The organism is Rhodococcus sp. NPDC057135 (genome assembly GCF_042670865.1).
Lineage (GTDB): Bacteria > Actinomycetota > Actinomycetes > Mycobacteriales > Mycobacteriaceae > Rhodococcus_F.
The window spans coordinates 1-229,721 of sequence record NZ_JBHUUU010000010.1 but is presented as its reverse complement, the minus strand read 5'-3'; the positions used below and the strand labels follow the sequence as shown (position 1 = coordinate 229,721).

The following is a 229,721-nucleotide window of genomic DNA, read 5'->3' as shown; positions in this document are numbered from 1 at the left end:
CCCATTCGCGCAAGAGGCTCAATGCGATCGAGGTGAGCGTGTCGTTCCACTCGGTGATGACGTCGCGGAGTTCGGGAAGGGCGTCGGGCCACTGGTTCGGCCCCTGCAGGATCTCCCAGGGCGGTGAGGCGTCGGTGCGCTCGGCCGCGGGCTGTTCGGCGCCGATGTCGATCTGCTCGCGCCAGTCCTGCTTGCCTTCGGTCAGTTCGCCGCCGAGCCTGGTGTATCCACGGAAGTGCGGGCTGCGGACGTTCTCGATCGCGAGCTTCTCGGCAGTCGGAAGCGCGAAGAACTCGCGGGCGACGTCGAGGAGGCGTCGCTGCAGGTCGTCGGGAATTCCGTGGCCGACAAGATAGAAGAATCCGACCTCGTGGGTGGCCTCGCGGAGCTGAGTGCGGAACTGCTCGGCGGTGGCGGGATTCTGCGCCAGCGACAGATCGAGCACTGGTAGCGACGTAATCGACATGGGGTCCTCGATCCGTGTGATGGTTCTGATGTCCATCATTCCACGCTGATCGGCACGCGGACCCGCGCGGCGATTCAGCAGCCGCAGGCGTGATTACCCGCGCGGATGCGGAAACACCCTGCGGATAACAGAATCGGGGCCTTGCGCCGTTTGGCGCAAGACCCCGAATCAGCGTGAGTCGAATTACGCTTCGTCGGCTCCGATGATGAAAGCCTCGAGCTCGGTGCGAGCCTTGTCGTCGGCCATCTGGACCGGCGGGGACTTCATCAGGTAAGCGGAAGCCGGGTAAACCGGTCCACCGATTCCGCGGTCCTTGGCGATCTTGGCTGCGCGGACGGCGTCGATGATGATGCCGGCAGAGTTGGGCGAATCCCAGACCTCGAGCTTGTACTCCAGGTTCAGGGGAGCGTCACCGAAGGCGCGGCCTTCGAGGCGGACGTATGCCCACTTGCGGTCGTCGAGCCACTCCACGTAGTCCGAGGGACCGATGTGAACATTGCGGTCGTGAACCTTGCCGGCGAGCGCACCGGTCAGGTTGGACGTCACGGCCTGCGTCTTGGAAACCTTCTTGGACTCCAGGCGATCACGCTCGAGCATGTTCTTGAAGTCCATGTTTCCACCGACGTTGAGCTGGTAGGTGCGGTCCAGCACGACGCCGCGGTCTTCGAACAGCTTCGCCATCACGCGGTGGGTGATGGTGGCGCCGACCTGGCTCTTGATGTCGTCACCGACGATCGGAACGCCGGCGTCCTTGAACTTGGCAGCCCACTCCGGGTCGGAAGCGATGAAGACGGGCAGGGCGTTGACGAATGCAACGCCTGCATCGATTGCACACTGTGCGTAGAACTTGTCAGCGTCGTCGGAACCGACGGGCAGGTAGGAAACGAGGACGTCGACCTTGGCGTCCTTGAGTGCCTTGACGACGTCGACGGGCTCGGCGTCGGACAGTTCGATGGTCTCGGCGTAGTACTTGCCGATGCCGTCGAGGGTCGGGCCACGCAGCACGGGAACGTCCAGCGGCGGGACGTCGGCGATCTTGATGGTGTTGTTCTCGCTCGCGAGGATCGCCTCGGAGAGGTCGAAGCCGACCTTCTTGGCGTCGACGTCGAACGCAGCGACGAACTGCACGTCGCGGACGTGGTACTTACCGAACTTGACGTGCATGAGGCCGGGGACCGTCTGGGTCTCGTCGGCATCCTTGTAGTAGTGGACGCCCTGAACCAGGGACGAGGCGCAGTTACCCACGCCCACAATGGCTACGCGCACCGCGGTGCTGTTCTCACCCATGGTCGGGTTCTCCTTCTTTCCGGGATGTTCCTGTTGTCGATTGCTCGGCTGCGATCAATTCGTTGAGCCAACGCACTTCGCGCTCGCTCGATTCGAGTCCGAGCTGATGGAGCTGACGGGTATAGCGGTCCAGCGATCCGCTGGCCCGACCGACGGCCTCGCGGAGCCCCTCGCGGCGCTCCTCGACCTGACGTCGCCTGCCTTCGAGGATCCGCATCCGCGCTTCTGCGGGGGTGCGACTGAAGAAGGCGAGGTGAACGCCGAAACCGTCGTCGGTGTAGTTCTGCGGCCCGGTGTCGGCAACCAGTTCGGTGAACCGTTGCCGCCCTTCCGGAGTGAGCTGGTAGACGCGACGCGCCCGACGCTTGAGAGTGCCGGTGGCAGTGTCGACGTCTTCCGAGATCAGTCCGTCGGCTTGCATGCGCCGCAGTGCCGGGTACAGCGATCCGTACGAGAACGCGCGGAATGCGCCGAGCAGACCAGTGAGCCGCTTACGCAGCTCGTATCCGTGCATCGGTGACTCGAGGAGCAGCCCGAGGATTGCGAGTTCGAGCAACTGACAAACCTCCCGAGTCGTTGAACCTAACCGCTTGATGCGATAACCAACTATATCGCGCCGATATATAAAACCACACTGCGGCCCGATACGTGTACCAAGGTGTCACGGCTAGATCAGGGCTTGAACGGGTAAATCGACATGATTTCGCCATCGAGGGCAGCGGTCAGGTGCCCGCTCTCGTCGAGGTCGTTGCCGACGTGAATCTGGATGGTCGGAACATTTTCGTTGCTGTCGACAGAGACGTATCGAGTGGTCGGATTTTGCACCGACGTCGTTGTTCCGGCGCCGTCGAGCAGAGCGATCACGATGCGAGGATCGAGTTGTGTGACATCGATCTGTGCCACGCCGGGTTCGCGCGATCCACCTGAAGTCGTGTCCTCGAGGTCGCCTCGGTAGTAGCTGTCCAGGCTCTTGCGCGGCGCGGCAGGATCGGCGCGCGTCACCCGTGCATAAGTGGGGTAGATGGTCATCTCGTCGACCAGTCCGCTGCCGTACTCCGTTTCGATGGCACGGAACATCGCACCCAGGCCGTCGACGGTGTGCAACTGTGGCTCGGGGCTGGAGAGGATCGTGACGTCGGACGCGGCGTATTTGATTCCGAAACCGACAGCCGAGACCAGTGACAGCGCGATGATCACAACGGCGATCCAACGCGTGTCGAGCGAAGGTTCTTTCCGAAGAATGGGTAGGGACGCCTCGGTCTGCAGATCGAACGTCAATTCTTCGAGATCACCGAGAGTGACTGCAACCGCGGCAAGTTCGGTCAATTCGTCGTGCTCGGCCGCGGTGAGTTGCCCGTCGGCGAAGGCGGAGTCCAGCACTGCGCAGGTGGCCTCGCGGTCGGCGTCGCGAGCACGGGTGGTCCGGGTCAGATCGTTCGGCATGTCCGAGGCCTATCGAGGAGTGAAGGGAGACAGGCGGATCGGGCGGCCATCCGGGGTCAACTCCATCGAGCCGCTCGCGCCGAGGTCGTTGTCCACGTAGATGGAAATGCGTGGCTCGTTGCTCGACGAGCTCATGCCGATGTGTGAGACCTTGGCGTCGGGGACGTTGAGATTGGCGGACGCTCCGGCCAGGTATCCGGCGAGTTTGTCGATGTCGACCGAGGCGAGGTCGAAGGTAGTCGTGCTGGCCGCCCGGGATGTGGAACTCTCGCTTGGTGTGAAACCTCCACGAAAGTCGATGTCCTCCTTTAGATTCGGCGAGACTGCGGCGGCGCGAGTGACGCTTGCATGGCCGTCGTAGAAGTTAGCGGAATCGATCATCGTCGTGCCGTACTTGGCGCTGTACCGGGTGATGAACTCCCGTATTCCGCTTGCTGTGACCGTATCGAGCGTCGAACCCACAATGGGGGCAAGCGGTTCGATTGCCTGTGGTGAAACCGGCGGAGGCGCAGGGGGTGAATCGTCGGCGGACAAGGTGAGGAACCCGATCAGGCCCGCGAAGACAACCGAAGCGGCCGCGAGGTACCAGATCTTGTCGATACGGCGAACTTTCGCGACGGCGTTGCGCAACGTCGCTTTCTGCAGATCGCGGACCAGCAGATCGAGCTGGCCGAGGGTGGTCGCGGTCATGGCCGATGCCGTTCGGTTCGCATGCTCGTCCGCCGTGATCTGTCCGTCGGACAGGGCGGAGTCGAGAACGGCGCAGGTGTCGGAACGGTCGACATCGCGCGCGCGGGTGCGTGTAGAGGTAGTAGTCGGGGACCCACTCACCGGCTCACCCTAGCTCCCGTACGGGTAGGAACGAGAGATCTCGCCCCAAGGTGTGACTTCGATGCGTCCTTGGTGGCCGAGTCCGTTCTCCGCATAGATCGCGATCTCCGGGACGCCGTAGTTCGCATCCATGATCAAGTGCGTGATCGCGGCGTCCGAAACGTTGACATAGCCGCCGATGTTCGCCATGTACGGCGCGAGTTTGTCGATCTGGATGGAACCGAGGTCGAAGGTCGGCTGGCCAGTTCGCCGCGGAGTGGATGTCACATCCCGCTCGAAGCCGTCGCGAAAACTGATGGACTCGGTGAGAGCGGGAGCGTCGGGGACCGCCCGGCTCACCGAGGAGTAGTCACCGTGGAAGCTCGCGCCGTCGACGAACATGTCGCCGAACTCTTCTCGATACCTCTCGATGAATGCTCCGATTCCTTCCGGCGTCAACGTGTCGATATGTGCGATCAGGATCGGTTCGGCGGTGGGCTCCGGCACCGGGGTGGTGGTCGGCAACGGCGGAGCGAGGGAAGTAGTGCTGGCATAACTGGCAGTGATGTCTTCCGAGGGCGTCAACGGTGACCGACTCCACGCCACTGCGGCTATCGCGCCGACGACGATCAGAGCAGCAGCGCCGAGGTACCCGGCCTTGCGTGTCGTCGACGTGCGAGGCGCCGTTCTGGTCTCGATCTTCGGCACCTGCAGATCGTTGACCAGGCGTGCGAGCGCGAGCAGGGTCTTCGCGGCCTTCGCCTTCTCGGTCCGTTCGAAGTAGTCCTCTGCGCTCAACTGCCCTTCGGCGTATGCAGCTTCCAATACATTGCACGTTTCGACGCGATCGAGATCACGAGCACGCGTCATCGGAGAACGGGAAGACTTCACAGGAAGTGATCGTAATGGCTGGTCGCCATGCCCCCGGCCCCCGAAATGTGTTCATCGTGACCCTCCCGAACCGTCCGTCGGGGCGCGGACGCACGTACGCTGGTCAGGTGCGGATACAGCGGCAAGTTGTGGACTACGCGCTCGCGCGTCGGTCTGTGCTGGCCGAAGTGTCCGCGGGTAGGACCGACGTCAAGCAAGTGTGTGACGCCGATCCGTACCTACTCAGAGCCGCGAAGTTCCACGGCCGGGGCAGCGACGTCGTCTGCCCCATCTGCCGCAAGGAACAGTTGACGCTCGTGTCCTGGGTGTTCGGCGACAAGCTCGGCCAAGTTTCGGGATCCGCCCGAACCTCGGACGAGCTCGCTCGGCTTGCGGAAACAGCAGAGGAGTTCACGGTGCACGTTGTAGAGGTGTGCCGTACCTGCAGTTGGAACCACTTGGTGCAGTCCTATGTGCTCGGCGCAGTACCTGCGCCGCCGCGACCGCGGCGAGCACGCCCACCAAGCCGGCGCACCGCCAGCGAGTAACGCCACACCCGAAGAAGGGCCCGATCGAAGTCTGCACGTGATCGGTCCGTGACCACTGGAGATTTGATTCGTGAGTTCCCCCAGCAACAACAACCCGGGAGGCAACAACCCGGGTGGCCGTCCCGTCGGTCCCAACCGTCCCGCCGGACCTCCTCAGGGTCGTCCGCCGCAGGGACGTCCCATGGGTCCGCCGCCCCAGGGTCGGCCTCCGATGGGCCCACCCCCTCAGGGGCGTCCGCCGCAAGGTCGCCCGATGGGACCCCCGCCGCAGGGTCGTCCGCCGCAAGGTCGACCTTCCGGCCCGCCTCCTCAGGGCCGCCCCGCCGGACCCCCGCCGCAGGGTCGTCCGCCGCAGGGACGACCTTCCGGCCCGCCGCCACAGGATCGCGCGGGACGGGATCGCGCCGCCGGCGCTCAGGCAAACGAACCGACCCAGCGCGTCGCAGCAGCAGCAGCGACCACTCGTACCAACGCGGGCACTCGCCCGCCGGTCGGACCTCCGCCGACGAAGCCGCCGACTGGTGGCTCCGGTGGGGGTGGCAATGACGGACAACCCCCGAAGGGAAAAAAGAGCACCGTGAAGAAGAAGTCCAAGTGGCGCACAGTTCGCCGCTCGGCCTACGTCTTGGTGGCGCTCGGTCTTGTTCTGCCCGTTCTTGCCTTCATGGCCGCGTACATCGTGCAGGACGTCCCCAAGCCCGGTGACCAGAAGACCAATCAGGTGGCGACGGTCTTTGCCTCGGACGGCACCACGGTGATCAGCACCGTGGTCCCGCCGGACGAAGGTAACCGCGTCGAGGTCTCGCTCGATCAGGTGCCGATGCACGTTCGTAACGCCGTTCTGGCCGCGGAAGACCGCGACTTCTACTCGAACCCCGGATTCTCGATCTCCGGTTTCGCACGCGCAGCCCGAGACAACGTCCTCGGTCGCGACAGCGCCGGTGGTGGCTCGACCATCACGCAGCAGTACGTGAAGACGGCGCTCGTCGGCTCGGAGCGTTCGCTGACGCGAAAGATGAAGGAACTCGTTCTCTCCTCGAAGATGGCCAACGAGTGGTCCAAAGACGACATTCTCGCCGCATACCTGAACACCATCTACTTCGGTCGTGGTGCGTACGGAATCGAAGCCGCGTCCAAGGCTTACTTCGGTAAGCCCGTCGACCAGCTGTCCATCGAGGAAGGCGCCGTCCTGGCGTCGTCGATTCAGCTTCCGTCGCTCCTCGATCCCGAAACCAACCCGACCGGTGCCAAGTCCCGTTGGAACTACGTGCTCGACGGCATGGTGTCCGCCGGCACGCTGGATCAGGCTGCGCGCACGCCGATGCAGTACCCCGGTTACATCCCGCTCGCCCAGGTCGACAACAGCAGCCAGGGCTCGACCGGACCCGAAGGCCTGATCAAGCGTCAGGTGCTCAAGGAGATCGGCGACGCCGGAATCAGCGAGCAGTTGCTCAACACCGAGGGTCTGCAGATCACCACGACCATCGACCCGCAGGCGCAGGCCGCAGCGGTCGAGGCAGCGCGTTCGAACATGAAGGGTGAGCCGGAGAATCTGCGCACCGCAGTGGTCTCGGTCGACCCGAAGACCGGAGCGGTCAAGGCGTACTACGGCGGTGAGGACGGCGCGGGATATGACTTCGCGAATGCCGGACTTCAGACGGGTTCCTCGTTCAAGGTGTTCGGTCTCGCAGCCGCCCTGGATCAGGGAATTCCGCTCTCGCAGATGTACGACAGCTCGCCGCTGACCGTCAACGGCATCTCCATCGGCAACGTGGAAGGTGAAAGCTGCGGCACCTGCACCATCGCCGAAGCACTCAAGCGTTCGCTGAACACCAGCTTCTACCGTCAGATGCTCAGCCTCGACGGCAACGGCCCGCAGGCAATCGCGGACATCGCTCACAAGGCAGGTATCCCGAAGGACATCCCGGGCGTCGGCCCGTCGCTCACCGAGGGTGACGGTTCCGGTCCCAACAACGGCATCGTGCTCGGCCAGTACCAGGCCCGCGTGCTCGACATGGCGTCGTCGTACGCGACGCTCGCCGCGTCCGGCACGTATCACGCACCGCACTTCGTGCAGAAGGTCGTCGCGGCCGACGGCACCGTGTTGCTGGACCGCGGCGCACCCGCGGGCGAGGATCGCATCGACGCTGCCGTGGCGGACAATGTGACGGCTGCGATGCAGCCGATCGCGGCGTACTCGCGCGGTCACAACCTGGCCGGCGGACGTCTGTCGGCGTCGAAGACAGGTACCGCGCAGCTCGGTGACACCGGAGCCAACAAGGACGCGTGGATGGTCGGCTACACGCCGTCACTCTCGACTGCGGTCTGGGTCGGAACTCCCGACGGTGAAGCGATCACCAATTCCGGTGGCGCGATGATCTACGGCTCGGGTCTGCCTTCGGACATCTGGAAGGACACGATGGACGGCGCCCTCGACGGCACCGACAACGAAAAGTTCCCGACGCCGGGCAAGATCAACGGCCAGGCCGGTGGTGTTCCGGAGTACACGGCACCCGCACCGCCCAAGACGTCGGCACCTCCGACCACCACACCGACGACGACGGAAACCACTCCGCCGCCCGTGGTGACAACGACGCAGGTCGAGGTTCTGCCGGGCATCACGATTCCGATCCCGGGAATCTCCAGGCCGACGACAACGGCGCCGCAGGTACCGGGGGCAGGCGAGACCACTGAGGAAGAACCGGCAGGTGTGAGCCCCGGCCAGTAGTTGGAGGGTGGTCGGTTCGAAAGACGGTAACCTCGCGGAGTGGCCGCGAATGCTGATGATGCCGAACCGACCTCCCCCGCTCCGCTGGCCGAAGATCTTCGTTCGGCGGATTGGCGGGACGTTCCCAGTCGCAACGATGCGTTGGTGTCTGCGCTGTCGGGAACCGTCGGCGGTCCGGTTGGTCGTCACGCACTGATCGGACGCACCCGCTTCTTCACGCCGATGCGAGTGATCCTCCTGCTCGCCGTGGTGTTCTTGGCTTTCGGCTGGTTCGCGAAGGCCGGTTGCATTCAACAGTCGCCGGTCGGCGACACGGGGCAGGTCGGCCTCGACTGGAGTGGCAGCCGCCAGTACGTGGCGATGTGTTACTCCGACACCGTTCCGCTGTACGGAGCCGAACGCCTCGATCAAGGCGCTTTCCCGTACAAGACGTCGTGGGAAGAAGTGCGCGGCGACGGTTCGATCCAGATGCGGTACATGGAGTATCCGGTCATCTCGGGGCTCTATCAGTACGGCGCGATGAAGGTCGCCAAGGCGTGGGATTCGATCACCTGGCTGCCGGGCGCGATTCAGGTGGCGCTTTATTTCAACGTCGTCGCATTCGGGTTGGCGTTGGCGTGGCTGGTGACCGTGTGGGCGAGCACCCTGCTGGCCGGACGACGAGTGTGGGACGGCGCGCTGATCGCCTGTTCCCCGTTGGTGATCGTGCACGTGTTCACGAACTTCGATCCGTTGGCGACGGCGTTCGCGGCCGGCGGGTTGTTGGCGTGGGCGCGTAAGCGTCCGGTACTCGCAGGAATTCTGCTCGGCCTCGGCGGCGCCGCGAAGCTGTACCCGCTGCTCCTACTCGGGCCGCTCTTCGTCTTGTGTCTGCGTGCCGGCAAGACGCGGGACTGGCTGGTGACTGCTCTCAGCGCCGTCGCGGCCTGGCTTGCGGTGAACCTGCCGATCGCCGCGCTGTACCCCCACGGTTGGTACGAGTTCTTCCGGCTCAACTCCGAGCGCGGGGCTGATCCGGATTCTCTTTACAACGTGATCGCGTCGTTCACGTCGTGGAAGGGCCTCGACGGTCCTCTCGCACAAGGTGAGTCGCCGTCGAATCTCAACGCCGTCTCCCTGCTGCTGTTTGTCGCCGTCTGTATCGGTGTCGGCTACATCGCCTTGACAGCGCAGCGTCGTCCGCGCGTTGCGCAATTGTGCTTCTTGCTCGTCGCGGGCTTCCTGCTGACGAACAAGGTGTGGAGCCCGCAGTATTCGCTGTGGCTGGTGCCGCTGGCCGTGTTGGCCTTGCCTCACCGCAGACTCCTGCTCGCGTGGATGACCATCGACGCCCTGGTCTGGGTTCCACGAATGATGTACTACCTCGGCGTGTCCAACAAGGGTCTGCCCGAGCAGTGGTTCACCGGAACCGTCGTGATCCGGGACATCGCGGTGCTCGTTCTCTGCGCGCTGGTGGTGCGGCAGATCTACCGGCCGTCGGAAGACCTCGTGCGATACGGGTTCATCGACGATCCGGCGGGCGGCGTTCTCGATCAGGCGCCGGACAAACAGCCTGCCTGGCTACCCGGTTGGCTGAAGCCGTCCAAGGCAAAGGAACCGGAACCCGTCGCGGTCTGAGGTCACCACTCGTCGAGGGTGGTGTACCCGTCCTGGACCGCGCGGGCGAACAACGCCGCCTTCGTGGGAGCCGGCCGCCCGACGTCGCTGTACTTCGTGCGGATCCGAGTGATGTGTGTGTTGACGGTGCTGACGCGTAGGCCGAGTGTCTCGGCGACCTCGGACTTGGAATCCGAACGAAGCCAGGCGAGAAGTACTTCGATCTCGCGGACGCTCAGCTTCGGCTTGTGCTTGCCGTGCTTGGGGTTGCCGACTCGGGACACGTTCGCCTCGATCTTCGAAGAAATGCCGATTGCAGACATGCGAGTAGCGCCTTTCGACGGAGGGGATGGGGCGTCGACTGCCGTATTTGCAGAAGGGCTGCTGACTTCGGGCGCGACTGAGATCGAGTATTTCGATGACGCTGTCTCAGTGGAACGGGCACAACACTCTCGATACAGAGTCCATACAACAGGAAAACCTCCTACCTGCTCCGATAGAGTGCGTCGCTATGAACTCGAAGGCGGAAGCCGGCAGAAACAATCAGGTTGATCCCGCCCGGATCGAGTCGCGTAGACAGTTTGCTGAGGTGCTCACCGATGTGCGGACGGCGGCCGGACTGACGGTCCGTGACGCCGTCGAGCGGTCGGGAGGTTTGCACGGAACCGTCAGCGGATGGTTTGCCGGCCAACACCTGCCGACGCCGGCGAGTACTCCGATGTTTTTCGCGCTCCTCGAGGCTTGCGGTGTCGATTCCGACGACGAGCGGCAGCTCTGGATCAGTGCGGTGCAACGAGTGAGACAGTTGACGGCCAGACGACGCGGCGACGCCACCGTTCCGTATCGAGGACTCGAGTCGTTCCGGCAGGAGGACGCCGAGTGGTTCTTCGGTCGAGATGAACTCACTGCCAACTTGGCGGAACGGGTGGCGTCGGCGATACAGGGTGACGGCCGCCGTCAGTTCATGGTGATCGGTGCTTCCGGCTCGGGTAAGTCGTCGTTGCTGCGGGCCGGGCTCGCCCCCAAGATCGCCGGAGACGATCCACGGTTCGACGGCTGGCGGGTGGAAATCCGGCAGCCGGGTACGGGAGGAATCCCGTCGTCGATTTCAGACGAACCAACGGTCTTGATCCTCGATCAGTTCGAGGAACTGTGGACGCAGTGCGACGGTGATCGTCGCGAGGAAATACTGCAGACTCTCGCGGAACTCGGTGAGAACACCATTGCCGTCATCGGCATGCGTGCAGACTTCTACGGGCTCGCAGCGGAGGAACCGCTGTTGGTGCCGCTGCTCGACGACTCGCCGATGGTGGTCGGGCCGCTGACCGAAGAGCAGTTGCGCGAGGTGATCGTCGAGCCGGCGGTCAAGGCCGGGATGACCGTGCAGAGCGAATTGGTCCAGGTTCTGGTCGGCGAGCTGACACCACGCGGCTCGCGCACGGCCAGCGACCCCGGCGCTTTGCCATTGTTGTCGCACGCACTGCTGGGGACCTGGCAACGGTCGACGCGTAAGACGCTGACCGTCTCGGACTACTACGCCACCGACGGGATCGCCGGAGCCGTCCAGCAGAGCGCCGAGGAAGTGTACGGCGAACTGACGGAGCGGCAGCAGCAGTTGGCGCGCAGGATCTTCCTGCGCTTGGTCAACGTCGACGAAGTGACGCAGACGCGTCGGCGCGCACCGCGCACCGAGCTCTTCCTCGGTGACGACGTCGACGACGTGAACACCGTCATCGACCGGTTCGCCTTGCGGCGACTTCTCACCGTCGACGAGGAGACCGTCGAGGTTTCGCACGAGGTGTTGCTGTCCGCGTGGAGTCGGCTTCGAGATTGGATCGACTCGGACCGCGCCGGCCTGGCAGTGCATCGCCGGTTCACTTACGCGGCGCAGGTGTGGGAGGACAGTGGACGCGACCCCGGCGCACTGCTCGGACCCGCCCGTCTACATCTGACGGAAGAATGGCTGCGTTCGGGCGAGCTCGGTCTCCCACTCGAACCGAGCCAGACCCGCTCCGCCGACCTCAACGCCACCGAGCGGGAGTACCTCGCCGCGAGCCGCGAGCATCGTGATCAGCAGGAATTCGCCGATCGCCGACGCACGCGCGTGCTGCGACGGCTCGTGACTGCGCTGGCGGCTGCGTCGGTGATCGCTCTGGTGTTGGCGGTGGTTGCCACCGTCGCCGGTATCGGTGCGAATCGTCAACGTGTCCAGGCGGATACCGCGCGCGACGAGGCCATGTCGCGTCAGGTTGCCACCGAGTCCATCGGGATGCGTGAGCGGGATCCGTCGCTGGCGTCGCAGCTTGCTCTGGCGGCATTTGCGGTCAACGAAACGACCGAAGCCCGCTCGGCATTGCTGGATGCGTCGGGTGTTCATTCGGCTACTCGCATCATCGGGCCGCCCGGCGCGATGAAGGCCCGGATAAACCCAGCCGGAACTGTTGTGGCGGTAGGTGGTTCGGACGGAAAGGTCAGGCTGTATCCGATGGTGGACGGTGTGGCCTCGGCTGTTCCGCAGACAGAGTTCCTCGGCGTCTCGGAGGGCACGGCTCTCTTTGCTGTCGCCTACAGCCCGGACGGCCGGCTGCTTGCCACCGGCGGCGCCGGCGGCGCTGCACTCTGGGACGTGTCGGATCCGAAGAATCCGGTCCGTGGAACACTTCCCGTCAACGGGGAACGCGTAGTGCAGGACATGGAGTTCAGCCCCGACGGAACCAAATTGGTCGCCGGTACCTCGACGCCCGACGTCCTGCGATGGAACATCGACGCGTCCGCGAATGGTATTGCCTTGACTCCTCTTCCGCATCCAGCTGACGGTATCGTCACTGCGACGTTCAGTCCTGACGGACGGTTCCTCGTGGCGGGCGGGCGTCAATCGACATTGCGTGTGTGGGACGTCGCGAAGTGGGGTGAGGAATCGGCGCCGATCTTCGCGGCCGAGCCGAACGGCACCACCGTCCACTACCTCGGCGTCGCCTTCAGTCCGGACGGACGTGAGCTTGCGGCGGGAACCACTGGCAGAGAGGTGGTTCGGTGGGACATGAGCGATCCGGCACGCCCTGCTCCACTGACGGCACTGACGGGATTCTCCAGTTACGTCAACGAACTCAACTACGGCAAAGATGGAACACGTCTTGCTGCAGGAAGTTCCGACAACTCCGTGCGCGTTTGGGACCCGCGAACCGGAGCGTTGATCGAAACACTTCCGGACAGTGGGGCGGTGACCACCGTCGATTACAGTGACGACGGCCGCAACCTGATCACCGGAGGACTCAACGGTGTGACTCGTGTGTGGGCTCTGCCTGGGCCCGTGTGGGCGGGTGCGCGAGACACGATCTTCACCAGTCCCTTTGCCGCGGACGGCTCGCGTCTGGTGGCCGGCGTCGGTGCCAAGGGCGGGGCGATGTTGGCGTGGAACACCGAGGACCTCGATCACCCCGCGGTGATGCCGGAACTGAAACCGCAAGGGGCCGACTCTTTCAGCGGAGCATCGGCGGTGTCGGCGGACGGGAACCTGGCCGTGAGCGGCACCGGCGGCGGCGGTGCCTATCTCTGGGACCTGAGTGATCCGGCGTCGCCACGGATCTACAGCGAACCCGCTGTGTACGTGAAGGGCATCGTGGCGGTTGTCGCCCTGAATCCCGGCGGAGATCTGCTGGCAGTGTCCTCGCAGGACGACAACAGTGTGGCCTTGGTCGATGTCTCCGATCCGTCGGCCCCGAAACTGTTGTCGTTGACCGATGTCGGCTCTTACCCGCAGATGATGGCATTTCAACCGGGTGCCGACATTCTGGCGATCGCGAACGCCAAGAATGACGTTGATCTGTGGGACGTGTCGAACCCAGCGTCGCCCAGGGTGGCGGCAACGGTGGGCGGGTTCCAGAGTTACGCACTAGCAGTGTCTTTCAGTGCCGACGGAAAGCTGTTGGCCGCCGGAAGCGCGGATCACGGTGTCGCCGTGTGGGACGTACGCACACCGTCGGCGCCCGAGGAACTCGCTCGTCTTCTCGGCCCAGAGGGCGCAATCTATTCGATCTCGTTCAACCGCGCCGGTGATCGGCTTGCTGCCGGTGTCGGAGACGGAACCGTGTGGCTATGGGACATCGAAACGCCTTCACGGCCAACACGATTTGCGACGCTGTCCGCCTACCCGGGTCGCGTCAACGACGCTCAGTTCGCCGGTGAGAGTGACATGATCGCGGGCAGCGGGTCGGACAAGACGGTTCGCTTGTGGGGGATCGATCCGGGCAGCGTCGTCGACCGATTGTGCCGCACCGCAGGATCTCCCATCACGGAAGCCGAATGGGAGCGTTACCTGCCCGGTGTTCCCTACCAGGACCCGTGCGCCGGCTGACGTGGGTCAGTTCATCCAGAATTCGATGGCGGCTTCCCTACCCAGCTCGCCTCCGTTGCCGGTGATCACCAGTCCGCCGGAGGTGAGCTTGTATGTGACGTCCTTGTTGCTGACGGTGAATCCGTTGCCGGTGGGGGTCGGATCGTCGAGTTCGATGGTGGCGCCGTCGCTCAGCCGCTGACCCTTGTAGTAGTAACGGCCGACTCCGGTTTCGCAGATGACGATTCGTGATCCGGTCGTGACGGCAATGGCGACGGCAGGATTGGTGGAGTTGCAACTGGGACCGCCGGAGATGAAGCCCTGACGGTCGGTGCCGGAGACGGTAGGCGCAGGACCGATCGAGGTCGTGACGCGTGGGGGTGTTGTCGTTCTCGGCGCTGTGGTGGGTGCACTCGGCGCCCGAGTCGTGGTCGTGGAGTACGAGTACGGCGTCGTGTAGGTGAAACTCCGCGAACTCGCCTCGTTCGCGGCGTTGCCGAAAGCGGCGGCGAGCAACCCGAAGAACGCGATCCACACCACCACGGCCAGGATTCCCAGTGCGGTGAAGATGTAGCCGATGATCAGTCCGGCAAGAGCAAGTCCGTCGCCTTCTTCGCCGGTTCGTTTGATCTGGCCGCGTGCGATGTGCCCGAAGACGATCCCCAGCGGCGCGATGAGGAACGCGAAGACGAGAGCGAGTACTGCGAGCGTGTTCGTCGGCCGCCTGCCGTACGGATCAGGCTGCCCGTACGGAGCCGGTTGCCAATTCTGATTGCCCTGGTACCCGTACCCACCCTGATCGCTCATGAGGTGAATCTTGGCATGGACTTCGCCGAAGAGTGCAGGTGATGGCTAGTTTCGGATACGTGTCTCGAGTTGAGGTGCGATGGTCGGCCAGTCGTTGTCGGTCATCGAGAACAGTGCTGTTGTACGCCAACTGCCGTCGGCGCGGCGCCGGTGCTTGCGCAGCAGGCCCTCGAACTGAGCGCCGAGCTTTGCGATCGCCGCCCTGGACTGTTCGTTGAACTCGTCCGTGTGCCACTCGACGCGTACGGCTTCGAGCTGGTCGAAGGCATGGCGAAGCAGGAGCAGCTTCGATTCGGGATTGATCCCGGTTCCCTGAACCGATCGCGACAACCACGTGTATCCGATTGCAAGACTGCGGTTTACCGGGTCGATCTGGTACATGGACGTAGTGCCGACCACGGCGTTCGTCGCGATGCTCACCTGCGCGAAGGCGATCCGATTCGGGTCGTCGGCGGCTGCAGCGATGTACTTCTGTGCCTGTTCCCGATCGGTGATCGGCGCCGCGGTCCAGCGAAAGATCGCCGGGTCGTCGGCGGCCGCGAGCAGTGCGTCGGTGTGCGCGACGCTCAGGGGTTCGAGTCGTACTCGATCACCGGTCAGCGTCGGTGAATCGAACCATGATGCAGCCATCAGGCGTGCTCCCGTGAGTGTGTCGGAAGGGTGTTGTCGGAGTTGGCAATCTGATCGGTCCCGCCGGCAAGTGGATAACGCAGTGGGACTCGCAAGAACAGGAAGAAGAACACGGCGAGCAGGATGACGTGGCCCCAGACGCTCGCCTGGACGACGGCCTCGTACTTGCTCGGATCGAGATTCATGTCCAGTTGGTAGAAGTACCGGAAGACGCCGATGCCCAACGCCGCATCGACGATCAGATAGGCGACGATCCAGAACCACCGGATCTTGAACAGAACGAGGAACGGCAGGATCCACAGCGTGTACTGAGGTGAATTGACCTTGTGCAGCAACACGAATCCGCACAACATCGCGGCACTGACGGCAATCCACGGAAAGTAGCCGTCGCGGACGTAGCGTCGCCAACCCAGATACATCGCGAGCGCGAACGACGCCAGGATCATTACTGGGGACAGGATGCTCACCAGTGCGTCGTAGTCGGCGTTGAGTTCGCGAACTCCGAAACCGTAGAACGGCCGCAACCCCCAGAACCACAATGAGTTGGTGGTGATGTCGGCGCTTCGCTTCTCCTGGAAGCTGAACGACGCGCGCCAGCCTTCGTACGAGATGAGGGCGAACGGCAGGTTGACGAGGACGACGGTGGCGATCGCTGCACCCGCCGTCATCAGCGCCCCACGAACGTCGTAGCGCTTGCTTTCAGTTCCGCGTAGGAGCACGTAGGCCATGAGCGGCAGCACGAACATTCCCGGGTACAGCTTCAAGCAGAAGCCGATCGCCAGGATGACGGCCGCCAGAATCGCGCGAGTTCGCAGCGGGATCCGCTCGAACGTCATCAGGAAGATCGCGCCGACGCTGGTAGCCACCACCGGGAGTTCCCAGTTGTGGAACGCGTAGAGAACCAGCGGCGGTGTTGCCGACCACACGAGCGCGTACGCGCCGCTCATCTTGCCGAGCATCCACGCGGTGAGCAGTCCGAAAGGAGCCAGGATCAGTGCCGAGTGCAGAAGGAAGTCCGTGTCGGTGTGTGAGCCGATACCGCCCAGCCACATCAGAATTCCGCTGAGTACCGGGTATTCGACGGTTCCGCCGGTCAGGAATCCTTCGGGCGTTATCCCTCCGGTGACGAAGGGGAACAGATGCTGATCGATACCTCGTCCGAGCCAGAGCAGCTGAATGTCGGAGTAGCAGACGTCGATGTTCTTGTTGACGTCGAAGTTCAGGCTTCGGCCGTCGGGAGCGAACGGTGCGCCGCCGCATCTGGCCTTGTTGAAATAGCCCAGCGCCATCGTCAGGCCGCACAATCCGACGACCAACGCCAGGATCGACGCCGGGGTCTTGCGGTCTGTTCGCATGATTCTCACCCTAGGGGGCGGAGTGGCTCGCGGGGCGACTCGTCTGCACCACGCGTCGCGTATCGACCTGGTGATCTTCCTCGAGGGGCGGGACGATTTCCCTGGTCAAGGCCCCTCGTGTAACCTACGAGGGTTGCTGACGCAACGACCCTCCTGCCACGGATAGTCCGTGGCCGTTTTCACTTAGTCCACAGGAGGTGATGAGGTCTTATGCGTCATTACGAATTGATGGTCATCCTTGACCCCAGCCTGGACGAGCGCACTGTCGCTCCTTCACTGGATACGTTCCTCAATGTTGTGCGCCAGCACGGCGGCACGATCGACAAGGTCGATGTCTGGGGCAAGCGTCGTCTCGCCTACGAGATCCTGAAGCATGCTGAAGGTATCTACGCGGTGATCGACATCAACGCCACTCCCGCCACCGTCGCTGAGCTCGATCGTCAGCTCGGTCTGAACGAGTCGGTTCTGCGCACGAAGGTTCTGCGCCACAACAAGTAATTACTGTCGGTAGCGAGCTCTACTCTCGCGCCCAACGGTCTTACATCAATGCAGGAGGAACCACATGGCTGGCGACACCATCATCACCGTCATCGGAAACCTGACGGCTGATCCTGAACTTCGTTTCACCCCGGCGGGTGCCGCGGTTGCAAACTTCACGGTTGCTTCCACGCCCCGCACCTTCGACCGTAATTCCAATGAATGGAAAGACGGCGATGCACTGTTCATGCGTTGCAACATCTGGCGCGAAGCAGCCGAGAACGTCGCGGAGAGCTTGACCCGTGGCTCACGAGTAATCGTGAGCGGCCGGCTCAAGCAGCGTTCGTACGAAACTCGCGAGGGCGAAAAGCGAACTGTCGTCGAGCTCGAAGTCGATGAAATCGGTCCTTCACTGAAGTACGCCACGGCAAAGGTCAACAAGGCCAACCGTGGTGGCGGCGGTGGAGGCGGCAACTTCGGCGGTTCCTCCGGCGGATCGGGTGGCGGACGTCCGAGCGCTGCACCTTCGGGTGGAGACGATCCTTGGGGCAGTGCGCCTCAGGCTTCGGGCTCCTTCGGTGGTGCGGGCAGCGACGAACCGCCCTTCTGATCCGTACCTGATCAGGAACATCCAGAAAAGAGCAAAGACATGCCGAAGCCGCCCTTGCGCGACAAGGTTATGAAGAAGAAGGTCTGCACCTTCTGTAAAGAGAAGAACACGCAGATCAACTACAAGGACACGACGTTGCTGCGTAAGTACGTCAGCGATCGCGGAAAGATCCGTGCTCGCCGTGTCACCGGCAATTGCGTCCAGCACCAGCGCGACGTTGCCATTGCCGTCAAGAACTCACGTGAGGTAGCACTGCTGCCTTACGCCACCGTGGCTCGCTAAGGAAAGGGAGGAAAGAACATGAAGCTCATCCTCACCGCTGACGTGGACAACCTCGGTGCGCCTGGCGACACCGTGGAGGTCAAGGACGGCTACGGCCGTAACTACCTGCTCCCCCGCGGACTGGCAATCGTCGCCACCCGTGGCGCCGAGAAGCAGGTCGAGGGCATCCGTCGTGCACAGGAAGCGCGCGCTGTGCGCGGCCTGGATCACGCCAAGGAGCTCAAGGCAGCTATCGAGGGCCTCGAGTCCGTAACGCTGACGGTCAAGACCGCCGGTGGCTCGGGCAAGCTCTTCGGTTCGGTTACCGTCGCTGACGTCGCTGCTGCGATCAAGGCTGCCGGTGGACCGGTTGTCGACAAGCGCTCCATCGCGTTGCCGAAGGCTCACATCAAGAACACGGGCAAGCATGCCGTGGTCGTGAACCTGCACCCCGATGTGGTTGCCAAGTTCAACCTGAACGTCGTCGGCGCATAGTCGACTGTTCGTCTCGTCGGGCCCCGCACACTTCGGTGTGCGGGGCCCGATGTTTTTGTTTCGAGGTTGCGCGCGACTGCTTGGCCCCGTGCGAGGGTCCCGAATCGGACCTGGGGATAACTCTCACACTGTGATGTTCGACTTCGGTGATCAGTGATGAATCGGGCGAGGCAACACGCCCGACACGCCGACGCGCCGACTGTGGAAGAACTATTTTCATCAACAGGCCTGTGAAATTGTGGATAGCCATCTACCTAGCCGTTTGTAGTTTCTACGCAAAGTAGTCCCCAAATACTCCACAGGCGGTGCACATCGTGGGGCGGGAGTTTCCACAATGCATCCACAGGTTTATCCACAGTCCGGTTTGTATGCAGACCTACTAGTCCCTAACGTCATCTCGGCGTCTATCTACAGCCCGGCCGAATGCGGCTAGGGGATGTCGGCGGGGGCAGGTACAAATGATGAGGGCGCTGCGGTTTCTGGCAGTGTCGTCGAGTGTTTTACGGGAAGGTCTCGCTTGTGGCTGTTGTAGATGATCGAGGACCTTCCGACTTCTCAGGGCCGGACTACCCGGGCCCGCCCGAGGCCGAGCCCGATCAAGAGTTCGGACGCCAGCCACCTCAGGACATGACTGCCGAGCAGTCGGTGCTCGGCGGCATGCTGCTGAGCAAGGACGCCATCGCGGACGTGCTCGAGGTACTGCGTCCCGGTGACTTCTACCGGCCCGCCCACCAGTCCGTCTACGACGTGATCCTGGACCTTTACAGCCGTGGTGAGCCCGCCGACCCGGTGACGGTTTCCGCCGAGCTCGACCGTCGAGGTGAGCTGCGCCGTATCGGAGGTGCTGCCTATCTGGTGACCCTGACCCAGACAGTGCCCACTGCAGCCAACGCAGCCTTCTATGCCGAGATCGTGGCCGAGAAGTCCGTGCTGCGTCGTCTGGTCGACGCCGGCACTCGCATCGTCCAGTACGGCTACGCCGGCACCGAGGGCCAGGATGTTGCCGAGGTTGTCGACCGCGCGCAGGCCGAGATCTTCGAGGTCACCGAGCGTCGAACCACCGAAGACTTCGTACCCCTGACCGAGCTCCTCCAGCCGACGATGGACGAGATCGACTCCATCGCCAGCCGCGGCGGAATTTCCCTCGGTGTGCCCACCGGATTCAAGGATCTAGACGAGATCACCAACGGTCTTCACGCTGGTCAGATGATTATCGTCGCGGCGAGACCTGGTGTGGGCAAATCGACGCTTGGAATGGATTTTTTGCGTTCCTGCTCCATCACCCACGGCATGGCCAGCGTCATGTTCTCCCTGGAAATGAGCAAAACCGAGATCGTCATGCGTCTGCTGTCCGCCGAGGCAAAGATCAAGCTCGGTGACATGCGTTCCGGCAAGATGACCGACGACGACTGGACCAAGCTCGCGCGTCGTATGAGTGAGATCAGCGAGGCGCCGCTCTTCATCGACGACTCCCCCAACCTCACGATGATGGAAATTCGCGCAAAAGCGCGGCGGCTCAAGCAGAAACACGATATTCGCCTGATCGTGATCGACTACCTCCAGCTGATGAGCTCCGGTAAAAAGGTCGAGTCCCGTCAGCAGGAAGTTTCCGAATTCTCCCGTAGCCTAAAGCTTTTGGCGAAGGAGCTCGAAGTTCCGGTTGTCGCGATCTGTCAGCTCAACCGTGGTCCCGAGCAGCGAACCGACAAGCGTCCTCAGGTCGCCGACCTTCGTGAGTCCGGTTCACTCGAGCAGGACGCCGACATGGTGATCCTGCTGTACCGCCCCGACGCGACCGAGCGAGATGATCCCCGTGGCGGTGAGGCCGACCTGATTCTGGGCAAGCACCGTAATGGTCCGACCGCGACAATTACTGTGGCGCACCAACTTCACCTGTCGAAGTTCGTCGATATGGCACGGGGATAGCTGCTGCTGTGTGCTCACGCGCAGTAGCCTTCGGTGTCGTTGAGGGAGTCCAAGTCGGCCGGGGGATTCGTAGCCGGCGACCTGGCGGAGGCGATGGATCTTCGCCCGCGCCAGGTGGTACAGCGACGCACCGGTCGGTGTGAGTTCGAGAGGCCCGTGATTGGTATCTCGTCTGACGGCGCCTGTTCCGAGTGCTGTGTCGAGGTACACGTACTCCCGATGCATGAGGTGGATCGGACCCCTCACCAGCCGGTCGGGAGTTGCCGGATGCAGCGTTGAATTCCACGTGGATGCGGTGGTCAGGTAGGCGTTCGGTGCTCGGGCGAGAGTCGGGTGTGGTTGCTTCGGAAGTCAGATTGCGCTGGGAAGTGGGAACGCCGCCTCCGGTAGTCGATCGCCGTCGATGACACCAGATCCAATTGATCTTCTCGAAGCGGCGTTTCTTCGGTGGTACCCGGGGCAGAACAACTCCGGAATGGACCCCTGTACGTATGCGGTTTTGATTCGACAGGGACGGAAACGCCCTCGAAGATCTCTTCCCTCGATTGGTGCAACCACTCGGTATTGCCACTCGAGGGTTGGAAGTACGCAGCTACGGCTCCTCCGAGTTCGAACACAGCAGCGAATCGTGCAGTGGCCAAGACGCCGCACCCGGTCGGGCACGACCACAAATTACCCCCGACGATTCAGATTTCTTGCTGAAACCGGGCCTCCACTCTTGGCATCGGCCTCCGGCGCGCCTAATGTGTCAGTAGTTCCCGATCGGGAATTAAGCGCAGAAGGAGTGGAGTACAGATGGTCGCGGGTGCACGCAGCGAGCGGATCGATCCGGTCGTTACAAAGAAGAAGTTGTGGGGTACGGAATCACGATGGCGCCGGTTCGGTGAGCCGACAGCTGCTGGTCCGGGTGGAGGGAGCAACGCCGACCACGGTGTCTTCGGGCCGGGTTCCGTCGCCTGGGAGGTGCTCTTGAGTCCGGCAACCATCGTTTTCCAGAGTGCCGCTCAGATCCCCTTCCAGTTGACCTACAAGCCAATCGCTGCCGGCGTGCGGGACTGGGATCCGATTTCGCGCAAGGCTCGCAAGGGCGAACTTACCGCGTTCGATGTGTTCGATCGCATTCAGCGAAATTCAGGGATTCATGCTCCGATGTGGCTCGGTGATAGCGGCACCGCCACGCGAGTAGCCAAGCACATGAACAACATTCACGCGAAAGTAGCCGGTGACATCATCGACGTCGGCGAACCTGAGATCGGTGGATACGCAGCCAACTCCCCGCGCGATTCCATGTGGGCGGCGCTCACAGAGATGCACTCGATGCTTTGGCTCTACGAGACACTGGCATTCCGCGGGTCGAAGCTTCCCCAGAGGCTACCCGCCCACCTGCGCGACAGATTTATCTCTGAGGTGGCGGAATATTGCCGAATCTTTCCTGCCGCTGCAGAAGATCTCCCACATTCAATGGCGGATCTCGAGAATCTCTACCAGCGTGACGCTGCGCTGTTCGGGCACAGCGAGTCGATAGACACCCTTCCCGAGACCGGCGAGAACCTCAAGACAGTACTGGCCGACTCCATGAAGAAGAACCGTCACTGGAGCCAGTATCGCGTATATGCGCAGCTACTGATTCAAACCAAACTGTTCGAGCTCCCTGTACTGGCGTCGTTCAGCGGCAAGACACGCCGTTCCATGGGGGTGAGTCGACGCAAGGAGCGCATAGCCTTGGTCGCCACGAAACTGGGGCTCCCCCTCATCTGGCTTGTTCAGCGGCCGCCGATCGAGCGGTACTTCATGCGGATGATGTGGGGTCCTGACGCCGTCGCCTTGATCAAGTCGGCCCGAGCACTACATGCTGAGGCGCTTAGGAACGCGCCCCTGTTTTAGTTCCTGAACACCGGTTCGAAGCGAGCGACAACAAGGGGTATGAATCCTGGAGGGGTGCCAGAGGTGCTCACAACTTCTGCGGATATACCCACGAAACCCTTTGGAGCCCAGTTCATTCGCGGTATCTGATGTGTCCGGGTCATACCCGGCAAAATGCCCGGGCTGGAGCAAGAACCTCCGATGGTTGAACGACGCTTCAAACGACAAAGGTTCGATGGTGAGGCGCTGGGTTCCCGGTCGGGCAGAAGGCGCCTCATCGAATGACACCACTTTTCGATACGCGCCGGCCCTCTTCCTTCGTGACTCCGCTTACAACCTCGGGAGAATCTCGGCACCAGCGTGCCTCCTGGCATCACCGGCGACACCGCCGCTGGACTCCACGTGACGCCGCGAAAGCTGTCAGGAAGTATTAATTTCGGCACCCGCCATGAAAATGCTGCATGGATCAATCACTATGCGTTGGCGTGAAACGCGGGGACGACGGGTAATACCGCATTGCCGGTCACCACAACGGTGGTGACCGGTGACAGGAGCGGAAAACCTTGTCCAACAGCGGTAGCAAGGAACCGCCGACAATCAGTACCAACTCCAACGCGAGCCGGGTATTCGTGTGCGAGAAGCCTCCGATCTCGGAAACTTCACCGAAGGCTTCTCGTACTTCAACGGAGCCGAGTATCCAGCGCTTGTTACCTGTTTGCCCTGCACAGAACGCCGCTGTAACTGTCGCTCTCCTTGCTGACGATAGAGCGAAACACGGTACAGGCTAGGCGGTTTCGTCCGTAGGCTGTGAAATCACAGCTGATCGCACGGCCCAAGGCAGCGGTGATCAGCATGTGGCCACGGAGAGCAGTCGACCTGCTGGTCTCGCTCACACTCCAGGCGACTCTCGGCGTCTACGGAAGATCAGCAATTCACCGATCGCTCCGCTCGATTTTGCGGTTACCGTTCAGAACGCGATTCGACGATCGCGTTCCCGCGCTATTGGAAACCGTTATACCTTGGGTGGCAATGCAATTGACTTGATCTCGACGAAGGCATCGATTCCCTCGGGTCCGAGTTCACGACCGATGCCGCTCGACTTGAATCCTCCGAAGGGGGCGAACGGAGAGCCCGCCGCACCGTTGACGCGACACGTGCCTGTTCGTACCTGGCGGGCAAGCTTTACGCCTCGCTCCACATCTGCTGTCCACACGGATCCAGCGAGGCCGAAATTCGAGTCGTTGGCAATTCGCAATGCTTCTTCTTCTGAGCTGAAAGGAATTACCGAAAGAACAGGGCCGAATATTTCCTCTTGGGCGATTCGCATGGAGTTGTCGACCCCCGTGAAAATGGTTGGTTCGAAATAGAATCCATGATCGAGATCGGCGGGGCGCTTTCCGCCGATCTCGATGCTCGCGCCGTCATCAATGCCGGCGCGGACGTAACCCTCGACGATGTCGCGCTGTCGTTGGCTGACCAAAGGCCCCATGTCGGTTGCCTTGTCTTCAGGGTCGCCCACCTTCAGATTGCGTGCATGCTCAACCATGCGTTCAACGACCTCATCGTGCCGTTGCCTTGAAACGAGGAGTCGCGTCTGCGCAACGCAGACCTGCCCACTGTTGGCCCACATCATGTCGCTGAGTTTGGGAATGGTGGAATCCAGGTCTGCATCGTCGAGGACGACAGCGGCCGACTTGCCTCCGAGTTCAAGCGTGACTCGTTTGAGGTCACGGCCGGCAGCGCTTGCGATCGACCGTCCAGCAGAAGTCGATCCAGTGAATGCGACCTTGTCGATGCCTGGATGAGCGACTAGTGCAATTCCCGCATCGCTTCCACCTGGTACCACGTTGAGAACGCCCGGCGGGAGGCCTGCTTCGTCGGCGAATTCCGCTAGCAGTAGACCGTCGAGCGGAGTTTCGGGGGATGATTTGAGAACCACCGTGCATCCGGCAAGTAATGCCGGAGCCACCTTCAGGATCGTCGTCGCCTGTGGAAAGTTCCACGGAACGATCGCGCCCACGACTCCGACCGGTTCGCGCACCACCAGAGAAGAACCGAAGGGACCAGGGCGCTCTTCCTCGAACTTGTAGGTCGCCGCGAGCGCCACTGTCAGCGCGAGGATATCGACCGCAGTTTGTTGGCGCCGAGAGAATGTGATCGGTGATCCCATCTCACGAGTGACCAGCAAGGCCATCTCGTCAGTGCGCTTTCTGTAGATGGCTTCGAGTTTGCCAAGTGCTTCGGCGCGCTGTTGAACCGTCATGCGGGGCCATGGACCCTCATCGAACGCGCGTCGTGCAGACACGACTGCGGCGTCGATGTCAGCAGGACTACCGAGCGGTGCGATCCCGATCGTTTTCCCGGTTGCGGGGTTCACGACATCGACGAGCGTTGAATCGCCCGGTGTCCACGCTCCATCGATGAACAGTGACTTACGTTCGTACGTGTTGGACATTTGCTCCCTTTGTTCGGCGGCATTGCAATTGCAAGAGTTCGAATGAAGCTCTGTATTCAATCGATACAAGTGGGGGTGAGACGGCGGCTGGCGACGCGGCAGTTTGCCTCCTGCGTCGCGCATGGCAAGATCCTTCGATGTGGCCAGGGCGACATCGAAGGATTCGAAGTGGTTGTGCAACAACCATGTTCGACTTCTGCTTCCACGGTCGGGCCGACCCGCAACTCTTGTCGTCGAAAGTCGTCGCCAATCGCCATCGAAGCCATATTTCCGTTGCAAGAGATCCCGGAGCCTTCGTTGATCGCGAGGCCCGGCAAGTGCCGGCTCGCCTGACCGGCACCAGAGCTTTCCTAGGTCGAGCGATCGTGGCTTGCGATTTTCTCTGCTGTGATGGCTGTGCTCATCCGGACGTCCTAGGGCAGTACCTCATCGAATTCCCGACCGGGAATTCGCTCAGATCCAAAATAGGCGCATATGTACCTACCCGTCAACCCCATGGAAGCAGCTCGGGTATTTGCAGATCAGGCCCCGCTGAGTCGTTGGGCTGACGAACGCCGAGATGGTCGCACTGTCGACGGTGGGTGACAGATCGCAACTTCAGTAGTGTTAAGCCGCAGCGCTTCTGGTCTCCTCGCGGGAGGATGGGGTGCCGCTGAAAGCGAGTCGCATCTCGCACCGACCGCCTCGATCCGGGCGAACCGAGACCTGGCCGGAGGCGAAGTCAGTACGACTGAAGTGGGCTCTGTAGGAAGTCTGGGAAGTACGACGTCCAGATGGCCCGTTGTGGGCGGTCCGACAGAGACGAGGCCGGGCTGCTGTCAACGCCACTCACGGCTCTAGCCGAACGCGTTCGAGGAGTAAGGACTCCATGCCGCGAACGAAAATATCGACACTCAGCTCGAGTTGCTTCCTGTCGTAGGTATCGATCTCTCGGGCGACGACGCGTGCGAAATTCGGGAACTCACCTTGGTATCTGTCGATACCCAACTGTGCCAATTCGCGCCGGGGTCGGACCCCGCTCTCCGCTACAACAACAGCATCTCGTGCGAAGGCCATGCATATGTTCGTCAGAAGGACCAGGGAACGCAGTGCCGTCTCATCATCGAATCCGGCATCGGTCAGCTTCGTCACAAGTGACTCGGTCGGCTTCCCGAAACTTGTCAGAAGGGAGATATCCAGTTCCAAGTGTTTGATGAGCGTGTCGATGTTGATCACACTGTCCGTGAAATCGTCGGCAAAGATTCGGCAGGCCTCCTGCCAGGTGCAATCTGCCGGGATGCTTTCGCCTATCGGGGTTTCCGAAAACGCATCCGCGGCCATCAATCGCAGTAGCGTTTCCCTGTCCGTGGCGTGATGCCGAACAGCTTTGCGATCGACTCCAAGCCTTGTTGCGACCGCCTGGATCGTCAAGGTGTTCACATCAAGTGAGCGAGCGGCCTCAACGACACCATTCAAATCGAGTCCTGCCCGACTTCCCGGTCTGCGTTTGTCAGGAGACGATGATTTACCTTCGGCTCCCACGACTCTGGTTCTCCTCTAGCTCGGCACGTATTCCCTGCACTCGTCAGCTTAGCTTCCTGTGAGATCACCTGCGGATACCTGGGGACAGGATCGAGAGGAAGCGTCTGTAGGACAGGCGGATCAAGGAGGGCGCGCGAGATTGAGAGTCCAGCGCGGCCGTGCTGTTGGGGATGGACCCGACTCTGTCGACGAGGGTGAAAGGCGTTGAGAGCATGTCCGGTGAGGGTCGAGGTATCGGCGAGAATGCCTTTTCCTGCTGGGCTGATATCTCAATCGCACATCCATGCGGACACCGTCTGAGGCACCATTCGGATATGCGGGAGTGGGTAGCGCGTGGTTGGTGCGTCCTTGTGTCACGGACTCGCGACCCGCGTGCCGGACATTTGTCTCAGGGCACGGTCTGGTGTTCGCCGCAGATGATGATCCAGCGCACGCGGGGCGCACAACACGGGAGAGCAGTGAGATGAGACCGCTTCGATACTCGATCAACGTCACCCTCGACGGCTGCTGCCATCACGAAGCCGGGCTCCCACCCGACGAGGAGTCGATGCGCTACTGGACCGCTCAGATGAAACGAGCCGACGCTCTGCTTTTCGGCCGGGTGACCTACGAGATGATGGAGTCGGCGTGGCGGAAGCCGGCTACGGGTACGTGGCCTGACTGGATGGACGAGTGGGAGATCCCGTTCGCCGAGACCATCGACGAGGCGAAGAAGTACGTCGTATCGAGCACGCTGAGCGGGGTCGGTTGGAATGCCGAGCTCGTGCAAGGTGACTTGGGGCCAGCGGTTCAGCGGCTCAAGGAGCAGCCCGGCGAGGGCCTGTGGGCTGGTGGCGTGACACTCCCCCTGGCGCTGGCAGATCTGGGACTGATCGACGAGTACGAGTTCCTTGTTCAACCGGTCCTCGCCGGACACGGACCGACGTTGCTCGCCGGTCTGCGCGAGCGCATCCAGCTCGAGCTCGTCGATCGCCACGAGTTCCGGTCGGGCGCAGTCGCCATGCGATACCAACCAACGCAGGTATCGCCTTGACGTGATTCGTCCTGGCACAGTGGCCGCCGCCTCGCCGCGGCACAACGGTTCTCGTGCCCAATGCGAGGGGTCGTCCGAGTCGGCCATCACTTTCCCGCGCCCCGACACACCCGGTACGCCTCACACCACAGAACGAGCCCGCTGGCTTACACAGTGGGGGCCAGCCCATTGTCGGAGTGGTCAGCGAACTGCTTCCGGTATGTGGAAGGTGCGGTCGCAAACGCGGATGCGAAGTTCTGCCGAAATGTGACTGCGCTTCCGAACCCGCATGCCAGCGCAATGGCGTCGATGCTCCAATCGGTCGTCTCCAGGAGAACTCGAGCCTCGCTCAGTCGTTGCTGGAGAATCCAGCGTGCTGGAGTGGTTCCCGTGACCAGACGGAACTGCCGTATGAAATTTCGTCGACTCATCCGAGCCTGACCCGCGAGGCGGTCGACAGACAGCGACTCCTGCAGGCGCCCGAGTGCCCACTCCAGTACGTCTGCAACAGCTGTGTCGCCCGCAGGTTCCGCAAGTGGTCTCTCGATGTACTGGGCCTGACCACCCTCTCGATGCGGTGCGACGACAAGGTTTCGCGCCACGCGGGTGGCAACTGCGGATCCGAGGTGCTTGCGCACCAGATGCAAACAGGCATCGACCGACGACACCGTCCCCGCGGACGTCATCACGTCGCCGTGGTCGACATAAAGCACCGATTCGTCCAAGCGAATACTGGGATGGCTTTCGGCGAGCGCGGGCATCATCTCCCAGTGCGTTACGGCCGAGCGACCGTCGAGGAGCCCGGCGTCGGCGAGGGCAAAAGCGCCGAGACACAGCCCCACGATCGGTGTGCCGCGAGAGTGCGCCCGGCAAAGCTTGGCTCGCAATGACTCGCTGATCGGTGACAGTGGCAGCGGCCAGGAAGGAATGATCACGATGTCAGCCCAATCGAGCGTCCGCGGTCCCGCCACATCTCCGACCGAGTATCCCTCGACGGTCCGAACCGCGCCTGCGCGATCGGACCACAATCTGGTTTCCCAGTCGGGTGCGAGCCCGAGTCGGCTCACCTCACCGAACACCATCAACGGCGCTGCGAGGTGAAACATCGTGATGCTGTCGAACGCATACACGGCGATTCGCATCTGGTCTCCCCCTCATGGCGCAAAGTCATCGAAAGTATGCACCCGTGCCACTCACGGGTGCATGGAAACCTACCGAACAATGGGAGACGACCGTCAGGATCGCCGATGCGAAACCGAACCCGACCGACCTTCCAGGAGTGATGAAAGTGCCTACACCTCGCCGTGCCCTTATCGTCGTCGACGTCCAGCAGGAGTACTTCGACGGGCCACTGCAGATCCAGTACCCGCCGCGAGAGGAGTCACTGGCCAACATCCTCAGTGCCGTCAAGGTCGCTGGCGCGAACGACCTTCCTGTCGTCGTCGTGCAACATCGGATGCCCGAGGGCGCCCCGGTCTTTGTCGAAGGTACGCCCGGATGGTCACTTCACCCAGCACTCGAGGACCACATCAATCCGGAAACCAAGCACATCCACAAGCAGTACGCGAGCATCTTCGCCGGCACCGATATAGCCGAATGGCTGCGCGCGAAAGGCATCGACACCATCACGATCGTCGGGTACATGACCAACAACTGCGACCTGGGTACCGCCGTGGAAGCGGAATCCCTCGGGTTCGCCGCCGAAATATTGTCAGATGCCAGTGGCGCTATTCATCTGGCCAACGAAGCAGGTCAGGTATCGGCGCAGTCGCTGCACGAGACCCTCATGATTCTTCTGCAATCGAACTTCGCTGCCGTCGCAACAACAACCGCATGGGTCGACGCTGTAGAGTCCGGAACGAATTTACCCAAGAGCAATCTTGTGGTCTCGGCCATCCAAGGGCGCGAGTCGGCCGCCAGCGGGTTTTCCAATACTGCAGGCCCGCAATAGATTCGGGAATTCTGTACCGCCCGAACTCGGATCGACACCTTGGGTGCCGCGAAACCTGAAGGGTGATAATACCTTTGATTGCGGACGTCGATACCGGCGGGCAATCCCGGATTGTGGCCGTCTGGTTTGTTCTCGGCGCCAACCGAGCCTCCGGCGGGAAAGCAGAAGCCCTTCTCGTGCTGAACGTACCGTCGGAGTTTGCGCCCATTGCGCCAATTCCGCGTTTGGGATCCGGAGTGCGGCGTGCACGATGGATTTGTCCGCTTTCTTGTCCTAGCAGGATCGGGAAGTGGCGAATCCGGTCAACACGCCTTCGCGCTCGGCGATTTCCGGTAACTTGCCCGTCAGCAGGTCGGTTCATCGTTTCCGCAGGAGATTGTCTCACCTTCCGGGGGTGGCGGCAACGGCTTCGCTTGTTGTCGGAATGACATGTGTGGCAACGCAACTCCGTGGGTTCGGGTCCCGGTACCGGACTCGGGCGAATTCAGGTCGCTGAGTTCCGGCGCTCGGGCATGAGCCCGTGGTCGAAAAATCCACGACTGCTAGGTTTTTCAAGCAGCTCGATTGAGTCGGTCAGATCTCACGACTCGCCAGGGGAGGAGGCTATGCCGTGCAGATAGGCCGTAAGGATGGATTCAGGGGATGTGTTCTCCTGGATGATCGTTCGCTGAAATACCAGGGCGTCCGTGAGGGAGATCAGCTCCTCGATCCGTTTGTCGGAAATGGAGAGACCTGCTCTGTCGAGGAGCGTCGCTGTCACTTCTCGGGTTATGGCGTGAACCTCGGATTGTGTCGTCAGCTTTCCTCGAAGCAGAGGTTCGTCATCGAGTTCGAGAACGAGGGCGTAACGCGCTTTCATGTCCTCGCGGCGGTCCGAGAGTGTCTCGACAAGTTTGGCGATCACGCCAGCTAGATCGGCGATGCTCAGTTGGTGCTCACAGTGTGCCGACGCATTTAGAAAGGTTGCAGCTTGCTTGGCGTCAGCTATCGCGCGTTCGGCGAGAGTGTTGACGATGAGTTCGAGTAGCGCGAGCCGGGTTCTTGCATGGTGCGAGGTCGCTCCTTGTGGGATTCCGGCTTCTTTGTCAACTACTCGGTGAGTGAGAGCGCGAACTCCGTCACGGGCAATGACGCGAATGGCGCTGTTGGCGATCAGCGCTCGGCGTTCATGGCTGCTGGTCGCTTGTGTAGACACGTTTGCATGCTACAGGTGTAGCGTTGCAACATACATCTCCGCTACAGATGTAGCGGCGGGAAGGGTGTGAGGTCCTTGGATACGCGCTAGGGCTAATGCGCGACGTGAAGAGATAGGTCGGACAAGGAGGCGCCGAAATGATGATCGATTTCGTTCCCGACAAGACCCTGTACCCGTTCGAGTCACGCTGGTTCGACTCGTATGCCGGTCGAGTTCATTACATCGACGAGGGGACGGGACCGCCGATTGTGTTCTGCCACGGCTCCCCTACGTGGAGCTTCCTGTATCGCAATATCGTCGCTGGACTGCGCGACCGGTACCGGTGCATTGCGGTGGACTACCTGGGCTTCGGGTTGTCCGAGCGGCCGGAGAATTTCGGATACAGAATTGCCGGGCACACGACGGTCCTAGGTGAACTGATCGACCATCTTCAGTTGGACGGTTTTGTCTTGATGGGGCAGGACTGGGGTGGACCTATCGGACTGGGCGCGGCAACTGATCGGGCAGACCGAGTCAGAGGAATCGTGCTCGGCAACACGGCGTTCTGGCCGATCGAGCCACTGGCAAATCGAGCGTTCAGCGTGATCATGGGTAGCCGACACATGCAACATCGCATACTCGAGCAGAATCTTCTTGTGGAGCGTTTCCTGCTCGGGGAGCTTGGCTGCACGCTAACCGAGACAGAGGCCCACCACTACCGCATGGTGCAACCTACAGCGGAAGCGCGGCGTGGAATCGCGGTCATGCCCAAGGAAATCCGTGCCGCACGAACACAGTTGGCCCAACTCGCCCAGGACGTGCCCGCGCTATTGGGGGACAAACCGGCTCTTGCAGTATGGGGGATGCGGGACATGGTGTTCCGTCCGAAAGCGTGTATCCCGCGGATACACGCGACGTTCACCGATCTTGCCGTCGTCGAGTTGCCTCATGCACGGCATTTCATCCAGGAATACGCACCCGGTGAAATCATCTCGGCCATCGCGAATCGGTTTCCGTGACTCATCGGGTTGGTCCCGGATGTTGCTCAGCTCGCGGATTCAACCCTTCGCCACCGAAAAATGACCACTAGGTTGGCAGGATCGAGTTGCACAACAGCGCGGAACCGGTTCGGCTGCGGAATGAGCGAGGCCCGGATAGGTGTCAGGTCCAGCCAGGTTTGACATCGCGCCGCGCTGGGAGCCCGTCCCATTCATTGAGTGGGGCGGATTGCCACCACCAATCGGGATCCGAGTGAACGCCTTCGACGGAGATTCTGCCGGTGACGGCGAGAAGTATCTCGGACGGGCGGGCCAACGACGGGTCGATCCACGGAAATACCCGCGACACTGTTCTAGCGCAAACATTTTCGGGAAGGTCAAGTCGTACACCTATGGCGCGGGCTGCGTCGGTGCCGTGAACCAGAATTTCGGTCACAGCCATGCCAGCCCACCCCGGGACGTCAGCTGTTCCGCTGGGGTGGAATGCACGTTCCTCTGCGAGGTCGCGGAGCAGGGCCGCGAGCACGTGTGCGGCCGAGAGGACGTTGTCGAGATGTTCGGATGCGGGGGCGTCACGACCGTCGCGCAGGACCGGTAGCTTGGCATCGGCTCGTCTCGCTACCTGGCCGCTGTAGAAGAGCAGCGCATCCGCGATGTGCTCGATGGTGTGCGCGGCGGTCCATTTCGTTGGTTCTGCAATGTTCGACCACCGCGGTGAGTTGTCCGGTATCGAGGTGAGTTCGTGCAGGGTTAGAGCTGCGGACACCACGTCGCCGGGTGTCGGTTCGGTCGGTGTCGTCATGGTGTCCGGATCTGTAGTCGTGTCAGGTTAGGGGCAGACTAGCCGTAACACGGTCGCGGATGTGCAGACGCGGCAATGGAACTGGACATGACTTGAATTGCAAGGGTTGGTCCGAGTAACGCTTACCGACGATGAAGATTGCGAAACAATCCGACTGCCGGCAACTTCGTCACCGGAATATTCGAAACTCCTCCGGCGCCGCTCTAGGAAAATCTCGCTCTCCCCCGTCCAGCGGCCGCCCGACACCGACAGCCGCTATTCCGCCGAACCCAACCAGCCGTAAGCTATCCCGCGCAGAATGTCGTCAATTCGACTTGACCGTGAATCCTGTCAGGCGCTGACAGGATCTAGGAGGCTGGCAAGTCGACTCGCAATCAGAGCTTCTGACTCTGTGACAATCCGCTCCACTAATGCACCCACGGTGGGGATGTCGTGAATCAGCCCTTGCACAGTCCCAGCCGTCCAGATGCCCGCCTCCGGGTCGCCGCTGTCAAACACCGCTCGGCCTCGCGCCCCGGCCACAAGATGTCGAACATCTTCGAATTTGCCACCACCGGAGAGAATTTCGACAACTTCTCCGCTGATGCTGTTGCGCGCTACCCGAGCGGTATTGCGTAGTGACCTGAAAATCAGTTCGGTGTCGACCTCGGAGGCGGCGACTATCGCATCCTTGATGTTGCGGTGAATCGGAGACTCCTCGGTACACATGAACCGAGTGCCCATGTTGATGCCGTCGGCGCCGAGCGCGAGGGCAGCCACCAATCCTCGCGCATCGGCAAACCCACCGGACGCGATCATGGGAATGCTGATGCGCTCAGCTGCTGCAGCGATGAGTACGAGACCCGGTACGTCGTCTTCTCCTGGATGCCCGGCACATTCGAACCCGTCGATGCTGATGCCGTCGACGCCGAGGGCCTGGGCTTTGACCGCGTGTCGGACGCTGGTGCACTTGTGGAGCACCTTGATGCCTGCGCCGTGAAAGTGTGGCAGATGGGGTGCCGGAGACGAGCCGGCCGTCTCGACGACTTTCACTCCGCAGTCGATGATCACGTTCCGATACTCGTCGTAGGGCGGGGGCGTGATCGTGGGGAGGATTGTGAGATTGACTCCGAACGGTTGGTCGGTGAGCTCGCGGGTTCGGGATATTTCTCGGGCAAGATCGTCAGGTGTCGGCTGTGTCAGAGCAGTGAGCATGCCCAGCGCGCCGGCGTTTGCAACTGCCGCTACGAGTTCTGCTCTCCCCACCCATTGCATGCCGCCCTGCACGATGGGATGACGAACTCCGAACGCCTCGGTAAATGCGGTGGTCAGCACTGGACATCTCCTCGATGGTGCATGGCTATCTGTTTGTCAGTTACGTTGGTGCCAAGTCAATTTCGAACCGCACGGCGCATTCAGTGCGTCGACGTTGCCCACTCGTTCAAGGCCGGAACCTGTGAAAGTTCAGTTCGTGCCATCGGAGGTTCGGCGCGATAGGGCATGGCAGGCGTCAAGTATTGTTCGCCACGTTCGTTGGTGCCGGGGATGAAGGTACGGTTCGCAACCACATCGTCGGCGCAGATCACCTGGTCGTAGTCACGCACAAGTGCGGCAACCACTCCGGCCGCAGTGAGATGCTCTACCGCTTCCGCGGCGCTACGGTGGCACAGTTGCTTCTCGATCGTGGCGACGAGGTCAACACGGTTTTCCACACGCAGCGCGTTGGTGGTGAACCTCGGGTCGTCGGCCAACTCGGGTAGGTCGATCGCCTTGCACAGTTCGATCCATGCGCGCGGTTGGTATCCGCTGATCACCAGATCGCCGTCGACGGCACGAAAGACGTCTGCCGCAGGTGCGACGCTTGGTTGCCCGTTCCCTTTGCGACTCATAGGCTTTCCTGACACCTGCCACTCGATCCAGTTGGCGGTCTGCAAGTGGATTGCGACGTCGAGCAGGGAAACTCGGACGGAGGATCCCTTGCCGGTACGCTCACGTCGCAGTAGCGCTGCCAGTACCGCTTGAGCGACGACGTAGCTCGTTGCATGATCTATGACCGGTGCGCCCACACGTTGCGGTGGGCCGTCAGCCTCGCCCGTCACCGACATCAGTCCGCTCTCCGCTTGCGCGGCGATGTCGAGCCCGGCGCGGGTCGCGGACGGGCCTTCCGCCCCGTACCCGCTCACCGAGACGCTGATGATTTCCGGTCGCAGGCGTTGGAGTTCGGCAGAGGAGAATCCCAATCGATCAAGGGTTCCCGGGCGCAGATTGTGCAGCAAGATGTCGCTCGACGCGATCAATTCCCGAGCTCGTTGCAGATCGGCGGAGTCCTTGAGGTCGAGGCAGATTGAACGCTTTCCTCGGTTGTACCCGTAGAAGATTCCACGCGCGTAGTCGGCGTCGATTTGTCGGGCCGGTTCACCGCCTGGAGGTTCGAGCTTGATGACCTCGGCACCGAGGTCGGACAACTGCTGCCCGGCGCTGGGTATTGCGATCAGTTGACCGATCTCCACTACTCGGACACCGGCCAACGGCAGGTCTACTTCGTCGGTCATCGAATGATCTCCACATGAGGCGAAGTGACATCCTCAGCAGGCTCCAGGCAGCGCGCCAACAGAATGCCTTCGGTGTGGTTGCAGGGGTTCAGTCGGTTTCTGTCGCCTTCTGCGCCCCCGATTCGGATCGTGACGGTTCCATCGTCATTGCGCTCGAAGTGTGCGTCGTTGAGGTTGACGGTGTGGTCGCGGTACTCGAAGGACTCGAACCAATGGTTGTACAGCATCACTCCGAAGTAGGTGCAGTCCGGGAGAGTGAATGTAATATCCACGGCAGAAGCGTCTTTCAGTGACCACCACCCGGCAACGTACTGGTTGGAGCTGGTGCCGTAAAAGTCTCCCCAACCTCGTTGCTCCGACGTCACGCGAATCTCGTTGGGCGACTGACTGAGTGTTTCGACGAGCTGAAGACTGCGTCGGAGGCTGACGTCCATGCCCCGGGCAAGTTTCGTGAGACGCTGGACCAGCCATGCCGTATCGAGATCGGGGCGTGCACCAGGCGGCGGGCCGAGGCGCTCGATGTGGAGCACGGGATCGATCTCCGCGCTCCGCGTCTTATGGTACACACGCACAACTACGTCGAAGCAGCGCTCGTCCAGCCGAATGCCGTTGCGTCCCTCAAGTTCTTGTGCGATGAAGATCTCGAAGTTGCCGTCGGCGTCGCACACCTTGTCGTCGATGACGATGTTGTCGGCGACCCTGTCGGTCCCAGACGCGCCCACACGATTGGCGAGGACGGCGACGTAGGGCACTGTGCCACGGTTTCCGTGAATTCGGTATGTCTCTTTGGGGTCGATCATCGCCGTCCAGTAGTCGACGTCGATGCCGTCTCCCCAGAACTTTCGCATCGGTGACATCAGGGAAAAGAGTTCAGGTCGGAGCACGTCTTGGCGTTCGATGTTCATCTCGGCGAGGTATCCGAACAGGCGAAGTGCGTGCCGCACACCTTCGGTGCTGTCCAGTGGCGAGCCCGTGGCGGCAGCTGTCGAACCAAATGTGGCAAGGCTGTTGGTGACCGTAGACCAAGCCTCTGTGAGCTGCCGGCGATCGCGCTCAGACTCGGATTGGGTTGCCTGGTCAGCGAGTTGTGTCATCGTTTCTTCTCTTTCCGTAGTTGTCGAACTGGTGTGTATGGGCGTTCGGTCAGCAGAGGGGGTCGAAGGGTACGTCTGCGTCGGTCTTGCCCGAGGTCTGGCTGTTCACCCATGTGACGTTCTGCGTCCATCGGTGTGCCGAAATTTCGACCGGCCAGAGGTTCTTCTGCGAAGCCCACACCTCGGTGGCTTTGTCGGCAGGAACATTCATCCGCTCGGTGAGAAGTTCAGCTCCTGCTTGCTCGTTCGCGGGGTCGGCTATCCACCCTGCGGCGGCCTTGAGCGCCGCACAAACGGGGGCGGCGGCATCGGTTTCAGCGAATGTGGCGGTCGTGACGAGCACGGTGCCCAAGCCGTATGAACTCACGCCGTCGGAGTTCACCGGGTTGACCGATGTAATCGGTGTCATCGGTATTCCTTGAGCATTGAATACGGCTTGGCTGGCTGCGGTGAGAACGGCGGCGTCGATGTCGCCCTTTCGTGCGAGTGGTATCTGACTCGCTGTCGGTGCCGCCGCGATGAATTGCACTGTTGATGCGTCGATGTTTCGTTCTGCGAGAAGCTGATTGACGAATTGTTCGGCAGCGCCGCCACGTGACGGTATGGCGATCCGTTTACCGGGTAGGTCGTCGACGGTGGTGATGCCGCTGTCTTTCGTCACGGCGATGGCGAGATCGATCGACCCGTACGGGGACAGCGGCCGTAGTTTCTGCCCTAGCTCTATGGCCGGCACGACGGTGCCGGGTGCGCCGACTGCGAGGTCGGTCGTACCGCCGATGAGACCGCTGATGAGTTCGGGCCCGTTTTTTCCGTCGATGAGTTCGACGTCGAGGCCTTCTTTGTCGAACATTCCTTGTTGGGCGGCGACGTAGACAGGCAGGGACAGCGCGCTCGCAGGGTAGACCCCGATGGCGACGCTACCGTCGTTCGCGCGGCCTCCCCCTCCACACGCGGAGAGCAGTAGGGCCGCTGCTATTACTGTGCCGACGAAAGGTCGAAGTTTCATGGATTTCCTGCTCCTTGATGGCTGGGCGCATCAGTAGTCGAGCTGAGTTGGCTGGGCGCATCAGTAGTCGAGCTGAGTTGGCTGGGCGCATCAGTGGTCGAGCTGACCACGCAGCCGGTTGAAGATTTCGATGTATCGAGGTTCGGCGGTGAGGGTTTCGAGTTCGCGGGGGCGTTCGATGTCAATGCTGACGTCGTCGATCACTCGGCCGGCCCCGAGCAGGAGAACGCGGTCGGACAGACAGATGGCTTCACCGAGGTCGTGGGTTACGAAGATGACCGTCCGGCCGACCTCGGACTGCCACAGCTCGAGGAATTCGCGCTGTACTTCGACGCGGGTTTGCGCATCGAGGGCGGCAAACGGCTCGTCCATCAACAAGATGTCCGGATCCAGAGCCCACGTTCGCGCCAACGCGACACGCTGGCGCATCCCTTGGGACAGCTGCCAAGTCCACAGCTGTGAGGCCTCGGACATTTGAACGGCAGCAAGCCAGCGCGCTGATTGAGTTCGTCTCTCCGCCTTGGGTACTCCCCTCAACTCGAGACCGTACTCCACGTTCTTCCGCGCTGTTCGCCACGGGAACAGGGCATCGCGGGCCATCATGAAGCCCATCCGGGAGCGAGCGTCGAATGGCGTTGTGCCGAGGACCTCGGTCTTGCCTTCCGTCGCGTCCACCAATCCAGCGAGCGCGTTGAGCAGAGTGGTCTTTCCGCAACCGCTCCTGCCGACCAAGCTCACGAACTGTCCGCGAGGGATTGTGAGGTCGAGATTGTCGACCACGGTCTTCGCCGACCCGTCGGGCGAGGGGAAGGATATCGTCAGTCCGTCGAGTTGGACGGCGGGTGTAATCACGTTGGTATCCATGATGATTCCTGTCATCGTCGAGCCGGGGGCTGCCACCGAAGGAGGTAGCGCTCGGCGAAATTCATGGCCTGGTTGAGGACGACTGCGACGATTGCGAGAAGGATCAGGATCGCGTAGACCGCTTCCATTCGGAACTGGGCCGAGTAGATCGACACAAGCTGGCCCAGCCCGTCCCGTGAGGAGATCAGTTCCGAACCGACCACGCCGAGTAGCGAATAGATCAGCCCCAACCGAAGACCGGCAAAAATGCCAGGGGTCGCGACGGGGAGAAGAATGTGCCAAAACACTTGCGTCTTACTGGCATTCAGAACGGTGGAAAGTCGGAGCCACTCGTCGTCGACCGACTTCACGCCGGCTCGTGCGCTCGAGCACACGATGAAGAAGACAAGTGTGAATGCGAGAGCGACCTTCGCCGTCATCGTGATCCCGAAAATGACGATAAGCAGAGGCGCCAGCGCAAGACGCGGCATGGCATTCGCAGCATCCAAAAACGGACTCATGATGCGTTCGAGGGTCGGGAGCAGGCCGAGTGAGAGTCCTACCGCCACCCCGACTGCACTCGCGAGGATCCAGGCGATCACGACGGCAGTCATCGTGGCGCGCAAGTTGGACGTAATCTCACCCGAACGCACCGCTGCGGTGAAGTAGCTCCACGCCTCTCCTGGAGTTTTCGCCAGAACCGGCTCGATCCAACCTTGTGATGCGACGAGCTGCCACGCTCCGAGTAACACCACAAGCAGCGCGACCTGGGCCAGTCGCACCACGATGGTGAGTCGAGTGCCGGCGCGACGTTGTCGAGCGGGCTTCGGCTCAGAGCGTGCCCGCCCCGCAGCTTTGGGTGACATAGCGCGGGATGACGCACTCGTGGAGATGGTTTCGGTCATTTCCGTGCCACCTCCCGAGTGCTCACAAGCGGCGATGGGTGCTCGACAAAAGCAGACGGGTGCGTCTGGTCGAATCTCCCCGGGTTGTTGCTCACTGCGTTCATATGTGAAGCAGATCACGCGATTATTCTTCCCGTCTACGCCACATTCGAGAGGTATGCCATAGGGTTTCCCTATGGCATGCGGGGCGCGGAACCGCGCGAGCACGCAGACTTCTACAGAGACGGGAGCCCCCCGATGGACCGACGTCACCTGGAATACTTTCTCGCCCTTGCTGATCGCGGCAGCATTTCGGCTGCTGCTCGCGGACTCGGAGTGAGCCAGCCGACCATCTCGGAGGCTCTGGGCAGAATGGAGAACGAGTGCGGGCTGGCGCTCGTCCGGCGCGGCTCGCGGGGAGTCACCTTGACCGACGCTGGACGTGCGCTCACCGGTCCGGCGGCTCAAGTACTTCGGGCGTACCGGGATCTGGATCACGCTTTACACCCATCGAACGTGGTGGAGCGTGGGCGGTTGACGATCGTGTGCCCGCGGACATTGGCGCGTGATCCAGCGGCCACAGCCCTGGGCGCATTCAAAAGCAAGTTTCCGAATGTTGCGGTGACGATGCTCAGCAACGACACCGACGGAATCGGAATGGTGGTCGCCTCGGGTCAGGCTGACGTAGGGCTCGGGGTGGACGAGGTGTTCGACGAAGGTGTTGAACGTAGCCTCCTCGGCCGGCAACGAATCGTGGCGCTGGTGCCGGCTGCACGAAGTAGAGGCGAGGGAGTATCTGAGTTGACCGATCTGTTGCGTATCGGCTTGATCACCAGTCCGCGGGGTGATGTGACTCGGCGACTACTGGCAGAACGCCTGGGCGAAGTGACCGTGGACGAGGCGGTGGTTGCGGAGACCATCTCTGCGGCCTCGATGATCCCCCTTGTACGCGCGGGAGTCGGAGTCGCATTCCTTCCCGAATCCGTCGCCGATACCGTCGGAGAAGGCGTGGTGCTGTGTCGTACTCGGCCCCCGCTCAGTCGAGATATGTGGATGTTTCACGGTTCGACGCCATCGCCTGCGGCACAAGCGTTTATCGAGACGACTACTCGCTTAGTTGACGAAGGCGGACTGGGGAATGCCGGATGAGCAACTTCGGAGAGTCTCCGGCGCCGCGAATCGATCCGCGGCAACTTCAGGACTTCCTTGCGGTCGTCGAACACGGCAGTATCACGGCGGCAGCGGCGTACCGATTCACGGGAACATCGAGTGTCTCTCAATCAATTGCGCGACTCGAAAGGCGCGTCGGGGGAAAGCTTTTCAACCGCGGACGGGCAGGGGCGACACTGACTGCGCGCGGACGGAATTTCATCGATCCAGCACGCGATGCGCTGGCCGCACTCGACCGACTGGTGGTTGAGAGCGAGTTTGTGCTGTCGGCATTCCCCCACCTCAGTGTCGCCACGACAGCGAGCCTTGCGGACGATCCCACCGCGGAACTGCTCGGAGCGCTGCGTACAAAGGTGCCGAACCTGAGAATCACCATCTCGGATCCGCCTGGGTCATCGGTGGCCGATGCGATTCACCCGGTCATGGCCGGTACAGCTGACGTGGCAATAATGGAGTCGCCGCCTACCGGTGTCCCGGGGACGCGGATGGTGCGCCTGCCGGACCACAACTTGCGGCTCGTCTGCCCTCCTGGCACTCCAGCCCCGGCTGACGGGGTATTCATCGGCGAAGACCTCATGCGTATCGGTCTGGTCGTCGCACCACGGTTCGAGACATCCGACGTCTATCGCCACTTGCGTTCGATCGAACCGCGGATCGACCACGCCTTCGTGATGAGGTCACAGCACCGCGATGCGTTCGCGGATTTCGCGTTCGAAGGGATCGGTGCTGTCATCCTCGAACTCGCCAGTGCTGAGCGCGCATCCGCACGCGGTTGCACTGTGGGCGAGATATTCGAACTGCCACCACGCAAGATCGCAGCCGTGGCAAGGGAAGGCCAGAACACCCAGATCGTCGAACATTTCTTACGGCTGTGCGCCGAGCAATCCAAGCCCTAGGCTGAGGCGATCTCGACCTGGGACTCCGGGCATTCGCGGCGACCGGTGGGCCCCGTCGAGAACGATGATTTGTCCACACATACAACACTTCTCGGATTCTTGGTATCTCCGAACAAAGCAGACGGTTCGCCTTCCGATGAATATGTAATATGCGTCACTCCGGGATCGACATTTCGACCGCATGGAGTCCACCCGCCGATCGCAGGAGGTGTCCCCGAGCGTTTGGTGACCGAACCCGTTTCATGATCGAACCCCCTGCATCGCAACCCGTTACGGGGTCCAGCCCTGGTTCGTGGACATTGTCATGAACTACCGCGATGCACCTACTCCGAGGATTTGCCGCAACTTCGAAAGGTTGACCTTCATGCGAAAATCTCTGAAACTGTTCGCGAATGCTGCAGCGACGGTTGCGCTGTGCGCGACACTCGGACTCACGGGCGCGGCTGGAACGGCGGCCGCCGATACGCCCGGCATTCCGAGCGTCGGGCACAACTGGGCGAGTGCAGGGCCGTACACGCCGAGTGTCTCGATCGGGCTGGTGCACACTCTGTACTACCCGCGTCAGCTCGGCGCACGCGGGGAGAAGCACCCGGTTGTGATCTGGGGGAACGGGACCGGCGTGCTCCCCGGTGCATACACTTCCTTGTTACGTCACTACGCGAGCCACGGATTCATCGTGGTCGCCGCCAACACCCCGGCAAGCAACTTCGCCGTCACCATGCGGTCGGGAATTGACCTCATCGCAGACAAAGCAGCCAGCCCATCGAGCGTCTTCTTCGGCAAAGTCGACCTGGAACACATTGGTGCGGTGGGGCATTCGCAGGGTGGGTCTGCGGCGATCAATGCCGCGATCGACGACCGCGTCGACACCGCCGTCGCGATCCAGCCGGGTCCGCTCAACGATGTCGACCTCATCGACGAGCCGGTTCTCTATCTCGCTGGTCAGGCCGACGCAATCGTTTGGCCGGCGATCGTGCGGGCGATGTACGAGGACGCCGACCACGTGCCCGCCGAGTATCTGGAACTGCGCGGCGCCACGCACTTCGGTACGGCGATCACCGGTGGCGATATGCGCGGACCGAGCACGGCGTGGCTGCGGTACTGGCTACTCGACGATCCGAACGCCCGCACCGAGTTCTTCGGAGCGAACTGCGGATATTGCACTGACACCCAGCAGTTCTCGGACTTCGACCGAAACGATCTGGCCCTGCAGATCCCGGGCTGACGGTCGCGAACACAATCGAGTTCGACTTCGGGACAGCCGGATTCGGGAAATAGTGCTCACGCCATCCCCCTCTCCGGTTGAACCTGCCCGTTGGTTTTTGTATTCACGGTCCCTCGATGCCTTGCGTGTTGTCGCCGCTAAATGCTGCGGACGAAGTCGTCTACGACGTTGACGGTGTGCCGACAGAGATGCGGGGGGATCGGGGAGCGGCGAGGGCCTGTGCCTGGATTTCGTAGCCGTGTGGGGACAGTTGCTGGAGGGCGGCGTTGTAGGCGCCGGTGCGATGCAGAATCGGCAGCGCGAGACGAGCGCCCTGAATGGCGAGATAGTCGCTTCGGTTCGATGTGCGCAGGCCGCAGGTGTGGCGGATGTGACGAGGGGTCAGGGCCAATGCCACCCGGCTGAGCATCGGATACAACCGAAGCAGTGCCGCATGACTGGGATCCGCGTTGGAGACCTTCGGGTACAACAGACCGTCCAGGGTGCGCCGAGTCTTCTCGGTGACACAGATCAAATGCTTCGAAGCCGCCCACAACTGGCGGTACTCGTCCCGCGTGTTCGGCAGTCGATTCGGAAACGACTGCGTATCGATACCGTGCTGTTGCGCCGACAGAAGTATCTCGTCGAAATCGACGCCGATCGTCTCGAATGCGATCGCAGCTTCTTTGAAGTACTGATCTTCCTCTGCCTGAGTCAGACCTCCGACAAGAGTGTCGTAGGCGTAGAACACCGAGTGCCAACTGAGCATGTGGTTGCCCAGTCGCAGATAGGGATCGAGCGCGCTGTAGGGACGGCCTGTCAACGGTTCCGTGCCCAGGATCCGCGCATGAAGTCGGTCCAAGCGAACATTCGCTTTCGCGACGGTGTCCGTGTCGGCGAAAACGACGGTCAAGAAATAGTGCATCGTTCGGTTGAATCGACCGAGCGGATCATCGCGTAACCGACTGAAATCGTCCAGGGCGGCCGCACCCGCAGCACTACCGACCATGTCGATGACGAACGAGCGCGTCACCCCGGGAATTGCAGCTGGGTGAGACCAGAGTTTCCAGGAGACGGAATCGGGGCCGAAGAAGCCGTCGTCCATCCGCTTCGTCGGAAGATCCATATGAAATTGCTGGTGGGTGTAGTCCTTGGTCATCGCAAGAGTCCCTTCGTGTCGTGCAACGCTGGACGCACGACTATCCAGAATCACAATGTTTCTGGTTGGTGAGAATACACAATGTTTCTGTATCGTCAACGGTATGGTGAGCCCATGACCGCCACCGCCCTCGACGGAACAAACGAAGATGCGGGCGAAGTCGCGGGAGCCGTACTGGGACTTTTGGCGGGTTCGGAAGTTGCGCCGTTGCCGCGTCACCGTCACCAACTCTCCCGCGATGACGTGCGCAAGTCTCAGATCGCCCGCATCCTCGCCTCCGCGATCGAACTTTTCGCCGATCAGGGATACGCCGAGACGAAAGTTCTCGATATCGCCAAACGTGCAGGGGTGTCTCGAAAGACTTTCTACGAGCTTTACGACAGCAAGGAAGATGTCTTCCTGGACACGTATCGTGCGGTTGTTCAGGTGTTGGTCGACGGCACAGCGCAGGGCGCCGACGAACACACGATCACTCCTGAGACGTTGCCGGCGATGGTCGAATCTGGGCTTGCGCTCCTCGTGTTGGCTCCGGCGGCTACCCGCATGTTCTTCCTCGAGGCTCTCGGTGCCGGAAGTCGTGTGCGGGCACGCCGGAATGAAGCGATCACTGAATTCGTCGCCGCACTCACTCCCCCGTTGCGGGCTCTTCGCGCCGAGGTCGAACCCGACTTGCCAATGTTGAGCTCACGACTTTGCCATGCCATCGCTGCCGCGATCATCGAGTTGATCGTCGAGTTTCTCGTCCATTCCGGGCCCGAACAAATACTTCAACTCGCACCCGAGATCACCCAGCTCATCGCAGCAATCGTGATACCGAACCACTACGCCGCGTTTGCCGAATCCGACAGGTCGGGAGTTGGCGAGGTCGGCCGTAACCTCGTCGATTAGGTCGGTCACCGCAGCGGGCTGGGAAACCGACAATGCGTGGCGTTCGGTGAGCGCGAGAAGCTCGGGTGGGTTCCATTCGATCGGTCATGCGAAGTTCGTTGTCTGGAAGCAAAGCAGTTGGGCAACAAAATCATTCACCTTCTCTTTCGCCGCCGACACCTACGTGACCTCATCGGCCGGATTCGATCGAACGGCCATGTATACCGCAATGCGCCCGTGGAAGAACCCGCTGCCGCTGCACCGGCTCCCGCGAGCGCAATCGGCTGCGCCACAACATGATGTGGGCATGCGGCGAGCGCGAAGCAGGCTTCATTCGCGAAGAACTATTTGATGGTTCGCCTGGTCGTGGCCGCCCCACCGCCGACCGGCCTGTCGGGTCGGGCCTGGTCAGTGATGGTGGAGGGCAAAGTCCGGGTCGGGGTGGTGTGCCCGTACTACGTCGCTATGATAGCCGTCACAGGGGGATGGAACTGGGCGCCGGGTTACACCCTCCTGATAGGGGATCGAACGAGCATGACTGCGCAGGATCTGGGTGCGCGTATGGAACGCGCCCTCAAGCGTGTCCGAGTCTCAACAGGTGCCTCCCTTGCTTTCGGTGGACCCGTCAACAGAGCCGGAAATCTACTTATCGAGCGCTTCGACGGTCCGAGCTTCGGCGCGCTTCCCGGATTGACGCTGGATCCGAGTGAGGGACTGGGCGGCAAGGTGGCCGTCATGTGTCGGCCCATCGCCGTGAACGACTATTTCGAGACCCAGGAGATCACGCACCGATACGACAAGGTCATCCGAGCGGAGCGCCTCAAAGCGCTCGTCGCCACACCGATCGTCGTCGGCCGTCAGACGGTGGGCGTCATTTATGGCGCATTCCGCACTTCCGAGGCCGTGGGCGGTCGCATCGAAGATGTTGTTGTGCAGGAAGCGCGGGCGCTCGAGCAAGAATTGGCTGTCAGCGCCGTGACTTCGACGAACGGCATGTTGACCGAAGTGGCGGAATCGAATGCGCGTTTGCGCGAACAGGTGCGATCGGTCTACGCGGAATTGCGGCTGCTTGCCGGCAGTGTTGGTGATGCTGATGTGCGTGAGGCACTCGTCAAGGCCACCGCGCGTCTGGTCGACGAGGGGGAACGCTCCGAGGAAAGCGTTCGCAGAGCTTCGCTGACCAAACGTGAAGTCGACGTCCTGACGGTGGCCGGCGCGGGTATGACGAACATTCAGATAGCTGGTGTGTTGGGTCTGGCTCTGTTCACGGTCAAGAGTTACATGAAGTCCGCTATGCACAAGCTCGGCGCGAGCACTCGGCTGGAGGCTGTTGTCCTTGCTCGTCGCGACGGGATGATTGCCTGACTGTTGGGGACAGACAAGAGGCGACAGGGTGGCGGGTAGCTGCCACGATTCGTACCCTCCGAAGAGGGGGCCGAGGGAACCTGGAATCGATACCCTCTTCGGAGGGTGGTGACAGTGCCGAACACGGGCAAAGCTATCCGTCTTTGTCGGATCTCCCAGGCCGCATCGTCGGCCCAAGACCTGGAGTGCGCATGATCATCCCGCTGACCATCAGTGATTTCCTGGACCGAGCGGTCACTGTCTACCCCGATCGGGTTGCCATCGTCGACGAGCCGGATCAGCCGGCGCAGTCGTGGGGCGAGATCACGTTCGCCGAGCTCGGAGACCTCGCTCGACGGCAAGCGGCGACACTCGACGAGTTGGGCGTACCGGTCGGTGGTCGGGTTGCCATCGTGTCGCACAACGCGGCCCGATTCCTCGCCTCGTTCTACGGTGTCGCCGGGTGGGGTCGGGTACTGGTGCCGATCAACTTCAGGCTCAGTGTTCCGGAGATCCAGTACATCGTGGAGCACTCGGGGGCCGAGGTCCTGTTGGTCGACCCCGAACTCGAACACCTGGTCGCCGAGGTGCCGTGCAAGCGCACGTTCGTCCTCGGCCGAGACGACACTCGGATCTGGGGGCCGAACCCCGATCCGAAGCCGTGGGTCGCGGACGCGGCTACGAAAGAGAACGCAACCGCAACGATCAACTACACCTCCGGAACCACAGCCCGTCCCAAAGGTGTGCAGTTGACGCACCGCAGTAACTGGATCAACGCGGTCGTGTTCGGTTGGCAGGCAACCGTTACCGATCGAGACGTGTACCTGCACACGCTGCCTACCTTCCATGCCAACGGCTGGGGACACCCCTTCGTCACGACGGCAATCGGCGCCAAGAGCATCGTCCTGCGCAAGGTGGACGGTGGGGAGATCCTGCGCCGCATCGAGGAGCACGGTGTCACGTATCTGTGTGCTGCGCCCGCCGTCGTCTCGGCAATCCTGGACGCTGCCAAGTCGTGGGACGGCGAGATTCCAGGGCGCGACCGCGTGCGCATCATCGTTGCGGGTGCCCCACCGCCTACCCGCACGATCGAGCGGATCAGGGTCGATCTGGGCTGGGAGTTCATTCAAATCTACGGTCTCACCGAGACATCGCCACTTCTCACGATGTCGCGCATGCGTGCCGAGTGGGACGATTTACCGGTGCCCGAGCAAGCTCGACTGCTCGGACGCGCGGGCGCCCCGGCCATCGGTGTGCAGATCAAGGTCGACGACACCGGTGAAGTGCTCGCACGGTCCAACCACATCCTCGCGTCGTACTGGGAGAATCCCGAGGCAACAGCGAGTGCGCTGGAGGACGACTGGTTCCACACCGGCGACGGCGGAACCTTCGACGACGGCTACGTCACGATCGCCGACCGGAAGAAGGACGTCATCATCACCGGCGGCGAGAACGTGACTTCGATCGAGGTCGAGGACGCGCTCATGTCGCATCCGTCGGTCAGGGAGGTCGCGGTCATCGGCATCCCGGACGAGAAGTGGGGCGAATTGGTGACGGCGCTTGTCGTGCTCGACGAGAGTGCGGAACCCGTCGACGAATCAGCACTCATCGCCCACTGCCGCACGCGGCTTGCCGGCTACAAGTGCCCGAAGCGGGTCGAGTTCCGCTCGGAATTGGCGCGCACTGCCACCGGAAAGATCCAGAAGTTCAAGCTTCGCCAGGAGTTCTGGCAAGGTCGGGATCGTCAAGTCAACTGACTCGACGGACGTTGCGGCGGTAGATGTCTGGTGGATATCTGACGATCAGATGACGACGTAGCCGTACATTCGTTCGCCCTGAGCCACAGCTCTGGCAGCCAATTCGGCGAAGGCGGTCAGGAACGGCACCGATTCCTCCGACGGTTCACTCGTCTCGTCGATCGCCCAGGCAGCCGCCGCAGCTGCGACGCCGTCGGCGTTCAATTCGGCTAGTGCATCACGCAATTCGTCGGAAACAGCGAGCACAAGGGTGTCGCCGTCCTCGCTCATTGCGACGAGTGTCCCGCGGCGTGAGCCTTTTGCCACCTCGTCGTAGGGGCGACCGGTGAGAGAGGCCTCGAGCCGGCCGAGTGAGACGGCCGGATCGATGCCCTTCGCCTGCAGAATTGGAGTCCCGCTCGCGGCCAACTGAATCCGCGGGCGGGTGGCGACGTCCGGAGAGGTTCGGTAGAGGGCTTCGTTGGCCTCGATCACTGCCGGATCCAGGTCGACGAGTCCTTCGAGTGCAGCAGCGGCGTGCTCATCTGAGGTTGCCGTGAAGTAGTCGGTGATGGCGGACATGGCGCGATCATTCCACACACGATGTGCACCAATGTCCCGGAGTCCTTCCGCGACTTGATTGATCGCCGTCAGGCAGGGCTTTTGTGTGCTTCCTCGATGGCCTTCGCGAAATGGCGAAGGCGGGGGCATTCGAGATCGGTACGCCACACGAGACCCAAAGCGGATTCGGGTAATCCATGGATCGGTACGAATCTGATGTCCGAGCGCTGGCTGTAGGCGGCAGTCGCGGCGCACAGGATGAGGCCGACCTGACTGAATGCGACCTGCGACAGGCCTTCCTGAACAGTGCTCGCCCCACCCTGCGTGGGAACCTTGGCTCCGCCCGGCGTTGTGCTCGGGGAATTGACACGCCGCCAATAGTCAGGGGCGGTTCCGGTGATGGGTACCAGGCATATCTGCGCTAACTGCTCGGCGTCGATCACGTCCAGTTCACTGAACGGGTGATGGACTGAGACGGCCAGCGTCTGGGCCTGTCGAGAAAAGACGAGCCCGGTTGTCAGCTCGGGTTCTTCTACGGGGAGCAGGGCAACCGCCGCATCGATTCGCCCGGCGAGTACGTCACTGAACGGATCACCCAGCGGTAGTTCTTTGATGGTCACGCATGTTTGCGGATGCTGTTTCTCGAAACGAGAGACGGCCGTCGCGATCGAATCGTAAATTGCTCCTTGGAAACCCACCCGAAGCGGTGTCGGTATGTTGCGCGCTTTCGTTTGAGCGTCCTCGATAACTCCGACGAGTGCTCTGTGGGCGGGAGCCAACGACTCGAGAAATTCGGCGCCGAATTCAGTCAGCTGCACGCGGCGACTGGTCCGCGCTACGAGGCTCGTGCCGATACGACGTTCCAAAGCGCTGATCAGTTGACTGACCCGGCTCTGGGAGATGAACAGCCGTTCTCCGGTGCGACCGAAGTGCAGTTCTTCAGCGAGAACGAGGAAGCACTCGATCTCACGCATCGGAGGCTCCGACATGCTTCACCCCGATCCTGGACTCACTCGACCACTCCATCATGGCTCATCGATGACTTGAGCTAATGGTTGGATGAGCAATTCGCCGTTGATCCGGTGACCTGCGAGGGCTTCTCTGGTTACATGCCCCACTCTGCATCCGCACAGAACAGCGCTGCGCCCACCTCCTCCACCCGCGCACACAGCGTCGAGAACCATTGGGCTGCCGTCGCCCTGATCGCAGCGTCCACATTCATCGTTGTCGCGGCGGAGATGATGCCCGTCGGACTTCTTACCCCTATCGGTGCCAGCCTGGTGGAGAGCGAAGGGACCATCGGGCTCTCGCTGGCCATCACCGGATTGGTGGCAGCGGCCACCGCGCCGTTCGTGCCCGTCGTGACCCGCCGCTTCGATCGTCGGTCGACGCTCGTCGTCTTGATGCTGTTGGTCGCAGCGGCGAACGCCCTCACGGCCCTTTCGCCGAGTTTCGCTGTCCTCGCTGTGGCTCGCGTCCTGCTCGGAGTGAGCATGGGCGGAGTTTGGGCACTCGCCGCAAGCCTGGCTCCTAAGTTGGTGGAGACCAGATCTGTCGGGTTGGCGACCACGATCATCTTCAGCGGAATCGCTGTTGCCTCAGTTCTCGGTGTTCCGGCCGGGACGTACATCGGGGCAGCGGCCGGGTGGAGCGTGGCATTCTGGACTCTCAGCTGCGCAGCGACGCTCATCGCGCTCGCCATGTTCGCTGTCCTGCCCACGATGCCTGCTGATCAAGCCCTGTCGCTCGGCAGTCTCGTGGAGGCTTTTCGGAACCCGGGAGTCCGGGTCGGAATCGCGATTACCGTTCTCCTCATCACCGCTCATTTCGCGGCCTACACCTATGTGCGTCCGGGGCTGGAGTTCTTCGCAGGGTTGAACGCTTCGCAGGTCGGCACGATGCTCCTGATCTACGGTGCATTCGGTGTCGTCGGCAACTTCATCGCCGGGCCGTCCGCCGCCAAGTCCCCGAAGATGGTGGTCGTCATCCTCAGCGTGGGAATAGCGTTGACACTCGCCCTGTTTCCGATCTCGGCTGCTACCTTGATCGCCGCCGCTTTGCTCATGGCGGCTTGGGGCCTCTTCTACGGTGGTGTGTCCGTGAGTACCCAGACATGGATCGCGCATGCAGCTCCCGCCCACCGAGAGGCTGCTTCGGCGCTGTGGGTTGCAGTCTTCAATGCAAGCATCGCCCTCGGCGCGTTCGCCGGCGGACGCATTCACGACTACGCCGGTTCCCAGTCGGTCTTCTGGATTGCAGCTGGAATCGCTGCTCTCGCAATTTTTCTCGCGACGGTCCGCAAACCCGTCGTAGCGGACATGAACTGACAACCTAGTCGACCACGCAAAACTTTCAGACAGGCAGGACAACAGATATGCGCGAGACACCCGATTCAACCTTCATGGACGTGGCCGAGATGCTCCGGCGCTACCGAGACAAATCGCTGTCGCCGGTGGAAGTGCTCGAATCCACTATCGAACGAATCGAGAGACTCAACCCAACCTTGAATGCATTGGGGCACACTTTCTTCGATGCTGCACGAGCACAAGCGAAGTCAGCGGAACGCCATTACGCCCGCGGCTCGGATGCGGGGCTTCTGCTCGCCGGGGTTCCCGTGGTCGTGAAAGAGGACGAACCGATTCAAGGACAACCGTGGACTCAGGGTTCCAAGGTCTATGAAGACGTGATTGCCACCCACACTTCGACTTTCGTGAAACGGATCATCGACGCCGGTGCGATCGTTCATGCGCGATCGACAGCCCCGGAATTCTCCTCGGCCGCGTTCACGCAGTCCGAACTGTGGGGAGTGACTCGCAATCCGTGGAACACGGAATACTCCTCCGGTGGTTCGTCCGGCGGGTCAGCAGTCGCACTTGCCACCGGTATGACGCACTTGGCCACCGGTTCCGACGTTGCGGGATCGATCAGGACTCCGTCGTCGTTCAACGGCATCGTCGGGTTCAAGCCGCCACACGGCCGTGTCCCGGTCGACCCGCCCTTCAACCTCGATCGCTACTGTCACTGCGGCCCGATGGCCCGCACCGTAAGCGATTGCCTCACAATGCAGTCCGTCATCGCGGGACCGACCTCCACCGACATCGCCTCGCACGTGCCGTCATCGCAACTGCCCGACCGTGCAACGCATTCATGCGCTGGAATGCGTATCGCGGTGATACCCGCATTAGGTGACTGGCCGGTCGATTCGGACGTCGCCGCCAACACCGCGAAGTTGGTGGATACCCTCACTGCGCTGGGCGCACGCGCCGAGATCGTCGAAGTCGACCTGTCCCGCACCGCCGTCATGCGCGCTGCCGCCATTCACTACGAGCACGTGTTCGGTGCCTCGATTGCCGCCGAGGCATCCGCGCACCCCGACAAGGTCACGGAGTACGCGAAGGAATTTGCCCGATGGGCACGCCACACCCGTGGTGACGCGACTTTTCTCGACGGACTCGCGATCGAAGCCGAACTGTATTCATCGATCGGATCCCTGTTCGACACCTATGACGCATTGATCACTCCGGCAGTGGCGACGGACGGCTTTCTTGCCGGTGACGACTACGTCGGGCACGGAATCGAAGTGGCTGGAACCGAATTGGAGTACTACCTCGAGGCCGTACCGGCCATCACCTTCAACATCCTGAGCAGCTGCCCGGTGCTGACAATCCCCACCGGTTTGGCTCGGAACGGAATCCCAACGGGCACACAGATCGTCACGCGGCCGTACGACGACCACACGGCCTTCGCGATTGGTCTCGCCCTCGAGGAGGTCCTGCCCTATCTCAGTACTCATCCGGACTGTCATGCCTTCGCGTGAGAATCTCGGGCAGGCGAGTGAAATCACGCCACGCAGAATTCGTTGCCCTCGGGATCGGCCATGATCACATGGTGACCCTCGAATCTTTCCAATTCTGATGCGCCCGCGCGTAGTAGCCGCTGGACCTCGCGAAGGATTGTCGCCCACTTCTGAGCCGGGGTTCCGTCTCCGGATACCCGGAGATCGAGATGCAATCGGTTCTTGGCCACCTTGGATTCAGGAACCTGTAGTAGACAGAGTCGAGGAGCCACTCCGAGCGGGTGGTGCAACCAAGCGCCGCCCATCCCGTCGTCTTCGTCGTCGAAAGTGGCCAGCCACTCCTCCCGAGTCGAAAAAGGCTGCGGTGGTGGCTCATCGACGTATCCAGCGGCTATCTTCCAAAATGTAGCCAAGCGGTCGGGGTCTGTGCAATCCATCGTCAGATCGACTCGAGTGAGCATCTGTCGATGTTAACGCCCAAGACAATCGAGTGCCGGGAGGGAGGAAGCTTGCGGCATTCTTCGGAACCAAGATGCTCGCCGCTATTGCTGCGTTCGCTGAACGGCTGAAGCGGATCCGGGTGAATCCAGTACACGGTGCCCTGAGTGCGCCCATCGAGATCGACTCGTTGACTCATGCCGCCTGAAGATTGCGCGGTGAGTGCGACGTGGGCGGTCCACCGTTCCGTCGGCGGCTCGATCCTCAGCAGCAAAAGATACTCGAACAGTCGCGTGTGGTGTTGATCCCGTGTTCGGCCCTGTGCCAATGTGCAGGAGGACGTCACCGCAACCGCCGTCGGGGTCGCGTGCGGGAATGTCGAACAAGCCGATCGTTCGGATCGCTATCATTCTGGCTACGCCCGCCGACCGGGCCGGGATCTCGAGGAGACGCGTGAACCACACCACGACTGAATCTACTGCCGTGCCGCCCGCGTCGTGGCTGCCGATGAAGTACCCCCGGCGTGGCGGTTTTGTCGCCGACGTGGCACCGGTCGATCCCGCAGCTGGTGCCGAACTCGATCGACAATTCGACATCGACGACCAGTTTCGCGAATTCAGTTCAGCGTATTTGGTCAATGATCCTGATCCTGACGAGCTCACCCTCGCCGCCCGGAAGTATCAATCCGGTGAGATCTCTGCTGTCGGTGCGGCCGCTTTGTACTGCATACTCGGCCGCTACGCGGACAATGACCGGCAACAATCGACACTTCTCGTGGACGGGTTGGTGGCACGGCACGGGTTGGTCTTCGCGGTCGAAGCACTCTTGGAATGGGCCGACTTGCGGTTCGTCCATGTTTCGGTGCCTGTGTCAGAGCTGGGACCCGACGCGGTAATTGTAGTGGCGAACTTTGGCGGTGAGTCGCCAACCGCGGGATACAAGATGCCTGAGTATGTACTGCGCGAGAAGCTCGGGCGGACGGACGAACCTGATGCGCAAGTGGTCCGAGAGCACATGCTCGACCGTGTGCGCGGCCTGTTGGCGACAGCCTCTGACGAGGACTACGCTGCAGCCCGAGAGGTGGCGTCGTCGATGCGCACCAACAGCACCCGCCGTTTGACGGCGTCGTACATCTTTCCGACCGAGGAAGGGTGGTCGGAAGAACTCATCATGGGAATGCACGCTCGGTGGTATCACTGGAACACTCAGCTGACGGTTTCGTCGAACACGGTCCAGCAGCTCGAACGGGTGACCGACTCACACGGAATGCGCAGTTGGCTCGAGGACGACGCGATGGTTGCCGCAGTAGTGGACGGCATAGGTGCAGGTCTTACCGGAGTGTTGGTCGATGCGTTCGACAAACCAAACCAGTACGGACACATGAGGGACGAGGCGACGCTGCTTCGTATCCTCTGGGCACTCTCGGCGATACCCACCGACGAAGCGTTCACTGCTCTGGTGGAACGTCGCCACGTGAAGAGTGCATTGCCCGCGGTTCTACACGCAATGCAACATTACCCACGTCGAGCATTGAAGATATTGGCAGAGAAGGATATCGACCTGCTGGACCGTCACGTGAGGGCGAATCCCGACATTGCCGCCGAGCTGTCTCCTACCCTTCCCGAGCCTGCACGGCGAAGGATCGCCGAATTGTCGACGCCGACGCCCGAGGCCACGGATCTTCCGGCCATTCTCGTCGCGCCGCCATGGTCGAACAGAAAGAAGGCGCTCGACGTCGCGGTGATCGGTGATCTTGTTGCTCCCGAGATCAGCCGAATAGTCTGGCTTCCAGGTGAACTCGAACAAATCAAGAACACCCCGAGCGACTACTCCTACACCACGTGGGAAAATTACAAGCAGTATGTACAGGATGTATCACCGCGTTCCGCCCATGACTGGAACACCTGGGTGATTTTTCTACTGGCCCCAGACGAAATCGCACGCCCGTTCCTGACGGACTGGCCCGGAACTTCCCTCAAGGATCCACTTCGCGTCGTCGCTCGCTATGAACTCGATGCGCTTCCGCTGATGCTGCGCTTCACTCGCGCTCATCCGGGTGCCGCGGCACCGTACTTGATGCCATATGTTGATATCGACGTCGCGCGCGTGCATGCGACGATGTTTGCCACCAGGAAGAATCTCCGCAAACCAGCGATGGCGTGGCTCGTTCGACACGCTGAAGATGCAGTGTCACTACTCGTTCCGGACGCAGTGGGCCCGGCAGGGGCTCAACGTGATCATGCTGCCGCCGCCCTGCGTGCGCTCGCCAGGACAACCTCACGCGAGACGGTGGTCGACGGAGCGAACCGGTACGGACCCGAAGCCGCGCAGGCAGTCGCCGGCATTGTCGACCTCGATCCGCTCGAGATGCTTCCCAAGCGGATACCGAAAATTCCGGTCTGGGTAGATCTCTCGTCACTTCCACCGATCCTGAACGTGAACCGATCAGCCGCACTGCCGGCATCGGCGGTGTCGACGATCCTGACGATGTGCGCAATCGGAACCGCGGACGCTCCTTACGCCGGACTCGATGTAGTAACCGCGTACTGCGACCGACCGTCGCTCGCCGAGGCCGCGTGGGAACTGTTCGAACGATGGTGGGGTGCCGGCGCTCCGTCGAAGGACAACTGGGTAATTCTTGCGCTGGGTTGGCTCGGTGATGATTCAACCGTGACAAGGTTGGCGCCCCTCGTCAGACGATGGCCAGGTGAGAATGGTGCAGCACGAGCGCAACTCGGTCTCGATGCATTAGCCGCACAAGGATCAGCCCGCGCGTTGACAGAACTCGATCACATCTCGCGAAAAATGAAGTTCAAGTCGTTGAAGAACGGAGCGGCACAACGCGTTGCAGAGCTCGCCGACGGTCTCGGGCTCGATCGAGAACAGCTGGCCGACCGGATCGTTCCTGATCTCGATCTGACGCCGGACGGCACTATGAATTTCGACTATGGGCCGCGGATGTTCACTGTCGGTTTCACGGAAGCTCTCGTGCCTTATGTGCTCGACGGAGGGGGTAAGAAGACGTCAGGGCTGCCCAAACCCACCAGAAATGACGACGTTGTTCTCGCCGAGAGTGCGAAGAAGCGGTTCACCGAGCTGAAGCGAGAAGCGAAAGCTGTTGCTGCCGAGCAGATCAAACGCCTGAATCGTTCGATGGTTACCGGGCGGCGCTGGACTGGGACAGAATTCGACGACTTCGTACTCGGCCATCCGCTGCTGATTCACGTCGCTCGTCGACTGCTGTGGGCATCGTTCGATGACAGCGGTCTGCCGACGGTCGTGTTCCGGGTCGCTGAGGACAGTACCTTGGCCGACATCGACGACCACACCGTAGAGCTGCCGGAGGGCCGGATCGGGCTCGTGCACCCCGCGCACATACCCGATACGGTGGGCACGTGGTCCGACGTGTTCGCCGACTACGAAATCTTGCAACCATTTCCACAACTGGGCCGTGCTGTCCACGATCCGCTACCCGATGACGTCGACGGGAGTGGTCTGAGTCGATTCACCGGAGTAACCGCCAGCCCCAGTCAGGCGCTGCGGTTGACGTACAGAGGGTGGGAACCGGTGTGGGAGAACCCCGCTTCCTGGGGACAAGGCCTGTTGTACCAGCTCAGCGACGACGTATCTGTTCTGCTGGGGCTGGAGCCAGGGATGGGGACGGGAGACCCCTACAACGGGTACCCCGATCAGAAGCTCGTTTCGGTGGATCTCCGCGGAGGGACTTTGAACGATGTCGATCGTGCGACGGTCTCCGAACTCATCGCAGACTTGGCAGAGTTCGCCTCGTGACCGCACGAGTGCAGCGCCCGCCGGCTGAGGAGCGGTTTGCCGAGGAACTCGCGCGTTTGGCCGAAGAAGACACCGGGCCGCGACCACCGGGGTGGCGTCTCACCCTCACGTCGGCGCGGACGTTCGTCATGGGCGACGTCGAGCTGGGAATAGCGCCGAAATACGTGGGCAACGCATCGCTCGTCGAGCGCTCACTCGTCACCTTGGCGACGACACGTGGATTGATGCTGGTCGGAGAACCTGGTACTGCCAAATCGCTGCTGTCAGAGCTGATCGCCGCTGCCGTCAGCGGGGATTCGACACTCACGATCCAGGGCGGTGCCGCAACGACCGAGGACCAGATCCGATATTCGTGGAACTATGCACTGCTCGTCGCGGAAGGCCCCTCGACTCGATCGATGGTTCCGGCGCCGATGATGCGTGGAATGGCAGAGGGACGCATCGTGCGCTTCGAGGAGATTACGCGGTGTCCGCTCGAAGTACAGGACACCCTGTTGTCGTTGCTGTCCGAACGGGTGCTCGCAGTCCCGGAACTTTCCGGCGACGACGCAATGGTCTATGCCCGTGAGGGTTTCAATGTGATCGCCACCGCAAACACACGTGACCGTGGAGTCAACGAGATGAGCGCCGCACTCAAACGGCGCTTCAACTTCGAGACCGTGCACCCGATCACCGATTTCGACACGGAAGTCGAACTCGTGCGAACCGAATCGGCGGCCTTGCTGCGTGCTTCCGGTGTAGCCGCAGAACAAGATCCGGCAGTGACCGAGTTGCTGGTCACGCTGTTTCGTGACCTACGTACGGGATTCACCGCGACCGGATCGCCGGTCGAGCGACTGTCATCGGTGATGAGCACTGCTGAAGCAGTGTCCCTTGCGCATGCCACCGGTATTCGTGGGTGGTTCTTGCGAGGAGACGCCGGTACCGTCACCGACCTCGCCGAGTCCCTGGCCGGTACGGCGACGAAAGACAACAGTGAGGATGCTGCCCGGTTGCGCCGCTACGTCGAGAAACTGGGGTCGCAGCGGACGAGTGCGGCATGGCAAGAGCTACGCCGGGCGCATGCACGACTGACCGGACCGTGAGCGTCGCTGAGGTGGACGCTGGTCGCGACGTCGTGGTGATCGGGATTCGGCACCACAGCCCTGCATGTGCTCGGATCGTGGCGGAGACCATTGAGCGCCTGAAGCCGACGCACGTCCTGATCGAGGGCCCCGCAGACTTCACCGATCGAATCGATGAACTGAAACTCGATCACAAGTTACCGATCGCGTTGTACTCCCACGTGCGACGTGGAGCGCACACGCGCGTGACATGGGCTGCCTTCACCGATTGGTCTCCCGAATGGATCGCGCTCCGGTCGGCCTCCAAGGTGTCGGCGGAGGTTCGGTTGATCGATCTTCCTGCCTGGCACCCTGCTTTCGACGGGCCGCCGGACGAGTACGGTGCGGCCGCAGCAGCATTGGCGACCCGGCTGGGCCTGGACACGGTCGACGCGATGTGGGATCACGTCGTCGAGTCGCGCGCCGAGACGCTCACTGTCGAGGAATTGACTGGCATCCTCGATGACTACTTCGATGCGATCCGGGTAGATGACGCCACAGTGTCCGAGCGCGAACAGTACATGGCGGCGTGGGTACGGGCCGCTCGCGAGCGCCCCGGAAGCGGTGCTGTCGTTGTCGTCTGCGGCGGGCGTCATCGGCCGGCGATCATGTCCGAACTGGCTCGCGGTAAACCGACCGACGGATTCTGGCCCGCTGTTCCGACCGCGGGCCCTGATGTCGACATCGGCAGTTACCTGGTCCCCTATTCTTACAGTCGTCTCGACCTGGAATCACCGTGGTGGTACGAGAAGCTTTGGCAGGCAACGACATCGGCCGGGGAGGTCGCAGCCGAGGCGATCGTTCGTGATTTGCGATCCCAGAATCATCGAGTCTCGACAACGGATTTCATCGGATTCCGTACGCAGATACTCGGACTCGCCGCGATCCGTGGTCACTCGCTGCCGACGCGACGAGACGTATTAGATGCTGCAGCAAGTACATTGGTGGGTGAGGCGTTGGCATCGCCGCTGCCTTGGACACTCGCCGGGGAACCTCGAGGGCCCGAACCAGACCCCGTCATCTCGGCCTGTATGCGCACGATGCGAGGTGATCGGCGTGGCACGCTGCACCCTGATTCACCGGTACCGGGATTGGTTCGTCACGTCGATATGCTCCTCGAGGAGTTCGACCTCCTACCCGGTCCTGTTGTGCTGGACTTGGCTGACGAGCGTAGTCGTCGGTGTAGTCGTGTACTACACCAGTTGCGTGTGCTGGGAGTGCCAGGATTCGAGCGAACTGCAGGTCCAGGCAGTGGTTCTGCAGTGGTGTCTACAGAACAGTGGATGATTGTCGACTCCGCGGACCGTCTCCCGGTACTGGTCGAGGCTGCAGCCCAAGGCCATACTCTGGTAGAGGCAGCTGGGGCTACCCTGGAATCTTCGCTGACTTCGGCTGCGGCTGATGTCGAGCGTCTTGCGTACATTCTGTTCGATGCAGTTCTGTGTGGACTCGACTCGGTGGCTGACCGAACCGAGTCGATCGCATCTGAATCATTGAAGGGCGTAGGAGATCTCGGGGGCGTCGGTCTGCTGCTTCGGGCCGCTCTGGACCTGTGGCGGCACGATTCACTCTTCGGGAGCCGAGGGTCCACACTGCTCGGGGCGATCATTGATTCGGCGTCGTCGCAGGTCGTTGCCTTGGCGCATCGAGTTCGAGCCACGAACGGCGGCGCGGATCTTCCCCGAATATCCGCTCTCGCAGCGTTATCCGACGCGATGGAGTATGCGCCGGAGATCCTCTCGACTGATCCGACCGACGAACTGACCGCTCTGGCACGTGACAGCGGTGCCGCGGTCGACATCAGGGGGTCGGCCCTGGGAACGTCCTGGGATCGAATTCCTCCCGATGCAGCAGTCGACGCCGTTCGATCGATTCCTGCAGAACATCTCGGTGATTGGTTGTGCGGACTGTTCGGAGTAGCACGTGAGCGTTTTCTGGACACGGAGTCCAGCGACACAGTGTTGACCGCCGTTGACGAAATCGTGAGCAGACTGTCCGAACACGAGTTCCTGACAGCACTTCCCGCGCTACGGCAGTCCTTCGAATTTTTCCCTCCCCGTGAACGCGACATCATCGCACGCCGCCTGACAACGTCGTCACCAGAAGCTGCAGTCGTGAACTCTCTGGATGTCGGAAGGCAGCTCGACGCACGGGTGGACAACGCGCTTGCCCAGATCGGAATGCGATGAACATCGAACGATGGCGGCTGATCCTGGGTGACGCGTCGGCCGGAGTACTCGGTGATCCAACGGGCGATGCGGCTGAACGCGACGACGCGTTGGAGTGGCTGTACGGCCGTGACCCTGCGCGCAGCGCGCAGGGCGTTCGCGCGGGAACTTCCCGACTGCAGGGGACCGACTCCGTGACGTCTGGTGCCAACCTGGGTGTCGGAGATACGCCCGGTTCCCCCGGTGCGGTTCCGCCGAGTCGCAAGGATGGGCGGTATCGCCCCAATGGGCCCGGAGAAACGACGGTGACGGCCGTGGACTGGCTCGACGACATCCATCGTCTCTTTCCTCGAGAGACAGTTCATCGACTCGAACGCGACGCCGTGGAGAAATACGAAATCACCGAAGTGGTGACAGATTTGGAAGCGCTGCAGCGTATCGAGCCCAGCGTGACTCTGCTTCGTGCAGTGCTGCGTACCAAACACCTGATGGACCCCCGAGTTCTGACGATGGCAAAAAAGGCTGTCGACAATGTCGTACGCGAGTTGATCGAGAGGCTCTCGGTGGACGTCCGCAGGACTTTCCACGGCAAACGTAGCCGACATCGGACAGTGTTTCGTAACTCGCGCAATTTCGACTTCGAGGCAACGATTCGCGCCAATCTGCAGCATTGGTCACCGCAAGCACGCAAGCTCGCAATCGAAAAGCCGTTGTTCACTTCACGAACTCGTCGGCACACCGATACATGGACGTTGATACTGCTGGTCGACCAGTCCGGATCGATGATCGACTCTGTCATCCACTCGGCGATAACCGCTGCATGTTTCTGGAATGTCCCCGGTTTGAGGACTCACCTCATTGCATACGACACCAACGTTGTTGATCTCACGTCCGAGGTTCTCGACCCGGTCGAACTCTTGATGGGCGTCCAATTGGGAGGCGGGAACGACGGTGCAAAGGCTGTCGATTATGCAGCGCAACTGGTAGATACGCCGCGACGAACCATTGTTGTCATCATTTCCGACCTGTACGAAAGTGCACCGGATCGGTTCGTTCGGAGCGTTGCCGGCCTCACGGACAACGGCGTGCATGTTCTGGCGCTTGCTGCGCTCGACGATGCTGGTGACCCGGATTACGACCGTGAAATCGCCCGCCGTTTGACGCGACTGGGTGTGCACGTCGGCGCGATGACTCCCGGAGGACTGGCCGAGTTCGTGGCCGGTTGTATTCGATGACCACCCGGCCTGATCTGGCTGCGCTCACCGACGAAGCGCTTGCGCTGGTCGCCAATCGCGGGCTCGTCAAACGCGCCGCGCGTATGTTCGCCGACGAAACGCCTGAACTCTCTGTGACGAGCGAACGCATCCTCGTCCGGTACGGCGACGGTGTCGAGACCAGTCTTCCTGCCGGAGTTCCCTTCTTTGAAGCATCCTGCACGTGTGGCGCAAGCGCGGTGTGCCGGCACCGTGTCGGTCTCGTTCTCGTCTATCGCGCGAAACATGGGTCGAGGCTCGATCACATAGATTGGACACCAGGGGAATTCGACGACGAGGCGTTGGGAGCGTATCTCGGAGTGGCGGCACTGGCACGGGCGAATCGGACCAGGAGGGAGGGCTACCAAGCAACAGTGCATCGGGCTCGAGGATCGGATCCTGTGGTGCGAGTGGAACTGCCGCACTGCACTGTACGGTTCTTGGTCCCCCACGAACTGAGTCACGCCCATTCGTCGGCGTCTGCACACACGACGGCAGAAGCGATCGCACTTGCCGTGTGGGCGGTTCGGGCGGCGGACGAATCAGGAACTGACCATGTGCACGTCGGTCAGAGTTCCGTCGTGCGCGATGCAGATCGGAGTGCGATGGCAAAGAACTTGGCGCGGACGATCCTCGTGGACGGTCTCTCCACCACAACGACGGTGCAATACGCCACGGCGGTCAGAGTCGCACGCACCGTTGAGGCAGGTTCCGCAATCTGGTTGGCCGATGCGTGCATAGAACTGACCGACCAGATCGAGTCCTATTCGATGCGGCATGCCGGGCACAGTCGGACACGAGTGGCGATGATCATCGCCGAGATTCATGCGAGGGTCGAACTCGGTGAAGCGGCCGATTCAGCGCTTGCCGGGACAGCACTAGGGACCGAGACTCCCGGTGAAACTCCGCTGCGTCGTTCACGCCTGATCAGCCTCGGAGCGAGGGTGACGGCGACTGGCGATTCGACTACCGCCGATATCTACTTCGCCGAACCAGATTCGGACGCAGTCTTTCTCATGAGTCACGATTGGTCGAGTGAATCCGACGAGGCACTCTCCGGGTATGCGATCTCGACTCGCCGAATCGCCGGTTCGACGGTCGCCGCGTTGGCTTCATCGACAGTGCTCACAGAATCAGCGGTTCGCCGTGCCAACCACAGAATCCGCCTCGGGCGTAGAGGGATCGGGCGCACTTCCATTCTCCCCCTCGGCGTCGACGCGTGGGAAAAATCGATGAACGTGGTGGACGACTACGCCGAGATGCATCGCCGGTTCGTCGAGCGCACGCCGTCGTTCGCCCGAGCCCGGCTGACTACCGATGGCGTCGGAGTGATGCGAATAGATTCTGTAATCGGCACCGATTACACACCTGCAGAACAGATGTGGACAATGCAGGTCGGAGATGGGCGTGGCAACCACGCGCAGGTGAGCGTTGTACATCGAGCACACGCGCCCGGCGCAATCGACGCGATGGTCCGGGCAATGTCGGCACGTCCGCGGGCCGTGAGCGGTCGGCTGACTGTCCGAGCAGGTGCGTTGTGGATGACCCCGTTCGCTATTGCATGCGACCTCGGTGTCATCGTCCCCGATCTCGAAGAAGGCGTCGGCACTGCGGCGATGACTCGCGCAGTCACTACGGGGGGTGCGGACGCAATCGACAGTGCCCTGGAGGGCGCCCTGTCCGTGCTCGCGGACATCGCTCACCGTGGGCTGAGAAATGCGGGGCAACCCACCATTTCTGCACTGCGTCGTTGTGCTGCAGAATTATCCGTGGTCGGTATGAGTTCGACGGCGCGAGCGGTGGAACGTGTAGCCGATACGATTTCGTTCGGTGAGCTGGAGGCGTCGGCAGATGCGTGGGTTCATGCCGTGATCCGGATCGTCACGGCCATCGAATCACGTTGAGACACCCGGCTTTGCCTCGCTGCGACCCCGTGTGATGGGTGTGTGCCGGGTGATTGGCCTTACTCATCCACTCCACAGAGCTCGGTTTCATACCAGCGCTTCTTGGCGTTCCAGCGATCAGCCTGCCTGCAGGCTTCAATTCTGACGGGCTCCCAATACGTATACAGGTTCTGGCTCGCAGTCATGCCGATCTGGACCTGTTGCAACTTGCGCACAGTTTCGGCAGCGTTGCCACCAGTTCTGGTGGAGGGTTGACCAGAATGTAGTTAGGTGCCATATTAGTTGCATGGCAGTGGACGGAACCGATGATGACTCACCCACGTTGGATCAGGCGCGGCGGCAGTTGGAGCATTACGGCCTCGGGGCCGACCCGCAGGCGGTACTTGTTGCGGTGCGGTTGATCTCGGCGGGCGCGCGGCTCGGCCGAGCGACCGAGGTTCACTTTGCGAGGTATGGCCTGTCGACCGGTCGATACCGACTTCTTGCAGATCTGGAAGACCACAACGGGGAGAAGTCCCCATCTCGTCTGGCGGCTGATCTCGGCGTATCGCGGGCCACGGTCACCGGCCTGGTCGACGGGCTCGAACAGGAGGGATTGGTCGCTCGGCGTCCCTCTGCGGAGGACGGGCGCGGTGCCGTGGTCGTCCTGACTGCTCGCGGTGCTCAGCGTTTGCGTGACATGGCGCCCGAGCACTTTGCTCGTCTCGAGGAAATGGTCGATGAGCTCACCGTCGACGAGCGCGCGGTGTTTCTGGATCTGCTCTCGCGGGTCGTTCGTGGTATCGGTGCGCTGACTGCGGAGTAGTCCACCTGGGTCCCAGATGTTCGCGTAACGATCCGAATCGCCGTCAATTTCGACAGAGGCTTCTCTTTCCATGCCCAAATAGTTAGCCACCTAATCATAATCGGAAAGTTGGTCTCCTTCATGTCCGGACTCACCCCACCGATCTCACACGAAAACAATAGGAAGATCACCAGTTCCAAACGAAGAGCCTCAGTCGCCGACCGTCGCGCCGCACGACCCTTCACGCTGTGGCGCGAGGTGCTGGTCGCCTACCTTGCCCCTGCACTGATGGCGGGGGCGGGCGGAGTCGCGTCCGGGCAGGCGGGTCTGACGCTGGCGGCATTTACGTCCATCGCGGGCACCTCGGCAGTGGTGGCGTTGCTGATCGGCTCCTGGCTGCAGCGCCGCGCAAGGTCGCGACCCTGGACCACGGCCCTGCCTCGCGTCTTGGTGGCAGCAATTCTTGCCGTCGGAGCCGCCGCAATCGCCGGACTTGTTGGATGGTTCGCCTCGCATTGGCTACCAGATCACACGAGCGTGGTCGACACCGCTTGGCTTGCTCGCCTGCAGTTCGATCTGCCGATATCTGCCGCGGTCGCTGCCGTCATCGTGAGCTGGCGATGGCGCCGTCAGAATCGCTGACAGACAACACATATCAATAAGTCCCGGTTTTCCGGGGAACAGTCGAAAGGAACACGATGATCGTCATCATGGGAGCGTCCGGAACAACAGGCGGCGCGTTGCTACGCAGTCTGGCCTCCTCGGGTGTACCGAGCAGAGCGCTGTCACGCGACCCGGACGGGCTGCGCGCCCAGCTCGGCGACTTGGCCGACGGTTTGGTCGAAGTGGTGCCGGCCGATGCCGCAGACCCCACTTCGCTACGCACGGCTTTCAAAGGGGCCGAACAGCTTTTCCTCGCCATGGCCAACGGCCCGGAACAGGTGGAGCTCGAAACGCGCGTCATCGACATAGCAGCCGAGAGCGGCATCGAACACATCGTCAAGATCTCCGATCCCGCAGCCGCAGCCGACTCCCCCATCGCTCTCTCCCGTGGCCACCATGCCGTCGGAGAACACCTGCGCGCCTCTGGGCTCCGCCACACTCTGCTCCGCCCTTATGCGTTCATGCAGAATCTGTTGCTCCTGGCTCCGGCGGTGGCGGCGCAGGGGGTCATTCTGGGTGCGATGAAGGACGCACCGTGCAACTGGATCGACTGCCGAGACATCGGTGACGTTGCAGCCGCCGTGCTCACGCGCGCCGACCTCGCCGGCGGCACCTACGTCCTGACAGGCAGCGAGGCAGTCGGCTACGGCGGAATCGCCGATTCTCTGACCCGCATGCTTGGTCGCCCCGTCCGCTACATAGACCTGCAACCGGACGAACTGCGGCAAAACCTCATCGACAATGCCCATATGCCTCCATGGCTCGCCGAGCACATTCTGGAGATCCAGCACCTTGCCATCTCGCGCCCGGAAGCACCCACGGACACGGTGGTCCGTGTCCTGGGGCGCGAGCCCCGCAGCCTCGATGCGTTTCTGCGTGAGCATCTGGACCGTTTCCGCTGACGTCACGCTGGGTGAGCAGTACCCGGCAGAGGTCACTCGGTTGGTCAACGAGCCCAGCGAATCCTTATCGGACCTCGTGCGGATTCAGGATCGACGACTTCGCCGCCCTGGGTGATCTGGACTTCGCCGTCAGCGACCATTCGGCGGGCAGCCTCTCGGACGGGTTCCATCAGCGGACGCCAATTGTCGGGCGCCGTCGCGCGAGCCACGTCTGAGGGGCAGATGCTCGACTCGGCTGATCGCGTGCTGAGTAGTTCCCGGATCTTCGCCGACAGATCCTTTTCTTCCACCATATGAAACACCTTCCGGTCGTGACCGCTCGCAGTCAACAGCGAATGAACCTTCGGCCCGGCGAGTTGTAGTGAAGGAAAGGTGCACATCGATAATTATTGACGGCGTGGAGAATTCGAGTGCAAGACGCCGTGATGTAGTCCGAGAGTCATATTCGACCCGATCCCAGGAGTACACAGATCTCTTCGGTTCCATGGATTCGACGCACGCATCCGATCGGGCCCTGGTGACCAGTTGGGCTGCCGCTCTGACCGGCCCCGTGCTCGATGCCGGTTGCGGGCCGGGGCAGTGGACAGACTTTTTGGCCCAGAGCGGTCTGGCTGTGAGCGGGATCGATCTGGTTCCCGAGTTCGTCGAACGAGCCCGCACCCAATACCCAGATCTTTCCTTCGAGGTCGGGGGCTTCGAGGCATTGGACGCGAAAACAAGTTCACTGGGCGGCGTGCTGTCCTGGTACTCGCTCATTCACCACCACCCGCACGATATCGAGGCACCGCTCGCTGAATTCGCGCGAGTGATCCGCCCAGGTGGTGGTTTGCTGGTCGGCTTCTTCGAGGGCTCAATCGTGGAGCCTTTTGATCATGCCGCGACGACTGGCTATCGATGGCCGGTGACCGAACTTGCCCAGTTGCTGGTCACAGCGGGTTTCGACGTGATCGAGACCCATACCCGCACGGGGAGCGGTTACAGGCCGCACGGCGCAATCACTGCCAGAAGGCGCAACAGCGAATAAGAGATCGAGACCGAGCGAGCAGTCCTCTTTCATTCATTTCACGTGAGTGGTGTGCTGGATGGGTCACTCACCCGTTTTTCAGCACCGGATCATCCACAGTTGAAGGAAGGCGCCATGACCACGATCCATCTTCACCAGACGACCACCGCGACGCCCGAACAGGTCCTCGCCGGCCTGACCGACTTCGGGCCGGGCCGCGAGGAAATCTTCGGCCGCAGCGCGGACACCTACCTGAAAGTGCACCAACACGGGCCCCACGACGCGGATGTCACGGAGGGCTCCAGCGGTATTTGGGAACGCCTGCACTACGACTGGACCGACCCGCATCGCGTCGTGATGACAACCACCGACTCCAACTTGTGGGGCGGGGCGTCGAGCCACACCTACACACTTACGCAGCAACCGACTGGCCTGACCGATGTCGACGCCGTCGTGGTCCGGGACGGCAAGAATCTCAAGGGAAAGCTCCTGGCATCGGTACTCGGGCTCTTCGGCACACAGGTGCTGGGTAAGTCGTTCACGAAGTCCATCGAGGCCATCGAAGCTCGCAACGGCGGAGCCAATCGGCAGTCGGGCGAGGGCTGAAATTACCAATCCGAAGTCGGCCGTTCCGGCTGCCAGATGGCGGTGGCACCCAACTAGTGGTGAATTCCGAGTCCGCTGTGCGACGGGTCGGTGTGCATGCGGTTAGCAACCACAGGTGTTGCCGACGTGCAGGAATGGTTCCCAGCGCGCTGAGTGTGCTTCGGCTGTGTCGGGCGAGACGGCCGTGGCAGTCAGCATTCTTTCGAGAGCGTGCTGGGTGATGCTCTCAACCGGTTGTTGGGCGCTGGTCATGTCGAACTGTCCGTACTTCGCCTGGCTTCCGTCGAATGCCACGATCTTGACGTCCTCGGGGATCCGCAATCCGTGGTCGATAACGGCTCGTGTTGTTGCAGAGGTTTGGCCGTAGGTGCCGACCACAATGCCGGCTGGAGGCACAGTGCACGTGTCCAGGAACTTTCGTGTTGCGTCGTAGGCTCCATCGGCGGTGAGATCTGTGTGGATGTGCACGATTTCGGTTTCGTCGACGGTAATTGCACCTCGATAGCGCTGCTCGACGGTTTCGCGGTCCCCATGATGTACGTCAGCCTCGGTGTACCCGCCGACGAAGGCGATGTCGCGACAGTCGTGCCTTTCGACGAGATGACGGGTCGCGATCTCCCCGGCCTGTACGTGGTCGACTCCGACGATGGGCGCGTCAACGTTACCGCGGACGTTGTGCATCCAGACCACCGGAATTCGAGCTTGCGCGCACATCGCCGCGGTTCCTGTTGCGTTGGAAGCGCCTACCACGATGAGTCCGTCGATACCGGCCTCGACGAATGCGGACACGAACTCCACTTCTCGCACGGGATCGTAACCGGTGTTGGCGACGATGGTGAGGTGATCCCGGGCGCGTGCCTGCCTTTCGATGGTGCCTACGAACTCCGCGAACAACGGCATCGTCAAATCGGGTACCAACAAACCGATCTGTCGCCACCGCCGCTGTCTGCGCAATGCCTGCGCGCGTCGGTCAGGTCGATAGTTCAACTCGGCCATTGCCTGAGAAACTCGGGCGCGCAAGACATCTGAAACCTGGCGGGGGCCGTCGTTGAGCACATAGCTCACCACCGCCGTCGATGTACCTGCACGTCGCGCCACATCGGCGACGGTCGGACGTTTGGCATCCACTGCAACCCTCCTTTGCCTCATCATCTGCCCAGCCATCACCGCAGCCCATAATCGCTCATGGGAAAAGAGATTGAATCACCATGATTGTGACAGTTCCACAGCCCTGGGGCCGTCCCTAATCTAATCGATTAGAAGAGTTGCGGCATCGACTCGCGGACGTAACAGAGGATTGGTGGAGTAGTCGGCATGGCATTCGTAAGGCTCACTGGCGTCACTTATTTGGACCCCGAACTTGTCCACGACAGTTATGTGCTGTTCACGGGTGCGGACTCGGTGACCCGCCTGATAGACCTTGCAGGGGCGGTTCTGCACGAGTGGCCATATGCGGGTGTTCCACCCCGCATACTCGACCCTGCACTCAACGACGGGTTGGTAGGCGACGTGGGTGTGCAGTTGTCCGCGAGCGGCGATCCTCGCGGTGGCATCTATGCCAATGGCACCATCGGTCAGCTTGATTGGGCAGGCGAGCGACGCTGGGAGTGGGGTGCCGAGGCCCCCGACGGAGTTGCGCGCCAGAACCACGACTGGGAGTTACTGCCCAACGGCAACCGGCTGATCCTGGTGACCGTTCCACGGGTGGTGCCGACTCTCGGTGATCATGTAGTCGGCGACCAAGGTCTCTACGAAGTCGCTCCGGACGGCGCCATTGTGTGGTCGTGGCTGGCCGGTGATCACCTGGAAGAGTTCGGATTTTCCGATGAAGGCTGGGCCGCGCTGCGCGAGACCGTCGCCCGGGACCCGGAAGACCCCTGGGGATACCTGGAGATGAACAGCGCCAAGTCGCTGGGACCCAACCGCTGGCACGATGTCGACCCTGACGGTGTCTTTGCGCCGGACAACATCGTGATCAGCTTCCGTAAGGCCAACATCGTTGCTCTAATCGACAGATCCACCGGATCGCCAGTGTGGCAGTGCGGCCCCTACTACACAGCGCAAGCTGGTGCCCAACATCAGCGGATCAGTGTGCACAAAGTGCCCCGTCCACTCGATCAAACCTCGGGACAACACAATCCGCACATGATTGCCCCGGGACTGCCGGGGGCAGGCAACATTCTGATTTTCGACAATCAGGGTGGAGCGGGTTACCCGTCGGCGGCGATCGGAATCTATGCCGGCTCGCGGGTGCTCGAGATCGATCCGGTCACTTCGGAGATCGTCTGGCAGTACACCGCTGAGGACTCAGGGCAACCTCCCTGGGCCTTCTTCAGTTCGTTCGTCAGCAACGCGCAACGATTGCCGAACGGAAATACCTTGATCACCGAGGGGATGCAAGGTCGCCTGTTCCAGGTGACACCCGGCGGTGCTGTGGTGTGGGAGTACCACAGCCCGTACGAGGGGTACGGCGTTGCCGGCGAGCCCGAAGTCACACAGATTCGGGTACCTGGCGTCGACCGCCTCAGTCTGACTCCGCTGGTGTACCGGTCGCAGGCGGTCCCGTTCGAATGGACCCCGCTTCGCCCACCGACTATCGCACTGCCACACATCGATCTGCGTCGCCGGAACTGAACGCGAAAGCGTTTCCGCCCAAATCAACTCATGAGAGGTAACCGATGACGACCGGTCTGCCACCCCGTGCCGACGAATCGGCGCCGAACCGTGTCGTAGCGCCTTCGCCGCGCAAGGCGTGGTTGCCTGCCGACGCGATCCAACAGATCGGTGTGCGACTCGGTTCGGCCGGCTGGACCCTTCTCGGCCTGATGATCGCCGCGACGCTGTGGTCGGTGATCGTGGCCACCGGCCGCTTTCCTCGACAGCTGTTGCCCAGTGTCCCGGAAATCCTCTCGGCCGGGCTGACACTATGGCGGGACGGCCTGCTCACGGATGACATCCTTGCAAGTTTGTCGAGGGCTGCAAGCGGTTTCGTGTTGGGTTCGGCGATCGGGTTACTCGTCGCCGTCGTCACCGCAACAACCACAGCGGGACGCAAACTGCTCCAGCCAGTGCTGCGGGTGTTCTCACCGATTCCCACCATCGGGCTCGTTCCGCTGGCCATCTTGTGGTTCGGGCTGGGTGAAGACAGCAAGGTCCTTGTGATCGCGCTCGGTGTATTCGTGCCTGTCTGGATCAACAGTCACGCCGGATTATCCAGCACTCCAATCGATTACCTCGAAGCCTCCCGCTGTCTGGGTGCGGGCCGGTGGCAAACGTTGCGAAAGGTGATCGTTCCTGAGGCTGCACCCGACATCGTCTCAGGTCTGCGGGTTGGAGCGGCAATGGCATTTGTGCTGATCGTAGTGGCTGAAATGACCGGCACCACAGTCGGAATCGGCTATCGCATCTATCAGGCACAGCTGTTCTCCCAAGCCGACCGGTTGATCTTTTGCCTAGTCGTCCTGGGTGTGATCGGCGCGCTGTGTGACTTCGCTGTCAACACAACTACGGCACCACTCATCAGCTGGGCGAAAGAACAACACTGACATGGCCATAGAGACCCACAACCTGGTTGTCCAATTCCCGGGGACCCCACGACCCACTCTCGACCGCATCTCGATGACCATCCCCGAAGGTTCGTTCACGGTGCTCGTCGGGGCATCAGGAAGCGGCAAATCCACACTGCTGCATTGTCTTGCCGGACTGACCACCCCCACTCGTGGCAGTGTCACCGACAACGGTGAGATCGTTACCGCCCCCGCCCCTCGGCGCGGTGTCGCTTTTCAACGCGACGTGTTGTTCCCGTGGATGACGGTGGCCGACAACATCGATTTCGCGCTCGTCGCCCGCGGACTGCCGCACAAGATTCGCCAGGCGCGTATCGGTGAACTACTCGAGTTGGTCGGGCTCGCGCCGCAGGTCAGTAGGCAACGACCCGCCGAGTTGTCCTTGGGTATGCGTCAGCGCGTGAGCATCGCGCGTGTCCTCGCCGGCGAGCCCGAGGTGATGCTGATGGACGAACCGTTCGCTGCCCTCGACGCTCTCACCCGATTGCGTATGCAGGACCTGCTCATCGATTTGTGGACGCGCCTTAACCGCACCGTTGTGTTTGTCACCCACGATGTCGATGAGGCGATTCGGCTCGGTGACACCATCAACGTGCTGAGCGGCGGTGGTATCGCCGAGCGCATCGTCAATCCGCTCGACCGCCCACGCCCTGCCGACAGCCTCGCAGACCTGCCCGGTTACAGCGAAATTCGCAAAACCCTGCATCACCAGCTCGGCATCGACCATGCAGTGCAGTAACGAACTCTGACTGCGACGGGCGGCGTTCCCGCCGTTCTTCTACTCATTTGCAAAGGACGATCTATCGTGACCACATCTCTACGCCGTGTCTTTCTGAGCGCGGTCGCTGCCTTGGCAATCGCCGTATCGGCCACCGCATGCGCCGGTACGGATTCCGATTCCGCCACGCTTACAGTCGGATTCGTCGTCGACCCGTCGTGGGCGCAGATCCCCGTCGCCGCCGAGACCGGATTGTTCGACGTTCAGGACGTAAAAGTCAACGTCGTGAACTTTTCCTCCGGTGTGGAAGCGCTACAGGCTTTGGCCGCCGGCCAGGTCGACATCACCACCGCCGCTGACGTTCCCACTTCGGCTGCGGTCGTCCGAAACCCGGCGTTGCGCATTGTCGGTGATGGATCACGTTGGCGGGGATCCAAGATCGTCGCCCGACGTGACGCAGGAATCGACACCACCGCCGACCTCGCCGGCAAATCCGTCGGAACCCCGCTGGGCACCAGTGCGGCTTACTACATTTCAAATGCACTGACTGCCGGAAATATTGAGGCCGATCTTGTCCAGGTTTCGCCCTCTGCCGTCGTTACTGCTGTCAGTCAGCGCAATGTCGACGCCGTCTCCATCTTTCAGCCATATCAGGCACAGGCTATCGAGGCGTTGGGCCAAGACGCTGTCGAATTGACCGGCGGCACATACAGTCAGCACAGCCTGTACCTCTCCACCGAGACGGCGATCTCAGCCAAGAGCGAGGCAATTACCAAGTTCTTCTCCGCGATCCGTGAAGCCGGCGCCAGCCTGACCGGTAAGAACGACGAAGCCATTGATGCCGTAGCCAAGTCCACTCAGCTCGATGCCAACCTGTTGCGATCGATCCTGGGTGAATTCGACTTCACTCTCCAGCTCGCGCCGGACCTCGCGACCGATTTGCACGAACTTGCAGAATGGGCGCAAGCTGAAGGGAATATCGTGGCTGGCGTCGGCTTGCCCGACTATGCCGAATTTCTCGAAACTCGTTTCATCAAACCTTGATTGGATGAGGGCGCCGCAATAGGGTCGCCCTCCGCCATTACCGGTAGGGGTCGTCGGCCGGTAGCCATATTCCGTCTTCATGGATTCCGAGATCGGCAACCTCGCGAGTGAGAGCATCGACGGCCGCGAGAACGGCAGGGCGCGTTTCACTCTCGCGGCACAGAAGCGACCACGTCCAGATTGCCGCCGGGTCGACCACCGAGCGTGCAGTGAGATCGGTTGGCAGAGTTGTGGTCTGGCCCTTCGGTGAGTTGACCACGGGGCGGCCGATGGCACGGACGTGATCGAAGAATGCGGGGCCGGTGATACCGCCGTCGTTGATACGCAGGATCTGTGCGCCGGTATCGCGGGCGAAGTCTTCGGCGAAGACGTTCCACGACAACCAGGAGGTGGTGTCGTTGTCTACCAGTAGGACCACGTCTCGCGCCTGCACGGGTGTGGTGTCCGCACCGGCGGAGACTGCGTAAATCCGATCCGCGCCGAGTAGTCGAGCCTTCAGACCATGTTGGGCGACATCGGTTTTCCGCACCCAGGCTATGGCAAGGTCGAGGCTGCCGTCTGCCACACGCGCGGCCTGCGCGTGCGAGGGCACCACCCACGGGTCGACGTGCAGTTGCGCGACCCCAGAGGTGCGCGCGATCAGATCCGTCGGAAGCCAATTGACGTAGCCGATCCGGACAGGCTCTGCTCCGGACAGACGTTCCGCGCGACGACGCAGATTCTCGGCTCGCTCGAGTAACGCACGGACTTCGGGGAGCAGGGCCGCGCCGGCGGGGGTAAGCGCGACGGAGCGGCGGTCGCGGACGAACAGCTTGACGCCGAGGTCTCGTTCGAGCGCCATGATCTGCTGCGACAACGAGGGCCCGGCTATCAGCAGCCGTCCCGCGGCCCGGCCGAAGTGCAGTTCCTCGGCGACGACCTCGAAGTATCTCAGCTGACGAAGCTCCACGATCACAGATGCTACGTGCGGTGGGAGGCTGCGCCTATCAGTCAGGAGCAAAGTGGTCGTGGCGGTCCGGCACGACCGGGCACACGATAGGTCCATGACCTCAGCCCGGAATGGAGTCTCTCCGCGTACGCACGCTGTCCAAGCTGCCGCTGCGCTGGCCGCGAGCATGGGAATCGGTCGATTCGTCTACACACCGATCCTGCCGTTGATGCACACTCAGGCCGGCTTGTCCGCCTCGCTCGGCGCCACCCTGGCCACCGCCAACTACATCGGGTATCTCATCGGCGCGCTCGCCGGAATCCTCATTCCAGGGGTCGTGCGTTCGGCAGCGGCGATGCGTACTTCGTTGGTGGTCCTCATCGCGACGTTGGCGCTCATGCCCACCACGCACGACGGATCGATCTGGTTCGCCCTGAGGCTCGTCGCAGGCATCGCCAGTGCGCTCGTATTCATGATCGCTGTCAGCGCTTTGCACGCGCACCTTCGGGGAAAGTTCCAACACCTCGCCGGATGGGGGTTCGGCGGAGTCGGGCTGGGTATCGCCTTGTCCGGTGTCCTCGTGTTCGTCATCCGCTTCATCGGCACCTGGACCACTGCCTGGTTGGCGTCCGCGGCCCTTGCAGCGATGTGCGCGGTCGTAGCCTGGGGGCTGTCACCGGAATCGCGTCCGATCATCACACCGGACGCCCCGGGAACTACCGGTCCCCCACGCGCCCATCGCTGGTTCACGGCCTTGTTCATCTGTTATTTCCTGGAAGGAATCGGCTACATCATCGCGGGCACGTTCCTAGTTGCCGCCATCGATCTCGCCGCACCCGAATGGGTAGGCAGCGCCGCCTGGATCGTGGTCGGGTTGGCCGCATTTCCGTCCTGCGCCCTATGGGCCTGGCTCAGCCGGAGTTGGTCGCGACCGACCTTGCTGCTCGTCGCACTGTTGATACAGGCGATCGGCATTGCGCTGCCTGCCGTGATCGGCGGCGTCGGCCCCGCGCTGATTTCCGCTTTCCTGTTCGGCGTGACCTTCCTCGGTGTCGGGTCCATCGTGTTGGCAATCGGCGCATACCTGCAGTTCCCACGCGCCGTGGCGCTGCTGACCGCTGGCTACAGCGTCGGTCAGATTCTCGGTCCACTCGTTGTCACTCCGTTGCTGCGAGACGGGTATCGCGATGCTCTGCTGCTCGGCAGTGCCGTCGTCCTTACGGCAGCTGTGGCCGCCACAGCATTGCGGTTCCGATTCCCTGCCGACCTCGACGCGGGCCATCGGACGGCCACTTCGAACAAGGAGGTAGTTTTTGATGTCAGATGATGAAACCGGCGGAGCGCTATCCGTCGAAGCACTATCTGTCGAAGGACTGGAGATGTTCGAATGAGTGCACTCACAACCGATCTCGACCTGAAGGTCCCTGTCATCGCGGCCCCCATGGCCGGCGGTGCGTCAACGCCGGCTCTCGTCACAGCTGCTTCTCGGGCCGGCGGTCTCGGCTTCCTTGCCGCCGGGTACAAGACGCCACAGGCTCTGGCCGAGCAGATCGACATCGTTCGTGCCGCGGGAGTGTCGTTCGGCGTCAATATCTTTGCGCCCAACCCGGTACCGGTGGACGCCGCCGCTTTCCGAACCTACGCCCAGGCGATCCAGGCCGAGGCAGATCGATACGGCGTCACACTTGCCCAGGGCGAACCGGTCGAGGACGACGACTATTTCGAGGACAAGATCGATCTGCTTCTGGCAACCCCGGTTCCGGTGGTCAGCTTCACTTTCGGTTTTCCTGGGCCCGCGGTCGTCAAGGCGCTGCGCGCGGCCGGTTCAGTTGTCGTGCTGACCGTGACTTCGGAGGCAGAGGCAGTTCTTGCGGTCGACGCGGGAGCTAACCTCCTGGTCGTTCAATCCTCGGCTGCCGGTGGTCACTCCGGAACCATTACTCCCCTGCAGGTTCCGGCAGAAACACCGATCACCGAGCTGATCGCTCAGATCCGTCACCGCACGTCGGTTCCGCTCTTGGCGGCCGGTGGGCTGGCGACCTCCGCCGACGTCGCAGCGGTAGTACGCGCCGGAGCGGAGGCCGCGGTAGTCGGTACTGTGCTGCTTCGCGCCGAGGAGAGTGGTGCATCGGCTCCCCACAAGGCAGCTCTGGCCGACACGTCGCGCGGAAGCACCGTCGTAACAAGAGCTTTCACGGGACGTCCCGCACGGGCACTTCGGAACGAGTTCATCGACCGCTACGACGCACAGGCGCCCATCGGATATCCAGCGATCCATCACCTGACCAATCCCATGCGCAAAGCCGCCGTCGCGCAGAGTGATCCCGAGCGAATGCACTTGTGGGCCGGGACCGGGTACCGCCACGCCACTGCGGAATCGGCAGAGGTAGTGCTCGCGCGATTGACCAACTTGTGATGGCGCGGACACAGGACATCACATTGCCGGAGGTAGTGACGTACGACGGTTTGCCGGCGTCTGTGGGTGGTGCGCACTCGCTTCGAGCCAAGAGGCCTGACAAGGCATTTCAGTGCCTGCACACGTTCTCGCAGGCCTGCGCCGAACCAGTGTCTTTGCCGTCGTGGACGTTCGAAATCTACAAGGGTGCACCGCAAGTGCCGACCGAGCAGTTGTCATCGCTTGCCACCGAACTCTTCGGTGGGCCCCGCCACAGAGCGCAAACCCATACCGAATGGAACGTGGCGGCCGGATCCGTCACCGAAGCGCTCGACGCCCTCGTTGCGGTCGGCCCCGAGGCCGTGACGGCCTACGGGCGTTCGCTCGCGGCATTGACCTACAGTGCGCGCGTGCGTCTAATCGACCCGAGCACCAGCGCGCCATACCCCGATGTCACTCCGGACGCGTTCGGCCGCTTCGCTGTTGACGGGTACGGTCGGCTGTTGGGGGATTCTGGAATTCGCGCAATGTTCGGCAACGCCGCGTCTTCACTGTCCCTGTGGCTCAACCTGCCTGCAGACGACCGGTTGTCGTCCGGTGCGCGTCACCTACAAGACCATCTCCCGTTCCGGCTGTCCACAAAACACTGGCGTCTCTGGCGGCCGAACCGGAGCGGAGACTCCTACCGTTCCAACAAGATTCCGTCGCCGGTTCTCGATCAGGCTTGAATCACGCAGCAAGCGTTCTCATCTCGAGCAGAGTTCGCCGATCTCTGCGATCCGTGCTGCGAACCACCCATACCGCGCGTCCGTCTCGTATTGCCGGCATCAAAAATCGATCTTCTTCAATGGGCCAGTGCACAAAGGGAAATCTGCGGGCTAGCTCATCTTGAACTTCTCCGGCGATCAGAGCCCTCAGCTCCTGCGCAGGCTGTTCGATGTGTGGCCCGACGAACCTGAGGCCGATCAGTGGACTGGTTCCTGCACTCTTGTCCCTCGGCCGCGGACCAGCGTCGAGCGCGAAGTGGCAGTGACCGTCACCGAGCATCGATACCGTCCACACGCAGTTCTGCATGTACGTATCAGGGCCGTGCCAGCGGCTTTGCAGATCCCTGGCACGTTGTCAGAACGCTTCTTCCTCCAGTTCCATGATCTCGTTGTCGAGGGAACCCAGGATTTCTTTCGTCGACGCCAGGATGGGCAATATATTCTTCGCGAAGTACGACGCGATGACCACCTTGCCCCGATAGAACGACCGATCCTTTTCCGACGCGTCGCGATCCAAGGCTGCCAGCGCGATTTCGGCCTGTACGAGTAGTCGCCATCCGATGAGCAGGTCACCCACCGCGTACAGAAAGCGCACCGAGCCGAGGCCTATTTTGTACAACTCGGAAGGCTGGTCTTGGGAACCCATCAGATAACCGGTGAGCGTCCCGGCCATCTCTTGCACGTCGGTCAACGCGGTTTCGAGCAATACTCGCTCGGCCTTGAGACGACCGTTGCCGGCCTCGCTGTCGATGAACTCTCGTATGCGACCGGCTACGTGAGCGAGCGCAACACCACGGTCACGGGCGATCTTCCGAAAGAAGAAGTCCTGCGCCTGGATTGCCGTGGTGCCCTCGTACAGGGTGTCGATCTTGGCATCGCGTATGTACTGCTCGATGGGGTAGTCCTGTAGATAACCGGAGCCGCCCAAAGTCTGCAGGCTCTCGGTGAGCAGTTCGTAGGCTTTCTCGGATCCGACGCCTTTGACGATGGGCAGCAGCAGATCGTTCACGCGTGCCGCCAATTCGGCGTCGGCGCCCGAAACCAATTCGGCGACATCGGCGTTCTGGTGTGCGGCAGTGTAGAGGTAAACCGCTCTGAGGCCTTCGGCATACGCCTTCTGCATCGCCAGACTGCGTCGGACGTCGGGGTGATGGGTGATGGCCACGCGGGGTGCGGTTTTGTTTGTCAGTTCGGTGAGGTCCGCGCCTTGAATTCGTTCTTTTGCATACTCCAAGGCGTTGAGATAGCCGGTGGACAACGTTCCGGTAGCCTTGGTGCCCACCATCATCCGGGCATTCTCGATCACCTGGAACATCTGGGCGATACCGTTGTGCACATCACCCACGAGCCAGCCGACGGCGGGAACGTCCGTCGCCCCGAATGTGAGTTCGCAGGTCGGGGAAGACTTTAGGCCCATCTTGTGTTCGACACCTGTGACGTAGACGCCGTTTCGCTCACCCAATTCGAGTGTCTTCGAATCGAAGTGGAACTTCGGAACGTAGAACAGACTCAACCCTTTGGTGCCGGGTCCGGCTCCCTCGGGGCGGGCAAGCACCAAGTGGAAGAGGTTCTCGGCCGTGTCTCCGACATCGCCACCGGAGATGAACCGCTTGACGCCTTCGATGTGCCACGTGCCGTCGTCCTGCCCGATTGCCTTTGTCCGGCCTGCGCCCACATCGGATCCGGCGTCGGGTTCGGTCAGTACCATCGTACCGGCCCAACCGCGCTCGAATCCTTCTTTGGCCCAGTGCTTTTGCTGTTCGTTGCCGATGCTGTAGAGCACGCTTGCCATCAGCGGACCCATGTTGAAAAAGCTCGCCGATCCGTTTGCCGCGACCAACATCTCGCCGATCGCCCAGACCAACGGCGCAGGAGCAGGAACGCCGCCCATGCCCTCCGGTAGTCCGAGCCGCGACCAACCAGCCTCGTTCACCGCCTCGACGGTCTTGCGCAGGGGTTCCGGGACGATGACCGCGTGGTTGGGTGCGTCGAATTCGACAGGGTTTCGATCCGCGTCGGCAAAGGATGCGGCAACCGGGCCCTCCGCCAGCCTCGCTACTTCGGCAAGAATGTTGCGCACAGTGTCGGTGTCGAGGTCCCCGTAAGCACCGGCATCCAACAGTTCGCCGATCCCGAGTACCTCGAACAGATTGAACTCGATATCGCGCACGTTGCTTTTGTAGTGACCCATTGTTCTCCGACCCTGGTGTTGTCAGCAATACGGCGTTGTCAGCAATACGGCTCGTCAGCGGTACACAAGAAAGCCTGCCCCACAAGGAATTCAGTACGCAACCGTAGGTTGAGATCGGCGCCGTTGCTGTGAAGTAACGCCTTTGCGGTGTGCTTCGAAACATGCACTCTTACAATCGGTTGCCGAACGTGGGCGGGAGGCGGTCGAGGAATGCCTGTGCGATGCCCAAGTCGGTTCAAAGAGGTTGCACACCAAACGAAGTAATGATCCTCACCTCAGGGATCGCGCGCAGTCGCCGTGATCAGTGTGTACGCAACTCGGTGAACCAGGAGTGTCCCCCGTTGGTAGCGGAGGTGTTCCTCGATCGGTCGCGGCGGCGCCGAACGCCGAGTCGCTCCCGTTTCATGGACCAATTCGCGCTACCGTCGGGGTAATTACTGTCCGAACCGGGGAGAGGCGCCCATGACACGACGACAGATCCGAGGACTTGGCGCCGCCGTGCTCGTATCAGCCTTGATGACTGCTTGCAGTACCGAGGACACTGAAGGGCCTGGTCCGGGGGCAAGCACGGCAACACGATCGGCGCCCGCCGCGGCGTTCGGTGAACCCGAGAGCTTCGCCGACGGCTTGGACGCGCCCTGGTCGATCGCTTTCCACGGCCGGACGCCACTTGTCAGTGAGCGCGACAGCGCACGAATCCTCGAAGTCGACGACAGCGGAAGCGCCCGTGAGGTGGGAGTTATTGACGGCGTCAGGCCTAGGGGCGAGGGTGGTCTCCTCGGGATGGCAGTACATGAAAACGATCTGTATGTGTACTTCACCGCTGACGGCGAAAACCGGATCGAACGTCATGGAATCACCGGCGATCCCGGAGCGCTTGCCCTCGGGCCGGCTGAGACGATTCTCGACGGCCTCCTGTCGGCCAACTACCACAACGGTGGTCGCATCGCGTTCGGCCCGGACGGGATGCTGTACGCCACCGTCGGTGATGCCGGTGGCCGCGACCGGGCTCAGGATCTCGATTCGTTGTCCGGGAAGATCCTTCGCATGACGCCGGATGGTGATGTGCCGCAAGATAACCCGTTTCCGAACTCGCTTGTTTACAGCTACGGGCATCGCAACTCGCAGGGCATTGCCTGGACCGAGGACGGCACGATGTATGCCAGCGAGTTCGGGCAGGACACCTGGGACGAGCTCAACAAAATCGAAGCAGGCGGAAACTACGGGTGGCCCGAGGTCGAAGGGATTGCGGGCGAAGACGGATTCATCGACCCGCTCCAACAATGGTCACCTGATGACGCCAGCCCCAGCGGAATCGTCATCCACGACGGCACGATCTACATCGCCAACCTCCGCGGTGAGCGACTCCGGGCTGTGCCGTTGACCGACCCCACAACGGCTGACGAGCAGTTCGTCGACACATACGGACGCCTTCGCGACGTTGCCATCGCTCCCGATGGATCGCTGTGGATACTGACGAACAACACCGACGGTCGCGGCGACCCGAACCCCGGTGACGACCGCATCATTCGCGTTCCGTTGCGCTGATGTCGATATCCGGTGAGTACAGCACCTCCCTTCCTGGGATCCCGTCTGTTGCCAGTGATTCACTACTATCGAGACGACAGATATCGCGGGTACGGATCGGAGAGACGGCATGGGGACTTGGGGTTCAGGACCTTTCGACAACGACGTAGCGGGCGACCTGCTCAGCGCAGTACAGGCGGGTGACTACGACATCGACGATTACGCACGCCACCCCGACGACGGCTACCTCGATGCCGATGATGCTCAAACAGCCATCGCTGTCGCCGAGATCCTTGCGGTTGCGCACGGGGTTGCGCCGAAGCCTGTGCAGCTAAGCGACATTGATGCCGCCGGTTACGTCGGAACCTTGAGTCCGGAGCAGAAGGCTTGGGTCCTCGCCGCGCTCGAGCGCGCAGTCTCCGACAGCGACTCGTCGGAGTTGCACGAGTTGTGGGAAGAGAACGGCCCGGAAGACCTCGAGGCTTGGCGGGCACCGATTCTGAGCAGATTGGCCAGTCTCAAAGCGGTGGGATGAGTGTCACCCGCCAACAGGATCTTGGTCATGCGGAGTTCGACGAGGACAGGCTCTGCTTGACGTATCGGGTGGTGTCGTCGGCGAGGATCTCGGCCGACCCGCTTTCGATGCCGTCCAGTGCTTGAGTGGCGACATCGGCAGGATCGATTTTCTGTTCGGCGCGTACGCCCGCGGCCATGTCGGTGTCCATGTACGCGACATGTAATGCCGAGACGGAGATTCCGCGCGGCGCCAGTTCTTCACGAACGGCGTCGGTCATCGCCCACGCCGCGGCTTTCGATGCCGCGTAAGACCCGAGTGCGGCCGGATGGAACCAGGACAGTACCGAAAGAACGTTGAGTACTGTTCCGCCGCCGTTGTTTTCGATGACGGGAGCAAAGGCTCGGGTCACGGTGAGTGGGCCGAAGAAATTGACGTCCAGCTCGCGGCGAACGTCATCGATGTCGCCGACGATCAACGGTGCCGAGGTAGAGATACCTGCGTTGTTCACCAGTAACGTCGCATCGGAGGCGGTGCGTGCCGCGGCCGCGATCGATTCGGTGTCCGTCACGTCCAATTTCAGGGGAATGACACCGGGCAGATCGACAGTTTCCGGATTGCGGGCGGCTGCGTACACCTTTACGCCGCGTTCGACGAGCCCCGCGGCCAAATGGCGTCCGAGCCCGCGATTGGCCCCGGTCACGATGGCAACCGTGTTGTTCAGATCCATGATTCTCCCAGTGCTGTGGCTAGCGTCGGCGGCTCCGACAGTTAGATTATGAATCAAATCTAAGTTCGAGCTAAGATAGATGTCAAGTGAAATCCAAACAGGAAGGCGTTTGATGGGCCGCGTATCGCAGCAACAAGCGGAAGAGAACCGTCGGCGCGTCGTGGAAACCGCAGCTCGCCTGTTCCGAGAGAAGGGCACTCACCTCAGCGTTGCCGACTTGATGAAGGCGTCAGGGCTGACCCACGGTGGTTTCTACAAGCAGTTCGCGTCCAAGGATGCGCTCATCGACGAAGCGACCGCCCATGCCTTTGCGGAACTGACTCAGCTGCACGCTGCGGGACTGGAAAGGCATGCCGGGCAACGTGACGAGGCTCGGCAAGCCCTGATCGACAACTACCTCTCCGTGGAGCATCGCGACAACCCGGCAGACGGATGCCCCGCTGCCGCGCTCGCGGCCGACATGGCGCGCGAGCCTGCAGACAGCGAGGCCCGTCGGGTTTACACGGAGGGAGTCGGGGATTTCGCCGCAGCCCTTGCCGACGAACGAGCCGACGAAAAAGCCGACGAAAAGCCCGACGATGAAGCCGACGGTCTCGTCCGGCTCTCCACCATACTCGGTGCACTAGTTCTCTCGCGAGCTACCAAGGGTTCTCCTCTCTCCGAGGAAATTCTCGATTCCGCGCGCGCTGCACTGATCAGAGGGCTTCGAGAGCCTTCGTCATCTTCTTGACCGTTTCGGGTGCCACCTTGGCCTCGAATCCCGCTTTCAGGAGTGGGGAGGCGATCTTGGCCGCGCCGTTGAATTCGACGTTCGCTCGATAGTTGATTTCGGTGGAGCTTGCGCCGATCGCGGTCAAGGTGATGTCGTCGGTACTGGTAGCGGTCTTGTTCTTGCCTTCGAGTACGACGTGAGTCTGCTCGTCGGTCACCAAGGTGTACGTCAGTTCGGTGCCGATGCCGAACAGCTTGGACACGTTGTGCCACTGGGTTCCGATTGTGATCGGACCGTCCGAGATCTGGGTGCAACTCTCGGTGCCCGGATCCCACAGTGGGGCGTTGGCGAAGTCGCGGAGAAACGCGGCCGCCTTCTCGATCGGTACTTCGGCGGTGAACTTTCGGGTGACTTCGACCATGTTTCGTGCCTTTCGGTTCGGTCTCGTAGGTCTAACTCTCGCGTATCCGGTTCCAAGAGTCAGACACAGAGCATCTCGATCGAGTGCTCTAGTTGATTCCGACGACTTCCTGGGCGATCGCCGCGAGTCTTGCCTGAGCAGCGGAGACGACGCCGTGTCGGTTCTTGTGCGCTTCCTCGTACGCGACGATGTCTCGTACCTGTGCGGCCTCGGTCAGTTCTTTCACCGCGGAGACGGCTTGGGTGACGTTGAGTTCGTCGAAGTCTTCGATGGGAAGTTCCGTGGGCTCGAGTAGCCCACTCGACTTCCGTACTGAACGGAAGACATCTGCGGCGCCGTCCGCGCCTTCTCGACGGGTGACTTTTTCTGCAGTGGCAATAGCCGCATCCCTACTGGCCGAGAGCGTCTTCACGGTCACGTCACCGGCATATGCGCCCCAGCTGATCAGCTCACCCAGTACCGGCGGCGAGGTGCGAACCGCGTCGATGGCACGGTCGAGACTGCGGGTGGACCAGGAGACCGGAACGTTGACCAGCCGTATCGCCGCGCCGGTGGCAGCTTGCATCGGAGTGCGCCGCAAAGCCGCCGGTCCGCCGAGTGCCTCCTCAGCCAGGACGGTCGTCAGCCAGTCCACAGTCGCCGAATGTGCAGTGATGAGTCGGTCGGCCAATGTCGCGACGGTCTGATCGCCGCCGGCGGTGGCCAGGGCCTTGAGGTAGCGGGAACGGTCGAGGAGCTGATGTTCGAGCCCGAGGTCGCCGAGGATCGCCTCGTCGAAGGGCTGAGCCTGTTCGACCATTGCTTTCATTCCGGCAGTCGCCCGTCCGATGAACGGACCGATCAGTTCGGGTACGCCGCCCAGATCGCGGATGGTGGTCTCGATCGAACTGGCTCTTTCGCGACCGTTCTCAGCGTTTTCCGTGAGTTCGCGTCGAACAGCCTCGGTTCTGGCCTGCGCGACGCGTGTTTCGGCGACCTGGATTTCGGCGTGTGTCAGACCGAGGAGGATTCGCAGTTGGGTGATCAAGGCGGACGTGGTTTCGGAGTTGCTCATATCGGGGTCGTCCCTTCGTCGGTGCGTGCTTTACGTGATGTTCAGCTTCTGCTCGACGAGTGCTCCGCGGGCCGCGGATCCACCGCCGCTACGCGGGCTACCCCGACCTACCGCTTGGTAACCACCGTTTGGCAACCACGGCGAATGAACAGATTGCCATTGCCTGGACGAGTGAGACACGGGCCACCCCGAGGTTTCGATTTCGAGTCGGCGGGAAGGTGGCATGTGCTGTGTGTCCATCCACAAGTCCACCCAGAAACTGCGCCAACCGAGGAGCACCGATATGCCGGACCAGTACGCAATGCAGGACCCGACGACGCGATTCCCTGCCCCCATACGTGAGCGGCAGCCGGAGATCGCCCACCCCGGATTCACCGCAGACATGATCTCTCCTCCCGACCACGGTGAAAACACCTATCGAGGAAGTGGTCGACTCGAAGGTAGGCGTGCGATCGTCACCGGAGCAGATTCGGGAATCGGACGAGCGGTCGCGATTGCATTTGCGAGGGAAGGCGCCGACGTTGTCCTGAGTTATCTCGACGAGGAAGAACAAGACGCTCGGGAAACCGTTCGCTGGGTCGAAGAGGCAGGTCGGAAAGCCGTCTCGGTGCCGGGAGATCTCCGAAGTGAGGAACATTGTTCTGCTTTGGTCGAAACCGCGGTGCGTGAACTCGGAGGACTCGACATCTTGGTGAACAACGCAGCGTTTCAGATGGTGCAGATGGGCGGCATCGCCGACATCACCACCGAACAATTCGACCGTGTGATGAAAACTAACCTCTACGCTCTCTTCTGGCTCTCGAAGGCAGCCATTGCGCAGATGAAGCCCGGCTCGACGATCGTGAACACCTCGTCCATCCAAGGTGCGTCTCCTTCTCCCGAGTTGCTCGATTACGCCACGACGAAGGCCGGAATCATCGACTTCACCAAGGGGCTGGCCGCCGATGTCGCACGAAAGGGCATCAGGGTCAATGCCGTTGCACCTGGACCGATTTGGACGCCACTGATTCCGGCGACGATGCCCAAGGAGAAGTTCGAGACATTCGGGGACGACGTTCCACTCGGGCGGGCAGGTCAGCCGGCCGAGCTTGCCCCCGCCTATGTATTTCTCGCATCCGGCGAATCCAGCTACACCACTGGGGAAGTCATCGGTGTGACGGGCGGGAAGCCTCTCACCTGAACACGCGAGGTGTCACGGCAATCCGCGAAATGCGGCCGGGTTCTGGTGAAGCTCGGCAAGCCGGACGTCAACCGCTCCATCTCGCAGCTCTACGATTCTGGTGACACCACGCGCAGGCCTCTTCTGAGTGCGTCGAGCGCTTCAGCGCTGGCACGTCTGCTGACCTCAGCGGTTGCGACCAGAGAAGATCCGTGAAATGTGCCCGGGTACGAGTGCAACTCGACACTGATACCGGCACGCAGCAGCTGGAGGGCATACTCGATTCCCTCGTCGCGAAGCGGATCGAACTCCATGGTGCACACGTAAGTGGGCGGCAGACCGCGGAGATCGGTGGCGCGTGCGGGCGCCGCGTAGATCGAAACATTCGGATCACTCGGACCGGAGTACGACTCACCGAGGTAGTGCCGCCACGACAAGATCGCGTTGGGCCGACTCCACGCCGGGGTGTCGACGAATGTCGTCATCGAGTGTGTTGTCAGCCGGTCGTCGAGCTCGGGAACCTCGAGAAGTTGAAACGCAACAGGCACGATGCCCTCGTCTCTTGCTTTCAATACGATTCCTGCGGCAAGCCCACCTCCCGCACTCTGTCCACCCACCGCGATGCGAGTGGGATCGATGCCCAGTTCGTCCGCGTGAGCATGGACGTAGGTCAAAGCCGCGTAGCAGTCGCTCAGGGGGCCTGGAAACGGAGTCTCCGGCGCGAGACGGTACTCGACATTGGCAACGGCAAATCCGAGTTCACGCGCAACTTCGACGCAGAAAGGATCGCTGGAAGCTGCTGTGCCGATTGCGAACCCGCCTCCGTGTATCCAGAGGAGAACGGGAATCGGGCAGACGATGTTGTCTGGAGTGAAGAATCGGATGGTGACGTCCGGGTCGTTGCCGAGCCCTGGGACTGTCACTTCTCGCAGGCGTACTCCGTCGAACGACAGATCCCGTAGGAGTGTGCCGATCAAGGCGTCGAATGTTGCCCGAGCGGCGGGAAGATCGGCGAAATCGATCTTCGGGAGCATGGTGACCGCGGCAGCGAGTTCTGGGTCGAGAGTGGGGAATGTCGGCATGCCTCCATTTTGCGGCGGATGTCTCCCTCGCGTCTCCAATTGTTTGGAGGAGATTGCCGTTCCTTCGTCCGACGGCTGGCGGACGCTCCCACTTGACATCGTCCTCGTCCTCCTGGCTCTCGCACAGCGCGCTGATCCCAGCTCCGCCTGCCCGCCGCAGATACCCGTCCCGGTCATCGCACCACCGGGAACTACAACCTCGACTTCTGCACTTTTCCCGTTGCAGTCAAAGGTAGCGCTTCGATGAACTCGACTGCATGGATACGCTGATAGGGAGCCACCCTCTCACTCACGTATTCCACCAGTTCGGAAGCCGAAACCATTGTCGTGTCCGGTGATCTGACGACGAAGGCCACCGGGATCTGCCCGACTTCGGGCTTTGCCCTGCCGATCACCGCACTCTGCGCGACGCCAGGGTGGGAGCAGAGCACCTCCTCGAGCTGAACCGGATATACGTTGTACCCCTTGTAGATGATCATGTCCTTGCTCCGGCCGACGACAAACAGATTTCCTTCGCTGTCGAATCTGCCCAAGTCTCCGGTCTTGAGCCAACCGCCACGAAATTGGAGCGCGGTCAGTTCGGGTGCGGCGAAGTACCCGGCGGTGACTTGCGGTCCACTTGCCCAGATCTCGCCCACTTCACCGGTCTCGACTTCTTCTTCGGTTTCCATGTCTCGCAGTGAGATTCGTGTGTCGAAGACCGGTAGACCTACGCTGCCGATCGGTGATCGCGCATCTGGGTTGTTGAGTTGATTGGTGAGAATGGTTGTCGCCTCGCTGAGCCCGTAACCCTCGATGACCTTCGCGTTCGGGAATGTCTCGCCCATGCGACGCAACGTGGTCGTGTCGATGGGGGCGGCACCTGAGAACACCGAACGCACCGAACTCAAATCGTGAGTCGATGTGGTCGAGGCCTCGAGGAGTAGGTGGTAGAACGCCGGTGCGCCGATCAGTCTGTCGATCTGGTGGTGCTCGATGGTCGCGAGGTACTCGTGTGGATCGAACCTGCCCAGTACGAGGGTAGTGGTACCGGCAAGTACGTGATTGCACTGTCCGACGAGAGCCAGTCCGTGAAAGTACGGTGCGACGACGGCAATGACCCCTTCGCCCATTCGCTCCGAATTCTCGTGTACAGCAGCGGGTACCGGAACCATCCGAATGCCACCGTCTTCGTCGCTTTCCGGAAGAGACGAGCTACGCCACGCTGTGGTCTGAATCGTGCTGGCCACCAGATTGCGGTGCAGAACCTGAACGCCCTTCGAGCGGCCGGTGGTGCCGCCGGTGAGCTGAAGATGTGCGACGCCTTGTGAACTCGCCAGTCTTCGGGTGAGGGCCGGCGACTCGAGAAGCTGAGCGAGATCGACGTCCCCGGTCGCGAGGTCTTGCGACGGGCAGTTCTCCGGGGCGGCCGCGGTCGGAGGGGCGACGACGGTGAATTCGAGGTCCGAGTTCTGTGCCGCACGAAATGTCGCCACACTGGTCGGGTGAACCACTGCGGCTCGAGGTGCGAACTCTGCCAACAATTCTCGCAGTGTCTCCGTAGGTTGAGTGTGGTTGACCGGGCATGCCACGGCGCCCGCACACAGAATTCCGAAGTAGGCGACCGGGTACCACAGGGAATTGGGCATCAGGAGAACGACGCGATCGCCAGGTCGAATGCCCCTGTCGGACAATCCTTGCGCTATGCGGAGAGCGTGATCGTAGAGTTCAGTGAAAGTGAGGTCCTCGTCGCCGTCACGTAGAGCAACACGGTCTCCGTAGGCGAGTGCCGAGCCGGCGAGGATAGCGTCGAACGCAACATCCGGGTAATCGAGAGATACTGGCATGAAGGGCATTCCGTGCATATCTACTCCTGACGTAGTTAACCTGCCTGCATGGTCGCGGCGAGCTTCGGCCGCGTGTCGATAGTTGGTGCGTGCTTTTCGCGAAGGAGAACTTCCTGAGTGACCGTGGCAACCAAAACTCCGGTGCGGGTCCAGAATTCACCAATGGCCAGACCCCGTCCGTCTCCCGACGTAGGGCTGCGTTGAACGAACAGCAACCATTCGTCGGTTCGGCAAGGGCGGTGGAACCACACGGCGTGATCGAGTGAAGTGAGAAAGAGCTTCTGGGGCGGACTTCCACCGCCGAGCAGTTCGAGATGGCCGAGAGCAGCGGTTCGCGCCAGCGTGAGGTCCGAGCAGAACGCGAGTGCGGCGGAGTGCATCCCGAGATCGCTCGAGACATCGCCTGCGATGCGAATCCACATGCGGCGGTCCCTGCCGCCGCCGTGGTCGGCAGCGTCGTCGTCGGCCGAATCGCCGCTTATCGGGCGCACTTGCACTGCCTGACGAATGGCCGAGGACGTGATGCCCGACCAGAATCGATCAACGGATTCACTGTGTGCCGGAAGTGATTCCGGTGTGGGAACGTGGGGCATCGCAATATGGCGATCGGGTCCGAATTCCTCCTTCTTGAAGGATGCGGTCAGTGTGAGCAACGCATTGCCGCCCTGGAAGGCGGTCACTTCTCGTAGTGCATAGGTGCCACCGTCTCGGAGGATTCGCACTCGGTACTGCACCTCGGCGCCCGGTCGACCCATGGACAGGAAGTACGCGTGGAGCGAGTTCACGTACCGTACAGGTTCGACGGTGCGGTGTGCGGCGAGCAGGGCCTGCGCGACAACATGACCGCCGTAGGTGCGATCTGGGCCACCGGCACAGCATGTTCCGCGAAATTCAGGTGTCCCGTCGAGTGCAATGCCGGCGTCGGTGAGCTGCAACAGTTCGTCCATCGGGGCTCCTACCGGCTCAGGGATTTCGCGATGATCGTTTTCATGACTTCGCTGGTGCCGCCGTAGATTCGCGACACTCTCGTGTCTGCGTACAACCGTGCGATGGGATATTCGAGGATGTACCCGTAGCCGCCGTGCAGTTGTAGACACTTGTCGATCACGCGGCCTGCCATCTCGGTGCAGAAGAGCTTGCAGATTGCAGCGTCGACGGCGCTCAACTCGCCGGTGTCTTCGAGTGCGACGGCGTGATCGACCATTGTCTGACCTGCGGCGAGATCCGTAGCACATTCGGCAAGAACGAATTTGGTGTTCTGGAAGTCCGCGACCGGTTTTCCGAAGACGCGTCGGTCGCTGGTGTAGGAAACCGCGTGGGCGATGGCAGCGGCCGCGGTGGCGCACCCTCCGGCCGCCATGGCGAGGCGTTCGCGGGGCAGGTTCTGTCCGAGGTAACTGAAGGCCGCTCCTTCCTCGCCGAGTACATCGGTGACCGGCACTCGGACATTGGTGAAGGAGACCTCGCAGGTATCGCTGAACTTCAAACCGATCTTGTCCAATCGGCGACCGACTTCGAAGCCTGCGGATTCGGTGTCGACGACGAACAGCGAGAGCCCGCCCCTGCGATTCTCACCTGGATCGTCGGTACGGGCGACCGCTACCATGTGTGTTGCCTGAGACGCGTTGGTGATAAAGGTCTTTGCGCCGTTGAGGATGTAGCTTTCTCCGTCGTCGGAGAGCTTTGCGGTGGTACGAATGGCGGCCAGATCCGAACCCGTACCCGGTTCGGTCATCGCCACGGCAAGCACGGCCTGCCCACTCGCGCAGTCGGGCAGCCAGCGCTTCTTCTGATCCTCGTTTGCGAGAGTGAGCAAGTAGGGCAGAACGATTCCGGCGCTCGCGTGGTAGTTACCCAATGAGACACCGGCCAACGCAGCTTCCTCTCCGATGATCATCAGATAGCGATAGCTCGTCGGCCCCGCGCCGCCGTACTCCTCCGGGATGTCGAAGCCCATGACTCCCAATTCGCCGAGCTTGCGGTAGAACTCGCGTGGGGCGTATCCCTGTTCCTCCCACTTCGCGAACTCCGGGACGACCTCCTTGTGTAGAAAGGCCCGGAACACCTCACGAAAGGCGTCGTGCTGATCGTCGAAGATTGTGCGCTTCATGGGAAGTCTCCTTGTTCCGCGGACGACGCGGGGTTGGCTAGGTGTAGAGGCTGCGCAGCGACCGTTTGTCGGTCTTACCGGTGGCCGTGGTCGTCAGTGCTTCGACGAAGGCAACTGTGCGCGGTGCTTTGTATCCTGCGACTTGGGTTTTGACGTGCTCGCGAATTTCTTCGGCGGTGACAGACAGGTGTGGTTTGAGGACGACCACGGCATGCACGCGCTCGCCCCACTGATCGTCGGGCAAACCGATGACGGCGCAGCGCAACACCGCGGGGTGGTTGGTGACGGCGTCCTCCACCTCGGCCGAATAGACGTTCTCACCGCCGGTGATGATCATGTCCTTGGCGCGATCGACGATGAAGATGTACCCCTCGTCGTCCATGTACGCGAGATCTCCGGTGTGCAGCCAGCCTCCGCGTAGCGCTTCGGCGGTCTCTTCCGGGCGGTTCCAGTAACCGAGCATGATGTGCTCGCCGCGGGTGACGATCTCTCCGACGGTGCCCCGCGGCACCTCGTTGCCTTCCCGGTCGACGATGATGATTTCGGCGTGAAGGCTTGCGCGGCCCGCAGAGCGCAGGCGAGGACCGCCGGCACGGTGGTCCGAACCGAGCAGGGAGACGATGACCGCGGTCTCCGTCATGCCGTATCCCTGGACGAAGTTTGCGTTGGGGAAGTGCGACATCGCGCGTTCGAGGACGGCCGCGGGCATCGGAGCGGCTCCGTAGACGATCGATCTGACGCTGGTGACGTCCGTGTCCGGGAAGGCCGGATGGTTGTAGAGCATTTGCAACATGCTCGGGATCGAGGTCATGGTGGTGATCCGTCGGCCCGAGATGAGCTCGAGCACATCGCCGGCGTCGAAGCGGTTGGCGAACACCACTGTGCCGCCGACCACGGTCTGGGCCAGCATGCCGAGCAATGCGGCAATGTGGAACAGAGGAGCCATCACCAGAGTGATGCCACCGATCTCGCAGGACCGGGCAAAGCCGGTACCGCCGAGCAGGGCGGTCGAGAGACTGCGATGAGAGTGCATGACGGCTTTGGGAGTACCGGTGGTTCCGCCGGTGTAGATCAGCGCGGCCAACGTGTCGCCGCCGGCACGCACGTCGTCGACCTCGGGGCCTTCGATGATCAGGTCTTCGAAACCCGCCATTCCGGCGGGAGCCGGCTCGTCGCCCATGTAGACGAGCGTGACGGTGGCGTCGAGTCCGGACACCAATAGCCGGCATTCCTCGTCGACGAGTACAAAAGCGCTGCCGACTCCGGTGACCGCGTCGGTGACTTCACGGACCGAACCGTGACGGTTGACGAGATTGACGACAGCGCCGATCCACCACGTCGCCATCAACGACTCGAAGTAACGGTCGGAGTTGAACGCCAGGATGCTGACCCGGTCGCCCGGACCGACGCCGCGCTCTCGCAGGGCTCCGGCGAGCCTGGCGACTCGCTTCGCGATCTGTGGGGCGGTGCGCTCGCGATGCTCGCAGACGGTCAAGGGTCGGTGCGGCTGTTGTTGAACCGCCCTGTGCAGAAGGTGGGTCAGATGCATGGGCTCGCGTGCTCCTCGAGTCGGGTGGTGCAGACGGCGGATGGTCGGGGTGCCGACGAATCGACACCCCGACGACGAGTTAGTCGATCAGGAATTCCGCGTCTCCGACGAGGGCGTTGACACCGTTCTGACGAGCGCAGACAAGTTCGACACGGGCACGTCGACCGTCCTCGGCCTCGTAGATGTCGACGACGACAGCAGAGCAGGTGAGTTCGTCACCGGGCCAGACCTTGTCGGCGAATCGAATCTTGAATCGACGCAGGTTCTCGACACCCAGCCATTCGGTGACGTAGCCGGCCAGCATGCCTGCCTGAAGCATGCCGACGGAGAACACGGACGGGAAGCCGGTCTCACGGGCGAACGTGTCGTCGTGGTGCAACGGATGGAAATCACCCGAGGCACCCTGATACTTGACGAAGTCGGTGCGAGTCAGTGGAGGGAAGGTCTTGCTCTCGGCCTGCTGTCCGGTTACGACGGTTTCGGTCGTGGTGGTCATTTCCCCTCCTCCTTGCCGCCCGTTGTGGCGGTCTCGATGATCGTGCTGTTCTGCGTCGCGATCAATTCTCCGGACTCGTCACGGAACTCGGTGATCATCTTCGCGAAGGTCATCACCCCACCGCGCTTTCCGGGCTTTTCGAAGCGGTCACCGACGGTGGTCTCGGCGGTCAGCTTCTGGCCGGCTCGTGGAAGTGGCCCGTGGAAGATGTACTCCTCCTCTCCGTGGAGGATGCGACGACGGTCGAATCCGAGCTTGGCGAAACCGGATTGGTCTGCGGGCTCCCAGATCATTCGGCCGCTGGTGAGCATGGTCGGCGGGATCACCGCATCCTCACCGGCATGCTGTTCGGGGTTTGCCTTCACGGCCCGGACGAATTCCTGGACCTTGCTGTAGTCGAGCGGGAAGGTGTAGCTCACTTGGTTTCTCCTTCGATCTTCGGGATGCCGGCGCGCCGGGTCTCGACCGACTTGAGGAAGGCGTCGTCGCCGAGAAGCTTTGTCAGTTCACCGATGTCCAGCTGTCGGTCCTCGCGAATTTCGTCGGCGATCGAGTAGCCGCCGTAGAGACCCACGTAGCCGCCGTAAACGGCAAAAACCTGTCCGTTGAAAGCGCATTCGGCGCTCGACAGATATGCCACGAGCGACGAGCAGTTGGCGGGGTTGTAGCGGTCGAAGACAGCCTTGTCGACGGGCTCACCGACCAAATCCTTGATGCCGGGCGTGGCTTTGACAGGTTCGGTGCGCGCGACGGGAGCGATGGCATTGGCCTTGACGCCGAATCGCTCGAATTCGCGAGCGGCATTGACTGCCTGGATGGCCAGACCGGCCTTGGCTGCTGAGTAATTCCACTGTCCGTAGTTGCCGTGCAGTCCGGATCCGGAACTGGTGTTGACGAGGTTGCGTGTCTCGTGCACGCCTGCCTTCGACTGGTCGCGCCAGTATCTTACGGCGGCGCGGGTAGCCGAGAAGGTGCCCTTGAGGTGCACAGCGATAACCGAGTCGAACTCTTCCTCGGTCATGTTCCACAGCATCGCGTCGCGGATGATGCCGGCGTTGTTGACCACCGAGTGCAAGTTGCCGAAGGTGGATACTGCTGCCTCGGTGAGCTTCTCACCGACGGCCATCTCCGCGATCGAACCCTCTACCGCGATGGCCGAGCCGCCGGCAGCAACGATTTCGTCTGCCACCTGTTGCGCTCCGCGCAGGTCGTTGACCACGATGCTGGCGCCTTCGGCTGCCATGAGTAGTGCGTGTTCGCGGCCGAGACCTGCGCCGGCCCCGGTGACGATGGCAACGCGTCCGTCGAGTTGTCCCATGATGTTTCCTTTCGTTCTTCGCGCCGAGCTACGGCGCGGCGGTGTTGAAGACTTGGTGGAAGTGGTTGCTACGCAACCTTTTCGTACAGCGTGATGACGCCGGCGCCGCCGAGACCGAGGTTGTGCTGCAGTGCGAGCTTTGCTCCGTCGACCTGTCGTGCGTCGGCGGTGCCGCGCAACTGCCACACCAATTCGGCGCACTGAGCCAAGCCGGTGGCGCCGAGCGGATGCCCCTTGGACAGCAGGCCGCCGCTGGGATTGACCACAACGCGGCCGCCGTAGGTGTTGTCGCCGTCGAGGATGAACTTCTCGGAGCACCCTTCTTCTACCAATCCGAGGGCCTCGTACGAGAGCACCTCGTTGACCGAGAAGCAATCGTGCAGTTCCACGACCTGGATGTCGCGCGGATCCACTCCGACCTTTTCGTAAATCCGTTGCGAAGCAACGCGAGTGATGTCCGCGCCGACGACTTTGAAGACGTCGTCGTCGGTGAAGACGCTGGGGAAGTCGGTGACCAGCTCTTGAGCTGCGATCGCCACACCCGGTGTGAGGCCGTGGGCACGCGCGAAATCTTCGCTGCAGATGATGGCGGCGCCGGCTCCGCAGGTGGGCGGGCAGGCCTGCAAACGAGTCAGCCCGCCGTACAGTGCCTTTGATTCGAGCACTTCCTGCTCGGTGACCGGCTCACGGAAAACCGCGTACGGGTTGTTGGCAGCGTGCTTGCGGGATTTTACCGAGATCTTCGCGAACAGATCCGGCGAGACCCCGTACCGCTTGGAGTACTCCTGCGCGGCGGCACCGAAGTACTGCATCGCCATGGACGGGTTGGCGGGGTCGATGCCGTAGGTGCGGTCGAGGACTTCGGCGTGCCGCTCCATCGGAGCCGGGCGATCGCCCCAATGGTTGACCAACGCCCCGGGCTGCATCTGCTCGAAGCCAACGGCGAGTGCGCATTCGACGACGCCGGACTCGACGGCCTGCCTGGCCAACCACAGCGCGGACGAGCCACTCGCGCAGTTGTTGTTGACGTTGACAACCGGAATTCCGGTCATGCCCGCGCCGTAGATGGCGCGTTGACCACTCGTCGAATCCCCGTACACGTAGCCGGCGTAGGCCTGCCCGATCTTCTCGAATCCGATTCCTGCGTCCGCGAGCGCGTTGGCAATGGCCTTCGCGCCCATCTCGTAGTAGTGCTCGCTGCGCCCTGGCTTCGTGAACGGGATCATTCCGACCCCGGCGACTAGTACTTTGCGACTCATCGGTGCTCCCTTGTGATTACTGGTCTTCGTGCTTTGGTGGTTGATTCGTTGTGTGTGAGGCGTATTCAGAGCAACTCGAGGATGGTGGCGTTGGCCATGCCGCCGCCCTCACACATCGACTGCAAGCCGTAACGGATTCCCTCGTCACGCATGTGGTGCACCATCGTGGTCATCAACCGCGCGCCGGAGCCTCCCACTGGATGCCCGATGGCCATGGCGCCGCCGTTGGGGTTCATCAGCGAATAGTCGGCTCCGGTCTCGCGCAACCAGGCCAGGGACACGGCGGCGAATGCCTCGTTGATCTCGAACGTGCCGATGTCGGCGAGCGTCAACCCGGACTTCTTCAGCGCCAGCGCCGTTGCCGGGATCGGGCCCTTGAGGATGCTCACCGGATCGGTACCGGTCACCACTGCAGTATGAATGCGGGCGATCGGTGTCCAACCGTGTTCACGCGCAATGTCACTGGTCATCACGAGGAGAGCGGCGGACCCGTCGGAAACCTGGGAAGCGTTTCCTGCCGTGATCTCGGTTCCCTCGAACGCCACCGGCAACTCGGCGAGGCGTTCCATGGTCCCGCCGCGACGGATACCTTCGTCCGCCTCGATGATCCTGGTACCACCTTCGGCATCGGTGACCGTGACCGGTGCGATCTGGCCGGCGAAACGACCGGCATCGACAGCGGCAGCAGCACGGGCATGCGAGTCGAGGCCGTGTCGGTCCATGTCGGTGCGACTGATGCCGTACTCGTCGGCGATCATCTGAGCGCCGAGACCTTGGTTGAATCGCTCGATGTTGTAGCGCCCCAGTACGAGTGGTCCGTGCATCGGACCGTAATCACCGGCACGGGCAGCTGCGCCGAGGGGGATGACGCTCATCATCTCGACTCCGCCCGCGACTGCGACGTCGTACTGGCCCGAGATCACGCCGGCCGCCGCCTGGTGTACGGCCTGCTGCGAAGAGCCGCATTGACGGTCGACGGTCACGCCAGGGACATGTTCGGGCCATCCTGCACCGAGTACTGCCGACCGGGCGATACAGCCGGCCTGCATGCCGAGGGTTCCGACGCAACCCCAGATCACGTCGTCGACGATTGCGGGGTCCAGCCCGGTTCGCTCTGCCAGCGTGCGCAGAACGTGCGCTGACAGATTGACTGCGTGCGTGGTGGACAACCCACCACCACGTTTGCCGACCGGTGTCCGTACCGCGTCGACGATGACTGCATCACGCATGAAAACTCCTGTGTCCGAGTCGGTTGGAGATCAGAGACCGATGTCTTTGGCGATGATGGTCTTCATGACTTCACTGGTACCGCCGTAGATGCGCGAGACTCTCGTGTCGGCGTACAGGCGAGCGATGGGATATTCGAGGATGTACCCGTAGCCGCCGTGCAGTTGTAGGCACTTGTCGATCACGCGCCCGGCCATCTCGGTGCAGAACAGCTTGATGCGTGCAGCATCGGCGGCGGTGAGCTCTCCGGAGTCGTCGAGATCGAGTCCCTTGTCCACCAGGGCCTGCGCGGCAGCGACTTCTGTAGCGCATTCGGCAAGAACGAATTTGGTGTTCTGGAAGGATGCAACCGGCTTACCGAAGACTTGGCGCTGGCGGACGTACTCCGACGCGTACTCGATCGCCGAGGCCGCACAGGCGGTCTGGCCGACACCGATGGAAAGCCTTTCGCGGGGGAGGTTTTGGCCGAGGTAGGAGAAGCCCTTGTCCTGCTCGCCGAGGAGATTCTCGACCGGAACTCGAACATCGGTGAACGACAGTTCGTTGGTGTCGGAAGACTTCATGCCGATCTTGTCGAGCTTGCGTCCGAAATTGAAGCCGACACTGTCTGTGGGAACCACCAGCAGGCTGAGTCCGAAGCGTCGGTCCTCCTCGGAGGGTGCGGAGGTTCGAGCGGCTACGACGCAGAGTTCCGAGTTGCGGGCACCGGTGATGAAGGTCTTGGCGCCGTTGAGGACGTAGTGGGTGCCGTCTTCGGACAGGCGCGCTGTGGTCTTGATGCCCGCCAGATCCGATCCGGTCCCCGGCTCGGTCATGGCGATGCAGAGCATGGTCTCGCCGCTCGCCACTCCCGGAAGCCACCGTTGCTTCTGTTCGTCGTCGGCCAGGCGCAACAGGTACGGCAACACGATGCCGATGCTCACGCCGTAGTGTCCGAAACTTACTGCTGCACGGGCTGTTTCCTCTTGCATGACAGCTTGGAATTTGAAGCTGGTGGGTCCGGCGCCGCCGAACTCCTCGGGGATGTCGAAACTCGTCGCTCCGAGTTCTGCAAGCTGGTTGAACAACTCACGCGGTACCTGGTTCGCGTTCTCCCACTCCGGGTAGTTCGGCGTGACCTGCTTGGCGATGAAGGTCCGGATGGTCTCGCGGAATGCCTCGTGCTCGGGGGCATAGACGGTACGTTTCATGATGCGCTCCTGAAAATCTGTGATGAGATGACGTGTTTTGGGTCAGACGCGTCCGGCGTCGACGACGAGGCAATGGCTGTTGATGTAGTCCGATTCGGGCGTGCACAGCAGGTACACCGCCCCCGCGGCTTCCACCGGAGTGCCGCCTCGGCCGAATGGGATCATCTTCGACGCGACGGCCAAGCGGTCAGGGTTGACGCCGACGCGAATCTCGCGGCCGTCGATCGTCAACGTCGCGTTCGCGTCCGCGGACACCTCGGTCATTCTCGTGATGATCAGTCCGAAGGCCACTGCGTTGACGTTGACCCTGTACCGGCCCCATTCCTTGGCAAGAGTCTTGGTCAGTCCGATCAGGCCGGCTTTGGCGGCGCCGTAGTTGGATTGGCCGGCGTTCCCGTAGTACCCCGACACCGACGACACGTTCACCACCTTGCGGTGGTACTCGGTCGGATTGGCTTTGATGAAAGGTTGCGCCGCACGCAGGATGCGGAACGGCGCCTTGAGATTTACGTCCACGATGGTGTCCCACTGCTCGTCGGTCATCTTTTGAATCACCGAGTCCCAGGTATATCCGGCGTTGTTGACGATGATGTCCAGACCGTCGAAGGTTTCGACCGCAGTGCTGACGAACCGCTCCGCGAAACCGTCCTCGGACACTGAACCCACAAGGCTGACTGCTTGTCCGCCGGCAGCCTTGATGTCGTGCTCGGTCTGTGCAGCAGCTTCGGGATCGAGGTCGTTGATCGTCACCGCTGCACCTTCGCGGGCGAATTTGAGTGCGATTTCTCGGCCGATCCCACGACCCGACCCGGATACGAGAGCGACCTTTCCCTCCAGATTGCCCACGGTCCCAGTTCCCGCGATCCCATTTCCCACGGTGTTCCCTTTCGAGTGAAGAGTGTTGTAGCGAAACGTAATTGGCGGCATTCCAGACCGGCGGTTGCTCCGGCGCTGCGATGCCTCGAGGCGCCGTGGCTCCGAGCGCTTCATTCGCAATTACTGATGATTCACTTTTAGGCCTTGAAAGTATGTATGTCAAGCATCTTCGCTGTAACTGCTGGTCGGATACTGTTCCAACACATTCACAGTTGCGTGTGAATCTGGCGGGATGGGGCACCGATGGCGAGTGGCGGACGCTCTCGGGTGCCGGAAGCTGCGTCAGTCACCACCAGAGTTGGGGGGGCGTTGAGTAAGCGGGTTTCGGAGGATCTGACCTTTCGGCAAGGTCACCAGTGTCGTCGGTAGTTTCAAGTGACCCTTGACACAGTGGTGAAAATAGCCCAAAGTGAATCTCAAGTAATTCTTTGACGCGACATCGCACGAGAATGCCTACGCACGGACGGCTGAACCGAAGAAGTCAACCTGAGGGAGGCGGGCATCCAACTGTGTGTTTCTGCCTATCTGGCAGTGCTATTCGGTGATTCGCTCTCGAAGAATGACCAAACTGACACGTCTTCTCTGCGGAAGCGGAGCGTGATGGATCTCGATTCCGAACATCGATGTGAACCCGAAGTGTCACCAATCCAAGCGGCAAGCCTGCCCCTGCACTGCGTTGGCAGTGCCCGTTGATCAAACCGTCTCCTCGAAGGATCCGACAGTGACAACACCCCGGACAACACCCAAGACAACGCCTCGTCAAGTGGCAACACACCAACAAGTATCTTCGGGTACAGCAGTGCCTGAACCTCCCGAATCACGCCGCCGTGCTTGGGGTTTGACCTCGCTTCTGGTTTTCCTGACCGTCATCAACTGGGGAGACAAAGCGGTATTGGGCATCATTGCCCAACCGCTGTCCAAAGAGCTGGGGTTGACAGCATCCCAGATCGGTCTCGTAGGTAGCTTGTTCTTCCTCACCTTCACGATCGGCGGCTTCTTTTCCGGGGCGATCGCCCGAATAACGACACTGAGATGGGCGCTGGCGGTGTTGGCCCTGCTCTGGTCGGCGGCAATGCTTCCGATGGTCATCACGGCGAGTTTTGCTGTGTTGGTAGTCAGTCGGATGCTGTTGGGTTTGGCTGAGGGGCCGAGCGGACCTTTGACACACACCGCCGCGTTCTCCTGGCATCCACCGGCGAAGCGCGGACTTCCGGGTGCGCTTCTAGCGGGGTCGGCCTCGCTGGCGAAGATTGCCGTGGCTCCGGCGCTTGCCTTCGTGACGGTCACGTGGGGGTGGCGTGCGGCCGTGGTCTGCATGGCGGTGCTCGGCGTGTTGTGGTGCGTGCTCTGGTTGCCCCTGTGGTCGCAGGGCCCCTACATCCGTAGTGGAAAGCGTCGAGAAGAGGCGGGCGTCAGTGCAGCCGAGACTGACGAGCCGGCGGTGCCGTGGATGCGCATCTTCCGAACGCGGACGTTCATCAGCTGCACCATGCTGGTGATGGCGATATACGCCATCGTCGCGGTTGTGCTGACCTGGCTTCCGTCGTACTTCGAAGTGGGCCTGGGATACAGCCGACTGCAAGCTGGTTCGATGTTCGCATTCCCCAGCATTGCGGGCCTGATTTTGATGTTGATCCTCTCCTCTTCCGGAGATCGTCTGACTTCTCGCGGCGCCACGTCCCGCCTGATTCGAATAATCGTTCCCTCGGTGGGTGTGCTCGTCAGCGGAATGATCATGGTGTTCCTGCCCTACGTGTCGGCCCCTGCGCTGGCGGTCGCGATCGTCTCGGTCGGATATGGGTTCCTGGCGTCCGGCTATCCGCTGATCATCGCCACGATCTCTGAAATTTGTCCACCGCGGCAGACCGCCGGAACGCTGGGAGTTTTCATGGCAATGATGGGAATCGGGGGCTTGATCGGCCCCTACGTGACCGGGCGGATCGTCGACGCTGCCGATACTCCGGCTGCCGGCTATGCCACTGCGTTCCAGGCCTTCGGATTGGTTGCGGTCCTGTTTGCTTTCGGAACCTTGATTTTCGCCAACCCCGAGCGTGACAAGGAGATCGTCTGGAAAGCTACGAGTCGAACGTAGCTGCGTGACGCTCCCGAGTGCACAGAATAGTGGGTAACTGGACTTTTCTGGCTATGCGGCGTCTTCATGCGAGTACACTCACTTTGTGAATCTGACGCAATGATCGAATCGACGATAGGATGACGGCGTGCCACGTGAAAGGGAACCGATGACTGCCGTCCGTCGACCCCGCGACCGTAAGCAACAGATATTGGCAGCAGCAAGCGAGCTGTTCCGGGAGCACGGGTATCACAACATTTCTGTTTCGGATGTCACCGCTCGTGTGGACATCACGACGTCCGCGCTCTACCGCCATTATCGAAACAAGAACAGCCTGCTCTATCACGCGGTTCTGGCCGGGATCGAGTCTCTCAATGAATCTGTCGGCGGTGCAACGGATCTGTACACGTTGCTGACAACGCTGTCGGCAACGTCGGTCGAGCGCCGCGGGTTGCCGCTGTTGTGGCAGCGCGAAGCCAGGTACCTGGACGACGACCAACGAGAGATTCTGCGTAAGAGGTTGCGGGTCAGTACCTCTCGTATCTCGGAGCTGGTGCAAGCGCACAGGTCTGACCTTTCCGACTCCGACAGTCGGCTGCTGGCGTACTCGATCCTGGCGGTGTTCAGCAGTTCGTCGAGTCACCGAATCTCGATGCCTCCCCGTCAGATGGAGGCGCTGCTGTTCGACCTTTCGGCGCGTGTTGCCCTGTCCCCCATCGGGTCTGCAGACCTTGATGTTCCCGCTGCGCGTACTGAGGTCATCTCCATACCCGTTTCGCGACGCGAACAACTACTGACTGCGGCGATTCAACTGTTCGACGAACGCGGGTATCGAACGGTCAGCAACGAGGACGTCGGCGCGGCCTGCGGCACGACAGGCCAGAACGTGTACAACCACTTCGACACGAAGCTCGACATTCTGTCCACGGCAATCACCCGTGGTTTCGACCGACGTGACCTTGCCGTGCGGCAGGCGCTGTCGCAAGTAGGCGATTCGAGCGAGACGCTCGACATTCTCTTGGGTGTTCATATCGCGTTTGCCCTGGAAGACGGACACCTCATCGGTCTGATGGCGACGGAACTCGCCGAGCTTCCCGACAACACCCGAAAGGCCTGTGTCCAAGCTCAGCGGGACTACCTGGAGTTGTGGGTTCGGGCGCTCAGCGAAGTTCGCCCCGGTTTGGATGCAACCGAGGCGAAGTTCACCGTGAGTGCAGCAATGACGTTGATCGGCAACGCTATCCGTATCGGAAGCGTTCGGCGCCGTGTTGACCTCGCAGACCGACTGGCGGAGATATGCACTGCTTTGATGACGGAGACTTCGGATCCCGCTGCGTCATTGGTGGGCGCCGGAGTTGGTGCCGCTCCGTAGTCTCAGAGCGGCAGATCGGCACCACAGAACGAGTCAGTCGCGCCCGGCTTCGACCAGCTTTTCAGCGAGGGTCGCCGGTGTAGTGAAAATCGCTTCGTGGCTTCCTGCCATCTGAATGATCCTGCACAGGCCGAGTCGACCGGAAAATCTTGGATGCCAGGCGAACTCGCCGTGCGGCATCGCAGTGTCTTCCGTGCAGTTCAGGTAGGAAGTCCTCACCGTCCCGGAGTTGACGAGTTCGTAGAACTTCGTGAGATCAAGTTTGTCTTCCAACATAGTGACCGGTGTCGGGCATAGAGACTCGTAGGCGCTCATGGCTGTCTCGTGATCTGCGTCGTTCAAGAACGCTTCCCTCCAGACGTTCCAAGGCAAGGAGAACATTCCGTCCACCGCTCTTTCGCGCACCATCTCTCGATAGTGAGCCGGGGACTCGTCGTTGATACTGTTGCCATTCGCTGGAACAAAGGCATTCCAATAGACAAGTCGCCGAATGCGGTCAGGAAATACCTCTGCGACCTTGGAGATGACCGTGCCGCCGAAGCTGTGTCCCACCAGAATGAAGTCCGTGATATCTCGGTCGGTGATGTACTGAACGATCGACTCGACACCGTCCGCGTGTCGGACACTCGTCTGTGATTCCCCGAAACCCGCGACCGTAGGCGTGTACACGCTATGGCCGGATGCAATCAGGTGTTTCGCTACTGGTGCCCAGTGCTCCCCCGTATGCCAAGCTCCATGAACGAGAACGAAAGTGTATTGCTGCGCCACGACTATTCCTCCACCACGTAAGTTCGCTCGCCGAACAGAATTCATCCGCAAAGGTCTCGCGAACGAGAAGATGATGAGCGATTGGGATTTTCTCGTCCACCGGCCCCGAATCTATCGTCGAATCGAATGTCGAACCAATGCCGGAACATTCGCTGGCCATATCGAACCTGGTATAGCGAATATGCCTCCCACTCAGAAGGATCGGGAGCAAAACGTCAGTGACATCCGAGGTGCCCTAGCGTACTGCCACAGCTTCGATCTCGACCAGCATCGCCGGGTCGGACAGCCCGGTGGTCTCAGCCATCAAGCTGGCTGGTGAGCATTGGTAGGTTTCGAGGGCATCGAGAACAACATCGTAGTTCGAGGTTGCAGAAGCTATGTCTCTGACAAAGATGCGGATCTGTACTACGTCTCGGAAACTGAAACCCGCAACTTCGAGGGTGCGGTCGATATTGACAAAGGTCGTTGCAACTTGGGCTCTGAAGTCGCCGACGCCTCCGCGCGCATCCACGCTACCGCGTCCCTCATGCCCCGATACGAAGAGAAATTCCGAAGGTGCGCTGATTCTGACCGCGGAGTTGTATCCGAACCTACCCGTAATGAGTTGTGGAGCAATGTTTTCACGTTGCATGTGGAGTCGTCTCCAATCTGAACTGTCGATAGTTTCGCCGCATCGAGTCAGCGGTCGTAGGACAAGATCTGTTCGGCGACCGCTCGGGGAGCGGAGATCATCCCGTCGTGCCCGGTATTGATTCGATCGAGTTGCCACTCGCGCGAGTTGTTCAGCACCCGCTGCTTCGACGCTTGGATGTCGGGGAAGGCGGGCTCAGTGAAGTCGATGTAGTGCCGTGGAAGTCCAGCCCCAGCCGGACCGGTGAGAATGACTGTGTCACTCCAGGTCGACCATGGGTGCGCAGTGAGTTGCCTTTTCGCCCAATCGATGTCATTTCGATCGGTGAGACCGAACATAGTGGGATCTGTCGGTGCGGGCACAGTGTGCCCGCCGGTGGCGTCGACAAGCGTTCGGAGTACCTCCTGGCTGCCGAGTGGCATTGTGGACAGCACTGTCTCACCGTTTTCGATGACCACAGCGTCGAGGTAGACCAATCGACGGATCCTCTCAGGCATCCGGTCAGCCACCGAGGTTATGTATGCACCACCGATGCTGTGGCCGACCAGCACGAAGTCTGTGAGCTCCTCTGCTTCAATCGTCCGAATGATGTCGTTGACAGCGTCGTCGTAGCTCAACTCTGCATGGAGGAGATGGGATCGGTCCCCTACGCCGGTGATCGTCGGGGTGATCACTCGGTTCTCACCGCGTTGCAACATCGGTGCGAGTTTGCGCCAACACCAACCTCCATGGCTGCCACCGTGTACGAGAAGATAGTCCGGTCGCGCGGGGGAAGCTGAAGAGATGCCGGTGCCTGCGGTAGCAGTTGCAGGGGCAGCGGGTGTGACTGCGGCTGCGGCTGCGGGTGCCGCCGCCCCTGCGAACAGCGTGCGCCGGTTCACTCGCGAGTGAATCTTCGACGGCTCGCCGGCTACACCTCGCTCGGAGGCATCCGACATTCTGCTGTGCGTTCGAGTTGCGCTGTTCGGGGCCGTCAAGTTCCCGAAGGGCATGGGAGATGTCATCCACCTAGCCTGTCGATCTGCACACCTGCTGAACATGTTGGTCAGGCCACAAAACATGTCCTTGCGTTCGCTTTCCTTTCGTCTACCGGTGGACAGGCTTGGACACCACAGGCTCGAAACTCGCGGCAGGCCCGAAACTCACTGTGAGCGTGACTTGTAGCTCGCCAATCCGTCGGCCTCCCGCAACCGATCGACCAACAAGATCAGCATCTCCTGAGAATCAGACGACAATTCATTTGTCAGTCTGAGAAGATGCTGCACCGATTCATTCGACAACTTTGCAATGAGTAAGGCATCCGAGTGTCGCGAGTCTTCGATTCCGAAATCGCAACGGCTGTCGAAGAAGTGGCTCGTATTGACGCCGAAGAACTGTGCGAGGCCGCGCACCACAGTCTCTGACGGGGCGCGGCGAACCCCGGTGCGAAGCTGAGAAAGATAGGGAGTCGATATGCGACACCCCTGCTGACGAAGCGCGTCGCAGACTCGTGCATTGGTCAATCCAGGTTGGCGGGTTTCGAAGAGAGCGTTCAATCTGATGCAGAAAACGCTGTATCCATGCTCGCTCAGCAATTCTCTTCTCTCCGTGCAACGTAGCGGTTGGGTCCGATACCCCGAGCGAGCCGGTGACCTGCCGCTCGGGGGATGAGTAATCGGCTTGTCAGACTTGAATTTCGCTGAGCGCGTCGACGATCAAGTCGGATACCGCTGACGGCTGCGACGCCAAGGACGCGTGCCCAGTCGGCAGTTCGACGAGTTTGCGGGGGTTCATTCGCCCAGCCATCATTCGCTCGTTGTCGGGATGGATCATTCGGTCTTCACTCGAGACCTGGTACCAGCTCGGCTTGACCTTCCACGCCGGTGCAGTAACCGCGTCACCGAAAGTACTTGCCAATGGAGCTTTTTGGGTAACTGCCATGATCAATGAGTTACTGACGTCGAGATCCTGACAAAAGCTGTCGCGATACTTTTCCTGAGTGATCCACAGGTATCCGTCGGAGTCCGGTGCCAGATTTGCGGCAGCGGCAGGTGGGTTCTGTTGGGTGATACCGCCAGGGCTTTCGCCGGCGTCGGGTGCAAACGCTGCGATGTACACCAGCCCGACGACGTTGGGGAGGTCCCCCATTTCGGTGATGACTGCACCGCCATAGGAGTGCCCGACCAGCAGAACTGGGCCTTGAACCTGCTCGACCATCTTGCGCGTACGTTCGGCATCGTCAGCGAGTGATGTCAGAGGCAGTTCGACGGCACGGAGATTCGAATATCCCCTGGCGTCCAGATCGACGATGACTTTGCCCCAGTGGGCCGCGCCACCCCAAAAACCATGTACCAAAACAATAGTTACGTCACTCATGCCGTTCCCTTCGGTTGGTGATCTTTGATTTCGGGAGTGCCGTGGCCATTGGTATTCGTGGTCAGCCCGTCAAGCACCGCACGCGGAGTTGACGGGTGCCTTGTTGATTCGGTCCCACAAGAATTTTGCCGCAAGCGGCATGCCGGTCACCGTTCCGAAATCGTGACCGAGAGTTGATCCCGGTAGCAGCGGCGGTGTGATGTCGTCCTGTGTGTATTCGACTTCCGCTCCCAATGCGCACCATCTGTCTCTCAGTGCGGCAACGGAATCAGCCGGAACGATGTCGTCGTTGGTGGACGTGTGCAGGTATACCGGGGCAGAGGGGGCCGTGCGTCCGATTTGTTGATCGTCGACGACCGCTGCAAGTTCCGGTTCCTCGGACAGGATCTGAGAGAAGGACTTTCCGTCGACGGTGTAGTCGGTACTACGAGTACCCAACGATGTCAGCCCGGTATCCGGCACGCATTGCGTCGCGCTGGTCGTAAGCCATTGCTTTCCCTTGTCGTTGAGCCGCTTGTCGAAGATCGGCCCTAGCTCGGGGTACCTCGCCATCAGGCTGTTGAGGGTGTATCCGACCGCTCCGGTGAGCAGTGACCCGTCTGCCTTGCGGAGAACCTCACGCAGGTCGGGATCGGCCGCCCCCGCGTAGGTTCCGAGCACGTTCAACTCGGGTGCCCGCTTGCCGACAATTTCTGCCGCGGACGCGCTCGCGCCGCCGCCCTGGGAGTAACCCCAGAACGCGATAGGTGTGGAGTCAGGGAGATTCCACAGTTGATTCGATGCGCGTGCGGCATCGACGACGGCGTTGCCCTGCTCGACCCTGTTGACGTAGGTGTGAATTCCGGGAGTGCCGAGCCCGATGTAGTCGGGCATGACCACACGAAACCCTGCGGTGAGCAGCAAGCCGGCATCTGCCACGTTGTAGTTGACGGGCAGGCTCAACTGAGGGCTGACCTGAATGTTGAAGGCCCACGCAAGGTTCTTCGAGCCGGCGCATTGATCGCCCTGACCGAACGTGCCCGGAGCAACGACGACGGTGGGCCGGTCACCGGGGCCGCGCCAGGGAAACGCCGGCGTGATGGCTGCGCCGGTGGTAGCCACGGGAGTTCCGTCCACGAGCGTGGAGGTGTACATGATCTTTTCGCCGTTGCCCGGCCACGTGCCGGCTATGCCGGGTATCTGGCCGAGCAGAGGAGTTGTCTCGGACTTGATCATCACTCCCTCCCCTGCCGGCAACGCCGTGGGTGGTTGATAAAAGTCCTGCGATTCAGCTTGTGCGAGAGCAGGAGTCATGGAAACAGCTCCTGCAGCGAGGAAGCCCACTGCCGCGAGACGGAGTAGTGCAACTTTGTGCATTTCTTCTCAGATCTTCCGTGTAAGACATTGTTGTCTAACTTTCTTTCAAAGTAGCGCACTTGTGACGGGACTCGCAATGGTCATCGCTCACCGGGGTTCGCCACAGTGGGCGTCCACGAGAGTGTTTGCGCGGTGGGTTGCGGCCGAGAAAGACTCCTGGCCTGCGGAAGTGCCGGAACGCCGAAAAGCTCCGGAGGGATTAAGGTCGGATTTCGAAACCGATCCGGCGCCGCACCGGGCAGTGTGCCGCGGTCGAATCAGCCGATCGAGGTGTCGGTGCCGATCAGTGCGCTCAGAATCGTGGACATGACTTTGACAAGACTGTCGACGGGCGGGCGAGTGGTCGCGGTGCTCCACTGATGCACGAGCGCTATGAGTGCGCCGATGAAGGCCGTCGACGCCATGTCGTATCCGCCGGGGGGAACAAAATCCTCACCCACGGCATTTTGAACTGTCGATTTGAAGAACGCTGCCCATTCTGTGCGCCGCTCTACGCGGTGCGCTTCCACCCGCGGGCTGACCCCGACGATGTCTACGTACGAGATCTGAGCTCGCCGAGGATCGCTGCCGATCGACTCGACGAACGCTGTCATCGCCGTTTCCGCGAGATCGGCGAGTGTGACGGGTTTTCTGTCAGCAATCGCAGTCAACATCGCGTCCCGCGCATCGCTTTGAATCTGGTCGTACAGTGCGATCAACAGATCTTCGCGGCTGTCGAACTCGTCGTAGAACTGTCGTCTTGCAAGGCTTGCAGCGGTACAGATGTCCGCGACCGAACTCGATGCGTATCCCTTGTCCGAGAAGACTTCCAGCGCAGCCCAAATGAACTGCAGCCGCCTTTCGGCACGGCGAGCCGAGACCGGTCGACCACCGTAGTTTCGAGTCTCGTCGCTCACCTCCTGCACGTCGTACATGATAGTCCCTCGCTCGGTGGGCGACGCAGAGACCTCAGGCGTAGATCGCCTCCACGTCGGAAGCGTAATTTGCGAGGACGATGTCACGCTTGAGCGACAGCTTCGGCGTCAGTTCTCCGGCATCCTGAGACCATTCGGTGTCGAGGATGCGGAACTGTTTGATCTGTTCCGCCTTCGAGACCATCTTGTTGGTTTCCGATACAGCCCTGTCGATTTCGGCGTGCAGGCCGTGAACGAGCTCGAGATCGGAGACTGATACTTCCTGGGGCAGGCCTTTCCGCTCCCGCCACGCCCGAAGTGCCGTGGAATCGAGTGTGATCAGCGCGCTGATGAATGGTCGTGCGTCGCCGAGCACCATTGCCTGATTGATCAGGGGATGAGCGCGGAGGGCATCCTCGAGTGGGGCCGGCGAGACATTCTTTCCTGCAGCAGTGACCAGTATTTCCTTCTTACGGCCGGTGATGAAGACGTAGCCCTGCTCGTCGATGGTCCCGAAGTCTCCGGTCCGGAACCATCCGTCGTCGAAGGCTTCCGAAGTGGCGCCCTCGTTGTGCCAGTATTGACCGAAGACGACGGGACCTTTGACGAGGAGTTCTCCGTCGTCGGCAACTTTTGCCGAATGGCCGTCGAAAGGTCTTCCCACTGAACCGATCTTGTGGTGGCTCGGTGTGTTCAAGGTGATCGCGGCGCTGGTTTCTGTCAATCCGTAGCCCTCGAGCACGGGGACACCGATGCCGTTGAAGTAATGCCCGAGGCGTGTCCCCAGGGGTGCGCCGCCTGAGACGACGTGGGTGCACTGGCCTCCGAGCACGGTCTTGATTCTCCGGTAGACGACCCAGGAGAAGATCCGGTGCTTGAGCGCCAGTCCTGGCCCCACGCGCTCAGGCGACTGACGGCAGCGGCTCCATTCGATGGCCACATCGGCCGCTGCGTCGAAGATTTTGCCTCGGCCTGCGTCCTGCGCGTTCTGCCTGGCGCCGTTGTAGATCTTCTCGAAGACGCGCGGTACGGACAGGACGAAATGCGGTTTGAATTCGGCGAATTGGTCAACCAAGGTGGCCCAGTCCGACGTGTGCCCGACGGTGACCTTTGCATCGAAGGCACTGAGCGAGACCACTCGCGCAAAGATGTGTGCCAACGGGAGAAACATGAGAGTGCGCTTCCCGTCGCGCAGGGCTGCAGACAGTGCATTTCGTGCAGCCATGGATTCTGCGAACAGGTTGCCGTGTGTCAACACGACCCCTTTGGGGCGTCCGGTTGTCCCGGATGTGTATACCAGGGTGGCGGGCGTCGAAGCTGTGACGGTTCGGCGCCTGGCCTCGACTTCTTTCCGGTCTGTCGCCTCGCCACGCCGCGCGAGTTCACCGATGGCGCCCGCATCGATCTGCAGCGTTTCGCGGAGTTTGTCCAGGGAGTTTCCGATCGTGTGCACGAGTTCGCGGTGAGCGGGGGTCTCGACGACGAGGAGGACGGCCCCGGAATCGTCGAGAATCCACGACACCTGCTCGGCGGACGAGGTCTCGTAGACGGTGACGGTGCATGCACCAACGGTCCAGATCGCGTAGTCGAGAAGCACCCACTCGTAACGCGTCGATGCCATGATCGCCACGCGATCCCCCAGGGTGATACCCGAGGCGATCAACCCTGCAGCAACAGCTGTGACCTGCTCCGCGAATTCTGCCGCGGTGACATCAGCCCACTGCCCGTCCTCGCCGCGTTTCTTGAACGCGACGAAGTCCGGTGACTCGTCGGCGTAGCGAAACACGTTATCGGCCAGAGATATCCGGCTCGGCACGGTCAAAGTGACTGGTGAGGTGAAAGCACGCATGTCTGTCGATTCCCTTCGAGGGGCAGCTCGACGGCAGTCTCCCGCCGAGTTCGACAAATGTTAGACACACGTATCTCACTTTGTCGAGTGCTGCCTCCGCGTCGCGCGCAACGTCCGGCCCCGCCGAGCCTAAGAAGTGCCGGATTCGTCGACGTCGATCAGGTCGACATCGTCCAACTCCCATTCTTTCGACATCACTTCGGGCCCGACGCCGTAGAAGCGGAACATCAGCTCGAACGTGTCCGAGGCGCCGGTTGCGATGAAGTTCGACTCCAGGCCCGGGATTTCCTTCGGTCCGAAGTACACGTCGAGGGACCCGTCGTCGTTGACTTTCACTCCGGGGGTTTGAGAGGAAACCGAGAATTTCGTAGCACGACGGATGAAGGTGTGGTCGTTGCCGTCATACATTGTCACGGACCAGTATTGGGAGACAGGTACACCGGACGGTACGCGCATCCGGTACGTGCGATCGGAGCGAAACAGATTGCCCGCGCGATCTCGAATGTTCACAAGGTAAAACTGTCCGACGCCCAACCTCTTGAGGCCGATGAAGGCCATGTGATAGACCACGCCGCGGTCGGTATACGGGTAGACCTCGCCGTTCGCGAAGTTGCGATTCGCCCTTCGATGAAATCGCGCCCGGCCGGAAAGAACCATTGTCGGCCTTCGAAGAACGACGGCTCGTGCTCGTACAGTTCCCGCAGCCACTCGTGCGCTTCCTGTATCGCGCTCTCCAACAGCGCGATCCGCTGAGGCGACGGCGTGAACGGCCGTCCGCGCTCGATGCCGATCGACTTCAACATCTCCGCGAAGGCGCGATCACGTGGAAGCCAGGGCTCGGCCTGCACCGTGCGGTCCAACGCTTCCCAATATCGGATGTCGTACGGAATCCGTGTGTCGACCACCTGGCCGCGCAGGTCTCTCCTTGCCGTCGCCCGCGGATTGTCCGCCTCGGCGAGCGGGTAGATGCCAATCCTGTTGCAGTACTCCAATCCTGAGTCGAGGGCGGCTTGGGTCGGGGCGGGGAGCACCGATCGCAACAATGCGTACACCCGATTCGTATCGGATTGCAACACAACGTATCCTTCGGGAATTCGGCCTTCGTAGCCAGGCGGCAGGACGAGATAACGAGCGCCTCTGCCTTCGTCGGCGCCGAACTTCCCCACGTCTTCGAGCGGTACCTGCCAGACGTTGCAGACACTGCCGTTGAGTACGTGATCGTCGGATCCTGCCGGGATGTCTATGACCATCGGACCGTCCCGCCCCGGGTCTATGAAGGCCATGTAGTAGATCAGGTCCGGATTGGGCGTCAATGTTTGATTCTGCCAGTCCAAAAGACTTGACCAGAAGAGAAATTCGTTCTTTCCCTCCGGCGCCATCTTCGAGCGCATGATTTCGTAGTTCACTGCGGCCATACCCCAGACTGCCGCCTCGACGGCACGTCGATGAATTCCGCGATCGATCGCATTCCCATCTGCTTGATTCGACATCCTCGAACCTCTCCTCGTTTCGCCTGGCGCGTTGACGCTCCCCACAGCCTCGCTGCTCCGGGCGCATCGCGACTCATTCGAAACGGGTGATGTGCTGGTAGGGATTATTCGGTTCGAACGCGAGACGGGTACTGAGATGGAGAAACCCCGTAATGCGTCTTGAACGCGGTACTGAGATTGAACGCATCCGAATATCCGGTCTTCTTCGCCAGACGATCCAATGTGAGCGTTGGATCGACGATCAACGAATCTGCGACCAGTGCCAGCCTCCACCGTCGCAGATGTTGCATCGGGGGTTCACCGACGGAACTCTTGAATTCAGAGACGAACATGGATCGAGACATGCCGGCGATGGCGCTCATCGCCGGCAGAGTCCATTTCTTCCCGGGATTCGAGTAGACCTCGCGCAATACGGCGCTGATCGATTGACGGGGATCGTGCGACAGGTTTCCCACATTCCAGCCGGCAGACCACTCCGCGAGCATCAGGCAGACAATCGACTCGAGGAGTCTGACTGCCGTGGACGGGAAACCTCTCCCATCTGCCCAGTTGTCGTGTTCCCGAGCAAGCGACTGCAGGGCGCGGGATACCGAGTTGACCTCTGAGGTTTCGGACGTCAAGAGATTCGGAAGGTGATGCTCCAGAATCGAATACAGATTTCCTGCCGACTCGAAGGAGAATACGAGGACGGGTGGATGGCTCGACTTTTCCGATCGATCCGAATCTTGATGTGGTTCGGACAAACGAAAGTTACCTTCGCCGGACAGGCACAGTATGGCGACCTCGCCCGCGCGGAGCGCTGTAACTTCTCCGCGAGAAGTGGTCGATGTAATCTCCAGTAACACTTCAGTGTTGCTGAAAATCAAGAACTTTCGCGAGGATCCCATTTCGAATGTCGACGACTCTGGAGACGCACTGAAGTCCTCGATGCCAGGATTTACGATACCGGGATTCACGATACCGAAGTTCACGATACGAAATGCCGAGAGTGCGCTGTCTACGGGACTGAGCATCTCCTGATCCTAGGCACAGGGAGAGTTGGAGGGGCGAAACGCAATCACATGGATACCGAACCCTCGAGCATGGTGAGCTGACCGTCCATGAAACTAGCGTTCAACCATGGCAAAAAGTAGAGAGATTCTGGTACTCGGAAGCACTGGCCAAACCGGTCGGATAGTGGCTGATTCACTGGAGAGGGAAGGACACGCCGTACTGCGAGCCTCTCGTTCGTCTGCGTCCACACCCTTTGACTGGTTCACGCAGGATACGTGGCGGCAAGCAGTAGGAGGCGTCTCGCGCGCGTACGTGGTGTTACCCGAAAGATTGGTGGATTTTGTTGCCTTCGTGGACCTTCTGGAGAGTTGTGGAGTCGAACACGCAGTTGTTCTGACGGCCCGAAACCCATCCGTCAGTGGTGACGGCATAGCTGTCGGCGCCGAATTCGCGTTTGCCCAGTCGGCGGTCAAGAGCACTTTCCTTCAGCCGAGTTGGTTCGCGCAGAATTTCACGACGGGTATGTTCGCAGGGCTACTTCAGGCCACCGGCACATTGAGGCTCCCAGCGGGAGCCGGTTCGGAGCCGTTCATCGATTACCGAGACATCGCCGAAGTGGCCTCCACCATCCTTTCCATGGACGACCCTTCACCGAGCGGTCCTTTGCCGCTGACGGGTCCGAAGTCCTACTCATTCGAGGAAGCGCTCCGGGTTCTCACCGATGTAACCGGCACGGATGCAGGGAGATTCGAATCGATCTCCGTTCTCGAATGGAAATCCGATGCAGCACGTATGGGAATTCCTGAATCCTTCGTGCAGTCGCTGACAAACCTGTTCGTTGCGATATCCAAAGGTCGTGACGATTACATTTCCAGCGGTGTGTACGAGGTGCTCGGGAGGGAGCCTCGTTCACTTTCCGACACTTTTCGTGATCACTCGAACCTGACGAGCTGATTATCGGCGACCACCGGATCGATAGGATGGGAATGAGCAAGCGACGAAGGGTGTAATTGTGGCGAGGGCGGTTGTTGTCGGTGCGAGCCGAGGTCTTGGTCGTGCGTTGATCGAGGGTCTGAGGAGCGATGGCCACGATGTTCTCGGCATATCGCGTCGGCGTCCTGACGGGTTCGACGTCTCCGAGTGGATCGAAGCCGACCTGACCGACCCTGTTACGGCAGCGAATTCGATCGATCAGGAGCTTGTCGGTGGTGTAGATACCCTGATCTGCAACGTCGGAATTTGGGAAGGGGATGCCTTCACTTCCGATTATGCGTTCACAGATCAATCCGATGTCGAAATGCTGGAAATGATCAATGCCAATGTTATTGGCACGATTCTCTTGCTCAAGCGCCTGATCCCCCGGATGATCGGCCGTCCTCGACCTCGGATCATCCTGACCGGTTCTACCTCGGGTCTCCCGCGAAGTGGTAGGCCGGAGGTTGCGTTCGGTGCATCGAAGTCCGCGATCAACGGCATGGCCGACGCGGTGAGAGAGGGCTACCGGAAGGACCGACTCGCAGTGACGGTCCTGCACCTCGGATATCTCAATACAGAAGATGGACTCGATGTGCCCCGAGACATCGCTGCGGCCAGGGGAGAGGGTTCACTGGTCCCGGTGCATGACGTTGTGGACACGGTGCGCTCGATCTCGAGTTTGTCGTCTTCGGCGTCAGTGCGGGAAATAGTCCTCACTGCGATCGACGATCCGCGATTCTGATTCACGGCTGTCGACTCTGTCGGTGAATCTGGTTGCCGAGCAGACGTATTAAGGGATCTAAACCCCGATCAAGAAGTAAGCTCCGATCAGATACGTCAGGGTGAGTCCCGCCAAGGCCCACGCCAGGTAAGGACGGATGTAGAGGCGCCGCAGCCGGTGTAATCGCAGGGAGGCCCGCAAGAACGCGCCCACGGTCCCGAGCAGCAACATCAGACTCGGGACGAAGACTGCCAGTCGGCGATCTTTCGGTGAGCACAGCAAGGCGTCGGTGCCGAAGCATTCGCCTCTTCGGGAGCCCAACCACACGATCGCGACAACCAGCACCGCGGTAGCCAGAACGACGGACAGCCCGTATGTCAGGGTTCGCCTGTTGATCTTTCGCTCCCGACGCTGAATGACATCTGACGCCTCAGAACTGTCGGTCATCACACCCCCTCCTGAACATCGCACCTCACTTCGTGGATCGACGGTGGGAGAGGGCATACAGCACCACTCCTACGGCCAGGAGCAAAGATGCCCGCAACCATGTCGCTGCGCTCTGCTGGGTGAGCAATGCAACGCACGTACCGAGAGCGAGGATCGGAAAGATGATCGGCGTTCGGAAGTGCTTGTGTTGCACTGCGTCACGACGTAAGACCAGGACGGCGATGTTGGTGCTGATGAATACGAAAAGCAGCAGGAGCACCACCGTCTCCGCCAGGGCCGACAACGAACCGGTGACGCACAGAGCCATGGCAACGGCTGTGGTCGCGACAATCGCCACCCAGGGGGTCCGGCGACGCGGCAGCACCCGTGCAAATGTGCTCGGGAGCAGGCCTTCCGACGCCATTCCGTATGTAAGCCTGCTCGCCATGATCATCGTCAGCAGTGCGCCGTTGGCGACGGCGACCAGTGCGATCAGGCTGAACAGGCGCGGCGGAACACCGACGTCGGCGGCAGACACCACTGCCAGCAGGGGGCCGGAGGATGCGGCGAGTTCGGCGGCGGGCAGGACCACCGAGACAGCGAGGCCGACGAGGACATAGGCGGCACCCGCTGTCAGCAAGGCTCCGAACAGTGCGCGTGGGTAGACCTTGCTCACGTTCTTCACTTCTTCGGCGACGTTCGCGGACGTTTCGAAGCCGACGAACGAGTAGTAGGCAAGCAACGCAGCTGCCAACACTGCGAGTGCGGGTGATCGGCTGTCGTCGAATTCGACGACGCGGCTCAGGGTTCCGTCGCCGTGCCCGAGAACTATGCAGGCAAGGACAACAACCAGGACAAGGCCGGTGACCTCGACGACTGTCATGACGACGTTGGCGCGCATCGACTCCTTGATGCCTCTCGCATTGAGAAGTCCCACCAGTAGAAGGAAGACGAGCGCTGCCGGAACTGTCGGGACGTCGATGAACGCTTTGAGATAGTCGCCCGAGAATGCGAGAGCGAGTCCCGCTGCACTCGTGACACCGGCCGCCAGCATCGAGAAGCCGACGAGGAACGAGATCAGTGGTTTCCCATACGCCCGCTGAGCGAACACGGCAGCACCGCCCGCGCGCGGATATTTGGTGACCAGTTCGGCATACGACGTCGCTGTCAACAACGCCATGACCAGCGCTACGAGCAGCGGGACCCAGACGGCTCCACCCACCTCACCGGCGATGACGCCCACCAATGCGTAGATACCGGCGCCCAGAACATCTCCGAGGATGAACACGAAAAGGAGTGGGCCGGTTATCGCCCGGGTGAGAGTGTTCGTACCGCCGCCTTCGTCGCGGTGTGCGGTTTCGTCCACGTTCTCGGCCCTCGCGGCGCGTCGCATGTGCAAGGTTCATCCTGTCTTCATGGTGACGTGCCGCCACCTCAGGAGCAGTCATGTACCCATTGGCCGAAGTTTCAAACGTAGGTCCCCCGCCTTCCCGTGCTTTGCTTGTAGGGGAATCGCAGAAGTAGTGACTGGAGGACGAAGTGGCCGAAACGACGGTTGCCGCGGTGATGGACGAGTTGGCTGCTCTCGAAGATCCGAAGGCGCGTGCGGTGAACGAGAAGCACGGTGACGATCACGGTGTGAACCTCACAAAACTGCGCGCTGTTGCGAAGCGATTGAAGACTCAGCAGGAACTCGCACAACAGCTTTGGGCGACGGGCGATACCGCGGCGCGGTTGTTGGCCCTTTTGATCTGCCGGCCGAAGGCGTTCGAGCGTGACGAGTTGGATGTCATGTTGCGAGAGGCCCGCACTCCGAAGGTGCAGGACTGGCTCGTCAATTACGTGGTGAAGAAGAACCCGCACGCCGAGGAGTTGCGGGTGGCCTGGACCGCTGACCCTGATCCTGTGGTCGCTAGCGCCGGGTGGGCTCTGACCACCGAACGTGTCGCGAAGAAGCCTGAGGGCCTTGACCTTTCAGGGCTACTCGACGTCATCGAGGCGGAGATGAAGGATGCTCCTGACCGCCTGCAATGGGCGATGAATCATTGCCTGGCTCAGATCGGGATCGAACATGTCGAGTACCGCGCCCGGGCAATCGAGATCGGTGAGCGACTGCGGGTGCTCGAGGATTACCCGACTCCCCCGAACTGCACCTCGCCGTTTGCGCCCATCTGGATCGCGGAGATGGTGCGACGACAGAGTGCAAAGTAGGGTGCAAGACAACTGAGGATAGGGTTACCTTCATGCTACGTTAGGCGCCGTCACCCGCTCGGGGTGTCTGAGCAGGTCGATCGACCGGGAGGTCCTGGCGTGGCGAGAATTTCGGGACGAGGGCTGTCAGAGCGACGAAGTGGTGGCAGCCGTGTCCGCCGCATGGTGGCCGTCCTGGCGGCGTGCGGCCTGGCGGCCGGAATGGCGGCCTGCAGCAGCAACGGCGACAAAGACAGCACCCGGACGTCATCCGCAGTCGACGCCGCGTTCCCGGTGACGATCACCTCGGCCCTCGGCACGGCCGAGATCAAGGAGGAGCCCAGGCGGGTCGCAACCTGGGGATGGTCCAATCAGGACGCCCTCCTGGCGCTCGGTGTCGTCCCGGTCGCGATGCCCACTTTCTCCGGACCTCAGTACGGGGCCGACGCGCAGGGCATTCTGAAGTGGGACGCCGAGGCACTCGACAAGCTCGGTGGCGAGCAGCCCACCTTGTTGTCGGGTGACGGAACGGGCGAAGCACCTGTCGAGCAGTTCGCCAAGGCTGAACCAGATCTCATCTTCGCCCCGTACTCCGGGCTCACTCAGCAGGAATTCGACGCACTGTCGAAGATCGCGCCGGTGGTTTCCTTCCCGGACGAGCCGTGGACCGCGTCGTGGCAAGACCAGGTGACCATCGCCGGTCAGGCGCTGGGTAAACAGGCCGAGGCCGGCACGCTCATCGACAAGACCAACGCCGCGATCAGCGCGACGGCTGCGAAGAACCCTGCGTTGCAAGGTAAGACCGTCACCATCGCACTCCCGAACAGCCCGAGCACGTTCGCGGTGAGTAAGAACGCCGACGTGCGTGTCGAGTTCCTCGAGCAGCTGGGTCTGAAGAACGAGCCGACGATCCAGCAGGCCGATCCCGCCAAGGATCCGGAGGCCGTGTACTTCGAGCTGAGCACCGAGCAGGTGCCGCTGATTGCGTCTGACGTGCTGTTCGTGGTGGCCTACGACAAGGACTCTCTGAACGCGTTCCTCGCCGAGCCACTGGTGGCAGCTCAGCCGGTGATCGTCGATGGGCGTACGGCATCCACCAAGGACTTCAGCGTCGACAAGAACTTCGCGTTCGGCGGACTGACGGTCCTGACCATCCCGTACATCCTCGACGACGTCGCCACAGTTCTGAACACCGCTGCCGGCAACGTCAAGGGCTGACCCGGCCCGCTAGCGGGAAGTTCGAAACTGTGTCCGGTACCGCTGTGGGCTGGTGCCGACCAGGTCTCGGAAGCGTTCGCGGAACGTGGTGACGGCATTGAATCCGACTTGTCCCGCAACACGTTCGATCGAGTGGTCGGTAGTCTCGAGCAGAAATTGCGCTTGGCGGAGCCGCGCGTGATGGAGCCACTGCAACGGCGTCGTGCCGATTTGTTCCTGGAAGCGGCGGTTGAGCGTGCGGGTGCTCATCGTTGCCCTGGCCGCGATTGTCGTGATGTCGAGTTGCTCCCCGAGATTCTCTTCCATCCAGTTCAGCAGTGGACGAAGGGTTGTCCCGCTGGGTACGGGAGGCTCGTGGACGATGAATTGTGCTTGCCCTCCGGCACGTTCGAGCGGCATCACGCTCAGACGTGCAGTGTCGGCGGCGACGGCAGACCCGTAGTCCTGACGCACCATGTACAGACAGAGGTCGAGTGCGGCCGCAGCGCCCGCCGAAGTCAGGATGTGCCCGTTGTCGACGTAGAGAACGGCGGCATCGACGTCGATGGCCGGGTGCCGACGCGCCAACTCCGAGGCGGCCGCCCAGTGCGTCGTCGCGCGAAGTCCGTCGAGTAAGCCGGTGTCGGCGAGCGTGAATGCGCCGACGCACAGTGATGCGATGCGTGTGCCGCGATCTGCGGCTGATCTGAGGGCGTCGATGATCTCGGCGTCGACCGGCACGTCGAGATCGGCGGTGCCGGGGACGATGATCGTGCTGGCCTGGGCGAGACGTGACAGTCCGTGCGGTACTCGCATCGTGAACGTTCCGGTCTCCACCTCCTCGGTGAGCGCGCACACCACAGTCCGGTACGCCGGTGTGCCAGAGGGAAGCCGGCATCGTCCGAAGACTTCGAGGGGTGCCGCCAGGTCCATCGGTACCACTCCGGGCAACGCGAGAACTGCAACGTCATGCATGTCTGAAACGTAGCGTACATAGCACTGAAAGTGATGGCCCTGCGTTCCGAAAGAGCCTCTCAACTGGGATTTTAACGCGTACTTGAGATTGGCTGAAAACCGTCGAAGGTTGGCTTTCAGCCGTCGCCGTGGAGGCGAACTTGCTCCTACTGTCGTGGGGACAGCGACGTGCGCAGGAGTGCGTCGCGCAAAATCGGAGGTTGCAGTGCACGCGCAAATCGTGTTGTTCGACGGATTCGATCCCATGGATGTCGTGGGTCCGTACGAGGTGCTTTACGCCGGGGGTCTCGCCAGCGGTGGGGCGTTGAGCGTCGAACTCGTCAGCGCGGAAGGGCCTCGGACCGTCGTGAGCGGGAGTGGTGAACTCGCGATGACCGCCACTGCAACCCTCGATGTCGAACACGCGGATCTGATCATCGTTCCTGGAGCTTCGGGTCTCTTCGAACCCAATGCCGACGAGCCGGGTGCCAGTTTGCCGGAAAGGCTCTCCGCCACAACGGAAACCGAGCTGCCGGTCATGATGCGCCGCGCACTCGACGATCCTGAGGTTCTCGTTGCGACAGTCTGCGGAGGATCGCTGGCGCTGGCGATGGCGGGGCTTCTCGACGGGCGCCGAGCCGTGACGCACCATCTTGCCGTGGACGCGCTGGCAGCCGGCGGTGCGATTCCGATCCAGGCGCGAATCGTCGACGACGGTGACCTGATCACTGCCGGCGGTGTGACATCCGGTCTCGACCTGGGCCTCTACCTGTTGGAACGATGCCTCGGACCCCGCATAAGTCTCGAGGTCGAAGCGCTCTTCGACTACGAGCGTCGTGGAACGGTGTGGTCGGCGAAGGGCGCGGAGCCTGTGGTCTCCTTCGCCCCGGACGCCGCGTGAGAGTGCTTTCGCGTACCGAAACGCGAGAAGTCTCATGACCGGAATCCTGCTGTCGCTCCACGTGATTGCGGCCATTCTTGCCATCGGCCCCGTTGCGGTGGCGGCGAGTATGTTCCCGGTGGCGAGCCGCGCTGCGCTCGCCGATCCGGACAGCGCCAGTGTTGCCACGACGGGCATGCTGCATCGCATCGTTCGGGTGTACGCCACGATCGGCATTGTCGTTCCGATGCTCGGTGTCGCGACCGCCGTAAATCTCGGGGTGCTCGGCGACGTGTGGCTCATCACCTCGATCGCACTCACCGCCGTTGCCGCCGCAGTACTTACAGCGGTAGTGCTTCCCGCCCAGCGGCTGATTCTGGCGGCGATCGAAGGAGCTGGGTCCGGCGTGGACGTCGCAACGCGGCTCACCCGCCGACTGGGTGCCGCGACGGGAATCTTCAATCTGCTGTGGGTCGTCGTCGTTGTGCTGATGATCTTTCGGCCAGGATCGACAACCGGCGTGTGATCCGAGGCGATATTTCACGTGTCGGTGACAGCGCCGCTTGACCTTGACACAGTGACAAGGACTCCAATGGTCGACGAAGGAGGTGGTTGTCGTGAACACAACCAACCACGGTGGGCAGAATGCTCACCTCGTCGACGCATTGGCCGCAGCTGATCCCTCGGTTCGGCTGCGCGCCGCGCTAGCCGCCGGCACACGCCCGGACCCTGAGCTGACGGTTGCTCTGGTCGATCGGTGTGCCGTCGAGCCGGATTTCTTCGTCCGCGACATGCTGACCTGGGCGTTGTGCCGCCTGCCGGCCGAAATCACGGTACCGAAGCTGATCCGTGAGCTCGGGTCCGATGGTTCGCAAGCCCGCAGTCAGGCGCTCCACACCTTGTCCAAGATCGGCGATCCGATCGCTTGGCCCGCGGTCTCTGCGCTGGTTCACGACCAGGACGACGAGGTCGTGCGCAGTGCGTGGCGTGCGGCTGTGGCCCTCGTGCCGTCAGGAGACGAGGGCGCGCTCGCGGCCGAGCTGGCCACCGAACTCGGGCGGGGCGAACTCCAGATGCAGCTCAGTCTCAGCCGAGCTCTGACAGGACTCGGCGAGGCTGTACTACCTGTGCTCGACGTGGCCGGTGCAAGCCCGAATCCGCGTGTTCGGGCGCATGCTGATGCTACAAAGCAACTCTGGCACGACCCCGACGGTGGGTTCGCTCTCTCACACGAGTTGGCGAAGCGCGTCGCGGCAATCGGCCCGGACGCGTAGGAAGGGGAGACGGATGTTGATCGGCGAGGTGTCGCGGCGTTGTGGTGTCAGCACACGGATGCTGCGTCACTACGACACGTTGGGACTGGTGAAGCCGACGGGCCGCACCTCCGGCGGTTACCGCGAGTACTCCGCCGACGACATCCGTCGACTCTTCCACGTCGAGAGCCTGAGGACGTTGGGGCTTTCGCTGAACGAGGCCAAGCGTGCACTGGACGAACCTGACTTCGCCCCGGCCGATTTGGTGGGTGAACTCATGCAACACACTCGGCAACGGATCGCGGCGGAGGAAGAATTGCTGACCAAACTCGAAAGGGTCGACGCATCCGCCCCTTCGGAGTGGGATGACGTCCTGCGCATGGTCTCGCTGTTGCGTGCACTCGAATCCGAGTTCGCTGCCCACCGTCAGCAAGCGATCCTGTCGCAGGATGCGAATGCGGCATTGCCCGTCGACGCACTCGTCGAGGCCATCCTGTCGGAGAAGGATGCCAATGTGGCCGGCGCGTTGCAATGGGCGTTGGCGAGGACCGAAGGTGCGGGCCTTGCAGGTCTCGCGAAGGGGCTCGAATCGGAGGACGTCGAGGTGCGGCGCCGCGCGATGTCCGCCATCTCCGGGATCCACACCGAGGAAGCAACGCGGTCTCGGATGATTGCTCTCGATGATTCGGACGCGATAGTCCGCGCCGACGCTGCTCTCACCCTCGGAACTCGCGGAGAGGCCGTCTCGATGCCCGTTCTCCTCGAGATGGTCGCCGACGGGCGACGCGACGTCGAGGCCGGCGAGGTATTGGGCCTTCTGGCGGAGCGCTCACCTGCAAGCGGCGAAGTCGTCGCGGCAGTGCAGGACAGGCTCGACAACACCGACGACGCCCCGACGCGGTTGCGGATCGCGCAGGCGCTCGCCGAGATTCCCGGCGCGGCAGCACGGGAAGCGCTCGCCCGGCTCACCCACGACGACGACAAAACGATCGCGTCGACGGCAGCCGCGATCCTCGAGATGCGGGACCGTGGACCACGCCCACGCGAACGACCGCGTATCGGGAGCTGAAATCGGAGAACCAGGGCACGTCTGAAAACTGCGAGCCCAGGCGGTCAACGCCGCAACGATCTTGCTGCGGCGTTGCCTCTCAACGCTGCATAGAGCAGGACGACGAGCACTGATGTAAACACGACCGTTGAAGCGACAGCCGAGCCCACAGATCCGAAACCTGTCACGACACCGATCGCGACCTGCAGGCACAGTCCCGCTACGGCTGTCCACACCGTCCGCCGTAGAAGCGGCCGCGCAATCTGATGGGCCAATTGCCACGCCTCGGGGCTCGAGATCGTTGCCTTCGTTCGTATGCCGACAACGGGATTCGGTTCATCACCGACCAGTCGCGGCATGAGCCCAGCAGCGAAGGCGAGGATAAGCGTCGACGACGACAGTGAGGCCGTCAGACCCAGTAAGTCAGGCGATCCCACCCGTCCAGCCCCCTGTCGGCAGATTTTGAACACAGCGGACATTCCAGTCTGGGTGCCGCTGGGACACATCCGACTGTATGCGAACGAATGTATGTACTGCTGATCAGGTGACGCACTTTCAGGCTTTGTCGGATGAGCAGTGGACTCGATCTCGGACTAGTTTTCAGACAAGCCCTAGTGCGGATCACCTAGGCAGAAAAGACCGGCCGGATCAGCCAACACGTGCCGGATGATCCGCCCGAATCAAGTCGAGGTGAACCGTATTCCTTTGGCTGCGAGCCTGATCGATCTCAGGCAAAGCCTCGAAGCTGCTGCGCACCCGCTGCGCGGTGATCAACGGATATGGTTTCTCACGTGGTGGATCAACGGCGAATGAGTTTGCGACGCAGGTACCTGAGCCTCGGTCTTGGCGAACTGGCCGCCGCGGGAGTGTTTGCCGCCGTGGCTGTCAGCGTCGTGATGCCTCGGCTCGAAGGTCCGAAAGACTCCGCGGCGCTGTGGTCGGCGCTGGCCCCATTGCTCGTGGTTCTCGTGCAAGCGGGTGTCTATTGGCTGCTTGCCCGAGGCTGGGTCGAGCAGGCGCCGATGCCGGCCCGCCTCGCGGCGCTCTACCGTGTGTTTCGGGTTCTCGACATTGTCGTCTTGGCGGTCGGTCTCCTCGGCGTGCTCATTTGGCTACCAGATCATTTCGTCACTGCGGCGGCCATCATGGTGGTGTGGGCTTTCGGCGTCGTCGAATACGTCAATTACTTCGTGGCCCGTCTCGCTTATCCGCTGCGGCGGTGGCCGTTCGAGGTCGGCAAGTGGCGGACACCTCAACTTGTGCGCGACCTGCATTCGGCGCGGTGATACCGGCAGTAAAGCCAGCCTTTGCCGCAACGGCAAAATTTGATGCGGGATCGGCGTGAGTTCGGAAGGATCGGTACTGCCTATCCAGGAATGAAGCCTCTTCGTCGTTCTTCACCGAGGAAGGAGATCCACCATGGCAACGTCGCGTCGGAGCCGCCGTGATGTCCCACCGCCCCGGACAGGGATTAGCGAGACCGATACGCTGCGCGCGTTTCACGATTACCTGCGTGATTCGATCGCTGCCAAGGTTGAAGGTGCTCCGGAACCTCAGGTGCGCACCACAATTGTTCGGTCGGGAACAACCTTGCTCGGGCTGGTCAATCATTTGACCTTTGTCGAACGATCGATGTTTCTCGCCGAAAACGTGACGGATTGGAAAGCGACGTTTCAGCGAAGAGACCGGGCGCCATGCCGGGGCACGCTGACATCCTCCGCGAACTGATCGACGGTTCGACCGGTCGGTGACATCGCAACATCGATCACAACAGTGGCTCGAAGTCGTCCGTCTCGCCGACAGCTTCCGCGCTTCATCGAGGCGAATGTCCACTACTGAAATCGGGGCCCACAGGTATCGGGTCGGTCGCTCCGTCGGGAGTTGTTACTTCCCAGTGCAGTTCGGATGCAGTCGGGGGAACGAGCGCGCCGATCCACTCGGCGACGACACCGACGATAACTTTCTCGAGTTCTGTGCGTGACCACTCTCGCGGACGAGTGGGAACCGGTGGCTCCCAGCCTTCCTCACCCCAGATCACGCTGAAAAGCTCCCGCTCGTCGCCGATTTGCTGATTCAAACTGAACGCATCCGGATCGTCGAATCGCGCCCAGACGCCGAAAGTGCCCTCGCCGTCCTGGTCCACGGAGACGTCGATGACAATGCCTTCGGTATGTGCTGTCGCCGCGGCGCGCATCGCCGCCAGCCGGCTTTCGACTACCGACGATGCGGTGTCGAGGACAGACCTCAGCGCGTCACGGTACTCGGCAGGTTCCATCGGCACAGGATATAGAATTTCAGGCAATCGACTTCGAAGTCAGTGCCCCCGACATGGCAGCCCATTGAAGAAGAATGACCGTCTTACCGTCGACGATCTCTCCGCCGGCGACCATGTCGAGTGCCGTGTCGAACGGCAACTCCAGGACTTCGATGTCCTCGCCTTCGTCTGGCACCCCGCCGCCGCTGCCGGTTCTGTCCGCCGGACTGTATCGAGCGGCGTAGAAATGCACTCTCTCGGTGACGGATCCGGGGCTCATGTACAGATCGAACAGATGCTGCACCTCACCGATCGCGACGCCAAGCTCCTCGCTCGTCTCTCGCCGAATGGCTACTTCCGGCGTGTCGTCGTCGAGCAAACCGGCTGCGGTCTCGATCAACATTCCGTCGGGGTGTGCGTTGACGTAAGCGGGAAAGCGGAATTGCTTCGTCAGCAGGACGGTGCGCCGTTCGGGGTCGTACAGCAAGATCGTCGCGCCGTTCCCGCGGTCGTAGGTTTCACGTTGCTGCGTCTCGAGAGTCCCGTCCCGTCGCCGGTACGTGAAGGTGCTGCGACGCAACACATGCCAACCGTCTGAGGTGACCTCGACTCGTTCGACCTCGACATTCGGATTACCGTGCAGCCCGAAGCCTGTTCGGTCGAGGCCGGTGCGACCCCGGCTGTCCGGAATGTCGACGCCGGCGCAACCCGCCGTTGCAGTTGGGTGTATCAGCCGGCTGTCAGATTCGGTCATGTCATCCACCGTAGCGAAGATCGGCACCTCGCCGTTATTGGGCAACAACAGTTTCAGAGGTTGAGCGGCGTCGCGGCGGAACCTCTCAGCCCAACTGAGAAATCCCGCCCCCGTCCGGAGACGGGAGCGGGACTCGGGTATCAGCGAACTCGGCAGCGCGTCAGACAGCTTCCTTGCTCGCCTGCGCTGCAAGGGTGAGCGCGATGTCGACGATCATGTCCTCCTGGCCACCCACCAGACGGCGGCGTCCGGCTTCGAGCAGCAGTGTGCGAACGTCGATTCCGTAGCGCTCCGACGCAGCCTCCGCGTGGCGCAGGAAGCTCGAGTACACGCCTGCGTAGCCCAGTGTGAGGGTCTCTCGATCGACGCGGACCGGCCGGTCCTGCAGCGGGCGGACGATGTCGTCGGCAGCATCCTGCAGTGCGAACAGGTCGCAGCCGTGCTCCCACTCCTCGATGTTCGCAACGGCGATGAACGCTTCGAGGGGGCAGTTGCCGGCTCCGGCACCGTGTCCGGCCAAGGAAGCGTCGACGCGCGTGACGCCGTTCTGCACGGCCACAACAGAATTGGCGACCGAGAGTGAAAGGTTCTCGTGGGCGTGGATACCGATTTCGGTGCCTTCATCGAGAATATCGCGGTATGCGCGAACACGATCCGCGACGTCGTTCATCACCAGGCGCCCACCCGAGTCGGTGACGTAGACGCAGTGCGCGCCATACGATTCCATCAGCTTGGCCTGCTTCGCCAACTCCTCGGCCGGTGCCATGTGGCTCATCATCAGGAAGCCTGAGACATCCATGCCGATCTCGCGGGCGGTCTCGATGTGCTGCGCGGAGACGTCGGCCTCGGTGCAGTGGGTGGCAACGCGAACGGAACGTACACCCAGGTCGTAGGCATGCTTGAGTTCACTGATCGTGCCGACACCGGGCAGTAGCAGCGTGGTGAGGCGAGCGTGCTCGAGTACCTCGGCTGCTGCTTCGATCCATTCCCAGTCGGTGTTGGAGCCGGGACCGTAGTTGAGCGAGCCACCAGCGAGGCCGTCGCCGTGCGCAACTTCGATCGCGTCGACGCCGGCAGCGTCGAGAGCTGTGACGATCCGCTTGACGTCGGTCGGCGAGATGCGGTGGCGAACAGCGTGCATGCCGTCGCGAAGGGTGACGTCCTGGACGAAGATCTTGCGGTTGCTCACTTGGTTGCTTCCTTCTGCTGGGCGATGCGCTCCGCGATCTGCATTCCGGCGGACGTCATGATGTCGAGATTGCCGGCGTACGCGGGCAGGTAGTGCGCAGCACCCTCGACCTCGAGGAATACCGACACCTGGTGGGTAGGACGATTGCCGTCGACGAGCAACGTCTCGACCGGCTGGTCGGCCGGGATCTCGGTGATCTGGACTTCCTGCTTGAGGCGGTAGCCCGGGACGTATGCCGAGACGTCGCCGACCATCTTCTCGATCGACTGACGGATCTCGTCGTGAACAGCCGGATCCGGCGCGTCGACGAGGCAGAAGACCGTATCGCGCATGATGAGCGGCGGCTCAGCGGGGTTGAGGATGATGATGGCCTTGCCGCGACGAGCGCCGCCGACTGCCACGATCGCCTCGGACGTGGTTTCGGTGAACTCGTCGATGTTGGCGCGCGTTCCGGGACCGGCCGACTTGGAGGCGATGGACGCGACGATCTCCGCGTACGCCACCGGAACCACCCGAGAAACAGCGGCAACCATCGGGATGGTGGCCTGACCGCCACACGTCACCATGTTGACGTTGGGTGCGTCCAAGTGCTCGTCCGCGTTGACGGCCGGTACGACGTACGGTCCGATCGCGGCAGGCGTCAGGTCGATCATGCGCTTGCCGAGGGGAGCCAGCCGCGCGTTGTTGGCCACGTGAGCCTTTGCCGAGGTGGCGTCGAAGACGATCTCGATCTCGTCGAAGTTCGGCAGACCGACCAGGCCTTCGACGCCTTCTGCCGTGATCGGCACGTTCAGACGCGCCGCGCGAGCGAGGCCGTCCGACGCGGGGTCGATACCGACCATCGCGCCCATCTCCAGGTAGTCGGAGTTACGCAGCACCTTGATCATCAGATCCGTGCCGATGTTGCCCGATCCGATGATCGCGACCTTGACCTTGCTCATGCGTTGTCCTCTTCGCTGGAAAAACTGGTGGTGACGGAACCGAGCCCGGAGACGGTCACGGTGACTTCGTTGCCTGCGGTGACCGGCGCCATGGGGCCGAGTGCGCCGGACAGGATCACCTGGCCTGCGGTCAGCGGCTGCCCCAACTCGCGCGCCGTGCGGGCGAGCCAGACGACGGCTTCGATCGGATCGCCCAGGCAGGCGGTTCCGACGCCGGTGGAGACCTCGGTGCCGTCGACGGACATCGACATGACGACGCCCGCGGGTTCCACCTCGTCGAGGGTGCGGCGTTCGGTTCCGAGGACGTAGACGCCCGAGGACGCATTGTCGGCGACCGTGTCACCGAACTTGATGTCCCACGACTCGATGCGGCTGTCGCAGATCTCGATCGCCGCGACGGCGTAGTCGATCGCGCCGCGGACCTGGGCGCTGTCCAGTGGCCCGTCCACAAGGTCGGCGCCGAGCACGAAGGCCACTTCCGCTTCGACCTTGGGCTGGATCAAACGGCTCATGGGGATGACGCCGCCGGCCGGGAACTCCATGTCGGCGTACAGCACGCCGAGGTCGGGCTGGTCGACGCCGAGCTGCTGCTGGACTGCCACCGAGGTCAGGCCGATCTTGCGGCCTACGACCACGGCCCCGCCCTGCCGACGGATTTCGTCGACGCGACGCTGGACGGCGTAGGCGGCGACGAGGTCGTCGGCGCCGATCAGATCGCGCACTGGCGCGCAGGGAGTACCGCTCGCGATGGCGGCTGCGAGGCGGTCCGCAGCAGCTGCGATGTCGGTCTCGCTAGCTGTACTGGTATTCGTGGGCTGGCTCATGGCCACTACTTTCGCCGCGGCGCCGAGATTGCGCCAGGGAACTGTCTCACTCAGCGATACGCTGGGGAGGTGACTGGCAGCGCAAACCTCGACACCGTGCTCGGCAAGGCGGTGACGATCCTGCGCGCCTTCCGGGCCGACGACCACGTGTTGCCTCTGGCTGCCCTGGTCCAGCGGACGGGCCTGCACAAGGCAACCGTGCACCGCCTGGCCAACGAACTGGTTGCGAACCGATTACTCGACCGACTCGACGGTGGCTACCGACTCAGCGGTGGTCTCTTCGAACTCGGCATGCTCGCCTCTCTCGAACGGAGCCTTCTGGAGATGGCGATGCCGTTCCTCCAGGACTTGTACGAGCGGACCCACGAGACAGTCCACCTGGGGGTCCGTGACGGCCACGACGTCGTCTACGTCGCGAAGATCGGCGGCCATCGACAAGCCAACTCCCCTTCTCGGACCGGCGGCCGGATACCGCTGTATTGCACCGCAATCGGAAAGGCGCTCCTCGCTTTCTCCGACAACGAATTTCGCCGCGAAGTGTTGTCGGAACCGATGACGCGCCGAACCCCGCACACGATTGTCGCGCCCGGCATTCTCAACACCCAACTGAACAGAGTGGTCGAGACCGGCATTGCGTTCGAGCGCGAGGAATCGGCGCCGGGTCTTGCGTGTGTTGCGGCACCGGTATTCGGAACCAATGACAAACCCGTCGCGGCCATCAGTGTCACCGGTCCCACCAGTCGCTTCGTCCCCGAGAGCCAGGTGTCCTACGTGCGCGCTGCTGCCGAAGGCCTACACAGCACGATCGCTCGTCGCGAACGATTGCGGTGACCTCGCCGTCCCGACCTCGACGAGTCCGGTCAAGGCCTGCGGCAACGGACCCTCGTGCAAGACGCCCAGACGTTGGGTGGCGCGGGTGAGGGCGACATAGAGCTCCGACGCACCGCGGGGGCCGTCGGCAATGATCCGCTCCGGTTCCACGACAAGCACGGCATCGAACTCCAAACCCTTCGTTTCCGAAACCGGCACAGCGCCTGGCACATCCGCAGGTCCGATGACGATGCTCGTACCTTCGCGTCCGTCCTCGTCCTGATTGAATTCGTCGACGGCGGACGCCAGTTCGTCGGCGGAGATTCGCTTGGACCACGGTTGGACCCCGCAGGCGCGAACGGACTCGGGTGGTTGGACTCCCGGCGCGAACTCGGCGAGCAAGGCGGCGGCGACACTCATGATCTCGGCTGGAGTGCGGTAGTTCACCGACAGTGATCGGTAGATCCAGCGACCGGGGACATACGGCTCCATCATCGTCGCCCACGAGCGGGCACCTGCGGGTGAACGTCGTTGCGCGAGATCGCCTACCACCGTGAATGACCGGTCCGGGCAACGGCGCATCAGGACCCGCCAGTCCATCTCGGACAGTTCTTGTGCCTCGTCGACGACGATATGCCGGTACGTCCAGTCTCTGTCTGCAGCAGCGCGTTCGGCGAGTTCCCGGGTGTCACGTTCGACGAAACGGTCTGCCAGGTCCTCGGCGTACAGCATGTCCTGGGCGAGAAGATGGTCTTCGTCGTCCATCAGGTCTTCGCGACTGATCATCATGTCCAGCACACCCGCCGCATACGCGGCCTCGTCCTGGCGTTCGCGTTCGGCGCTCTGATCCACAGGCTTGTCCCGGCCGAGCATGTCCACCAATTCGTCGAGAAGCGGAACGTCGGACACGGTCCAGGCTTCGCCATCTCGGCGCAACAATGTCTCGTCCGCACCTGCTGCCCGTAGGCGTTCCGGAGAATTAAACAGCTGTGTCAGTAGCTCTTTCGGTGTCAGGATCGGCCAGAGTGCGTCGAGCGCTGCGGCAAACGCGTCATTCTCCGCCAACTCTGCGGTCAGATCTGCGCGCACTTGCTCCCACGCTTCACGGTCACTGCGGGTCAACCATCCCTTTCCGATGCGCGCTATCGCCCGTTCGGTCAGTGCCCAGGTGAGGATTTCGGTGAACACCGTGCGAGCGTCGTTGTGGGGGAGCTTGCTGGCGCGGGCTTCTTCTCGGGCCCACTCCGCGGTTTCGGCGTCGATCCGCACTGTGACGTCCGCCAGTTCGATCGACAGCGGGCTCTCGGGCAGTCGCTGCTGATCGGCGATCGCCGCGCTGAGCACATCCAGGATCTTCAGTGAACCCTTGAGTTCAGCGGCGCCCGGGATGTCCTCGGCGGTGACGCGTAGGCCGGGGACAAGATCACCGGTGGTCATGAAGACCACGTCGGACTCACCCAGTGAGGGCAGTACGCGGCCGATGTGGTTCAAGAACGCCGGGTTGGGCCCGACCACAAGAACTCCGTGACGTTCCATACGTTCTCGCTGCGTGTAGAGAAGGTAGGCGACGCGGTGCAAGGCGACGACGGTCTTCCCGGTGCCCGGGCCACCTTCGATCACCAACACTCCAGGGTGCTCGAGACGGACGATGTCGTCCTGCTCGGCCTGGATCGTGGCCACGATGTCCCGCATGCCCTCACCTCGCGGTGCGTTGACCGCCGCGAGCAGGGCGGAGTCCCCGCGGGCGTCGCGTTCACCACCCTCGGGGCGCCCGAGTACCTCGTCGGTGAAATCGACCACGCGTCGACTCCGTGTGTGGAACTGACGGCGTCGACGCATGTTCTCCGGGTTCGCAGCGGTGGCGACGTAGAACGGGCGAGATGCCGGCGCCCGCCAATCGAGCAGAACCGGTTCGTAGTCGTTGTCCGCGTCCAGAAGGCCGATACGCCCGATGTACGAAGTCTCACCCGACAGTGAGTCCAACCGGCCGAAACACAGTCCGTTGTCGGCTACATCCAGCCTTTTCACCTCTTTGGCAAGCGCGCGTACCTCTGCATCGCGTTCCATGAGTGCTTGGCCGTCTCCGCGCAGAGCGGTGCTGTACCGACCCTTGACTCGGGCCCGTTCGGCGTCGAGTCGCGCGTAGAGCCCCTCCACATAGTTCCGCTCGGATTGCAGTTCGTCTTCGTATCCCTGAGTTGGCACATGCCCTCACTTCCGCTGGCTCTTCCGATCCCGTAGTCGGCCGTACGGGATCGGAAGAGCCATTCTGCGGCACTATCCGGGCCTTGCCGCAAGCCCCCCGGTGGGCTATATATTGATAGTGGAGGGAGCGTTGATCCTCCTCTTTTCCTCTTACACAGCTCCTCTCACAGCTCCCCAGACTGACGTATGGCTCCCAGTCTGGCGATGTTTGGACCCCGAATACCACGGGTACAGAGAAGTGGCCGGCATTCCAAAATCGGTAGCCCTCATGAACTTACGTGGAGCGAGGGGTGGAGTGAGGGATTGTGAAGGCGATACTGGCAACCGCTGCGAGCATCCTGCTGGTGTGTGCCCTCGCCGTCGCCATCCTGCTGTTCGTTTCGGGGTCACCCCGAGAAGGCGCTTCGCACGAGCTCGCCGATACGGTTCACACGATCGGCGGACAACCGACAACCTGTACCGAGTTGTTCGGTGAAACATGCAGCTTCACTTTGCAGTCCGACTACAACCAGTGGGGACAAAACCTCGAGAGTTTTGTCAATGCCGGGACTCTCGGACCTTTCGCCCGCAGCATCGGCTTCGTGGCGGAGGCGAAGCTGAGCTTGCAGGCATGCGAGGTCAGTGCCACCGCGGGTAGGACGATCCTCGATTTCTACAATCTTGCCGGGATCGACTACCCCACGGCCACAACCACCGACCTCTTCCCCTTCTGGAACGAATCTCGCCAATTCCTGTGCCCGGTAGACAGTTTCTGAGAACAGCAGTCTGCTATTTGAGGCCGGATTGAACGAATGCGTCGCGCACGTAGCGCTGAAGGAAGAGATAGATCAGGAAGATCGGTAAACACGCCAGTCCGGACGCCGCCATGATGGCGCCCCAATTATTCCCCTCGGCGCCGAGGAAACTGCGGATACCGATCTGTAGCACGGAATTCGATTGGCGCATGATGAGCGCGGGCCAGAGATATTCGTTCCAAGCAGAGATGAACAGCATGATTCCCAACGCTGCGAGAGCAGGCTTCATGTTGGGCAGCACCACCTTCCACAGCGTTGCCCACGAGTTCTGACCGTCGATTTGGCTGGCGTCCAATAGCTCCCGCGGAAATGCCTCCATGTGCTGTCGCATCAGCAGGACTCCGAAGGCCGAGCACAAGTTCGGGATCACGATGCCTGCAACGGCGTTGAGCAAGCCCATCTGGGAGATCAGCAGGTAATTGGGGATCATCGTGACCTGAAACGGAACCAACCACGACCCGACGAAGAGCAGGAACAACGCTTGCTTGCCGAAGAAGTTCCACCGTGCGAACCCGTAGGCGGCGAGGATTGCGACGAACAGCTGGCTGACCGACATGGCCAACGCCATGGTGAAGGTATTCACCATCATCGACGCCATCGGGATCGTGTTCCACACGTATCGGAAGTTCTCGAGGCTGAAGGGCGAGGGGAGCGGGGTCGCCGACAGCGAATCGTCAGGGCGACGAAAGGCCGTGGCAAACAGCCAGTAGATCGGAAAAATGCTGAACACGGTCACGGCCGCGAGGACAACGTGCCCGACCACCCGTCGCGTTCGAGACCGGGACCGTACCGGTCCGTCGTTGCTCTCACTCCGGACGTTGAGGTGCTCCACCACCGGGATCGCATCGGAACCACGTGGATGGCCGGGTGCGTCGACCAGAACAAATGCCATGTCAGTTCCTAATTGTCGTAGAAGCTCAGCCGGTCCGACAGGCGGACGAAGATGACGGCGATGATTCCGAAGCCGAGGAAGAAGAGAGTGCCTGCGGCAGCTGACAGTCCGGCGTCGAAGTTCTGGAAACCGAACTGGTACAACAGGTAATAGATGTTCGTGGACGCGCCGCTCGGTCCACCCTGGGTGAGAATGTCGATCACGGGATACGCCCACTGCGCACCCAACAGGATCGTCATGAGGGCCAGGAAGACCAGCGTCGGGGAGAGTAGCGGCAGCGTGATCTTTCGGGTGATCGTCGCCTCGGACGCCCCGTCGAGTGATGCCGCAGAAGCGTAATCCGGATTGATGCCCGCCAGCCCAGCTGAAATGACCAGCACTCCGAAGCCGAGCATTTGCCATCCGACGATCACGACCACACCGAGTAATGCGAACTTCGGATCACGAAAGATGTTGCCCATCTCGATTCCCCACGTTGCGGCCACCCTCGGGACAGCGCCGCCGTCGGGATTGAAGAGCCAACGCCACACGGCACTGCCAGCGATCGGTGTCACCAGGAACGGGACGAAGATCAGAGCCTGATAGATCGTCTTGGACCGTCCGGATATCCGTTTGGACACCAACGCGATGAGGATCGGCAGCAACAGCGAGAACAGCATGAAGGCGAGTGTGTAGACCACGGTGTTCCGCAGCGCCTGATGCAACTCGGGCAACGAGAGAACCCGCGTGTAATTATCCAGTCCTACCGACACTTTGGGAGTGGTAGGTACCATGTTCCACTTGTAGAACGACAGGTTGACAGTCTCGCCGAGCGGTTTGTAGATCCACACGATCAACAGCACCACTGCCGGCAACAGGTACAGGTATGGCACCCAGGCGCGGGGTGCCCACCCGGAACGGGCCGGGCGCGCCGCTATGGCACGCTCCGACCCGCCGGTACTTGGAACTTCGACAAACATGTTCGTGGCTCAATTCGCCAGCGCAGTAGCAGAACTGGACGGATCACTCGCGGAGACCAGCTTGGATATGGCCTCTTGCAGGTACTCGGCGCTCATTTCGTACACAGTTGCCGACTCCTCCACCGGAACTACCGTGTGCAGAACTCGATCTCGGAAGACGTGGACCATGTTGAATGCCTGTGCGCCGTTTTGGCCGCGCATGCTGCCCTTGCTCGCAAGAAGATCCTGCGTGTAGCAGGTCGCCGAGGCAACCGAGACAGGAATTCCGGCGAACGTGCAGGTGGTCGAGTAGTGCAGGTGGCCACCGAGGATGCCGCGAACATCGGTTCCTTCGAGCACAGTGGCAAGTTTGTTCTGTTCCTTGAGTTCTACCAACGAGAGCACATCCAGAACCGACGGTACTGGCGGATGATGCAGTGCCAGTAGGGTGCCGTGTGGTGCCGGTACGGCAAGAATCTCTTCGAGCCAAGCGAGTTGTTCGTCGGTGATCAACCCGTGATGGCTTCCGGGAACAGTGCTGTCCAACACGATGATACGGAGGCCGTTCACGTCGACCACCGAGTCGACGGATTCCTGGGTCGGAGCTGCATCCAGCAAGCCGCTGCGGAATGCCGGGCGCGCGTCGTGATTGCCCATTACCCAAATCACCTTTGCGCCGAGCCGTTCGGCTGCCGGCTCGACGATCCGGCGCAGTCGTACATATGCCTCGGGTTCTCCCACGTCGGCCAGATCGCCGGTGAAGACAATAGCCTCAGGACGCTGGCCAGTCCTTTCCAGTCGCTCGAAGATGCGTGCCAGATTGGCATCACTGTCCACGGAATCGTGGAGAAGATCACCGTCGGTGACAAAGTGAGTGTCGCTGAGGTGCAGGATGTAGTGATCGGGTTCGCCGTACTGGGACATGAATAATTCTCCTGTGAAGTGTGGGTTAGTTGACCAGTGCAAGGTGTAGGCGATCGAGTTCCGCGGAGCTCAATCCGTGGGCAAGAAGGTATTCGGAGGCGCTGCCGTACGAGTTGTCGACGGATTGCAGACTTGTCCGCATGAGTGCGGCCGGGCTTGCCCCGACCAGTTGGGCAACGTCGGCTCCGTTGCCTATGCCGTATTCGCGCAACTTGACGGCCATTGCCGATGCCCATTCGCCGGCCAACATGACCTCGGAGAGCGAATAGTCTGCGACGATGTCGCGGTAATCCACACCGACTGCCGCCAATGCAAGCGCAATGACGAGACCGGTACGGTCTTTGCCTGCCGTGCAGTGCACCAGCACTGCGCTGTCGTCGGATTCTGCGATTGCGCGTACTGCGCGAACCAGCCGGACTCCGCATTGATCGATGACCTTGGCGTAGATTGCTGCAAGGTCCAAACTTGTTTCGCGGGTGTTTATTTCACTCTCGAAGATGGGCAGATGGAACTGCGTCAGGTCAAGACCTTCGAGCGCGTTCGGTGCCGTGTCCAACTCCTCCTGCTCGCGCAAGTCGATGACGAATGCCAGTCCTCGCCCGCGGAGAACCTCGCGATCCACCTGGTTGAGACGGTGGAGAGCGTCTGAGCGAAAGAGCTTGTTCCACTTGGTGGTAAGACCGTCACGAGTGGCGTATCCGCCGACGTCGCGAAAGTTGTAGGTACCGTTCAGGTCGAGCCGACGGTTGGCTCGCTGAACCGGAAGAGCTGTAGTCATAGTTGTTCCCGATCCGGAAGTTGGGTTCGCTGGGATTGGATTGGGCAGAATCAGCCGATCATGTCCTGAGCCCGCTGCTGTGCGGCTTGCATCGTCGACTTCGGATCCTTGCCGTAGAACACGGATTCCTCGATGGCTTGCGCGAGAATGTCGTCGACCTGGACGTAGCTGTTACCGGGGTAGGACTGCCAGGGCTGGAGTGAGTCGAGCTGCTTGAGATTGGGTGCCAGCAGTGGGTTGCCGTCTGCCCACGGCTTGAGTGCAGCGGGATCCTGCGTCAGCGACGAACGAAGGGGTAGGTATCCGATCTTGGTGGAGATCTGCGTGTACGCATGATCACTTGTCATGAATTTGATCAATTCCCAAGCAGCGCGCGCCTTCGCCGGGTCCTGTGAGAAGACGGACAGGACGGAACCTGAGTTCGTGGGAACCGCTGCACGTCCGTCGAAGGCAGGCATCGCGGTTGCTCTCAAGTCCCAACCTGCCTTTGCCGCGGAACTGACAAACATTCCCTGCAACGCCGACGTGTTGAGATCGATGGCGATGTCACCCTTCGCGAAGCTCTCGTACTGCGTTGCCGCATCTGCGTTGACCAGGACCCCGTCCTCGTAGAGTCCGCGAAGCATGGTGACAGCCGAAACCGAGTCAGGCTCACCGAATTCGATGGTCTTGCGATCTTCGGACAGCACACCACCGCCGGCCGATTTGAAGAGCGCCTGCATGCACCAGCTGCCGCCCTTGACCGAACAGCTGACGCCGAGCGACGGCTTTCCGGTCTTGGCGGTCACTGCCTTCGCGGCAACGGCCACCTTGCTCCAGGTCGAGAGGTCGGTGTCTGCCGGGAGGCCGGCTTCGATCAGTGCAGTGGAGTTGTAAAACAATGTGGGAGTGGAGAACACATACGGAACGCCGTAGGTGTCGCCATTCCAGTCGCCGAGTGTGGCAGCTCTGGGGTGGAAGGGATGGTCGCCGCCGAAGTTAGCCTGGACTGCGTCCTTGCCGGCCAGTTCGTCGAGATTTCTGGCTTTCAGTGCTGTGACTGCGAAATCGAGAGTGTCGAAGGTCAATTGAGCGACATCGGGTGGTGACCCGGCGAGCATTTGTGTCTGCACACTGCTTGCGGTGCCGGAACCGGCCGCGCCACCGCTTTGCGGCGGCTGTGCTTTGACGTGAATGTTCGGGTGGGCGGCCTCGAAGTCGGAGATGAGACCGGTGATGGTGTCTGTCCACAAACCGGCCTGGGCAAGGTTGTAGGACTCGAAGACGATGTCGACCTGCTGGTTCGGGTCGAGTTCCGGCACCTGTTCCGCGGAGTCCGAGCCGCCGGTGGTGGCGCCGCCCGTGGCACAGCCGGCAAGGGCGAGGGATGCCGCCAACGCTATGGCGATCTTCCATCGTGTTTTGCGCATGACAAAGCTCCTCGTGATGAAATTTTCGTGTGAGAGGGCGAACTGAAGGTTCAGCTGAGAACTGATGAATCGAGATTCAATGTTGCTGGTATGTCCAGCCATTCGAGGCGACGCCCGCTGGATCGGTCGAAGAGGTGAAGGTGGCGCAGCTCAGCGGACAGTACCGCGGGACGTCCTTCGTGGAGGGCGATCGGTCGCGGAGCGCGCACGCAGATCGTGGTCGAACCGACCAGGCAGTAGGCCACCTGCTCGCTTCCGAGATTCTCGACCGACGTGACATCGACCGTGATACGCGCGCCGGGGCCGGAATCCGTGCCTGGATGGATCGGTGTGAGATGTTCGGGACGAATGCCGAGTACGACGTCGCGGGAATCGGACTCTCCTGGCCAGAGTGAGGCTTCGATACCTTCGGCCGTAACCCTCACGCTCCCTCCGGACGAAAATACCTTTGCATCAACAAGATTCATTGCAGGGCTGCCCAGGAATCCTGCAACGAATACCGATGCCGGGCGATCGTAGACATCCTCGGGGGTGCCGAGTTGCTCGAGTCTGCCGTTGTTGAGCAGCGCGATACGCGTCGCCATTGTCATTGCCTCGACCTGGTCGTGGGTGACGTAGACGAAGGTGGCGCCCAGCCGTCGGTGTAGGTCGGTGAGTTCACGACGGGTTGCTGTTCGGAGCTTCGCATCGAGGTTGGAGAGTGGCTCGTCCATCAAGAACGCCTTCGGATTTCGGACGATCGCTCGGCCCACCGCCACGCGCTGACGCTGACCACCCGACAGCTCCTTGGGCTTGCGCTCCAGCAGATGTGCGATCTCCAGTTGCTGTGCTACTTCCTCGACACGTGCTACTGCCGTCGCCTTGTCGATCTTTTTGACCTTCAAAGGGAAGCCGAGGTTCTTCGCGACGGAGAGGTGCGGGTAGAGGGCATAGTTCTGAAACACCATGGCGACGTCTCGCCGACGGGCGGGAGCCGTAGTGATGTCTTCGTCGTCGAGCAGTATTCGGCCACTTGTCGGCTCGAGGAGGCCGGCGAGCATCCTGAGCAACGTAGTTTTCCCGCAGCCGCTCGGTCCGAGGAGGACCAGAAAATCCCCGTCACGAACATCGATGTCGATGTTGTCGACTGCGGTGACATCTGCGAATTTCCGACTCAGATTCTCTATTCGAATCCTGCCCATTGGCTTCTCCCGATGAAATGACGTTACCCAATCGCGTCGGATTGGGGATTTTCGTTACATCAGAAGTTAGCCAGTCGAAGATGAACGGTGACCGAACGCCGTCGTAATTGTCCGTAATTCTCAGGGCAACTATTCGAACCGAACCGTGCGACGAACCCGAATCTCAGGTGGTGGAACCGTGATTGAGGATTCCGATGACGTGTTCGAGGGTCTGAGCTGCAGCTTCGGCTGACCCGCCACGGCGTTCACTGACCGCGATCTGGAGACCGATCAGAAAGGTCAGTTGAATGACGGTCGCGGAGGCGCCGTGTGCGCCCCACGGCCCGGTTCCGCCACCGAGAACCAGGCCCATGTCGGCCAGTTCCACCAGTGGGGAACGCGCGTAGCCGGTCACGCCGATGACGGTTGCACCGGCGTCTTTCGCGGCTTGGGCAGGCTGGAGAGTGAGTGAGTTGAGCCCACTGTCGCTGATAGCCAGACAAACGTCACGCGAGGTGAGGTGCCGGGCTGTGAGTTGCTGCATCACTGCATCAGTGGGCGCTTCAGCTGTGCGGCCGTTCAGAATGAACCGAACAGCCACTGCAGATGCCGACGGCCCGGACACCCCGTTTCCCACAACGAGTACGCGTTCGGCGTCGGCGATTGCCTCGACAGCCCGGTCGAAAGCTTCGCGATCCAGAGGTGTGAGTGCGCCGCCGAGATCGGCCGCCACCTCGCCGAGTACTGCCTGCAGCAGTCCGTTGCTGTCCTTGGTATGTGCCGCGTCCTGCACCCGCGATTCTGCTGCGCCGAGGTCTCTGAGCAGCAGCATGCGCAGATGCTGAAAGCCTTTGAAACCGAGATTCTGGCAGGCCCGAATGACAGTTGCCGTCGACGTGGACGCGTGCTCGGCCACATCTGCCGCCGACCACCAGGCAAACTCCTTGGGCCGGGCGATGCAGATGTCGGCGACGCGTCGCTCGCTCGGGGCCAGGGTGGGCGCAAGTGCGCGAATCGTGGACAGGGTTCCGCCCACGGGGGGATCGGTCTGTAACTGGCTCATCTGCACTGAATAACACACGAGAGTGAACGACACTCCCCTCGGCAGTTGGTGCATGTATGCGCCACGCATCGTCGGTGCGCGGATGTTTATGCGAATTTCGACCGGGTAGGGCTTCTGTGTGGTAATCCTGCGCGGCAGGAATCTCGAGCGCGAATCGAAACGACCTGGAGGAACAACGTGACAGACGACAAGAGCGGCCCCAGCGAGGGCATCAAAGGCGTCGTAGAGGACGTCAAGGGTAAGGCCAAGGAAGCCGTTGGTGCGGTCTCCGGGAACGACAGTTTGACCCGAGAGGGCCGCGCCCAGCAGGACAAGGCCGAGAGCCAGCGAGAAGTAGCGAAGAAAGAGGCAGAAGCCGAGAAGGCTCGCGCGGAAGCTGCCGCGGACGAAGCACGGCAGAAGTCCGAGCAATAGTCGGGGCGCTCGTCACCCTCGGCCTGGGATTGATCCCAGCCCGGGGGTGAGTCGTGGCTCCGCGTCCGAAATGAAATTTCTACTTTCTTACGGCGTAACAGAATTCGTGCGCCCAGCATCACGATCAAGAGGAGCTGTTCGATGCCTTCATCCCAGTCCGTCCCAGGTGCACCGGCCCCGAAAACGCCGGACCTGACAGAGCCGGTAAAGCCTCGACAGCCGTTGCCTCCCAAGGACGACCAGAGGCAACCGGAAGTGCGTACCGTAGCGGGTGCCGAGGGGAAGGTGAAGGGAAACGGTCGCGGCCAGCGGGGTGAGTACCTCACCACCGCAACCGGTACACGACTCTACGAGACCGACCACTCACTCACTGCGGGTGAGCGGGGACCGACTCTTCTTCAAGACCACCACCTTCGTGAGAAGATCACACACTTCGATCACGAGCGAATTCCGGAGCGCGTCGTCCACGCCCGCGGGGCGGCCGCACACGGTACGTTCCTGGCAAACGGCGCAGCCGAAAACATCTGTAAAGCTTCGCTTTTCGCTTCAGGTGCCCGAACCCCTGTATTCGTGCGATTCTCGACGGTTCTAGGTTCACGCGGTTCGGCGGACACCGTCCGTGACACACGCGGGTTCGCCACCAAGTTCTACACCGACGAAGGTGTCTTCGATCTGGTCGGCAACAACATCCCGGTGTTCTTCATCCAGGACGGAATCAAATTCCCGGACATCATCCATGCCGCGAAACCCCACCCGGACCGCGAGATTCCACAGGCACAGAGCGCTCACGACACCTTCTGGGACTTCGTGTCGCTACACACCGAGGCCACCGCGCACACATTGTGGAACATGTCCGATCGAGGCATCCCGCGCTCCTATCGCATGATGGAGGGCTTCGGCATTCACACATTCAGGCTCGTGAATGCCGACGGCGAGACGAATCTTGTTAAATTCCACTGGAAGCCGGCTGCCGGAGTGCATTCACTCGTGTGGGAGGAAGCTCAGATCGCAGGCGGTGTGGATCCAGACTTCCACCGACGCGATCTTGCCGACGCCATCGAGGCAGGCGCATATCCGTCCTGGGATCTGGGCGTGCAGGTATTCCCCGACACCGAAGACGAAATGTTCGAAGGCATAGATCTTTTGGATCCCACCAAGATCGTGCCCGAAGAACTCGCGCCGGTTCAGGTCATCGGAACGATGACGCTCGATGCCAATCCGACCAACTTCTTCGCCGAGACCGAACAGGTGGCATTCCATCCAGGCCACTTGGTTCCGGGCGTCGACATCACCAATGATCGGCTCCTGCAGGCACGATTGTTCTCGTACCTCGACACCCAGATCACGCGACTCGGCGGTCCCAATTTCGATCAGATCCCGATCAACCGTCCTCACTCGCCCGTCAACGACATGCTTCGCGACGGCTTCCACCAGGACGGTGTGCATACCGGGATCGCGCCGTACCATCCCAATTCGTTAGACGGTGGCTGCCCCTTCTTGGCCACGGCAGACAGCGCCGCCTATATCGAGGTGCCCGAGGAAGTTTCAGGGCGCAAGGTGAGGCAGGCGCCGGCATCGTTCGACGATCACTTCTCGCAAGCTCGACTCTTCTATCGCAGTCTCTCCCCTGTCGAACAGGAGCACGTCGCGCAGGCGTACACCTTCGAATTGGGGAAGTGTTACGAGGAGAACATCAAGACCCGGAATCTGGGCATCTTGGCGAACATCGACGCGGCTCTCGTGTCGATCGTCGCGCAAGGGCTTGGTCTCCCGGTTCCCGAACCGACGGAGCCGTTGACCGATCCGGAGCCCAGTCCTGCACTGTCTCAGGTGGGTGCGGAATGGCCTGTTGACGGAAGGATCATCGCTCTACTGGTCGACGAGAACTCCGACCTCGACACGGTTGTCGCCGTTCGAGACAAGATCTTCGACGCCGGTATGGTGCCGCTGATCCTCGGGCCGCACGGCGGAACCATCGGGGACGGTGACGACGCGGTGACAGTGCAGCGGACTTACCTCACAGCTCGTTCGATCGAATTCGATGCAATTCTGCTGAGTGGCGACGTTTCTCGGATCGGTGAGGGCAAGTTGGATCCCCGGGTGGAGACGTTGCTGAACGAAATGTACCGGCACAATAAGGCAATTGGTGGTTGGGGCGAGAGTATGAGCGCCCTCGCCGCTGCCGGCATCGACGAGTCTGCTTTGGGAGTCGTCGTCGATGCCGACGCGGTAGGTGCCCTCGCCTCGCTGGCTCAGCTTCTGAAGACGCACCGCGTGTGGGGGCGTTTCGAGGTTCTGCCCACATCCTGAGGGGCGACGTAGGTTCGAACGTGCGGTGTGGCCGAATTGGCAGTTCGGCCACACCGTCGGAGTGACGGCGAGAGAAGGGACGAAACAGTGGCATCCAAGGACTCACAACCTCAACTCAAGGATCAAGCTCTCTACGAAGAGCTACGGGAGAAGGGCGATTCCAAGGAGAAGGCAGCCCGGATCTCCAACGCGGCCGCCAACCGGGGCAGGTCGAACGTCGCCAAGTCCGGTGGTCAATCCTCACCGTACGAGGAGTGGACGGTAGATGATCTGAAGAAACGTGCGAAGGAACTCGATCTGCACGGTTACTCGAAGCTGAGCAAGGGCGAGCTGATCGAGAAACTCCGCAATCACTGAGTCGCATCAATCGCTGAGTCGTATTCTGCTTGCGCAGAATACGACTCCAGCGTTCGATTCAATGACCTTCTTGATCGAAGAGTTCCTGACCTTCCAGTCGTTTGACCCGACGGTGTTCCATCAAGATGACCGCTGTCCCGACGATGAAGGACGCCACGCAGACGATGCCGGCAATGATCGCCCATCCGCGAAATCCGTAACCCGCTGCCACCAAGGTCAATCCGAGCGTGGCCAGGCCCAGCCCGATCAGCAGATATCCGGGATAGTTGCGGCCGTCGCTGATTGCCTCCCCGACGTGCGATCGATTGGTGTGTTCGTCATCTACCGGTGAACTCCCGCTCGTGTTGGTCACAGCACACTCCATCCTGAGTTCGTGAATACTTGCGATTTGCCGCTTGTCGTCGGTTCACAGGGCAACTACCCGATCGGTGGGTGGGTGAAACCGATCGAGTAGTGCCGACAGGCGGAGAAAGTCGTAGGCTCGAAGTACCGGATGTGGCGGAACGCCGGTGCGAGGAAGTCCTATGAATGCGAAGCCGACTCCCGATCTGTTCTCCGTAGGTACACCGACTCTCGGTGTGGAGGAAGAGTTCTTGCTCTGCGATCCGCGGACTGGGCATCCCAGTCCACGCAACGTCGAAGTTGCCGCTGCCGGGCGAGAACTCGGTATCTCGCTGCAACTCGAACTCACGCGATGTCAGGTGGAGACGTCCACTTCGATCGGAAGTCATATTCGCGATCTTCGTGATCAACTCTGTGAATCTCGTGCCGTTACCGCCGACGCTGCTGCTCGCGCGGGTTGTCAGCTCATTGCAGTCGGGACGCCGTTCTACGATCCGCCGGTCGACGAGATCACTCAGAAGTCGCGATATCAGCGGATGGCCGGTCAATTCGGTGCGATCACCGAAGGTGTGATGTGTGGCTGCCACATTCATGTGGGTGTGGAAGATCGAGAACGATCGGTCCAGATCGTCAATCATCTGCGCCCGTGGTTACCGACCTTGCTGGCGTTGACGGCGAACTCCCCGATAAGCGGTGGACGCGATACCGGCTATGCGAGTTGGCGTTACGTCCTGTTCGGGAGGTGGCCCAGTTCGGGCCCGCCACCTTACTTCGAGTCCGTGGGGCACTACGAAGATGCTGTCGCCGCGATGCTGGAGACCGGGGTCATTCTCGATCCACACATGGTCTATTGGGACGTGCGCATGTCGGATCACCTTCCCACCGTGGAGGTTCGGATCAGCGACGTGCCTGCCACCGTCGAGGAGACGCTGACTCTCGCTACGCTGGTGCAGGCCCTTGTCGGCACCGCATCCGCCGCGATCACCAAAGGTGAGGCGGCGCCCGCTGTGGATCACGAATTACTCCGGGCGGCTTGCTGGCGGGCGGCACGCGACGGACTCGACGGTAGGTCGCTGGATGTGGAATCCGTGCGTTTGCTGACTGCACACCAGGCGGTTCGGCGATTGGTGGATCATGTCGAACCTGCTCTGACCGCATTCGGCGAGTTCGAGCAGGTGACGGCCTCCTTGGACAAGGTCTTCAGCAATGGAAACGGCGCGATCGTGCAGCGCCGACAACTCGCGCGTCGGTCACGTGTGGCTGATGTGATCGACGAGTGTGCCCGACGCACTTTCGAAGGATGCAGTTCGCAAGGGGGAAGTGAGCTGTAGGCAGCGGGGACCTGCAGGCAAGGGGGAGGCGTTGACTTCCAATTTTGTGCCGAGTTCACTGGAAATGAGGACTTGTCGACTCCCCCGTGCAGAAACCATCCCGTCTGTAGGTCGCGTCGCGAGTTGCATGATGGCGAAGGGTTGGTCATGAAAAATGAATCTGGCGAACGGGCGTCCGAAGAACCTCAGTCTGCGCGTGGAGCCCCGGGCTCCCGAGGCACGGGCTCGAATGAACCCGGAGGCGGTCCGGTAGATCGCCCTGCCGGCTCGTTCGACGACGAGGAGACGATCTCGGGGGTAGAAGGAACCGAGACAACGCCCGCCGAGCCCACCGCATCCGAACCGGCTGTGCCGCCGTACGAGGGACGTCAGGAGGCCGCAAAGAAATCGGCCTTCAAGGAGGCCGAGAGTTCTGGTGGACCGAATACGGGAGGGGCCGGCAAACCCGTCGTCGATTCGGAGCTCAAGGCACGGCCGGCGGAGGAGACTCCTGGTGGACGAACTGCATCCCCTGCAGACGAGCAACCCGCCGCGGAGACGACTGAATCGGCTTCCAGCGAAAGCGGAGTGGGGCCGGCACATCAAACCGGAGTAGGGAGGAGCGAAGACAAGAAAACGTGATGATCTGACAGATCCATTGTGTTTACGCGTTCACGTCGGTGCGTCGGACGTGATTTCTTGCTGCATCGGCCATCCTGTGTCGATCAGTCGGCCGGAGGGACTGCATATGAATGACGATCCACGCCCCGCGCTTCCGTCGGACAAGGACCTCGACGCGCTGTGCAGTCGGCTCGCCACCTTGGTCGAGGAGCGCGGCCTGACAGTCGCTACTGCGGAATCGCTGACTGCCGGGAATATCGCCGCGCACCTGGGGAAGGCCCCGAACGCCGGATCGTGGTTTTGTGGTGGGATCGTCGCGTACACCCGAGCGGTCAAGCATTCCCTACTTCATGTTCCGGACGGGCCAGTGGTCTGTGAGGAAGCTGCCCGGGTCATGGCACACAGCACTGCCACGCTGATGGGCGCGACTTTGACGCTGGCCGTCACCGGCGAAGCCGGACCGGAAACACAGGAGAACGATCCACCCGGAACTGTGTGGTTCGGAGTCGTCGACCATGGGACCGCTGAGACGGAGAAGCAGGTGTTCTCGGGTACCCCCGAAGCCGTCCTGGGAGCAACTGTCGAGCACGCGATCCAACTACTTCTGCGTCACGCATCCGCTCGCGACAGAGCGAGTTCGAGGGTTGTGAACTAGTCGAGTATTCAACTCTTCGAACGGTTCTTCTTGTGACGACCCGTGTGTTTCGCAGGCGCCTGAGAGGTTGGAACCAGATGACCGTCGGCCGTGTATTTTTCGACCACGAGATTCTTGCTGACTCCTCGGTTGGCATCCACTGCGCAAGTGATTGCTTCCTTGTCGGAGTTGAAAGGTTCCTCGGTCGAAGAGCCGTCGGGCATCGTGATCTTGTACCGATCCATACATCGACTATTGCGGGTTGAGCCGTCTCCGACAACCCGCGCTCACGGAAAAATCGGCCTGGCGGATCATGTGGATCAGCGAGTCCAATAGTCTTCGGGCCTTTTACCTGAACGGAATCCGTAGTGCTCGATCATCGCTGTCGCTTCCGGGAAGTTGGCTGCCAGAGTTTCGGGCACATGGGCATCGCTTCCGAATGTCACCGCTTTGCCTCCCTCCTCGCTCCACCACTGGGGTATCCAGGGCCACAGCCGACGGGTGTTCATCTCGAGGGCTCGGCCGCTGTCGGCGATGGCGCGCATGGCATTTCGGAATCCGTCTTCGAATCGGCGGGGATCGAAAGGTCCGGCGCTTTCGGTCGGCCATGCGCGCACCGCGTAGTCGATGTGGGTGAACACTTCGAAGACGCGGGAATCAGCGACCATGCGCGGAATCTCTGCCAGGTACGCCCACATGACCTCGTCAGCGCCCCAAATTCGGAACAGAGTGTTCGGTTCATTCCGATCTTCGCCGACTTCTAGCGTGTGCAAGGAACCCAATACTCGGTCGATCCCGTCGAGATCGAGAAATTGCGACGCGTGCGTTTCGTGCAGGTGAGGTTGTCCGAACTCGACTCCGGTGAGTATCCGCAATTCAGGAAAACGGTGGCGGCATCGTTCGATGCTGTCGAGATAACCGTCGACGTCGAGGATCGGTACGCGAACGTAGCCGTCAGCGGTGAGGAGGTGACGTTGGTGGGGCATCAGGTCCGCGGCGTTTGTGCGCCAGCGGTCGTCGAAGTCGAGATGCTCGGTGAACACCAACGCCGGCAATCCGACTGCTTCGGCACGCGCGCAAGTTTGTTGCATTCGCCCGGAAGCGTCGGACTGGGGTCCGCCGGTGTCCCACGACCACTCGCTGTGAACGTGACTGTCCGCGGGTAGTTGCATGTCCAGTTCGTACCAGAGCCCGGGAGTTCTGGTGTGATTACAGTTCGGACTGGCGTACGAAGTCGCCCTGTGCGTGGGTGCCCCAAATTTCGGAGGACTGAGTCTCGGGTTCGCTGTCCAACTTTCGAACGTCGTGAATGAATTCCACACCGTGCAGTTCGTCTGAAGGAACCGACAGAAGCTTGCACGTGGTGCTGACGAAGAATCGCTGGACATCTTCCAACTCGAGACGCCCACCGGGCCGGTACCAGTGCGCGACGCCCGTGCACATCTCGAGTATCGCGAGTCGGCTCAATGCAAGATCTTCGATATCGAAGGCACCCACGCGTTGGCCGCGTTCGAGGATCTGTCCGAATAGTTGCTCGTACTCGTCGCGCAGCGTCTGCAACTCGATGCGGTTGTCTCCGGTCAACCCGCGCATCTCGTACTCGGCGACGCGGGCGGTCAGTTGGTTGACGGCGGTAATGCCGACGTGTGACGACACCAGACCGGCGAGCTGGACTATGGGGTCGGCGCTGCGGCGCATTGCCTGCTCTCCCGACTGCGTCAACTCGTCGAGGCACGACCGAATGATCGAAGCCAACAGCGACTCTTTGCTGCCGACGTAGTGGTAAAGCGTTGCCGAGTTGATGCCGGCTTCTGCTCCGAGTTCACGAATGCCGGTGGCGGCAAACCCTTTCGTCGCGAACAGCGTGACTGCCGCCCGTTGTACGCGCCCCAGGTCCATGATCCTCATTTCGGTTGGTTGCCCAATCATGCTAGCATCGCCGCCGAAATCGACTGATCGTCAATCAATTGATTGATAGCTACCTGTGTACTGGTCAATTGGAATCCAATTCATCAATCGATCGATTGAAAAAAGCTTGACTGTGCCGTGGGTCACTGCATAGTGTCCTAGTCGAGCCTCCCTCTCGGTGCGCGAGCTAACAGGGCACTCCATACAAGGAGCAATGACATGAACGACGCGAATCCCCCATCTCCCGCAACTGTCGACAGGCCTGCCCTACGGCGGGTGGCCGGATCAGTTCTGGTCGGCACCACGATCGAGTGGTACGACTTTCAGATCTACGGTGCTTCCGCCGCTTTGGTCTTTGCGCCGCTGTTCTTTTCGGGCGCAGATCCTGCGCTCGCGACGATTCTCTCCTTCGCCACCTTTGCGGTTGGCTTCCTGGCGCGGCCGCTCGGCGGCGTTGTGATGGGCCACTTCGGGGACCGCATCGGACGCAAGAAGGTCTTGGTTCTTGCACTTCTTCTGATGGGAGCCGCGACGTTCCTGGTCGGCGTTCTTCCGACGTCCAACCAGATCGGTGTATGGGCCCCGATTCTTCTCGTATTGCTGAGGCTGATCCAAGGCTTCGGTGTCGGCGGCGAGTGGGGCGGCGCAGTTCTGACTGCTGTGGAATATGCACCGAAGAATCGCCGAGGCTTCTACGGCAGCATGCCGCAGGTCGGTGTGCCGGCCGGTCTTCTGCTGGCGACGGCAGTCATGTTCGGCACCAAGGCGCTCACCGGAGACCAATTCCTGGTGTGGGGGTGGAGAATTCCCTTCCTGCTGAGTATCGCGTTGGTCGCCGTGGGACTTTACATTCGCACCGCGTTGGAAGAGACTCCCGCATTCGCTCGCGTGAAGCAACAGAACACCGCGGTCAAGATCCCGATGGTCGACGCGTTCAAGAACTATCCTCGTCAGATCATTCTTGCCGCCGGTTCGATGATCAGCACGGGCGCCTACTTCTACATCCTCAACACGTACAGCCTGACGTACGCCGACCAGTTCGATCTGCTGTCCGGAAACCTCATGCTCGGCGCGGTCATGGTATCTGCACTCGTGGCGGTCATCTTCATTCCGATCTTCGGTCAACTGTCCGAGAAATTCGGCCGACGCCGGATCCTGATGGTCGGCATCACCGGCATGGGTGTGTGGGTCTTTGTTGCCTTCGCCGCAATAGATACCGGCAACTTCTGGATCACCACCGGGGCACTGGCCGTCGGCGCCTTCATGCTCAGCATCTCCTACGGACCGCAGGCGACGTTCATCGCCGAATTGTTCGACGCTCGGGTGCGGTACAGCGCAGCGTCCATCGCTTTTCAAATCGGTGTGCTCTTGGGTGGTGCAGTCGCGCCGATGGTTGCCGCCATGTTGGTCCGCGCAACCGGCGGATCGTTTGCGGTCGCTGTGTATATCGCTGCCCTGTCGGTTATTTCGCTGATCAGCGTCTACTTTGTCCGTGACTCGGACCTCGACGAAGGAAGCCGCGACATGTACATCGATGACAACGGGGCCTATCTGCCGCCCGTCGAACAACGCTCCACGGTTGTCAACTAATAGGGGAAACTTCAATGATCACAAAGAGTTTCGAAGAGATCTCTGTCGGAGACATTGCGGTAACGGACCCGCGGGTCGTCACCGAAGACTATGTGCGAAGCTTCGCCGACCTCACTTGGGACCGTCATCCCCTTCACCTCGACCCCGACTATGCACAGCAAACACGCTTCGGTCGCCAGATCGCCCACGGCGCTCTCATGCTGTCCACCTTGCTCGGCCTCGTGGAGTTGGATCCTCGTTACCTCCAGTGTTTCTACGGACTTGACCAAGTCAGGTTCCACCGGCCGACGTACCTGGGTGACTCGGTGCACGCAGTGTCGGAAGTGCTGTCGGTGCGCCCTCGGTCGGACGGTGAGACCGCGATCGTGACGTCCAAGGGCTCACTCGTCAACCAAGATGGAGACCTTGTCTTCTCGGGCGACTTCTCCTTTCTGGTAGGCGCGACGCATTCGCTCCATCTCGAAGTGGGTGCTCGGTGAGCTCTCGGCCGCACTTGTCCTGGTGGCAGGACCTCGAGGCAGAACACTTCGAATGGTCTGTGCCAGAGCACTTCAACATCGCGCACGCATGTGTCGATGTGCAGAATCCCGATGATTTGGCCCTCGTCGTAGACACCGGTGGACACTGGGCACGGTACACATTCGGTGAAGTCGCCACGATGAGCCGAAAGTTCGCGACCGTGCTCGCAGATCTCGGCCTGGTCTCGGGCGATCGCGTCGGTGTGATGGTCCCACAGGGTATCGAGGTTCTCGCGACACATCTGGGCGCCTTCCGATCCGGAATGGTTACCGTTCCGCTCTCGGTCAAGTTCGGGTCCGACGCATTGGTGCATCGAATGCGTGACTCCGGTGCGAAAGTTCTTGTGGTCGAGAAGGACTGCTATGAAAGAGTTGCCGACGGAATCGGTGAGATCCCGGGTCTCGAAGCCGTAATCGTGGTCGGAAGGCTCGATCAGCTCTCCGATTCGACGCCCGTGCAAATCCTCGATTTCCACAGCCTCGTCGACGATGCCGCAGAAAGTAGTGAACTGGTAGCCACGGGCCCCGATTCACATGCCATCATCATCTACACCTCGGGAACGACCGGGAATCCGAAAGGCGCGCTCCACGGGCACCGAATCCTTCTGGCGCACATGCCCGGTATGCGGACGGCATTCGACGATGCGCCGCAGCGGGGAGACGTCTTCTGGACGCCTGCAGACTGGGCCTGGATCGGTGGTCTGTTCGACGTGCTGTTCCCCGCACTTGCGTTGGGGTGTCCCGTCGTTGCGACACCCGACAAATTCACGCCGGCGCGTGCGGTCGAGATTCTGAGCCGTCACAAGGTGACGGGCGCCTTCATTCCGCCCACTGCCCTCAAGCAGATGCGAAGCATCGGCGTCGGCAAGACTGCTGCGCGTGGTATTCAGCTGCGGGCATTGGGAACTGGTGGTGAGGCACTCGGTGACGCGCTGCAAGCCTGGGTTGCGAGCACTCTCGGCGTAGCTGTCAACGAGTTCTACGGGCAGACGGAAATGAATCTGACCATCGGCACGTCGCGGTCGAAGTGGAGTCCCGCCAGAGGCTCGATGGGTCGCGCCTTCCCCGGCTTCGAAGTCACCCTCCTCGATCCGCTCGGCGAGCCGGTCGAGATTGGTGAGGTAGGCGAGATCTGTGTGAAGGCAGGCAATCCCGGACAGTTCCTCGGATATTGGAACCAGCCGTCGAAGACCGATGAAAAGGTGTACGACGGTTGGATTCACACCGGTGATCTGGGTCGGACTGATGACGCCGGGAACTTCTGGTACCAGGGACGTGCCGATGACGTCATTTCGTCCGCGGGGTACCGAATCGGCCCCGGAGAGATCGAAGAGTGCCTGCTCTCGCACGACGAGGTAGCCATGGCAGGCGTCATCGGTGTTCCGGATCCGTTGCGCGGCGAGGCGGTTCACGCTTTTGTCGTACTGTCCGAGGGGTCGAACTCCTCGGAGGAGCTCCGTCAGGAGTTGCAGACCCACGTGAAAAGTCGTCTTGCTTTCTACCAGTACCCCAGGGAGATCACGTTCATCGACAGCTTGCCGCTCACCACTACCGGCAAGATCCTTCGACGTGAACTCCGAGTGTTGGCCACTGCCACGAACGGACTTGGCTAGCAGAGGGCTACATGTTGGGTAGGACCACCACGAAGAACCAACCGCTCAGCGCAAGACCGATGAATCCGGTGAAGAGGCCGACTATTGCATCCCAGGGCAGCTGGCGGGCATTCGAGAGCAGATGCCCGCCAGCCCTCCTCGGGTGACGTCGGAGCGCGAAGATTCCTGTTGTAATCGCGCCGGCGCCCAGCAGGATGCCGAAGCCGAAAGCCCAGAACAGGAGTACCGACAGTGCGCCGAGCATCTCCGATCTTTCACTCCATCGCGCGACGCGCTGTGTTTCGGTCGGGGGAGGCCACTTGTGAGAAGGCGTCAGCGCTGCTCCGAAACGGCGGGTGCGGCGACGGATCGACTGGTCGCTGAGAAACATTTTTCACCACCGCAGGAGTTGAGTTGATGAGCTCGGTCGATGAGCCGTTGGTATCTACTCGTCTACCCCGTCTTGGCGGATGTATGCCGCTGAATTGAGGGCTAGGTGGTTGGCGTTTCTTCCCAAGCCTTTCCGTTCCACGTGATGGCGATGGGGTATTCGTTGTTCACCCCGTTTTCCCAATAGTCGATGATGCCCTCTTGCTCTGATTCGAGTTCGATCCAGCCGATGCTGAATCCCCCACGGAGGACGCGTTGAGCCCGTTGGTCGATGTTGTCCAGCGAACTGCAGAGCCCTCGGACTCGGGAATCGATCCAGTCCGCAGAGGGGTCGGGGACGGTGATCTCCAAGATGCTCGCGTCGCTCAACGGAATCTCGATCAGAAGCTCACCGGAATCTCGTACCTCACGGGTCGACCGATTCTCGTAGGCGTGCAACAGCTCTCGCGGCTCGAACAACGAGGGGTTGCCACCGGACCGTCGAGACCAACCGAAGCGCAGCACGGACGTATTGTCTCCCACGAATTGCAGGAATGTCATTCGATGTGAACAAGGCCCTCCAGGGCGTCCAGGACCCGGTCCAGTCCGAACTCCCATGCCGCCTCGGGGCTGTACGGGGTGTTCTTGGCCTCGCCGGCCGCGCCGCCGACTCGCTGCGCCAACGGGAAGTCGTCGCCGAGGTAAGCGGTCAGGCGCTGGCTCCAGGACGACCACACCTCGGCCATGTCGGCTGCTCGAGGGTCGGGGCGCCGCGCTTGCGCCGAGGATCGGGCGAAGTCGGCCACGAATGTCAGGGCGGAGTCCCGGTCGATGTCGGTCAGTCCTGCCCCGTCGAAGGCATGAAGTTCGTGGTCGTATTTCGCGATGGTGCCCGGACCTAACGCGGCGCGCTGGTCGGTGATGTCGAGGAGCCACCAATGCTCCGCATAAAGGGCAAGCTCTTCTTCGGCGACCCGACGCACCCGTTGGCGCCAGGTCATGTTTCCGTACGGCAGGCGGGGGCTGTTTCCGTGCACGGCGTCGACCATCAGCACCAGCAGATCGTCGCGGGATCCGACGTGGGTGTAGAGCGCCATTCCCGAGATACCGAGGTCGGTGGCGAGGCGACGCACGGTCACGGCGTCGAGCCCCTCGGTATCTGCGAGGGCGAGCGCAGCGTCGACTGCCTGTGATGTCGTGACCTTCGCCCGCGGGCCGCGGGCGCCACCCTTCGGTGCGAGGGGGTGATCGCGCCAGAGTAGGTCGATCAGTTCGCGTGCCATCAGTCGTCTCCAAGAATCGGGAATACCTCAACCGTGGTATACCTTATACGGTGCATACTGTATGCACTGCACAAGGTTTATGATCATGGAGGCCACGATGAAAATCACCAGCACTGCTCTGTCCTTGAACGTTGCCGACACCGACGCGTCGGCGCGCTTTGCGAAAACCCATTTCGGTTTCACCGAGGCCATGGCGGACGACGGCTTCGTTTCCCTGAATCATCCGGATGCCGGGGTCAACGTGGTGTTCCTGCGCACCGGCCTCGGGACGTTCAAGCCCGACTTCGTCGCAGGTCCAGCCGGCCAGGGCATGCTCATCGCATTCGTGGTCGATGACCTCGACGCCGAGTTTGCCCGAATCGCCGCCGAAGGTGCCTCCGTCGTCACCGAGCCGGAGACCGAACCGTGGGGTGAGCGTTACTGCCAGTTCGTCGACCCCAACGGAATCGTGTGGCAACTCGTTCAGTGGGTGTGAAGAACCCGAGTGCTCGGCTCGGCGGCGCGCGGCACCGATCGCAACCAGAGGGCGCGTTCGACGGACTGAGCTTGGAAACGCTGTGGTGGGATCCCGTGCGCAGTGCGAAACGCTCGGCTGAATGCGGACAGGTGTGCGTAACCCAGGTTTCTCGACACCGTGCCGGGTGCAATCCCGAGTTGGAGTTGGGTGCGCGCCTGGGTCATCCGGGAAAGGGAGCGCCATTGCGGATACGTGGAGCCGGTCTCGGTCCGGAACTCCCGGCGCAGACGGGCCGCGTCGGTGCCGAACTCTCGCGCCCACTCGTCCAGGGTGCGAGGGTCGGCCGGCCGGGCGGCGATTGTCGCTGCCAGTCGCGTGGCAATCGAATCGGCGACGGATTCGTTCGAAACCGATTGTGCGAGAGGGCCGGTGGCGATGATGTCGAACACCGCGGTGCCGTTGTGGCCACGTGGCCGCAAGGGCGTGTACGCGGCGACGAATGTGTGCAACAGGGCCAATTCGTGTTCGGGGGAGAACTGGACTGTCTCGAGGGCGTCGGCAGTAACGGTCGACCCGTTCGAGGCACGGAAGCCGAGCGGTAGCAGCAGTGAACCCGTCGGAACTGTGACGGTATTGCGGACGCCTGCAGGCAGGATCATTGCCTCGCCGGTGCGCAGTTCCCAGCTGCGGTCGGCGACATCCACCCGGGCTTCGCCTCGGTAGACCCACACTGCGACGTGGGCGCCGTTGACGCGCGGCCACGTCGCGTTGGCCGGGATCGGCGGCGCGGTGTCCCCGGATTGTCCGGGCTGTGCGAGCATGCGAACCAATGCCTGGTCATTGTCGGTGCGCGCACTTCGATCGGTTGGGCGGGAGCGGGTCCGTCGACGATAGTCGCTCGGGCTCTCTCCCATCTGGGCTCGGAACGCGCGAGTGAATCCACTGCCCGTTTCGAAGCCGACTTCGTTTGCTATCCAACCGATCTCGCGGTCCTGTTTCAGGTACTCCAGCGAGGCGGTGATCCGCGCTCGAAGTCGCCAGCGTGTGAAGGTGAGGCCGGTCTCTTCCACGAAATACCGCTGGAGCGTTCGAGTGCTGATCCCGGCGCGCTTCGCGAACTGTCCCTCGGTGTCGTCGGCGCCAGGTGTTCGCAACAGGGCATGCGCGATCTCGAACGCTTCCCGTGACTGCGGCAATCGCGGCAGCGACGTGCATCCGTCGTCCGCCCGGGCGATCATTTCGAACAGAGACGTCGGCCTTTCCGCGTCGCCGCGCAGATAGCCCAGGTTGTGAACGAACTCGTGGATCAGTCTGTCTTCCCACCCCGGCGGCACGCGCAGGCGAGTCACGGCCGTTGGGCCGTCGGTGACGCCGTCCGAGGGTGGAAGCAGGATGGGGAACGCGACGGAACTCGAATCCGTCTCCATCGCGTATCGCACGCCGGCCGGGATCCACAGCAATTCGCCTGCCGGTATCTCGTGGACGGCCGATCCGGCTGTGACGCGTCCGCTGCCTGCAAGAACCCAGAACAAGAGTGGTGAGCGGCCGGTGCTGAGTTCGGTGCTGCCGGCGCGGATCGGCCCCAAGTCGACCGTGTCCGACCCTCCCGATAGTGGTAACACGTTGGCGCTCCTGGACAACCCTTGCTACTTAAGTATGGCTAACTTTACCTCTCGGTCGGTCTGCGTTCGCAGCGGCAACTCTCGTACCGTCAGAAAGCCACATACTCATGCGCAGATCTCTACGCCCGGCGGCGGCAATACTCGCCGCGGTCGTCGCCCTCGCTCTAGCCGGCTGCTCGAATTCGTCAGGTAGTGACACCGGGACCGAGGGCACCCAGAAAACCTCCGGGTCCACCGAGGGATGGCCGCGCACCGTCGAGCACGGTGGCCGCAGCACCGAGATCACCGCAAAGCCGACTCGGATCGTGTCCACCTCGCCGTCGTTGACCGGCACGCTGCTCGCGATCGGCGCACCGGTGGTCGCGAGTGCGGCTACAACGCCGTCGGGAATGACCGACAGTCAGGGATTCTTCTCTCAGTGGTCGGACGTGGCCGCTGATCGTGGCGTCGAGGTGCTTTACCGAAATCTCGAGCTGGACCTCGACGCGATCGAGACCTTCGAGCCCGATCTGATCATCGGGTCCGCCAACGGCGGCGACTCGACGCTCGACGCCTACGCACAGCTGAGCGATATCGCGCCCACCGTTCTTCTCGACTACGGCGCCAGCTCCTGGGAGGAGCTTGCGGCTCAGCTCGGGGCGGCGACCGGACTCGAGCGCGAGGCCGACAAGACCGTCGACGAGTACGACAGCTGGGTGACCACGCAGGCCGGGAAGATCAAACTTCCCGAGCAGCCGGTCACGGCACTGGTCTACATGGGAGCCGACGGGGTCTGGACATTCCGAGCCGACAGCCCGCAGGGCAATCTGCTGACCTCGCTCGGCTTCACCTATGCCGAGCCCGCCGAGCAGTTTGTCGCCCCGGACAAGCGGGGTGCCTCCGGCGTCGCGATCGTCAGCTCCGAGAACATGTCTGCCGCACTTGACGGTTCGCAGACGCTGTTTGCCGTCTCGATGGGCCCCAAGGACGTGGAGAAGCAACTCGCGGCCGACCCGCTCCTTGCGAATCAACCTGCGGTCAAGGGTGATCGGGTCTACGCGATGGGAACTGCAGCTTTCCGTCTCGACTACTTCAGTGCAAAGCAGACAGTCGAGCTACTGGTGTCCACGTTCGGTGGATGATCGCGTGACCACTTCTGCGCAGTCCCTGATTGAAGCACCGCTGCGGTCTGGGACAGCCGCGCGTGCGGGGTTGTTGGTCGCCGCCTCCGTCGTCGTGATCGTGCTGGCATCCGTCGGTGGACTCGTCCTCGGCTCGCGCAACATCCCGGTCTCCACTGTGCTCGACGCAGTTCTTTCCTACGACGCCGGCAACAACGAGCACTTGATTGTGATCGAATCACGTTTGCCTCGAACAATTCTCGGGCTTGTCGTCGGGGCTGCGCTTGGACTGGCCGGTGCGCTGATGCAGTCGATAACCCGCAACCCTCTGGCCGATCCGGGGCTGCTGGGGGTGAACGCCGGAGCGTCAGCGGCAGTCGTGATTGCGATTGCCTATCTGGGGGTGACCTCGGTCGGCGGCTATCTGTGGTTCGCGCTTGCCGGCGCGGCCATTGCCTCGGTAGGTGTGTACATGTTGGGGTCGGCGCATCGCAGCGCCGCGACCCCAGCGCGCATGGCGCTCGCCGGTGCCGCTGTGGCGACGGCGATCACGGCGCTCACCAGCATGGTTCTCATCAGCAACGAGGCCGCATTCAATCAGTTCCGATTTTGGGCGGTCGGCTCGTTGCAGGGCCGCGGCGGGGACGTGATCGTCACCATCCTGCCCTTCGTCATTGTCGGTATCGTGTTGTCGTTGTTGCTGATTCGACCACTCAATGCGATCGCGCTCGGCGAGGACGTCGCCAAAGGGCTCGGCGCCCGCACCGGACCCGCCCGGGTCGGGTCCGCTGTTGCAGTCATCCTGCTGGCGGGAGCCGCCACTGCGGCCGCAGGCCCACTCGGCTTCGTGGGGCTCGCTGCGCCGCACATCGTGCGTGGCGTTGTCGGACCGGATCTGCGGTTACTTCTGCCGTGCGTGCTCGTCGTCGCGCCGGCGTTCCTGCTCTTGGCCGACGTTCTCGGACGCGTTGCCACCGCACCGGGAGACCTCCAGACGGGGATAGCAGTGGCTGTGCTCGGCGGCCCGTTGTTTGTCGCGCTCGTTCGCTCGCGGAGGGTGGCGTCGCTGTGAACATGATTGCAGCGCAGCCGGTCCCACCGCTGTTTCGCGGCTGGGTGATTCGAATCGGGTCGGGGTCGTGGCGAATCGTCCCGCGAGTGCTGTTCGTAGCCATGACAATCAGTGCGGCACTGGCGGTACTCTCTTTTGCCACGCTGATGTACGGGACCCTGGACCTGTCGTTGGGTGAGGTGTGGCGCGCCCTGCACGGCGAAGGCAGCGCGGCGGCGGTTCGGTCCGTCCAGAATCGCCGTCTGCCACGGCTGATCACGGCGATCGGGGTGGGCGGCAGCCTCGGTGTGGCGGGCGCAGTTTTCCAGACGCTTTCGCGCAACGTTCTCGGCTCGCCGGACATCATCGGTTTCACGACGGGCGCTGCGACAGCGGCGGTGGTCCAGATCGTGTTCTTCGGCGGAGGAGTACTGCAGACCGCGGGCGCCGCTGTTCTCGGCGGCATGCTGACCGCATTGCTCGTGTACGCCCTGGCACGTAAAGACGGGGTCAGCGGCGGCCTTCGCCTTGTCCTGGTCGGCATCGGAGTGGGCGCGATGCTGAGCGCCGTGATGTCTTTGCTGGTGGTGCGCGCGGATATCGACGACGCCACCGTGGTGCAGCAATGGACGGCCGGTTCGCTGACCGGGCGCGGTTGGCCGCACGCGGTCAGTGTTGCGATCGCCGTCGGTGTTCTCGTTCCCGCTCTCGTCGTGGTGTCCAGGCGCGTCACCATGATGGAGATGGGTGACGATGCAGCGTCTTCGCTCGGAATCTCCGTGGAGCGATACCGATTCGCCGGCATCCTGCTTGCGGTCGCGCTCACGGGAGCAGCGACAGCCGCCACCGGTCCTATCGCATTTGTGGCGCTCGCAGCTCCCCAGATCGCACGCCGGTTGGCGCGGCGCAGCGGTGTTCTTGTCGCAACCTCCTTCCTGCTCGGCGCTGTCCTGTTGGCGGGCGCCGACTTGATCGCGCAAGCGGTCGAGGTCGGTCTCCGCACGCCGGTCGGTCTTGTGACCAGTCTGCTCGGCGGTGCCTATCTGATCTGGCTGCTCGCCCGTCAGGCCTGAAAAAACCTCGTTACGAAAGAGATTCATGACCACTCCGACATCAAGGCTGCGCGCCGAGAAGATCGAGCTTCGGTACGCCGATCGAACCATCGTGGACGAGTTGAGTCTCGAGATCCCCGACGGCGGGTTTACCGTGGTCGTCGGACCGAACGGGTGCGGCAAGTCGACTCTGCTCCGAGCGCTCGGCAGAATGCTCACACCCCGATCGGGCCGGGTTGTGCTAGGCGGTAACGATATTCGGTCCTACCGCACCAAAGAAGTGGCCCGGCGAATCGCTCTGTTGCCGCAGTCCCCGCTTTCCCCCGGAGCGATCAGTGTCGCCGACCTCGTCTCCCGCGGCCGATATCCGTACCAGAGCATGCTGCGCCAATGGTCACCCGAAGACGAGCGAGTTGTCTCCGAGGCGCTGACCGAGGTCGGAATGCGCGATGCAGCAGATCAATTGGTGGACGAACTGAGTGGTGGGCAACGACAGCGGGTGTGGATTGCCATGACCCTCGCGCAGCGCACCCCGGTGTTGTTGCTCGACGAGCCGACCACCTTTCTCGACATCGCCCATCAGATCGAAGTTCTCGACCTCTGTTCCCAACTTCACCAGTCCGGTCGAACATTGGTCGCGGTCCTGCACGACCTGAACCTCGCGGCCAGATATGCCACTCATGTGGTCGCGATGCGGTCCGGAAAAATCGTCATGCAGGGCAGTGCCTCGGAGGTCTTCACCCCCGAGTTGTTGCGCGAAGTGTTCGACCTCGAGGCTCTGGTTCTCGAAGATCCGGAAACCGGACGGCCACTTGTTGTTCCGCGAGATCGCCGACCTGTCACCCCGCTACCCGTCCAAAGCTGAAACCACGATCAGGAGAAAACGATGACCACCACACCTAGACCTGAAGAATCCCGACCCGAAGAAACTGAAACCACTGCGTCGGCAAAAGCGCCACGCGGCGAAGATCATGACCGTGGCCTCAACGACGTGGTCGCCGTTGTCGAACGCGTCGAACGCCCGACCGAGAGCATCCTGCGCATCACGGTCCACTTGACCTCGTCGGCGGACGACCCGAATTGGTTGCGCCCCAACGTCGCATTTCGCATCCAGCTAGGTCCGCGATACGACGACGTTTCTCGTGTTTACACAGTGCGCACGTTCGACGCGTCGAGTGGTTCGATGACTTTCGACGTCGTGCTGCACGGGCACACCAGTCCGATGATGAGGTGGGCCGACGAGCGCCGTGTGGGTGACTCGTTCTCGCTCACCGGTCCTCGCCCGCACTTCCTCGTTCCCGAGATCGCTGGTCGCCGCGTCGCGCTGTTCGCCGACGACACCGCAATACCCGCTCTCTATTCGATTCTGCTTCAGTGGCCCGAGGGTCTGACCGGCGTCGGCTGGGTCGCCACCGGTGACGCCGAGGCGTTCGCGGAACTGCCCGTGATCCCCGGCCTCGAATTGCACCACGTCGAGGAACGCCTCGCCGAGTATGCTCTCGAGCTCGAGAATCCGGGGGACTACGCGGTGTGGGGAGCCGGGGAGCGGGACGAGATGCGTTCCATCCGAGCGCATTTCCGAAAGACCGTCGGCCTGGCGAAGGATGACGTGGTTGTCTTCGGCTACTGGAAGCGCGGGGTCAGCACCACCGAGATCGATCAGAACCGACTTCGGAACTACACGAGCATCCTCGAAAGCGGCGGCACGCTTGCAGATATCGACGATCTGGCAATCGGGATCTGATGACGCGGGATCTGACGACACGGGATCTGACGACGTCGGTTGGATTGTTCAGCCCACCGCGTGCTCTTCCGGCGCCAGCGAGTTGCCCGGTGCGATGTTCGAGCAGTTGTTCGGCGCTGGGTTCCCGTTGAAACGGTCGTTGAGCCAGGTTATGGCGCCGGGGAGCCACAGCGCGCCACCGGGAACGTGACTGATGGTGTCGTACTGGTCGTACTGGATGGGTAGACCTGCGTCGCAGTAACGAGTGGCGAGTGTGCGGACGTCCCCGGCAACCATGACGCCGTCGCCAGGGCCGACGCCGGGTCCACCTGGCTGGGTGCCTTCGAGAACTCCGTTTGCCGCCTGGGCAATGAACATCGGGATGGTGGGTATCGGCGCGCTGCCCATGTTGACCTTGTTTGCGACGTCGACGTACTCGGATACCGAGTTGGGATTGGCGTACTCCGGTTTGGCAATGTCCTGCCAGGTGACTCCCGGATACTGCAGGATCACGTTCCCGATCGAGGCGTCCTCGAGGCGGGGCAGGAGTTCACGTCCCCGATCGCTGATGTACGGATCGAAATCGATGTCGTAAGCACGGGCGAGTCCGACGACTGCCATCCCGACAACGCCTGCCCAACCGATACTTCCGTTCGCGTACCGGAGATTGTTTGCCGGGTTGACCAACAGTCCACCCTGGGCCGCGCCGATCAGGTCTTCGTTGATGTCCGGGGCGTAGTCCGGTGCGAGGATGGACGCCCAATTGGTGGCTATTGCACCGCCCGAGTACCCCATCAGTCCGATCTCGGCTGAGTCGCCGATGCCTGTCTCGGGAGTGTTGCGAGCGGCGCGGAGGGAGTCGAGAGTCATCATCCCGTACTCGGGTCCCGCCGCGAAGTCTGCGTTCGGGCCCTCGGTGTCGGGAATGACGACGGTGTAGCCCAGCGCCAGTAGAGGACCGAACATGACGGCTTCGCCGGAAGCGAGAGTCCCGCCGAAGGCGACATTGCGTCCACTGGTGGTCAGGCTGCCGATCGGGGTGTCCCCCGCGACGGCCCGTGACGGCCCGTCTTCTGGGTTCAGTGAGTCGTAAGCCGACTGGAACGAGACGACTTTGTCCGGCTGGGCGTTGGGCGGTCGAAGAATCGAGGTGACATTCGCAGACGGCCGGCCTAGAGCGTCGGTCGATCGGTACAGCACCTGTACGGACTGAAGCGGGGTGGGGATGTTGACGACGTGATAGGGCAAGGTTCTCGTTTTGAGAACGGCCCCAGGCTGATACGAAGACAGCGGTGCCGAACCGTCGTACTGGTAGAAGGGATCTGCCGACGGTTGCGCGGCGACAGTTGGTGCTGTGATGCCCGTGAGTGCAATGGCTGTCAGTGCCACCACTCCCCGAAAGAGAATCCTTGATGCCACGGCCGACCCCTCGATTTCGTATGTCACTGTGCGCTTGACGAACTGTTGTGATGGCGCCCACACGTTATCTTACTTTTGAGTAATAAACGAGGGGGTTTGTCTTGTTCATTCGAATCAGATTTGGATGCAATGGCTTTGAGTGATGATCAGCTGCCCTAAGGCTCCCATTCTGCTGTCATGTGTACGATACGACTAGTAGCTATCGCATCCATCGGGTGCCTCGGGCCGTATGCGCTCGACATCAACAAAGCCCCTGTGCTGCAAGGGGTTGACGGGCAAAGGAGGACGCATGGGCAAACGCACTCCCAGCGAGGGGGTGTCTCGCAATCCCGGCAACACCGAGACGGGATTGCTCACTCCTCCAAGTGGCACACGTAGTGAAGTGGCCCACGAGAAGGCCCTCCGATCGGCGGAATCCCTTCTGAAGTCCGGTGGGATGAAGGCCGCGACCATTGACGCGATCTCCGAACAATCGGGCGTCAGCAAGGTAACTCTGTATCGGCACTGGCCGTCGCGCCAGGCGATCGCCGCTGAAGCGTTCGGTGTGCTCATGGCCCGGCACTTGACGTTTCCGGAGTCTGACAGTGCGCAAGCCGATTTGAACGACTACCTCGGGGACATCGGAAAGTTCTACGGAGGACCGCTCGGTTCGATCTTCGCTGAACTTGTCGGCGCGTGTGCCAACGACCCGACGACGGCGGCATACTTCCGTACCTTCTTCCTCGACGAACGTCGTCGCGGCTTCGCCGAACTGATTCGCCGATGTGTGGAGTCCGGATACTTCCGCGACGACATCGAGATCGAGGAAGCGATCGATCTCTTCTTCGGACCCTTGGTCTACCGGATGTTGGTGGGGCACGCGAGTATCGACGACAACACGGTGCGCTCGATCATCGATCATGCAGTTCGTGGACTCCGGAGCGATACCTAAGAGGGTTATCCGTTGGAATCCTTGCGCTGGAGAGGGCGAACTGCCCTCTCCAGCGTTGCTATGCGTGTCAACTCGGCACCGTCAGCTGAGCATTTTCAGCACGTTCTGGTACTCACCGTTGACCTCGGCATGGCGAAGTGGCTTGGCGGCCTCGACCACAATCTCCGTGGCGTTGTCGTCAGCTTTCAATAGAGCAATGGTTTCTGCGATGTAATCGTCAAGGGGTAGGGCCGATTCCGAGTTCTCCTGGTTCATCAGTGTGGTGCGGACGCCCGGTGGGATGAGCTCGATGCACTGGATCGAAGTACCGGCGAGTTGAACTCGCATGCTCTCGGTGAAGAGATGAACAGCAGCTTTCGTCGCGTTGTAGGTCGGAGTGATGGGTAGCGGGACGAAGCCGACGGCGGATGACACAGTGATGATGGTGGCGGTGGGCTTCGTCAACAGATGCGGAATGAACTGGCCGGCCAGTCGAATTGTCCCGAGTAGGTTCGTCGTGATCGTTCGCTCGGCGACGTCGAGGAAGTCCGGGCTTTTCAGATCCTCCGGGTACATGATTCCCGACATTGTCACAAGGACGTTCAGGTCGGGAAAGTCTTGTGTGACAGATTCATACGCCTCTCGGATGGAATTCGTGTCGTCTACATCGATGACGACGGTACTGATCTTCGGATGCTCGCTCGAGATCTCTTGCAGCAGAGTGGATCGCCGTCCACCGATGATTACCTTGTTCCCCTCGTTCTGCAATGCCAGTGCAAGTTCGAGGCCGATTCCGGAGGTTCCGCCGGCAATGAAGATGGTATTTCCCGTGATGTTCAACTTGTGATTCCTTGCTTTGACAGGGGAGTCGACGTGACTACAGCGATCGATTTGAGTTGGATGTATTCGTTGAGCGTTTCGAGGCAGAACTCTCGCCCGAGACCGCTTTCCTTGAATCCTCCGAAGGGAACGCCGCCTCCCAGGTTGAAATACTGATTGATCCAGATACATCCGGCCGCAAGACGATCGGCGGTTTCCATCGCGTTCTTCAAGTTCGACGTATAGATCCCAGCAGCGAGCCCGTATGGAGTGTCGTTCGCTTCTGTGATCACTTGCTCGTAATTGTTCCACTTGAGGACGCACAAAACAGGTCCGAAGATTTCGTCCTGCGCAATTCGCATCGAGTTCGTGACCTCCAGAATTGTCGGTTCGACGAAGTTTCCGGCTTCGAATCCCCGCACTACTGTTCGTTTGCCACCGGTAAGTAGTTGTGCGCCTTCTTCGATACCGGAATTGATCATCGAGATCACGCGATCGGCATGTTCTCGGTGAATCAAGCCACTCAGTTCGGTGTCTTCGCTCAGAGGCGGCCCGACTCGCAACGATCGGAATGTGGCGACCAGTTTTTCCACGAAGGTGTCGTAGATATCCTCGTGGATGAACAGACGTGTTCCAGCCAAGCAGGATTGACCATTGCACATCAGGACACCAGAGGTCGCGTCTGCGACTACCGCATCGACGTCGTCGATGTCAGGAAAGACGATGCTCGGACTCTTGCCGCCGAGTTCGAGAGTGGTCGAGATCAGTCGGGTTGCTGCGGCGTGTGCCACCAGCCGGCCGACTTCGGTGCTCCCGGTGAAAGCGAGTTTGCTGACTTTCGGATGACCGATCAGGGCTGCGCCGGCCTCTTCGCCGAGGCCGGGTACAACATTGAGAACGCCTTTCGGGAACACTTCGGCGGCGATCCTCGCCAGTTCCATGACTGAAACACAGGCATTTTCATCAGGTTTGAGTACGACGGTGTTTCCGGCAGCGAGAGCGGGAGCAATCTTGAATGCCGCCATCACAACGGGATCGTTCCAGGGAATGATCTGTCCGCACACGCCCAAGGGCACCCGTTTCGCAACCAGATATCCCGAGGCCAACTCGCGGCCGAAACCGTGGTGCGCCAACGAAACTGATGCAAAGTATCGTAGGTGCGACACTGCGGCCCGATAGTCTTCTCGCATCTCCCTGATGTGTCGCCCGGTGTCCATGCACTCGAGTTGGGCAAGCTCTTCAGTTCGTTCCTCCACCAGTGCGGCAAACTGCAAGATTTGTGCGGACCGTTCTTCGGTCGTCAGGCCTGCCCACGCCGGAAATGCCCGTCCGGCGGCTTCGACCGCATCATTGATTTCTTCTGCCCCGCATCGGGACAGTGTGGCGAGCAGAGCGCCGGAAGCGGCGTCGCGTGCCTCGAATGTGGATGTGCCCATGGCTCGGAACGATCCATCGATGAACGCACCGTATTCACGAACTGCTTGACCCTCCATCGAACCTCCTAGATCGGTCAGTCGCTGACGAAGATAACTGTACTGTACGTTTCGTACACTTGTCGATGATTGGCTGTCGAACTGGCCTCTCCGTCACCGGCGGAGCCCGTTGGCTACTCTCACTTTGGTCAAGTCGAGAACGCGGCGGTGAGAGGCGGGGTGGTGACGGCGAGAATTACCGAGGGCGTGTTCTTCACTACGCCGCCGGATTTGCCGCGAGGTAGGCATGAACTGAGCAGGGAAGACGTTCTGACTGCGCAGCGTGAGCGGTTGATGATCGCTACGACGGAACTGATGGCGGAGTCGGGCTATCAGGGTGTCGGGGTACGTCAGATTGCCAAGCGAGCAAAGATTTCGCCGGCCGCTTTTTACGAGTGTTTTCCCGACAAGGATGCGTGCGTCTTTGCCGCGTACGGCAGGTTTATCGAAGTGCTGCTCACTCGTATTCGTGGGATCTTGCCGGTCGGCTCTTTCACCTGGGAGCGCCACGCCATCTCCGATGTGGTCGAGGGTTACCTCACGGCGTTGAATGCAGATCCTGTTGTGGCACGAGCATTTCAAGTCGAGATGGATGCGCTCGGGCGACGCGCGCGCGTGCAACGAAGGGCAGCGCTGGTCGGGATGTCCGAGGTGCTCAAGGCGGAGCGTGAGCGCGCTCCCGGCAATCCGCGAGTTCCGCTGAGTGCGTATGTCGGAGCCGTATATGCCATTCGGCAGCTCGCGTCCGATGTGCTCGACGAGCCGGGAAGCGGGTCGATCGAGGCTCTGTCGGCAGAGGCCGGCGTGTGGGTCGAAGCCATGCTTTCAGCCGTGTCGAACTGAGCCGTGTCGCACTGAGCAGTGTCGAACTGAGCTGAGTCGAACTGTGCCTTGCCGGGTCGAGAAGTGCCTGGATGGTGCGTCTCGAAGAAGTTCTGCGTGACTTGCGTCATACGAACCTGTATAAAAGAAACGCCTGTAACTTTTATGGCTCGAACAGAAAGACTCCCTCATGATCCTTCGTCGCGTGATACCCGCGATTGCGGCATCCGCACTTCTCGTAATCACGAGCGTCGCCCAAGCGAACGCGGAACCATTCACTGGTTCAACCGGTTCCGTCGGCTCGTTCGGCTCGACGGGCCCTGTTGCGGCCTGCCCCGAGTCGATCGACCCGGCATCGTTCGCCACGGCTGACGATCTGCGCGACCTCAATGCAAAGATTGCCGGCTTCGGTCTCCGATCGACGGCAAGCGCCGAGCACGAGAGCATGATCGACTGGGTCGAAGACAGCATGCGTGCTCTACCTGGCGTCGAGACCGCATCGGACGAATATCAAATCAAGCGCTGGCAGCCGTCGCCACTGGCGACAGACGGCCCTGGCCGCGACCTTGTGGCGGCCGGCAAGCTGGCGGTGTTGCAGCCGGATACTGCACCCGAGGTTCTACGAACCGCAGGCGCAGTCCCGTACTCACTGCCTACGGGCGACGAAGGCCGCACGGCCCCACTGGTCTATCTTCCACCCGGCACCGCGATCACACCGGAGAACTCGAAGGGGCGCATCGTGATTCGCGACGTCCAGACTCCGGCAGTGCCCTATGCGACCTTTGCTGCATTCTCTCACTACATGACACCCGACTTTCCGCTGGCGGGTGACTACGAACGGCCGTTCACTGCCGAGCTCGGAAAAGACCCGCTGGCAGCAGGACTCGCTGGCGCAGCCGGGCTGATCCTCGCGTGGAACGTTCCTGCGGAACAGATTCAAGGCTACTTCGACCCGCACAACGGCACACACTTCACCGTGCCCGCGGTGTGGGCGGGTATCGACGAAGCTGTCCGGCTCAAGCAGTTGGCGGAGTCCGGAACCGAAGCGAAGATCTCAGTTCTGGCGGACGTCGATTCTGCTCCCACTCGAAACCTGATCGCCACGATCCCCGGGCAGAGTCAGGAAAGGATCGTGATCAACACCCACACCGACGGGGCAACCTGGGTGCAGGAGAATGGCAGCGCTGCAGTTCTGGCACTTGCACAGTATCTTTCGCGTCTGCCGCTCGAATGCCGTCCGCGAACCTACGAGTTCGTCTTTGCCAGTGCACATCTGCATATGTCGCGAGAGGGAACGGATCGGTACGCGACGGAACTGGACAAGGAATACGACAGCGGATCCGTCGCCTTCGACTTCTCCGTGGAGCACATGGGTACACGCGAGATTCTGCCCGTCGATCGAACTGATGGACCTGGTCAGAGGCTCGAATTTACCGGGGCCGGCGAACCGTACTCGTGGTTTGCCGGAACTGAAAGTCCAGCACTGGTCAACGCATTGGTCGCAGCGGTCAAATCTCATCCCCTCGATCGGACGGCAGTTCTGCGGGGCTTCGACCGGCCGCAACCGACTCGGGTTCCCATGTTCTGCAGCTTCGGTGGCCTCGGTACCAGCTTCCACAATCGACTGATTCCGACCATTGGAGGAATCTCCGGCCCGTGGTCGCTGTGGGCTCCGTCGTTCGGCGCCGACGCGATCGACTTCGAACGGATGCACCAGCAGACGCTGGTCATGGGCGACGCCCTGCTTGCGCTCGACAGCACTCCCCGTGAGGAACTCGCGGGTGGTTATCCGGCGGAGAGAGTAGCGCGTGCGGCCGGTGCAGAGACATGCGCTCACTTGCTGCCTCCGGAAGATGCACCGACTCGGTAGTTGGTATGACGAGTAGTTGGTATGACGAGTAGTTGGCATGACAGGATCGGCTGGGCGACAGTGATTGTCGCTCAGCCGATTGCCAGTGCAGTCGTCATACCTTTCATCGCCGGCGAGACGTAACCGGTGCCGATCTTGACGCCGCCCAGCCACTCGGTGAGGCGCGCTGCCTCGGCGTCGAGAGAGCGTCGTGCAGATGCCGGCACGGTCTCGAGCAATCGAACCTGCACCGCACCCGCTTCGTCCTGGATCCAGCAACCTACGACGCGACCATCGACCCATGCTGTGGTGCCGGCGTTACCGCGGGTGTCGAAGAGTTGGTTGCGGTGTGGACCGAGATAGAAGTCGCGGTCCTTCCAACCCATGATCGTGGGGTCGAGCACCGGTAAGAGCGCCACCCAGGGCCCCGGATCGGATACTTCGGCGACATCATCCGGTAGCAACCAACCGGTGCCGCCCCCGTCGAGTGAGACTGCAACGGCGTCGAGTTCGGCGAGGGCGGCCCGGACGACCGTCTTCGTCGAGCCCAGCCACCAGACGATGTCGTCTTCCGTCCCCGGTCCGAAGGTGTAGAGCCAGCGCCGGACGATTTCTCGGTATCCGTCCCCGGGTTCGAGTTCGGCGGGGTTGAGGTCCGCGGGGGCGTCGTCGAGCCAGTGCCGAGTGAGAGTCCACAGTGGGCGTGAGATGGGGAAGCGGCCGGTGTTGGTGCCGCGCATGATGTCCGCGGTCGCCCCTAGGTGAGTGAGAACCCTGGGCGCCGACCAGATTTCACCTGCCGAGCCCTCGACCTTCACATCGATCATCGGCACTGCCTGACGGACCTCCAGCGCTGAAAGCCCTTCAGGTGCATCGGTGAGCAGTGTCAATACCTCGGAGCGTGCGCGATCGAGCCACTCGTTGCCGTCGACGGCGAGTCCGGCTTTGACTACATCCTTGGACATTCTGGCGCGCTCGGTGTTGGCGACGCGGGCGGACACACTCGACCACGCGGCCGTTAGCAAGTCTCGGGGAAAGGTGAAGAGCGTGCGGCGCATGGCCAATTGCTTCACAAGACTGCGTTGGTCGTACAGGGCGCTGTCGACGTCGGCGGCGTCCAAGGATCGAACCCTCGCCCAGCAAGACAGATAGACCGTCGCCGACTCGGTGGCGTGAAGCACCGTCATCGCCCGAGTCGCAGCTTCCGGAGAATCGACTCGGAATGAGGGAGCAAGCGCATGACGTATGCCCATGCGTGCACGGCGTTCATTGTCGGAGACATGGCGCATCAAGCCATCGTGCCACAGTCCAGGTGCGAGGTATCGGCTAGTTGCGCGAGAGTTCGATTACGCCAGTAGTCGTCGTGTCGGAGATGCGTGATGGCACCCGGTGTGGTCGCGAAGGTTGCAAAGCCGGCCGCTTCGACAGGCAGCTGCAGCCAGGCGGAGACGACGAATGTGTGTGCAAAGCCGTGTGTTACGACGATGTGATCGTGATCGAGATCGTTCATCAGTTCGCGAATGCACTCGCCGACCCTCGATGCGATTTCGCGACGAGTCTCGGCACCGGCAACGGGGCCACGGTGATCGAGACGGTTGTTGTCGGGAGCCGGCACCTGGCGCTGGGCGAGCCACGAGTTCGGGCGTCCTTCGGCTTCTCCGAAGCTGATTTCGCGCAATCGTGAATCCGTTGTCACCGGAGTGCCGAGTGTCCGGGCGATGATCGTGGATGTCTCGGTGCAACGATCGAGGTCGGACGAGGTTATGCGGATCGGGCGCGAAGTTCCTGTGCGTCGGCGTTTCAGCGCTTCGGCGATCAAATCTGCATCGCGGAGACCGGCAGGGGTGAGAACCGAATTTTGTGCCAACCGCCGACTACGTCCTGCGCTGTGTGTTCGGCATGAGGATGAGTGACGACGTAAAGATCCTGCACGCGACCGCCTTCTTGCTTACCCGACCTTTTCCGGCAACAGTATTCCAGGATTGAGGATTCCACGCGGGTCCCAGGACGATTTGATCAACTGCATCGCGGCGATGTCGGTCTTCGTGCGTCCCAGCGTTATCCACGGAGACTTCGCGCGACCTATCCCGTGCTCGGCGCTGATGCTTCCATGGTGGTCGGCGACGAGTTGGAACACCGTATCGGTCAGTTCGTGTGCGACCCCTGGATCGGCGTCCAGAAGGTTCACATGAATGTTTCCATCGGCGAAGTGCCCGAACAAGATTGGCCGCACGAGGGGGAATCGCTCGTCCAACGTCTCTCGAAGGTTCCCGATGAACATGCCCATCACGGACAAGGGCACGGAGATGTCCAGCTTTACAACCGGTGTCGTCGACGAAGCGCTGATGCTTTCGGTGTGACTCTCCCGCAGGGTCCACAGTTTTCGAGCGGGTCCAGGTTCGACCGTCGCGTCCTCGATGAGATCGGCAGATTCGGAGAGAACTTCGAGGAGTGACTCTTCCGTCTCGCGCGGCGACGACACCTCGATGAGTGTGTACATCGGCGAAGGGGCGCCGAACGGACGACGGGCGTCGGTGTGTGCGCAGACGAGGTCGATGCCGTCGTCAGTCATGATTTCGGCGGCTTCGACGGTCAATCCGCTCTGGCGCACGCGATTACACAGATGCAACGCTTGATCGACGTCGCTTACCCCGGCGAGTACGACCTGGGTGTCGGTTGCGGGGGTGACCAGCTTCATCAGGACTTTGGTGATGACGGCAAGAGTTCCCTCGCTACCGGCAAGAAGACCTGGAATGTCGTATCCGACGTTGTCTTTGACGAGTGGCGTCCATCTGCTCAAGACGGAGCCGTCGGCGAGCACTGCCTCGATACCGAGTATCTGTGCCCGCGTATTGCCGTATCGGACCATACGCGTGCCACCGGCGTTGGTAGCGACGATGCCGCCGAGTGTCGCGGATTCCTTTGATGCCAAATCGATTCCGAACCGGAGTCCGTGTGCAGATGCGGCCAGGTCGGCGCGAGCAACGGTCACGCCGGCGCCGGCTGCGATTGTTCGGCCGATGGGATCGACGGACTCGATCGTTTCCAAACGCCTGGTACTCAGCACCACGGACCCGGCCGAGGCGATTCCGCCACCGACCAGGCCGGTGTTGCCGCCTTGGGGCGTCACAGGTACCCCCGCGTCGAAGCATGCTCGAAGGACCGCAGACACTTCGGCAGTGTTACCAGGACGGATGACCGCGATCGCGTCGCCGATCCATCGTCCCGTCCAGTCGCGCGTGTAGCCCTCGATCAGTTCGGGATCGGTGAGGACATGTGCTTTGCCGACGATCTCCGCGATGGCGTCGAGGAGCCTCGCGTCCGTTCCAGGTTCGCGCGGTTCGACGAGTGTTCGGGGGTTCATGTGCAACCTTGTGATCGTTCGGGTGACAATTTTTCAGGAGACAAGCGGTGGAGCATCGTGAGCTCGATCCTCCGACCTCAGGTGATGCCCTGTCCAAGACCAAGTAGTGACACCACCATCTGTTCTTCTTATAATCGCCGTATGAACCTGCAGCGCGCCCGCTATCTGATCGCTCTGTCGGATCATGGCAGCTTCACTCGCGCCGCCGCGAACGTCCACGTAGCGCAGTCGGCACTCAGCCAGCAGATCAAGGTTCTCGAGCGCGAACTCGGTGTGCCGTTGGTGGATCGTCGAGGTCCGCAGTTCACCTTCACCGATGCCGGCCGAGTGGCGGTGCGAGAGGCGCGCTTCTTGCTCGGGTGTGCGGACCGGGCGGTCGAACGAATTCGATTGGCTGCGCGCGGAGTGGATGGAGAATTGCGCATCGCGTACACGCGTTCGTGGGCAGGCGGCACAGTCGCGGATCTGGTCAGCACCTATCGAAAGCTCTACCCGGGGGTGGAGGTCGTCGTCCATCGTGGCACTTCGGCGCAGACAGTTGATCTCGTCCGAAACGGAGCAGTCGATATCGCGGTTGTCCGCCCACCACTCGATGACGGCGATCGCGAACTTCCCCTGATCGTCCTCGACACCGAACCCATTCTGATTGCGGTGCCCGCGGATCATCCGTTCGGGGATCGAGCGACACTCGACCTCGGAGACCTGGTGGGCATCCCTGTCGTGTTCTGGCCCGAGGCAAACGCTCCGGGGATGTATTCGCGTACTCTCGAACAGCTTTGGCCGGACGGAACTCCCAATATCGTTCGATTCGAAGCTGACGATGAGCAGGTCCTGCATGCGGTATCGGACGGAGTGGGAATTGCACCGATCCCGCAGGGTCGGGCGCGGATGCTCCGCATCCCAGGTATCCGTCTGTGCGAGATCAACGGTGAGCAACCAACTCTCGATGTTGCTGTCACCTATCGCCCGGATAATCCAAATCCTGCACTTGCACCGTTCGTTGCGCTCGCCGAACGCGAAAGATCGTCAACTACCGCGTAATGCATGTGATGCCGGGTGGGACCTATCCGCCATCGAGAACCAGCATCATCGCCGTTGCGCGCGCTCGGTTCTCGATGGTGTCGACGTGGAACCCGACGTGCTGAGACAGCTTTGTCAATCGATGTGCGACGCTACTGTGGTGGAGATGCATGGCATCGGCTGTGGCCCTCAATGTTCCGGATCGCAGATACGTCCGCAAGGTTTCCAGTAGTTCGAAGCCCTGTTTGGTATCGCCAATCTCTTTGGCGAGAACTAAGTCCGGTATTCTCGAGTGATCGATGTGCGATCCCGGTGCCAGGAGGTTGAGGGCGCCGAGGTCGTCGGCGTTCACGATCGGTGTTGTTTCAGACGCCTGCGCGCGTGCGAACCGTGCAGTGCTGATTATTGTATTGACCTCGGAAACCGCAGCAGTCAAGGATATTCCGGCGCGGATGGATAACGACAGCGCTCCCTCGGACAGCTCGGTTGTCGCTGTGAACGAAGCTGTCACGAGATTCAGAAACTCTCCGTCAGCTTCTACCCCCGCGGCCTTGCCGGGCGACCAATCTTTTGAAATGGTCAGGTGTGCAGTTGTATTGGGATTCATCGGCAGCGCTGCAGATGTGATCACGCGAACGGGTGTGGCTGGGTCGAGTCCGAGACTTGCGCACGAGGTGAGCACCGCCAGCTCATCCATCGGGAACAGGAGGTTGTAGGTGTGCTCGGTCGCGGTCAGTAAGCGTCGGGGCCGCAAGATTATCGAGGCGGTCAGAGCCATCCGGTCGACGAGCATCTCGTCGAGCGGCAAGTTCGTACCAGGGCGCTCGATCCATACGGTGCCGAGAACTTCGTCGTCGACAGCGATGTCTCTGATAGTGCTGGGGGTGCGCTGGGGTTCCGGTGACCAGCGGCCACGCGGGTCACAACGGCGCAAATTCTTCTTGCTTCGACCGTGTTCCACGATCTCGATACCCACAACGCAGTCCGCCAACTGCGCGCTCGCGCGAAGTAAAGAAGCGGTGTCGGCGCCGTGCCGCACGAGGGTGTCGAAGTAGTCGATGACACGTACCAGGCCTGCCGAGTCGGCATCGAGCTCAGCAAGCCGGTACATCAGTCCTTGCATATAGCAACGCTACGAGACTGGTGACAGCGAACGCAACCCTCTCCGAAGCGCCGTGAGGGTTTCTGCGGCCGCTCGTACGCTTACTTCGGCGGCCGTGAATAGTCCCGACCCGTGAAAGGTTCCGGGGAAGGAGTGCAACTCGACGCTGACGCCTGCCTGGAGCAGTCGAACGGCGTAGTCGATTCCCTCGTCGCGGAGTGGGTCGAGTTCCATGGTGCTCACGTAGGTCGGGGGCAAGTTGCTGAGGTCGGTGGCCCGGGACGGCGCAGCGTAGATGGAGACGTCAGAATCTTCAGGCCCTGAATACGTCTCGCCGAGATAGTACTTCCACGACAAGATGGCGTTCGGGCGGTTCCACATCGGAGTGTCGACGAAGTTCGTCATCGAGACCGTCGCCAGGCGGTCGTCGAGTTCAGGGACGTCGAGGTATTGGAATGCCACGGGGACGACGCCTTCGTCGCGGGCTTTGAGTACAGTGCCTGCGGCCAGTCCTCCGCCTGCGCTCTGCCCGCCGACTGCGATGCGGCTGGGATCGATACCCAGTTCCTCTGCATGGGCGTGTATGTAGGTGAGTGCGGCGTAGCAGTCGTTGATGGGGCCGGGGAAGGGGGTCTCGGGGGCGAGGCGGTAATCGACGTTGGCGACGGCGAATCCGAGTTCTCGCGCTACCTCGATGCAGAAAGGATCATTGTATTCTGCTCTGCCGGTGGCCATTCCGCCGCCGTGAATCCAGAGCAGAACGGGGATAGGGCCGGTGGTGTTATCGGGGGTGAGAAAGCGAATTGGGACCTCCGGGTCGCCGTCGAGGCCAGGGGCGGAGAGTTCGCGAAGTGTGACTCCGTCGTACGAGAGGTCGGCCAACGCGGGGCCTATCATCGCGTCGCAGGTGGCTCGCGCAAGGGGGATGTCCGAAAAGTCGATTTTGGGGAACATCTTTAGCGCGACTGCGAGGTCGGGGTCGATGGTGGGGAATGTTGTCATGTGTTCATCATCGAGCCTGCATGTGACCCACGGCACCAGTGATTTGTAGGGAATCGGAGAGTCTTTGTCCGACTCGCGTCGGATCTCCCTAGGATGACGCCGGTGGACAGAGTGCATCTCGGCGTGGATCCGAGCGATTCGGTAATCGGGGCACGGATCGGTGGACATCCGCCGCTGGTTTTTGCCGGTCAGCCGATTGTGCAGACGCACGAATACCTTCTGACGCTTGCGGCACACACGGTTCCGTGGCTCGGCGCGCGAGAGCTTTCCGTTTTCATCCGTCGCGGCTTCTCTATCGGAGGCGACGACCTCGAGTACCCGGACATCGGGGTTCGCACGGTCCTGCACGCGCCGTCATCGCGAAGTGCGGAATCGGCGGGCAGCCATGGGGGCTTGGGGAGCGCGGCGTTGATCAAGATTCCCGCGGATGACGAGGTGATGCCATTGGTGTTGATCGCTCCGCAACCGGTGCTCATCCAGAACGAACCGTCCTACGCCGAGGCCGTCGAGGCAGACGGACACGGTTTCCTGTTCCAGATCAATGACGAGGGGTGGCCGGTGGGTTCGCAGTCGCAAGCCGAGTTCGCGGAGGAGTACCTATTCGGTTACGGGTCGGTGTATTTCTACGGGAGCACTGACGCGAACGGCCTCGTTCGTGAAGTTGTGCCGGGATTTCTCGACTTCTGACCTGCCCGACGACCCGTCTGCCGATAGCGTGAGCAGCGCATCCAGACTGGCGGTTTTGTCCTCGAAAAAAACTTTCGGAAGTTTGTCGATCGGTGAGTGCGCCGTTCGACGTGTAGGCAGAGGGGCCGAACGGACCGGCCCACAAACGAAGGAGATTCTCATGAAGTACATGCTGATCATGCGTTCCACCGACGAGGCCATCGAAGCATCCAAGGACATGGACTTCGACGAGATCATCGCCGCGATGGGCCAGTACAACGAATCCCTGATCAAGGCTGGTGTCTTGCTGGCCGGTGAGGGACTGGCCATGGAGGAGGGATTCATCGTCGATTTCGAGTCCGATCCTCCGCTGGTTTCCGACGGCCCGTACGGGGAGACGAAGGAGTTGTTCTCGGGATTCTGGATCATTCAGACGTCAACCAAGGATGAAGCCTTGGAATGGGCAAAGCGCTGCCCGTTGGGTCCGGGAAGCAAGCTCGAGGTGCGCCGGGTAAGTGAGATGTCGGACTTCGATCAGGACAACGAGTACATCCAGCAGGAAGCCGGCTGGCGCGAAGAGCTCGGCACCGATCGCCCGGTCGCAGGCTGAACCATGTCCGACGAGGCGGTGCGAGAAGCAACGAGAACGGCTGTCGACGCGGTCTGGCGTATCGAATCCGCGAAAATAGTCGCAACGTTGACTCGCACCGTCGGAGACCTTGATCTTGCCGAGGACCTGGCTGCGCAGGCTCTGCTCGAAGCCGTCGAGCAGTGGCCTGCCACCGGGGTTCCGCGAAATCCGGCTGCCTGGCTGACGTCTGTTGCGACACGACGCGCAATTGACGGGTGGCGACGACGCGAGAGGTTGGACGAACGCTACGCCCACTTCGCGCGTGAACTCGAGAACGACGCTTCGCACTTCGATGACGTCAGCTGGGATCCGGATCGGATCGACGACGACGTTCTTCGGCTGATGTTCATTGCCTGTCATCCTGTGTTGAATCGAAAAGCGCAGGTAGCCTTGACTCTTCGGGTAGTGGGCGGGTTGACCACGGAAGAAATTGCCAAAGCATTCCTGACGCCGACGGCGACAGTGCAGCAGCGGATAGTCCGCGCGAAGAAGGCGTTGACCGCCTCGAAAGCGGTATTCGAAGTTCCAGGGCGAGAGGAATTTTCGAAAAGACTGGGCGCTGTACTCGGTGTGCTGTATCTGGTGTTCAACGAAGGGTATGCGGCCAGCTCCGGGGACGAGTGGATGCGCGCGGATCTGAGTGCTGAAGCGCTGCGGCTGGCTCGGATACTGGCCGAACTGGTCCCGGGGGAATCCGAGGTGCACGGCCTCGTCGCGTTGATGGAACTGACAGCCTCGCGATTCGGTGCCAGGACAACTTCGACGGGTGAGCCCATCCTGCTTGCGGATCAGGACCGGACTCGGTGGGATCGCCTTCAGATCTCACGAGGGTTTGCCGCGCTACAGCGGGCTGACGCCGTCGGGCGTGGACGCGGACCCTACGGTTTGCAGGCCGCGATAGCCGAATGTCATGCTCGAGCAGCAACTTTCGATGACACTGATTGGAAGAAAATCGTCATACTCTACGAGGCTTTGGCGCAACTGGCGCCCTCGCCCGTGGTCGACCTCAATCATGCGGCGGCGGTATCCATGGCATACGGTCCGGCCCCTGCGCTCGAATTCGTCGACAAGCTTGTCGCTTCAGGTGAACTGGCCGGCTACCATCTGCTTCCGAGCGTTCGGGGTGAGTTGCTCAGTCAGCTCGGCCGATCCAGGGAAGCTCGAACCGAACTCCTCGAAGCGGCCCGGCTGGCTGGGAATGAGCGTGAGCGTGCAGTGCTGGTCGCGAAAGCAGATGCGCTGCTGCCGGATCAGTAGTCACGCGATTTGTAGTCAGAACTCAGTCGGATCGTCATTCGGCACCATAGGCGGCATTCCGACCCCGTATGGGTCGAGCATGTCCGAGACGCGGCGGCCCCACCGTTCATGTGCGGACTGACGGGTCATTCCGGCTGCACGGCCGATGGTTGCCCAGGTTGCGCCGAATCTGCGCAGGCTCATGACGCTTGCCGTCGAATCGATGCCCGCTGCAAGTTGAATCCGGAAACTTGCCAACTGCCACGCCATCTGACGCTGCGCCGGGATATCGGTGTCTTGTTCCGCCTCCCACTCGGCACTGCCAGGTAAGGGATCCGTACCGACAATTTTGTCCGCCTGAGCGCCGGCCTCGGTGATCGCGGCGTTGGCCGTCGTAATAGCGGCAGCATCGATCTTTGCGGTCAGAGCGTGCTCGATCAGGTCTTCCATGAGAAATTCTCCTTTCGTCAGGAACAGCCTGACAGTTCCAATCGAATGTTGTCAAGAGTTACCTGACTGATGCTCAGTTTAATTAATGCGCGATCTATTTGTGTACTATCTAAATAGTCTCCGGTCCTGTTGGCCGACGTCGAAGGGTTTGCTGGTGAAGATCGTGGTTCTGTCATTCCTGTTGGCGCTGACCTTGATGACGGTCGGAATCATCGCGGCACGCAACCGCAGTACTCGACCTGCGGTGACTGGGGTAGTTACCGCCGCGTCGACGGTTCTCGCGGCCGCCTGGACACTTTTTGCCGTGGCCTTCGTTTTAGCCTGATCGCGCTGTTCGACGCAGATGTCCGAGTTGGGAAAGTGGGTATGACGGATTCCAGGCCCATTGGTGAGAAGTCGCACTGGAACCGGCGATGCGGAATTCCCTCCCGGTGAGTGCGTTTCATCCAGGGGAGCGTTCTCCGGGGTTTCGTGTCCCCGGGTTCCTGAATACGACGGTTCCTGACTACGACGGTTCCTGACTACGACGAAAGGTTGCGCGATGACAAAGCTGTTGTTTGCAGTCACTTCTGCAGATCACTGGACGCTGAACGACGGAACTGCCCACCCGACCGGGTACTGGGCGGAAGAACTGGTCGAGGCGCATCGCGTTTTCGTCGACGCCGGCTACGACATCGTGATCGCGACGCCGGGCGGTAAAGCCCCCGTTGTGGACGAGGGGAGCCTGGCGCCCGAGGTCAACGGCGGGCAAGATGGCGCTGACCGTATGCGCAAGTACATCGCCGATCTGAAGCCGGTGCTCGATTCGCCGGAGATTCTCGAGAACGCAAACGCCGCCGATTACGACTTGGTCTTTGTGCCAGGTGGACATGGACCGATGGAAGATCTTGCGGTGTCGGCATCCTTCGGCGAGCTTCTCGTGAACTTCTTGGACGCGGACAAGGTGGTCTCGGCGGTCTGTCACGCACCGGCGGCGCTCCTGCCGGCGAAGAGATCCGATGGGAGCTGGCTGTTCGACGGCTATCAGCTGACTTCGTTCACCAATGAAGAGGAGACGCAGGCTGGTCTGGCGGACAAGGCTCCGTGGTTGCTCGAAACTCGACTGCGCGAGTTGGGTGGCAAATTCTCGAAGGCTGATGCCTGGTCGCCTTACGTCGTGGTGGACCGGAAGCTCTACACCGGTCAGAACCCGGCGTCGTCGAAGCCGCTCGCCGAGCGGATCGTCGCCGACTTGGGCTGAGCATGGCTTCTGGCACCGCATCGAGATCTCCTCGATGCGGTGCTGGGCCGTGTTCTGTTGTCCCCGAGAAGCTCTTCTCAGGTCTTGAAGGTGGTGTTCGCCGGCCTGGGGTGCCGCTGCGGGTCGATCGAGGGCGGCGGGATGAACCACGGTTTGTTGTCGAGGCCGATCCGGATTTCCCATTTTCCGACGAACCCGGATTTTCGGTGCATCAGTCGGTGGTGTGAACGGCAGAGTAGGACAAGGTTGTTCATCACCGTCGGGCCGCCGTTCGCCCAGTGCTTAATGTGGTGCGCATCGGTCCACGCCGGTACGCATGAACACCCCGGGAACGCGCAACCCCTGTCTCGGGCGATCAGGGCGACGCGTTGTTCGGCGTTGACCAACCGTTTTCCGGGTCTCGCATCCAACGGCGCGCCGTGAGCGTCGAGTAGGACAGTCGACAGGAAGCAATCGCACCCCAACAACCTCGTCTGAGACACCGACAGCGGCCCGAGCCATGGCATGTGCCCGACATCGAGATCCGACGGGGACTCTTCACCATCAGAAGGCGCGGCGGCACAATCTCGATGCTCAGCGAGGTCGCGGGCGTTGATGTGCACGTTCACGTGCGGGCGTTGCCCGCCATCGGTTCCGGTTTTGGCGCAGTCGAGGTAGCGGCGGATCAGTTCGGTGAACCCGTCTGCGGTCCGCTTCGCTGCCGACCGGGCATCGGGAGTTCCGTCCGGCGCTGGGGTCGGCATCGTCAGATTCGACAGGGCCGAGAGCAGCATTTCGCCGGTGAGGGCGTCGAAATCGCCGCGCACCACCACCCGACCGTTCAACGTCGAGGCGATGCGGAGCTCGTTGCGATCCACATCTTCGGCAGGCGGAATCTCATCGGATTCGAACACCCGCTCCAAAGTCGCGATAACGTGCCGAACCTTCGTCGTCGTCGCTTCCACCCCCGAGGCCGCTGCCAACAACAGATCGATGCACTTCGGTAGCGCTTCCTCCGGCATGCCTTTCGGCGGGGATTCGCAGAACGCGACGATCAAGACTGCGTGATCGAACGAGCAATCCCCATCATCGAAGCCTGCTGCCACGGCCGGGAACGCGCGCAGCGCGGCCCCCAGGGCGGCGATCTTCTTCCCGTCCCGAACCTGCAGCATCGTGTGCGCCGCCAACCACGCACCCACGCCGCGGCTGGCAATCACCTGATCATCCGGACGCATCGACAGTTCGTCCACTACCGCCACCCGAACGGCTTCGAGCCGAAGAATCTCCGCACTCGCCTCGACAGCAGCGGCGCGTAACTCGGCAGAAGACAACCGCCATAGGCGTCCGCGCAACCCCACCGCCGAGCCAGACACCACGTCCGACGACAAGGCACTCATTGAATCCCCCGATCCCCTCCCTCAACAATACTCGAACATGCGTTCGAGTCAAGAGGGAATTAGGTGAGGGCGCGAATGAGTGGAGTGGGGTCCGCGACTACGAACAGATGACCGCCCCCGCTGATCTCTTCGAAGCGAGAGTGGGGGATCAACGAGTGTGCCCAGCGGGCGACTTCGATAGGTACGTTGCCATCCTCGGTTCCATGCAGAAAAACCGTTGGCACCGAGATGGATTGGAAAAGGCCTGGCACCTCGTGGCGATACCGAGCCAAGTCGACAACCCCTGCGGATCCGCCCTGCGTGATCCCTTCGGATGAATCCAATTGGAGGGCGGGGCGATGCGACTCGTCGGTCATGACGGCCTGATCGGCGGCCGGCCAGATCGAGACGGAGTCGCTGCGTAGCTTGGAGAACACTCCGGTTCCCGCGAGCATTGCGCCGGCCACACGGGGAGCCCAGTTGGCGGCAAAGTACAACGCAGATACCAGTTTTATCCTGCGTCGCAATGTATCTCGCGGCGCCCCGGGAATCATGGCGCACGCCAACACCAGTTTCGAGACTCGTTCGGGAACGGCTGCAGCGACCGCGAGCGCGTAACCACCGCCCCCGGAGAAGCCCATGAGTGTGGCCGAGTCCAACTCGAGGTGATCGATCAGGGTGACGAAGTCGTCGTCCCAGGAATGAAATCCCTTGTCCAGGGACGGATCTGTGCGTCCGAAGCCGGGGCGATCGGGAACTATCAGCCGTATGCCTGCCGCCGCAGCCGCGTTGTCGAGTGAGAGACCCTCGTATCGGCTGCCGGGTGATCCGTGGACCACGACTACCGGACGGCCAGTCGGATCGCCGTACTCGCAGAACGCGATACGGCGCCCCGAGGCGTCACGAATTTCGGTTGTCGTCACGCTGCTTGTCATGTAGTGCTTCCTCGCTGCGCGATCGACGCCACACCATCCAGGATGAGAGTGACTCCGAATTCGAATCTTCGGGCGGGATCGTGATGAAGTGCGAAGACCGACGCATCGCGTCGATCAGCGGGCGCACTGTCGAAAGCTCCGCGTCCCAATTGAATTGCGACGTGTCCGGTTACAAAATCATGCAGGGCGCCGTACGCGTACGTGGCCTGTTCGTCGTCGAGGCCGGCCAGGGAAAGGGCACTTACGACTCGGTGGGCAGTATCGTCGGCGCCGGGTGCTTCCAGTGATGCCTGTCGATGGGCTTCCAGGACCAGGGGATGCCGCATCAGGAGATCGTGGAGTCCGTAGGCGAACGTGCGGGCAACCTCGCGCCAGTCGGTCGGCCAATCGATCGACGAGACGGCTTCGCCTACGAGAGTGGAGATCAGGTCTCGCCTCAAGGCGTCGATGCCGCCGGTTGTGCGGTGGACGGACATCGGCGATATACCGAGTCGCTCGGCGAGTACTCGAAATGACACTGCATCCAGGCCGTCCGTATCGGCGATCTCTGCCGCGGCATCAAGAATCTGTCTGTGACTCAATGCTTTTGGTCGGCCTGCCCTTGCGGAGCCGGCGGATTCGGATACCATGCTGACAACAATAGCGATACGCGTATCGAAATTACAAGTGTCTCTTGACCTACAAGGAGTGCTGCCCGATGACCGATCTCCATCAACTGTCCGCTGTCGAACTTGCCGGTGTGATCGCCGCCAAACAGGTCTCCATTCCCGAGGTAACCAGGCACTTCGTCGACCGTGCGACTACTTCCGACGACGTCGGTGCTTTCACGACGATTGCCGGAGAGCACGCAGTTGCACTCGCCGAACACGCCCAGCGCAGATTGGACGAGCGGGACGCCGGGCCGCTTCCGCGCCTGTTCGGAGTTCCGACGGCAATCAAGGATCTCGACGCTACTCGCGGCATCCGCACGACCTTCGGATCGGCGCTCTTTCGGGACTTCGTGCCCGATGCCGACGACGAGATCGTCGAGGCGATCCGCGAAGGTGGTCTGATCGACATCGGTAAGACGACGGTGCCCGAGTTCGGGGCGGCGTGTTATACCGAGCCGGAAGTTGCTCCGCCCGCTCGCAGTCCGTTCGATCGCACACGAAGTGCGGCCGGCAGCAGTGGTGGCGCGGCGGCCGCCGTCGGCGCTGGTCTGGTGCCGTTTGCCCAGGGAAGTGACACGGCAGGGTCGTTGCGTTCTCCGGCAAGTGCGTGCGGTGTGGTGGGCCTCAAGCCGAGTCGTGGTTTGATCACGATGGGCGTGGCAGGGCACGACAACTTCGGATTTGCGAGCAAGGGCCCGATCGCCCGGACAGTTCACGATACCGCTGCGCTGCTGGACGTTCTGGCAACGCGACCTGGCGCCGGAACTATCCACCCGCCTCGGCCGAAGTCGTTCGAAGAGTTTGTCGTACAGGCTGGGGGAGTGCAAGCTCGCCCCTTGACCGTCGCTCTTGCTCACGGATCGGTCTCCGGCGGAGTCGTGGATCCGCAGCTCTCGGATGCTGTATCGAAGGTTGGTTCTGTACTGGAGGGGCTGGGACACAACGTGTTCGAGCGACCGCAAGCCCGCGATGACGTCTTCGTTGATGCTTTCATCAAAATGTTCTCGTCCTTGGCCGGCACCAAGCCGATCCCGGAGGAGTACGAACACCTTCTGCGTCCGATAGTGCAGCACTTGCGAGTTCAAGCAAACGAGGTGCCTTCGGGTGAGCTGGCCGCGGCAATCGGAATTGTTCAGGCCTGGGCGCGGCGATGGAGTCTCGACTACGCCGACGCCGACCTTGTTGTCACTCCGACAGTGACGAAGCCGCCGCTTGCGATCGGGGAGTTGCGCAACGACGAAGACCCCGCGACCGAACTGATCGACATGGTCGCCTTCACCGGAAACACCATCGTTGCCAACGCAACTGGATTCCCGTCGATCAGCTTGCCGCTCGGTTGGACGGAAGACGGTGTTCCGCTCGGCGTGATGATCTCCGCGAAATGGGGTTGTGACGCGGAATTGCTCTCTGCCGCTGCAATGCTCGAGGCCGCGATGCCGTGGAAGGATCGGTACCGATTCGACCGCGCAACCGTGCTCTAATTCGGGAGCGGTGCCCGGTCGCTCGCCGATGCAAAGCCCAACCACGTGTGGCGGTTACCCCACCAACACCACCCGACTTTGGGAGCGTTGCGGTTGTCTTTGCCGTCCCGACCGGTTCCGTTGCTGATCCACACGGCGGGAGTTCTGGTGTCGAAAGATCCGTCAGGCTTACGCAATCGGGAACCGATGGTCATGAAGCACTTTCCGCGTTCGAGGATGTCGGGACGCTGCAACAACCAGTGGATGCCTTCGGTAAGCGTCAGCGGTGTACGTTCTGCATCAATGATTGCGGGCAGCGCCTCGTCCGGGCTCCAATTGGCCAGGTGGTCCCCGCGGTCGACTCCACCGAGCAGATGCAATGCGCTTTCGGGCAGTGTTGCCTGCTCGGTGGGTGCGAACAGATCAACATCCCCCATGTCGACGACAACGAATCCGCGCTTGTTCTCGAGCGCGAGCAGCGGGGTCAGAACTGAAGCTGGAGCCAGTTTTTCGTGCACGGTCAGCAGTCCCGCATCACCTTGTCCGGCTGCGGCAGCCGCCCTGACGTCGTTGGCGGAAAGTCCGGCCATCTCGTGTATGCCGAGTTCGATCAATCGCTCGGCCTGCTGATCGATGGGCGGGAGGTCGAAGTGCATACTTGCGATCCTACCGATCGTGGGCAGGCCGATCGGCGGGTTCGGCGGCGAGGGAAGTCGGCCACGCAACGCCCAAAGCGCGCATGATGAACGGAACGGTGGTCGCTACGACGGCATCCACTCGGTCGCCGGCCATGAGCATCGGGCGCCGGCTTTCCACGCAAGCGAGAATGAGTTGCGCGGACGCGGCAGCATCGGAATCGACAAAAACACCGGCGTCGATACCTTCCCGGACGAGTTGTTCGACCAGAAGTGACAGCGGGACAATACGTTCGAGAAAGCGTTCGCGATCCTGCGCGGACAACAATTCGACCAACGCGATTCCCGTGAATCGTTGCAGCGAGAACTCGACGAGCGTTAGTTTGACGAGGATTTCGATTCGGTCGACAGGATTCTCGCGATCCGCGAGTTCACGCTCGGCCAGGAGTAGGAATCTATCTATCTCGCGGGTGGACCAGGCGAGTAGTAACGCAGATTTGTCGGGGAAGTAGTTGTACACCGCTGTCCGCGAGACGCCGGCCGCCTGGGCAACAGTCTGCAGCTTCACGTTCTGCCAGCCCTGCTCGTGAAGTTCGCGAATGAACGCGTCCAGCATGGCTTCTCGGGTGGCGACCTTGTGTTCTGCGGTTGTCGCGCCACCGGTCAGCTTCGGCATGGTCGATCCTCCTGGGTCTGATTCACAGTCACGGGGAGGTCGAACAGATCCGCAACAAGGCGTGGATCACCTTGCCACATCGAGACTGGTACGAGCATCATCTGCTGCGCGATCGAGCGTACGGATCGGCTGACCTCCTGCTCTTCGGCGGGAGTGAGCGTCGTGCGTTTGCGCAATCGCTCCATCTCCGCCGCAGTCAGATCAGTGATCCATTCTTCGGCCGCAAGCGAGAGGGGTGAATCCGGTGTCACGACCGATCCAACTCGGCACTGGAGAACCGCGAAGTCATCACTGACAGCGTGATGACGGCTACGACCGAGACGGCGTGTGCCGCCGCCAGCCAGAGCGACTCGGGTGCATGTTTGTGGAGTGTCGGCGCCATCAGCATGGCCATGAGGAGGGCGAGACCTGACAACATCGCGGGACCGTTGGGTCGGCCGACAAGCAGGGTGATCAGAAGAACGAGCGCGACGACGCCGCAGGCCACATCTGCAGGCGGGTACGTTGCCGGAACGATTCCGCGGACAGTGTCGGTGAAGGTCAGTCCGACCGTCACCAATTGCGCAAGACCTGTCGCGCCGGCCAACCAGGCCGTCCACCGCAGGCCGTGGAGACCGGCTTTCCGAGTCCCGGTCAGGGGAGCTTCCGGAGATCCCCACGTTGCGGTTGTCGGTGCTGTCACGGGCCTGCTCCTTTTTATGACGAGGTGTCGTCATAACGTATCAGCGCATGAAAAGTGGGTTTCCGAGGGCAGGTAATTGGCTAGTCCTGAGGGAGCAGACACGGCAGCATCAACAGTTGAATAACCGACGAGGCGAACTGCGGGAGGTGGCTCGATGACGACCCCTGTCCGCACGGATCGGCCATCGTCAAAACAGCGTTGGTTGGCGCGCGCGGCATTTGCGGCGTTGGTCCTGGCGGTTGCGGTGCTTCTGGTCTTCGCCGGCTTGAAAACCCTGACGATGCTGCTCCTGGGGATCGGCGGGGTGATTGTGTGCGTCGTAGCGGTGTACTGGTTTCTGACGACCCGCGGGTTTCTCCGCTGGATCTCGCTGGCGGTGGCGGTACTGACGCCGATCGTCGTGCTCACCTTCCTGGTCCGAGAACGCCTCCTGTGGGTGGTGCTGCTCGCGATCGGGTTGTTCGTCGTAGCCGGTATCTGCGCGCGCGCCGCCTTGGAGGGGGAGGAGAAGGAATTGCCGGTGGTCGAGCGACCGGCACCGCCGCCCACCAAACCGTTTCTGGTGATGAACCCGAACTCCGGCGGTGGCAAGGTCGAGAAGTTCGATTTGAAACGCAAGGCCGAGGAACTGGGTGCCTCGGTTGCCCTGCTCGAGGGGCCGGAGAAGATCGACGTGACGGCATTGGCCAGGGAGGCGGTCGCGGACGGCGCCGATCTGCTCGGCGTTGCCGGTGGTGACGGAACTCAGGCACTGGTTGCCGCTGTCGCGGCCGAATACGACCTGCCCTTCCTCGTTGTCAGCGCCGGGACGCGCAACCACTTCGCCGCGGACCTGGGTCTCGACCTCGAGGATCCGTCACGGTGCCTCGACGCACTTGTCGACGGCGTCGAGGTCACGGTCGATCTGGGAAAGGTCGGCGGTAGAACCTTCGTCAACAACGCATCGTTCGGGGCATACGCCGAGGTTGTCCAGAGTCCGGAGTACCGCGACGCCAAGACCAGCACCTTCCTGCAGATGCTCCCGGATCTGCTCGCCGGGCGTGCCGGAGCGGTGCTGACCGCCCGCTCCCCGAGCGTGTCCGCGGTCGGGCCCCAGGCGGTGTTGATCAGCAATGGACCGTACGAGATGAACGACTTGGCGGGGCTCGGCCATCGCCCGCGTTTGGATCGGGGGACTCTCGGGATCGTCGCGATCTCCGTCGGCAGCGCCCGTCAGGCCGTCGGGTTGCTCCATCGGGCGCATCAACACGGGCTGGCTCAGGGCACCGGATTCGAGGTGATCATCGATGCCGACACCGACGAGATTCCGGTCGGCGTCGACGGCGAGGCTCTCGTGATGCCAACTCCCGTCAAGTGCACAGTCAGCCCACAGGCACTACGGGTCAGAGTCCCCCGAGATCGTCCGGGCGTCCGTCGACCCAGGCACGCCTGGGATCTGGTCCGATTGCGAGAGTTGGCGAAGTTCACGAAATCCGGTGCATGACCTGGCCGATGGCCTTGCGTGACTGCCAGCAGAGTGAATCCGGCAAACATGTCCGTTTTGTACCGGATGCTGGCAGCATTGAGTGCCGGTACGGATCCTCGAGGAGCAATCGAATGACGATCACACCCAGCGAAGCGCCGGTAGTCGAGACAACGTATGGGCCGGTTCGAGGATCGACGAAAGGCACGGTATCGAGTTGGAAGGGTATCCGCTACGCGGCGCCTCCGGTAGGTCCACTGCGATTTCGTGCACCGGTTCCGCCGCAGCCGTGGACCGAGATCCAGGATGCAACTGAATTCGGACCGTGTGAGCCGCAAAGTCGACTCGCGATGATCCCGCTCGGCGAGAATGTTCCGATGGACGAAGACTGCCTGTTCCTCAACGTGTGGGCGCCGGGTCCCGTCGGTTCTGAGGCTCCGGGTAAACCGGTCATGGTCTGGATTCACGGCGGCGCGTACTTCCGCGGAGCATCCAGCCAACCACTTTTCGACGCAACCACATTGGTAGAAAACGGTGACGTAGTCGTAGTCTCGATCAACTACCGGATCGGTGTGTTCGGCTTCGTCGATTTCTCGTCCTTCAACTCGAGTGAACATACCTTCGAACCCAATGTCGCGCTCCGCGACATGATTGCAGCACTGCAGTGGGTTCAGGACAACATCGCGGCTTTCGGTGGCGATCCGAATCGAGTGACGCTGTTCGGTGAGTCGGCAGGCGGCGGCGCCGTGACGACGCTGATGACGGTGCCGTCCGCGCGGGGCCTGTTTCATCGCGCCATCGCCGAAAGTTCGCCCGCTACTTCGGTGTACGGGAGTGAGCGTGGCGAGATCGTCGCGAAGATGTTTCTCGAGATCTTCAGCGGCGGCGGCGATCTGGGCCTGTTGCGGTCCACGTCCGCCGAAGACTTGGTCGGGCCTTCGGACGAGTTGTTTGCTCGCGTCCCGCAGGAGACGCCGGGAACCCTTGCGTTCGCGCCTATTGTCGACGGTGATCTGCTCCCCGACTACCCGGTGCGAGCGTTTCGTCACGGCAACGCGCACCCGATTCCGCTCATCATCGGGACCAACAGGGACGAGTCTTCGCTCTTCCGGATGATGAAGTCGCCGTTGATGCCGATCGATCCCGTCGTGATCACGTCGATGTTCGCCGAGATCGCCGACGAGCACCCAGAGCTCGAGCTACCCGATCATTCCCAGATCGAAGGGGCGTACTCGGGGCTGTCGAAGCTGGGTGCCGGCCTCGGTCTGACCCGTGACTTCGGATTCCGTCTGCCGACACTGTGGATTGCCGAGGCGCACAGCAAGATTGCACCGACGTGGTTATATCGCTTCGATTACGCGCCGCCGATGCTCAAGGCGCTGAAGATCGGTGCGACCCACGGCACCGAACTTGCCTACGTCTTCGGCAACATCAATCACGGAGCGCGGGACATCACCTACAAGTTGGGTGGGCTGAGCGCGGCGCGTCATGTGTCGGAGCGAATCCAGGCGAGGTGGTTGGACTTCGCCAGAGCTGCAGATGATTACGACACCGGGACTGATCGTGAACTGGGTACAGATCCAGGGTGGCCAGCGTACGACACTGACCGACGTGCGACGTTGTTGATCGACAAGCACGATGCCGTCGTCGCTGACCTCGACCGCGAGATCCGGGAGGCGTGGGGTGACACGGTGATCGCATTCACCTGATGGTTTCGGTCTGCCCTAGGTTCGCCAGATAGTGTGAGACGGGTCCCGCAGTGAGCATTCCGCTTCCAGTGCCCGCAATTTCGGATGCGGCAGGCAGGAGTGCCGCTCGGGCTCGCTTCTTGACTCGGCTGTCGCCGACTGCGGTCGCCGCAGCAGCAGCCAGGCACCACAGTGCCTCGGAGAGTAGGTCTTTGGGTGGGTCCGGCAACGCCTCGACTGCCTGGGCGGCCTCGTTCACCTTTCCGTTTGCGAGAAGGACGTGTGGCCGGGCCCAGGGTTCGTACGGGCCCCACTGTGTGGCGGCGTCGAATCTTGCCGGCAAACCGCGCCACACTCGGAGTGACAGAATTGCGAGAGGGAGAATGCCGTCCTCGAGTCCGGGCATGCCGGAATCGGAAAGGTTCACCGCCGCAGATCCGTACAGCTTCTCGCAGTGATCCGCTTCCGCTCCGGTAGCGGCCGTTCGCATTGCGCGGAACCAGGTGGTGAATACCGCTGCCAACGGCCGTTCGTGACGTCCAGCCAGTCGATCAACTGTCTCGGCATGTAACGCTGCTGCATCGAATTGCCCCAGTGCGCCGAGGGCTTGCATGCGGATCAGATGGCCGAGGATCTCGAAGGTGGCCAGGCCGTGTCGAACGGAGAGGTCTACCAGTTCACGGCCGATGCTGTCGCGCTCGGAGGCCAGACCGGTAGTCCAGAACGTCTGCATGAACAACCCGTTCAGGGCGAACGCCAAGAGTCCTGGATCGTCGAGAGCACGACCGATCTGTACTGCAGCACGGGCACATTCGAGCCCGCGATGATCGGACACCCCGCGCGATTCGAGTGCGATCGTCGCCAACAGTCTGGCCCGAGCGGGTTCGTTGCCGTCCGGAAGGCGATCGAGGGTGCGCTGTGCGGCCTCGACGATCCGCGCAGCCTGCCGAGGATCGTCGGATCGTGTCCAGATTCCGGGCACGTCGTAGTTGCCGATGATCCGTGCGGTGAGTTCGACATCGTCCAATTGTTCAGCGGCGCCGATGACTGTCAGTCGCTGGTTTCGGGCAGTCTCGAGTCCGCTTCCGCCGGCAACTGCCAAACTTCGGAGGAGGCCGACGGTTGACTCCAATCTCGATTTCGATCCGGCCGCTACGGTCCTGTCGTACGCTGCCGAAACCTGAGTGAAGATCTGTTCTGCCCCTACAGGATCCAGGTGCGTCTCCCGGCGGAGAATGTCGGACTCGAGGTCGTTCAGTCGTGGACCAGGGTCGATGCCCAACTCTTCGGCGAGTAGCTTTCGTGCGCGACGAAGGACTGCCAGAGCATCGCCCTGACGGTCGGAGCGGTACAGTGCGAGGGCGAGTAATCGCCAACCCTCTTCTCGCCAAGGGTGTTCCGTCACGTGGGCATCCAGATCGGGAATCGTTTCGGCGGCTTGCCCGAGATCCAGTTGGCTGGACGCCAAGTGTTCGACGGCCGTCAGACGCAGTTCCTCCAAGCGTGATCGCTCCGATCGTGCCCAAGACTCTTCGATGAATTCCGCATAGGCCGGCCCTCTCCACAGTTGGAGCGCAGTTCGGAGCAGTTCGAGTGAGTGCGCCCGCGTCGAATCGGCGGCCTCACGCACCAGCCTTTCGAATTCCCAAGCGTCGACCGCGTTGGGTGCAGCATGGAAGGCGTAGCCAGGCCCCTCGGTGACAATGACTTTCGGCTTCGTCCGCGGCGCACGATCCGGTTCGAGCGCGCGTCTCAGCGCGGAAACGAACGTACGTATTGCGCTGGTCGCCCCGGCCGGAGGATCGACCCAGAGGTCGTCGACGATCACGTCCACCGGAACGACACGTCCGCGGGCGACGATCAGACGAGCGAGGACGGCTCGGTGTCGTGGGCCCTTCAGATCAATCTGGTGTGAAGACTGGTTCCACGCGACCACGGGTCCGAGAACTCCGAAAGCCGGGCCTTCAAAGGTGTGGTCTCGCATTTGCCCACGCTATCGCGCTCATCGAACGCTCATCGACTCCGGCGAGGCTGATTGCCATCACCCCGACTTGCCATCACCCCTACAAACGAGAGCGACCGATGACGATCACCATTCCAGGCTTCGAGTACCGCCAGATTTCTACAACAGACGGGGTGCGGCTCAACGTCGCGGTCGGTGGAAGCGGGACACCACTCGTGCTTCTTCACGGCTTCCCCCAGACTCACCTCATGTGGCGTCACGTCGCCACCGCATTGGCGTCGGATCACACCGTCATCTGCCCGGATTTGCGCGGATACGGAGCCAGCGACAAACCGGTGGAGGAAAGCGCCAACACCTACTCCAAAAGAACAATGGCTACCGACATCGTCGAGGTGGCGAAGAAACTGGGACACGAGAAGTTCGCCCTCGTCGGCCATGATCGTGGCGCACTGGTTGCCATCAGAGCGGGGTTGGATCATCCAGATGTCATCACGCATCTCGGCTCGTTGGACGTGCTCCCCACCCTGGATATGTGGGACATCCTGCACGGATCGAATGCCGCTGTTGCATTTCATCTGTATCTCATGGCTCAGCCACCCGGTCTCCCCGAGCAGATGATCAGCGCCAGCGCCGACGCGTTCTTCGAGTACTTTCTCGACGCATGGACGCAAAACCGCGAGGCGATTCCGGCTGACGTGCGGGCGGAATACCTGCGCGCCTCACGGGAGGCGGTGCCGTCGATCGTTGCCGATTACCGCGCGTCGGCAGGCATCGATATCGAACACGATCAGGCCGATCGCGATGCGGGCAACCAACTGCACATGTCGGTCACGGTCATCCAGCAGGACTGGGGTTCGATGCTCGGTTACGACGCCGAGGCCCTGTGGAAAGCGTGGGCGCCCGATCTCGAGCACCGCACGCTGTCCGCTGGTCACTTCATGGCAGAGGAGGCGCCTGCCGAAGTGGTCGACGCGATCGGTGCCCTGCTGAAGAGGTAGTCAGCGCTTGACCCCGGCAGCCAAGTCGTCGACCAGGACCTTGGCGGTCAAGGCGTATCCCGCGGCCTTGTAGTAGTCGAACGGAATCACGCGACCGGCCTGTGCGGCGGGCAGGCGCTGCCACGTCGGCGAGGTGTACACGCTGCCGGAGGCGCTGCGATCCAAGGCGAAGATGACGTCGGCCTCCTCCAAACGATTGAACTGCTCCGACCCGAGCATGACGCGAAGGTCGGGGCCTTCACGCAGCACCTCGAACCCGAGGTCCTCGGCGACGGCGGTGCGGAAATCGTTCTGGAACCACGCGATCTGATCCTCCGCGGCGGCTACGAAGGCAACCTTCTTGCCGGCCATGAGCGGTTCGACGGTCGGGCGGACCTGAGCTACGTGGGCGTCGTACTCGGCGAGTACTTCTTCGGCGCGATCGCTGCGCCCGATGCCGGTGAGGAAGTCCGACATGACCTTCCGCCACTCCGGGGTGAAGTCCTTGCCGACGGGGAGGACCGGTGCGATCTGCTGCATCCGGTCGTTGCCGTACGACCCGGTGTCCCACCAGCCTGCGCTGAGGACGAGAAGGTCGGCGCCGAGGGTCGAGATGTATTCGAAGTTGGGATCGGAAGCACCTTCGGCGAAGATCTCGACACCCGTGGCATCCGGGACCTCACGGCGTAGGTGTTCGGCTGCGCCGGTCGGGTAGGCGGTCACCGGGTATCCGGCGAGGATCGACAATTCGAGGCCGTCCCGAGGGTCGAGGGCGACGACGTTCTGTGGGTCCGTCGGAATGATCAGCTTCTCGTCGCCGCGAGTGAACTCGAAGGTCTCCGCGTTCTCGGGCGTCGAACTTTCCGTGCTGGCGCAGGCGGCGAGAAACGCGGTCGCAGCGACGCCCGCGCCGACGCCGAAGAAACCGCGTCGCGTCAGGTTGTCCACGATCGCCCAGTAATCGCGATCGGTCGTGGAGGGAGAAAGGAGTCGAGTCATGCTTGTTAGGTTAGCCTTAGGGGCTGGCTTCGGGAATGCTGAAACAGCTCCCGCGAGCGCCAAGAAATACGGCGAACACGCCAGCGTGGAGAGTGTTGTCGGCGTCACCTGACTGTCTGATTCACAACCCACTTTCGACCTCTGACGTGCATGACGTCACAACCGGCCGCCTCCTCGATCGCGATTTGGCCCTGATCGCGCCGACTATGCTGAGTTGACCAGCAGTACGATTTCGGAGGTTGCAATGCAGATCACCAGCGTCGGCCACGCAGGATTTCACATCCAGACCGAGGCCGGATCCATCCTGTGTGATCCATGGGTGACCCCGACGTATTTTGCGTCCTGGGTGCCGTTCCCCGACAACACAGAGTTGGACTGGGACGCGCTCGGCAACTGCGATTACCTCTACGTCTCGCACCTGCACAAGGACCACTTCGATCCGAAGAATCTGATCGCGCACGTCAACAAGGACGCCACAGTCCTGCTCCCCGATTACCCGGTGCCGGACCTCAAGCGTGAGCTCGAGAAGCTCGGCTTCCACAAGTTCTTCGAGACCGAGGATTCCGTCAAGCACACCGTCAGCGGCCCCAAGGGCGACCTCGACATCATGATCATCGCTCTGCGTGCTCCCGCGGACGGTCCTATCGGTGACTCGGGCCTCGTCGTCTCGGACGGGGAGACCACCTGTTTCAACATGAACGACGCCAGGCCGGTCGACCTGGACCCGCTGACCGACGCCTTCGGGAAGGTCGACATCCATCTGCTGCAGTACTCGGGCGCGATCTGGTACCCGATGGTCTACGACATCCCGAAGGGCACCAAGCGCAACTTCGGCAAGCAGAAGCGTCAGCGTGGAATGGACCGCTGCCGTAACTACATCTCTCAGGTCGACGCTGCCTGGGTTGTCCCGTCGGCGGGCCCGCCGGTGTTCCTCGACGACGACCTGCGCTACCTCAACGACGATCACGGCGACGAGGGAAACATCTTCCCCGACCAGATCACGTTCCTCGAGCAGATGCGCATCAACGGCAACGATCGTGGTCTGCTGATGATCCCCGGCTCGGCCGTCGAACTTCGCGGAAGCGAAAAGGTCGCGCTGACGCACCCCATCCCGGACGCAGACGTCGACAAGATCTTCTCCAACAAGGCCGAGTACATCGAGAAGATGGCGCAGAAGATGGCCCCGGTCATCGCCGCGCAGAAGGCCACGTGGGCCCCGGCCGAAGGCGAGCCGCTGCTCGACGGTCTCAAGGCCAAGTTCGAGCCGATCATGGCTCAGTCCGACCTCATCTGCGACGGAATCGGCTACCCCGTCGGACTCGTGATGGGGGAGGAGACCGTTGTCCTCGACTTCCCGAAGCGGATCGTTCGTGAACCCATCGACGGAGAAGGTAAGTACCGCTACGGCTTCCGCATCGCTCCCGAACTGGTTCGCACTGTTCTGCGTGACGACGAGCCCGACTGGGTCAACACCATCTTCCTGTCGACGCGCTTCACCGCGTGGCGCATCGGCGGCTACAACGAGTTCCTCTACACGTTCTTCAAGTGCCTCACCGACGAACGCATCGCCTACGCCGACGGCTGGTTCGCCGAGGCCCACGACGACAGTGCGTCTATCGAGCTGGGCGGGTACGAGATTCAGCGTCGTTGCCCCCACCTCAAGGCGGACCTGTCGAAGTTCGGTGTCGTCGACGGCACCAACCTCACCTGCGATCTGCACGGCTGGCAGTGGGATCTCGAGACCGGCCGCTGCAAGACGTCCAAGGGTCACGAGCTGCGCACCAGCAAGCTGAGCTGAACCGAGCTCGTCGGGTGACGGGATACAGCAGGTCGCTGATCGGCCTGGCGACAGCGCTCGCCGGGTTGGCCGGTTACGTCGACGCGCTCGGATTCATCACGCTCGGTGGGCCTTTCGTTTCGTTCATGAGCGGCAACATGACGCAGGCGAGCGTCGCATTTGCCGACGGAGTGTGGGCGGCCGCGCGGGTGGCCGGCGGGATCATCGTGCTCTTCCTCCTGGGAATCGCGTTGGGAACCGTCGTCACCCACTTCACGGAGCGGTACTCCGTCCGGACCCGCAAGGTCACGGTGCTCGCGGTTGTGGCTGGACTGCTGGCCATCGGTTCGGTGATGAGCAGCCTCGACGTCACCCCCGGCGCGATCTCGGCGATGGCTTTGGCGATGGGAGCCGTCAACTCGGTGTTCCAGCGCGACGGCGAGGTGACGATCGGCGTCACGTACATGACCGGTGCGCTGGTCAAGATGGGCCAGCGTCTGACCGGAGCCTTTCTGGGCGGCCCGAAGTGGGCGTGGCTGCAACACTTCGGGATGTGCGCGGGTTTGATCGCCGGCGCGGTAATCGGTGCGTTGGTTCATCGGTGGATCGGCCTTCACGCTCTGTGGCCTGCGTCGGCATTCACGGTTGTTCTGGTCGCCGTTGCCTGGCGGGTCTCGCCCCCGGCGCCGGCACAGGTGTAGAAGGGCTGCGAGTTCCACGGTTGATCACGCGCACAGTCTCTTTCGCGCCGACGTCATCATTGCCCGCGTGATCACTCCGTGCAGTAACTGGACAGGCGCGAAGTAGATTCGGCCCGCGCGGTTCTTCAGCTCCACGGCAGTGACGACGTGCAGGAGGCCGGCATCGTGGTCGGCCTGAACCGAGGCGACAAATCGTAGGTGTTTCTCGTCCGCTTCGATGAGGGCCTCGCCGTCGGCGACTTTGTCGACGGCAAAGGTGTCGGGGCGTCCCTGGGCGATACCGAGCAATCCGACTACCCGCTCCCTCAGCCAGAACATCGCGAGAACTGGAGCGGGGACATTTTTGACGTCGAAGACGGCCTGCGCCCATTCCTCAGATGTGTGGGTCGGAACAGGCGGGATGGTGATCGTGGTGGCCTCTGCCCAGTCCGGCGCAGGCATGGCCTTGAAAGCGAGTGTCATTTCGTCCTCCGTACGGTGCCGTATGGAACCTACCCATACGGTACCGTACGGAGGTGACGAATGCCCGCGCCCGACTCTCTCGCGACCAGTGGATCGATGCAGCTTTCCAGGCTCTGGCCAGCCATGGGCCTGATGCAGTGGCAGTGGAAAAGGTGGCGCGCACGCTCGGATCGACCAAGGGTTCCTTCTATTGGCACTTCGCCAACCGCGACGAGTTGCTGCAGGCTGCGCTCGATCGGTGGGAAGTTGTGGCTACCGAGAGACTGATCTCCTCCGTCGAGTCCTCTGGTGAACCGGCGGAGGCGAGATTGCGTCGACTGGTGGATTCGGTCACGACCGGATTGGCCGATCGCCGTGCGGAGTTGGAACTGCTTGCCGGGATCGACCATCCGTTGGTTTCGGCGGCGGTTCGACGTGTCTCCGAGCGTCGCGTTGCGTACATCGTGACGTTGTTGGTCGATCTGGGTATGGGCAGACAGAAGGCGGAACATCGTGGCGTACTTGCATATTCGATGTACCTGGGGCAGATGCAGCTGGTGCACAGTGCGCCCGATGCGGTTCCTCGCAGCGGTGCGGACCGTCACGCGCTCGTCGACGAGTTCGTGAACATGGTTCTAGCCAGGTAAGTCCTCCGTCGAACGCGGCGTGATCTGCGCATCACCCTGCGCTTTCAGGTGAGGGACCACACATTGCGCGTAACCCATAGTTACAGATACTTTGAGGTCAGCTGAAGTGGGGTGCCGGATATGTCGGCATTTCCCGGAGGCGCAAAACCGTTTCACGACAGGAAGAAAGGTGACTCACCATGAGCGTTGTGCTTATTTCGTTGCTGGTCGCCGCTGGACTCACCGTGCTGGCCACCAGTGACGGTGCCGGTCTGGACTTCGGGAGTCGGCAGCTGAACCGCCAGTTGAAGACCCGCACGCACCGGTAACCCCGGAAAACGGCCGGCTCCACGCGATCCTTCGCGGAGCCGGCCGTTTGCGCTGTCCGGTCAGTTCACTCCGAGATCTGTCAGCCAGGCCTGGGTGTTGCGTGCATTGATGCCCAGGACAGCGGCAGAACCCGTCGCCGAGTCGAAGGCGACATTGTCGGCAGATGCGAGTCCTGCGTAGAGCTGAGCAACCCCGGTCGCCGCTCCCGCTCCGATGATCGGCGTGATCGACGCACCGAACTTCTCGGGTGTCACGGCTTCGAAAGTTACCGCGCGCGAGAAGTGTTCGGCGAAAGCCTCGGCCAATTCGATGCCGGTGATCGCCGGAATCTGTCCGATGTCGACTGCGTCCGGTGCTACGTCGAGAGTCAAAGCCGCAACGGCTGCATCAGCGACATCGAGGTGCGAACCCCATGCGACCGCGAGATCGGCACGCAATGGGTACCGCAGGACGCCTTCGTCTTTCACTCCCGACAGCACGGGAGGCAGAAGCAAATTTTCGAGGAACAGTCGCGGGGTCAGGACGGTCACCGCGATTCCTTCGGCGCGAAGCCCGTCGACGAGCTCGGAGAGAACGGGTGTGTTGGGGCCGGTAAGCGGCGAAGTAGCGTCGCCGATCACCGTGCCGCTGGTCGAGATCACGAACCGCGAAGGACGTGCCGCTTTCGCTGCTGCCAGAATGTTTCGGGCGTAACCCGCGAGCGTCTCGGTGTCACCGGCGAGTGGCAGATGGAAGAACACCCCGTCTGTCGCGCGATACGCGTCGGCGAGAGAGTTGACGGACGTATTGTCCGCGACGACGGTGTTCGCGCCCTCGAACGTCTGGTCAGGGTTACGGGTGATTGCTCGGACCTCGGCGCCGGCGGATCCTGCGAGAGCCGCGACCAACCCTGCGAGAACGGGAGAACCCTGAGCGCCGGTGGCGCCATGCACTGTGTAAGTCATGACGCCTATAGTTCACATCGGGAACCAGTTACTTCAAGTGAACTAATGGGGAATCGATGAGTGAATCAGGTCACGTACTTCCGGAGTGTGGCGTTGCGCGCTTCCTGCTGGTCCTGGACGGACCGTGGGCAACCCTGATCGTTCGTGAGCTCACGCATGGCCCGATGCGCTTCACCGAACTACGACGCGCTCTGCCGGGCATCAGTCCCAGGACGCTCTCAGCCAGGCTCAAGCGATTCGAGGAGTTCGATCTGGTGACCCGGACCGCCTACGCCGAGGTACCGCCGCGGGTGGAGTACGAACTCACCGCGACGGGGATGGAACTGCGCTCAGTGCTCGAAGCGATGGTCGAGTGGGCGGATCTGGCACTCCCCGTTTCGTGACCTGCCCTCAACGTGGGCCCGAAAGTCCAACCCGCAGAGCACCGCAGGCCTCGAACATCGCATCTTGACCGGTATGGCCGACACCGGTGGTGTTGACGAAGGCATGGATCAATCCACTGTGACGCCTCAGCGCGACCGGGACTCCGGCCTCTCGCAGCCGGTTCGCGTATTCCTCGCCTTCGTCGCGCAGTGGGTCGAAACCGGCGACGGCAACGTAGGCCGGCGGCAGGCCGGCCAGATCCGGAGTGAGCAGCGGGGAGACTCGCGGGTCGAGAGCCGAAGCGCCACCCGACAGGTAATGGGCTGCATACCAATCCAGTTGGGCGTCGGTGAGAAAGAAGTCGGTGCCGAACATCTTGTGCGACGGACGCTTCGAGGAAAGGTCCACCCAGGGAAAGAAGAGCAGTTGGAATGCCGGCTTGACGTCGTCCTCGGCTGTGGACTGCGCGACGATGGCAGCCAGGTTCCCACCGGCACTGTCTCCGCCTACCGCAATGGATTTCGGATCGGCGCCCAGTTCTGTGGCATGTTCGACGCAGTACCGGAATGCGGCCACGGCGTCGTCGACCCCGGCAGGGAACGGGAACTCCGGCGCAAGCCGGTAGTCCACCGACAACACACTGACTTCGCCGTGACGGGCCAGGAAACGGCACACACTGTCGCCGCTCGCGAGGCTGCCGAGGACGAACCCGCCGCCGTGGAAGTACACCAAAAGTGGAGCGGGCGTTGGCACCACGGCCGGTCGATAAAGCCGTGCGGGAATGGTGTGGTCCGCGGCCGGGATCTCGATGTCACGAACCGTCTCGATGTCGATAGGAGCACCGCCGAACAGCCGCGATTCGGCGTCGATCTGGGCTCGCCCCTCTTCGACCGGAAGATGCTCGAAGCTCGTGCCTTCGACTGCGGACAGCAATCGCAGCGCAAGTTGGATCTCGGGGTGCAGAGTCTGCCCGTCGATTTCCTTCGGTTTGCCGCCGAGAATGCGCTGCGCGCCGGTCGGTAAGGTGCCAACGACATCGAGAACCACTCGCGCAACACGATCTTGGACAGACATCTTCTCCGTGGACATACTCGCCTTCCGTCGGCCGATCACCCGTCGCTTGTACGTTACGAAAGAACTGGACAAATATCCAGGAACTCTGACACTCGAGATCAGGCTGCCGGAGTGACCGTGACTGTGACCGGACCCGTGTCGTCCGCGGTTTCCACTGTGAGAAGGCGGCTTTGGGGATTCCAGTTCACTATGTCGGCGCCCGCGACGTCGACGCCGCCGGGAAAGCCGCTCTCGGGTAGATAGATCTCGGTCGGTGCCGTCACTGCGGGGTCCGGGGTGAACGTCAGCTGAAGGTGGTCAACGGCCGACGACCATTCGGTGGGTGTGCCCGCGACGGCACGCGGATAGGGCTTGTTCAGAGTGTCGACGAGGAGTGTCTGCGTTCCGTCCGGCAGGTACGGGCCCCAAGGGCCGGGATCGCTCGACCAGTACGAGACACCCGCGCCGAGTTCGCGCGCGGTCGTGTAGACGCGGTCGATGTAGTCGGCTGCGCCGGGCAGTGTTGTGTCGAGACCGAATTCGCCGAGGATGATCGGAGCGCCGCCGAGTACGTTGCCGGCGATGTGTTCGACGCTGTCGCGCCAGGTGTCGATGGTCGCGTCGGTGAGAGTGCGCGAGATGCCTGAGTACCCGTCACCGAGATCGAGGGGCAACGGATACAGGTGCGGGCAGTAAGCGATTCGCTGTTCGCAGGCTCGTGGGTCGTTGATCTTCGTGAGCCCGCTGGGGACACCTTGGTTGACGCCGACTGCTTGCGGGGCCACACATACCCAACTGTCCTGATCCACTTCTCTGATGGCGTTGGTGGTTCGCTGATACAGGGCGGCGAGGGGGCCACCTTCGAATGCAGGTCCCTGCAGGGAACCGCCCCACGGCTCGTTCATCAGGTCGTATGCCACGACGGTGTCATTGTCTGCAAAACGCTCGGCCACTGCCTGCCAGGCGTTCGCGTAGTGCTCGACCAGTTCGGGGTGTTGACCGGTCGTGTTCCAGAAGTTGTCGAAGGCGCGCATCACACCGGGTTGGATGTAGTACAGCTCCCACCGGTCTTGAGGGCTGACCGGAAGGCCGTCCATGTACGTTGCCCAGGCCGGTGCGCCGTTGCCGATGTTGCCGGCGCCGTTGCCACTGTTGCCTTCTGGAGTGATCGCGCCGGAGTACACGTCCTGATGCATGTCGAGCATGACCTTGTAGCCGCGCTCGGCGTACCAGCCGACTCGGTCCTCGACACGGTCCAGATACTCCTGGTCGTACTGTCCAGGCTCGGGTTCCACCGAACGCCAGGAGATCAGGAAACGCACGAAATTTGTTCCCATGTCGCCGTGTTCGCGTTCGAGATCCGCTTCGGTGAACTCCGGCATGCCGTCCGGTGAGCTTTTTGCGCTCGACGCCGTGTTGAACCCTCTCAGGATCAGCGAGCGGCCCGCGTCGTCGGTCAGATACGACGGTGGCACATCGGTGCCGGCGGCACTCCCTGGCATCGGCAGGCTACCTTCGGCAGCGGCGATGCCGCCGCCCAAGACCAGCGAGCCTGCGATGATCAGTGCTGAGAGCGGGATTCGACGCATAGAGCCTCCTACGGGAAGTGTGACTTGATTGACCTGTCCCACTGGGATTCAGATCTGGGCTTGTTTACTCGGTGCAGACTCACGTCGGTTGGCTGACACTGGTCCGCCCGTTCTCGATGTGTCCGACGAGCAGTCGCCGGAAACTCGGATCTTCGTCGACCGTCACGGCGGCCTGATACCAACCGTCCACCGGCGGCACCGTCCACCGACCGCGTGCACCCGCTCCGAGCCTGCGTCGATCCCCGTCCACATCGACGGACAGTGCGCGGTTACCGGAATTGGTCGCGGACAGAACAAGCGTGCGTGACCCCGTGTCGATCAGTGTCGAGACGTCGAGCGAAGCTGCCGCACTGTCTGTCGCTCCGGCGAACTCTCGTCTGAAACCATTGGGACCCAACAGGGTCAGGCTGTAGACCCGGTCAGCGAGCGCAACGACGTCGTCGGCTTCACCGACGACGTCGTAGTGTCGCGGCTCGTCGAACTCACCCGCATACGGGTACAAGGCCAGGTGCGTTGATGCGGCACCGGTATTGGCCAGATGGACCGTCAACGAGCCGGCGTCCGGGTCCACCGTCGCGTAAGCGTCGGGCTGATAGGGAAGTGCTCGCGCAGGCCGAGTTCCCTTTTCCTGTAGGGGCATGCTCTGTTCGGTGGGAGGGGTTGGCGTCCATCGCGGTTCCAGCGGCGGTGTGGGTTGCGGGCGCGCCAACGTAGGTCGGCTACGCGGGTTGGCGAAGTCGAACGCCGACGTGAGGTCACCACTCACCGTGCGTCGCCACGGGTCGATTTCCGGTTGCGTGATTCCGAACCGCTTCTCCAGAAACTGTGTGACAGAAGTGTGGTCGAATACCTGCGAACAGACGAAACCACCGACGGTCCACGGCGAGATGATCGTCATCGGCACCCTCGGACCGAGACCGAGCGGCTGATTGCCGACCCATTCGGTTTCGATCGAGCGCGGCGGTCTGGGCGGCGGTACATGGTCGAAGTACCCGTCGTTCTCGTCGAAGTTGACGATCACGGCCGTCTTCGCCCATAGATCCGGATCGGAGGCGATGGCGTCGAGCACTTGATAGAGCAGTGTTGCGCTCGCCGCTGGTGACGATCCCGAAGGATGCTCCGAATCCAACTCGGACGGAACAAGATAGCTGACTCGAGGCAGCGTCCCCGACTCGACGTCTTTCCTGAACTCGGCGGCCAGCGTGCCGGGCCGGGATCGGTACAACGCGCGGTCGTAGAGTTGGCGATCAGCAGGGGACAGTTGATCTGCAGCGGTCTCCAGCGCACGCACCGCTGCGTCCTGGACCGGCGGCGGCATCGACGGCAGGGCGAGATAGAACCCGGCCAAGGTCTGAAGTTCGAAAGGGAGCAGGCTAGGCCGGCCGAGCAGCCCTGCCGCCACCTTCTTGAAGGGGGTGAAGTATTCGAGGTTGTTGTCTCCGAAGTTGTCCCACTCCTGGTAGGTCTTCCAGGAAATGCCGGCGGACTGTAGTCGCTCAGGGACCGTCGTCCATCCGTAACCGGCGTGCCAGGGGTTGTAGGCCGCATTGGTTACGGCTCGCCCCTCCGGGCCCGGTGGATCCGAAGGAAGTACCGACGCTGTTGGATTCGGCGAGAGTGGCTCGTATCCGGTGTATCCAGAGACCCAATAGTTCCGGTTGGGGCTCGTCGATGTCGGCACGGAGCAGTGGTAGGCGTCGCAGATCGTGAACGCGTCCGCCAGTTCGTAATGGAAGGGGATGTCTTGCCGGTCGTAGTACGCCATTGTCGTACCGGTTTTTGCCGCGATCCAACCGTCGTGCCAGCCGTCGGCGAGTGCGGCATGTCCGCCCGCCCAGCTGTGGTCGAGTCCGGTGACGTTCTGGGTGTCCATGCGTTGTGCCGCAGCGGAATCGCGGATGGGGAAGGGGAGCACAGGACCGGCAGGCCCGGGTTGTTCGAAGACGCTGTGGCCGCCGCGCAGACGCAGCGCATTCGGATCCCCGAATCCGCGAACCCCCCTCAGCGCGCCGTAGTAGTGATCGAAAGATCGGTTCTCTTGCATGACGAGGACAACATGCTCGATCGAATCGAGCCCGCCGGAGTTGACGGGTGTCGCGAGTGCACGCTGAAGCGACGGCGGGAGAAGGGAAGTGGCGGCGAGTGCTGTCGCACCGACCCCTGCGGCGAGAAACGACCGTCGGGAAAGAGGATTCCTAGACACTTGTGCTCCATGAGATAAATCAATCGGTGCTATGACTACGGCCGTGACATGCTGTTGCCGCTGCTCCGAATCGGTGCAGCGGCAACAGTGTCGAGCGAATTGCGATCAGGAACCGAAGAGACCGCTCAGCGAGCCGAGGCTGCCCGAGCCGCCGTTCCCGCCGTCGTCAGGCGCAGCAGAAACCTTGACGACGGATTCGTCCGACGCGGACTGTGTGAATCCACTACGCCCCGCGAATGACGCCTTGATCCGATGATCGCCCGTCGATGCGAAAGTGTGCGTCAGTCGTGCCACTCCATCGACTCCGACGACAACGGGCTGTCCGATGGGTTGGTCCCCGTCGTAGAACTGAACCGAGCCCCCGCCGGGATTGGGACTGACCGTCGCGGAAAGTTCTGTCGCGACATTCTGCTTGGCCGTCGAGGGAGCTGCCAGTGAGGTCGAGGTGGTGACATCGGACGGCGCGGGGTCAGACACGGTGACCGTCTGAGCGGATGCCATCGACGGCATGAATCCTGTTGCGCCGGAGTAATAGGCCGACACTGCATGAGATCCAGCCGAGGTGAACGCATGTTCCAGGGTGGCTTTGCCGTCAGCGCCCACCGGGATCGGAGCGCCGATATCTGCGGCGCCATCCTTGAACTGGAGAGTGCCACCGGTGGGTGTCGGCGTGACCTGCGCCCTCAGCGACACCGATACGCCCGTCTTTGCATCGGTGGGAACGTTCACGGCAGTGTCGGTCTGCTTGACGACAGGTGCGGCAGTCACCGTGACCATCGCCTCGGTCGAGTTGGAACTCTGGAACCCGTTGACTCCCTGGAACGTTGCGGAGACCCGCGCGGTTCCGGCGGTGTAGAAGGTATGCGGTAGCCGGGCAATGCCGTCGGCACCCGGCGTGACCGGTGTGCCGACGTCGGCGCCGTCCACCCGGAACTGCACGTTTCCAGTGACCGGAGCCGGATCCACCTTCGCGACGAGCTCTGTCGGTGTACTGGCTTGGATCGAGCCGGGCATCTGGACTGTGGTCGTTGTCGGTTGGCTGACGTAGATGGTGGTCAGAGCCTGGCCGCCGGCGTTGAGGCCGGAGTTCCTGTTGTCTCGCGGGGAGCAGTTGTAGCGCTCCCAGTAGTTGACCGTGAAGACATCCTTTTCGCGCTGGACGAACGTGAGCGCATTTCGGTCGTCGTCGTAGTTGGCGGAACCGGGATCGGAAACCCTCAGCGAAGGCTTGATTTCGGTACCGGCCGCACCAGCTTTGACCGTGACGTCGACTGCGGGGAGTCGGAACTTGGTGTTGGCGCCGACGATGATTCCGTCACTGGATCGAACTGCGGAGGACGGACCGTTGCCGGTGGTTCGATTCGATCCGGAGATGCGCAGGTGCGTTCCGGATGCAGAGGGATTTCCGCCGTCGTCGATCTGTGTGACTGTTGGAGTGGCACTGTCCGATCCGAGGCCGTATGCACTGTTCGCCACAAGCTGGGAGCTCACGAATTCGACGCCCGACGGGATGTCGAAGTCGTATTTGATTCGGGCCCAGTGCACAACTCCACGGCTGGCATGCCCGCTGTTGTTTGCCTTCATCTCGTTCGGCTGCACGCGGTAGGTGACGGTCTCACCCGGTGCCGCGGTGGTTGGCGCGGTGATGGTGACTCCCGATCCGAGCGTCTCGTTGAACGTGATCGGGCTTGCTACACCGTCCATCTCGCGCACGTGGCATGCAGTTGTGAAGGGCACGCTCTTGGTCTCGGGGGCCGCAGAGGCGATCCCGCCACCGGCGATCGAGAACAGGCCGCCGGCCAGCACCGAGACGGTTGCAATCGCAGAGCCGCGTAGCAGTTTCGAGTTCATCGACGAATCCTGGTTTCTGCTCACAGTTTTCACGACCCGAATCCGGGGGTGCCGAGGCTGCCGAGGCTCCCGGTGCCAGGCTCGGGCTCGGACGGTTCGACGACGTTGATCGTCACGGCGCCCGACATCGACTCCATGAAGCCTGCAGATCCCGTGTAGTACGCCGTGATGTTGTGGTCGCCCGCTGTTGTCATCGTGCGATTGGCCTTTGCGACACCGTTGACGACGGCCACCGGAGCGCCGAGGTCTACCCCACCGTCACGGAACTGCACTGTTCCACCCGACGGCCACGGAGTGACCGTTGCCGTCAACTCCACGGAGTCTCCGACGACGGCCTTACCGGGCGCTTCGATTCGCGTCTGTGTCTGAGCGAGGCTGGAGTCGACATTGATCACGGCGAGTGGCTGGCCGCCTGCGTTCAATCCAGCCGAACGATTGTCGCGCGGTGAGCAATTGGTGGTCAGCCAGTATTTGACGCCACCGAGCAGCGTCTCCTGTTGCAGGAATGTCAGGTAGTTGGCGGCACTGTCGTAGGAACCCGAATTGGTGTCGGACACGCGCAGCATGGGCTTGATCTGGGTGCCGACAGCCCCGGACGTGACGGTGACGTCAACTGCCGGGAGCTGGAACGTCTTTCCTCCACCGACCTCGATTCCACCGCCGCCGTTGTCGTCGGTATTGGGTCCGTTGCCCGCGGTGATGTTGTTGCCGGAGATACGAAGATGCGTCCCACTCGGATCGGGTGAACCGGCATCGTTCACCCGCGTGATCGTCGGCGCGACCCCACCCAGATTCGAGCTGGTGCCCGCCACGATCTGCGCCCCCACGTAGGTCGTGCCTGCGGGGATGTCGAAATCGAACTTCAGACGGGTCCAGTTCACGACAGACCTGAGGTCGTAACCGTCTTTGGGGACCGTCATCGGCTTGGGGGCAAGACGGTAAGTGAAGGTGGAGTTCGGCGGGACCACGGTCGGGGCACTGATCGTGACGCCGGAATCACGCGTCTCGTTGTGTGTGATCGGCCCGGGGAACTGCCACCCATGGCACGATGCCGTGAACGGAAGGTTCACATCAGCTGCGGACGAGACTCCCGCTCCGCCGACGACCAGGGCAACGCATCCGGTCAAGGACGCGGCCACCCCTACTCCTCGGCGCATCAACGTCGACACCATTCACATTCTCCTTGAGTAGCGCCCGAAAAATATCGAGCTCTCGGCTGAAAGCCGGGTCCGGGAACCGGCCTCGAGCTGACAGAGAAGCGAATGCGTCTTGTCGTCTGCCTACCACCAGCTCAAACCCTGGAGTGGAGTAGAACACAGAGCTGGCTGCGAAATATGCGATTCGGACAAATTGTTGGACAAACGTCCAATCGGTGAAATTTCTCCACTCGATTGATCGCTCTGCAGCGCTTCGAGGTGGAGTGATGTGGGCCCGGTGAACGGTCAGGCGATGGCGCGGCGCATCAGGTCTGCCGTCTCCTTGTTGAATGCGACCAGAGTGACAGTCTCGACCTCGGTCTTCGCCGCGCGAATCGCTGAAGCGGCCTGCCAGACCGCGTCTTCCTTCGGCCAGCCGTACACCCCTGCCGAGATCAACGGAAAGGCGACGGTTCGTGCGCCGATCGAGTCGGCCACGGCGAGACTGCGCGTGTACGCCGACCGAAGCAATCCGGAGCGGTCCTCGGATCGCGAATACCTCGGGCCGACGGTGTGAATCACGGCCTTGGCGTGGAGCTTTCCGGCGGTGGTGGCTACGGCCGCACCCACCGGCAGGCCGTCGGGAAGGCTGGTGTTGCGCAATACCTCGCAAGCCTTCAGTATCTCCGGTCCTCCGGCTCGGTGGATCGCGCCGTCGACACCGCCACCGCCGAGGAGCCTGGAGTTGGCCGCATTGACGATGGCGTCGACGGTCAGTGTCGTGATGTCACCTTCGACGACTGCAATGACGGGCATGGATGCTCCTGTGTGTCCGACGGCTGTGTCTCCGACGGCTGTGTTCCAGAGTTCACGCTTCGGACGAGCCCACGGCATAGCCGAGCGTACGTCGTAGGGATCACGTCCGATCAACATCGAGTATCGCGCCGCAACCGACGGCGTGCGACTGTGCGCCTGAACGCAATGCAGAAGTACGCGCTTTCCCTCAGCTCGCAACGCCTGGACAGTGCGCGCTGCGTCGTCGAGAACGAACTCGAGGTTCGCGTTGGAATCATGACCGTCGTCGACCAACCAGAACTCGACGTGATCGGAGCTGACCTGTCGGTTTCCCATGCGGCACAGGCTGACCACGGCGTCGTAGTCCGCAGTGGACACCGCATCGACGCCGCCGAGCATGACGCCGTCGTCGTGCGGGTGCGTCGTCAGGCGGTGGGTTCCGCGGAACCTCGAGTAGTCGAGTTCTGCCGTCGACGGCCAACCGTTCTGGTCGTCGGTGCCGCCGCGAGCAGTCTTGATCGCCAGGCGAACCAGATCGGAGGAACGATATCCCGGCCAGCCGTGCATGATTCGGCGCCAGCGCGCGGGAACTGCCGACGCGCCCCAACGGGCGCCGAGCAACCCGCCTGCGATAGCCGCGGTCGTGTCGGTGTCCCCGCCGGCTCGTACGGCCGCTTCCAGTGCATGCTGAAGGTGGCGAGCATCGGAATTGTCCGTGGAGGTGATTGCCCACCAGGCAGTCTGAAGTGCATGTACCACCCAGCCGTTCTTGGAGAAGTCCTGCGGTTTCCCGGTTTCGGCCTGATCGAGCAGCGGGCCCCAGTATTCGGCGACCTCCTGATCGACGACCGAGAGGAAGCCGCGAACACCGTCGAAGTTGCCGGCGACAACGGCATGGCGGATGGCGTAGGTCCACAACTCGCACGCCTGTCCGGCACGCGGGTCGTCATGCGTGAGTGAACTGATCCGGTGCGCGGCCGCCAGGGCACCGTCTGCATCGTCCAAGTAGGCGAGGGCGACGGGAGCGGTGCGCATGAGTGAGCCGTTGCCGGCCTTGCGGCCGCTGATCTCCTGCGCACGATTTGTCATCGCGGCTGCGGTTTCGGATCGTGCCGACAGTACCGCTCGCGTCTGGTTGCCGATGTCCTCGGGCTTCGAGTCGTACCACCGGATAAACTGTGCTGCAATGGCATCGAGACCGTCAGAGCTTCCGATGTCGATTCCGGTCGCGGCCACCTCGGCAATCGCAACTGCCATCGAGGTGTCGTCAGTCCATTCTCCCGGCGCCCAGTTGAACGGGCCGCCGCCGATCATGTCGATGGCGACCTCGGCCTTCGGGTAGCTGAATTCGTAGCCGGCGCCGAGTGAATCTCCGGCTGCGGTGCCGAGCAGAACGCCCGCAGCTCGATCGGACTGCTGTGCGGTGAGTTTCATAGCCACCTCTTCGATTCGCGATGATCGTTTGATCAACTTTGCGCTAACCATAGATCATGTTTGAGATAACATGCAAGGGTGAATAAATGGACAGACACGAGCGGTAAGGCATTGACGGACTATCCACGTCCGTCCGTGGCGGTGGACGTCGCGGTGCTGACGTACAGCGGTGGATCCCTGAAAGTACTGGTTGTCCGGCATCGTCTCGGCTCGCTGGCGCTACCGGGAACATTTCTGCACGAACGCGAATTGCTCACGGCCGCAGCCGATCGCGCCTTGTCGGTCAAGGCCGCATTGGCCGAGACGAACTTTCACCAGTTGGCGATTTTCGACCGACCGGATCGCGACGACCGCGGTTGGGTTCTGTCGGTCGCGCACACCGCCGGCCTGGTGGAATCGGCTCTGCCCGATTCAGCGCTTCTTGTCGATGTGTACGACGACGCGGCGGTAAGTGGACTTGCGTTCGATCATGCCGACATGGTGCGACTTGCGGTCACGGACCTGCGTACGAGGTATGCGTCGTACGTTGATCCGGACGGATTGTCGGGCGGATCCTTCACCGTTGCCGAACTTCGAGGCCTCTACGAGGTGATCTTCGATCGTCCGTTCCAGAAAGACAGCTTCCGCCGGCAGGTAATCGACGCGCTGGAAAGCACCGGCGAGATGAGTAGGCCAGGTAACGGCCGGCCGGCCGAGACGTACCGGAGGCGGGGTGACGGCGCACTGACTGCGCAGGCAATGGCATTTCTGACCGGATAAAGTGAAACGAATTCTTGCGATTCTGCTGACCTGAGGCGCTGAGCTGGGTAACGTCCGATTGATGGGTGCAGTTTCGAATGAAGCCGAGTCCAAGATTCCGACCGTCGTGTGGGGTACGGGCAACGTCGGGCGCGCATCAATTCGCGCTGTGACAGCCAATCCCGCCCTCGAACTTGTCGGCGTCATCGTTGCCAACCCGGCGAAGGTCGGGCGAGACGCAGGTGATCTTGCCGATCTGGGAGTACACCTGGGCGTCGCTGCTACCGACGACGCCGAGGCCGTGCTCGCTGCGTCCCCAGGCGCGGTGGTCTACGCGGCGTCCGGCGACATTCGGCCCGATGACGCGGTTGCCGACATCACGCGGGCTCTGGCCGCCGGAGCTGTGGTGGTCACGCCATCCGTATATGCGCTGTACGACCCGAAATCGGCACCTCCCGAGCTTCGTGATCCCGTCGAAGCTGCTGCCAAGGCAGGCGGCGGCGCCTTGTTCGTCTCCGGTATCGATCCGGGTTGGGGCAACGACATCCTGCCGATTCTCGTCAGCGGGCTCGCGGGGACAATCGATCAGATTCGGTGTCAGGAAATTTTCGACTACACGACCTACGAACAGCCGGATTCCGTCCGCTACCTGATCGGGATGGGTCAGCCGATGGACTACGAACCTCCCATGGTCGCGCCCAGTGTTCCCACCATGGTCTGGGGTGGGCAGATTCGACTCATCGCGCGGGCACTCGGGGTGGAACTCGACGAGATCCGCGAGACTTTGCTGCGCCGCCCGCTCGAGGAAACCGTGTCGACCGAACATATGGGGGAGTTCGCGGCCGGCACCCAAGGCGCACTGCGATTCGAGGTTCAGGGAATCGTCTGCGGGGAACCCTTGATCGTGATCGAACACGTCACGCGTATTCATCCGTCCTGTGCCCGCGATTGGCCGCTCCCACCCGACGGTGGCGACGGTGCGCACAAGGTGATCGTCGAAGGACGACCACGAATCGAGATCAACGTCGAGGCCACTGATGAGGGTGGAAACCGCGCGGCCGGCGGAAATGCTACCGCCGTAGGACGTCTCGTCAATGCAATTCCGTGGTTGCGTCAGGCCGAACCCGGCCTTTACGACGCGCTGGACGTTCCGCTCACACCAGGCGTCGGCAAGCTCGGTGCCCGAAACTCGGAGGTACTCACATGAACATCGACATTCCCGAAGGTAAGAATCCGATCGGCTACGTGTGGGGTGAGATGGTCCCCGGCATCGGGCCTGCAGCGGCAGGATTCTCCCAAAAGGTCTACACGGACGGCACTCTCGGCCTCCGCGAGTTCGAAGCGGCCCGGCTCAGGATCGCTCAGATCAACGGATGCATCTTCTGCCAGGACTGGCGCACCGAGCGCGACGGCGAAACGGTGGAGTCGACGTTCGATCAGGCTGTCACCGACTGGCGCAACACCGATGCCTTCGACGACAGGACACGCCTCGCTGCCGAATATGCCGAGAGATACGCTCTCGACCACCACGGGCTCGACGACGAGTTCTGGGAACGCATGACCGCTCACTATTCCCAGCGGGAAATCGTCGAGTTGAGCATGTGCCTCGGATCGTGGTTGGCCTTCGGCAGGCTCAACCACGTCCTCGGCCTCGACACGCAATGTGTGTTGCCCGGCAACTGAATTCGACCTCTCGAGATCCGAACGGAGCGGGGGTTTGATCGAGAAAGTCCGATCCTGGCACGGCCGCACAAGACGAGATCGGGACTCCTCTGTGCAAGACGCCCCGCTCACTCTGCGGTCACCGGTTGCGGTTTACTGCGGGGTTGACAGCAAGGTAGATCGTAAGGCCGCCGGGAAGACAGGTATCAGTCGCGGATACAACGATTCCGGACGACGCCGCCTTGAATTCGACGTATGCCGTCGCAGCGTCGGCGAATGCACAAACCGTGGCGACCGCAGTCCGCACCCTGGTGAATTCTCTAAAGGATCGGACATCGACGGCTCGCGCGGCAGGTGCCTGAGCCATGCACATTCATCTCGACAGGATGATTACGAGCGCTACGTTATGCTCATCAACACGGCCGCAACGACAATCACCCAGAAGTAACCCAGCACCAGGCCCAGCACTGCAAGTCCATGCCCTTGCTCGCCCGTCCGCCGAATTTGGCCCAGAGAGATATGGCCGAACACAATGGCAAGCGGTGCAAAAACAAACCCACATACAAGGGCTGCAATCGCCAGTGAGTTCGTGCGAGTGCTGAAATTGTAAGAGGGATTTGCAACAAACTTGTCCGAAGTCACGGCTCGTCCATCCGCGGTGTAGCCGGTTACCGGATAGACAGGCTCGCCATCATGAGTAAAACCGATGTGGGACCGTGTCGGGCGGATCTCCGGTGGGGCCATCGCACGCTTCCATGCGGCGACAAGAACGCACAAGATCAGACCACAGATCATAATGATGCCCGCTGCATCCGGCCCGAGGAATGCTGTACTTAGCATGGAACCAACGATTACCCCGCCCAGCAGTTTCCATACGAATGGAACCAGCGCAAGATTCATCAGAATCCACTCTTGCCATGACTGTTCAGCTCCGACGGCCTCGATCTCGATCGGTTCGCCTTCGGGCTTTGTCATTAATTCCCGCCTTCCAGTCATCGGAGAGTTCGGATCGAATACCGTGGACGGACACCATTCTCGCGTAAACAGTTCTTCGAACTTCCATTTCTAGCAGGGCCCCACAGACCTGTGTAGTCATCCAATCGGATGAATATATTGTCGAAATATATTCATCCGACGGGTCGTGTGCTATCCATATCGGATACATATGGCCGGAGGGTTCAGCCGTGAAAATTTTCGTATAGTTCAGCTACTGTGCTCCACCATCATCCTCGCTCCGGACGGCATGAATCGCTCAAAACCGCTCGGTTGCGCTGCGCCGCAGTGAGAAGCGGAGTCCCGGCATCACCGGTTCGTCTCCGAACTTTCGGATTGGATGTTTGATGTGTCGTGGCTCGAGGCGAGACTGTGCGTTTGCTGGTCACTCGGTTTGCGGCCGGCGGCACTACGACTTGAGGAGATCGAGTGAGGCGCACTGGTATATCGGCCGTTATGGTGGTGGCGGTAATCGCGTTGGCGTCGTGCGCGGTATTGGACCGTGACGGGCGACAAGCCACGGAAGCACCGGCGGCACAGCGTTCGGCGATTTCGAACTCTTCGAGCGCGGATGCAGGAGGAAGTCAGGCTGTTGCGTCGGTCGACGGGGTGGAGATTCGAGCCAGCGCCAGTGCCGGCGACAGTCGCAGGCACCTTACGATCTCCGAAGGTCACGCGACCATCCCCGAGGCTGCGGCCCGCGTGGCGTCGACCAAGGTGGTCAGTGTGCAGATGGACGCGGGAAAGACCCAACCATCAGCACCGGTCAGAGTGGAGTTCGATCTCTCGGATCGTCCTGATCTGGTCGCAAAGTTCACCGATGGCGTTGTAGCTGTGGTCGAAACGGTGTCCGAATCGGATCCGAATGAGTTCGACATGTTCATCGCACAGTGGAATCCGGAGACCAAGTCGATCACAGCGGATCTGACCCATCTGACGGGCGTCTGGGCCAGCTTCGTCGACCCGAAGGTGCTCAAGGCTGGTGTTCAGCGGGTCTTCGAGAAGGTGCGCGGGAACTCGAACTCCCAGTGCCGGGAGCGGAGCGAAGTGACACTCGACGGGATCGAGTACACATTGACCGCCGTGAGCCCCGGGGCAGTGGCCGGATGCCTTGTCAACAGCGGCGGCGCGCTGGCGGTCGACTTCGAGAATGCGACGGGCTCGTTTTACACGATCGTGGTGGCACCGGACACGGCCGGCGGGGTGTGGACTAACTCGGGCGCATTGAGCATCTCCGATTCGGCAGGTGCGCTGGCCTCTTCGGTCACGTTGGGCAGCAAGGGAGTACTGGTGGGGCGGTCGGGCGGTCGCTTGGTCGTGAACGAGGGGATCGACCAGTTCGATGTGCGCCTGTGGCCGCAGCAGCAGGGCATTTTGACCAAGAGCTTGCTCTCGGGGATCAGCATGCTGGGTCTCGACCTGAAACAGCTCGAGTCGATAACAGGGGCATGGGATTGCATCGCTACGGCAACCAACGCGACACAGATTGACAGTAGCTTTTCGCCGGGCGATCTCTACACGATGATCACCGACGTCAGCCAGTGTGTTGTCACCCAGGTCAGTCTCCAATCTGGCGACAGGGCACGTTCGGCCGCCCTTCATCGACTGAGCAGCGCGGTCGAGGTGTTCTCGCTTTTCCAGCAGCTCATGGACTTCACTGCCGGCAGCGTGCAGGCGATAGCTCGTGACTCGGTCAAGGATTTCCGGATACGTAGCACGGCGTCTTCGTCGGCATCGTCGACAGCAGCAACTCCGCAGGCTCCAGCACCAGTCGTTGTCGACCGTATCGAGTTGAAGACCTGGGCCTACGACCGCGTTGAGGGCAACACTTACGTGGCGGACAATACGGGGAAGAAGAACTTGACCGTGCACGTGAACTCGTTCGCAGGCGACAAGGATGTCCGGGCCGGCTGTCAGACCACTGTGACCGTGACCGGCCCCGGACTCTCCCAGACCGAAACAACCGACAGCTGCTTCGTCGGCAATCCGGGAATCGGGTTCGTGGCACCCTCGCCAGGCGAATACTTGGTCGCAGCCACGGTGGCACAACAAGGGCGCGCCGACATCACGTCACAAGTGGTCGTGAACGTCATTTCCCGGGCTCCACGGTGACGACGGACTGACTGAGTCCGAGCGCGGTCCTGTCGGCCAATTGAACTAGTTACCCAGCGTCGTCAGATCCGGGTAGTTCGAGACCTCCCAGCCGCCGTCGACGACCAGACTGGTTCCGGTGATGTACGAGGCGTCGTCGCTGGCGAGATAGAGGCAGGGGCCGGCGATCTCGTCGGGAGTTGCTGCTCGGGACATGGGGATTCGGCTGAGGAACATGTCGCGGGCGGGCTCGTAGTTCATGACCGGCGCGACCAACGGCGTGTCGACCAGGCCGGGTAGAACGGCATTGACCCGGATTCGCGACGCAGCGAGTTCGATCGCGGCATTCTTGCTGAACATCTCGACCCCGGCCTTACCCGTCGCGTATGCGCTCCCATAAGGGCTCGGTACGTGCGCGTTGAGGGAGGATACGTTGACTATCGCACCGCCACGACCGTGCTCTCGAATATGTCGCGCTTCATGTTTGGTGCAGAGAAAGACGCCCTTCTGAACCAAATCGATGGTGAAATCCCAGTCGGCCTCGTCGAGGTCGACTATCTGCCCCACCCGGGATGCGCCCGCAACGTTGAAGGCAATGTCGATCCCACCGAATTCCGCCGCCGCCGCGGCAATTGCTTCGGCAACATCGGATTCCTGGGTGACGTCGGCTGGTGCGGCGAGATATGAACCGTCGTGTTGAGCCGCAATCGCCTTCAAAGCATCTGCCGCGATGTCGATTCCGGCCACCTGCGCACCTTCGCTGAGAAGCCGTAGGGCGATGGCTGCACCGATACCTGATGCCGCGCCGGTGACAACCGCGGTTTTGCCGGCAAATCTGGACGTGTTAATGGGTACCTGCTTTCAAGAACTTTCCGGTTCGGCGGTTGCCGAGAACGGGTGCTGCTTCTCCGTCGCCGAAGACGTACTCGCCGCCGACGAACACTGCGTTGACGGTCTGGTCGTTGCGATTGACCATGCGGGAGAGGTTGTCGTACTCCACAACCGGGCTCTCCGCGTAGGTCTCGAGTGAATCGTCGAGATGGGCGGGATCGATGACGACGAGGTCGGCGCGGTCACCCAATCGCAGGTGTCCTGCATCCACGTCGTACCACTCGGCCAGTTCACCGGTGAGACGATGCACCGCGGCCTCGACCGTCATGAAGGGACGGCCGATTTTTTGGGCGTCGTAGACTCGGCGAAGTAGTCGTAGGCCGAAGTTGTAGAACGCCATATTGCGCAAATGTGCTCCGGCGTCGGAAAATCCGAGTTGGACGCCGTTGTCCTGGGCGAATTTGTCCAAAATTTCCGGCCGGTGGTTAGAGATGGTTGTGCGCCACCGAACCTTCGTGCCGTGTTCGAGGACCAGATCCAGGAAGGCATCGACAGGGTGGAGGCCGCCACGTTCGACGCCGACCTGCCCGAAGCTCTTGCCGACAAGGGATTCATCAGGGCAGGCTACGATCTCGGCGTCGAAGAAGTCGCGGTGCCAGACTTTGACGCCGAACTTCTGGTCGTAGTCCTTGCGGAATTGTCGACGGTACTCCTCGCTCTGCATCAGAACGTTGCGTTCCATCTCATCAGTCAGATGCAGTGCCGCAGCGCCGGATCCGAACTCCTCGAAGACGACCAGATCGATGCCGTCGGCATATACCTCGAAGGGGACTGGCAGGTGCTGCCAGCGCAAGTTGCCGCCGAGTCGATTGACCAGATGCGCCAGCGGTCCGAGGATTACCACCGCCAGCTTGTTCGACTTGATGTCAGCTGCCGAGAGCATGCTCGTCTTGAGTCGCTTACGCCAGAGACCCACGCTGGTGAATGCCATCGCACCGGTATTCAGCGGGTTGGAGAGGTCAGGTCCGGCCTGAAATACACGGCCGCGGCGACGTAGGATCGCGTTGAGTCGGCGTCGTTCCTTCGTAGTCGAATAGGTCGACGGCAGGGTTCGTGAGCGGCAGGTTTCGCCGTCGAGTTTGTCGAACAGTAGTTGCTGCCCGGACATTCCGACGAAGCCGGCGTCGAGCGCCTCGGTCAACTGTGCTTCCATCGACGCGAGTTCGGCGTCTGTGGGACGCACGTCTTTCCGGGTTGCACGGTCCAGTCCCATCTCGGCGGCCCGCATGTCGGAGTGTCCGATGAAGGCTGCAATGTTGGGACCTAGCGGAAGCGCCTCGAGTGCAGCGACGTACTCTCTTGCGGAGTTCCAGGTCTTGGCCCGCGTGAGCGCATCGACGACGTGCTGACGAGGGATTGCTTCGACGCGGCCGAAGAGATCACCGGCATCGGAGGGGCTGGCGTGAATTGTGGACAGGGAACACGATCCGACAAAGATCGACGTAACCCCGTGCCGCAGGGATTCACTGAGTGCAGGCCCGTCCAGGATCTCGACGTCGTAGTGCGTGTGGATGTCCACGATGCCTGGGATCACCCACTTGCGCCGTGCGTCGATGACACGGGGACAGTCGGTTTCGTCGAGCGGATCGAGGGAGATGGCCGTGACCAGCCCGCCTCGGATACCCAGATTGCGGACAGCGGGTTTCGCCCCGGTGCCGTCGAACCACAGACCGTTGTTGATCACGGCGTCGTAGGTCATGAGAGAACCACCTTTGCGCGTATCGTTTTTCCGGTCGCGTTGCGGGGGAGAGAAGTTGTGCTCAGTTTCCACTTCACCGGCACCTTGAAGTAGGCGAGTCGTTCGGCGACGTAATCACGTAGTTCCTCTTCGCCGGCGGCGCCCTCGCTCCGCAAAACGACGACGGCTGCAACTTCTTGGCCGAGGTCAGCCGAATCAATGCCGATCACAGCGCATTCCAGTACAGCGGGATGCTCGTCGATGCACTGCTCGATTTCGAGAGGGTAGACGTTCTCGCCGCCGCGCAGGATCAGATCGGATCGGCGGCCCGTCAGGCGGAGTCGGCCGTCCTCGAACACTCCGAAGTCGCCGGTCCGGAGCCATCGATCAGGACCGATGGCGGCTGCAGTCGCGGTCTCGTCGTTCCAGTACCCCAACATCACGTAGGGGCTGCGTGCGCAGATCTCACCTTCCTCACCGTCGGGGACTGCAACCCCGAAGGGGTCACGGACCTCTACACTCACTCCGATGATCGGCCGGCCGAGAGTTCCGGGGAAAGCGGCAAGTTCTGGTGGAGTGGCAACCGAAATGCCGGTGGAGGATTCGGTGAGCCCGTAGCTGTCCACCAAGGTGTGTTGCGCAAAAGGCAGCCGTGCACGCAGGCGGTCCTGCAAGGCCGGAGATGACGGTGCAGACGCGAGCGCAAAGGCGCTCAGTGAGGTCAGATCGTACTTCTCGAGACTGCCGTGTTCGAGAAGACGGGTTGCCATGGTGGGTACGACCGCCCAGTTGGTGACCTTCTCGCGTTCGACGAGGGAAAGGACTTCGTCGATGTCGAAGGCGCCCTGGTGGATGACCACTGCTCCGCCCGTCGCGAGACGTGGGATCGCCAGGTTATGCAGGCTTGCAATGTGAAACAGCGGTGCGGTCAGCAGATACCGCAAGTCGCTCGGTCGGCCGTCGCTGGGTTTTCCGGTGAACGCCGCAGCGAGGCGATCACTGTAGCGGTGGTAGTCGATGACGGCCAACATGTTTCGGTGAGTGTGAACAGCTCCTTTGGGGCGGCCGCTGGTTCCGCTCGTGTAGAGGATGACGGCCGGATCGTCCTCGTCGACAGCAGCGCGGGGGAGTGGCGATCCCGAGTACTTCTCCATCAAGGCCGGTAGATCTTCTTCCATCGTGAGCACTCGAACTTCGGTGTTCAGTTCGGAAAGAACTTGTGCACGTTTGGCGTCGGCGATCACCACGGTGGGAGTGGTGTGATCGATGCCGTACGCCACCTCGCGGGCCACCCACCACGAGTTGAATCCGACGGCGATGGCGCCGAGGGACTGAGCCGCCCAGAAGGTCATCACCCATTCCGGCGTATTGGCGGCAAGTATGCCCACCCGATCACCCTTGCGGACGCCGTACCGCTCGCGCAGCGCTGTGGCCAATGCTGCTACGGCTTCACCGTGCTCGAGGTAGCTGAAGCTCGGTCCTTGGTCACCAGGTAGTCGCGTGAGCCGTAGTCGAAGGACGCGGCGAGCACGTCGCCGAGTGCCTTGTCGCGGTTCTTCATGACGGGCATCGAACTGCCGAGTACATCCTCGACTTGCATTTCGAAAGGACCACCGGGGCCGGTCAATCCGGCCATGACGGACGCGATGAATGCTTGTGTATCAGCGGAAGTGGTCACGTGAAGCGCCTTTCGAAGATCAGGGTACGAGCACTGCGCGTCCGGTGACCTTGCCGTGTTCGAGACGATCGAGTGCGTCGCGGGCATCAGCGAGGTCGAAGCGGGCTACTTCTACGGTTACCAGACCGGCCTGCGCCAGGGCGATGGAATCGACGAGGTCGTTTCTGGTGCCGCCATAGGACTTCCGGATCGATGCGCCCCACGGCCAGCCTGGTCCGCCGGCAGCTTCGGCGGTGATTCCGGGGTTTCCGCCTCCGAGGCCCACCATGCGATACGCGCCGTTCGGTGCAACCGCTTGAACCGACATCTGTGCAGTTGCATCGACACCGACGAAGTCGAAGATGACTTCTGCGCCTCTGGCCGATGTGAGGTCGAGGATCTGCCGCGCGGTGTCCGGTCGCGATTCGAGTGTGATGTCTGCGCCGCAGCGTTTGGCAAGATCGAGTTGATCCTGTCCGACGTCGACAGCGATGATGCGCACGGCACTGATTGCCCGAAGTATCTGTACTGCAACGTGACCGAGCCCACCGACGCCGATTACCACGGCGGTGGCACCGGGCTGAAGATGTTCGCGGGCGCCGCGAATGGCGTGGTAGCTCGTCAGCGCCGCATCGGCGAGTGGTGCGGCCTGCAGGAAGTCGAGGTCTCCGATGGGCACGAAGGAGCGAGCCGGAATCTTGACGTACTCGGCCATGCCGCCCTCAGGGCCGAGCCCGGGGCAGGGCGGCATTGCAGTGCGTCCGGCGGCGAGGCACATGTTCTCGTTGCCGCTCATACATTCTCGGCACTGTCCGCACGACCAACACAGGTAGACAACGCCGCGTTCCCCAGTGGAACGGCCGTCGACGGCACTGCCGACGGCTTCGATGGTGCCGGCGATCTCGTGGCCGATGGTCAGTGGTTCTTCGCGCATCTTGTACGGAAAGTGCAGGAGATGGAGATCGGAGTGGCAGATTCCCGCTGCGCCAACCCGAATCAGTAGTTCCGACGGACCGATCTCCGGGACCGGCACGTCGTTGATTTCCAGGAGCCCGGGCCCCATGAGCTGAGCTGCCTTCATGAACTGACCTCGCTGACCTCGGAGTTGTATGCGGCGCTCAGGTAAGCGTTGCTGCGGTCGGATCCGATCAGACCTGGTGCCATCTTGTTCATGACGTAGGCGAAGGTCATGCGTCGGTCCAGATCGTTGACCAGCATCGAGCCGCCGATACCTGCCCACCAGCAGGCGCGTCCGTCGGGAATCAGTGGTGCGGTAACCGGATGTGGTAATCCGTAGCCGACGCCGAACTTGAGTGGAGTCATGATCCCGAGATCGATACCGTCGGCTTGGATCTCGAAGATCAGGTCGATGGTGCTCTGCGAGAGCAGCTTCTGGCCGTCGAGCACACCACCGCACGAGATCAAAGATTGGACCCTGGCGATAGAACGTGCGTTGCCGTGGCCGTTGACTGCGCCGATCTCGGCTTCCCGCCAGGGCGCAGTGTTGACCTCGGGGTAGTCGAGCAGTGGGCAGGTCAGGGTCTTGATGAAGATGCTGTCCTGGTCGAGCGTGGACAGGTCGAATTCCAATGCGGGCGGCGGAACCAGAGTCGCGATTCGACCGAAATGCTCTGCTGACGTGCCGATGTGGAAGTCAGCGCCCAGTGGACCGGCAAGCTCTTCGGCAAAGAACCTGCCGAGAGTCCGCCCGTCGATCCGACGAATGACCTCGCCGACGAGATGGCCGTAGTTGATCGCGTGATAGCCCGACGCCGTACCTGGGGTCCACCACGGTGGCTGGGTGGCGAGGCGGGCGGTGGACGCCTCCAGGTCGTAGATGTCCTTCAGTTCGATCGGGCGCTCCCAACCGGAAACCCCGGACGTGTGTGAGAGCAGGTGGCGAACTTCGATGTCTTCCTTGCCGTTTGCCGCAAATTCGGGCCAGTAGTGAGCAACCTTCTGGTACACGTCCAGTTGGCCACGTTCGACCAGGAGGAGTGCGCACAGTGCCGTCATCGTTTTGGTGATGGAGAAGGTGTTGACGATGGTGTCGCTGCCCCAAGGAGTGGTGCGAGTTTCGTCGGCGTATCCACCCCAGAGGTCCACGACGGGTTCTCCGTCGACGGTGATGGCGATGGAGCCGCCGAGTTCCTCGCCGGATTCGAGTTGAGCCTCGAAGGCCGTGCGGACGGCTTCGAACTCGTTGTCGCAGTAGCCGTTCACCAGACTCATGCGCGATCCGCCTTCTCGAGTTCGTGTGCGGCTGCACGCGCCGCAACAGGTAGCTTGTTTCCCGAGCCGTCGGCACGCTTGGTGCCCTTGGCGATTTCCTTGTTCATGTTGCGAACGTAGGGATCGAACTCGAGCTGGATGGTGTGCCGCGGCGACTTGTAATAGGGGGCGAGGAAGTACGCCTCGTCGGCCTTGGTGATCTCCTGCATCTCGTTCGCAGACGGCAGTTGGTATTTACCGGTCAGGTAGGCCGCGACGAGCTTGCTCTGCTGCTCGGCGAAGTTGACGAGTGTCGGCATGGGCTGCGCCAGTCCCATGAAGAAGAGGTTGTCGATGCCGGGCTTCATCATTCGCTTGAACAGTGGGAATCGGTTGTCTCTGTCCGGCAGCAGATTCGGATCACTGAAGAAGGGGAAGCTGATGTTGTAGCCGGTGGCGCAGATGACCACGTCGACGTCCTCGGCGGTGCCGTCCGCGAAGTGCACCTGCTTTCCGTCGAGTTTGGTAATGGCAGGCTTGAAGGTTATGTCGCCGGACCCGGCGCGTCCGAGGAACTCGCCGCTGGCCGACGGGTGGGCTTCGAAGGGGCGGTGGTCGGGCTTGGGTAGACCGTAGCCTTCCATCGTTCCCAGATTCTTGCCGAGGAATCGACGGCTCAGGAAAAGTCGTAGACCACGCGGCATCCAGGGCGGGGTGATCAGTTTGTCGCCGGGCACTCCGCCCAGATATTTCGGCAGTACCCAGACTCCACGGCGAGCCGACACGATGAGCTTGTCGGCGAGGTATCTCTGACCCAATTCGGAGGCAATATCCAAGCCGGAGTTGCCCATTCCGACCACGACTACCTTCTTGCCGCGCATGTCGACCGGGTCGAAAGGGTCGTTGTAACTGTGGCTGTGCATGAGGACCCCGTCGAACTCACCGGGATAGTCCGGGATGTTGGGATCCCAATGATGTCCGTTGCAGACCATCAGGACGTCGTAGGTGCGGACTTCGCCGTCGGAGCGCGTGATGGTCCACAGTCCGTCTGTATCACGTTCTGCCGCAACAACACTGGTATTGAAGATGATCGACTCACGCAGGCCGAAGTGTTCGACGTAGTCCTTGAAGTACTGGAAGAGTTCGGAGTGGTGAGGGAAGTCGGGAAGATCGGCAGAGACCGGGAAGTCCTCGAATGCCAAGCGCCACTTCGACGTGTCGATGTGCAGGCTCTGGTAGCAGGCCGACATCCCGTTGGGATTCTTGTAGTACCAGTTTCCGCCGACCTCGTCGGACGCTTCGTAGCAGTCGAAGGGTATTCCGAATTCCTTCATTCGCTTGGCCGTCGTGATTCCGGTGGGCCCGGCGCCGATGATGCACACACTCGGCAAGGGGGAGGGGCTCATTCGCCATCGCTTTCTGTTCTGTCTCGGGCGTGCGAGCAGAGGAATCGAAGCCCGAGAAGTGACTTGAGTCATAGTGCGCCATTCGCTGACGTTGTGTCAATGAATGACGCAATGTTTTTTGATGACGGCAAGTCGGTGATTTGCCAGGAGGTCGAAATGCGAGCAAGGTGGGCGACGTGAGCACGACTACGGACGGCCCGAAGAACAGGCGGGGAACACTTCGCGACGAGCAGAAACGCGCGACGCGGGCCAAACTCGTGGACGCCGCACGCACGTTGTTCGAGGAACGGGGATACGCGGCCGTGACGGTCGATGACATCGCCTCGGTCGTCGGATGCAGTCGAGCCACGTTTTACGTGCATTTCGCCAGCAAGGTGGAGATGCTCAAAACGATCGGCGCGGCCGGGATGGCGGCGAGTGCGTTCGCTTTCTACATCGATCTCGATCGGGTCCTCGACACGAACTCTCGCGTGGAATTCACGGCTTGGCTGCAGCGTGCCTTCGACTGGTTCGACGAGAACAAGCGCCTGCTGCCGGCTTGGGACGAGGCCGTGGCACTCGAACCGGAGTTCCGCGAGACTGCGCGAGACGGTATGACCCAACTACCGAATGCCATGCCCAAGTACCTGGGTCGGTGGCCGGCGGAACAGCACGACGAGGCGAGGTTGCGCGTCGAACTGCTCGTTAGTCAGTTGGAGCGATTCTTCACACGCTGGGCCGTGCAGGGGACGATCGACGTGACCCGGGTTCAGGCCGCCGAGGTTCTGGCCGACATTTGGTTCCCGGCTCTGTCGCCGGAATCGAAGGGCGTCGACGAGCGGTAGAGGCTAGTTCGGATCGATCTCCATACTGAGCGCGCCGGTGAGCAGTTCTCGGGCTCGTTCGATGGGGATCGAGCCGCTCAGCCAGCGTTCACTCAGACCCTCGACCAGGGCGGTGAGTCGTTCGGCGGCGTCGGCCGGGCTTGCCTTCGGATCGGCGAGCCCGGCGTCCTGCGCTTGGCGGATCAAAGATTCGACGTCGTCGGCCCACTCTTGCGTCGTGGTGCGTAGCGGTTCGCGCAGCTCGTCGGCGAAGACTGCGCTTGCTCGGAGTTCACCCCAGGCGATGCTGTTCTCCCGAATCTTCGGGGCATTCTGAAACTCCAGCAGGAGCATCTGCTCGAGCTGCGCACGAGGGTCTGTCTCCGTGAAGGCGCTTTCGGTGTACAGCGCGGCGCGATCGTTGATGTGATCGAGGGCCCGGCGCAGCACACCTGCGCGATTCTGGAAGTGGTAGTAGATGAGTGCCGTCGACACTCCGGCCTCGGCAGCGAGCGTCTCCACCCTCAGTCCGCGTACGCCGTGTTGGGCAATGACGCGGACTGCTGCTTCCAAGATTTGCGTTTGACGGTTCGACACGAGTCCGAATTCTACGAGGGCGGTCGGGACGGGTTTCTAGTCCGCGGGTTCCTGCTGGGTGGTGCAGTGAATGCCGCCACCACCGGCGGCGATGGCGTCGATGTTGATCTGCACGACGCGGCGGTCGGGGAAGAGGCGCTCCAATTCACTTCTGGCGGCCTGGTCGGCCTCGGGGTCACCGAACTCGGGTGCGATGACCGCCCCGTTGCACACGTAGAAGTTGATGTATCCGGCTGCGAAATCATCCGATTCGAAGTCGGGCCTGATCGCGACCGGCGCCTCGAGGACAACCACTTCCAGCTTCCGCCCCTGTGCGTCGGTCGCGTTCTGGAGAATCTCGAGGTGACGTGCGGTCACGTCGTGGTCGAACGACTCCGGGTCTGTGTCGAGGCCTGCGACCACGACACCTGGACGTGCGAAACGGGCATAGAAGTCCGTGTGGCCGTCCGTGATGTCCTTGCCGGCGATTCCCGGTAGCCAGATGATCTTGTCGAGACCGAGCAGAGGACCGAGTTCGGCTTCGACGTCCGACTTCGACCATCCCGGGTTGCGGTTGTTGTTGAGTACACAGCTTTCGGTGATGATGGCTGTGCCTTCGCCGTCGACCTCGATGCCGCCGCCTTCGAGGATCAGGTCGGTAGGCAATGATTCGACTCCCGCACGGGCGGCAACGAAGGCTGCGACCTGGCCGTCCTGATCAAAATCCTGCTTTTCGCCCCAGCCGTTGAAGTTGAAATCGATACCCGCTTTGGTGCCGTTGCCTTTCACGAATACGGGGCCGGTATCGCGCATCCAGAGGTCGTCGAGAGGCGCGGTGATCAGTTCGACGGATGGGCCGACGAGGGTGCGAGCCAAGTCCAGTTCCTCGGAACGAACAAGCATCGAGACGGGCTCGAACTGCGCGATAGTCTGCGCGATCGTCGCGAGGTTGCGCTGGACCTCGGGCAGGAGAGCCGCTCCCCAGATCGCTTCACTGGCGCCGAATGCCATCCAGGTGCGCTTGTGCGGATCGCCCTCTTCCGGCATCGCCCACTCGCGTGGATCGTCGACGCCATTGCTCCCGCCCGAGGCGGAATCGGAATCGCTGCAACCTGCCAAAAAGAGGCCACTGAGCGCAGCTGCGCCTGCCTGAATGAACCGACGTCTGTGCATTGCGGTGACTCCTTCTGCTCTTCGCGTGCTCGCTTGGTCTTCGAGGAATCTGTTCATCGCGCGCGAGCGGGGCAACATCCAGCTACTGTTCGATCGCGCCAGATTTCACCGGCGCCGACTTACTTGCACAGAGAATAGCTCCTGACTGAAAATTTAGTCAAGAAAGTAGTGATCATGAACGACGACATTCGGGATACCCGTCAGCCGATGGTGACTTCGCTCGGCATCATCTTGGGGTTCTTGCTGAACTTTTTGGCTCAGTGGGCAATTCGCGACGACGGCAAAGCGCCGGTGGAAACCACGACGGACTGGGTCATCGTGGTCACACTGTTCACAGCCGTCGCTCTGATGCTCGTAGTTCTCTTCCGGACTCTGAGTAGTTCGTACGAAGTGGAGCAGGCTCGCGAGAGGTACCGCGGCATTCTGCGTCTCTACTTGTTTGCCATCTCGCTGGTTTTTGCCGGAATGGCTGCCGCATTGTTCGTGTAGTGGCGCCTGTCGGAATTACTCCGACGAAGGTCACGAGTCGATGAGTCCTTCGGTCGCGCCTCGCCACCCACGGCGCTGGTAGTCCCGCGGCGACATACCGTGGGTAGCGACGAAGACCTTGGTGAAGCCGGAGGCGTGCGCGTAGCCGAGCCGGCGGGCAGTCTCTCCGGCCGAAAGGCCCTCCTCGAGATGAGCGCGGGCAAGGGTCATGCGCAACTGAGCGCGCCAGTGCGGGTAGCTCTGGCCGGTGGTCGCTACGAAGCGTTTGTGGAGCATGTTCTTGTCGACGCCGAGTTGAGCGCTCCAGTCCGACAGCGTGCGCGAATCTTTGGGGTCCCCTCGGAGCGCGGCAAGCATCCGCTCGATTGGATCGGTCTGACGGCCGGCGGATGGACGCACCGCCGCGACACTTCGGACCTGCCTCGCGATCTGCGCCGGATCGTGGATCTCGGGGCGTAGGTGGGTGTAATTCGCGACCACCGTGTGCAACAGATACGCCTCCGCTTCGCGAGCGAAGTGCAGCACTCGTGGCGGCGGTGCGGTGACGGGAGAGGCGCCCGGCTGGGATCCGAGCGGAAGTAACAGTGAACCCTCCCCGATCTCGACGCTGTTGCGTACTCCCGCGGGGAGCCACATCGCGTCGCCCCGCCGCAGGTTCCAGGTTCGGTCGCCGAAAGTGACCCGGGCGGAACCTCGGTAGATCCAGATGACGACGTGAAAGTCGTTGACCCTTGCCCACGTTCCGGTTGCGGGGATCGTCGGGGGTGCCGGTGCAGAGTCCGACTGGGCGCCTTCCTCCGACAACAGTGCGACGCCTTGTGCCAGAGTCTCGTTCTCCTGGATCGGCGTCGGGCGACGGTGGGCCCGCGCGTAGTCGCTGGGTGTCATGCCAGTGTGTTCACGGAAAGCTCGGGTGAAGCCCGCGGGCGTCGCGAATCCCACCTGCATACCCGTCCAACCGATTTCGCGTCCGGCGTCCAGGTAAACGGTCGCCGCCGCGATCCGTGCTGTGGTGCGCCAGCGCACGAAAGGCAACCCCGTTTCCTCGGTGAACCTGCGCTGCAGAGTGCGGACCCCGATCTTGAGTCGCCGGGCGAACTGGGCAAGGTCGGTGTCGTCGGCAGGCGTTCGTAGAAGCGTGCGAGCGATCTCGAGGGCCTCGGCCGAGCGTGGCAACTTCGGTGGAGCGTATGACACCGAAGCGTCGGCGTCGTGGGAACGGGCTCCCGCGACAAGCTCGAGTAGGCCGGCTCCCACAGCCGTCCCACCGCGCAGAAATCCCAAGTTGTGCGCGAACTGGTGGACGAGCCAGTCCTGCCAGGCTGCCGGGATCTCGAAGTCGATGATCCGGTTCAACGTGGGCGGCAGGTCGGCAGCGGGCATCGGAATGGGAAACGCGACCGCTCCCGGGTCGACTTGGATGCTGTATGCGATTCCCGCCGGTACCCACACTGCCGCCCCCACGGTCAGGCTGCGGACGCGGTCGCCGATCTGTAGTTCCGCGCGTCCGGTGCGGACCCAGAACAGCAGCGGTTCACGTTCATTCGCGATCGAGGCGAGTCGAGCAGCGGGGATCTCGGGTACTTCGCCCGCGGAGAACACCAACCGTGGTCCCACGATGCCCTCCTGATGTAGATGCCTTCTCGCGTAGGCGGCCGATGAGTGTAAGAAGTCGGCACGCACGGATAACCGTAGCCGATTAGGGCAGGCTAGCTTTATTTATTGGCCCTCCCACCGTGTTCGAACGTGGGCCGAACCCCCGTCTGTGCGCTTCCGAGGAGTCTTTCCGTGCCCCGAAACACCCGTCCGACAACGGCGTATCCCGTTACCTTGCGCGAACTCGAGGTACGTCGCGTGACAGACGTGACGCCGGGAATGCGGAGAGTGACGCTCACCGGAGCGCAGCTCGACTCCTTCACCAACGCGGACGGTCACGTCGAGCCGGCCTTCGCCAGCACAGGCTTCGACGACGACATCCGATTGTTGTTCGCCTACCCTGGCGAAACCGATCCGGTCCTGCCGGTGATAGTCGACGGCAGTGTGACCTTCGCAGCGGGACGCCGTCCACTCGCCCGCGCGTACACCGTGCGGCGCTACGACCCGCGAACAAGGGAACTCGACGTCGATTTTGTCGTTCACGGCGGTGGAGTGGCTACCACCTGGGCGCGCGACGCCAGCCCGGGCGGCCGGATACATATCGCGGGTCCCTCGGTATCACAAGGACTTCCGCATGATTACGAGCATCTGTTGGTCGTCGGTGACGAGACGGCGCTGCCTGCGATCGCACGTCTGCTCGAGGAATTGCCCGCCGACGCCAGGGGGCAGGTGTTCGTCGAAATTGCGGACCCGGCTCACATTCAATCGGTGCGCGAGTTGCCCGGGGTGAGCATCACGTGGTTGCCACGCGAGGAGGCCGAGCCCGGCACTACTTCTTTGTTGCTCGATGCGGTCCGTGCTGCCGAATGGTCTGGCGGACGCGTATTCGCTTGGCTTGCCGGAGAACAGGCGACGGTTCGATCGCTCCGTCGATACCTCATCCGTGATCGGGGGATCGCGAAGACCGACATCGACTTCACCGGCTATTGGAAGCGCGGCGACACCGTGCGCGCAGATTCCTGACCTGGATCCATCACTCGGTAACACCCAAGGCGCTCAATAACACCCAAGGCGCTCAATAACACCCAAGGCGCTCAATAACACCGAAAGCGCTCAATAACACCGAAAGGCAGAAATGACAGTCCTGCGCACCAGACGATCACGGATCACCGGACTGATCGGGACCGCGCTCGTCGCAGCGCTACTCGTAGCCGGGTGCTCGGCCTCGGCCGAAGACTCGAAAACGGCATCCTCTCCCAGTTCGGGGGGGAGTGCCCTTCCTGCGGCGGAAGGAACGACCACCTACCCGCTCACCTTGGAATCGCCCTACGGTACAAGCATTCTCGAGAAGCGGCCGGAGCGGATCGCCGCCATCGTGCCCAACGCCGTCGACACGGAAATGCTCCTCGCCCTCGGGGTCAAACCCGTCCTCTCTTCGTCGATGGTCAAGGAGTCGGCTTCCAAGTCGTACTTGGTGCCTTACGACGCAGAGGAACTCGACACCTTCGAGTTCGCGATGGGCGGCACACTTCCCGTCGAAGCGATCGCCGCGAGCGAACCTGACCTCATCGTCGCCGTCGGCTGGGCCGACGGCCTGGGCGGTTTGTCGATGGGCGATTACTACGAACGTTTGTCCTCCATCGCACCGGTGGTGACGAGCCCCGACACGAAGTCACGGATGCTGGTTCCGTGGAAGGAGTCGATCCGCGTACTAGGCGAGACACTCGACCTCTCGAAGGCTGCCGAAAAGATCGTGACCGACCACGATCAGTATTTTGCGAAGGTGCGTCAGGAGAACCCCAAACTTACGGGCCTCAACGGAACGTGGGCGATCTTCTACGGCACCGGCAATGGGCTGCAATATCTTTCAGCTCCTGGTTCAGCTCCGGCAGTCTTCTTGGGTGAGCTCGGTTTCGCCGAGAACCCGCGCGCAAGAGAGTTCGTCACCCAGAGCACTGTCGGCGAGGAACTTCTCGAGAACATCGATGCGGACTTCCTGCTGATCGGCCGCAGCGCCGCCGGCAGCGAGGAAGATTTCGACAAGCTGACCGGCGGGAAGCTATTCCAAGCACTTGGAGCTGTGTCCTCCGGGCACTGGGTTGGCCTGCCTCCTCGCACCGCCGACGGCGGGGATGTTCTGTGGGCAATCACGAGCGGTGGCCCGATCGGAACGATGTGGGCGGCTGAACATATCGTGCCGCTCATCAGCGCGAAGCTGTAGGCACACAACTGCAGAACGGAAAGCACTCACCCGTCGCCACATGATTATGTGGCGACGGGTTTGTCCGTACAGCAGATGTCCCGGGTTTTTTTTCGGGGTGCCTATGGGACGAAGAAGGTCGCGAAACCCGGGGTGATCGGTCCGGCGGCAGGCAATATGGCGACGGCAACTTGCCCGGCTCCAGTCTGCAGGGTTGCCTCCCCCGGGGTTCCTTGGTTGTCGCCCGAAAGCCGACCGGTGCCGGACGTCCCTGTCGAGAGGTTCATCCAGCGCACTTCGGTCGAAAGCATGCAACCCCACCGCTCGTCTTTGGCGCCCGTGATCGTCACCGTGCCAGGTTGTTCGCCGACTACCGCCACACAGTGGACAGGTGGTGCGTCGAAGCTGCCGTTTGGGTTCCCGAACGGTGCCGGGTTGATTTGGAACGGAACGGTCACCGCAGCGGAGGCAATGGCTGCGGGCGCGAGAACCGAAACGGCCACTATGGATACGCAGGCAGATAGGCGGCGTACGAAATTCATCACGGTAACCTCCGGTAATCGAAGACGGTGTGGTGCCCATGCTCTACCCGGAGTGCAATTACCGCAAGGGGATCCAGTTTTCGAGTCGGTGGAGTTCGTGAATCCCTGAATTGATCGCTATTTGTAGAAGCGTTGTCCTACAACGTGTATCGGCATATGAACTTTACATTCGGCGATGAATTGCCATATCGCAGTGGGCTCCACCGAAAGTACTAACTTTTCATCCATCGTCCAACCGACTTGTGGCGGAGCAAAGCCCGGTTTGCGAGGTAAGCGAAGGATTTCTGTGGGCACGACAATTGATATGAATCTTGTACTCGTTCTGCTCGAAGTTCAACGAGCGCAGACATTTTCGCGATCCCGTCATCGTACATACATGGGTGTAGATGCGACTTCGGCCGCCATGTCAGGTGGGGTGATCGATCATCGAACTGTCGAATATTTGCGACAGCAATGGATTTCATTGGATGGGATGTTCGAGATTGAGTATCGTTTCACAAACCAAGCAAACGCTTGATCGCTAGAGTGTGGACATCGAAAGCCCGACAAAAGCTCGATTCGGAGGAGTTCGTATGGTTGCACCCCAGGCCTATGTCGTCGATGCGCTCCGCACTCCCGTGGGTAAACGGCACGGCTCGCTCGCAGGAGAGCACCCAGCGGACATGGGGGCCCACGTAATCACATCGATTCTCGACCGTACCAAACTGGACCCGATGGCCGTCGATGATGTGATCTTCGGTTGTGTCGACGCGATCGGGCCGCAATCGGGCAACATCGCCCGCACTGCCTGGCTTTCAGCAGGCCTACCGCTGGACATCCCAGGAACGACAGTCGACCGACAATGCGGATCCTCGCAGCAAGCCATCCATTTCGCAGCGCAGGCGGTCATGAGCGGGACCCAAGACGTGGTGCTTGTCGGCGGCGTGCAGAACATGTCCGCGATTCCTATCTCTGCGGCGATGCGTGCCGGCAATGAATACGGATTCGACACGCCCTTCAGTAAGTCCCGGGGGTGGGCTGCACGATTCGGCGAGGCTGAAATCTCACAGTTTGTCGGCGCCGACCTCATTGCCAAGAAATGGGGCATCAGCCGTGAAGACATGGAGGAATGGGCACTGCAATCGCATCAGCGTGCCCGTGCTGCCATCGCAGCGGGTCGATTCGATCGTGAGACAGTGCCATTGGGGCGTTGCGTCGTTGACGAATGCCCAAGAGAGACATCTATGGAGCAGATGGCTGCATTGCCCGCGCTGAGGGAAGGCTCGTTGCTGACGGCCGCCGTGGCCTCGCAGATCTGTGACGGCGCATCAGCCGCCCTGATCGTCTCCGAGAAGGCGCTCGATGTTCATGGATTGAAGCCGCGAGCGCGTATTCATCATATGAGTGTGCGCGGCGACGATCCGATGCTGCAACTCTCGGCACCGATACCCGCGACGAAGTATGCACTGGCGAAATCCGGCATGGCGATCGGCCAGATGGATACCGTGGAAATGAACGAGGCATTCGCTTCGGTGGTTCTGAGCTGGTTGATCGAGACGGGTGCAGATCCCTCCCGGGTCAATCCCAACGGTGGTGGAATCGCATTGGGTCACCCGCTTGGGGCGACTGGCACCAAGTTGTTCGCCACGATGTTGCACGAGTTGGACCGCATTGATGGACGGTATGGACTCCAAACCATGTGTGAGGGTGGCGGGACCGCGAACGTCACTATCATCGAGCGACTTAGCTGAGCTCGAGAAACTGGGCGGCATGGGAGCCGCTCTGTTGTAGCGCTTTGTCGGGTGCAACGCGCCCAACAGGGGTGCCGAGACGCGGTGTGCGACGATCCGAGTGTGGGAGAACAGGCGGATCGTCTTGCTCGTGGTGAGTGGTATCTCGATGATGACGAGCTGAGGCAGCGGCGGCTGGAGTGTTGGCGTCGACTCGACTCGTTCAATGGGGCTTCGGCGGACGACGATGCTGTCCGCTCGCAGGCTCTCGCCAACCTTTTTGGTGAGGTAGGTGAGGGAGCATCGGTGGTGCCGCGGTTCCAATGCAGCTACGGATACAACATTCGGCTTGGAGCCAACGCATTCGTCAACGCGAACGGGTTCTTCATGGATGATGCGCTGATCACGATCGGCGCGGACGTGAGGATCGGGCCTGGAGCCCAACTGATGACAGCGTTGCACCCTGTCGATGATCATCACCGGCGTCGCGAGGGGTGGGAGCGAGCCGCTCCGATCGTCATTGGTGAGAACACGTGGCTTGGTGCCTCCGTCACCGTCGGTGCGGGAGTCTCGATCGGTCAGAACGCTGTTATCGGAGCCGGAAGTGTGGTGCTGCACGACATTCCTGATCACGTCGTTGCTGCTGGATCACCTGCAATGGTTATCCGTCGTACACCTGCCGAAGTAGAGGGACTGCAACGCGAGCACTAGGGCAGGCGATGTCAGAGGGTGATCGTGCGGGTGGGCTCCCAGATGGCAGGGTCACGGTGGGTGACGACGAAGACCGTTGCCGCCGATTCCCGCACAGCGTGGGCGATGCGGCGTTCGGTGCCCTCGTCGAGAGCCGAGGTCGCCTCGTCGAGCACCAGGACGGGAGCGTCTTTGAGGAAGGCGCGAGCGATCGCCACCCGCTGACGTTCGCCGCCGGAGAGAGCGGCACCCTGGTGCCCGATGTCCTGATGGATTCCAAGCGTCGAGCGATCGAGAACGGCACTGAGGGCAGCACGCCTGGCGGCGTCCTCGATCTCGGTTTCGGAAGCGCCTGGTCTTCCGAGTCCGATGTTCTCCCCGAGAGTGCCCGAGAACACGATTGGATCCTGCGGCACGTAGCCGATGTGCGCCGCCAGGTCGTCGTAAGGCAAGTTGCGCAACGAAACTCCGCCGAGAGTGACGCTTCCTTGGTCCGGGTCGTCGAAGCGCATGAGCAGCCCGAGAAGTGTGCTCTTCCCCGTACCGGAGCGCCCTGCGACGAGAACACGCTCACCAGCGGGGATCTCCGCGTTGATGCCATGCAGAACCGGAGCGTGGTCCACCCCGACGACCTTGATGTCCGTTCCAACAGGGCGCGCGGCGTCCTGGGGTGCGGGCTCAGGCAGTGCTGGAGCCGAGGTCGCGGCGCGGTAGTCGTGAACCGTTGCGCGCAGTTCGTTGACTCCGATTCCGGCCAGGGCGAGTTCGTCGAGCGGCGCAGCGGCGCGAGCGGTGAGGATGACGAGGGCGAGAGCGGCTGCGGGCTCGTCGAATCCGGTGGCGGCGAGGAAAATCACTGCGCCTGCCAGCGGCACGATGGTGGCGATCGCCGAGATGAATGTCGCTGGTGCCGCGGCGAGGTTTGTCCGTGCAAGTGCAGTTTCCTGATCCCGCCAGCTTCGCTCGATACGATCGACGGAGCGTGTGGGACCGGCTGCCGTACGCAGTAATTCGAGATGGTCGGTGAGCTCGAGTGTCGACTGCGTTGCTGCGAGTTCGGCTTCGTGTCGGCGCTCGTCCGCTCGGCTGAGCGCACGTTGGGCCAGCGTCTGAGCGGCGAGCGACACGGCGAGCAGTCCGCCGACGAGCAGCATGACGCCTGGCCCCGCGACGACCGCGATCCCAGGAAGCAGGAGCAGCGGGATCAGTGGTGCAACGAGGAAGGTCTGAAGTTGGTGCGCGGGAACGCTCATCAGTGACGGGATCCCGCGGCCGGCGACGGTGGCGAGCAGTGCCCGGTTGTCGTCGGTGAACCAGGACAGCTTCGCGCGGGCGAACGCGCCACCGAGGGCGTCGTAGAGATCGCCGACGAGTCGAGCCCCGGTGAAGTACCCTGCCCGCGAGACGAGCACGGTCACGAAGAGAGCGATCGCGGCGGTGGCCAGGACGAGAACCGGTGACCGGTGATCGGCGATCGAGAGCGCGAGGGTGGTGTACGCGATCGCTTCGAGGACGGCAACGGACACCCATCCGGATCCGATGGTGATCAAGCGTCGACGGGCCGCATTGGCGCTGTTCATTATTCGGCTCCAGTCAGGGCTGCATTGTGCGAGGTGGCATCGTGCACATTTCGACCGCCGAGGTCGAGTCGATCGTCGGCATCGTCTGCGAGAGCGGGGTCGTGGGTGACGATCACGATCGTCTTTCCTTCGTCATGTGCGAGGTGTCGCAATTCCTTCAGCAGTTCGGCGGCCGTGCGATCGTCGAGTGCACTGGTCGGCTCGTCGAGCAGCAGTACTGTTGCGGGCGAGAGGAATACCCGAGCAAGCCCGACGCGCTGACGTTCTCCTCCGGAGAGTGAAGTGGCGTCGGCATCGAGGCTGACGTCGATCTGTGCCCGGCCTAGTGCGGCGATGTATTCCGCGTCCGTTGCATCGGGGGCGGCCAATGCGATGTTCTCGCGCACGGTAGCCGGCAACACGTCTGCGCCCTGAGGCGTGAGCAGAACGGATCGAGGCCGCAGGTTCTCGTCGATCTCGGCGATGCTACGACCTGCGTAGCGGACGGTGCCTTGTTCCGGGACTTCGAAGTCGGCCAATGCTTTCAGGAGCGTCGACTTGCCCGCTCCACTCGGTCCCGTGATCGCAGTGATCGCGGCTGGGCGGAATGCATGCGTGACCTCGCCGATGACTCTGCGGTCCGCGATCGTGACAGCCAGGTTGACGATCTCCAGTCGATCGGAGGGGCTCGAGGCCGGAACGGTTGGCGCTTCACCGGCAGGGAGGGTGGGTTCGTCCAGGGCTGCTGCGAGTCGGACTGCAGCAGAGCGTCCCGCCGCGACGTAGTCGAGGCCGTGCCCGAGCCGCAGGGCCGGTGTCACGACTGCGAGGCTGAAGAGGGTGGTTGCGGCTAACGTCGTTGCATCCCAGCGGAATCCGACGGCATAGGCGATCGCGAACGTCGCCGTCGCCTGCATGAGGGAAACTGCGACGGCC

At 61.7% G+C, this 229,721-nt stretch carries 215 protein-coding genes and 1 pseudogene (1 of these 216 running past the window's edge); 99 read left to right on the top strand and 117 right to left on the bottom strand.

From position 1 onward, the window contains the following. The 6 genes from ACFT1A_RS20340 to ACFT1A_RS20315 form a co-directional block, all read right to left on the bottom strand. Positions 1–505: the start of an isopenicillin N synthase family dioxygenase gene (locus tag ACFT1A_RS20340; protein ID WP_378448475.1), read on the bottom strand. 554 nt of this gene lie to the left of the window's left edge; 505 of the gene's 1,059 nt are visible here — the first part of the coding sequence; it begins with the start codon at positions 503–505; its stop codon lies beyond the left edge, outside the window. Positions 506–649: 144 nt separating this feature from the next. Then, positions 650–1,753: an inositol-3-phosphate synthase gene (locus ACFT1A_RS20335; RefSeq protein ID WP_378448474.1), complete on the bottom strand. Its 1,104-nt coding sequence runs from the start codon at positions 1,751–1,753 to the stop codon at positions 650–652. Further along, a complete protein-coding gene (locus ACFT1A_RS20330) occupies positions 1,746–2,309 on the bottom strand; it encodes a PadR family transcriptional regulator (RefSeq protein ID WP_003946014.1) in 564 nt (187 codons plus the stop codon). The genes ACFT1A_RS20335 and ACFT1A_RS20330 overlap by 8 nt, the downstream gene beginning before the upstream one ends. Positions 2,310–2,425: 116 nt before the next feature. Then, on the bottom strand, positions 2,426–3,196 hold the full coding sequence (locus ACFT1A_RS20325) for a DUF1707 domain-containing protein (protein ID WP_378448473.1): 771 nt from the start codon (positions 3,194–3,196) through the stop codon (positions 2,426–2,428). Positions 3,197–3,205: 9 nt separating this feature from the next. Then, on the bottom strand, positions 3,206–4,027 hold the full coding sequence (locus tag ACFT1A_RS20320) for a DUF1707 domain-containing protein (RefSeq protein ID WP_378448472.1): 822 nt from the start codon (positions 4,025–4,027) through the stop codon (positions 3,206–3,208). A 9-nt stretch (positions 4,028–4,036) separates the two neighbouring features. Next, complete coding sequence (locus ACFT1A_RS20315; RefSeq protein WP_378448471.1) at positions 4,037–4,876, bottom strand: DUF1707 domain-containing protein; 840 nt, start codon at positions 4,874–4,876, stop codon at positions 4,037–4,039. 128 nt (positions 4,877–5,004) lie between these two features. Between ACFT1A_RS20315 and ACFT1A_RS20310 the strand changes: the two genes are divergently transcribed. The 3 genes from ACFT1A_RS20310 (at position 5,005) to ACFT1A_RS20300 (ending at position 9,769) form a co-directional block, all read left to right on the top strand. Then, positions 5,005–5,424, top strand: a complete 420-nt coding sequence (locus ACFT1A_RS20310; protein ID WP_042448217.1) for a DUF5318 family protein — start codon at positions 5,005–5,007, stop codon at positions 5,422–5,424. 577 nt (positions 5,425–6,001) lie between these two features. Then, complete coding sequence (locus ACFT1A_RS20305) at positions 6,002–8,152, top strand: transglycosylase domain-containing protein (RefSeq protein WP_378448520.1); 2,151 nt, start codon at positions 6,002–6,004, stop codon at positions 8,150–8,152. Positions 8,153–8,191: 39 nt separating this feature from the next. Continuing rightward, a complete protein-coding gene (locus tag ACFT1A_RS20300) occupies positions 8,192–9,769 on the top strand; it encodes a glycosyltransferase family 87 protein (protein ID WP_378448470.1) in 1,578 nt (525 codons plus the stop codon). A 2-nt stretch (positions 9,770–9,771) separates the two neighbouring features. Here the strand turns inward: ACFT1A_RS20300 and ACFT1A_RS20295 are convergent, their stop codons facing one another. Then, positions 9,772–10,071 (bottom strand): helix-turn-helix transcriptional regulator, encoded by a 300-nt coding sequence (locus tag ACFT1A_RS20295; protein ID WP_378448469.1) that lies wholly within the window; start codon positions 10,069–10,071, stop codon positions 9,772–9,774. Positions 10,072–10,259: 188 nt separating this feature from the next. Between ACFT1A_RS20295 and ACFT1A_RS20290 the strand changes: the two genes are divergently transcribed. Then, a complete protein-coding gene (locus ACFT1A_RS20290) occupies positions 10,260–14,102 on the top strand; it encodes a hypothetical protein (RefSeq protein WP_378448468.1) in 3,843 nt (1,280 codons plus the stop codon). A gap of 6 nt (positions 14,103–14,108) precedes the next feature. Here ACFT1A_RS20290 and ACFT1A_RS20285 read toward each other — a convergent pair whose 3' ends face one another. The 3 genes from ACFT1A_RS20285 to ACFT1A_RS20275 are packed head-to-tail and all read right to left on the bottom strand — an operon-like array spanning position 14,109 to position 16,873. Beyond that, complete coding sequence (locus tag ACFT1A_RS20285) at positions 14,109–14,888, bottom strand: DUF4190 domain-containing protein (protein ID WP_378448467.1); 780 nt, start codon at positions 14,886–14,888, stop codon at positions 14,109–14,111. Between the two features lie 45 nt (positions 14,889–14,933). Further along, positions 14,934–15,518: a GNAT family N-acetyltransferase gene (locus ACFT1A_RS20280; RefSeq protein ID WP_378448466.1), complete on the bottom strand. Its 585-nt coding sequence runs from the start codon at positions 15,516–15,518 to the stop codon at positions 14,934–14,936. After that, positions 15,518–16,873: a glycosyltransferase family 87 protein gene (locus ACFT1A_RS20275; protein ID WP_378448465.1), complete on the bottom strand. Its 1,356-nt coding sequence runs from the start codon at positions 16,871–16,873 to the stop codon at positions 15,518–15,520. Before ACFT1A_RS20275 ends, ACFT1A_RS20280 begins: the two co-directional genes overlap by 1 nt. Before the next feature lie 210 nt (positions 16,874–17,083). Here ACFT1A_RS20275 and rpsF point away from each other — a divergent pair, with 210 nt between their 5' ends. The 6 genes from rpsF to ACFT1A_RS20245 all read left to right on the top strand — a co-directional run bounded on the left by rpsF (position 17,084) and on the right by ACFT1A_RS20245 (position 22,526). Next, positions 17,084–17,371 (top strand): 30S ribosomal protein S6, encoded by a 288-nt coding sequence (rpsF, locus tag ACFT1A_RS20270; RefSeq protein WP_003941237.1) that lies wholly within the window; start codon positions 17,084–17,086, stop codon positions 17,369–17,371. Between the two features lie 64 nt (positions 17,372–17,435). Then, positions 17,436–17,960, top strand: coding sequence for a single-stranded DNA-binding protein (locus ACFT1A_RS20265; RefSeq protein ID WP_003941248.1), 525 nt, complete (start codon positions 17,436–17,438; stop codon positions 17,958–17,960). 39 nt (positions 17,961–17,999) lie between these two features. Next, a complete protein-coding gene (gene rpsR / locus ACFT1A_RS20260) occupies positions 18,000–18,242 on the top strand; it encodes a 30S ribosomal protein S18 (RefSeq protein WP_003941245.1) in 243 nt (80 codons plus the stop codon). Between the two features lie 18 nt (positions 18,243–18,260). Beyond that, positions 18,261–18,716, top strand: coding sequence for a 50S ribosomal protein L9 (rplI, locus tag ACFT1A_RS20255; RefSeq protein ID WP_378448464.1), 456 nt, complete (start codon positions 18,261–18,263; stop codon positions 18,714–18,716). Positions 18,717–19,235: 519 nt separating this feature from the next. Continuing rightward, positions 19,236–20,642 carry a replicative DNA helicase gene (dnaB, locus tag ACFT1A_RS20250; RefSeq protein ID WP_019746049.1) on the top strand — a complete coding sequence of 469 codons (1,407 nt, stop codon included), beginning with the start codon at positions 19,236–19,238 and terminating at the stop codon, positions 20,640–20,642. Between the two features lie 795 nt (positions 20,643–21,437). Then, positions 21,438–22,526, top strand: coding sequence for an oxygenase MpaB family protein (locus ACFT1A_RS20245; RefSeq protein ID WP_378448463.1), 1,089 nt, complete (start codon positions 21,438–21,440; stop codon positions 22,524–22,526). 991 nt (positions 22,527–23,517) lie between these two features. On the opposite strand, the gene ACFT1A_RS20240 is transcribed toward ACFT1A_RS20245, so the two are convergent. Both ACFT1A_RS20240 and ACFT1A_RS20235 read right to left on the bottom strand, forming a co-directional pair. Next, on the bottom strand, positions 23,518–24,960 hold the full coding sequence (locus ACFT1A_RS20240; RefSeq protein ID WP_378448462.1) for an aldehyde dehydrogenase: 1,443 nt from the start codon (positions 24,958–24,960) through the stop codon (positions 23,518–23,520). An 828-nt stretch (positions 24,961–25,788) separates the two neighbouring features. After that, complete coding sequence (locus ACFT1A_RS20235) at positions 25,789–26,481, bottom strand: hypothetical protein (protein ID WP_378448461.1); 693 nt, start codon at positions 26,479–26,481, stop codon at positions 25,789–25,791. 463 nt (positions 26,482–26,944) lie between these two features. Here ACFT1A_RS20235 and ACFT1A_RS20230 point away from each other — a divergent pair, with 463 nt between their 5' ends. Next, complete coding sequence (locus ACFT1A_RS20230) at positions 26,945–27,514, top strand: dihydrofolate reductase family protein (RefSeq protein ID WP_378448460.1); 570 nt, start codon at positions 26,945–26,947, stop codon at positions 27,512–27,514. Positions 27,515–27,660: 146 nt separating this feature from the next. On the opposite strand, the gene ACFT1A_RS20225 is transcribed toward ACFT1A_RS20230, so the two are convergent. Then, a complete protein-coding gene (locus ACFT1A_RS20225; RefSeq protein ID WP_378448459.1) occupies positions 27,661–28,635 on the bottom strand; it encodes a GlxA family transcriptional regulator in 975 nt (324 codons plus the stop codon). A gap of 146 nt (positions 28,636–28,781) precedes the next feature. Between ACFT1A_RS20225 and ACFT1A_RS20220 the strand changes: the two genes are divergently transcribed. Next, positions 28,782–29,444 (top strand): isochorismatase family protein, encoded by a 663-nt coding sequence (locus ACFT1A_RS20220; RefSeq protein ID WP_378448458.1) that lies wholly within the window; start codon positions 28,782–28,784, stop codon positions 29,442–29,444. A gap of 580 nt (positions 29,445–30,024) precedes the next feature. Here the strand turns inward: ACFT1A_RS20220 and ACFT1A_RS20215 are convergent. Continuing rightward, the gene (locus ACFT1A_RS20215) at positions 30,025–30,639 is read right to left on the bottom strand and encodes a TetR/AcrR family transcriptional regulator (protein ID WP_378448457.1); all 615 of its coding nucleotides are present in this window, start codon (positions 30,637–30,639) and stop codon (positions 30,025–30,027) included. Positions 30,640–30,776: 137 nt separating this feature from the next. On the opposite strand from ACFT1A_RS20215, the gene ACFT1A_RS20210 reads away from it, so the two are divergent. Then, positions 30,777–31,637, top strand: a complete 861-nt coding sequence (locus ACFT1A_RS20210; RefSeq protein ID WP_378448456.1) for a haloalkane dehalogenase — start codon at positions 30,777–30,779, stop codon at positions 31,635–31,637. 142 nt (positions 31,638–31,779) lie between these two features. Here the strand turns inward: ACFT1A_RS20210 and ACFT1A_RS20205 are convergent, their stop codons facing one another. From ACFT1A_RS20205 to ACFT1A_RS20175, 7 genes are all read right to left on the bottom strand, one after another. After that, positions 31,780–32,418, bottom strand: a complete 639-nt coding sequence (locus ACFT1A_RS20205) for a maleylpyruvate isomerase N-terminal domain-containing protein (RefSeq protein WP_378448455.1) — start codon at positions 32,416–32,418, stop codon at positions 31,780–31,782. Positions 32,419–32,748: 330 nt separating this feature from the next. After that, a complete protein-coding gene (locus tag ACFT1A_RS20200; RefSeq protein WP_378448454.1) occupies positions 32,749–33,732 on the bottom strand; it encodes an NAD(P)H-dependent flavin oxidoreductase in 984 nt (327 codons plus the stop codon). 80 nt (positions 33,733–33,812) lie between these two features. Further along, a complete protein-coding gene (locus ACFT1A_RS20195) occupies positions 33,813–34,949 on the bottom strand; it encodes a CaiB/BaiF CoA transferase family protein (RefSeq protein ID WP_378448453.1) in 1,137 nt (378 codons plus the stop codon). After that, entirely contained in the window at positions 34,946–36,043 is a 1,098-nt protein-coding gene (locus ACFT1A_RS20190) for a hypothetical protein (RefSeq protein WP_378448452.1), read from the bottom strand. Before ACFT1A_RS20190 ends, ACFT1A_RS20195 begins: the two co-directional genes overlap by 4 nt. A 49-nt stretch (positions 36,044–36,092) precedes the next feature. Further along, positions 36,093–37,049: an ABC transporter substrate-binding protein gene (locus ACFT1A_RS20185; protein WP_378448451.1), complete on the bottom strand. Its 957-nt coding sequence runs from the start codon at positions 37,047–37,049 to the stop codon at positions 36,093–36,095. Positions 37,050–37,139: 90 nt separating this feature from the next. Then, positions 37,140–37,913 (bottom strand): ABC transporter ATP-binding protein, encoded by a 774-nt coding sequence (locus ACFT1A_RS20180; protein ID WP_244993200.1) that lies wholly within the window; start codon positions 37,911–37,913, stop codon positions 37,140–37,142. Positions 37,914–37,924: 11 nt separating this feature from the next. Then, complete coding sequence (locus tag ACFT1A_RS20175) at positions 37,925–38,797, bottom strand: ABC transporter permease (RefSeq protein ID WP_378448450.1); 873 nt, start codon at positions 38,795–38,797, stop codon at positions 37,925–37,927. A gap of 237 nt (positions 38,798–39,034) precedes the next feature. Between ACFT1A_RS20175 and ACFT1A_RS20170 the strand changes: the two genes are divergently transcribed. The 3 genes from ACFT1A_RS20170 (at position 39,035) to ACFT1A_RS20160 (ending at position 42,067) form a co-directional block, all read left to right on the top strand. Next, on the top strand, positions 39,035–39,925 hold the full coding sequence (locus tag ACFT1A_RS20170; protein ID WP_378448449.1) for a LysR family transcriptional regulator: 891 nt from the start codon (positions 39,035–39,037) through the stop codon (positions 39,923–39,925). Continuing rightward, a complete protein-coding gene (locus ACFT1A_RS20165; protein WP_378448448.1) occupies positions 39,922–40,842 on the top strand; it encodes a LysR family transcriptional regulator in 921 nt (306 codons plus the stop codon). Before ACFT1A_RS20170 ends, ACFT1A_RS20165 begins: the two co-directional genes overlap by 4 nt. Before the next feature lie 364 nt (positions 40,843–41,206). Beyond that, positions 41,207–42,067 carry an alpha/beta hydrolase family protein gene (locus ACFT1A_RS20160; protein WP_378448447.1) on the top strand — a complete coding sequence of 287 codons (861 nt, stop codon included), beginning with the start codon at positions 41,207–41,209 and terminating at the stop codon, positions 42,065–42,067. A gap of 160 nt (positions 42,068–42,227) precedes the next feature. Here the strand turns inward: ACFT1A_RS20160 and ACFT1A_RS20155 are convergent, their stop codons facing one another. Next, positions 42,228–43,205: an oxygenase MpaB family protein gene (locus ACFT1A_RS20155; RefSeq protein WP_378448446.1), complete on the bottom strand. Its 978-nt coding sequence runs from the start codon at positions 43,203–43,205 to the stop codon at positions 42,228–42,230. Positions 43,206–43,319: 114 nt separating this feature from the next. Between ACFT1A_RS20155 and ACFT1A_RS20150 the strand changes: the two genes are divergently transcribed. The 3 genes from ACFT1A_RS20150 (at position 43,320) to ACFT1A_RS20140 (ending at position 47,173) form a co-directional block, all read left to right on the top strand. After that, the gene (locus ACFT1A_RS20150) at positions 43,320–44,093 is read left to right on the top strand and encodes a TetR/AcrR family transcriptional regulator (protein WP_378448445.1); all 774 of its coding nucleotides are present in this window, start codon (positions 43,320–43,322) and stop codon (positions 44,091–44,093) included. 513 nt (positions 44,094–44,606) lie between these two features. After that, positions 44,607–45,437, top strand: a complete 831-nt coding sequence (locus ACFT1A_RS20145; RefSeq protein ID WP_378448444.1) for a LuxR C-terminal-related transcriptional regulator — start codon at positions 44,607–44,609, stop codon at positions 45,435–45,437. Positions 45,438–45,628: 191 nt separating this feature from the next. Continuing rightward, the gene (locus tag ACFT1A_RS20140) at positions 45,629–47,173 is read left to right on the top strand and encodes an AMP-binding protein (RefSeq protein ID WP_378448443.1); all 1,545 of its coding nucleotides are present in this window, start codon (positions 45,629–45,631) and stop codon (positions 47,171–47,173) included. 45 nt (positions 47,174–47,218) lie between these two features. Here the strand turns inward: ACFT1A_RS20140 and ACFT1A_RS20135 are convergent, their stop codons facing one another. After that, the gene (locus tag ACFT1A_RS20135; RefSeq protein ID WP_378448442.1) at positions 47,219–47,734 is read right to left on the bottom strand and encodes a hypothetical protein; all 516 of its coding nucleotides are present in this window, start codon (positions 47,732–47,734) and stop codon (positions 47,219–47,221) included. Positions 47,735–47,802: 68 nt separating this feature from the next. After that, positions 47,803–48,702 carry a LysR family transcriptional regulator gene (locus tag ACFT1A_RS20130; protein WP_378448441.1) on the bottom strand — a complete coding sequence of 300 codons (900 nt, stop codon included), beginning with the start codon at positions 48,700–48,702 and terminating at the stop codon, positions 47,803–47,805. 120 nt (positions 48,703–48,822) lie between these two features. Between ACFT1A_RS20130 and ACFT1A_RS20125 the strand changes: the two genes are divergently transcribed. Then, positions 48,823–50,040 carry an MFS transporter gene (locus tag ACFT1A_RS20125; protein ID WP_378448440.1) on the top strand — a complete coding sequence of 406 codons (1,218 nt, stop codon included), beginning with the start codon at positions 48,823–48,825 and terminating at the stop codon, positions 50,038–50,040. 47 nt (positions 50,041–50,087) lie between these two features. Continuing rightward, positions 50,088–51,530 (top strand): amidase, encoded by a 1,443-nt coding sequence (locus tag ACFT1A_RS20120; protein WP_378448439.1) that lies wholly within the window; start codon positions 50,088–50,090, stop codon positions 51,528–51,530. A 23-nt stretch (positions 51,531–51,553) separates the two neighbouring features. Here the strand turns inward: ACFT1A_RS20120 and ACFT1A_RS20115 are convergent, their stop codons facing one another. Then, positions 51,554–51,970, bottom strand: coding sequence for a VOC family protein (locus ACFT1A_RS20115; RefSeq protein WP_378448438.1), 417 nt, complete (start codon positions 51,968–51,970; stop codon positions 51,554–51,556). Between the two features lie 430 nt (positions 51,971–52,400). On the opposite strand from ACFT1A_RS20115, the gene ACFT1A_RS20110 reads away from it, so the two are divergent. The 8 genes from ACFT1A_RS20110 (at position 52,401) to ACFT1A_RS20075 (ending at position 64,516) form a co-directional block, all read left to right on the top strand. Further along, a complete protein-coding gene (locus ACFT1A_RS20110) occupies positions 52,401–55,739 on the top strand; it encodes a DUF4132 domain-containing protein (protein WP_378448437.1) in 3,339 nt (1,112 codons plus the stop codon). Further along, positions 55,736–56,824, top strand: a complete 1,089-nt coding sequence (locus ACFT1A_RS20105; protein WP_378448436.1) for an AAA family ATPase — start codon at positions 55,736–55,738, stop codon at positions 56,822–56,824. The genes ACFT1A_RS20110 and ACFT1A_RS20105 overlap by 4 nt, the downstream gene beginning before the upstream one ends. Next, entirely contained in the window at positions 56,821–59,031 is a 2,211-nt protein-coding gene (locus ACFT1A_RS20100; protein WP_378448435.1) for a DUF5682 family protein, read from the top strand. Before ACFT1A_RS20105 ends, ACFT1A_RS20100 begins: the two co-directional genes overlap by 4 nt. Then, on the top strand, positions 59,028–60,245 hold the full coding sequence (locus ACFT1A_RS20095; RefSeq protein ID WP_378448434.1) for a VWA domain-containing protein: 1,218 nt from the start codon (positions 59,028–59,030) through the stop codon (positions 60,243–60,245). The genes ACFT1A_RS20100 and ACFT1A_RS20095 overlap by 4 nt, the downstream gene beginning before the upstream one ends. After that, positions 60,242–62,167 (top strand): hypothetical protein, encoded by a 1,926-nt coding sequence (locus tag ACFT1A_RS20090; protein WP_378448433.1) that lies wholly within the window; start codon positions 60,242–60,244, stop codon positions 62,165–62,167. Before ACFT1A_RS20095 ends, ACFT1A_RS20090 begins: the two co-directional genes overlap by 4 nt. 286 nt (positions 62,168–62,453) lie before the next feature. After that, on the top strand, positions 62,454–62,972 hold the full coding sequence (locus tag ACFT1A_RS20085; protein WP_378448432.1) for a MarR family winged helix-turn-helix transcriptional regulator: 519 nt from the start codon (positions 62,454–62,456) through the stop codon (positions 62,970–62,972). 120 nt (positions 62,973–63,092) lie between these two features. Then, positions 63,093–63,593: a hypothetical protein gene (locus ACFT1A_RS20080; RefSeq protein WP_378448431.1), complete on the top strand. Its 501-nt coding sequence runs from the start codon at positions 63,093–63,095 to the stop codon at positions 63,591–63,593. 56 nt (positions 63,594–63,649) lie between these two features. After that, on the top strand, positions 63,650–64,516 hold the full coding sequence (locus tag ACFT1A_RS20075; protein WP_378448430.1) for an NmrA family NAD(P)-binding protein: 867 nt from the start codon (positions 63,650–63,652) through the stop codon (positions 64,514–64,516). Positions 64,517–64,560: 44 nt separating this feature from the next. On the opposite strand, the gene ACFT1A_RS20070 is transcribed toward ACFT1A_RS20075, so the two are convergent. Then, positions 64,561–64,809: a DUF3253 domain-containing protein gene (locus tag ACFT1A_RS20070; RefSeq protein ID WP_378448429.1), complete on the bottom strand. Its 249-nt coding sequence runs from the start codon at positions 64,807–64,809 to the stop codon at positions 64,561–64,563. 104 nt (positions 64,810–64,913) lie between these two features. On the opposite strand from ACFT1A_RS20070, the gene ACFT1A_RS20065 reads away from it, so the two are divergent. Continuing rightward, a complete protein-coding gene (locus ACFT1A_RS20065; RefSeq protein ID WP_378448428.1) occupies positions 64,914–65,540 on the top strand; it encodes a class I SAM-dependent methyltransferase in 627 nt (208 codons plus the stop codon). Positions 65,541–65,654: 114 nt separating this feature from the next. Then, complete coding sequence (locus ACFT1A_RS20060; RefSeq protein ID WP_378448427.1) at positions 65,655–66,125, top strand: hypothetical protein; 471 nt, start codon at positions 65,655–65,657, stop codon at positions 66,123–66,125. A gap of 102 nt (positions 66,126–66,227) precedes the next feature. Here the strand turns inward: ACFT1A_RS20060 and ACFT1A_RS20055 are convergent, their stop codons facing one another. Then, on the bottom strand, positions 66,228–67,253 hold the full coding sequence (locus ACFT1A_RS20055) for a LacI family DNA-binding transcriptional regulator (protein WP_378448426.1): 1,026 nt from the start codon (positions 67,251–67,253) through the stop codon (positions 66,228–66,230). 186 nt (positions 67,254–67,439) lie between these two features. Between ACFT1A_RS20055 and ACFT1A_RS20050 the strand changes: the two genes are divergently transcribed. The 4 genes from ACFT1A_RS20050 to ACFT1A_RS20035 all read left to right on the top strand — a co-directional run bounded on the left by ACFT1A_RS20050 (position 67,440) and on the right by ACFT1A_RS20035 (position 71,453). Beyond that, complete coding sequence (locus tag ACFT1A_RS20050; RefSeq protein ID WP_378448425.1) at positions 67,440–68,759, top strand: aryl-sulfate sulfotransferase; 1,320 nt, start codon at positions 67,440–67,442, stop codon at positions 68,757–68,759. A gap of 44 nt (positions 68,760–68,803) precedes the next feature. Beyond that, positions 68,804–69,670, top strand: a complete 867-nt coding sequence (locus tag ACFT1A_RS20045) for an ABC transporter permease (protein ID WP_378448424.1) — start codon at positions 68,804–68,806, stop codon at positions 69,668–69,670. Position 69,671: 1 nt separating this feature from the next. Then, positions 69,672–70,430, top strand: a complete 759-nt coding sequence (locus ACFT1A_RS20040) for an ABC transporter ATP-binding protein (protein ID WP_378448423.1) — start codon at positions 69,672–69,674, stop codon at positions 70,428–70,430. A 66-nt stretch (positions 70,431–70,496) separates the two neighbouring features. Beyond that, entirely contained in the window at positions 70,497–71,453 is a 957-nt protein-coding gene (locus ACFT1A_RS20035) for an ABC transporter substrate-binding protein (protein WP_378448422.1), read from the top strand. A gap of 37 nt (positions 71,454–71,490) precedes the next feature. Here ACFT1A_RS20035 and ACFT1A_RS20030 read toward each other — a convergent pair whose 3' ends face one another. Continuing rightward, positions 71,491–72,402, bottom strand: a complete 912-nt coding sequence (locus ACFT1A_RS20030; protein ID WP_378448421.1) for a LysR family transcriptional regulator — start codon at positions 72,400–72,402, stop codon at positions 71,491–71,493. Between the two features lie 94 nt (positions 72,403–72,496). Between ACFT1A_RS20030 and ACFT1A_RS20025 the strand changes: the two genes are divergently transcribed. Genes ACFT1A_RS20025 through ACFT1A_RS20015 form a run of 3 tightly spaced genes read left to right on the top strand, consistent with a single transcriptional unit; the run spans position 72,497 to position 75,504 of the window. Further along, complete coding sequence (locus ACFT1A_RS20025; RefSeq protein ID WP_378448420.1) at positions 72,497–73,708, top strand: YbfB/YjiJ family MFS transporter; 1,212 nt, start codon at positions 72,497–72,499, stop codon at positions 73,706–73,708. Positions 73,709–73,768: 60 nt separating this feature from the next. Further along, positions 73,769–74,797 (top strand): NAD(P)H-dependent flavin oxidoreductase, encoded by a 1,029-nt coding sequence (locus ACFT1A_RS20020; RefSeq protein ID WP_378448419.1) that lies wholly within the window; start codon positions 73,769–73,771, stop codon positions 74,795–74,797. Next, positions 74,794–75,504, top strand: coding sequence for a hypothetical protein (locus ACFT1A_RS20015; protein ID WP_378448418.1), 711 nt, complete (start codon positions 74,794–74,796; stop codon positions 75,502–75,504). Before ACFT1A_RS20020 ends, ACFT1A_RS20015 begins: the two co-directional genes overlap by 4 nt. Positions 75,505–75,898: 394 nt before the next feature. Here ACFT1A_RS20015 and ACFT1A_RS20010 read toward each other — a convergent pair whose 3' ends face one another. Then, positions 75,899–77,734 carry an acyl-CoA dehydrogenase gene (locus ACFT1A_RS20010; RefSeq protein ID WP_378448417.1) on the bottom strand — a complete coding sequence of 612 codons (1,836 nt, stop codon included), beginning with the start codon at positions 77,732–77,734 and terminating at the stop codon, positions 75,899–75,901. A gap of 462 nt (positions 77,735–78,196) precedes the next feature. Between ACFT1A_RS20010 and ACFT1A_RS20005 the strand changes: the two genes are divergently transcribed. Together ACFT1A_RS20005 and ACFT1A_RS20000 are read left to right on the top strand one after the other, a co-directional pair. Beyond that, positions 78,197–79,282 carry a PQQ-dependent sugar dehydrogenase gene (locus tag ACFT1A_RS20005; RefSeq protein WP_378448416.1) on the top strand — a complete coding sequence of 362 codons (1,086 nt, stop codon included), beginning with the start codon at positions 78,197–78,199 and terminating at the stop codon, positions 79,280–79,282. 109 nt (positions 79,283–79,391) lie between these two features. After that, a complete protein-coding gene (locus ACFT1A_RS20000; protein ID WP_378448415.1) occupies positions 79,392–79,796 on the top strand; it encodes a DUF4259 domain-containing protein in 405 nt (134 codons plus the stop codon). 25 nt (positions 79,797–79,821) lie between these two features. Here ACFT1A_RS20000 and ACFT1A_RS19995 read toward each other — a convergent pair whose 3' ends face one another. Further along, positions 79,822–80,505 (bottom strand): SDR family oxidoreductase, encoded by a 684-nt coding sequence (locus ACFT1A_RS19995; RefSeq protein ID WP_378448414.1) that lies wholly within the window; start codon positions 80,503–80,505, stop codon positions 79,822–79,824. Positions 80,506–80,617: 112 nt separating this feature from the next. On the opposite strand from ACFT1A_RS19995, the gene ACFT1A_RS19990 reads away from it, so the two are divergent. Continuing rightward, positions 80,618–81,235 (top strand): TetR/AcrR family transcriptional regulator, encoded by a 618-nt coding sequence (locus tag ACFT1A_RS19990; RefSeq protein ID WP_378448413.1) that lies wholly within the window; start codon positions 80,618–80,620, stop codon positions 81,233–81,235. Here the strand turns inward: ACFT1A_RS19990 and ACFT1A_RS19985 are convergent. Both ACFT1A_RS19985 and ACFT1A_RS19980 read right to left on the bottom strand, forming a co-directional pair. Continuing rightward, complete coding sequence (locus ACFT1A_RS19985; protein WP_378448412.1) at positions 81,201–81,638, bottom strand: SRPBCC family protein; 438 nt, start codon at positions 81,636–81,638, stop codon at positions 81,201–81,203. The genes ACFT1A_RS19990 and ACFT1A_RS19985 overlap by 35 nt on opposite strands. Positions 81,639–81,726: 88 nt before the next feature. Beyond that, positions 81,727–82,692 carry a ferritin-like domain-containing protein gene (locus ACFT1A_RS19980; RefSeq protein ID WP_378448411.1) on the bottom strand — a complete coding sequence of 322 codons (966 nt, stop codon included), beginning with the start codon at positions 82,690–82,692 and terminating at the stop codon, positions 81,727–81,729. A gap of 283 nt (positions 82,693–82,975) precedes the next feature. Here ACFT1A_RS19980 and ACFT1A_RS19975 point away from each other — a divergent pair, with 283 nt between their 5' ends. Continuing rightward, the gene (locus ACFT1A_RS19975; protein WP_378448410.1) at positions 82,976–83,872 is read left to right on the top strand and encodes an SDR family oxidoreductase; all 897 of its coding nucleotides are present in this window, start codon (positions 82,976–82,978) and stop codon (positions 83,870–83,872) included. Between the two features lie 89 nt (positions 83,873–83,961). Here ACFT1A_RS19975 and ACFT1A_RS19970 read toward each other — a convergent pair whose 3' ends face one another. The 12 genes from ACFT1A_RS19970 to ACFT1A_RS19915 all read right to left on the bottom strand — a co-directional run bounded on the left by ACFT1A_RS19970 (position 83,962) and on the right by ACFT1A_RS19915 (position 96,754). Beyond that, positions 83,962–84,933, bottom strand: coding sequence for an alpha/beta hydrolase (locus tag ACFT1A_RS19970; protein ID WP_378448409.1), 972 nt, complete (start codon positions 84,931–84,933; stop codon positions 83,962–83,964). 191 nt (positions 84,934–85,124) lie between these two features. Then, positions 85,125–86,759 carry a class I adenylate-forming enzyme family protein gene (locus ACFT1A_RS19965; RefSeq protein WP_378448408.1) on the bottom strand — a complete coding sequence of 545 codons (1,635 nt, stop codon included), beginning with the start codon at positions 86,757–86,759 and terminating at the stop codon, positions 85,125–85,127. A gap of 35 nt (positions 86,760–86,794) precedes the next feature. Then, a complete protein-coding gene (locus ACFT1A_RS19960) occupies positions 86,795–87,706 on the bottom strand; it encodes an acyl-CoA thioesterase (protein ID WP_378448407.1) in 912 nt (303 codons plus the stop codon). An 8-nt stretch (positions 87,707–87,714) separates the two neighbouring features. After that, entirely contained in the window at positions 87,715–88,869 is a 1,155-nt protein-coding gene (locus ACFT1A_RS19955) for an acyl-CoA dehydrogenase family protein (RefSeq protein ID WP_378448406.1), read from the bottom strand. 37 nt (positions 88,870–88,906) lie between these two features. After that, positions 88,907–90,418, bottom strand: coding sequence for a long-chain-fatty-acid--CoA ligase (locus ACFT1A_RS19950; RefSeq protein WP_378448405.1), 1,512 nt, complete (start codon positions 90,416–90,418; stop codon positions 88,907–88,909). Between the two features lie 79 nt (positions 90,419–90,497). Next, positions 90,498–90,914, bottom strand: a complete 417-nt coding sequence (locus ACFT1A_RS19945) for a MaoC/PaaZ C-terminal domain-containing protein (protein ID WP_378448404.1) — start codon at positions 90,912–90,914, stop codon at positions 90,498–90,500. After that, the gene (locus tag ACFT1A_RS19940) at positions 90,911–91,333 is read right to left on the bottom strand and encodes a MaoC family dehydratase N-terminal domain-containing protein (protein ID WP_007735631.1); all 423 of its coding nucleotides are present in this window, start codon (positions 91,331–91,333) and stop codon (positions 90,911–90,913) included. The genes ACFT1A_RS19945 and ACFT1A_RS19940 overlap by 4 nt, the downstream gene beginning before the upstream one ends. Continuing rightward, positions 91,330–92,232 carry an SDR family NAD(P)-dependent oxidoreductase gene (locus tag ACFT1A_RS19935; protein WP_378448403.1) on the bottom strand — a complete coding sequence of 301 codons (903 nt, stop codon included), beginning with the start codon at positions 92,230–92,232 and terminating at the stop codon, positions 91,330–91,332. The genes ACFT1A_RS19940 and ACFT1A_RS19935 overlap by 4 nt, the downstream gene beginning before the upstream one ends. A 68-nt stretch (positions 92,233–92,300) precedes the next feature. Beyond that, positions 92,301–93,491 carry a lipid-transfer protein gene (locus ACFT1A_RS19930; RefSeq protein ID WP_378448402.1) on the bottom strand — a complete coding sequence of 397 codons (1,191 nt, stop codon included), beginning with the start codon at positions 93,489–93,491 and terminating at the stop codon, positions 92,301–92,303. A gap of 65 nt (positions 93,492–93,556) precedes the next feature. Then, positions 93,557–94,720 (bottom strand): thiolase family protein, encoded by a 1,164-nt coding sequence (locus ACFT1A_RS19925; RefSeq protein WP_378448401.1) that lies wholly within the window; start codon positions 94,718–94,720, stop codon positions 93,557–93,559. Positions 94,721–94,750: 30 nt separating this feature from the next. Then, positions 94,751–95,908, bottom strand: coding sequence for an acyl-CoA dehydrogenase family protein (locus tag ACFT1A_RS19920; protein WP_378448400.1), 1,158 nt, complete (start codon positions 95,906–95,908; stop codon positions 94,751–94,753). A gap of 42 nt (positions 95,909–95,950) precedes the next feature. Beyond that, on the bottom strand, positions 95,951–96,754 hold the full coding sequence (locus ACFT1A_RS19915) for an SDR family NAD(P)-dependent oxidoreductase (protein ID WP_378448399.1): 804 nt from the start codon (positions 96,752–96,754) through the stop codon (positions 95,951–95,953). An 829-nt stretch (positions 96,755–97,583) separates the two neighbouring features. Here ACFT1A_RS19915 and ACFT1A_RS19910 point away from each other — a divergent pair. Together ACFT1A_RS19910 and ACFT1A_RS19905 are read left to right on the top strand one after the other, a co-directional pair. Beyond that, the gene (locus tag ACFT1A_RS19910; protein WP_378448398.1) at positions 97,584–98,876 is read left to right on the top strand and encodes an MFS transporter; all 1,293 of its coding nucleotides are present in this window, start codon (positions 97,584–97,586) and stop codon (positions 98,874–98,876) included. 127 nt (positions 98,877–99,003) lie between these two features. Then, the gene (locus ACFT1A_RS19905) at positions 99,004–100,227 is read left to right on the top strand and encodes a TetR/AcrR family transcriptional regulator (protein WP_378448397.1); all 1,224 of its coding nucleotides are present in this window, start codon (positions 99,004–99,006) and stop codon (positions 100,225–100,227) included. 33 nt (positions 100,228–100,260) lie between these two features. On the opposite strand, the gene ACFT1A_RS19900 is transcribed toward ACFT1A_RS19905, so the two are convergent. The 10 genes from ACFT1A_RS19900 to ACFT1A_RS19855 all read right to left on the bottom strand — a co-directional run bounded on the left by ACFT1A_RS19900 (position 100,261) and on the right by ACFT1A_RS19855 (position 110,312). Beyond that, positions 100,261–101,040 carry an alpha/beta fold hydrolase gene (locus ACFT1A_RS19900; protein ID WP_378448396.1) on the bottom strand — a complete coding sequence of 260 codons (780 nt, stop codon included), beginning with the start codon at positions 101,038–101,040 and terminating at the stop codon, positions 100,261–100,263. Positions 101,041–101,230: 190 nt separating this feature from the next. Then, positions 101,231–101,626: a RidA family protein gene (locus ACFT1A_RS19895; protein ID WP_378448395.1), complete on the bottom strand. Its 396-nt coding sequence runs from the start codon at positions 101,624–101,626 to the stop codon at positions 101,231–101,233. Positions 101,627–101,673: 47 nt separating this feature from the next. Next, positions 101,674–102,630: an alpha/beta fold hydrolase gene (locus tag ACFT1A_RS19890; RefSeq protein ID WP_378448394.1), complete on the bottom strand. Its 957-nt coding sequence runs from the start codon at positions 102,628–102,630 to the stop codon at positions 101,674–101,676. A gap of 658 nt (positions 102,631–103,288) precedes the next feature. Further along, positions 103,289–103,981, bottom strand: a complete 693-nt coding sequence (locus tag ACFT1A_RS19885) for an alpha/beta hydrolase (RefSeq protein ID WP_378448393.1) — start codon at positions 103,979–103,981, stop codon at positions 103,289–103,291. 69 nt (positions 103,982–104,050) lie between these two features. Further along, positions 104,051–105,274, bottom strand: coding sequence for a lipase family protein (locus ACFT1A_RS19880; RefSeq protein WP_378448392.1), 1,224 nt, complete (start codon positions 105,272–105,274; stop codon positions 104,051–104,053). A 320-nt stretch (positions 105,275–105,594) separates the two neighbouring features. Next, complete coding sequence (locus tag ACFT1A_RS19875) at positions 105,595–106,251, bottom strand: TetR/AcrR family transcriptional regulator (RefSeq protein ID WP_378448391.1); 657 nt, start codon at positions 106,249–106,251, stop codon at positions 105,595–105,597. 34 nt (positions 106,252–106,285) lie between these two features. Further along, positions 106,286–108,079, bottom strand: a complete 1,794-nt coding sequence (locus tag ACFT1A_RS19870) for an AMP-dependent synthetase/ligase (RefSeq protein ID WP_378448390.1) — start codon at positions 108,077–108,079, stop codon at positions 106,286–106,288. A 129-nt stretch (positions 108,080–108,208) separates the two neighbouring features. Then, positions 108,209–108,637, bottom strand: a complete 429-nt coding sequence (locus tag ACFT1A_RS19865; RefSeq protein WP_378448389.1) for a DUF1214 domain-containing protein — start codon at positions 108,635–108,637, stop codon at positions 108,209–108,211. After that, positions 108,586–109,569, bottom strand: coding sequence for a DUF1254 domain-containing protein (locus tag ACFT1A_RS19860; protein ID WP_378448388.1), 984 nt, complete (start codon positions 109,567–109,569; stop codon positions 108,586–108,588). The genes ACFT1A_RS19865 and ACFT1A_RS19860 overlap by 52 nt, the downstream gene beginning before the upstream one ends. A gap of 104 nt (positions 109,570–109,673) precedes the next feature. Next, the gene (locus ACFT1A_RS19855) at positions 109,674–110,312 is read right to left on the bottom strand and encodes a helix-turn-helix transcriptional regulator (protein WP_378448387.1); all 639 of its coding nucleotides are present in this window, start codon (positions 110,310–110,312) and stop codon (positions 109,674–109,676) included. Positions 110,313–110,688: 376 nt separating this feature from the next. Between ACFT1A_RS19855 and ACFT1A_RS19850 the strand changes: the two genes are divergently transcribed. After that, the gene (locus tag ACFT1A_RS19850) at positions 110,689–111,516 is read left to right on the top strand and encodes a dTDP-4-dehydrorhamnose reductase (RefSeq protein WP_378448386.1); all 828 of its coding nucleotides are present in this window, start codon (positions 110,689–110,691) and stop codon (positions 111,514–111,516) included. Between the two features lie 58 nt (positions 111,517–111,574). Then, a complete protein-coding gene (locus ACFT1A_RS19845) occupies positions 111,575–112,279 on the top strand; it encodes an SDR family NAD(P)-dependent oxidoreductase (protein ID WP_378448385.1) in 705 nt (234 codons plus the stop codon). A gap of 57 nt (positions 112,280–112,336) precedes the next feature. Here ACFT1A_RS19845 and ACFT1A_RS19840 read toward each other — a convergent pair whose 3' ends face one another. Beyond that, positions 112,337–112,705, bottom strand: coding sequence for a hypothetical protein (locus ACFT1A_RS19840; RefSeq protein WP_378448384.1), 369 nt, complete (start codon positions 112,703–112,705; stop codon positions 112,337–112,339). 25 nt (positions 112,706–112,730) lie between these two features. After that, the gene (locus ACFT1A_RS19835) at positions 112,731–114,077 is read right to left on the bottom strand and encodes an APC family permease (protein WP_378448383.1); all 1,347 of its coding nucleotides are present in this window, start codon (positions 114,075–114,077) and stop codon (positions 112,731–112,733) included. Between the two features lie 146 nt (positions 114,078–114,223). Here ACFT1A_RS19835 and ACFT1A_RS19830 point away from each other — a divergent pair, with 146 nt between their 5' ends. Both ACFT1A_RS19830 and ACFT1A_RS19825 read left to right on the top strand, forming a co-directional pair. After that, positions 114,224–114,895: a DNA alkylation repair protein gene (locus tag ACFT1A_RS19830; RefSeq protein ID WP_378448382.1), complete on the top strand. Its 672-nt coding sequence runs from the start codon at positions 114,224–114,226 to the stop codon at positions 114,893–114,895. A 99-nt stretch (positions 114,896–114,994) separates the two neighbouring features. Further along, entirely contained in the window at positions 114,995–116,092 is a 1,098-nt protein-coding gene (locus ACFT1A_RS19825) for an ABC transporter substrate-binding protein (protein WP_378448381.1), read from the top strand. A 9-nt stretch (positions 116,093–116,101) separates the two neighbouring features. Here ACFT1A_RS19825 and ACFT1A_RS19820 read toward each other — a convergent pair whose 3' ends face one another. After that, a complete protein-coding gene (locus ACFT1A_RS19820) occupies positions 116,102–117,046 on the bottom strand; it encodes a GlxA family transcriptional regulator (protein ID WP_378448380.1) in 945 nt (314 codons plus the stop codon). A gap of 205 nt (positions 117,047–117,251) precedes the next feature. Here ACFT1A_RS19820 and ACFT1A_RS19815 point away from each other — a divergent pair, with 205 nt between their 5' ends. The 4 genes from ACFT1A_RS19815 (at position 117,252) to ACFT1A_RS19800 (ending at position 120,227) form a co-directional block, all read left to right on the top strand. After that, on the top strand, positions 117,252–117,926 hold the full coding sequence (locus tag ACFT1A_RS19815; RefSeq protein ID WP_378448379.1) for a DJ-1/PfpI family protein: 675 nt from the start codon (positions 117,252–117,254) through the stop codon (positions 117,924–117,926). 34 nt (positions 117,927–117,960) lie between these two features. After that, positions 117,961–118,431 (top strand): DUF2269 family protein, encoded by a 471-nt coding sequence (locus ACFT1A_RS19810; RefSeq protein WP_378448378.1) that lies wholly within the window; start codon positions 117,961–117,963, stop codon positions 118,429–118,431. Between the two features lie 82 nt (positions 118,432–118,513). After that, positions 118,514–119,179 carry a HEAT repeat domain-containing protein gene (locus ACFT1A_RS19805; RefSeq protein WP_378448377.1) on the top strand — a complete coding sequence of 222 codons (666 nt, stop codon included), beginning with the start codon at positions 118,514–118,516 and terminating at the stop codon, positions 119,177–119,179. A gap of 13 nt (positions 119,180–119,192) precedes the next feature. Next, positions 119,193–120,227: a MerR family transcriptional regulator gene (locus ACFT1A_RS19800; protein WP_378448376.1), complete on the top strand. Its 1,035-nt coding sequence runs from the start codon at positions 119,193–119,195 to the stop codon at positions 120,225–120,227. 44 nt (positions 120,228–120,271) lie between these two features. On the opposite strand, the gene ACFT1A_RS19795 is transcribed toward ACFT1A_RS19800, so the two are convergent. Further along, positions 120,272–120,643, bottom strand: a complete 372-nt coding sequence (locus tag ACFT1A_RS19795) for an SdpI family protein (RefSeq protein WP_378448375.1) — start codon at positions 120,641–120,643, stop codon at positions 120,272–120,274. 372 nt (positions 120,644–121,015) lie between these two features. On the opposite strand from ACFT1A_RS19795, the gene ACFT1A_RS19790 reads away from it, so the two are divergent. Further along, positions 121,016–121,492 (top strand): hypothetical protein, encoded by a 477-nt coding sequence (locus ACFT1A_RS19790; protein ID WP_378448374.1) that lies wholly within the window; start codon positions 121,016–121,018, stop codon positions 121,490–121,492. Between the two features lie 133 nt (positions 121,493–121,625). After that, positions 121,626–121,934, top strand: coding sequence for a DUF664 domain-containing protein (locus tag ACFT1A_RS19785; RefSeq protein WP_378448373.1), 309 nt, complete (start codon positions 121,626–121,628; stop codon positions 121,932–121,934). A gap of 85 nt (positions 121,935–122,019) precedes the next feature. Here the strand turns inward: ACFT1A_RS19785 and ACFT1A_RS19780 are convergent, their stop codons facing one another. From ACFT1A_RS19780 to ACFT1A_RS19760, 5 genes are all read right to left on the bottom strand, one after another. Beyond that, on the bottom strand, positions 122,020–122,481 hold the full coding sequence (locus ACFT1A_RS19780; RefSeq protein WP_378448372.1) for a DUF6389 family protein: 462 nt from the start codon (positions 122,479–122,481) through the stop codon (positions 122,020–122,022). 19 nt (positions 122,482–122,500) lie between these two features. Further along, a complete protein-coding gene (locus ACFT1A_RS19775) occupies positions 122,501–123,214 on the bottom strand; it encodes an NUDIX domain-containing protein (RefSeq protein ID WP_378448371.1) in 714 nt (237 codons plus the stop codon). 160 nt (positions 123,215–123,374) lie between these two features. Next, positions 123,375–124,403 (bottom strand): 4-hydroxy-2-oxovalerate aldolase, encoded by a 1,029-nt coding sequence (gene dmpG, locus ACFT1A_RS19770; protein ID WP_030537431.1) that lies wholly within the window; start codon positions 124,401–124,403, stop codon positions 123,375–123,377. Further along, positions 124,400–125,344, bottom strand: coding sequence for an acetaldehyde dehydrogenase (acetylating) (locus ACFT1A_RS19765; protein WP_003943168.1), 945 nt, complete (start codon positions 125,342–125,344; stop codon positions 124,400–124,402). Before ACFT1A_RS19765 ends, dmpG begins: the two co-directional genes overlap by 4 nt. After that, positions 125,341–126,168, bottom strand: a complete 828-nt coding sequence (locus ACFT1A_RS19760; RefSeq protein WP_378448370.1) for a 2-keto-4-pentenoate hydratase — start codon at positions 126,166–126,168, stop codon at positions 125,341–125,343. Before ACFT1A_RS19760 ends, ACFT1A_RS19765 begins: the two co-directional genes overlap by 4 nt. Positions 126,169–126,237: 69 nt before the next feature. On the opposite strand from ACFT1A_RS19760, the gene ACFT1A_RS19755 reads away from it, so the two are divergent. Beyond that, the gene (locus tag ACFT1A_RS19755; RefSeq protein ID WP_378448369.1) at positions 126,238–126,999 is read left to right on the top strand and encodes an IclR family transcriptional regulator; all 762 of its coding nucleotides are present in this window, start codon (positions 126,238–126,240) and stop codon (positions 126,997–126,999) included. Here ACFT1A_RS19755 and helR read toward each other — a convergent pair. Then, positions 126,961–129,183: an RNA polymerase recycling motor ATPase HelR gene (gene helR / locus ACFT1A_RS19750; protein WP_378448368.1), complete on the bottom strand. Its 2,223-nt coding sequence runs from the start codon at positions 129,181–129,183 to the stop codon at positions 126,961–126,963. The genes ACFT1A_RS19755 and helR overlap by 39 nt on opposite strands. A gap of 305 nt (positions 129,184–129,488) precedes the next feature. On the opposite strand from helR, the gene ACFT1A_RS19745 reads away from it, so the two are divergent. After that, a complete protein-coding gene (locus ACFT1A_RS19745) occupies positions 129,489–129,938 on the top strand; it encodes a hypothetical protein (RefSeq protein WP_378448367.1) in 450 nt (149 codons plus the stop codon). Positions 129,939–129,951: 13 nt separating this feature from the next. Here ACFT1A_RS19745 and ACFT1A_RS19740 read toward each other — a convergent pair whose 3' ends face one another. The 7 genes from ACFT1A_RS19740 to ACFT1A_RS19710 form a co-directional block, all read right to left on the bottom strand. Beyond that, positions 129,952–130,869, bottom strand: a complete 918-nt coding sequence (locus ACFT1A_RS19740) for a carbohydrate ABC transporter permease (protein ID WP_378448366.1) — start codon at positions 130,867–130,869, stop codon at positions 129,952–129,954. 8 nt (positions 130,870–130,877) lie between these two features. Further along, complete coding sequence (locus ACFT1A_RS19735; protein WP_378448365.1) at positions 130,878–131,828, bottom strand: carbohydrate ABC transporter permease; 951 nt, start codon at positions 131,826–131,828, stop codon at positions 130,878–130,880. Positions 131,829–131,837: 9 nt separating this feature from the next. After that, complete coding sequence (locus tag ACFT1A_RS19730; protein WP_378448364.1) at positions 131,838–132,731, bottom strand: phosphodiesterase; 894 nt, start codon at positions 132,729–132,731, stop codon at positions 131,838–131,840. A 25-nt stretch (positions 132,732–132,756) separates the two neighbouring features. Continuing rightward, complete coding sequence (locus tag ACFT1A_RS19725) at positions 132,757–133,509, bottom strand: tyrosine-protein phosphatase (protein ID WP_378448363.1); 753 nt, start codon at positions 133,507–133,509, stop codon at positions 132,757–132,759. A 50-nt stretch (positions 133,510–133,559) separates the two neighbouring features. Beyond that, entirely contained in the window at positions 133,560–134,918 is a 1,359-nt protein-coding gene (locus tag ACFT1A_RS19720; protein ID WP_378448362.1) for an extracellular solute-binding protein, read from the bottom strand. A 50-nt stretch (positions 134,919–134,968) separates the two neighbouring features. Continuing rightward, positions 134,969–136,099: an ABC transporter ATP-binding protein gene (locus ACFT1A_RS19715; RefSeq protein WP_378448361.1), complete on the bottom strand. Its 1,131-nt coding sequence runs from the start codon at positions 136,097–136,099 to the stop codon at positions 134,969–134,971. A 163-nt stretch (positions 136,100–136,262) separates the two neighbouring features. Then, positions 136,263–137,141 carry a MurR/RpiR family transcriptional regulator gene (locus tag ACFT1A_RS19710; RefSeq protein ID WP_378448360.1) on the bottom strand — a complete coding sequence of 293 codons (879 nt, stop codon included), beginning with the start codon at positions 137,139–137,141 and terminating at the stop codon, positions 136,263–136,265. A 177-nt stretch (positions 137,142–137,318) separates the two neighbouring features. Here ACFT1A_RS19710 and ACFT1A_RS19705 point away from each other — a divergent pair, with 177 nt between their 5' ends. The 3 genes from ACFT1A_RS19705 to ACFT1A_RS19695 all read left to right on the top strand — a co-directional run bounded on the left by ACFT1A_RS19705 (position 137,319) and on the right by ACFT1A_RS19695 (position 140,222). After that, positions 137,319–137,555 carry a CsbD family protein gene (locus tag ACFT1A_RS19705; protein WP_283306332.1) on the top strand — a complete coding sequence of 79 codons (237 nt, stop codon included), beginning with the start codon at positions 137,319–137,321 and terminating at the stop codon, positions 137,553–137,555. A gap of 141 nt (positions 137,556–137,696) precedes the next feature. Next, positions 137,697–139,865 carry a catalase gene (locus tag ACFT1A_RS19700; protein WP_378448359.1) on the top strand — a complete coding sequence of 723 codons (2,169 nt, stop codon included), beginning with the start codon at positions 137,697–137,699 and terminating at the stop codon, positions 139,863–139,865. An 87-nt stretch (positions 139,866–139,952) separates the two neighbouring features. Continuing rightward, the gene (locus ACFT1A_RS19695) at positions 139,953–140,222 is read left to right on the top strand and encodes a Rho termination factor N-terminal domain-containing protein (RefSeq protein ID WP_378448358.1); all 270 of its coding nucleotides are present in this window, start codon (positions 139,953–139,955) and stop codon (positions 140,220–140,222) included. Between the two features lie 58 nt (positions 140,223–140,280). Here the strand turns inward: ACFT1A_RS19695 and ACFT1A_RS19690 are convergent, their stop codons facing one another. After that, a complete protein-coding gene (locus ACFT1A_RS19690) occupies positions 140,281–140,586 on the bottom strand; it encodes a hypothetical protein (RefSeq protein ID WP_378448357.1) in 306 nt (101 codons plus the stop codon). 160 nt (positions 140,587–140,746) lie between these two features. On the opposite strand from ACFT1A_RS19690, the gene ACFT1A_RS19685 reads away from it, so the two are divergent. The 3 genes from ACFT1A_RS19685 (at position 140,747) to ACFT1A_RS19675 (ending at position 143,150) form a co-directional block, all read left to right on the top strand. Continuing rightward, positions 140,747–141,895, top strand: coding sequence for a glutamate--cysteine ligase (locus ACFT1A_RS19685; RefSeq protein WP_378448356.1), 1,149 nt, complete (start codon positions 140,747–140,749; stop codon positions 141,893–141,895). Positions 141,896–142,042: 147 nt separating this feature from the next. Continuing rightward, the gene (locus ACFT1A_RS19680; protein ID WP_378448355.1) at positions 142,043–142,516 is read left to right on the top strand and encodes a hypothetical protein; all 474 of its coding nucleotides are present in this window, start codon (positions 142,043–142,045) and stop codon (positions 142,514–142,516) included. A 106-nt stretch (positions 142,517–142,622) separates the two neighbouring features. Further along, positions 142,623–143,150 carry a CinA family protein gene (locus ACFT1A_RS19675; protein ID WP_378448354.1) on the top strand — a complete coding sequence of 176 codons (528 nt, stop codon included), beginning with the start codon at positions 142,623–142,625 and terminating at the stop codon, positions 143,148–143,150. Positions 143,151–143,449: 299 nt separating this feature from the next. Here the strand turns inward: ACFT1A_RS19675 and ACFT1A_RS19670 are convergent, their stop codons facing one another. Then, a complete protein-coding gene (locus ACFT1A_RS19670) occupies positions 143,450–144,301 on the bottom strand; it encodes a PHP domain-containing protein (RefSeq protein ID WP_378448353.1) in 852 nt (283 codons plus the stop codon). A gap of 37 nt (positions 144,302–144,338) precedes the next feature. Further along, positions 144,339–145,037 carry a TetR/AcrR family transcriptional regulator gene (locus ACFT1A_RS19665; protein WP_378448352.1) on the bottom strand — a complete coding sequence of 233 codons (699 nt, stop codon included), beginning with the start codon at positions 145,035–145,037 and terminating at the stop codon, positions 144,339–144,341. Positions 145,038–145,256: 219 nt separating this feature from the next. On the opposite strand from ACFT1A_RS19665, the gene ACFT1A_RS19660 reads away from it, so the two are divergent. Genes ACFT1A_RS19660 through ACFT1A_RS19650 form a run of 3 tightly spaced genes read left to right on the top strand, consistent with a single transcriptional unit; the run spans position 145,257 to position 148,758 of the window. Next, positions 145,257–146,627 (top strand): MFS transporter, encoded by a 1,371-nt coding sequence (locus ACFT1A_RS19660; protein ID WP_378448351.1) that lies wholly within the window; start codon positions 145,257–145,259, stop codon positions 146,625–146,627. A 14-nt stretch (positions 146,628–146,641) separates the two neighbouring features. Continuing rightward, positions 146,642–147,106, top strand: coding sequence for a MaoC family dehydratase (locus ACFT1A_RS19655; RefSeq protein ID WP_378448350.1), 465 nt, complete (start codon positions 146,642–146,644; stop codon positions 147,104–147,106). A gap of 14 nt (positions 147,107–147,120) precedes the next feature. After that, positions 147,121–148,758: an AMP-binding protein gene (locus ACFT1A_RS19650; protein WP_378448519.1), complete on the top strand. Its 1,638-nt coding sequence runs from the start codon at positions 147,121–147,123 to the stop codon at positions 148,756–148,758. A 7-nt stretch (positions 148,759–148,765) separates the two neighbouring features. On the opposite strand, the gene ACFT1A_RS19645 is transcribed toward ACFT1A_RS19650, so the two are convergent. The 3 genes from ACFT1A_RS19645 to ACFT1A_RS19635 form a co-directional block, all read right to left on the bottom strand. Next, entirely contained in the window at positions 148,766–149,128 is a 363-nt protein-coding gene (locus tag ACFT1A_RS19645; protein ID WP_378448349.1) for a hypothetical protein, read from the bottom strand. Between the two features lie 101 nt (positions 149,129–149,229). Then, positions 149,230–149,667 (bottom strand): hypothetical protein, encoded by a 438-nt coding sequence (locus ACFT1A_RS19640; protein WP_378448348.1) that lies wholly within the window; start codon positions 149,665–149,667, stop codon positions 149,230–149,232. Continuing rightward, entirely contained in the window at positions 149,664–150,389 is a 726-nt protein-coding gene (locus ACFT1A_RS19635) for a TetR/AcrR family transcriptional regulator (RefSeq protein ID WP_378448347.1), read from the bottom strand. The genes ACFT1A_RS19640 and ACFT1A_RS19635 overlap by 4 nt, the downstream gene beginning before the upstream one ends. A gap of 97 nt (positions 150,390–150,486) precedes the next feature. Here ACFT1A_RS19635 and ACFT1A_RS19630 point away from each other — a divergent pair, with 97 nt between their 5' ends. Then, positions 150,487–150,864: a VOC family protein gene (locus tag ACFT1A_RS19630; protein ID WP_378448346.1), complete on the top strand. Its 378-nt coding sequence runs from the start codon at positions 150,487–150,489 to the stop codon at positions 150,862–150,864. On the opposite strand, the gene ACFT1A_RS19625 is transcribed toward ACFT1A_RS19630, so the two are convergent. After that, positions 150,852–152,468: a helix-turn-helix domain-containing protein gene (locus ACFT1A_RS19625; protein WP_378448345.1), complete on the bottom strand. Its 1,617-nt coding sequence runs from the start codon at positions 152,466–152,468 to the stop codon at positions 150,852–150,854. The two genes, ACFT1A_RS19630 and ACFT1A_RS19625, sit on opposite strands and share 13 nt — an antisense overlap. Before the next feature lie 107 nt (positions 152,469–152,575). Here ACFT1A_RS19625 and fepB point away from each other — a divergent pair, with 107 nt between their 5' ends. Genes fepB through ACFT1A_RS19600 form a run of 5 tightly spaced genes read left to right on the top strand, consistent with a single transcriptional unit; the run spans position 152,576 to position 157,415 of the window. After that, a complete protein-coding gene (gene fepB, locus ACFT1A_RS19620) occupies positions 152,576–153,589 on the top strand; it encodes a Fe2+-enterobactin ABC transporter substrate-binding protein (protein WP_378448344.1) in 1,014 nt (337 codons plus the stop codon). Beyond that, complete coding sequence (locus tag ACFT1A_RS19615; protein WP_378448343.1) at positions 153,582–154,640, top strand: FecCD family ABC transporter permease; 1,059 nt, start codon at positions 153,582–153,584, stop codon at positions 154,638–154,640. Before fepB ends, ACFT1A_RS19615 begins: the two co-directional genes overlap by 8 nt. 2 nt (positions 154,641–154,642) lie before the next feature. After that, positions 154,643–155,692, top strand: coding sequence for a FecCD family ABC transporter permease (locus ACFT1A_RS19610; RefSeq protein ID WP_378448518.1), 1,050 nt, complete (start codon positions 154,643–154,645; stop codon positions 155,690–155,692). Positions 155,693–155,717: 25 nt separating this feature from the next. Then, positions 155,718–156,536: an ABC transporter ATP-binding protein gene (locus ACFT1A_RS19605; RefSeq protein WP_378448342.1), complete on the top strand. Its 819-nt coding sequence runs from the start codon at positions 155,718–155,720 to the stop codon at positions 156,534–156,536. A gap of 21 nt (positions 156,537–156,557) precedes the next feature. After that, positions 156,558–157,415: a siderophore-interacting protein gene (locus ACFT1A_RS19600; RefSeq protein ID WP_378448341.1), complete on the top strand. Its 858-nt coding sequence runs from the start codon at positions 156,558–156,560 to the stop codon at positions 157,413–157,415. Positions 157,416–157,463: 48 nt separating this feature from the next. Here ACFT1A_RS19600 and ACFT1A_RS19595 read toward each other — a convergent pair whose 3' ends face one another. Then, positions 157,464–158,813 carry a lipase family protein gene (locus ACFT1A_RS19595; protein WP_378448340.1) on the bottom strand — a complete coding sequence of 450 codons (1,350 nt, stop codon included), beginning with the start codon at positions 158,811–158,813 and terminating at the stop codon, positions 157,464–157,466. A 289-nt stretch (positions 158,814–159,102) separates the two neighbouring features. On the opposite strand from ACFT1A_RS19595, the gene ACFT1A_RS19590 reads away from it, so the two are divergent. Then, positions 159,103–159,744: a TetR/AcrR family transcriptional regulator gene (locus tag ACFT1A_RS19590; RefSeq protein WP_378448339.1), complete on the top strand. Its 642-nt coding sequence runs from the start codon at positions 159,103–159,105 to the stop codon at positions 159,742–159,744. 81 nt (positions 159,745–159,825) lie between these two features. On the opposite strand, the gene ACFT1A_RS19585 is transcribed toward ACFT1A_RS19590, so the two are convergent. Together ACFT1A_RS19585 and ACFT1A_RS19580 are read right to left on the bottom strand one after the other, a co-directional pair. After that, on the bottom strand, positions 159,826–160,563 hold the full coding sequence (locus ACFT1A_RS19585) for an SDR family oxidoreductase (protein ID WP_378448338.1): 738 nt from the start codon (positions 160,561–160,563) through the stop codon (positions 159,826–159,828). Continuing rightward, positions 160,560–162,035: an aldehyde dehydrogenase family protein gene (locus tag ACFT1A_RS19580; RefSeq protein ID WP_378448337.1), complete on the bottom strand. Its 1,476-nt coding sequence runs from the start codon at positions 162,033–162,035 to the stop codon at positions 160,560–160,562. The genes ACFT1A_RS19585 and ACFT1A_RS19580 overlap by 4 nt, the downstream gene beginning before the upstream one ends. 162 nt (positions 162,036–162,197) lie before the next feature. Here ACFT1A_RS19580 and ACFT1A_RS19575 point away from each other — a divergent pair, with 162 nt between their 5' ends. Next, positions 162,198–162,857 carry a TetR/AcrR family transcriptional regulator gene (locus ACFT1A_RS19575; RefSeq protein ID WP_378448336.1) on the top strand — a complete coding sequence of 220 codons (660 nt, stop codon included), beginning with the start codon at positions 162,198–162,200 and terminating at the stop codon, positions 162,855–162,857. A gap of 169 nt (positions 162,858–163,026) precedes the next feature. Beyond that, the gene (locus tag ACFT1A_RS19570) at positions 163,027–164,706 is read left to right on the top strand and encodes a hypothetical protein (RefSeq protein ID WP_378448335.1); all 1,680 of its coding nucleotides are present in this window, start codon (positions 163,027–163,029) and stop codon (positions 164,704–164,706) included. Positions 164,707–164,777: 71 nt separating this feature from the next. Here ACFT1A_RS19570 and ACFT1A_RS19565 read toward each other — a convergent pair whose 3' ends face one another. The 3 genes from ACFT1A_RS19565 to ACFT1A_RS19555 all read right to left on the bottom strand — a co-directional run bounded on the left by ACFT1A_RS19565 (position 164,778) and on the right by ACFT1A_RS19555 (position 168,049). Next, positions 164,778–165,974: a winged helix DNA-binding domain-containing protein gene (locus ACFT1A_RS19565; RefSeq protein WP_378448334.1), complete on the bottom strand. Its 1,197-nt coding sequence runs from the start codon at positions 165,972–165,974 to the stop codon at positions 164,778–164,780. Beyond that, entirely contained in the window at positions 165,974–166,552 is a 579-nt protein-coding gene (locus ACFT1A_RS19560) for a histidine phosphatase family protein (RefSeq protein ID WP_378448333.1), read from the bottom strand. The genes ACFT1A_RS19565 and ACFT1A_RS19560 overlap by 1 nt, the downstream gene beginning before the upstream one ends. Before the next feature lie 81 nt (positions 166,553–166,633). Further along, positions 166,634–168,049, bottom strand: coding sequence for an FAD-binding oxidoreductase (locus ACFT1A_RS19555; protein WP_378448332.1), 1,416 nt, complete (start codon positions 168,047–168,049; stop codon positions 166,634–166,636). 141 nt (positions 168,050–168,190) lie between these two features. Between ACFT1A_RS19555 and ACFT1A_RS19550 the strand changes: the two genes are divergently transcribed. Then, the gene (locus ACFT1A_RS19550; protein WP_378448331.1) at positions 168,191–169,090 is read left to right on the top strand and encodes a LysR family transcriptional regulator; all 900 of its coding nucleotides are present in this window, start codon (positions 168,191–168,193) and stop codon (positions 169,088–169,090) included. Between the two features lie 22 nt (positions 169,091–169,112). Here ACFT1A_RS19550 and ACFT1A_RS19545 read toward each other — a convergent pair whose 3' ends face one another. Together ACFT1A_RS19545 and ACFT1A_RS19540 are read right to left on the bottom strand one after the other, a co-directional pair. Next, positions 169,113–170,192 carry a PucR family transcriptional regulator gene (locus ACFT1A_RS19545; protein ID WP_378448330.1) on the bottom strand — a complete coding sequence of 360 codons (1,080 nt, stop codon included), beginning with the start codon at positions 170,190–170,192 and terminating at the stop codon, positions 169,113–169,115. A gap of 9 nt (positions 170,193–170,201) precedes the next feature. After that, positions 170,202–171,173, bottom strand: a complete 972-nt coding sequence (locus ACFT1A_RS19540; RefSeq protein WP_378448329.1) for an alpha/beta hydrolase — start codon at positions 171,171–171,173, stop codon at positions 170,202–170,204. 93 nt (positions 171,174–171,266) lie between these two features. On the opposite strand from ACFT1A_RS19540, the gene ACFT1A_RS19535 reads away from it, so the two are divergent. From ACFT1A_RS19535 to ACFT1A_RS19525, 3 genes are all read left to right on the top strand, one after another. Further along, positions 171,267–171,860: a hypothetical protein gene (locus tag ACFT1A_RS19535; protein ID WP_378448328.1), complete on the top strand. Its 594-nt coding sequence runs from the start codon at positions 171,267–171,269 to the stop codon at positions 171,858–171,860. 160 nt (positions 171,861–172,020) lie between these two features. Then, positions 172,021–172,449: a YciI family protein gene (locus ACFT1A_RS19530; RefSeq protein WP_378448327.1), complete on the top strand. Its 429-nt coding sequence runs from the start codon at positions 172,021–172,023 to the stop codon at positions 172,447–172,449. Positions 172,450–172,452: 3 nt separating this feature from the next. Further along, positions 172,453–173,727, top strand: coding sequence for an RNA polymerase sigma factor (locus ACFT1A_RS19525; RefSeq protein ID WP_378448326.1), 1,275 nt, complete (start codon positions 172,453–172,455; stop codon positions 173,725–173,727). A gap of 15 nt (positions 173,728–173,742) precedes the next feature. Here the strand turns inward: ACFT1A_RS19525 and ACFT1A_RS19520 are convergent, their stop codons facing one another. After that, a complete protein-coding gene (locus tag ACFT1A_RS19520) occupies positions 173,743–174,156 on the bottom strand; it encodes a hypothetical protein (RefSeq protein ID WP_378448325.1) in 414 nt (137 codons plus the stop codon). A 154-nt stretch (positions 174,157–174,310) separates the two neighbouring features. On the opposite strand from ACFT1A_RS19520, the gene ACFT1A_RS19515 reads away from it, so the two are divergent. Continuing rightward, on the top strand, positions 174,311–174,481 hold the full coding sequence (locus tag ACFT1A_RS19515) for a hypothetical protein (protein WP_317555728.1): 171 nt from the start codon (positions 174,311–174,313) through the stop codon (positions 174,479–174,481). Between the two features lie 216 nt (positions 174,482–174,697). Then, positions 174,698–175,396, top strand: a complete 699-nt coding sequence (locus tag ACFT1A_RS19510; RefSeq protein ID WP_378448324.1) for a type 1 glutamine amidotransferase domain-containing protein — start codon at positions 174,698–174,700, stop codon at positions 175,394–175,396. 77 nt (positions 175,397–175,473) lie between these two features. Here the strand turns inward: ACFT1A_RS19510 and ACFT1A_RS19505 are convergent, their stop codons facing one another. From ACFT1A_RS19505 to ACFT1A_RS19495, 3 genes are read right to left on the bottom strand one after another with little or no spacing between them, the layout of a single operon-like run. Further along, positions 175,474–176,772: a DUF222 domain-containing protein gene (locus ACFT1A_RS19505; RefSeq protein ID WP_378448323.1), complete on the bottom strand. Its 1,299-nt coding sequence runs from the start codon at positions 176,770–176,772 to the stop codon at positions 175,474–175,476. A 59-nt stretch (positions 176,773–176,831) separates the two neighbouring features. Beyond that, positions 176,832–177,686 (bottom strand): alpha/beta fold hydrolase, encoded by an 855-nt coding sequence (locus tag ACFT1A_RS19500; RefSeq protein WP_378448322.1) that lies wholly within the window; start codon positions 177,684–177,686, stop codon positions 176,832–176,834. Continuing rightward, positions 177,683–178,267, bottom strand: coding sequence for a TetR/AcrR family transcriptional regulator (locus ACFT1A_RS19495; protein WP_378448321.1), 585 nt, complete (start codon positions 178,265–178,267; stop codon positions 177,683–177,685). The genes ACFT1A_RS19500 and ACFT1A_RS19495 overlap by 4 nt, the downstream gene beginning before the upstream one ends. Before the next feature lie 116 nt (positions 178,268–178,383). Here ACFT1A_RS19495 and ACFT1A_RS19490 point away from each other — a divergent pair, with 116 nt between their 5' ends. After that, positions 178,384–179,817: an amidase gene (locus ACFT1A_RS19490; protein WP_378448320.1), complete on the top strand. Its 1,434-nt coding sequence runs from the start codon at positions 178,384–178,386 to the stop codon at positions 179,815–179,817. Here ACFT1A_RS19490 and ACFT1A_RS19485 read toward each other — a convergent pair. Genes ACFT1A_RS19485 through ACFT1A_RS19470 form a run of 4 tightly spaced genes read right to left on the bottom strand, consistent with a single transcriptional unit; the run spans position 179,814 to position 181,789 of the window. Beyond that, positions 179,814–180,452, bottom strand: coding sequence for a DUF5701 family protein (locus ACFT1A_RS19485; RefSeq protein WP_378448319.1), 639 nt, complete (start codon positions 180,450–180,452; stop codon positions 179,814–179,816). The two genes, ACFT1A_RS19490 and ACFT1A_RS19485, sit on opposite strands and share 4 nt — an antisense overlap. A 10-nt stretch (positions 180,453–180,462) precedes the next feature. Continuing rightward, positions 180,463–181,107: a TetR/AcrR family transcriptional regulator gene (locus ACFT1A_RS19480; RefSeq protein WP_378448318.1), complete on the bottom strand. Its 645-nt coding sequence runs from the start codon at positions 181,105–181,107 to the stop codon at positions 180,463–180,465. Beyond that, positions 181,095–181,358, bottom strand: coding sequence for a hypothetical protein (locus ACFT1A_RS19475; RefSeq protein WP_378448317.1), 264 nt, complete (start codon positions 181,356–181,358; stop codon positions 181,095–181,097). Before ACFT1A_RS19475 ends, ACFT1A_RS19480 begins: the two co-directional genes overlap by 13 nt. After that, positions 181,355–181,789 (bottom strand): hypothetical protein, encoded by a 435-nt coding sequence (locus ACFT1A_RS19470; protein ID WP_378448316.1) that lies wholly within the window; start codon positions 181,787–181,789, stop codon positions 181,355–181,357. Before ACFT1A_RS19470 ends, ACFT1A_RS19475 begins: the two co-directional genes overlap by 4 nt. 154 nt (positions 181,790–181,943) lie before the next feature. Here ACFT1A_RS19470 and ACFT1A_RS19465 point away from each other — a divergent pair, with 154 nt between their 5' ends. Together ACFT1A_RS19465 and ACFT1A_RS19460 are read left to right on the top strand one after the other, a co-directional pair. Continuing rightward, a complete protein-coding gene (locus tag ACFT1A_RS19465) occupies positions 181,944–183,272 on the top strand; it encodes a diacylglycerol/lipid kinase family protein (RefSeq protein WP_378448315.1) in 1,329 nt (442 codons plus the stop codon). Positions 183,273–183,385: 113 nt separating this feature from the next. Continuing rightward, positions 183,386–184,960 (top strand): carboxylesterase/lipase family protein, encoded by a 1,575-nt coding sequence (locus tag ACFT1A_RS19460; RefSeq protein WP_378448314.1) that lies wholly within the window; start codon positions 183,386–183,388, stop codon positions 184,958–184,960. Here the strand turns inward: ACFT1A_RS19460 and ACFT1A_RS19455 are convergent. Next, positions 184,953–186,923, bottom strand: a complete 1,971-nt coding sequence (locus tag ACFT1A_RS19455) for a BTAD domain-containing putative transcriptional regulator (RefSeq protein WP_378448313.1) — start codon at positions 186,921–186,923, stop codon at positions 184,953–184,955. The genes ACFT1A_RS19460 and ACFT1A_RS19455 overlap by 8 nt on opposite strands. 98 nt (positions 186,924–187,021) lie before the next feature. On the opposite strand from ACFT1A_RS19455, the gene ACFT1A_RS19450 reads away from it, so the two are divergent. Beyond that, positions 187,022–187,900, top strand: coding sequence for an alpha/beta fold hydrolase (locus ACFT1A_RS19450; protein ID WP_378448312.1), 879 nt, complete (start codon positions 187,022–187,024; stop codon positions 187,898–187,900). On the opposite strand, the gene ACFT1A_RS19445 is transcribed toward ACFT1A_RS19450, so the two are convergent. Beyond that, on the bottom strand, positions 187,901–188,878 hold the full coding sequence (locus ACFT1A_RS19445; RefSeq protein WP_378448311.1) for an ABC transporter substrate-binding protein: 978 nt from the start codon (positions 188,876–188,878) through the stop codon (positions 187,901–187,903). A 244-nt stretch (positions 188,879–189,122) separates the two neighbouring features. Here ACFT1A_RS19445 and ACFT1A_RS19440 point away from each other — a divergent pair, with 244 nt between their 5' ends. Both ACFT1A_RS19440 and ACFT1A_RS19435 read left to right on the top strand, forming a co-directional pair. Then, on the top strand, positions 189,123–190,676 hold the full coding sequence (locus tag ACFT1A_RS19440) for an MBL fold metallo-hydrolase (protein WP_003942885.1): 1,554 nt from the start codon (positions 189,123–189,125) through the stop codon (positions 190,674–190,676). A gap of 14 nt (positions 190,677–190,690) precedes the next feature. Then, positions 190,691–191,356 (top strand): YoaK family protein, encoded by a 666-nt coding sequence (locus ACFT1A_RS19435; protein WP_378448310.1) that lies wholly within the window; start codon positions 190,691–190,693, stop codon positions 191,354–191,356. Between the two features lie 24 nt (positions 191,357–191,380). Here ACFT1A_RS19435 and ACFT1A_RS19430 read toward each other — a convergent pair whose 3' ends face one another. Next, on the bottom strand, positions 191,381–191,818 hold the full coding sequence (locus tag ACFT1A_RS19430; protein WP_378448309.1) for a DUF2867 domain-containing protein: 438 nt from the start codon (positions 191,816–191,818) through the stop codon (positions 191,381–191,383). 53 nt (positions 191,819–191,871) lie between these two features. On the opposite strand from ACFT1A_RS19430, the gene ACFT1A_RS19425 reads away from it, so the two are divergent. Further along, entirely contained in the window at positions 191,872–192,444 is a 573-nt protein-coding gene (locus ACFT1A_RS19425; RefSeq protein ID WP_378448308.1) for a TetR/AcrR family transcriptional regulator, read from the top strand. 179 nt (positions 192,445–192,623) lie between these two features. Next, positions 192,624–192,752 carry a hypothetical protein gene (locus ACFT1A_RS19420; protein ID WP_003943237.1) on the top strand — a complete coding sequence of 43 codons (129 nt, stop codon included), beginning with the start codon at positions 192,624–192,626 and terminating at the stop codon, positions 192,750–192,752. Positions 192,753–192,812: 60 nt separating this feature from the next. On the opposite strand, the gene ACFT1A_RS19415 is transcribed toward ACFT1A_RS19420, so the two are convergent. Next, the gene (locus ACFT1A_RS19415) at positions 192,813–193,697 is read right to left on the bottom strand and encodes an SDR family oxidoreductase (protein WP_378448307.1); all 885 of its coding nucleotides are present in this window, start codon (positions 193,695–193,697) and stop codon (positions 192,813–192,815) included. 56 nt (positions 193,698–193,753) lie between these two features. On the opposite strand from ACFT1A_RS19415, the gene ACFT1A_RS19410 reads away from it, so the two are divergent. Next, positions 193,754–194,080 carry a helix-turn-helix domain-containing protein gene (locus ACFT1A_RS19410; protein WP_019745900.1) on the top strand — a complete coding sequence of 109 codons (327 nt, stop codon included), beginning with the start codon at positions 193,754–193,756 and terminating at the stop codon, positions 194,078–194,080. A 7-nt stretch (positions 194,081–194,087) separates the two neighbouring features. On the opposite strand, the gene ACFT1A_RS19405 is transcribed toward ACFT1A_RS19410, so the two are convergent. The 6 genes from ACFT1A_RS19405 to ACFT1A_RS19380 all read right to left on the bottom strand — a co-directional run bounded on the left by ACFT1A_RS19405 (position 194,088) and on the right by ACFT1A_RS19380 (position 204,121). After that, positions 194,088–195,149 (bottom strand): alpha/beta hydrolase, encoded by a 1,062-nt coding sequence (locus ACFT1A_RS19405; protein ID WP_378448306.1) that lies wholly within the window; start codon positions 195,147–195,149, stop codon positions 194,088–194,090. Positions 195,150–195,232: 83 nt separating this feature from the next. Next, a complete protein-coding gene (locus ACFT1A_RS19400; RefSeq protein WP_378448305.1) occupies positions 195,233–196,702 on the bottom strand; it encodes a cellulase family glycosylhydrolase in 1,470 nt (489 codons plus the stop codon). 79 nt (positions 196,703–196,781) lie between these two features. Further along, positions 196,782–198,905, bottom strand: coding sequence for a phosphocholine-specific phospholipase C (locus ACFT1A_RS19395; protein ID WP_378448304.1), 2,124 nt, complete (start codon positions 198,903–198,905; stop codon positions 196,782–196,784). 105 nt (positions 198,906–199,010) lie between these two features. Next, the gene (locus tag ACFT1A_RS19390) at positions 199,011–200,756 is read right to left on the bottom strand and encodes an Ig-like domain-containing protein (protein WP_378448303.1); all 1,746 of its coding nucleotides are present in this window, start codon (positions 200,754–200,756) and stop codon (positions 199,011–199,013) included. 29 nt (positions 200,757–200,785) lie between these two features. Beyond that, positions 200,786–201,928 carry an Ig-like domain-containing protein gene (locus ACFT1A_RS19385; RefSeq protein ID WP_378448302.1) on the bottom strand — a complete coding sequence of 381 codons (1,143 nt, stop codon included), beginning with the start codon at positions 201,926–201,928 and terminating at the stop codon, positions 200,786–200,788. 270 nt (positions 201,929–202,198) lie between these two features. Beyond that, positions 202,199–204,121 carry an O-acetyl-ADP-ribose deacetylase gene (locus tag ACFT1A_RS19380; protein ID WP_378448301.1) on the bottom strand — a complete coding sequence of 641 codons (1,923 nt, stop codon included), beginning with the start codon at positions 204,119–204,121 and terminating at the stop codon, positions 202,199–202,201. Positions 204,122–204,199: 78 nt separating this feature from the next. On the opposite strand from ACFT1A_RS19380, the gene ACFT1A_RS19375 reads away from it, so the two are divergent. The 3 genes from ACFT1A_RS19375 (at position 204,200) to ACFT1A_RS19365 (ending at position 206,542) form a co-directional block, all read left to right on the top strand. Next, positions 204,200–204,880, top strand: coding sequence for an NUDIX hydrolase (locus ACFT1A_RS19375; protein ID WP_378448300.1), 681 nt, complete (start codon positions 204,200–204,202; stop codon positions 204,878–204,880). A gap of 61 nt (positions 204,881–204,941) precedes the next feature. Beyond that, entirely contained in the window at positions 204,942–206,066 is a 1,125-nt protein-coding gene (locus ACFT1A_RS19370; RefSeq protein ID WP_378448299.1) for a dihydrodipicolinate reductase, read from the top strand. Next, on the top strand, positions 206,063–206,542 hold the full coding sequence (locus tag ACFT1A_RS19365; protein WP_378448298.1) for a carboxymuconolactone decarboxylase family protein: 480 nt from the start codon (positions 206,063–206,065) through the stop codon (positions 206,540–206,542). The genes ACFT1A_RS19370 and ACFT1A_RS19365 overlap by 4 nt, the downstream gene beginning before the upstream one ends. Before the next feature lie 378 nt (positions 206,543–206,920). Here ACFT1A_RS19365 and ACFT1A_RS19360 read toward each other — a convergent pair whose 3' ends face one another. Next, positions 206,921–207,496 (bottom strand): DUF4190 domain-containing protein, encoded by a 576-nt coding sequence (locus ACFT1A_RS19360; RefSeq protein ID WP_378448297.1) that lies wholly within the window; start codon positions 207,494–207,496, stop codon positions 206,921–206,923. Positions 207,497–207,943: 447 nt separating this feature from the next. Between ACFT1A_RS19360 and ACFT1A_RS19355 the strand changes: the two genes are divergently transcribed. Further along, positions 207,944–209,626 carry a hypothetical protein gene (locus ACFT1A_RS19355; protein ID WP_378448296.1) on the top strand — a complete coding sequence of 561 codons (1,683 nt, stop codon included), beginning with the start codon at positions 207,944–207,946 and terminating at the stop codon, positions 209,624–209,626. A gap of 45 nt (positions 209,627–209,671) precedes the next feature. On the opposite strand, the gene ACFT1A_RS19350 is transcribed toward ACFT1A_RS19355, so the two are convergent. The 6 genes and pseudogenes from ACFT1A_RS19350 to ACFT1A_RS19325 all read right to left on the bottom strand — a co-directional run bounded on the left by ACFT1A_RS19350 (position 209,672) and on the right by ACFT1A_RS19325 (position 217,448). After that, entirely contained in the window at positions 209,672–210,454 is a 783-nt protein-coding gene (locus ACFT1A_RS19350) for an SDR family NAD(P)-dependent oxidoreductase (RefSeq protein WP_378448517.1), read from the bottom strand. Beyond that, a complete protein-coding gene (locus tag ACFT1A_RS19345) occupies positions 210,450–212,195 on the bottom strand; it encodes an amidohydrolase family protein (protein ID WP_378448295.1) in 1,746 nt (581 codons plus the stop codon). Before ACFT1A_RS19345 ends, ACFT1A_RS19350 begins: the two co-directional genes overlap by 5 nt. Beyond that, positions 212,192–213,852: pseudogene (locus ACFT1A_RS19340) on the bottom strand (class I adenylate-forming enzyme family protein). The gene ACFT1A_RS19345 and the pseudogene ACFT1A_RS19340 overlap by 4 nt, the downstream one beginning before the upstream one ends. A 19-nt stretch (positions 213,853–213,871) precedes the next feature. After that, entirely contained in the window at positions 213,872–214,912 is a 1,041-nt protein-coding gene (locus ACFT1A_RS19335; protein WP_378448294.1) for an NAD(P)-dependent alcohol dehydrogenase, read from the bottom strand. Then, a complete protein-coding gene (locus ACFT1A_RS19330; protein ID WP_378448293.1) occupies positions 214,909–216,063 on the bottom strand; it encodes a serine hydrolase domain-containing protein in 1,155 nt (384 codons plus the stop codon). Before ACFT1A_RS19330 ends, ACFT1A_RS19335 begins: the two co-directional genes overlap by 4 nt. Continuing rightward, positions 216,060–217,448: a flavin-containing monooxygenase gene (locus ACFT1A_RS19325; RefSeq protein ID WP_378448292.1), complete on the bottom strand. Its 1,389-nt coding sequence runs from the start codon at positions 217,446–217,448 to the stop codon at positions 216,060–216,062. The genes ACFT1A_RS19330 and ACFT1A_RS19325 overlap by 4 nt, the downstream gene beginning before the upstream one ends. A 167-nt stretch (positions 217,449–217,615) precedes the next feature. On the opposite strand from ACFT1A_RS19325, the gene ACFT1A_RS19320 reads away from it, so the two are divergent. After that, on the top strand, positions 217,616–218,272 hold the full coding sequence (locus tag ACFT1A_RS19320) for a TetR/AcrR family transcriptional regulator (RefSeq protein ID WP_378448291.1): 657 nt from the start codon (positions 217,616–217,618) through the stop codon (positions 218,270–218,272). 3 nt (positions 218,273–218,275) lie between these two features. Here the strand turns inward: ACFT1A_RS19320 and ACFT1A_RS19315 are convergent, their stop codons facing one another. Then, on the bottom strand, positions 218,276–218,848 hold the full coding sequence (locus ACFT1A_RS19315; protein WP_378448290.1) for a TetR/AcrR family transcriptional regulator: 573 nt from the start codon (positions 218,846–218,848) through the stop codon (positions 218,276–218,278). A 36-nt stretch (positions 218,849–218,884) separates the two neighbouring features. Next, positions 218,885–220,000: an agmatine/peptidylarginine deiminase gene (locus tag ACFT1A_RS19310; RefSeq protein WP_378448289.1), complete on the bottom strand. Its 1,116-nt coding sequence runs from the start codon at positions 219,998–220,000 to the stop codon at positions 218,885–218,887. Positions 220,001–220,174: 174 nt separating this feature from the next. Here ACFT1A_RS19310 and ACFT1A_RS19305 point away from each other — a divergent pair, with 174 nt between their 5' ends. After that, a complete protein-coding gene (locus ACFT1A_RS19305) occupies positions 220,175–220,489 on the top strand; it encodes a hypothetical protein (protein ID WP_378448288.1) in 315 nt (104 codons plus the stop codon). A gap of 30 nt (positions 220,490–220,519) precedes the next feature. Here the strand turns inward: ACFT1A_RS19305 and ACFT1A_RS19300 are convergent, their stop codons facing one another. Then, the gene (locus ACFT1A_RS19300; RefSeq protein WP_378448287.1) at positions 220,520–222,106 is read right to left on the bottom strand and encodes a helix-turn-helix domain-containing protein; all 1,587 of its coding nucleotides are present in this window, start codon (positions 222,104–222,106) and stop codon (positions 220,520–220,522) included. A gap of 171 nt (positions 222,107–222,277) precedes the next feature. Here ACFT1A_RS19300 and ACFT1A_RS19295 point away from each other — a divergent pair, with 171 nt between their 5' ends. Together ACFT1A_RS19295 and ACFT1A_RS19290 are read left to right on the top strand one after the other, a co-directional pair. Further along, complete coding sequence (locus tag ACFT1A_RS19295) at positions 222,278–223,108, top strand: siderophore-interacting protein (RefSeq protein WP_378448286.1); 831 nt, start codon at positions 222,278–222,280, stop codon at positions 223,106–223,108. A 112-nt stretch (positions 223,109–223,220) separates the two neighbouring features. Next, a complete protein-coding gene (locus ACFT1A_RS19290; RefSeq protein WP_378448285.1) occupies positions 223,221–224,306 on the top strand; it encodes an ABC transporter substrate-binding protein in 1,086 nt (361 codons plus the stop codon). A gap of 101 nt (positions 224,307–224,407) precedes the next feature. Here the strand turns inward: ACFT1A_RS19290 and ACFT1A_RS19285 are convergent, their stop codons facing one another. Next, positions 224,408–224,827, bottom strand: coding sequence for a hypothetical protein (locus ACFT1A_RS19285; protein ID WP_378448284.1), 420 nt, complete (start codon positions 224,825–224,827; stop codon positions 224,408–224,410). Between the two features lie 572 nt (positions 224,828–225,399). On the opposite strand from ACFT1A_RS19285, the gene ACFT1A_RS19280 reads away from it, so the two are divergent. Together ACFT1A_RS19280 and ACFT1A_RS19275 are read left to right on the top strand one after the other, a co-directional pair. Beyond that, complete coding sequence (locus ACFT1A_RS19280) at positions 225,400–226,557, top strand: acetyl-CoA C-acetyltransferase (protein WP_378448283.1); 1,158 nt, start codon at positions 225,400–225,402, stop codon at positions 226,555–226,557. Between the two features lie 102 nt (positions 226,558–226,659). Continuing rightward, entirely contained in the window at positions 226,660–227,247 is a 588-nt protein-coding gene (locus ACFT1A_RS19275; RefSeq protein WP_378448282.1) for a sugar O-acetyltransferase, read from the top strand. Between the two features lie 11 nt (positions 227,248–227,258). On the opposite strand, the gene ACFT1A_RS19270 is transcribed toward ACFT1A_RS19275, so the two are convergent. Next, entirely contained in the window at positions 227,259–228,806 is a 1,548-nt protein-coding gene (locus tag ACFT1A_RS19270; RefSeq protein WP_378448281.1) for an ATP-binding cassette domain-containing protein, read from the bottom strand. Continuing rightward, on the bottom strand, positions 228,806–229,721 hold a 916-nt coding region (locus tag ACFT1A_RS19265), incomplete at its 5' end, for an ATP-binding cassette domain-containing protein (RefSeq protein ID WP_378448280.1). The genes ACFT1A_RS19270 and ACFT1A_RS19265, both read right to left, overlap by 1 nt.

Coding starts and splice junctions, on each gene's coding strand:
- ACFT1A_RS20335 (WP_378448474.1), bottom strand. CDS start 1,753: ATGGGTGAGAACAGCACCGCGGTGCGCGTAGCCATTGTGGGCGTGGGT.
- ACFT1A_RS20325 (WP_378448473.1), bottom strand. CDS start 3,196: ATGCCGAACGATCTGACCCGGACCACCCGTGCTCGCGACGCCGACCGC.
- ACFT1A_RS20315 (WP_378448471.1), bottom strand. CDS start 4,876: ATGACGCGTGCTCGTGATCTCGATCGCGTCGAAACGTGCAATGTATTG.
- ACFT1A_RS20295 (WP_378448469.1), bottom strand. CDS start 10,071: ATGTCTGCAATCGGCATTTCTTCGAAGATCGAGGCGAACGTGTCCCGA.
- ACFT1A_RS20290 (WP_378448468.1), top strand. CDS start 10,260: ATGAACTCGAAGGCGGAAGCCGGCAGAAACAATCAGGTTGATCCCGCC.
- ACFT1A_RS20285 (WP_378448467.1), bottom strand. CDS start 14,888: ATGAGCGATCAGGGTGGGTACGGGTACCAGGGCAATCAGAATTGGCAA.
- ACFT1A_RS20280 (WP_378448466.1), bottom strand. CDS start 15,518: ATGGCTGCATCATGGTTCGATTCACCGACGCTGACCGGTGATCGAGTA.
- ACFT1A_RS20275 (WP_378448465.1), bottom strand. CDS start 16,873: ATGCGAACAGACCGCAAGACCCCGGCGTCGATCCTGGCGTTGGTCGTC.
- rpsF (WP_003941237.1), top strand. CDS start 17,084: ATGCGTCATTACGAATTGATGGTCATCCTTGACCCCAGCCTGGACGAG.
- ACFT1A_RS20265 (WP_003941248.1), top strand. CDS start 17,436: ATGGCTGGCGACACCATCATCACCGTCATCGGAAACCTGACGGCTGAT.
- rpsR (WP_003941245.1), top strand. CDS start 18,000: ATGCCGAAGCCGCCCTTGCGCGACAAGGTTATGAAGAAGAAGGTCTGC.
- rplI (WP_378448464.1), top strand. CDS start 18,261: ATGAAGCTCATCCTCACCGCTGACGTGGACAACCTCGGTGCGCCTGGC.
- ACFT1A_RS20245 (WP_378448463.1), top strand. CDS start 21,438: ATGGTCGCGGGTGCACGCAGCGAGCGGATCGATCCGGTCGTTACAAAG.
- ACFT1A_RS20240 (WP_378448462.1), bottom strand. CDS start 24,960: ATGTCCAACACGTACGAACGTAAGTCACTGTTCATCGATGGAGCGTGG.
- ACFT1A_RS20230 (WP_378448460.1), top strand. CDS start 26,945: ATGAGACCGCTTCGATACTCGATCAACGTCACCCTCGACGGCTGCTGC.
- ACFT1A_RS20225 (WP_378448459.1), bottom strand. CDS start 28,635: ATGCGAATCGCCGTGTATGCGTTCGACAGCATCACGATGTTTCACCTC.
- ACFT1A_RS20210 (WP_378448456.1), top strand. CDS start 30,777: ATGATGATCGATTTCGTTCCCGACAAGACCCTGTACCCGTTCGAGTCA.
- ACFT1A_RS20205 (WP_378448455.1), bottom strand. CDS start 32,418: ATGACGACACCGACCGAACCGACACCCGGCGACGTGGTGTCCGCAGCT.
- ACFT1A_RS20195 (WP_378448453.1), bottom strand. CDS start 34,949: ATGACCGACGAAGTAGACCTGCCGTTGGCCGGTGTCCGAGTAGTGGAG.
- ACFT1A_RS20190 (WP_378448452.1), bottom strand. CDS start 36,043: ATGACACAACTCGCTGACCAGGCAACCCAATCCGAGTCTGAGCGCGAT.
- ACFT1A_RS20185 (WP_378448451.1), bottom strand. CDS start 37,049: ATGAAACTTCGACCTTTCGTCGGCACAGTAATAGCAGCGGCCCTACTG.
- ACFT1A_RS20180 (WP_244993200.1), bottom strand. CDS start 37,913: ATGGATACCAACGTGATTACACCCGCCGTCCAACTCGACGGACTGACG.
- ACFT1A_RS20175 (WP_378448450.1), bottom strand. CDS start 38,797: ATGACCGAAACCATCTCCACGAGTGCGTCATCCCGCGCTATGTCACCC.
- ACFT1A_RS20170 (WP_378448449.1), top strand. CDS start 39,035: ATGGACCGACGTCACCTGGAATACTTTCTCGCCCTTGCTGATCGCGGC.
- ACFT1A_RS20165 (WP_378448448.1), top strand. CDS start 39,922: ATGAGCAACTTCGGAGAGTCTCCGGCGCCGCGAATCGATCCGCGGCAA.
- ACFT1A_RS20160 (WP_378448447.1), top strand. CDS start 41,207: ATGCGAAAATCTCTGAAACTGTTCGCGAATGCTGCAGCGACGGTTGCG.
- ACFT1A_RS20155 (WP_378448446.1), bottom strand. CDS start 43,205: ATGACCAAGGACTACACCCACCAGCAATTTCATATGGATCTTCCGACG.
- ACFT1A_RS20150 (WP_378448445.1), top strand. CDS start 43,320: ATGACCGCCACCGCCCTCGACGGAACAAACGAAGATGCGGGCGAAGTC.
- ACFT1A_RS20145 (WP_378448444.1), top strand. CDS start 44,607: ATGACTGCGCAGGATCTGGGTGCGCGTATGGAACGCGCCCTCAAGCGT.
- ACFT1A_RS20140 (WP_378448443.1), top strand. CDS start 45,629: ATGATCATCCCGCTGACCATCAGTGATTTCCTGGACCGAGCGGTCACT.
- ACFT1A_RS20135 (WP_378448442.1), bottom strand. CDS start 47,734: ATGTCCGCCATCACCGACTACTTCACGGCAACCTCAGATGAGCACGCC.
- ACFT1A_RS20130 (WP_378448441.1), bottom strand. CDS start 48,702: ATGTCGGAGCCTCCGATGCGTGAGATCGAGTGCTTCCTCGTTCTCGCT.
- ACFT1A_RS20125 (WP_378448440.1), top strand. CDS start 48,823: ATGCCCCACTCTGCATCCGCACAGAACAGCGCTGCGCCCACCTCCTCC.
- ACFT1A_RS20120 (WP_378448439.1), top strand. CDS start 50,088: ATGCGCGAGACACCCGATTCAACCTTCATGGACGTGGCCGAGATGCTC.
- ACFT1A_RS20115 (WP_378448438.1), bottom strand. CDS start 51,970: ATGCTCACTCGAGTCGATCTGACGATGGATTGCACAGACCCCGACCGC.
- ACFT1A_RS20095 (WP_378448434.1), top strand. CDS start 59,028: ATGAACATCGAACGATGGCGGCTGATCCTGGGTGACGCGTCGGCCGGA.
- ACFT1A_RS20090 (WP_378448433.1), top strand. CDS start 60,242: ATGACCACCCGGCCTGATCTGGCTGCGCTCACCGACGAAGCGCTTGCG.
- ACFT1A_RS20085 (WP_378448432.1), top strand. CDS start 62,454: ATGGCAGTGGACGGAACCGATGATGACTCACCCACGTTGGATCAGGCG.
- ACFT1A_RS20080 (WP_378448431.1), top strand. CDS start 63,093: ATGTCCGGACTCACCCCACCGATCTCACACGAAAACAATAGGAAGATC.
- ACFT1A_RS20075 (WP_378448430.1), top strand. CDS start 63,650: ATGATCGTCATCATGGGAGCGTCCGGAACAACAGGCGGCGCGTTGCTA.
- ACFT1A_RS20070 (WP_378448429.1), bottom strand. CDS start 64,809: ATGGTGGAAGAAAAGGATCTGTCGGCGAAGATCCGGGAACTACTCAGC.
- ACFT1A_RS20060 (WP_378448427.1), top strand. CDS start 65,655: ATGACCACGATCCATCTTCACCAGACGACCACCGCGACGCCCGAACAG.
- ACFT1A_RS20050 (WP_378448425.1), top strand. CDS start 67,440: ATGGCATTCGTAAGGCTCACTGGCGTCACTTATTTGGACCCCGAACTT.
- ACFT1A_RS20045 (WP_378448424.1), top strand. CDS start 68,804: ATGACGACCGGTCTGCCACCCCGTGCCGACGAATCGGCGCCGAACCGT.
- ACFT1A_RS20040 (WP_378448423.1), top strand. CDS start 69,672: ATGGCCATAGAGACCCACAACCTGGTTGTCCAATTCCCGGGGACCCCA.
- ACFT1A_RS20025 (WP_378448420.1), top strand. CDS start 72,497: ATGACCTCAGCCCGGAATGGAGTCTCTCCGCGTACGCACGCTGTCCAA.
- ACFT1A_RS20020 (WP_378448419.1), top strand. CDS start 73,769: ATGAGTGCACTCACAACCGATCTCGACCTGAAGGTCCCTGTCATCGCG.
- ACFT1A_RS20010 (WP_378448417.1), bottom strand. CDS start 77,734: ATGGGTCACTACAAAAGCAACGTGCGCGATATCGAGTTCAATCTGTTC.
- ACFT1A_RS20005 (WP_378448416.1), top strand. CDS start 78,197: ATGACACGACGACAGATCCGAGGACTTGGCGCCGCCGTGCTCGTATCA.
- ACFT1A_RS20000 (WP_378448415.1), top strand. CDS start 79,392: ATGGGGACTTGGGGTTCAGGACCTTTCGACAACGACGTAGCGGGCGAC.
- ACFT1A_RS19995 (WP_378448414.1), bottom strand. CDS start 80,505: ATGGATCTGAACAACACGGTTGCCATCGTGACCGGGGCCAATCGCGGG.
- ACFT1A_RS19990 (WP_378448413.1), top strand. CDS start 80,618: ATGGGCCGCGTATCGCAGCAACAAGCGGAAGAGAACCGTCGGCGCGTC.
- ACFT1A_RS19985 (WP_378448412.1), bottom strand. CDS start 81,638: ATGGTCGAAGTCACCCGAAAGTTCACCGCCGAAGTACCGATCGAGAAG.
- ACFT1A_RS19980 (WP_378448411.1), bottom strand. CDS start 82,692: ATGAGCAACTCCGAAACCACGTCCGCCTTGATCACCCAACTGCGAATC.
- ACFT1A_RS19975 (WP_378448410.1), top strand. CDS start 82,976: ATGCCGGACCAGTACGCAATGCAGGACCCGACGACGCGATTCCCTGCC.
- ACFT1A_RS19970 (WP_378448409.1), bottom strand. CDS start 84,933: ATGCCGACATTCCCCACTCTCGACCCAGAACTCGCTGCCGCGGTCACC.
- ACFT1A_RS19965 (WP_378448408.1), bottom strand. CDS start 86,759: ATGCCAGTATCTCTCGATTACCCGGATGTTGCGTTCGACGCTATCCTC.
- ACFT1A_RS19960 (WP_378448407.1), bottom strand. CDS start 87,706: ATGGACGAACTGTTGCAGCTCACCGACGCCGGCATTGCACTCGACGGG.
- ACFT1A_RS19955 (WP_378448406.1), bottom strand. CDS start 88,869: ATGAAGCGCACAATCTTCGACGATCAGCACGACGCCTTTCGTGAGGTG.
- ACFT1A_RS19950 (WP_378448405.1), bottom strand. CDS start 90,418: ATGCATCTGACCCACCTTCTGCACAGGGCGGTTCAACAACAGCCGCAC.
- ACFT1A_RS19945 (WP_378448404.1), bottom strand. CDS start 90,914: ATGACCACCACGACCGAAACCGTCGTAACCGGACAGCAGGCCGAGAGC.
- ACFT1A_RS19935 (WP_378448403.1), bottom strand. CDS start 92,232: ATGGGACAACTCGACGGACGCGTTGCCATCGTCACCGGGGCCGGCGCA.
- ACFT1A_RS19930 (WP_378448402.1), bottom strand. CDS start 93,491: ATGAGTCGCAAAGTACTAGTCGCCGGGGTCGGAATGATCCCGTTCACG.
- ACFT1A_RS19925 (WP_378448401.1), bottom strand. CDS start 94,720: ATGCGTGATGCAGTCATCGTCGACGCGGTACGGACACCGGTCGGCAAA.
- ACFT1A_RS19920 (WP_378448400.1), bottom strand. CDS start 95,908: ATGAAACGTACCGTCTATGCCCCCGAGCACGAGGCATTCCGCGAGACC.
- ACFT1A_RS19900 (WP_378448396.1), bottom strand. CDS start 101,040: ATGAATTCTGTTCGGCGAGCGAACTTACGTGGTGGAGGAATAGTCGTG.
- ACFT1A_RS19895 (WP_378448395.1), bottom strand. CDS start 101,626: ATGCAACGTGAAAACATTGCTCCACAACTCATTACGGGTAGGTTCGGA.
- ACFT1A_RS19890 (WP_378448394.1), bottom strand. CDS start 102,630: ATGACATCTCCCATGCCCTTCGGGAACTTGACGGCCCCGAACAGCGCA.
- ACFT1A_RS19885 (WP_378448393.1), bottom strand. CDS start 103,981: ATGAGTGACGTAACTATTGTTTTGGTACATGGTTTTTGGGGTGGCGCG.
- ACFT1A_RS19880 (WP_378448392.1), bottom strand. CDS start 105,274: ATGACTCCTGCTCTCGCACAAGCTGAATCGCAGGACTTTTATCAACCA.
- ACFT1A_RS19875 (WP_378448391.1), bottom strand. CDS start 106,251: ATGTACGACGTGCAGGAGGTGAGCGACGAGACTCGAAACTACGGTGGT.
- ACFT1A_RS19870 (WP_378448390.1), bottom strand. CDS start 108,079: ATGCGTGCTTTCACCTCACCAGTCACTTTGACCGTGCCGAGCCGGATA.
- ACFT1A_RS19865 (WP_378448389.1), bottom strand. CDS start 108,637: ATGGCCTTCATCGGCCTCAAGAGGTTGGGCGTCGGACAGTTTTACCTT.
- ACFT1A_RS19860 (WP_378448388.1), bottom strand. CDS start 109,569: ATGTCGAATCAAGCAGATGGGAATGCGATCGATCGCGGAATTCATCGA.
- ACFT1A_RS19850 (WP_378448386.1), top strand. CDS start 110,689: ATGGCAAAAAGTAGAGAGATTCTGGTACTCGGAAGCACTGGCCAAACC.
- ACFT1A_RS19840 (WP_378448384.1), bottom strand. CDS start 112,705: ATGACCGACAGTTCTGAGGCGTCAGATGTCATTCAGCGTCGGGAGCGA.
- ACFT1A_RS19835 (WP_378448383.1), bottom strand. CDS start 114,077: ATGCGACGCGCCGCGAGGGCCGAGAACGTGGACGAAACCGCACACCGC.
- ACFT1A_RS19820 (WP_378448380.1), bottom strand. CDS start 117,046: ATGCATGACGTTGCAGTTCTCGCGTTGCCCGGAGTGGTACCGATGGAC.
- ACFT1A_RS19810 (WP_378448378.1), top strand. CDS start 117,961: ATGACCGGAATCCTGCTGTCGCTCCACGTGATTGCGGCCATTCTTGCC.
- ACFT1A_RS19800 (WP_378448376.1), top strand. CDS start 119,193: ATGTTGATCGGCGAGGTGTCGCGGCGTTGTGGTGTCAGCACACGGATG.
- ACFT1A_RS19790 (WP_378448374.1), top strand. CDS start 121,016: ATGAGTTTGCGACGCAGGTACCTGAGCCTCGGTCTTGGCGAACTGGCC.
- ACFT1A_RS19785 (WP_378448373.1), top strand. CDS start 121,626: ATGGCAACGTCGCGTCGGAGCCGCCGTGATGTCCCACCGCCCCGGACA.
- ACFT1A_RS19780 (WP_378448372.1), bottom strand. CDS start 122,481: ATGGAACCTGCCGAGTACCGTGACGCGCTGAGGTCTGTCCTCGACACC.
- ACFT1A_RS19775 (WP_378448371.1), bottom strand. CDS start 123,214: ATGACCGAATCTGACAGCCGGCTGATACACCCAACTGCAACGGCGGGT.
- ACFT1A_RS19765 (WP_003943168.1), bottom strand. CDS start 125,344: ATGAGCAAGGTCAAGGTCGCGATCATCGGATCGGGCAACATCGGCACG.
- ACFT1A_RS19760 (WP_378448370.1), bottom strand. CDS start 126,168: ATGAGCCAGCCCACGAATACCAGTACAGCTAGCGAGACCGACATCGCA.
- ACFT1A_RS19740 (WP_378448366.1), bottom strand. CDS start 130,869: ATGGCATTTGTTCTGGTCGACGCACCCGGCCATCCACGTGGTTCCGAT.
- ACFT1A_RS19735 (WP_378448365.1), bottom strand. CDS start 131,828: ATGTTTGTCGAAGTTCCAAGTACCGGCGGGTCGGAGCGTGCCATAGCG.
- ACFT1A_RS19730 (WP_378448364.1), bottom strand. CDS start 132,731: ATGTCCCAGTACGGCGAACCCGATCACTACATCCTGCACCTCAGCGAC.
- ACFT1A_RS19725 (WP_378448363.1), bottom strand. CDS start 133,509: ATGACTACAGCTCTTCCGGTTCAGCGAGCCAACCGTCGGCTCGACCTG.
- ACFT1A_RS19720 (WP_378448362.1), bottom strand. CDS start 134,918: ATGCGCAAAACACGATGGAAGATCGCCATAGCGTTGGCGGCATCCCTC.
- ACFT1A_RS19715 (WP_378448361.1), bottom strand. CDS start 136,099: ATGGGCAGGATTCGAATAGAGAATCTGAGTCGGAAATTCGCAGATGTC.
- ACFT1A_RS19710 (WP_378448360.1), bottom strand. CDS start 137,141: ATGAGCCAGTTACAGACCGATCCCCCCGTGGGCGGAACCCTGTCCACG.
- ACFT1A_RS19700 (WP_378448359.1), top strand. CDS start 137,697: ATGCCTTCATCCCAGTCCGTCCCAGGTGCACCGGCCCCGAAAACGCCG.
- ACFT1A_RS19690 (WP_378448357.1), bottom strand. CDS start 140,586: ATGGAGTGTGCTGTGACCAACACGAGCGGGAGTTCACCGGTAGATGAC.
- ACFT1A_RS19685 (WP_378448356.1), top strand. CDS start 140,747: ATGAATGCGAAGCCGACTCCCGATCTGTTCTCCGTAGGTACACCGACT.
- ACFT1A_RS19680 (WP_378448355.1), top strand. CDS start 142,043: ATGAAAAATGAATCTGGCGAACGGGCGTCCGAAGAACCTCAGTCTGCG.
- ACFT1A_RS19675 (WP_378448354.1), top strand. CDS start 142,623: ATGAATGACGATCCACGCCCCGCGCTTCCGTCGGACAAGGACCTCGAC.
- ACFT1A_RS19670 (WP_378448353.1), bottom strand. CDS start 144,301: ATGCAACTACCCGCGGACAGTCACGTTCACAGCGAGTGGTCGTGGGAC.
- ACFT1A_RS19665 (WP_378448352.1), bottom strand. CDS start 145,037: ATGAGGATCATGGACCTGGGGCGCGTACAACGGGCGGCAGTCACGCTG.
- ACFT1A_RS19660 (WP_378448351.1), top strand. CDS start 145,257: ATGAACGACGCGAATCCCCCATCTCCCGCAACTGTCGACAGGCCTGCC.
- ACFT1A_RS19655 (WP_378448350.1), top strand. CDS start 146,642: ATGATCACAAAGAGTTTCGAAGAGATCTCTGTCGGAGACATTGCGGTA.
- ACFT1A_RS19645 (WP_378448349.1), bottom strand. CDS start 149,128: ATGTTTCTCAGCGACCAGTCGATCCGTCGCCGCACCCGCCGTTTCGGA.
- ACFT1A_RS19640 (WP_378448348.1), bottom strand. CDS start 149,667: ATGACATTCCTGCAATTCGTGGGAGACAATACGTCCGTGCTGCGCTTC.
- ACFT1A_RS19635 (WP_378448347.1), bottom strand. CDS start 150,389: ATGGCACGCGAACTGATCGACCTACTCTGGCGCGATCACCCCCTCGCA.
- ACFT1A_RS19630 (WP_378448346.1), top strand. CDS start 150,487: ATGAAAATCACCAGCACTGCTCTGTCCTTGAACGTTGCCGACACCGAC.
- fepB (WP_378448344.1), top strand. CDS start 152,576: ATGCGCAGATCTCTACGCCCGGCGGCGGCAATACTCGCCGCGGTCGTC.
- ACFT1A_RS19610 (WP_378448518.1), top strand. CDS start 154,643: ATGATTGCAGCGCAGCCGGTCCCACCGCTGTTTCGCGGCTGGGTGATT.
- ACFT1A_RS19605 (WP_378448342.1), top strand. CDS start 155,718: ATGACCACTCCGACATCAAGGCTGCGCGCCGAGAAGATCGAGCTTCGG.
- ACFT1A_RS19600 (WP_378448341.1), top strand. CDS start 156,558: ATGACCACCACACCTAGACCTGAAGAATCCCGACCCGAAGAAACTGAA.
- ACFT1A_RS19590 (WP_378448339.1), top strand. CDS start 159,103: ATGGGCAAACGCACTCCCAGCGAGGGGGTGTCTCGCAATCCCGGCAAC.
- ACFT1A_RS19580 (WP_378448337.1), bottom strand. CDS start 162,035: ATGGAGGGTCAAGCAGTTCGTGAATACGGTGCGTTCATCGATGGATCG.
- ACFT1A_RS19570 (WP_378448335.1), top strand. CDS start 163,027: ATGATCCTTCGTCGCGTGATACCCGCGATTGCGGCATCCGCACTTCTC.
- ACFT1A_RS19565 (WP_378448334.1), bottom strand. CDS start 165,974: ATGCGCCATGTCTCCGACAATGAACGCCGTGCACGCATGGGCATACGT.
- ACFT1A_RS19555 (WP_378448332.1), bottom strand. CDS start 168,049: ATGAACCCCCGAACACTCGTCGAACCGCGCGAACCTGGAACGGACGCG.
- ACFT1A_RS19550 (WP_378448331.1), top strand. CDS start 168,191: ATGAACCTGCAGCGCGCCCGCTATCTGATCGCTCTGTCGGATCATGGC.
- ACFT1A_RS19545 (WP_378448330.1), bottom strand. CDS start 170,192: ATGCAAGGACTGATGTACCGGCTTGCTGAGCTCGATGCCGACTCGGCA.
- ACFT1A_RS19540 (WP_378448329.1), bottom strand. CDS start 171,173: ATGACAACATTCCCCACCATCGACCCCGACCTCGCAGTCGCGCTAAAG.
- ACFT1A_RS19535 (WP_378448328.1), top strand. CDS start 171,267: ATGACGCCGGTGGACAGAGTGCATCTCGGCGTGGATCCGAGCGATTCG.
- ACFT1A_RS19530 (WP_378448327.1), top strand. CDS start 172,021: ATGAAGTACATGCTGATCATGCGTTCCACCGACGAGGCCATCGAAGCA.
- ACFT1A_RS19525 (WP_378448326.1), top strand. CDS start 172,453: ATGTCCGACGAGGCGGTGCGAGAAGCAACGAGAACGGCTGTCGACGCG.
- ACFT1A_RS19520 (WP_378448325.1), bottom strand. CDS start 174,156: ATGGAAGACCTGATCGAGCACGCTCTGACCGCAAAGATCGATGCTGCC.
- ACFT1A_RS19510 (WP_378448324.1), top strand. CDS start 174,698: ATGACAAAGCTGTTGTTTGCAGTCACTTCTGCAGATCACTGGACGCTG.
- ACFT1A_RS19505 (WP_378448323.1), bottom strand. CDS start 176,772: ATGAGTGCCTTGTCGTCGGACGTGGTGTCTGGCTCGGCGGTGGGGTTG.
- ACFT1A_RS19500 (WP_378448322.1), bottom strand. CDS start 177,686: ATGACAAGCAGCGTGACGACAACCGAAATTCGTGACGCCTCGGGGCGC.
- ACFT1A_RS19490 (WP_378448320.1), top strand. CDS start 178,384: ATGACCGATCTCCATCAACTGTCCGCTGTCGAACTTGCCGGTGTGATC.
- ACFT1A_RS19485 (WP_378448319.1), bottom strand. CDS start 180,452: ATGCACTTCGACCTCCCGCCCATCGATCAGCAGGCCGAGCGATTGATC.
- ACFT1A_RS19480 (WP_378448318.1), bottom strand. CDS start 181,107: ATGCCGAAGCTGACCGGTGGCGCGACAACCGCAGAACACAAGGTCGCC.
- ACFT1A_RS19465 (WP_378448315.1), top strand. CDS start 181,944: ATGACGACCCCTGTCCGCACGGATCGGCCATCGTCAAAACAGCGTTGG.
- ACFT1A_RS19460 (WP_378448314.1), top strand. CDS start 183,386: ATGACGATCACACCCAGCGAAGCGCCGGTAGTCGAGACAACGTATGGG.
- ACFT1A_RS19455 (WP_378448313.1), bottom strand. CDS start 186,923: ATGCGAGACCACACCTTTGAAGGCCCGGCTTTCGGAGTTCTCGGACCC.
- ACFT1A_RS19450 (WP_378448312.1), top strand. CDS start 187,022: ATGACGATCACCATTCCAGGCTTCGAGTACCGCCAGATTTCTACAACA.
- ACFT1A_RS19445 (WP_378448311.1), bottom strand. CDS start 188,878: ATGACTCGACTCCTTTCTCCCTCCACGACCGATCGCGATTACTGGGCG.
- ACFT1A_RS19440 (WP_003942885.1), top strand. CDS start 189,123: ATGCAGATCACCAGCGTCGGCCACGCAGGATTTCACATCCAGACCGAG.
- ACFT1A_RS19430 (WP_378448309.1), bottom strand. CDS start 191,818: ATGACACTCGCTTTCAAGGCCATGCCTGCGCCGGACTGGGCAGAGGCC.
- ACFT1A_RS19420 (WP_003943237.1), top strand. CDS start 192,624: ATGAGCGTTGTGCTTATTTCGTTGCTGGTCGCCGCTGGACTCACCGTG.
- ACFT1A_RS19415 (WP_378448307.1), bottom strand. CDS start 193,697: ATGACTTACACAGTGCATGGCGCCACCGGCGCTCAGGGTTCTCCCGTT.
- ACFT1A_RS19410 (WP_019745900.1), top strand. CDS start 193,754: ATGAGTGAATCAGGTCACGTACTTCCGGAGTGTGGCGTTGCGCGCTTC.
- ACFT1A_RS19405 (WP_378448306.1), bottom strand. CDS start 195,149: ATGTCCACGGAGAAGATGTCTGTCCAAGATCGTGTTGCGCGAGTGGTT.
- ACFT1A_RS19400 (WP_378448305.1), bottom strand. CDS start 196,702: ATGCGTCGAATCCCGCTCTCAGCACTGATCATCGCAGGCTCGCTGGTC.
- ACFT1A_RS19390 (WP_378448303.1), bottom strand. CDS start 200,756: ATGAACTCGAAACTGCTACGCGGCTCTGCGATTGCAACCGTCTCGGTG.
- ACFT1A_RS19385 (WP_378448302.1), bottom strand. CDS start 201,928: ATGGTGTCGACGTTGATGCGCCGAGGAGTAGGGGTGGCCGCGTCCTTG.
- ACFT1A_RS19380 (WP_378448301.1), bottom strand. CDS start 204,121: ATGAAACTCACCGCACAGCAGTCCGATCGAGCTGCGGGCGTTCTGCTC.
- ACFT1A_RS19370 (WP_378448299.1), top strand. CDS start 204,942: ATGGGTGCAGTTTCGAATGAAGCCGAGTCCAAGATTCCGACCGTCGTG.
- ACFT1A_RS19365 (WP_378448298.1), top strand. CDS start 206,063: ATGAACATCGACATTCCCGAAGGTAAGAATCCGATCGGCTACGTGTGG.
- ACFT1A_RS19360 (WP_378448297.1), bottom strand. CDS start 207,496: ATGACAAAGCCCGAAGGCGAACCGATCGAGATCGAGGCCGTCGGAGCT.
- ACFT1A_RS19345 (WP_378448295.1), bottom strand. CDS start 212,195: ATGACCTACGACGCCGTGATCAACAACGGTCTGTGGTTCGACGGCACC.
- ACFT1A_RS19335 (WP_378448294.1), bottom strand. CDS start 214,912: ATGAAGGCAGCTCAGCTCATGGGGCCCGGGCTCCTGGAAATCAACGAC.
- ACFT1A_RS19330 (WP_378448293.1), bottom strand. CDS start 216,063: ATGAGTCTGGTGAACGGCTACTGCGACAACGAGTTCGAAGCCGTCCGC.
- ACFT1A_RS19325 (WP_378448292.1), bottom strand. CDS start 217,448: ATGAGCCCCTCCCCCTTGCCGAGTGTGTGCATCATCGGCGCCGGGCCC.
- ACFT1A_RS19310 (WP_378448289.1), bottom strand. CDS start 220,000: ATGCACAGACGTCGGTTCATTCAGGCAGGCGCAGCTGCGCTCAGTGGC.
- ACFT1A_RS19305 (WP_378448288.1), top strand. CDS start 220,175: ATGAACGACGACATTCGGGATACCCGTCAGCCGATGGTGACTTCGCTC.
- ACFT1A_RS19290 (WP_378448285.1), top strand. CDS start 223,221: ATGACAGTCCTGCGCACCAGACGATCACGGATCACCGGACTGATCGGG.
- ACFT1A_RS19285 (WP_378448284.1), bottom strand. CDS start 224,827: ATGAATTTCGTACGCCGCCTATCTGCCTGCGTATCCATAGTGGCCGTT.
- ACFT1A_RS19280 (WP_378448283.1), top strand. CDS start 225,400: ATGGTTGCACCCCAGGCCTATGTCGTCGATGCGCTCCGCACTCCCGTG.
- ACFT1A_RS19270 (WP_378448281.1), bottom strand. CDS start 228,806: ATGAACAGCGCCAATGCGGCCCGTCGACGCTTGATCACCATCGGATCC.